Source organism: Variovorax sp. Soil_C_12 (genome assembly GCF_057657375.1).
The window spans coordinates 502463-722862 of record NZ_JBDGIO010000002.1; the positions used below are offsets into that span (position 1 = coordinate 502463).

Annotated in this window: 209 protein-coding genes and 6 pseudogenes (1 of these 215 cut by a window edge); 118 read left to right on the plus strand and 97 right to left on the minus strand. The window is 67.0% G+C overall.

Annotation, left to right across the window (positions count from 1 at the left end; all coding sequences use genetic code 11):
- A protein-coding gene (locus AC3A6X_RS07360) for an ATP-binding protein (protein WP_487841558.1) crosses the window boundary here: on the plus strand, window positions 1-342 show its 3' portion. Its footprint begins 1044 nt before the window's first position; only the last 342 of its 1386 coding nucleotides appear in the window; the start codon falls outside the window, past its left edge; its stop codon occupies window positions 340-342.
- Between the two features lie 4 nt (window positions 343-346).
- Here AC3A6X_RS07360 and AC3A6X_RS07365 read toward each other — a convergent pair whose 3' ends face one another.
- From AC3A6X_RS07365 to AC3A6X_RS07410, 10 genes are all read right to left on the minus strand, one after another.
- Entirely contained in the window at window positions 347-1036 is a 690-nt protein-coding gene (locus tag AC3A6X_RS07365; RefSeq protein ID WP_487841559.1) for a hypothetical protein, read from the minus strand.
- Between the two features lie 10 nt (window positions 1037-1046).
- A complete protein-coding gene (locus AC3A6X_RS07370; RefSeq protein WP_487841560.1) occupies window positions 1047-1907 on the minus strand; it encodes an SDR family oxidoreductase in 861 nt (286 codons plus the stop codon).
- The gene (locus AC3A6X_RS07375) at window positions 1904-2602 is read right to left on the minus strand and encodes an iron-containing redox enzyme family protein (protein ID WP_487841561.1); all 699 of its coding nucleotides are present in this window, start codon (window positions 2600-2602) and stop codon (window positions 1904-1906) included. Before AC3A6X_RS07375 ends, AC3A6X_RS07370 begins: the two co-directional genes overlap by 4 nt.
- A gap of 21 nt (window positions 2603-2623) precedes the next feature.
- Entirely contained in the window at window positions 2624-4045 is a 1422-nt protein-coding gene (locus AC3A6X_RS07380; protein ID WP_487841562.1) for an AMP-binding protein, read from the minus strand.
- Window positions 4042-4677: a thermostable hemolysin gene (locus tag AC3A6X_RS07385; protein WP_487841563.1), complete on the minus strand. Its 636-nt coding sequence runs from the start codon at window positions 4675-4677 to the stop codon at window positions 4042-4044. Before AC3A6X_RS07385 ends, AC3A6X_RS07380 begins: the two co-directional genes overlap by 4 nt.
- A 107-nt stretch (window positions 4678-4784) precedes the next feature.
- A complete protein-coding gene (locus AC3A6X_RS07390) occupies window positions 4785-5147 on the minus strand; it encodes a hypothetical protein (protein ID WP_487841564.1) in 363 nt (120 codons plus the stop codon).
- Between the two features lie 107 nt (window positions 5148-5254).
- Entirely contained in the window at window positions 5255-5974 is a 720-nt protein-coding gene (locus AC3A6X_RS07395) for an ABC transporter ATP-binding protein (protein WP_487841565.1), read from the minus strand.
- A complete protein-coding gene (locus AC3A6X_RS07400) occupies window positions 5971-7215 on the minus strand; it encodes an ABC transporter permease (RefSeq protein WP_487841566.1) in 1245 nt (414 codons plus the stop codon). Before AC3A6X_RS07400 ends, AC3A6X_RS07395 begins: the two co-directional genes overlap by 4 nt.
- Before the next feature lie 4 nt (window positions 7216-7219).
- Complete coding sequence (locus AC3A6X_RS07405; RefSeq protein ID WP_487841567.1) at window positions 7220-8263, minus strand: efflux RND transporter periplasmic adaptor subunit; 1044 nt, start codon at window positions 8261-8263, stop codon at window positions 7220-7222.
- 114 nt (window positions 8264-8377) lie between these two features.
- Entirely contained in the window at window positions 8378-11113 is a 2736-nt protein-coding gene (locus AC3A6X_RS07410) for a bifunctional acetate--CoA ligase family protein/GNAT family N-acetyltransferase (protein ID WP_487841568.1), read from the minus strand.
- A gap of 303 nt (window positions 11114-11416) precedes the next feature.
- On the opposite strand from AC3A6X_RS07410, the gene AC3A6X_RS07415 reads away from it, so the two are divergent.
- Window positions 11417-11869 (plus strand): pyridoxamine 5'-phosphate oxidase family protein, encoded by a 453-nt coding sequence (locus AC3A6X_RS07415; RefSeq protein ID WP_487841569.1) that lies wholly within the window; start codon window positions 11417-11419, stop codon window positions 11867-11869.
- Window positions 11870-11888: 19 nt separating this feature from the next.
- Here AC3A6X_RS07415 and AC3A6X_RS07420 read toward each other — a convergent pair.
- The 5 genes and pseudogenes from AC3A6X_RS07420 to AC3A6X_RS07440 all read right to left on the minus strand — a co-directional run bounded on the left by AC3A6X_RS07420 (window position 11889) and on the right by AC3A6X_RS07440 (window position 16534).
- Window positions 11889-13983: pseudogene (locus AC3A6X_RS07420) on the minus strand (copper-transporting P-type ATPase).
- Between the two features lie 475 nt (window positions 13984-14458).
- Window positions 14459-15124 (minus strand): methyltransferase family protein, encoded by a 666-nt coding sequence (locus AC3A6X_RS07425; RefSeq protein ID WP_487841570.1) that lies wholly within the window; start codon window positions 15122-15124, stop codon window positions 14459-14461.
- Window positions 15105-15347 (minus strand): DUF2933 domain-containing protein, encoded by a 243-nt coding sequence (locus tag AC3A6X_RS07430; RefSeq protein WP_487841571.1) that lies wholly within the window; start codon window positions 15345-15347, stop codon window positions 15105-15107. Before AC3A6X_RS07430 ends, AC3A6X_RS07425 begins: the two co-directional genes overlap by 20 nt.
- Before the next feature lie 16 nt (window positions 15348-15363).
- Window positions 15364-15612: a hypothetical protein gene (locus AC3A6X_RS07435; protein ID WP_487841572.1), complete on the minus strand. Its 249-nt coding sequence runs from the start codon at window positions 15610-15612 to the stop codon at window positions 15364-15366.
- Between the two features lie 142 nt (window positions 15613-15754).
- Window positions 15755-16534 carry a Rossmann-fold NAD(P)-binding domain-containing protein gene (locus tag AC3A6X_RS07440; protein ID WP_487841573.1) on the minus strand — a complete coding sequence of 260 codons (780 nt, stop codon included), beginning with the start codon at window positions 16532-16534 and terminating at the stop codon, window positions 15755-15757.
- 182 nt (window positions 16535-16716) lie between these two features.
- Here AC3A6X_RS07440 and AC3A6X_RS07445 point away from each other — a divergent pair, with 182 nt between their 5' ends.
- On the plus strand, window positions 16717-17448 hold the full coding sequence (locus tag AC3A6X_RS07445; protein ID WP_487841574.1) for a Crp/Fnr family transcriptional regulator: 732 nt from the start codon (window positions 16717-16719) through the stop codon (window positions 17446-17448).
- Here AC3A6X_RS07445 and AC3A6X_RS07450 read toward each other — a convergent pair.
- The gene (locus tag AC3A6X_RS07450; RefSeq protein ID WP_487841575.1) at window positions 17442-19487 is read right to left on the minus strand and encodes a PAS domain S-box protein; all 2046 of its coding nucleotides are present in this window, start codon (window positions 19485-19487) and stop codon (window positions 17442-17444) included. The genes AC3A6X_RS07445 and AC3A6X_RS07450 overlap by 7 nt on opposite strands.
- A gap of 3 nt (window positions 19488-19490) precedes the next feature.
- Window positions 19491-20225, minus strand: coding sequence for a winged helix-turn-helix domain-containing protein (locus AC3A6X_RS07455; RefSeq protein ID WP_487841576.1), 735 nt, complete (start codon window positions 20223-20225; stop codon window positions 19491-19493).
- A gap of 34 nt (window positions 20226-20259) precedes the next feature.
- On the opposite strand from AC3A6X_RS07455, the gene AC3A6X_RS07460 reads away from it, so the two are divergent.
- Together AC3A6X_RS07460 and AC3A6X_RS07465 are read left to right on the plus strand one after the other, a co-directional pair.
- On the plus strand, window positions 20260-20520 hold the full coding sequence (locus tag AC3A6X_RS07460) for a hypothetical protein (protein ID WP_487841577.1): 261 nt from the start codon (window positions 20260-20262) through the stop codon (window positions 20518-20520).
- A gap of 25 nt (window positions 20521-20545) precedes the next feature.
- The gene (locus AC3A6X_RS07465; protein WP_487841578.1) at window positions 20546-20761 is read left to right on the plus strand and encodes a hypothetical protein; all 216 of its coding nucleotides are present in this window, start codon (window positions 20546-20548) and stop codon (window positions 20759-20761) included.
- Between the two features lie 9 nt (window positions 20762-20770).
- On the opposite strand, the gene AC3A6X_RS07470 is transcribed toward AC3A6X_RS07465, so the two are convergent.
- The 4 genes from AC3A6X_RS07470 to AC3A6X_RS07485 all read right to left on the minus strand — a co-directional run bounded on the left by AC3A6X_RS07470 (window position 20771) and on the right by AC3A6X_RS07485 (window position 24445).
- On the minus strand, window positions 20771-21145 hold the full coding sequence (locus AC3A6X_RS07470; protein ID WP_487841579.1) for a TraR/DksA family transcriptional regulator: 375 nt from the start codon (window positions 21143-21145) through the stop codon (window positions 20771-20773).
- Between the two features lie 125 nt (window positions 21146-21270).
- Complete coding sequence (gene phbB, locus AC3A6X_RS07475) at window positions 21271-21990, minus strand: acetoacetyl-CoA reductase (protein ID WP_487841580.1); 720 nt, start codon at window positions 21988-21990, stop codon at window positions 21271-21273.
- Between the two features lie 155 nt (window positions 21991-22145).
- Window positions 22146-23870: a PHA/PHB synthase family protein gene (locus AC3A6X_RS07480; RefSeq protein WP_487841581.1), complete on the minus strand. Its 1725-nt coding sequence runs from the start codon at window positions 23868-23870 to the stop codon at window positions 22146-22148.
- A 35-nt stretch (window positions 23871-23905) separates the two neighbouring features.
- Window positions 23906-24445 (minus strand): flavodoxin family protein, encoded by a 540-nt coding sequence (locus AC3A6X_RS07485; protein WP_487841582.1) that lies wholly within the window; start codon window positions 24443-24445, stop codon window positions 23906-23908.
- Between the two features lie 235 nt (window positions 24446-24680).
- On the opposite strand from AC3A6X_RS07485, the gene AC3A6X_RS07490 reads away from it, so the two are divergent.
- From AC3A6X_RS07490 to AC3A6X_RS07500, 3 genes are read left to right on the plus strand one after another with little or no spacing between them, the layout of a single operon-like run.
- Complete coding sequence (locus AC3A6X_RS07490; RefSeq protein WP_487841583.1) at window positions 24681-25184, plus strand: universal stress protein; 504 nt, start codon at window positions 24681-24683, stop codon at window positions 25182-25184.
- The gene (locus tag AC3A6X_RS07495; RefSeq protein WP_487841584.1) at window positions 25181-27868 is read left to right on the plus strand and encodes a cation-translocating P-type ATPase; all 2688 of its coding nucleotides are present in this window, start codon (window positions 25181-25183) and stop codon (window positions 27866-27868) included. The genes AC3A6X_RS07490 and AC3A6X_RS07495 overlap by 4 nt, the downstream gene beginning before the upstream one ends.
- A gap of 29 nt (window positions 27869-27897) precedes the next feature.
- Window positions 27898-29457: a bifunctional aminoglycoside phosphotransferase/ATP-binding protein gene (locus tag AC3A6X_RS07500; protein ID WP_487841585.1), complete on the plus strand. Its 1560-nt coding sequence runs from the start codon at window positions 27898-27900 to the stop codon at window positions 29455-29457.
- 28 nt (window positions 29458-29485) lie between these two features.
- Here AC3A6X_RS07500 and AC3A6X_RS07505 read toward each other — a convergent pair whose 3' ends face one another.
- Window positions 29486-30007, minus strand: a complete 522-nt coding sequence (locus AC3A6X_RS07505) for a universal stress protein (protein WP_487841586.1) — start codon at window positions 30005-30007, stop codon at window positions 29486-29488.
- Window positions 30008-30147: 140 nt separating this feature from the next.
- On the opposite strand from AC3A6X_RS07505, the gene AC3A6X_RS07510 reads away from it, so the two are divergent.
- The 6 genes from AC3A6X_RS07510 (at window position 30148) to AC3A6X_RS07535 (ending at window position 34467) form a co-directional block, all read left to right on the plus strand.
- On the plus strand, window positions 30148-30570 hold the full coding sequence (locus AC3A6X_RS07510) for a universal stress protein (RefSeq protein ID WP_487841587.1): 423 nt from the start codon (window positions 30148-30150) through the stop codon (window positions 30568-30570).
- Between the two features lie 171 nt (window positions 30571-30741).
- Window positions 30742-31974, plus strand: coding sequence for a trypsin-like peptidase domain-containing protein (locus AC3A6X_RS07515; protein WP_487841588.1), 1233 nt, complete (start codon window positions 30742-30744; stop codon window positions 31972-31974).
- Between the two features lie 61 nt (window positions 31975-32035).
- Window positions 32036-32620 carry a hemerythrin domain-containing protein gene (locus AC3A6X_RS07520; RefSeq protein ID WP_487841589.1) on the plus strand — a complete coding sequence of 195 codons (585 nt, stop codon included), beginning with the start codon at window positions 32036-32038 and terminating at the stop codon, window positions 32618-32620.
- 74 nt (window positions 32621-32694) lie between these two features.
- Window positions 32695-33240, plus strand: a complete 546-nt coding sequence (gene ppa, locus AC3A6X_RS07525) for an inorganic diphosphatase (RefSeq protein WP_487841590.1) — start codon at window positions 32695-32697, stop codon at window positions 33238-33240.
- A 214-nt stretch (window positions 33241-33454) separates the two neighbouring features.
- Entirely contained in the window at window positions 33455-33802 is a 348-nt protein-coding gene (locus AC3A6X_RS07530; protein ID WP_487841591.1) for a type II toxin-antitoxin system prevent-host-death family antitoxin, read from the plus strand.
- Complete coding sequence (locus AC3A6X_RS07535; RefSeq protein WP_487841592.1) at window positions 33802-34467, plus strand: ATPase; 666 nt, start codon at window positions 33802-33804, stop codon at window positions 34465-34467. The genes AC3A6X_RS07530 and AC3A6X_RS07535 overlap by 1 nt, the downstream gene beginning before the upstream one ends.
- Window positions 34468-34813: 346 nt before the next feature.
- Here AC3A6X_RS07535 and AC3A6X_RS07540 read toward each other — a convergent pair whose 3' ends face one another.
- Window positions 34814-36034, minus strand: a complete 1221-nt coding sequence (locus AC3A6X_RS07540; RefSeq protein WP_487841593.1) for an MFS transporter — start codon at window positions 36032-36034, stop codon at window positions 34814-34816.
- A gap of 98 nt (window positions 36035-36132) precedes the next feature.
- Here AC3A6X_RS07540 and AC3A6X_RS07545 point away from each other — a divergent pair, with 98 nt between their 5' ends.
- Entirely contained in the window at window positions 36133-36741 is a 609-nt protein-coding gene (locus tag AC3A6X_RS07545; protein ID WP_487841594.1) for a TetR/AcrR family transcriptional regulator, read from the plus strand.
- An 18-nt stretch (window positions 36742-36759) separates the two neighbouring features.
- On the opposite strand, the gene AC3A6X_RS07550 is transcribed toward AC3A6X_RS07545, so the two are convergent.
- Complete coding sequence (locus AC3A6X_RS07550) at window positions 36760-37683, minus strand: helix-turn-helix domain-containing protein (RefSeq protein ID WP_487841595.1); 924 nt, start codon at window positions 37681-37683, stop codon at window positions 36760-36762.
- A gap of 39 nt (window positions 37684-37722) precedes the next feature.
- Between AC3A6X_RS07550 and AC3A6X_RS07555 the strand changes: the two genes are divergently transcribed.
- The 6 genes from AC3A6X_RS07555 to AC3A6X_RS07580 are packed head-to-tail and all read left to right on the plus strand — an operon-like array spanning window position 37723 to window position 45424.
- Window positions 37723-38709: a Bug family tripartite tricarboxylate transporter substrate binding protein gene (locus tag AC3A6X_RS07555; RefSeq protein ID WP_487841596.1), complete on the plus strand. Its 987-nt coding sequence runs from the start codon at window positions 37723-37725 to the stop codon at window positions 38707-38709.
- Between the two features lie 10 nt (window positions 38710-38719).
- Window positions 38720-41011, plus strand: coding sequence for a xanthine dehydrogenase family protein molybdopterin-binding subunit (locus AC3A6X_RS07560; protein WP_487841597.1), 2292 nt, complete (start codon window positions 38720-38722; stop codon window positions 41009-41011).
- The gene (locus tag AC3A6X_RS07565) at window positions 41004-41876 is read left to right on the plus strand and encodes an FAD binding domain-containing protein (RefSeq protein ID WP_487841598.1); all 873 of its coding nucleotides are present in this window, start codon (window positions 41004-41006) and stop codon (window positions 41874-41876) included. Before AC3A6X_RS07560 ends, AC3A6X_RS07565 begins: the two co-directional genes overlap by 8 nt.
- A complete protein-coding gene (locus tag AC3A6X_RS07570) occupies window positions 41873-42349 on the plus strand; it encodes a (2Fe-2S)-binding protein (RefSeq protein WP_487841599.1) in 477 nt (158 codons plus the stop codon). The genes AC3A6X_RS07565 and AC3A6X_RS07570 overlap by 4 nt, the downstream gene beginning before the upstream one ends.
- Window positions 42339-43100 carry an SRPBCC family protein gene (locus tag AC3A6X_RS07575; protein ID WP_487841600.1) on the plus strand — a complete coding sequence of 254 codons (762 nt, stop codon included), beginning with the start codon at window positions 42339-42341 and terminating at the stop codon, window positions 43098-43100. Before AC3A6X_RS07570 ends, AC3A6X_RS07575 begins: the two co-directional genes overlap by 11 nt.
- A gap of 2 nt (window positions 43101-43102) precedes the next feature.
- Window positions 43103-45424, plus strand: coding sequence for a molybdopterin-dependent oxidoreductase (locus AC3A6X_RS07580; protein ID WP_487841601.1), 2322 nt, complete (start codon window positions 43103-43105; stop codon window positions 45422-45424).
- A 32-nt stretch (window positions 45425-45456) separates the two neighbouring features.
- Here AC3A6X_RS07580 and AC3A6X_RS07585 read toward each other — a convergent pair whose 3' ends face one another.
- Entirely contained in the window at window positions 45457-47031 is a 1575-nt protein-coding gene (locus tag AC3A6X_RS07585) for a serine hydrolase (RefSeq protein WP_487841602.1), read from the minus strand.
- Window positions 47032-47185: 154 nt separating this feature from the next.
- The gene (locus tag AC3A6X_RS07590; RefSeq protein WP_487841603.1) at window positions 47186-48154 is read right to left on the minus strand and encodes a LysR family transcriptional regulator; all 969 of its coding nucleotides are present in this window, start codon (window positions 48152-48154) and stop codon (window positions 47186-47188) included.
- Between the two features lie 82 nt (window positions 48155-48236).
- On the opposite strand from AC3A6X_RS07590, the gene AC3A6X_RS07595 reads away from it, so the two are divergent.
- The 10 genes from AC3A6X_RS07595 to AC3A6X_RS07640 all read left to right on the plus strand — a co-directional run bounded on the left by AC3A6X_RS07595 (window position 48237) and on the right by AC3A6X_RS07640 (window position 57301).
- Window positions 48237-49106: a VOC family protein gene (locus AC3A6X_RS07595; RefSeq protein ID WP_487841604.1), complete on the plus strand. Its 870-nt coding sequence runs from the start codon at window positions 48237-48239 to the stop codon at window positions 49104-49106.
- A gap of 11 nt (window positions 49107-49117) precedes the next feature.
- Window positions 49118-49816 carry a class II aldolase/adducin family protein gene (locus AC3A6X_RS07600; protein ID WP_487841605.1) on the plus strand — a complete coding sequence of 233 codons (699 nt, stop codon included), beginning with the start codon at window positions 49118-49120 and terminating at the stop codon, window positions 49814-49816.
- On the plus strand, window positions 49813-51282 hold the full coding sequence (locus tag AC3A6X_RS07605) for a 2-hydroxymuconic semialdehyde dehydrogenase (protein ID WP_487841606.1): 1470 nt from the start codon (window positions 49813-49815) through the stop codon (window positions 51280-51282). The genes AC3A6X_RS07600 and AC3A6X_RS07605 overlap by 4 nt, the downstream gene beginning before the upstream one ends.
- On the plus strand, window positions 51279-52073 hold the full coding sequence (mhpD, locus tag AC3A6X_RS07610; RefSeq protein WP_487841607.1) for a 2-keto-4-pentenoate hydratase: 795 nt from the start codon (window positions 51279-51281) through the stop codon (window positions 52071-52073). Before AC3A6X_RS07605 ends, mhpD begins: the two co-directional genes overlap by 4 nt.
- A complete protein-coding gene (locus AC3A6X_RS07615; RefSeq protein ID WP_487841608.1) occupies window positions 52070-52864 on the plus strand; it encodes a 2-keto-4-pentenoate hydratase in 795 nt (264 codons plus the stop codon). Before mhpD ends, AC3A6X_RS07615 begins: the two co-directional genes overlap by 4 nt.
- Window positions 52851-53810, plus strand: coding sequence for an acetaldehyde dehydrogenase (acetylating) (locus AC3A6X_RS07620; protein WP_487841609.1), 960 nt, complete (start codon window positions 52851-52853; stop codon window positions 53808-53810). The genes AC3A6X_RS07615 and AC3A6X_RS07620 overlap by 14 nt, the downstream gene beginning before the upstream one ends.
- Window positions 53811-53821: 11 nt before the next feature.
- Window positions 53822-54889, plus strand: coding sequence for a 4-hydroxy-2-oxovalerate aldolase (dmpG, locus tag AC3A6X_RS07625; RefSeq protein WP_487841610.1), 1068 nt, complete (start codon window positions 53822-53824; stop codon window positions 54887-54889).
- A 74-nt stretch (window positions 54890-54963) separates the two neighbouring features.
- Complete coding sequence (locus tag AC3A6X_RS07630) at window positions 54964-55944, plus strand: Bug family tripartite tricarboxylate transporter substrate binding protein (protein ID WP_487841611.1); 981 nt, start codon at window positions 54964-54966, stop codon at window positions 55942-55944.
- Window positions 55945-56063: 119 nt separating this feature from the next.
- On the plus strand, window positions 56064-56753 hold the full coding sequence (locus tag AC3A6X_RS07635) for a helix-turn-helix transcriptional regulator (RefSeq protein WP_487841612.1): 690 nt from the start codon (window positions 56064-56066) through the stop codon (window positions 56751-56753).
- Window positions 56750-57301, plus strand: coding sequence for a DUF6036 family nucleotidyltransferase (locus AC3A6X_RS07640; protein WP_487841613.1), 552 nt, complete (start codon window positions 56750-56752; stop codon window positions 57299-57301). The genes AC3A6X_RS07635 and AC3A6X_RS07640 overlap by 4 nt, the downstream gene beginning before the upstream one ends.
- Window positions 57302-57499: 198 nt before the next feature.
- Here AC3A6X_RS07640 and AC3A6X_RS07645 read toward each other — a convergent pair whose 3' ends face one another.
- Genes AC3A6X_RS07645 through AC3A6X_RS07655 form a run of 3 tightly spaced genes read right to left on the minus strand, consistent with a single transcriptional unit; the run spans window position 57500 to window position 58163 of the window.
- Window positions 57500-57787: a tripartite tricarboxylate transporter substrate-binding protein gene (locus AC3A6X_RS07645; protein WP_487841614.1), complete on the minus strand. Its 288-nt coding sequence runs from the start codon at window positions 57785-57787 to the stop codon at window positions 57500-57502.
- On the minus strand, window positions 57784-57996 hold the full coding sequence (locus AC3A6X_RS07650) for a tripartite tricarboxylate transporter substrate-binding protein (RefSeq protein WP_487841615.1): 213 nt from the start codon (window positions 57994-57996) through the stop codon (window positions 57784-57786). Before AC3A6X_RS07650 ends, AC3A6X_RS07645 begins: the two co-directional genes overlap by 4 nt.
- Complete coding sequence (locus AC3A6X_RS07655) at window positions 57984-58163, minus strand: hypothetical protein (RefSeq protein WP_487841616.1); 180 nt, start codon at window positions 58161-58163, stop codon at window positions 57984-57986. The genes AC3A6X_RS07650 and AC3A6X_RS07655 overlap by 13 nt, the downstream gene beginning before the upstream one ends.
- 125 nt (window positions 58164-58288) lie before the next feature.
- Between AC3A6X_RS07655 and AC3A6X_RS07660 the strand changes: the two genes are divergently transcribed.
- Window positions 58289-59185 carry a helix-turn-helix domain-containing protein gene (locus AC3A6X_RS07660; RefSeq protein ID WP_487841617.1) on the plus strand — a complete coding sequence of 299 codons (897 nt, stop codon included), beginning with the start codon at window positions 58289-58291 and terminating at the stop codon, window positions 59183-59185.
- 27 nt (window positions 59186-59212) lie between these two features.
- On the opposite strand, the gene AC3A6X_RS07665 is transcribed toward AC3A6X_RS07660, so the two are convergent.
- Window positions 59213-59716 carry an Lrp/AsnC ligand binding domain-containing protein gene (locus tag AC3A6X_RS07665; RefSeq protein WP_309962634.1) on the minus strand — a complete coding sequence of 168 codons (504 nt, stop codon included), beginning with the start codon at window positions 59714-59716 and terminating at the stop codon, window positions 59213-59215.
- Window positions 59717-59795: 79 nt separating this feature from the next.
- Between AC3A6X_RS07665 and putA the strand changes: the two genes are divergently transcribed.
- The gene (gene putA, locus AC3A6X_RS07670; protein ID WP_487841618.1) at window positions 59796-63566 is read left to right on the plus strand and encodes a trifunctional transcriptional regulator/proline dehydrogenase/L-glutamate gamma-semialdehyde dehydrogenase; all 3771 of its coding nucleotides are present in this window, start codon (window positions 59796-59798) and stop codon (window positions 63564-63566) included.
- 37 nt (window positions 63567-63603) lie between these two features.
- On the plus strand, window positions 63604-64437 hold the full coding sequence (proC, locus tag AC3A6X_RS07675) for a pyrroline-5-carboxylate reductase (RefSeq protein ID WP_487841619.1): 834 nt from the start codon (window positions 63604-63606) through the stop codon (window positions 64435-64437).
- Window positions 64438-64444: 7 nt separating this feature from the next.
- On the opposite strand, the gene AC3A6X_RS07680 is transcribed toward proC, so the two are convergent.
- From AC3A6X_RS07680 to AC3A6X_RS07690, 3 genes and pseudogenes are all read right to left on the minus strand, one after another.
- Window positions 64445-65539, minus strand: coding sequence for an enolase C-terminal domain-like protein (locus tag AC3A6X_RS07680; protein ID WP_487841804.1), 1095 nt, complete (start codon window positions 65537-65539; stop codon window positions 64445-64447).
- Window positions 65540-65593: 54 nt separating this feature from the next.
- Window positions 65594-65689 (minus strand): annotated as a pseudogene (locus AC3A6X_RS07685) (hypothetical protein); the annotation flags it as partial.
- Between the two features lie 136 nt (window positions 65690-65825).
- Complete coding sequence (locus AC3A6X_RS07690; RefSeq protein WP_487841620.1) at window positions 65826-66761, minus strand: LysR family transcriptional regulator; 936 nt, start codon at window positions 66759-66761, stop codon at window positions 65826-65828.
- 146 nt (window positions 66762-66907) lie between these two features.
- Between AC3A6X_RS07690 and AC3A6X_RS07695 the strand changes: the two genes are divergently transcribed.
- Complete coding sequence (locus AC3A6X_RS07695) at window positions 66908-67312, plus strand: RidA family protein (RefSeq protein WP_487841621.1); 405 nt, start codon at window positions 66908-66910, stop codon at window positions 67310-67312.
- A 33-nt stretch (window positions 67313-67345) separates the two neighbouring features.
- Here AC3A6X_RS07695 and AC3A6X_RS07700 read toward each other — a convergent pair whose 3' ends face one another.
- The 5 genes from AC3A6X_RS07700 to AC3A6X_RS07720 form a co-directional block, all read right to left on the minus strand.
- Entirely contained in the window at window positions 67346-68563 is a 1218-nt protein-coding gene (locus AC3A6X_RS07700; protein WP_487841622.1) for an NAD(P)/FAD-dependent oxidoreductase, read from the minus strand.
- Complete coding sequence (locus AC3A6X_RS07705; RefSeq protein ID WP_487841623.1) at window positions 68560-69918, minus strand: MFS transporter; 1359 nt, start codon at window positions 69916-69918, stop codon at window positions 68560-68562. The genes AC3A6X_RS07700 and AC3A6X_RS07705 overlap by 4 nt, the downstream gene beginning before the upstream one ends.
- A gap of 81 nt (window positions 69919-69999) precedes the next feature.
- Complete coding sequence (locus AC3A6X_RS07710) at window positions 70000-70317, minus strand: non-heme iron oxygenase ferredoxin subunit (protein ID WP_487841624.1); 318 nt, start codon at window positions 70315-70317, stop codon at window positions 70000-70002.
- A gap of 8 nt (window positions 70318-70325) precedes the next feature.
- The gene (locus AC3A6X_RS07715) at window positions 70326-70796 is read right to left on the minus strand and encodes an aromatic-ring-hydroxylating dioxygenase subunit beta (RefSeq protein ID WP_487841625.1); all 471 of its coding nucleotides are present in this window, start codon (window positions 70794-70796) and stop codon (window positions 70326-70328) included.
- Window positions 70797-70799: 3 nt separating this feature from the next.
- Window positions 70800-72065 (minus strand): aromatic ring-hydroxylating dioxygenase subunit alpha, encoded by a 1266-nt coding sequence (locus AC3A6X_RS07720; protein ID WP_487841626.1) that lies wholly within the window; start codon window positions 72063-72065, stop codon window positions 70800-70802.
- A gap of 120 nt (window positions 72066-72185) precedes the next feature.
- On the opposite strand from AC3A6X_RS07720, the gene AC3A6X_RS07725 reads away from it, so the two are divergent.
- Entirely contained in the window at window positions 72186-73100 is a 915-nt protein-coding gene (locus AC3A6X_RS07725; RefSeq protein WP_487841627.1) for a LysR family transcriptional regulator, read from the plus strand.
- Between the two features lie 28 nt (window positions 73101-73128).
- On the opposite strand, the gene AC3A6X_RS07730 is transcribed toward AC3A6X_RS07725, so the two are convergent.
- From AC3A6X_RS07730 to AC3A6X_RS07760, 7 genes are all read right to left on the minus strand, one after another.
- Window positions 73129-73560: a universal stress protein gene (locus AC3A6X_RS07730; RefSeq protein ID WP_309962607.1), complete on the minus strand. Its 432-nt coding sequence runs from the start codon at window positions 73558-73560 to the stop codon at window positions 73129-73131.
- Between the two features lie 10 nt (window positions 73561-73570).
- Entirely contained in the window at window positions 73571-74287 is a 717-nt protein-coding gene (locus AC3A6X_RS07735) for a TerC family protein (protein ID WP_487841628.1), read from the minus strand.
- 143 nt (window positions 74288-74430) lie between these two features.
- On the minus strand, window positions 74431-75822 hold the full coding sequence (locus AC3A6X_RS07740) for a sensor histidine kinase (protein ID WP_487841629.1): 1392 nt from the start codon (window positions 75820-75822) through the stop codon (window positions 74431-74433).
- Entirely contained in the window at window positions 75809-76483 is a 675-nt protein-coding gene (locus AC3A6X_RS07745) for a response regulator transcription factor (protein ID WP_106556288.1), read from the minus strand. The genes AC3A6X_RS07740 and AC3A6X_RS07745 overlap by 14 nt, the downstream gene beginning before the upstream one ends.
- 63 nt (window positions 76484-76546) lie before the next feature.
- Window positions 76547-77791, minus strand: a complete 1245-nt coding sequence (locus AC3A6X_RS07750) for a CaiB/BaiF CoA transferase family protein (protein ID WP_487841630.1) — start codon at window positions 77789-77791, stop codon at window positions 76547-76549.
- Window positions 77792-77866: 75 nt separating this feature from the next.
- Complete coding sequence (locus AC3A6X_RS07755) at window positions 77867-78646, minus strand: IclR family transcriptional regulator (protein WP_487841631.1); 780 nt, start codon at window positions 78644-78646, stop codon at window positions 77867-77869.
- A gap of 82 nt (window positions 78647-78728) precedes the next feature.
- Window positions 78729-79511, minus strand: coding sequence for an IclR family transcriptional regulator (locus tag AC3A6X_RS07760; RefSeq protein WP_487841632.1), 783 nt, complete (start codon window positions 79509-79511; stop codon window positions 78729-78731).
- A 163-nt stretch (window positions 79512-79674) separates the two neighbouring features.
- Between AC3A6X_RS07760 and AC3A6X_RS07765 the strand changes: the two genes are divergently transcribed.
- Genes AC3A6X_RS07765 through AC3A6X_RS07775 form a run of 3 tightly spaced genes read left to right on the plus strand, consistent with a single transcriptional unit; the run spans window position 79675 to window position 82991 of the window.
- Window positions 79675-80643 (plus strand): Bug family tripartite tricarboxylate transporter substrate binding protein, encoded by a 969-nt coding sequence (locus AC3A6X_RS07765; RefSeq protein ID WP_487841633.1) that lies wholly within the window; start codon window positions 79675-79677, stop codon window positions 80641-80643.
- Between the two features lie 14 nt (window positions 80644-80657).
- A complete protein-coding gene (locus tag AC3A6X_RS07770) occupies window positions 80658-81818 on the plus strand; it encodes an acyl-CoA dehydrogenase family protein (RefSeq protein WP_487841634.1) in 1161 nt (386 codons plus the stop codon).
- A 9-nt stretch (window positions 81819-81827) separates the two neighbouring features.
- Window positions 81828-82991: an acyl-CoA dehydrogenase family protein gene (locus AC3A6X_RS07775; RefSeq protein WP_487841635.1), complete on the plus strand. Its 1164-nt coding sequence runs from the start codon at window positions 81828-81830 to the stop codon at window positions 82989-82991.
- A gap of 165 nt (window positions 82992-83156) precedes the next feature.
- Here the strand turns inward: AC3A6X_RS07775 and AC3A6X_RS07780 are convergent.
- From AC3A6X_RS07780 to AC3A6X_RS07800, 5 genes and pseudogenes are all read right to left on the minus strand, one after another.
- Window positions 83157-83420 (minus strand): annotated as a pseudogene (locus AC3A6X_RS07780) (aldolase/citrate lyase family protein); the annotation flags it as partial.
- Between the two features lie 39 nt (window positions 83421-83459).
- Window positions 83460-83648 (minus strand): annotated as a pseudogene (locus AC3A6X_RS07785) (hypothetical protein); the annotation flags it as partial.
- The gene (locus AC3A6X_RS07790; protein ID WP_487841636.1) at window positions 83645-84121 is read right to left on the minus strand and encodes an ASCH domain-containing protein; all 477 of its coding nucleotides are present in this window, start codon (window positions 84119-84121) and stop codon (window positions 83645-83647) included. The gene AC3A6X_RS07790 and the pseudogene AC3A6X_RS07785, both read right to left, overlap by 4 nt.
- Entirely contained in the window at window positions 84118-84240 is a 123-nt protein-coding gene (locus tag AC3A6X_RS07795) for a DUF1272 domain-containing protein (RefSeq protein ID WP_487841637.1), read from the minus strand. The genes AC3A6X_RS07790 and AC3A6X_RS07795 overlap by 4 nt, the downstream gene beginning before the upstream one ends.
- Before the next feature lie 352 nt (window positions 84241-84592).
- The gene (locus AC3A6X_RS07800; RefSeq protein WP_487841638.1) at window positions 84593-85039 is read right to left on the minus strand and encodes an NUDIX hydrolase; all 447 of its coding nucleotides are present in this window, start codon (window positions 85037-85039) and stop codon (window positions 84593-84595) included.
- Between the two features lie 358 nt (window positions 85040-85397).
- On the opposite strand from AC3A6X_RS07800, the gene AC3A6X_RS07805 reads away from it, so the two are divergent.
- On the plus strand, window positions 85398-85970 hold the full coding sequence (locus AC3A6X_RS07805; RefSeq protein ID WP_487841639.1) for a carboxymuconolactone decarboxylase family protein: 573 nt from the start codon (window positions 85398-85400) through the stop codon (window positions 85968-85970).
- Complete coding sequence (locus tag AC3A6X_RS07810) at window positions 85967-86788, plus strand: amidohydrolase family protein (protein ID WP_487841640.1); 822 nt, start codon at window positions 85967-85969, stop codon at window positions 86786-86788. Before AC3A6X_RS07805 ends, AC3A6X_RS07810 begins: the two co-directional genes overlap by 4 nt.
- Window positions 86789-86793: 5 nt before the next feature.
- On the opposite strand, the gene AC3A6X_RS07815 is transcribed toward AC3A6X_RS07810, so the two are convergent.
- The 7 genes from AC3A6X_RS07815 to AC3A6X_RS07845 form a co-directional block, all read right to left on the minus strand.
- A complete protein-coding gene (locus AC3A6X_RS07815) occupies window positions 86794-87408 on the minus strand; it encodes a glutathione S-transferase family protein (RefSeq protein ID WP_487841641.1) in 615 nt (204 codons plus the stop codon).
- Window positions 87408-88637, minus strand: coding sequence for a CaiB/BaiF CoA transferase family protein (locus AC3A6X_RS07820; protein WP_309962547.1), 1230 nt, complete (start codon window positions 88635-88637; stop codon window positions 87408-87410). The genes AC3A6X_RS07815 and AC3A6X_RS07820 overlap by 1 nt, the downstream gene beginning before the upstream one ends.
- A gap of 109 nt (window positions 88638-88746) precedes the next feature.
- Complete coding sequence (locus tag AC3A6X_RS07825) at window positions 88747-89964, minus strand: acyl-CoA dehydrogenase family protein (protein ID WP_487841642.1); 1218 nt, start codon at window positions 89962-89964, stop codon at window positions 88747-88749.
- A gap of 72 nt (window positions 89965-90036) precedes the next feature.
- Entirely contained in the window at window positions 90037-90813 is a 777-nt protein-coding gene (locus AC3A6X_RS07830) for an enoyl-CoA hydratase/isomerase family protein (protein ID WP_487841643.1), read from the minus strand.
- A 25-nt stretch (window positions 90814-90838) separates the two neighbouring features.
- Complete coding sequence (locus tag AC3A6X_RS07835; RefSeq protein ID WP_487841644.1) at window positions 90839-91804, minus strand: Bug family tripartite tricarboxylate transporter substrate binding protein; 966 nt, start codon at window positions 91802-91804, stop codon at window positions 90839-90841.
- 7 nt (window positions 91805-91811) lie between these two features.
- Window positions 91812-92879 carry a mandelate racemase/muconate lactonizing enzyme family protein gene (locus AC3A6X_RS07840; RefSeq protein ID WP_487841645.1) on the minus strand — a complete coding sequence of 356 codons (1068 nt, stop codon included), beginning with the start codon at window positions 92877-92879 and terminating at the stop codon, window positions 91812-91814.
- A 25-nt stretch (window positions 92880-92904) separates the two neighbouring features.
- Window positions 92905-93888 carry a Bug family tripartite tricarboxylate transporter substrate binding protein gene (locus AC3A6X_RS07845; RefSeq protein WP_487841646.1) on the minus strand — a complete coding sequence of 328 codons (984 nt, stop codon included), beginning with the start codon at window positions 93886-93888 and terminating at the stop codon, window positions 92905-92907.
- Window positions 93889-94102: 214 nt separating this feature from the next.
- On the opposite strand from AC3A6X_RS07845, the gene AC3A6X_RS07850 reads away from it, so the two are divergent.
- From AC3A6X_RS07850 to AC3A6X_RS07860, 3 genes are read left to right on the plus strand one after another with little or no spacing between them, the layout of a single operon-like run.
- Entirely contained in the window at window positions 94103-95074 is a 972-nt protein-coding gene (locus AC3A6X_RS07850; protein WP_487841647.1) for a Bug family tripartite tricarboxylate transporter substrate binding protein, read from the plus strand.
- Complete coding sequence (locus AC3A6X_RS07855) at window positions 95071-95856, plus strand: alpha/beta fold hydrolase (RefSeq protein WP_487841648.1); 786 nt, start codon at window positions 95071-95073, stop codon at window positions 95854-95856. Before AC3A6X_RS07850 ends, AC3A6X_RS07855 begins: the two co-directional genes overlap by 4 nt.
- Complete coding sequence (locus AC3A6X_RS07860; protein ID WP_487841649.1) at window positions 95856-96812, plus strand: LysR family transcriptional regulator; 957 nt, start codon at window positions 95856-95858, stop codon at window positions 96810-96812. Before AC3A6X_RS07855 ends, AC3A6X_RS07860 begins: the two co-directional genes overlap by 1 nt.
- A gap of 15 nt (window positions 96813-96827) precedes the next feature.
- Here the strand turns inward: AC3A6X_RS07860 and AC3A6X_RS07865 are convergent, their stop codons facing one another.
- The 3 genes and pseudogenes from AC3A6X_RS07865 to AC3A6X_RS07875 form a co-directional block, all read right to left on the minus strand.
- Window positions 96828-97334, minus strand: coding sequence for an SDR family NAD(P)-dependent oxidoreductase (locus AC3A6X_RS07865; protein WP_487841650.1), 507 nt, complete (start codon window positions 97332-97334; stop codon window positions 96828-96830).
- A 28-nt stretch (window positions 97335-97362) separates the two neighbouring features.
- Window positions 97363-97659 (minus strand): annotated as a pseudogene (locus AC3A6X_RS07870) (ABC transporter substrate binding protein); the annotation flags it as partial.
- A gap of 100 nt (window positions 97660-97759) precedes the next feature.
- Window positions 97760-97996, minus strand: coding sequence for a phage integrase N-terminal SAM-like domain-containing protein (locus tag AC3A6X_RS07875; RefSeq protein WP_487841651.1), 237 nt, complete (start codon window positions 97994-97996; stop codon window positions 97760-97762).
- A gap of 772 nt (window positions 97997-98768) precedes the next feature.
- On the opposite strand from AC3A6X_RS07875, the gene ltrA reads away from it, so the two are divergent.
- Complete coding sequence (gene ltrA, locus AC3A6X_RS07880) at window positions 98769-99899, plus strand: group II intron reverse transcriptase/maturase (RefSeq protein WP_487841652.1); 1131 nt, start codon at window positions 98769-98771, stop codon at window positions 99897-99899.
- A gap of 143 nt (window positions 99900-100042) precedes the next feature.
- Here the strand turns inward: ltrA and AC3A6X_RS07885 are convergent, their stop codons facing one another.
- The 4 genes from AC3A6X_RS07885 to AC3A6X_RS07900 all read right to left on the minus strand — a co-directional run bounded on the left by AC3A6X_RS07885 (window position 100043) and on the right by AC3A6X_RS07900 (window position 104553).
- On the minus strand, window positions 100043-101050 hold the full coding sequence (locus AC3A6X_RS07885) for a 2-dehydropantoate 2-reductase (RefSeq protein ID WP_487841653.1): 1008 nt from the start codon (window positions 101048-101050) through the stop codon (window positions 100043-100045).
- Between the two features lie 38 nt (window positions 101051-101088).
- Window positions 101089-102510 carry an MmgE/PrpD family protein gene (locus AC3A6X_RS07890; protein WP_487841654.1) on the minus strand — a complete coding sequence of 474 codons (1422 nt, stop codon included), beginning with the start codon at window positions 102508-102510 and terminating at the stop codon, window positions 101089-101091.
- Between the two features lie 48 nt (window positions 102511-102558).
- Window positions 102559-103563 (minus strand): Bug family tripartite tricarboxylate transporter substrate binding protein, encoded by a 1005-nt coding sequence (locus AC3A6X_RS07895; protein ID WP_487841655.1) that lies wholly within the window; start codon window positions 103561-103563, stop codon window positions 102559-102561.
- Between the two features lie 264 nt (window positions 103564-103827).
- Window positions 103828-104553, minus strand: a complete 726-nt coding sequence (locus AC3A6X_RS07900; protein ID WP_487841656.1) for an IclR family transcriptional regulator — start codon at window positions 104551-104553, stop codon at window positions 103828-103830.
- A 157-nt stretch (window positions 104554-104710) separates the two neighbouring features.
- On the opposite strand from AC3A6X_RS07900, the gene AC3A6X_RS07905 reads away from it, so the two are divergent.
- Genes AC3A6X_RS07905 through AC3A6X_RS07925 form a run of 5 tightly spaced genes read left to right on the plus strand, consistent with a single transcriptional unit; the run spans window position 104711 to window position 109156 of the window.
- Complete coding sequence (locus AC3A6X_RS07905; protein WP_487841657.1) at window positions 104711-105742, plus strand: Bug family tripartite tricarboxylate transporter substrate binding protein; 1032 nt, start codon at window positions 104711-104713, stop codon at window positions 105740-105742.
- Window positions 105743-105758: 16 nt separating this feature from the next.
- Window positions 105759-106127: a VOC family protein gene (locus tag AC3A6X_RS07910; protein ID WP_487841658.1), complete on the plus strand. Its 369-nt coding sequence runs from the start codon at window positions 105759-105761 to the stop codon at window positions 106125-106127.
- Window positions 106124-107152, plus strand: coding sequence for an LLM class flavin-dependent oxidoreductase (locus AC3A6X_RS07915; RefSeq protein ID WP_487841659.1), 1029 nt, complete (start codon window positions 106124-106126; stop codon window positions 107150-107152). The genes AC3A6X_RS07910 and AC3A6X_RS07915 overlap by 4 nt, the downstream gene beginning before the upstream one ends.
- 10 nt (window positions 107153-107162) lie before the next feature.
- Window positions 107163-108278: a flavin reductase gene (locus AC3A6X_RS07920; protein WP_487841660.1), complete on the plus strand. Its 1116-nt coding sequence runs from the start codon at window positions 107163-107165 to the stop codon at window positions 108276-108278.
- Window positions 108279-108286: 8 nt separating this feature from the next.
- Window positions 108287-109156, plus strand: a complete 870-nt coding sequence (locus tag AC3A6X_RS07925) for an alpha/beta fold hydrolase (protein ID WP_487841661.1) — start codon at window positions 108287-108289, stop codon at window positions 109154-109156.
- A 469-nt stretch (window positions 109157-109625) separates the two neighbouring features.
- On the opposite strand, the gene AC3A6X_RS07930 is transcribed toward AC3A6X_RS07925, so the two are convergent.
- Both AC3A6X_RS07930 and AC3A6X_RS07935 read right to left on the minus strand, forming a co-directional pair.
- The gene (locus tag AC3A6X_RS07930) at window positions 109626-111092 is read right to left on the minus strand and encodes an amidase family protein (RefSeq protein WP_487841662.1); all 1467 of its coding nucleotides are present in this window, start codon (window positions 111090-111092) and stop codon (window positions 109626-109628) included.
- A 28-nt stretch (window positions 111093-111120) separates the two neighbouring features.
- Window positions 111121-112689 (minus strand): amidase family protein, encoded by a 1569-nt coding sequence (locus tag AC3A6X_RS07935; protein ID WP_487841663.1) that lies wholly within the window; start codon window positions 112687-112689, stop codon window positions 111121-111123.
- 248 nt (window positions 112690-112937) lie between these two features.
- On the opposite strand from AC3A6X_RS07935, the gene AC3A6X_RS07940 reads away from it, so the two are divergent.
- Entirely contained in the window at window positions 112938-113894 is a 957-nt protein-coding gene (locus AC3A6X_RS07940) for a helix-turn-helix domain-containing protein (protein WP_487841664.1), read from the plus strand.
- Between the two features lie 13 nt (window positions 113895-113907).
- Here the strand turns inward: AC3A6X_RS07940 and AC3A6X_RS07945 are convergent, their stop codons facing one another.
- Complete coding sequence (locus AC3A6X_RS07945; protein ID WP_487841665.1) at window positions 113908-114621, minus strand: TetR/AcrR family transcriptional regulator; 714 nt, start codon at window positions 114619-114621, stop codon at window positions 113908-113910.
- Between the two features lie 166 nt (window positions 114622-114787).
- Here AC3A6X_RS07945 and AC3A6X_RS07950 point away from each other — a divergent pair, with 166 nt between their 5' ends.
- The 9 genes from AC3A6X_RS07950 to AC3A6X_RS07990 all read left to right on the plus strand — a co-directional run bounded on the left by AC3A6X_RS07950 (window position 114788) and on the right by AC3A6X_RS07990 (window position 122276).
- A complete protein-coding gene (locus AC3A6X_RS07950; RefSeq protein WP_487841666.1) occupies window positions 114788-115546 on the plus strand; it encodes an enoyl-CoA hydratase/isomerase family protein in 759 nt (252 codons plus the stop codon).
- A gap of 1 nt (window position 115547) precedes the next feature.
- Window positions 115548-116777: a CaiB/BaiF CoA transferase family protein gene (locus tag AC3A6X_RS07955; RefSeq protein ID WP_487841667.1), complete on the plus strand. Its 1230-nt coding sequence runs from the start codon at window positions 115548-115550 to the stop codon at window positions 116775-116777.
- Between the two features lie 19 nt (window positions 116778-116796).
- A complete protein-coding gene (fahA, locus tag AC3A6X_RS07960; protein WP_487841668.1) occupies window positions 116797-118140 on the plus strand; it encodes a fumarylacetoacetase in 1344 nt (447 codons plus the stop codon).
- 63 nt (window positions 118141-118203) lie between these two features.
- Complete coding sequence (locus tag AC3A6X_RS07965) at window positions 118204-119202, plus strand: tripartite tricarboxylate transporter substrate binding protein (protein ID WP_487841669.1); 999 nt, start codon at window positions 118204-118206, stop codon at window positions 119200-119202.
- An 11-nt stretch (window positions 119203-119213) separates the two neighbouring features.
- Window positions 119214-119735, plus strand: a complete 522-nt coding sequence (locus tag AC3A6X_RS07970; RefSeq protein ID WP_487841670.1) for a DUF302 domain-containing protein — start codon at window positions 119214-119216, stop codon at window positions 119733-119735.
- Window positions 119732-120715, plus strand: coding sequence for a tripartite tricarboxylate transporter substrate binding protein (locus tag AC3A6X_RS07975; RefSeq protein ID WP_487841671.1), 984 nt, complete (start codon window positions 119732-119734; stop codon window positions 120713-120715). Before AC3A6X_RS07970 ends, AC3A6X_RS07975 begins: the two co-directional genes overlap by 4 nt.
- Window positions 120716-120726: 11 nt before the next feature.
- The gene (locus tag AC3A6X_RS07980; RefSeq protein ID WP_487841672.1) at window positions 120727-120900 is read left to right on the plus strand and encodes a hypothetical protein; all 174 of its coding nucleotides are present in this window, start codon (window positions 120727-120729) and stop codon (window positions 120898-120900) included.
- Between the two features lie 20 nt (window positions 120901-120920).
- Entirely contained in the window at window positions 120921-121316 is a 396-nt protein-coding gene (locus AC3A6X_RS07985; protein WP_487841673.1) for a tautomerase, read from the plus strand.
- 45 nt (window positions 121317-121361) lie between these two features.
- Window positions 121362-122276: a 2-dehydropantoate 2-reductase gene (locus tag AC3A6X_RS07990; protein ID WP_487841674.1), complete on the plus strand. Its 915-nt coding sequence runs from the start codon at window positions 121362-121364 to the stop codon at window positions 122274-122276.
- Window positions 122277-122345: 69 nt separating this feature from the next.
- Here the strand turns inward: AC3A6X_RS07990 and AC3A6X_RS07995 are convergent, their stop codons facing one another.
- From AC3A6X_RS07995 to AC3A6X_RS08010, 4 genes are read right to left on the minus strand one after another with little or no spacing between them, the layout of a single operon-like run.
- Window positions 122346-123767: an MmgE/PrpD family protein gene (locus tag AC3A6X_RS07995; RefSeq protein WP_487841675.1), complete on the minus strand. Its 1422-nt coding sequence runs from the start codon at window positions 123765-123767 to the stop codon at window positions 122346-122348.
- A gap of 30 nt (window positions 123768-123797) precedes the next feature.
- On the minus strand, window positions 123798-124559 hold the full coding sequence (locus AC3A6X_RS08000) for a Bug family tripartite tricarboxylate transporter substrate binding protein (protein WP_487841676.1): 762 nt from the start codon (window positions 124557-124559) through the stop codon (window positions 123798-123800).
- Between the two features lie 54 nt (window positions 124560-124613).
- Window positions 124614-126101, minus strand: a complete 1488-nt coding sequence (locus AC3A6X_RS08005; protein WP_487841677.1) for a M81 family metallopeptidase — start codon at window positions 126099-126101, stop codon at window positions 124614-124616.
- Window positions 126102-126132: 31 nt separating this feature from the next.
- Window positions 126133-127149: a tripartite tricarboxylate transporter substrate binding protein gene (locus AC3A6X_RS08010; protein WP_487841678.1), complete on the minus strand. Its 1017-nt coding sequence runs from the start codon at window positions 127147-127149 to the stop codon at window positions 126133-126135.
- Window positions 127150-127292: 143 nt separating this feature from the next.
- Here AC3A6X_RS08010 and AC3A6X_RS08015 point away from each other — a divergent pair, with 143 nt between their 5' ends.
- The 3 genes from AC3A6X_RS08015 to AC3A6X_RS08025 all read left to right on the plus strand — a co-directional run bounded on the left by AC3A6X_RS08015 (window position 127293) and on the right by AC3A6X_RS08025 (window position 130062).
- On the plus strand, window positions 127293-128210 hold the full coding sequence (locus AC3A6X_RS08015; protein ID WP_487841679.1) for a LysR substrate-binding domain-containing protein: 918 nt from the start codon (window positions 127293-127295) through the stop codon (window positions 128208-128210).
- A 160-nt stretch (window positions 128211-128370) separates the two neighbouring features.
- The gene (locus AC3A6X_RS08020; protein WP_487841680.1) at window positions 128371-129507 is read left to right on the plus strand and encodes a saccharopine dehydrogenase family protein; all 1137 of its coding nucleotides are present in this window, start codon (window positions 128371-128373) and stop codon (window positions 129505-129507) included.
- Between the two features lie 93 nt (window positions 129508-129600).
- The gene (locus AC3A6X_RS08025; protein ID WP_487841681.1) at window positions 129601-130062 is read left to right on the plus strand and encodes an Lrp/AsnC family transcriptional regulator; all 462 of its coding nucleotides are present in this window, start codon (window positions 129601-129603) and stop codon (window positions 130060-130062) included.
- A gap of 27 nt (window positions 130063-130089) precedes the next feature.
- Here the strand turns inward: AC3A6X_RS08025 and AC3A6X_RS08030 are convergent, their stop codons facing one another.
- Together AC3A6X_RS08030 and AC3A6X_RS08035 are read right to left on the minus strand one after the other, a co-directional pair.
- Entirely contained in the window at window positions 130090-131067 is a 978-nt protein-coding gene (locus tag AC3A6X_RS08030) for a Bug family tripartite tricarboxylate transporter substrate binding protein (protein WP_487841682.1), read from the minus strand.
- Window positions 131068-131188: 121 nt separating this feature from the next.
- Window positions 131189-132277 carry a tartrate dehydrogenase gene (locus AC3A6X_RS08035; protein ID WP_487841683.1) on the minus strand — a complete coding sequence of 363 codons (1089 nt, stop codon included), beginning with the start codon at window positions 132275-132277 and terminating at the stop codon, window positions 131189-131191.
- A gap of 117 nt (window positions 132278-132394) precedes the next feature.
- Here AC3A6X_RS08035 and AC3A6X_RS08040 point away from each other — a divergent pair, with 117 nt between their 5' ends.
- Entirely contained in the window at window positions 132395-133324 is a 930-nt protein-coding gene (locus AC3A6X_RS08040; protein ID WP_487841684.1) for a LysR family transcriptional regulator, read from the plus strand.
- A 69-nt stretch (window positions 133325-133393) separates the two neighbouring features.
- Here the strand turns inward: AC3A6X_RS08040 and AC3A6X_RS08045 are convergent, their stop codons facing one another.
- The 10 genes from AC3A6X_RS08045 to AC3A6X_RS08090 all read right to left on the minus strand — a co-directional run bounded on the left by AC3A6X_RS08045 (window position 133394) and on the right by AC3A6X_RS08090 (window position 141169).
- Complete coding sequence (locus tag AC3A6X_RS08045; RefSeq protein ID WP_487841685.1) at window positions 133394-134590, minus strand: porin; 1197 nt, start codon at window positions 134588-134590, stop codon at window positions 133394-133396.
- Window positions 134591-134748: 158 nt separating this feature from the next.
- A complete protein-coding gene (locus AC3A6X_RS08050; protein WP_487841686.1) occupies window positions 134749-134874 on the minus strand; it encodes a hypothetical protein in 126 nt (41 codons plus the stop codon).
- A gap of 10 nt (window positions 134875-134884) precedes the next feature.
- Window positions 134885-135265, minus strand: a complete 381-nt coding sequence (locus AC3A6X_RS08055) for a YciI family protein (RefSeq protein WP_487841687.1) — start codon at window positions 135263-135265, stop codon at window positions 134885-134887.
- Window positions 135265-136188: a VOC family protein gene (locus AC3A6X_RS08060; RefSeq protein WP_487841688.1), complete on the minus strand. Its 924-nt coding sequence runs from the start codon at window positions 136186-136188 to the stop codon at window positions 135265-135267. Before AC3A6X_RS08060 ends, AC3A6X_RS08055 begins: the two co-directional genes overlap by 1 nt.
- Before the next feature lie 9 nt (window positions 136189-136197).
- Window positions 136198-136512 carry an NIPSNAP family protein gene (locus AC3A6X_RS08065; RefSeq protein ID WP_487841689.1) on the minus strand — a complete coding sequence of 105 codons (315 nt, stop codon included), beginning with the start codon at window positions 136510-136512 and terminating at the stop codon, window positions 136198-136200.
- Window positions 136513-136569: 57 nt separating this feature from the next.
- A complete protein-coding gene (locus AC3A6X_RS08070; protein WP_487841805.1) occupies window positions 136570-137280 on the minus strand; it encodes an ABC transporter ATP-binding protein in 711 nt (236 codons plus the stop codon).
- Window positions 137281-137288: 8 nt separating this feature from the next.
- The gene (locus tag AC3A6X_RS08075) at window positions 137289-138035 is read right to left on the minus strand and encodes an ABC transporter ATP-binding protein (protein WP_487841690.1); all 747 of its coding nucleotides are present in this window, start codon (window positions 138033-138035) and stop codon (window positions 137289-137291) included.
- Complete coding sequence (locus AC3A6X_RS08080; protein ID WP_487841806.1) at window positions 138032-139051, minus strand: branched-chain amino acid ABC transporter permease; 1020 nt, start codon at window positions 139049-139051, stop codon at window positions 138032-138034. The genes AC3A6X_RS08075 and AC3A6X_RS08080 overlap by 4 nt, the downstream gene beginning before the upstream one ends.
- The gene (locus tag AC3A6X_RS08085) at window positions 139051-139974 is read right to left on the minus strand and encodes a branched-chain amino acid ABC transporter permease (protein WP_487841807.1); all 924 of its coding nucleotides are present in this window, start codon (window positions 139972-139974) and stop codon (window positions 139051-139053) included. Before AC3A6X_RS08085 ends, AC3A6X_RS08080 begins: the two co-directional genes overlap by 1 nt.
- 301 nt (window positions 139975-140275) lie before the next feature.
- A complete protein-coding gene (locus AC3A6X_RS08090; RefSeq protein WP_487841691.1) occupies window positions 140276-141169 on the minus strand; it encodes a LysR family transcriptional regulator in 894 nt (297 codons plus the stop codon).
- 100 nt (window positions 141170-141269) lie between these two features.
- Here AC3A6X_RS08090 and AC3A6X_RS08095 point away from each other — a divergent pair, with 100 nt between their 5' ends.
- From AC3A6X_RS08095 to AC3A6X_RS08115, 5 genes are all read left to right on the plus strand, one after another.
- Entirely contained in the window at window positions 141270-142199 is a 930-nt protein-coding gene (locus AC3A6X_RS08095; protein WP_487841692.1) for an NAD(P)-dependent oxidoreductase, read from the plus strand.
- Window positions 142200-142203: 4 nt separating this feature from the next.
- Window positions 142204-143163 carry a fumarylacetoacetate hydrolase family protein gene (locus AC3A6X_RS08100; protein ID WP_487841693.1) on the plus strand — a complete coding sequence of 320 codons (960 nt, stop codon included), beginning with the start codon at window positions 142204-142206 and terminating at the stop codon, window positions 143161-143163.
- A gap of 33 nt (window positions 143164-143196) precedes the next feature.
- On the plus strand, window positions 143197-144363 hold the full coding sequence (locus AC3A6X_RS08105) for an ABC transporter substrate-binding protein (RefSeq protein WP_487841694.1): 1167 nt from the start codon (window positions 143197-143199) through the stop codon (window positions 144361-144363).
- Window positions 144364-144470: 107 nt separating this feature from the next.
- Window positions 144471-145484: an ABC transporter substrate-binding protein gene (locus AC3A6X_RS08110; RefSeq protein ID WP_487841695.1), complete on the plus strand. Its 1014-nt coding sequence runs from the start codon at window positions 144471-144473 to the stop codon at window positions 145482-145484.
- 61 nt (window positions 145485-145545) lie between these two features.
- Entirely contained in the window at window positions 145546-147417 is a 1872-nt protein-coding gene (locus AC3A6X_RS08115) for an amidohydrolase (RefSeq protein WP_487841808.1), read from the plus strand.
- 45 nt (window positions 147418-147462) lie between these two features.
- Here AC3A6X_RS08115 and AC3A6X_RS08120 read toward each other — a convergent pair whose 3' ends face one another.
- Entirely contained in the window at window positions 147463-149175 is a 1713-nt protein-coding gene (locus tag AC3A6X_RS08120) for an FAD-dependent oxidoreductase (RefSeq protein ID WP_487841696.1), read from the minus strand.
- A 101-nt stretch (window positions 149176-149276) separates the two neighbouring features.
- Here AC3A6X_RS08120 and AC3A6X_RS08125 point away from each other — a divergent pair, with 101 nt between their 5' ends.
- Window positions 149277-149753 carry a MarR family winged helix-turn-helix transcriptional regulator gene (locus tag AC3A6X_RS08125; RefSeq protein WP_487841697.1) on the plus strand — a complete coding sequence of 159 codons (477 nt, stop codon included), beginning with the start codon at window positions 149277-149279 and terminating at the stop codon, window positions 149751-149753.
- Between the two features lie 77 nt (window positions 149754-149830).
- Here AC3A6X_RS08125 and AC3A6X_RS08130 read toward each other — a convergent pair whose 3' ends face one another.
- Window positions 149831-151354 carry a tannase/feruloyl esterase family alpha/beta hydrolase gene (locus tag AC3A6X_RS08130; protein WP_487841698.1) on the minus strand — a complete coding sequence of 508 codons (1524 nt, stop codon included), beginning with the start codon at window positions 151352-151354 and terminating at the stop codon, window positions 149831-149833.
- Between the two features lie 454 nt (window positions 151355-151808).
- Between AC3A6X_RS08130 and AC3A6X_RS08135 the strand changes: the two genes are divergently transcribed.
- A complete protein-coding gene (locus AC3A6X_RS08135) occupies window positions 151809-152705 on the plus strand; it encodes an amino acid ABC transporter substrate-binding protein (RefSeq protein WP_487841809.1) in 897 nt (298 codons plus the stop codon).
- 32 nt (window positions 152706-152737) lie between these two features.
- Here the strand turns inward: AC3A6X_RS08135 and AC3A6X_RS08140 are convergent, their stop codons facing one another.
- A complete protein-coding gene (locus tag AC3A6X_RS08140) occupies window positions 152738-153670 on the minus strand; it encodes a LysR family transcriptional regulator (protein ID WP_487841699.1) in 933 nt (310 codons plus the stop codon).
- A gap of 106 nt (window positions 153671-153776) precedes the next feature.
- Between AC3A6X_RS08140 and AC3A6X_RS08145 the strand changes: the two genes are divergently transcribed.
- From AC3A6X_RS08145 to AC3A6X_RS08165, 5 genes are read left to right on the plus strand one after another with little or no spacing between them, the layout of a single operon-like run.
- Window positions 153777-154313: a phosphonopyruvate decarboxylase gene (locus AC3A6X_RS08145; protein WP_487841700.1), complete on the plus strand. Its 537-nt coding sequence runs from the start codon at window positions 153777-153779 to the stop codon at window positions 154311-154313.
- Window positions 154313-154909: a thiamine pyrophosphate-dependent enzyme gene (locus tag AC3A6X_RS08150; protein ID WP_487841701.1), complete on the plus strand. Its 597-nt coding sequence runs from the start codon at window positions 154313-154315 to the stop codon at window positions 154907-154909. The genes AC3A6X_RS08145 and AC3A6X_RS08150 overlap by 1 nt, the downstream gene beginning before the upstream one ends.
- A gap of 34 nt (window positions 154910-154943) precedes the next feature.
- Window positions 154944-156422, plus strand: a complete 1479-nt coding sequence (locus tag AC3A6X_RS08155) for an aldehyde dehydrogenase (protein ID WP_487841702.1) — start codon at window positions 154944-154946, stop codon at window positions 156420-156422.
- A gap of 31 nt (window positions 156423-156453) precedes the next feature.
- The gene (locus AC3A6X_RS08160; protein ID WP_487841703.1) at window positions 156454-157452 is read left to right on the plus strand and encodes a Bug family tripartite tricarboxylate transporter substrate binding protein; all 999 of its coding nucleotides are present in this window, start codon (window positions 156454-156456) and stop codon (window positions 157450-157452) included.
- A gap of 29 nt (window positions 157453-157481) precedes the next feature.
- Window positions 157482-158927 (plus strand): FAD-binding oxidoreductase, encoded by a 1446-nt coding sequence (locus tag AC3A6X_RS08165; RefSeq protein ID WP_487841704.1) that lies wholly within the window; start codon window positions 157482-157484, stop codon window positions 158925-158927.
- On the opposite strand, the gene AC3A6X_RS08170 is transcribed toward AC3A6X_RS08165, so the two are convergent.
- Window positions 158901-159857: a LysR substrate-binding domain-containing protein gene (locus AC3A6X_RS08170; protein WP_487841705.1), complete on the minus strand. Its 957-nt coding sequence runs from the start codon at window positions 159855-159857 to the stop codon at window positions 158901-158903. The two genes, AC3A6X_RS08165 and AC3A6X_RS08170, sit on opposite strands and share 27 nt — an antisense overlap.
- Window positions 159858-159994: 137 nt before the next feature.
- On the opposite strand from AC3A6X_RS08170, the gene AC3A6X_RS08175 reads away from it, so the two are divergent.
- The 10 genes from AC3A6X_RS08175 to AC3A6X_RS08220 all read left to right on the plus strand — a co-directional run bounded on the left by AC3A6X_RS08175 (window position 159995) and on the right by AC3A6X_RS08220 (window position 168585).
- Window positions 159995-160846, plus strand: a complete 852-nt coding sequence (locus tag AC3A6X_RS08175; RefSeq protein WP_487841706.1) for an HTD2 family dehydratase — start codon at window positions 159995-159997, stop codon at window positions 160844-160846.
- Between the two features lie 28 nt (window positions 160847-160874).
- Complete coding sequence (locus AC3A6X_RS08180; protein ID WP_309962481.1) at window positions 160875-162035, plus strand: acyl-CoA dehydrogenase family protein; 1161 nt, start codon at window positions 160875-160877, stop codon at window positions 162033-162035.
- Window positions 162036-162053: 18 nt separating this feature from the next.
- A complete protein-coding gene (locus tag AC3A6X_RS08185; protein ID WP_487841707.1) occupies window positions 162054-163235 on the plus strand; it encodes a CaiB/BaiF CoA transferase family protein in 1182 nt (393 codons plus the stop codon).
- A gap of 28 nt (window positions 163236-163263) precedes the next feature.
- Complete coding sequence (locus AC3A6X_RS08190) at window positions 163264-164253, plus strand: tripartite tricarboxylate transporter substrate-binding protein (protein WP_487841708.1); 990 nt, start codon at window positions 163264-163266, stop codon at window positions 164251-164253.
- Between the two features lie 42 nt (window positions 164254-164295).
- On the plus strand, window positions 164296-165045 hold the full coding sequence (locus AC3A6X_RS08195) for an electron transfer flavoprotein subunit beta/FixA family protein (RefSeq protein ID WP_487841294.1): 750 nt from the start codon (window positions 164296-164298) through the stop codon (window positions 165043-165045).
- Window positions 165046-165047: 2 nt separating this feature from the next.
- Window positions 165048-165998 (plus strand): electron transfer flavoprotein subunit alpha/FixB family protein, encoded by a 951-nt coding sequence (locus AC3A6X_RS08200; RefSeq protein WP_309962472.1) that lies wholly within the window; start codon window positions 165048-165050, stop codon window positions 165996-165998.
- A gap of 91 nt (window positions 165999-166089) precedes the next feature.
- Window positions 166090-166941: an HpcH/HpaI aldolase/citrate lyase family protein gene (locus tag AC3A6X_RS08205; RefSeq protein ID WP_487841709.1), complete on the plus strand. Its 852-nt coding sequence runs from the start codon at window positions 166090-166092 to the stop codon at window positions 166939-166941.
- Between the two features lie 406 nt (window positions 166942-167347).
- Complete coding sequence (locus AC3A6X_RS08210; protein ID WP_487841710.1) at window positions 167348-167746, plus strand: hypothetical protein; 399 nt, start codon at window positions 167348-167350, stop codon at window positions 167744-167746.
- 210 nt (window positions 167747-167956) lie between these two features.
- Entirely contained in the window at window positions 167957-168202 is a 246-nt protein-coding gene (locus AC3A6X_RS08215; protein ID WP_487841711.1) for a type II toxin-antitoxin system Phd/YefM family antitoxin, read from the plus strand.
- Window positions 168199-168585 (plus strand): type II toxin-antitoxin system VapC family toxin, encoded by a 387-nt coding sequence (locus AC3A6X_RS08220; RefSeq protein WP_487841712.1) that lies wholly within the window; start codon window positions 168199-168201, stop codon window positions 168583-168585. The genes AC3A6X_RS08215 and AC3A6X_RS08220 overlap by 4 nt, the downstream gene beginning before the upstream one ends.
- Before the next feature lie 20 nt (window positions 168586-168605).
- Here AC3A6X_RS08220 and AC3A6X_RS08225 read toward each other — a convergent pair whose 3' ends face one another.
- Entirely contained in the window at window positions 168606-169187 is a 582-nt protein-coding gene (locus AC3A6X_RS08225; protein WP_487841713.1) for an NADPH-dependent FMN reductase, read from the minus strand.
- A 90-nt stretch (window positions 169188-169277) separates the two neighbouring features.
- Here AC3A6X_RS08225 and AC3A6X_RS08230 point away from each other — a divergent pair, with 90 nt between their 5' ends.
- The 6 genes from AC3A6X_RS08230 (at window position 169278) to AC3A6X_RS08255 (ending at window position 174143) form a co-directional block, all read left to right on the plus strand.
- Window positions 169278-169841, plus strand: a complete 564-nt coding sequence (locus AC3A6X_RS08230; RefSeq protein WP_487841714.1) for a VOC family protein — start codon at window positions 169278-169280, stop codon at window positions 169839-169841.
- A gap of 46 nt (window positions 169842-169887) precedes the next feature.
- The gene (locus tag AC3A6X_RS08235) at window positions 169888-170751 is read left to right on the plus strand and encodes a fumarylacetoacetate hydrolase family protein (protein ID WP_487841715.1); all 864 of its coding nucleotides are present in this window, start codon (window positions 169888-169890) and stop codon (window positions 170749-170751) included.
- Window positions 170752-170817: 66 nt separating this feature from the next.
- Window positions 170818-171786: a Bug family tripartite tricarboxylate transporter substrate binding protein gene (locus AC3A6X_RS08240; RefSeq protein ID WP_487841716.1), complete on the plus strand. Its 969-nt coding sequence runs from the start codon at window positions 170818-170820 to the stop codon at window positions 171784-171786.
- Window positions 171787-171793: 7 nt separating this feature from the next.
- Entirely contained in the window at window positions 171794-172372 is a 579-nt protein-coding gene (locus tag AC3A6X_RS08245; RefSeq protein WP_487841717.1) for an amino acid synthesis family protein, read from the plus strand.
- Window positions 172373-172391: 19 nt separating this feature from the next.
- Complete coding sequence (locus AC3A6X_RS08250; RefSeq protein WP_487841718.1) at window positions 172392-173381, plus strand: zinc-dependent alcohol dehydrogenase family protein; 990 nt, start codon at window positions 172392-172394, stop codon at window positions 173379-173381.
- A 45-nt stretch (window positions 173382-173426) separates the two neighbouring features.
- Window positions 173427-174143: an FCD domain-containing protein gene (locus tag AC3A6X_RS08255; RefSeq protein ID WP_487841719.1), complete on the plus strand. Its 717-nt coding sequence runs from the start codon at window positions 173427-173429 to the stop codon at window positions 174141-174143.
- 327 nt (window positions 174144-174470) lie between these two features.
- Here AC3A6X_RS08255 and AC3A6X_RS08260 read toward each other — a convergent pair whose 3' ends face one another.
- A complete protein-coding gene (locus AC3A6X_RS08260) occupies window positions 174471-175652 on the minus strand; it encodes a hypothetical protein (protein ID WP_487841720.1) in 1182 nt (393 codons plus the stop codon).
- Between the two features lie 183 nt (window positions 175653-175835).
- Here AC3A6X_RS08260 and AC3A6X_RS08265 point away from each other — a divergent pair, with 183 nt between their 5' ends.
- Window positions 175836-176873 (plus strand): VWA domain-containing protein, encoded by a 1038-nt coding sequence (locus tag AC3A6X_RS08265; RefSeq protein ID WP_487841721.1) that lies wholly within the window; start codon window positions 175836-175838, stop codon window positions 176871-176873.
- Between the two features lie 297 nt (window positions 176874-177170).
- On the opposite strand, the gene AC3A6X_RS08270 is transcribed toward AC3A6X_RS08265, so the two are convergent.
- A complete protein-coding gene (locus AC3A6X_RS08270; protein ID WP_487841722.1) occupies window positions 177171-177995 on the minus strand; it encodes an arylamine N-acetyltransferase family protein in 825 nt (274 codons plus the stop codon).
- Entirely contained in the window at window positions 177992-178270 is a 279-nt protein-coding gene (locus AC3A6X_RS08275) for a hypothetical protein (RefSeq protein ID WP_487841723.1), read from the minus strand. The genes AC3A6X_RS08270 and AC3A6X_RS08275 overlap by 4 nt, the downstream gene beginning before the upstream one ends.
- 297 nt (window positions 178271-178567) lie before the next feature.
- On the opposite strand from AC3A6X_RS08275, the gene aceE reads away from it, so the two are divergent.
- The 16 genes from aceE (at window position 178568) to AC3A6X_RS08355 (ending at window position 200576) form a co-directional block, all read left to right on the plus strand.
- Window positions 178568-181240, plus strand: a complete 2673-nt coding sequence (gene aceE / locus AC3A6X_RS08280) for a pyruvate dehydrogenase (acetyl-transferring), homodimeric type (RefSeq protein ID WP_487841724.1) — start codon at window positions 178568-178570, stop codon at window positions 181238-181240.
- A gap of 13 nt (window positions 181241-181253) precedes the next feature.
- Window positions 181254-182855 carry a dihydrolipoyllysine-residue acetyltransferase gene (aceF, locus tag AC3A6X_RS08285; protein ID WP_487841725.1) on the plus strand — a complete coding sequence of 534 codons (1602 nt, stop codon included), beginning with the start codon at window positions 181254-181256 and terminating at the stop codon, window positions 182853-182855.
- 13 nt (window positions 182856-182868) lie between these two features.
- Window positions 182869-184650 carry a dihydrolipoyl dehydrogenase gene (lpdA, locus tag AC3A6X_RS08290; protein WP_487841726.1) on the plus strand — a complete coding sequence of 594 codons (1782 nt, stop codon included), beginning with the start codon at window positions 182869-182871 and terminating at the stop codon, window positions 184648-184650.
- Window positions 184651-184660: 10 nt separating this feature from the next.
- On the plus strand, window positions 184661-185455 hold the full coding sequence (locus AC3A6X_RS08295) for an alpha/beta fold hydrolase (protein ID WP_487841727.1): 795 nt from the start codon (window positions 184661-184663) through the stop codon (window positions 185453-185455).
- Between the two features lie 38 nt (window positions 185456-185493).
- Window positions 185494-187776 carry an NADP-dependent malic enzyme gene (locus AC3A6X_RS08300; protein WP_487841728.1) on the plus strand — a complete coding sequence of 761 codons (2283 nt, stop codon included), beginning with the start codon at window positions 185494-185496 and terminating at the stop codon, window positions 187774-187776.
- A 4-nt stretch (window positions 187777-187780) separates the two neighbouring features.
- Window positions 187781-188731, plus strand: a complete 951-nt coding sequence (gene lipA, locus AC3A6X_RS08305; RefSeq protein WP_487841810.1) for a lipoyl synthase — start codon at window positions 187781-187783, stop codon at window positions 188729-188731.
- Window positions 188732-188750: 19 nt separating this feature from the next.
- Window positions 188751-190094 (plus strand): dicarboxylate/amino acid:cation symporter, encoded by a 1344-nt coding sequence (locus AC3A6X_RS08310; RefSeq protein ID WP_487841729.1) that lies wholly within the window; start codon window positions 188751-188753, stop codon window positions 190092-190094.
- A gap of 32 nt (window positions 190095-190126) precedes the next feature.
- Complete coding sequence (locus AC3A6X_RS08315; RefSeq protein WP_487841730.1) at window positions 190127-191461, plus strand: NAD(P)/FAD-dependent oxidoreductase; 1335 nt, start codon at window positions 190127-190129, stop codon at window positions 191459-191461.
- Window positions 191462-191569: 108 nt separating this feature from the next.
- Window positions 191570-191998, plus strand: coding sequence for a hypothetical protein (locus tag AC3A6X_RS08320; protein ID WP_487841811.1), 429 nt, complete (start codon window positions 191570-191572; stop codon window positions 191996-191998).
- Window positions 191999-192046: 48 nt separating this feature from the next.
- Complete coding sequence (locus AC3A6X_RS08325) at window positions 192047-193231, plus strand: acetyl-CoA C-acetyltransferase (RefSeq protein ID WP_487841731.1); 1185 nt, start codon at window positions 192047-192049, stop codon at window positions 193229-193231.
- A 168-nt stretch (window positions 193232-193399) separates the two neighbouring features.
- Entirely contained in the window at window positions 193400-194152 is a 753-nt protein-coding gene (phbB, locus tag AC3A6X_RS08330; RefSeq protein ID WP_487841732.1) for an acetoacetyl-CoA reductase, read from the plus strand.
- A gap of 10 nt (window positions 194153-194162) precedes the next feature.
- Window positions 194163-194816 (plus strand): DUF6781 family protein, encoded by a 654-nt coding sequence (locus AC3A6X_RS08335; protein WP_487841733.1) that lies wholly within the window; start codon window positions 194163-194165, stop codon window positions 194814-194816.
- A 46-nt stretch (window positions 194817-194862) separates the two neighbouring features.
- The gene (locus tag AC3A6X_RS08340; RefSeq protein WP_487841734.1) at window positions 194863-196287 is read left to right on the plus strand and encodes a cytochrome ubiquinol oxidase subunit I; all 1425 of its coding nucleotides are present in this window, start codon (window positions 194863-194865) and stop codon (window positions 196285-196287) included.
- A gap of 5 nt (window positions 196288-196292) precedes the next feature.
- Window positions 196293-197288, plus strand: coding sequence for a cytochrome d ubiquinol oxidase subunit II (locus tag AC3A6X_RS08345; RefSeq protein ID WP_487841812.1), 996 nt, complete (start codon window positions 196293-196295; stop codon window positions 197286-197288).
- An 88-nt stretch (window positions 197289-197376) separates the two neighbouring features.
- Window positions 197377-199212 (plus strand): sensor histidine kinase, encoded by a 1836-nt coding sequence (locus AC3A6X_RS08350; protein ID WP_487841813.1) that lies wholly within the window; start codon window positions 197377-197379, stop codon window positions 199210-199212.
- A complete protein-coding gene (locus AC3A6X_RS08355; RefSeq protein ID WP_487841735.1) occupies window positions 199209-200576 on the plus strand; it encodes a sigma-54-dependent transcriptional regulator in 1368 nt (455 codons plus the stop codon). Before AC3A6X_RS08350 ends, AC3A6X_RS08355 begins: the two co-directional genes overlap by 4 nt.
- A 143-nt stretch (window positions 200577-200719) precedes the next feature.
- On the opposite strand, the gene AC3A6X_RS08360 is transcribed toward AC3A6X_RS08355, so the two are convergent.
- Window positions 200720-201877: a citrate synthase gene (locus AC3A6X_RS08360; RefSeq protein ID WP_487841736.1), complete on the minus strand. Its 1158-nt coding sequence runs from the start codon at window positions 201875-201877 to the stop codon at window positions 200720-200722.
- Window positions 201878-201988: 111 nt separating this feature from the next.
- Between AC3A6X_RS08360 and AC3A6X_RS08365 the strand changes: the two genes are divergently transcribed.
- The 3 genes from AC3A6X_RS08365 to AC3A6X_RS08375 all read left to right on the plus strand — a co-directional run bounded on the left by AC3A6X_RS08365 (window position 201989) and on the right by AC3A6X_RS08375 (window position 205173).
- The gene (locus AC3A6X_RS08365; protein ID WP_487841737.1) at window positions 201989-202942 is read left to right on the plus strand and encodes a 2-hydroxyacid dehydrogenase; all 954 of its coding nucleotides are present in this window, start codon (window positions 201989-201991) and stop codon (window positions 202940-202942) included.
- A gap of 54 nt (window positions 202943-202996) precedes the next feature.
- Window positions 202997-203968, plus strand: coding sequence for a Bug family tripartite tricarboxylate transporter substrate binding protein (locus AC3A6X_RS08370; protein WP_487841738.1), 972 nt, complete (start codon window positions 202997-202999; stop codon window positions 203966-203968).
- 227 nt (window positions 203969-204195) lie between these two features.
- Window positions 204196-205173, plus strand: a complete 978-nt coding sequence (locus AC3A6X_RS08375; protein WP_487841814.1) for a Bug family tripartite tricarboxylate transporter substrate binding protein — start codon at window positions 204196-204198, stop codon at window positions 205171-205173.
- 172 nt (window positions 205174-205345) lie between these two features.
- On the opposite strand, the pseudogene AC3A6X_RS08380 reads toward AC3A6X_RS08375, so the two are convergent.
- A pseudogene (locus tag AC3A6X_RS08380) lies at window positions 205346-205489 on the minus strand (STAS domain-containing protein); the annotation flags it as partial.
- Between the two features lie 189 nt (window positions 205490-205678).
- Here AC3A6X_RS08380 and AC3A6X_RS08385 point away from each other — a divergent pair.
- From AC3A6X_RS08385 to AC3A6X_RS08400, 4 genes are all read left to right on the plus strand, one after another.
- Window positions 205679-205936, plus strand: a complete 258-nt coding sequence (locus tag AC3A6X_RS08385) for a helix-turn-helix domain-containing protein (RefSeq protein ID WP_487841739.1) — start codon at window positions 205679-205681, stop codon at window positions 205934-205936.
- A gap of 3 nt (window positions 205937-205939) precedes the next feature.
- Window positions 205940-207265, plus strand: coding sequence for a M16 family metallopeptidase (locus AC3A6X_RS08390; protein WP_487841740.1), 1326 nt, complete (start codon window positions 205940-205942; stop codon window positions 207263-207265).
- 326 nt (window positions 207266-207591) lie between these two features.
- On the plus strand, window positions 207592-207993 hold the full coding sequence (locus AC3A6X_RS08395) for a VOC family protein (protein ID WP_487841741.1): 402 nt from the start codon (window positions 207592-207594) through the stop codon (window positions 207991-207993).
- A 334-nt stretch (window positions 207994-208327) separates the two neighbouring features.
- Window positions 208328-208537, plus strand: coding sequence for a hypothetical protein (locus AC3A6X_RS08400; protein ID WP_487841742.1), 210 nt, complete (start codon window positions 208328-208330; stop codon window positions 208535-208537).
- 203 nt (window positions 208538-208740) lie between these two features.
- On the opposite strand, the gene AC3A6X_RS08405 is transcribed toward AC3A6X_RS08400, so the two are convergent.
- Entirely contained in the window at window positions 208741-209064 is a 324-nt protein-coding gene (locus AC3A6X_RS08405) for a hypothetical protein (RefSeq protein WP_487841743.1), read from the minus strand.
- 211 nt (window positions 209065-209275) lie between these two features.
- Here AC3A6X_RS08405 and AC3A6X_RS08410 point away from each other — a divergent pair, with 211 nt between their 5' ends.
- On the plus strand, window positions 209276-211387 hold the full coding sequence (locus AC3A6X_RS08410) for a thioredoxin domain-containing protein (RefSeq protein WP_487841744.1): 2112 nt from the start codon (window positions 209276-209278) through the stop codon (window positions 211385-211387).
- Window positions 211388-212167: 780 nt separating this feature from the next.
- Here the strand turns inward: AC3A6X_RS08410 and AC3A6X_RS08415 are convergent.
- From AC3A6X_RS08415 to AC3A6X_RS08425, 3 genes are all read right to left on the minus strand, one after another.
- Window positions 212168-216511: an autotransporter outer membrane beta-barrel domain-containing protein gene (locus AC3A6X_RS08415; protein ID WP_487841745.1), complete on the minus strand. Its 4344-nt coding sequence runs from the start codon at window positions 216509-216511 to the stop codon at window positions 212168-212170.
- 600 nt (window positions 216512-217111) lie between these two features.
- The gene (locus AC3A6X_RS08420; RefSeq protein ID WP_487841746.1) at window positions 217112-218089 is read right to left on the minus strand and encodes a tripartite tricarboxylate transporter substrate-binding protein; all 978 of its coding nucleotides are present in this window, start codon (window positions 218087-218089) and stop codon (window positions 217112-217114) included.
- 28 nt (window positions 218090-218117) lie between these two features.
- The gene (locus tag AC3A6X_RS08425; protein WP_487841747.1) at window positions 218118-219284 is read right to left on the minus strand and encodes a mandelate racemase/muconate lactonizing enzyme family protein; all 1167 of its coding nucleotides are present in this window, start codon (window positions 219282-219284) and stop codon (window positions 218118-218120) included.
- Between the two features lie 104 nt (window positions 219285-219388).
- Here AC3A6X_RS08425 and AC3A6X_RS08430 point away from each other — a divergent pair, with 104 nt between their 5' ends.
- Window positions 219389-220285 (plus strand): LysR family transcriptional regulator, encoded by an 897-nt coding sequence (locus AC3A6X_RS08430; protein WP_487841748.1) that lies wholly within the window; start codon window positions 219389-219391, stop codon window positions 220283-220285.
- Window positions 220286-220400: the final 115 nt, after the last annotated feature.

A 220400-nucleotide genomic window follows, 5' to 3' on the forward strand; every position in this document is an offset into this window, starting at 1 on the left:
CCGATGCCCCTGCTGGGCGATGAGCACCTGCTTGGCGTCCTGCTGCGCAATCTGCTCGACAACGCCGTGCGCTACGCCCCGACGGGAAGCACGGTGACGCTGCGCATCGGCGAGGAGCAACTCGAGGTGGAGAACGAAGGTCCGCCCCTGAGCGCCGACCAGCTGGCACGCCTGGGGGAGCGCTACTTCCGTCCAGCCGGTCAGTCCGAGAGCGGCAGTGGCCTGGGCATTTCGATTGCCCGGCGCGTCGCCGAGCTGCACGGGCTGGAGCTGGCCTTCGAAACATGTGCGGCGGGGCAGGGCGTGCGCGTGGCGGTGCGCTTTGCTGCCGAGAGGCGCTGACGGCCTACCGGGCTTTCGCCTTGTCGAGCAGCCCCCGTGCCTCTTCTCGGCGCCCGGCGTCGGCCACCTGGCGTCCCGGCCGCGGCGGTGCCTGGATCGCGCGCTCCAGATAGACCACGGCCTGCTCGGGCTGCTTGTTCTCGAACAGGTACTCGCCCATGAAGAAGTTGGGGTCGATACCCTTGGGATTGAGCGAGAGCGCCTTTTGCAAGAGTTCTCGGGCCTTCGCCTTGTCGCCGAACCCGACCGGCCAGCCCGGCACCTTGTAGTAGAGAACGCCGAGGCTGTTGTAGGCCGAGCCATCGAGCACGTCGCCGTTGATGCGGATGGCGTCCTCGTACAGCGCCTTGGCCTGCTTGACCAGGCCCAGCGCGCCCAGCCCGCCTTTCTCGCCCGCCCACGAGCTGACGATGATGCCTTCCCATACCAGTGGTTCGCTGCGGTCCGGATACGCTTCGCTGACCTTGTGCGCCCTGGTGGCCAGTGCCTCGAAGCGCTTCTCGCGCTCGGCGGGCGGGGTCTGGTAGCGGATGACTTCCCAGTCTCGCTGCAGTTCGGTGACAGACTCTTCCACGCCAGCGGCGCTGGCGAGGTTCGGCAGCAGGCCGGCGAGTGCCGCGGCGGCGAGCAGGGTGCCCGCCCAGCGTCGACCGGGCAGTACAGGGGACGATGGGTGTTCGGATCGGGTCGTCATGGCGGAAACCTCAGTGAATCGTGGTGAAGGAACTGGCGCGGGCTGCGGAGTCTCCGGTCCGCTCGGCAGGCTCCTGCGGCAATGCGGGCAGGCTGCGGCGATGCCTGGCGAAGGCGCCATCCAGCAGCGCCGGAGCGATGCCATTGATGCGCACCGCAAGTTTCTCGGGGTAGCCGAGGAAGCGCTCCAGCGTCTCTGCTTCGAGCATCTTCAGCATCGCGCGCGCCACCTGAGCCGGATCGTCCATCGCACTGCCCGTGGCGCGGTTGTAGGCCTCCACCTCCTGGCTGTTGAAGGCGGTTCGCGTGCCGCGCGGGCCGATGTACTGCACCTGCACCGTGCTGTCCGCGAGCTCGCGGCGCAGTGCTTGCGCGAAGCCGCGCAGGCCGAACTTGCTCGCGCTGTAGATGCTGTAGCCGGGCAGCCCGATACCGCCCAGTGCGGAGCCGACGCAGATCACCTGGGCGCGAGGCAGGCTGCGCAGATGGGGCAGCAGCGCCCGCGTCAGCAGCATCGGCGCCAGCAGGTTGGTCTGCAGCACACGCCCCATGCCTTCCGGGGTCGCGGACTCGAGATGGCCGAAGCTGGCAACGCCGGCCCCGTGGACGATCACGTTGCATCCCCACGTACGCGCGGCCTCGCTCAGGCTGGCCAGGTCCACGGCGCTGGTGAGGTCTGCGGACCGCCACTCGATGCGCGGCGGATGGTCGCTCGTACCCTGCATCAGCGTCCGCGCCTGGGCGGCCAGCTTGGCCGGCGAGCGTCCCGACAGCATCAGTGCGGCACCGGCCCGCATGAAGGCCGCGGCGGCTGCTTCGCCGATGCCGCCATAGGCGCCTGTCAGCAGAATGCGTGCTTCGGCGGCCTTCACGAAGCGGCTCCCGTGCTTGCCTGGTCCGCCACGTCGCCGCTCGCCAGCGGCAAGGGCAGGTCGCGGAACACGTCGCCGTAGAGCCTGAAGAAGGCGCGGGCAGCATGGACGATGTCCGCCTGGTCTTCAGGGTCTTCGATCAGGTCCATGAGCATCGCGAAATGAGCCGTGTGCGCCTGATCGAGGGTGCCGTGCGAGCGCAGGTAGCTGAAGGCACTGTCGGGAAGGTCCAGGGACTGCTGGATCTGGTCGGCGGCCAGCAGTGCCAGCGAGACGCTGGTCCCTTCGAGCACGTGCACCATGCCGAAGAAACCAAGCGGATTGCGCCGCGCGATCGTGTCGTACGCGTAGGCCACCATGACTTCGGCGGCATGGCCCGGCAGCCCTTCGCGAACGGCCTCGGCGTCGCCGCCGCAGGCCCGGATGTCGTCGAGGATCCAGCCGTCGTGGCCTTGCTCTTCCTCGACGTACTCGTCGAGCGGCGCGTGCAGCCAGGCATGGCGTTCGGGCAGCGCCGCCTTGCAGGCCTTCAGCAGAGGTACCGTGTGGCGCACGTGATGGTAAGCCTCGCGCAGAAAGGCAACATAGCTGGAGAGCGAGACCTCGCCCCGCAGGCAGCCCTGGATGATGGGGGCGGACAGCAGGCCCATCCGGGCGTCGGCGGTTTGCTTGAGCAGGCTTTCGTAAAAACTCATGGGAACTCCGGGCGGAAAGATTCAAGTGGTGGGAATGCCCAATGCGTCGGCATGCGCTGCGAGGATGGCTGCGCGTTGTGGGCGGCCGTTGGGCGTGGCCATGCCGGATGCGGCATCGAAGGGGGCACGCCCGCGCGTCCAGCAATGCACGCGCGCATAGTCGGGAAGGCGCGCATTCGCGGCGTCGATGGCGGCCTGCAGATCGGCATCTCTGGCCTCTGCCTGCAGCGGCCAGAGCACGGCACTGAGCGTGGCTTGCCCGTCGCCGAAGACCACGGCCTGCCCGATGGCGGACTCGTCACGCAGCAGGCCCTCGATCCACTCCGGCGACACATTGCGTCCGAAGGAGGTGATGAGCACCAGCTTCTTGCGCCCTCGCACGTACACGAATCCATCCTCGTCGATGCTGCCGAGGTCGCCGGTAGGCCACCACGCCGGCGGCGGTGCCGGGTCGCCGAGGTAGCCCGAGAACAGGCTGCCGGCCACCTCGATCTCCCCGTCCGCCGCAATGCGCAACCGGGCGTGCGGCAGGGCGCGCCCGGCGCTTCCGTCGCGCTCGGCGCCCGGGAGGTTGAGCGTTTGCACCGACGCGCCTTCGGACAATCCGTAGCCTTCGCAGGCAGGCAGCCCGACCGAGCGCGCGGCCGCCAGCAGCCGCACGCCGACGGCGGCGCCGCCGACGGCCACCATCCGGAGTGACGACGGGGCGCGCGCGCCAGCCCCGAGCAGATGATGGACCCAGGCCCGCAGCATCTGCGGCAAGAGGATGACGCTGTGGGGCTGGTGCCGCTCCACCACCGCATGGAAACGCGCCGCGTCGAAGCTGGACGAGCCCTCGAGGCCGAGTTCCTTCAGCGGCAGGACGATGCAGGTCGCACCGCGCGCGAGCGGTGCCATCAGCCCGGCGATGTTCTCGAGCAGCACCGCTAGCGGCAGTGCGCAGAGATGGCGCCGGATATCGAGAGGCTTCATCGCCTGCACCAGGCCGCTCGCGACGCGCTCCATGCTGTCTGCCCCGAGGCAGACCCCCTTCGGGGCCCCCGTGGTGCCGGAGGTGAAGGTGATCTTGGTGGTGCCGGGCGGCATCGGCGCCGCCTGGAAAGGTAGCCGTACCATCGCGAGCGGCTCGTCCGCGATCTCGCAGGCGATCGCAGGGGCGTCGGGCCAGCGACCCGCCAACGCGCCCGGCGTCAGCAGCGTGTCGACGCCCGCAGCACCCAGCACGTGGGACAGCTGTCCGGCGCTGAAGAAAAGTGGCAGCGGCACGTGCACCACCTGCGCCTGCCTGCAAGCAAGGTCGGCCACCGCCCAAGCGGGGGTGTTGTCCATCAAGGTGGCCAGCACCCGTGTGCGCTGCGCCGCAAGTCGGTCTGCCAGCGAGCGCGTCGCCGCTTCGAGCTCGGCAGCACTCCAGCTGCGCCGGCCGTTGTCCAGCGCCGTCATGCGGTGCGCCTGCCCAGGCGGCGCACCGCGTCCGGAAGATGCCCTGCCAGCACCAGCGGCCCGTGTTCGTAGTAGCTGCCCCAATGCACAGCCTCCGGCCCGAGTGCGGCCGAGTCCGCTTGCCCGAGCTCCAGCGGCGTCACGCCGATCCGCACGAACAGTTGCCGCAGTTCCCGCGTCAGGGTTCCAACCACCCATTGGAAGCCTTGGGCGGCCAGGTGCGGCCCCAGCAGGTAGATCAGGCGGCGCCCTTCGCCGGCACGCCCCGCGGCCAGGTGGCCGACTTCGACAATGTCCGCGCGCCGGGGCTGATAGCCGGCATGTCGCGCGAGTAGGCGTTCCACGGGCGCATCGAGATAGCGTTCGAGGAACAGGGGACCCTGTGCCCCATGACGGTAGCCGGCCGCCGCGACGAGCGCGCCGGCACGGTCGCGCTGGCTCACCAGCACGGGTGCGAAGTGCGTGATCCGCGCGCCGAACCGTCTCGCGTAGACCTGTCGGATGAAATTCTCGACCTCCGTTCGTCGAGGGTCGCTGTCGGGGTGTATCCCGAACGATGATTTCGCGGGCGCAGGGTCGGTGTACGCCGACGACGCGCCATCTTCCTTGCGGAAGGACGAGGCCATGAACATGCTTGCTCCAGATCCGGGCCCCCGGAAGTGGGCCCTGGGGAGCAATGTTCGAGGGCTTCGATGAACGCCTCCTTAAGCGCGCCTTCCCGCCGCAAGCCGAATTGCCGCTAGCGTGCAGGCGCCTGCTGCGCCTCGCGATCCAGCATCATCTTCATGGTCATGTCCCTCATGTCCATGCAGCGCTTGGTCATGTCGGCCATCCCGCTCCCTTGCGTGCCCGTGCCGGTGGTACTCGTTTCGCACATCATCGACATGCCGCCCCGCATGGCCTGCATATGCTCCGCCATCAACGCCTGCCGTTCCTCCAGCGTCTTTGCGGCCGCCATCTTCTGGTGCATGTCGCTCATCGTCTTCATCTGCCGGTGGTAGCGAGTCGACGGATCGTGTGGGCCGCCCTGGTGATGCGTGGCCGACGGCGATGCGCAGCCGCCAAGCGCAATCGCTGCAGCGGCGATGAGGAAGATCTTCATCTTTCAAGCTCCTTTGTTTCAGTATGAGTTGCTTGAAGGATCCGACATTGACGCAGATCAATCATTGGATCGACCGGGGCGCAGTTGTTCTGGGCGCTCGCGAAGGGTCACGCGTCCGGATCGGGCCGCCATGCCATGTCGACGCGGCCGTCGACGATGCCGATGCGCCGGTCCGCGGCCGAGGCGAAGTCTGCATCGTGCGTGACGGCCACCACGCTCTTGTTCAGATCGCGGGTCAGATTTCGAAGGATGTCGCGCACGTTGGTGCTGGCAACCGAGTCGAGATTGCCGGTCGGCTCGTCGGCGAGGATCACGAGCGGGTCGTTCGCCAGCGCGCGGGCGATGGCGACGCGCTGGCGCTGCCCGCCGGACAGCTGGCTGGGCTTCTTGCGGTGATGACCCTCCAGCCCGAACTGATCCAGCAGTTCGGCAGCCCGAGCCTCGGCCGCCTGATCCGAGAGGCGGCCGAGCTTGCGGATCGGGAGGCACACGTTGTCGAGTGCACTGAATTCCGGCAGCAGGAAATGGAACTGGAACACGTAGCCCAGCCGGGCCAGTCGAAAGTCCGCGAGCCGGTCCTCGTCGAAACCGCTGGTTTCCTGCCCGTCGATCCAGATGCGCCCCTGCGTGGGCACGTCGAGCAGGCCCAGCAGGTAGAGCAGCGAAGACTTGCCGGAGCCCGACGGGCCCATCACGCAGACGAACTCGCCGCGCTCGATCCGGAGGCTCACGTCCTTCACCAGCGTGACCGGCACCTCGCCTTCGAGCGTCCGCGTCACGTGTTCGATGCGGATCACCGGGCCCGAAGCGGAATCGGCGCCATTCATGCAGCACCTCGCAGGATGTCGACCGGACGCACGCGACCGGCGCGCCGCGCAGGGAGATAGGACGCTGCCAGGCAGGAGAGCATCGCGAACCCTGCCGCCAGCGCGTGCTGCCCGGCGCCCCACGACATCGGCAGCCGGACCAGCTCCGTGACACCGGGCGGGCGGATCTCGACCTGCCCGAGCAGCTGCATCAGCGCCAGGCCGAGCAGCTCGCCCAGGGCACTGCCGATCAGCCCGACGATCAGGCCTTCGAGCAGAAAGATGCGCCGCAGGTCGCGCGGGTGAAAACCCATCGACTTCATGATCGCGATGTCGCGCGTCTTCTCCATCACGATGGTCGAGATCGTGTTGTAGATGCCGAATGCGGCGACCACCAGGATGGCCGCCACCACGCTGTACATGATGATGTTGCGCACGAGCAGCAGGCTCAGCAGGTCCTCGGAGGCTTCGATCCACGAGACGGCCTTGTAGCCGGTGGCTGCCTCGATGTCCTGCGCCGTGCGCTGCGCCGCGTACGGATCGGCAAGCTGGATGATCACGCGATTGACGCGGTTCTCCCGGCCCAGCAGCGACTGCGCGCGCTTGAGCAGCACGAAGGCCTGGGCTTCGTCGTAGGTGGCGTTCCCGGTCCGGAAGATGCCGACCACGCGCAGCGGCCGGCTGGTGCCGTCGGCTGCCAGCACGCTCAGCGTGCTTCCCAGGCGCAGGCTGAACTTGTCGGCGAGTCCGCGGCCGATCAGGATGCCGTTGGGGTCGGACGCGAGCGCGTCGAGCGAGCCCGCCTGCAACTTCTCTTCGATGGTCGTCACATGCTTCATCTTCTCGGGCACCACGCCGGACAGGGTGACCCCCTGCTGCCGCCCGGCGAAGGTCAGCACGGCTGCGTCGGCGAGCACCGGCGCGGCACGCACGCCCGGCAGCCCCTCGATGAAGGCCAGCCGTTGCCGCCAGCCGCGAATGCCTCGCGTCTCGCGCAGCGGGCGCACGTTGCGCAGATGGACCGCAGCCTCGGGCCAGTACAGCGCGGCAGGTTGCGCGCGGCCCTGGCGAACGTCGTCGTAGACGGTGATGTGAGGGCTGCTGTCGACCAGCCGCTTGAGGAAATCGTCTTCCGATCCGCGCATCAGGCCCGAAACGGCCAGGAAGAAGGCGACGCCGAGCACCACTCCCGTGAGCGACACCAGCGTCTGCCGCTTGCGGCTCGTCAGGTGCGCCAGCGCGATGTCGAGGGTGATCGCCACAGTGTCACCGACTGGCCAGCGCAGCCGCGGCAGGCGCGTCCGCTGGGGAGGGAATGCCGCGTGCGCGCTGCCCGTCGCGCAGCGCGTCGGAGGGGAACAGGACCACCGTCTCGCCGTCAGTGATCCCCGACACGATCTCGGTGCGATCGGCGCCGACGGCCCCCCTGACCACGGAACGCCGCTTCAGCCGGCCTTGCGTCAGCAGCCACACGCGATCGCCCTGGAGTGCGCGGTTGGGCAGCAGCAGTGCGCCTTCCCGGCGCGAGATGATCAGGTTGGCGTCCATGGTCATGCCGCTTCGCATCGGCCCGGCCTCGATGGCCGGGGGGTCGATCAGGCGCACGCGTACGCGGTAGCTGCGCGATACCGGGTCGCCCTTGGGCGTGATCTCTGCCACCCGCCCTTCGTAGAGGCGATGGGGCAGGGCGTCGCTGCGCATCATGACGGTCTGGCCGATCACGACGCGGGCGATATCCTCTTCGTCGACCTCGGCGGTGACCCGCAGCGGGGCGCAGCAGGCCAGCGCGAACACCGCCTGGCCGGCAGGCACGAACTGGCCGGCCTCGCCGTCGCGGCGCAGGACGATGCCGTCCGCAGGCGCCGCGAGCTGGTTGTAGTCACGCTGGACCTGGGCCCGCCGGGCCGCGGCCTGGGCCGCCAGCCACTCCGTGCGTGTGCGATCGAGTTCGGCGGGCGCGACGAAGCGTTGCTCCACGAGGGAACGGGCGCGCTCGAACTGAGCCCGCGCCAGCTGTTCGCGCGCGCGCATCTCCTGGATGGTCTGGTCGAGGTCGCTCGATTCGATGCGCGCGAGCACCTGGCCGCGTTTGACCTGCTGGCCCTCTTCCGCATCGATCGCCACCAGCCGGCCGCCGACGCGCGGAGCCACGGGAACCATCACGGTCGGTTCCACAGTGCCGGTGGCGTACACCGCCTCGATCGCCGGGCCTCGCGTGGGCAGCGCGGTCTGCACGCGCACCGGCCATTGCCACCAGACGATGACGATGGCCGGCACCGCCAGCAGGCCGAGACCGACGAGGATGACCATCCTTGGCTTCAAGCGCATTCTTTCCATAGGAGTGCCGCCTTTGTCTGCGAGGCTCGGGCGCCACCGCCAGGGCAGTGATCAAGTGGGTGGGGCGTGGCATTGACGGTCATCGCTCTATCGGCGCCCGGCGCGGTCCTGGTTCGGATCCAGCGCAAAGTCTTGCTCTGCGGTCTCTCGATCGCGAGCGGCGCTGTCCAGCGACATGATGACGCGGCGTACTTCCGACCCCATCGGTTCCGCCAGGTCGGTCTTGAAGCCCAACGCGCGGGCGAGCTTCAGCATCCGAGTGTTCTCGCGCAGCACGATGCCCACGAGGCGGCCGATGCCGCGGCTGCGGGCGTGCTCGATCAGCCGCTCGAGCAGCAGCGTGCCAAGTCCGCCGCCCTTGAGGTCCGAGCGCACGATGATGGCGAACTCGGCCTCGACGTGGTCCGGGTCGCTCACGGTGCGTGCGACGCCCAGTGTCTCCGGCACGCCCTGTGCGTCCACGGCTTCCGCGATGAGCGCCATCTCGCGGTCGTAGTCGATCTGGGTGAGCCGGGCGAGCTCGCTGTGGGGCAGCTCGCGCCGCGTCTGGAAGATGCGCATGCGGACGTCCTCCGGGTCGAGCTTCTCGATGAACTGCCGGTGCTGCGCTTCGTCTTCGGGACGGATGGGGCGCACCGTGATCTCGCGGCCGTTCCAGGCCTGGGTTCGCACCCATTGCGAAGGGTACGGAAGGATCGCGAAGCGCTCGGCCCCGGCGACCGGTCGGCTGGAGACCCTGATGCGTGCATCGAGCGCGATGGCACCGGCTTCGTCGACGTACAGCGGGTTGATGTCGAGCTCGGCCAGCTGCGGCAAGTCGGCCAGCATCTGCGAAACGGCGATCAGCACGTCGTAGAGGGCGTCGACCTTGGCAGGCGGGTGGTCGCGATAGCCGGCCAGCAGGCGCGAGACGCGGGTGCGCGAGACCAGTTCACGCGCCAGGCTGCGGTTGAGAGGAGGCAGGGCGACCGCGCTGTCGGCGGTGATCTCCACCGCGGTGCCGCCCTGGCCGCACAGGATCACCGGCCCGAACACGCTGTCGATGCTGGCGCCGACGATGACTTCCTGGGCATGGGGCCGGCGCACCATCGATTGCACGGTGAATCCGTCGATGCGCGCGTCGGGCTTGGCGGCTCTCACGGCGCGCAGCATCTCGCTCACTGCCATGTCCAGCGATGCCTGGTCGCGCAGATCCAGCCTGACGCCGCCGACGTCGGACTTGTGCGTGATGTCGGGCGACACGATCTTCAGCGCGACCGGATAGCCCACCTCGCGCGCGGCCGCGAATATCGCTTCGGCCGATGCGCGGACCGCGCGCGTGGGGACCACGGGTACGCCATAGGCCTGGAGGACGGCCTTCGCCTCGTGCTCGCCGAGCCACTCGCGCCCTTCGGCGAGCACCGCGTCCAGTCGGCGGCGTGCCGAGGCGACATCGGGCACCGGGTTCTCGCTGGCGCTGGGGGCCTCGATCAGGATCTCCTGATTCCGCCGATAGGTCTGGAGCATCGCGAAGGCTCGGACGGCTTCCTCCGGCGTGGGGTAGTCGGGCACGCCGGCCTGCTCGAACAACTGACGCGCCTGGGAGACGGCGCCATCGCCGAGCCAGGCGCTCATGACGCGTGGCCCGCTTGCGCGAATCAGCGGCAGGCAAGCGCGGGCGATGTCGTCGCTGCGCACGATCGCCGTCGGTGCATGGATGAACAGCACCGCGCCCGCGTCCGGATCGGCGAGCAGGGCCGAGAGCGTTGCGGTGTAGCGCTCGACCGGTGCGTCCCCGATGATGTCGACCGGGTTGGCATGAGACCAGTTGGCGGGCAGCGCTGCGTCGAGGCGCTCCAGCAGGGCCCCGCTCGGCTCGGCCAGCGTGACGCCGGCCCGCGCGGCCGCGTCGGCGGCCATCACGCCGGCACCGCCGCCATTGGTCATGATGGTCAGGCTCTCGCTGCGGTTGCCTCGGAAGCGCGCCAGGGTCTCGGCCGCGATGAACAGCTCCTGCAGCGTGTCGACGCGCAGCATGCCGGCGCGCCGGATGGCCGCGTCATAGACGACGTCCGAGCCGGCCAGTGCCCCGGTGTGCGAGGCGGCGGCGCGCACGCCGTTGCCGAAGCGGCCGGCTTTCACCACGATCACCGGCTTGTTGCGCGCGGCCGCCCGCGCAGCCGACATGAACTTGCGCGGCGATTCCACCGATTCGACGTACAGCAGGATGGAGCGTGTGCGCGCATCGCTGGCCAGGTGGTCGAGCAGGTCGCCGAAGTCGACATCGCAATGATCGCCGAGCGACACCAGGTGCGACAGGCCGATGCCGCGGCTTCGGGTCCAGTCGAGCACGGCGGTGACCAGCGCGCCCGACTGCGACACGAAGGCCAACTCCCCGGGCAGGGCGTCGGTGTGGGCGAAGCTGGCATTCAGCCCGATGTGCGGGCTCAGCAAGCCGATGCAGTTGGGGCCCAGGAGGCGCATCAGGTGGGGCTTGGCCGCGTCGAGCGCAGCCTGCTTCTGCGCCGGGGTCAGCCCTGCCGTCACGATGACGACGGCGCGCGTGCCGAGCGCGCCGAGCTCGGCGACCAGCGGCGCCACCGTGTGCGCCGGCGTGCACAGGAGGGCAAGGTCCGGCGCAGCCGGCAGCTGGCCGGCCGTGGCGTACACCGGAACGCCATCCAGGGTGCTGTGCTTGGGATTGACGGCGTAAACGGGGCCGGCGAAATGGCCGGCGCGCAGGTTGCGCCAGACGGTGGCGCCCACGCTGCCGCTGCGGTTTGAGGCGCCGAAAACGGCGACCGAGGCCGGCGTGAGCAGGCGGTCGAGGTGGCGGATGGTCACGATGCAATGACTCCCGAGCGCGACGGCTCAGCCGAGAAGATGCGGCTCGCGGCGAGTGACTCGCGCGTGGACGCGCGCGCAGAGAGGGTGGAGAGGCGGATCTTCATGTCCATCAAGATAGGACCTGCCGCGAGCCGGGCCTTGACCCTTATCAACAATTCGCCATGTCGCCGGCCGCCGGCGCGGATACCTGGCAAGTTCAACGGTGTCCGTGCACAGGCCCTTGATCCCGGTCAAGGCTGCGCAGCCATACAAGCCCAAAATGTCGTGGAACTCTCCCCTTGACGATTGGGCAGGCGACTCATGGACGACGAAATCAGACGGAAGATCCTGGCGCTGTTGGACCAGCATCGCATCATGACAGTTGCGACGCTGCGTCCTGATGGATGGCCGCAGGCAACGACGGTCGGTTATGTGAACGAAGGTCTGACCCTGTACTTTCTCTGCGGGCTGGACAGTCAGAAGTCAAGGAACCTGACGCGAGATGATCGACTCTCGCTGACCATCGATCACGACACGGCGGATCTGATGGCGATCACCGGTCTGTCGATGGCAGCTCGTGCGCATGCGGTGAATGATCGGGCCGAAGCGGAGAAAGTCTTGAGCATGCTGCCGCTGAAATACCCCGAGGCAGGGCCTCTGCCGATGAAGATGCCGAGCCCGGACGAGGTCCGTGTGTTCCGCGTAACGCCCTCGGTGATCTCCGTCCTTGACTACTCCAAGGGCTTCGGCCATACGGATCTCATCGTTTGCTGATGCGCAATCGGCTTCTTCCTCAGTCCAACTTCAGCGTGCGCAGCCGCAAGGCGTTCGTGATGACGCTCACCGATGAGAGCGCCATGGCAGCGGCGGCTACCACCGGCGAAAGCAGCAGCTCCGAAGAACGGGTACAGAACCCCGGCGGCAAGGGGGATGCCTGCGACGTTGTAAGCAAAGCTCAGGAACAGGTTCTGCCGAATGTTCCGCATCGTTGCACGGGACAGCGTCCTCGCGCGAACGATGCCCATCAGGTCTCCCTTGAGCAGCGTGATGCCCGCGCTCTCCATCGCGACGTCGGTGCCGGTCCCCATGGCTACGCCCACGTCTGCCGCCGAGAGACCGGGTGCATCGTTGACCCCATCCCCTCCCATGGCGACGACGCGCCCCTCGTCGCGCAGTCGCTTGACCACCGCTGCCTTGTCCTCGGGAAACACTTCGGCGATCACCTCGTCGATGTGGAGCTGACGCCCCACGGCTTCGGCCGTGGTCCTGCCATCGCCCGTGAGCATGACGATGCGGATGCCAGCCGCCCTCAACGCCTCGATGGCCTGAGCCGATGTTTCCTTGATGGGGTCGGCGATCGCAACGAATCCGGCCAGCTTGCCGCCCACGGCCACGAAGATGACCGTGGCTGCCTTCTGCCGTTGGGCCTCCGCCGACGCAGCCAGGTTCGTCGCGTCGATGGCGTGCTCGGCCAGGAACTTGGCGCTGCCGGAGATGATGAGCTGCCCGTCCACGGTGCCGACCACGCCCTTGCCGACGGGCGAATCGAAATCCGTGACCGGCGACAGCGGGAGCTTCCGCGCCTGGGCGTCCATGACGATGGCCATGGCCAGCGGATGCTCGCTGGCACGCTCGACGCTGGCGAGCTTCTGCAGCACCGCCTCGCCCTTGAAGCCATTCGCCGGTTCGATGTGGACGACCTTCGGCCGCCCCTCGGTCAGCGTGCCGGTCTTGTCCAGCACCAGCGTGTCGATCTTCTCCATCCGCTCGAGCGCCTCTGCATCGCGAATGAGCACGCCGTGCTGTGCGCCCTTGCCGACGCCCACCATGATGGACATCGGCGTCGCCAGGCCCAGTGCACAAGGGCAGGCAATGATGAGCACGGCCACTGCGGTGATGAGTGCGTAGCTGAATGCCGGGGCCGGCCCCCAAGCCAGCCAGATCACGAACGTCAACGCTGCAACCAGCATGACAACCGGCACGAACCAGCCCGCGACTCGGTCGGCCATCCGCTGGATCGGCGCACGACTGCGCTGAGCTGCGGCCACCATGTGGACAATCTGGGAGAGCAGCGTGTCGGCACCGACCTTCTCGGCACGCATCACGAAGCCGCCGGTCTGGTTCATGGTCCCCGCCGTCAGCTTCGAGCCCGCCGTCTTGGCGACCGGAATGGGTTCGCCCGTCACCATGGACTCGTCGACGTTGCCCCTGCCTTCTGTGAGTACCCCATCGACCGGAACCTTTTCACCGGGACGAACGCGCAGCAGGTCTGCGACCTGGATGGTGTCGACCTGAACGGTTTCGTCGGCGCCATCCGGCTTGACCTTGACCGCAGTCTTCGGTGCGAGTCCAAGAAGCGCTTTGATGGCGCCAGACGTCTTCTCACGCGCTCGGAGCTCGAGGACCTGGCCGAGCAGGACGAGCACCGTGATGACCGCGGCGGCCTCGAAGTAGACGGCAACCGAGCGATCCTCGCTGCGCAGCGCATCCGGAAAGAGCCCCGGAGCTAGCGTCGCAACCAGGCTGTAGAGCCAGGCAGCACCGGTGCCAAGGGCAATCAGCGTGAACATGTTCAGGCTGCGGTTCTTCACGGAGGCAACGGCCCGGGTGAAGAACGGCCAACCGGCCCAGAGCACGACGGGCGTGCCAAGGATCAGTTGAATCCAGTTCGAGGTCTGCTGGGCGACAAGGTGGTGGATGTCGACGATGTGGCCGCCCATCTCCAGCGCGAAAACCGGGGCGGTCAACGCCGTCCCGATCCAGAAGCGGCGCGTCATGTTGCGCAGTTCGGAGCTCTCGCCGGTGTCCTCGGTCGCCAGCACCGACTCCAGCGCCATGCCGCAGATGGGGCAACTACCCGGGCCCATCTGGCGGATTTGCGGGTGCATCGGGCAGGTGTACTCGACCTGCCTGCCCGGCGGAGCCGCCGCGGTTGGCTTCGTCGCAGCCGGCCGATGCCCCGCGCCGCCCCCGCCCGACGCCGGGCCGGAAAGATCGTGGCGTTCGGTGCTGGAAGATGGCATGGCGCTCTCCTGTTCTTGCTCGAAGTTTCAACCCTGCCCGACGTAGGAAATTTAGGTGGTGCTTGAGCACCCTTACTGCGGAATAGACCGCGCAGCCCCTGCGATCCAGATGCCGAGGCCCGCCAAGCACGCCCAGCAAAGCCAGAACAGCGCACGTTCCCACCAAAGCGGAGGGCCGTCGCGGGCCTCGAGGCGGTACCTCAGTGTCATGCCGAGGCCATGAACGACAACGCCGCCGACCAGCAGCGGCATTGCGTAGGACCGAAGCCACTCGGGCAGGACCAGCGCCAGGCCGGCGCCCAGGACGATGGCCCCAAGACCCGAGGCGAGTTCTGCCCCTTCAGTGGCTGCGCGCGGCACGTGCACCGTCGCCTCGTGAGCAATGGGGGATGAAACGCGGCGTCGCAGCGGCATATTCTCGCCACGCGTCCCCGAAAATCTTCTCCGAGTCCCGTTCCTCGGAAATGGCCAGGCGCACGTACATAGTGACCAGCACCGGGAACATCGCCAGCGTCATCAGCGTCGGCCACTGCAGCAGGAAGCCGAACATGATGGCGACGAAGCCGATGTACTGCGGATGACGCACCATTCGGTAAGGCCCCGTCTTGGCCAGTTGGTGGCCCCGCTGCGCATGGTAGAGCACGTGCCACGATTTCGACAGCAGCGCGAAACCGGCAACGATGAACACAAAGCTCAGGATGTGCAGCACGCCGAGGTGCGGGTTCCCGTGCTGCCCGGCCAGGAGCCACCAGAGATGGCCCGCATCGTGGCCAAACAAGTTCATGCCCGGGAACTTCGGGCCGAGCCAGCCCGAGAGCAGGTAGATGGTCAGGGGGAAACCGTACATCTCTGCAAACAGCGCGACGATGAAGGCGCTGTAAGCGCCGAAGCTACGCCAGTCTCGCAGGTTCACCGGCTTGAAGAAGCTATAGGCGAAGCCGATAAAGATGGCGGCGTTGAGCAGGACCAGACCCCAGAGTCCGTAATCACTGTTGGCGTCGTTCATGGTCGCTGCTCCTGGATTGACCGTGCTCGTGGCCGCCATGGTGGTGCCCGCGGTGCATGAACATGTGCATCAGCGGGCATGCCAGGACGAACAGGTACGGCAGCAGGCCCAGGACGTGCGCGGTGTGTTCAGTCAGGAGGTAGAAGCCACCGACCGCGATCGCGACCACCAAAGCCAGACCAGCTGGCGAGCCCCAGAACGGCGGCGGCCGATCGTGGTCCATCCTTCGCTCCTTCGAATCATTTGACAGGCGTGCGGGCCGCTTCGCGGTCCATCATCATCTGCATCATGGTTTCCATCATGTCCATGCGCTGACCCATCATCTGGGAATCCATGGGCATGCCGCTCTTGCCGTGGCCCCCCTTCATTTGGCCCATCATCGACATGCCGTCCCTCATGACCTTCATGTGCTCGGCCATCAGGGCCTGGCGCGCCTCGGGCGTCTTGGCGGCCGTCATCTTCTGGTGCATGTCACGCATCTTGTTCATCTGCTGCTCGTGCGCTGAGGTCGAAGACGCAGCGCGATGCCCGGTGTGATCATGGCTCACCGGGGCAGATTGCGACGCGCATCCACCGAGGGCGATGGCCGCTACGAGAAGAATGGCTAGCTTCATTTCCCGGACTCCTTTCTCACATACCAGTATGAGAACTCTGAAAGGGAGGCGTTTGACGCACATCAACAAATGGAGAAGCCTTGACGATCGTGTCCAGCAGCACGGCCTGCATCACGCACCGATGGTTCTCCGCACGCCGGGCCTCGTCGAGCGGCAGGGCGGATGCGAGCAGTGACCAGTGCGCCGAGTGCCTGGCGTCGACCAGGAAGGTCGCGTCGTTCGATGCGGGCTGCCCGGTGCCGCCGGCCAGCACGTCGAAGCCGGCCGCGCGGGCGGCCGAGACGAACTGGCTGCCGCGTGCCGCCTTCGGATCGCCGAGAAACAGGATCGACGCGCCGGGCGGCGACCGATGCTCGCGCAGTGTCATGAGATCCGCCAGGAGGCGGGCCGGATGGTCGTCCAGGCACAGGTCGTGGTAGACCGGCACGCCGGCGTCCTGCTCGATCCGGCGCGCGGTGGCCGGTGCCAGCGCCTCGCAATCGACGGCGTCGTACATGCGACCCAGCATCTGCGCCAGGACGAGAACATTGTCCCGTCCCGGTGCCGGCCTTGTCGGCTCGGTGAACCTGACCTCGGCCACGCGTGCCCCCAGGTCCTGCGCGGCGCGGCGCAGCGTCGAGATGTCACCAGCGGGCGAAGGGCCAAGCAGCAGCGCCAGGTTCTTGCCGCGCAAGGGCTGGCCGGCGGTGCCGGCGCGTGCCTGTGCCCGCAGGCGCTCGGCCGCGGCCAGGGTCGCCAGGATGCACTTGGCGGCCAGCGGATCGCGGTGAGGGAAAGTGGAAATGCGGGACGTCACAACGCAAAGATAGGACCTGCCGCGATCCGAGACTTGACCGGCATCAACAATTCGTCATGTCGCCGGCGCCGATACCGTCCTGACACGGACCGTTCACCCAGTGTTACCGAAGCCCCCATCGCATTGGCGCTCCCGTTGCACTGGCCTTCTAAGCTCCTCACATCGATCCATGAGGGGCAAAAATGACTGAAACGATCCGCCTTCCCAAGTCCGCCCCGTCGGGCGTCCAGCGCATCGCGGACATGCTGCGGCTGCTGGAGGGCACCCTGCCGATCCAGCGACGGGTCGTGCGCACGGGCGACTCGGTCTACCAGGCAGGGCAGGCATTCGGCTGCCTCTACGTCGTCAATTCGGGTTTCTTCAAGATGGTCAACCTGTCCGACGAGGGGCGGGAGCAGGTGGTCGGCCTCCATTTCAAGGGCGATTGGCTGGGTCTGGACGGCATTGCGGCGGGACACTACGGCTGTGATGCCGTCGCGATGGACACTGGCGAAGTCTGGGTCATCCGCTACGACGCCTTGCTCAAGGCCGCCCTCGGGGCCCCTGCGCTGCTGACTGCACTGCACGAGGCCATGAGCCGCGAGCTGGTGCGCGACCACGATTCCCTGCTCTCGCTGTGCACCTTGCCCGCCGACGCCCGCGTGGCCGGCTTCCTGCGCTACTGGGCCGATGCCCTCGCGCAGCGCGGGCTGCGCAACGACCAGATCACCCTCCACATGACGCGCGCCGAGATCGGCAACTACCTCGGCATGACGCTGGAGTCCGTGAGCCGCGCGCTGTCCAGGCTGGCCCGTTGCGACGTGATCCACTTCATCGAGAAGGGGCGGCGTGACATCCGCATTCCCAAGGTGGAGGCGCTGACGAGCTTCATCCAGCACCTGATGGCGCCCACGGAGGCCGCCGCCCTTCACTGAGCCGCGTTCAGGACCTTCGCCATGGCACGCTCGAGTTCGGCGCGCGTGTAGGGCTTGCGCAGCAGCTCCCAGGCCTGGGGCTCGGCGAGCAATCCGCTCGAATAGCCCGACATCAGCAACACGGGCAGGCCGGGCAGGTGCGTGTTCACCTGTGCTGCCAGCTCGGTGCCGCGCATGCCGGTGCCCAGCAGGATGTCGGTGAGCAGAAGCCCGATGCCCGCATCGGATGCGAGCACGTCCAACGCTTCCTCGGCGTGGGCGCAGGCGATGACTTCACAGGCCATCGAGGCGAGGAACTTCTGCACCACGCTTCGGACCTCGGCATCGTCCTCGACCAGCAGCACGCGCAGCCCGGGCGGCACCCCATGCTGCACGGCGGCGTCGGATTCGTCGTCGGCGGCGGCGTCCGCGTCGATGAGCGGCAGGTACAGCGTCACCGTGGTGCCCGCACCAGGCGCGCTCTGGAGACCGACGGCGCCGCGCGACTGCCTGGCAAACCCATAGACCGTCGACAGGCCCAGGCCGGTGCCACGGCCGCTTTCCTTGGTGGTGAAGAAGGGCTCGAAGGCACGCTCCTTCACGGCCTCGGACATGCCCGCCCCTGTGTCGGCGATCGAGATCGCCACATAGCCCTCCACCTCGGCCAGGCTGGGCTCTGAGTCGAGCTGCACCGGCAGCCGCGGCACCGCGCGGCAGGTGAAGCCGAGCGTGCCGCCCTGGGGCATGGCATCGCGGGCATTGATCGCCACGTTCAGCAGTGCGGATTCCAGTTGTACCGGGTCCGCGATGCAGAGCGCCTCCTCGGCGTCGAGCGTGATGACGATGCGCTGGTCGAGCGTGCGCCGCAGCATGTCGGTCAGCGAATGCAGCAGCGCGGCGGTGTCGACAACGGTGGGCTGCAGCACCTGGCGTCGCGAGAACGCGAGCAGCTTGCCCGTCAGTTCCGTTCCGCGCCGGGTGGCGCGCGCGGCGGCGCCGACCAGCTGCTGGACGAAGGGGTCGCCGGTGTAGGCGGGCGTGTCCTCGAGCACCTGCAGATTGCCCGAGATGACCGTGAGCAGGTTGTTGAAGTCGTGCGCGACGCCGCCGGTCAGCTGGCCGACGCTCTCGAGCCGCTGCGCATGGTTGAGCGCTTCCTCGCTGCTCGTGCGCTGCAGGACGGTGGCCAGCATGCTGGACAGCGAGTCCAGGAAGCGGATCTCGTCGTCACCGAAGCGCCCGGCCGTTCGCGAGCGCACGACCAACGTTCCGATGATGCGGCCGCGGTCCGCCAGGGGAACGGAGAGTTCGCACACCAGCCCGGCCCGGGCATAGAGCGGCGGGATGTTGAAACGCCGATCCTGCGCATCGCCGTTCACCAGCACCGGCTTGCCTTCTGCCACGACGGTGCCGGAGGGCGAGTCGGGGTCATTGGGCACCCGATGGCCGATCGGCTGCTCGGGCAGGAGGCCCACGCCGGCCGCGACGCGGAATTCGAGGCCGCTCGGCTCCAGCAGCAGGATCGTCGCCATCTCGACCTGCAGGGCCTGCGCGGCGATGGTCGGGACCAGTTCGAGCAGTTTCTGCGACTCGCGCGCGTCCACGGCAAGGCGCCCGAACTGCGCCAGGCATTCGGCATAGCGCGCCCGCTCCAGGGCCTGCTTCACGCGCGGGTAGGCGCCGACGCCGCGGATCGCCGCGACCACGTAGGGCAGGCTGTGGTCCTGCAAGGGGCTCAGGGCGATCTCGACCCTGACTTCGCTGCCGTCGCGCCGCTTGGCCACCAGGTCCATCTGCATGCCCATCGGCCGTGCGCGCGGCTGGTCGGAGTAGGCCTTGCGATAGGCCGCGTGGCGCGGGCGGATGGCGTCGGGCACCAGCGCGTCGACCGTGAGGCCGACCAGTTCGTCGGCCGAATAGCCGAACAGTTCGAGCGCGGCTGGGTTCGCCAGGCTGATCACGCCCTGGAGATCGACGAGCAGCAGTGCGTCCGGATAAGCGGCGAAGAGGGAACGGAACACCGCGCCATCGTCGACACCGGGAACGCTGGGGCCGGCCATGTTTCAGCCCCTCCCCGCTTCGACCTTGGGAACCAGGATGTAGCCTGCGCCACGGACCGACTTGATGATCTGGGGATTGTTGGGGTCGTCTTCCAGTTTGCGGCGCAGGCGCCCGATCTGGACATCGATGGTGCGGTCGAAGGGGCCGCCGTCGCGGCCCCGGGTGGATTCGAGAAGGAAGTCGCGCGACAGCACGCGGCCCGGGTGGGTGGCCAGGGTGCTCAGGAGGTCGAACTCGCCCGTGGTCAGCGCCACCTCTTTGCGGCCCGGGTCCAGGAGACGGCGCGCGGCGGTGTCCAGCTCCCACTGGGCGAAGCGAAGCAGGGTCACCTCTTCGGCGCCCGGCCTGGACTCCGGGGGGTCCGCGGGAACCAGGCGGCGCAGCACGGCCTTGATGCGCGCCACCAGTTCACGCAGGTCAAAGGGTTTTGTTACATAGTCGTCGGCCCCGATCTCCAGGCCGACCACCTTGTCGACCGCATCCCCACGGCCGGTGACGATCACCAGCCCGCAGCGCCAGTGTTCGCGCAACTGGCGCGCGATGGCAAAGCCATCCTCGCCGGGCAGGCCCAGGTCCAGCAGGACCAGCGCCGGAGGGTCGCTGGCCATGAGTTCGAGGAGCGCCGGCCCGGCGTGCAGCTGGCTCACCCGGAATCCGTGCCCCTGCAGATAGCCCGCGAGCAAGGTGGTGATCTCGACTTCATCGTCGAGGACGGCGAGGTGGGTGGGGGTCGTCACCCGGGAATGTTAGCCCCTTGGAGACAAACGGAGAATGTCCAGTACCGAACCGCTTCAAGAGAACGCGGACATCGTGGTCCTGGTCGACGAGGTGGAGTGGCGTATGCGTCAGTTCGATCGCGAGCAGCGCCTGAGGGCCAGCCTGTTGCCGCCACCGGACAGCGCCATCGTCGAGGAATTCCTCGACCGCCTGAGGGCTCCCCTGAGATCGGTGACCCGAACCGTGATCGGCCAAGCCAGCAAGCCTCGCCTTGAGCCATGTCAAGAAGTCCGGAATGCCGCCGTGCGAAGCTGAGGGCTGACTTTTCCGGAGCACCGTCATGACCCCTGAAACCTCCCTTGCCCCGTCGCTTCGCGACGGACATCTTCGCTTGGTCCTCGAATGGCAGGCAGCGGCCGTCGGGACGCTGCTGCAGGCGCAGCAGCGCCAGGCTCAAATACTTCTGGCGTGGCAGAAGTCGATGGCCGAGATCGGCCAAGATCTGTGGGATCGCTGGGCCTGCCGTTTCGGCGGCGGCGTGCCGCTCGACGGCTGAGCGCCGGCCTCAGCGGCGATGCCCGGCCTCGAGCGCGGCCTGGCATGCCGCGCAGCGGACGGCGATGGGTTGCGCCACCAGGCGCTCGCGCGGAATGTCCTTGCCGCAATCGGCGCAGATGCCGTAGCGGCCTTCGGCCATGCGCTGTTGCGCCTCTTCGACGTCCTTGAGCCTGGCGCGGTCGATCTCGATCTCGGCGCTGTGCAGGCCGGCGAGCCGGAACGCCTCGGCCTCATCGGCGTGGCTGCGAACCTCGTGATCCTGAGGGTCTCGTGAGGTCTCGTCGACGGCAGCGGTCCGGCGAAGTTCTTCCAGGACGCTGCGCTTGATGACCTGGAGCCGAGCGGCCAGTGCCTCGCGATCGGCGGTGGTGAGATGTTTCATGTGAAGTCCGTCGTTGTGGTTATGGAGGGCAGGGCGGGCTTGACCGGCCAGTCGCCGTCGGCGGCGTGCAGGTCGGTATGGCAGACGCCGGAGGCCGCGATCCTGGTCGGCTGCACCGCTCAGCCTCAGGCCATGTACTTGCCGCCGTTGATTGGCAGCGTGATACCGGTGATGAAGGCGGCTTCGTCCGCGACGAGAAAGACGACCCCGCGGGCGATCTCGTCCGGTGTCGCCAGCCGGCCCGCGGGGACGGCCTTGAGGATCTGTGCCAGCGCCTCGGGCGGCACCGCACCGACCATGGCCGTCTCGGTGTAGCCGGGTGCGACCACGTTGGCCGTGATGTTGCGCGAGGCACCCTCGAGCGCGAGCGACTTCGTGAAACCGATGAGGCCGGCCTTGGTTGCCGCATAGTTGCATTGCCCCGCCTGGCCCGAGAGCCCGTTGACGGAGCCCATGTTGACGATTCGTCCGAAGCGCCGCTCGCGCATGCCCTCGATCACGGCGCGGCACATGTTGAAGCATCCGCCCAGGTTGACCTCGAGCACTTCGCGCCATTGCTCGAAGCTCATCTTGTGCAGCATCGCATCGCGCGTGATCCCGGCGTTGTTGACGAGCACCTCGACCGGCCCGAGCTCGGCTTGCACGCGGGCCGCGCCTTCGCGGCATGCAACCGGGTCGGCCACGTTCCAGGCGAAGGCGGGAATGCCCGTGCGGGCGGAAAAGGCCTGCGCGACCGCCTCGTTGGTGCCGTAGTTGACGGCGACCCGATAGCCTGCGGCCTGCAGGGCTTCGGCGGTGGCTGCTCCGATGCCGGCGGTTCCGCCGGTGACCAGTGCGACGCGCATTGCTCAGGCCTCCAAGCGCAGCTTCTTGACGTCGGTTGTCGGTTTGGTATCGGATTTCATGAGAGTCCTTTCGCGTGTCGGGTGGCTGTGACGGCACTGTAGGTAGCGCACCGGCTCAAGGCATTGCGCTGGATCAAGGGACCGGCATGGCGCGCTCATCGCGCCAGGACGTAGGTGCCCGGCGCGTCGCAGATCGGCAGGTAGCCCCGCTGCGCATGGCCTATGCGGGGTGGCTTGCGACGAGGCCCGGAACGATCCGCCAGCCAGCGCTGCAATGCGGGCCACCACGAGCCTTCGATCCGCTCGGCACGTGCCACATAGGCGTCGGGCGGCACATAGGCCGCATCCCCGGCGCGCTGCAGGACCCGGTAGTGGCGATGCGCATGTCCGGGCTCGCTGAGGATGCCGCCGTTGTGGCCGCCGTCCGTCAGGACGAAGCAGATCTCCGCGTCGCAAAGCAGGTTCAGCTTGTACACCGAGCGCCAGGGGGCGACATTGTCTGTCCAGGTTCCCACGGCGAAGATCGGCACGTCGATGTCGCGCAGGGAGACCGGCTGTCCGTTCACGCAATAGACCCCGCGCGCGAGTTCGTTGTCGTGGAACAGGCTGCGCAGATAGTCCGCATGCATGCGGTAGGGCATGCGCGTGCCATCGGCGTTCCACGCCATCAGGTCGGTGAACGGCGCTCGCTCGCCGAGCAGGTAGTTCTGCACCATGGGCGACCAGATGCGGTCGACGGCACGCAGGATGTTGAAAGCGCCGGCCATCTGTTCCGCCTTCAGGAAGCCTTGGCGGGCCATCATGTCTTCGATGAAACAGAGCTGGCTCTCGTCCATGAAGAGGCCGAGCTCGCCCGGCTCGGTGAAGTCGGTCTGCGCAGCCAGCAAGGTGACCGTGGCCAGGCGATCGTCATGGTCGCGCGCCATGGCCGCCGCCCCGATGGCGAGCAGCGTCCCGCCGAGGCAATAGCCCAGTGCATGCACGCGCTGCCCGCCCGCGATGGCCGAAACGGCATCGAGGCTGGCCATCAGCCCCTGCGCCAGGTAGTCGTTCATTCCGTGGTCCCGGTCTTCCGCATCCGGGTTCTTCCACGAGATGGCGAAGACCGTGTGGCCCTGGTCGACCAGGTAGCGGATCAGCGAATTGCGCGGCGACAGGTCGAGGATGTAGTACTTCATGATCCAGGCGCTCACCATGAGCACCGGTTCGGGATGGACCGTGGCCGTCGTGGGCGAGTACTGGATCAGCTCCATCAGGCGATTGCGCAGGACGACCTTGCCGGGCGTGAGCGCCACGTCGCGTCCGGGCACGAAGGCCTCGGCGTCTTTGGGCGGCAGGTGGTCACGGCTGCGCTGAACGTCCTCCATCCAGTTGCACGCGCCTTGCAACAGGTTCATTCCGCCGGAGACGAGCGTTCGCTGCAGCACCAGCGGATGCGTGACGGGCGAGTTCGCCGGCGAGCACATCGCGTGCAGCTGCCGCGCGGAGAACGACACGACCTGCTCGTGATGGCGCTCGACGCCGGGCACGCCTTCGGTCAGTTCCCGCAGCCACTGCCCGCCGGCACGGAACGCCTGCCTGTAGACGCTGAACGGCCATGCGTCCCAAAGCGGATCGGCGAGGCGGGGGTCGTCTTCGTGCGGATCAGGCGTCTGGGGGCCATGGGACGGCACGGGCTGAAGCGCCTGGAGCGCGGCTTCCGTCGCTCGCATCAGCGGGCGGACGATCAGCAGCTGCGCACTGAGGGCGGGCTGCGCCGCCAAGTGGATGGCCCAGTCCGACCAGGCCTGCATCAGCGCTGCGGGAGAAATGCCTTTCGTCAGTTCGGCCAGCTGGGCGTGCAGCGTGCGGTCCAGGGCACCGTCTGCGTCGTTGTCCATCTGTCCCGGGTTCAGGCCGGATCCGATGGCGCACATCAGACGGTTTGAGGCGACAGAACAGCTGGGCGCACGACCGCTTGCGATTGCCTCGAGCTGCCCAGGGCCGTGCCCAAGGCCGTGCCCAGGGCCTGCAGGCGCACGGCGAAGCCGAGGTCGTCGACCTCGCGCGTCGTGAACGCGGTGCTCAGGAAAGGCGCACGACCGATGATGCGGCCGATCTCGGCCACAGCCTTGGGCGCGCCGCGATCGCCCATGACCGACACCACGGCCACATCGGGCAGGTGATCGCGCCGCCGGGCCACGAAACTGCGCATCGGGCCGGCGAGCCGCTGCGCCCAGATGGGCGACACCAGCACCACCGCGTCGAACTGCCTGGGCAACGGCCCGTCGTAGCGGATCTCCGGACACCGTCGCAACAGGGAGTCGAGCAGGCAGCGCAGCGCGCCCAGGACGCCGCTGCGCGGCCGGACTTCCGTGATCTCGCCCAACTGCCAGCCTTGCTGCTGGCTCAGCAGCCGCGCCACCCGGCGGGAAGTGCTCGTATAGGAATAGACGACCACCAGGACCTTGCTCATTGCGCTCTCCGCTGTGTTGATGCGCCGATGCTCCGCCATGGCAGGGCATGGGCCATTGCGCTGGATCAATGAACGCAACGGTTCATTCAGCTCGGCCTGTGCCGAGATTGCGGCCCAAGGCAATGCAAATACCAACGGCGGGCGACAGGCGGCGATGCATTGATACGGATCAAGCCCCGCGCACTTCGAAGCGCCGAAACTGGCAGCGAATTCTTCTTGCCTTGAGGAGCCAGCCATGTATCAACGCATTCTTGTCCCCGTCGACGGAAGCGCCACCTCGCTGCGAGGCCTGGACGAGGCGATTCGCCTTGCCAAGCTCACCGGCGCAAAGCTCCGGCTCATCCACGTGGTGGACGAGTTGAAGTACGTGACCGGCTTCGAGACCTTCGCCACCTACAGCGGTGATTTGGTGCCACTGATGGCGCAAGCAGGCAGGCAGATCCTCGAACAGGGCAGGGAGCGCGCGCTGCGTGCCGGCATCAAGGCGGAAAGCGTGCTCTTCACCTCGCTCGCCGGCCGCGTCTCGGAGCTCGTCGTCGAGCAGGCAAGGGCCTGGAAGGCCGACCTCATCGTGATCGGGACGCACGGTCGCCATGGTGTCGCGCGAGCGTTGTTGGGCAGCGATGCCGAGCAGGTGCTGCGCATGGCGCCGGTCCCCGTGCTGCTCGTGAATGCCCACGCGTGCGTTGGGGAAGCCAGCGGTACGGCGGCGTCGCCAGTCGTCGCCGCCGAAGCGTGAGACAGGGTCAGCCTGCGGACCTCATCGGGCCTGATGGGGCCCTGCTGGCCGGCGAAGCGCATCTGCACCCCGCGGAGGCGCTTGCAGCCCGGCTGGAGGTCGACCCGCAGCGCGGCCTGACTTCCGAGCAGGCGAAACATCGGCAGGGCCTCTACGGCGAAAACCGGCTGCCCGAGGCGGTCCCGCGCAGCCTGACCCGGCGGGTGTGTGACCAGCTGAGCGACTTCATGGTGCTCGTGCTGATCGCGGCTGCGCTGCTGTCCGGTTTCATCGGAGATGTCGCGGACACCGTGGCCATCGCGGTCATCGTGCTGCTCAACGCGGCGATCGGCCTCACGCAGGAGTGGCGCGCGGAACGGGCGCTCGTCGCACTGAAGCGGCTGGCCGGCGCCCATGCGACCGTGCGGCGCGATGGTTGCGCGCTGGCCGTCGATACGGCCCACCTGGTGCCGGGTGACGTGGTGCTGCTGGAGGCAGGCAATCTCGTGCCCGCCGACCTGCGGCTGCACCAGGCGGCGCAATTGCGCGTGGACGAGTCCATGCTGACCGGGGAATCCGTCACGGTGGAGAAGCACATCGCCCACCTTCCGGCGGGCGACCATCCGATCGGCGACCGGCTCAACATGGCCTTCAAGGGAACGCTGGTCCGCCACGGCCGTGCGGAAGGCCTGGTGGTCGCCACGGGCTCGAGGACCGAACTGGGGCGCATCGCCGGCTTGTTGCGGGACACCGGCGCGCGAAGCACCCCCCTGCAACTGCGCCTGGCTGATTTCGGCAGACGCCTGTCGCTCGTGGTCCTGTGCATCTGCGGGCTGCTTTTCGGCATCGGCGTGCTGCGTGGCGAGCCGGTGCTGCTGATGGCGCTCACGGCCATCAGCCTGGCGGTGGCGGCGATTCCGGAGGCGCTGCCCGCGGTCGTGACCGTCCTGCTGGCCCTGGGCGCTCGCCGCATGGTGAAGGTGAACGCGCTGGTACGGCGTCTGTCCTCGGTGGAGACGCTGGGATCGGTCAGCGTGATCTGCTCCGACAAGACCGGTACGTTGACGCAGAACCGCATGCGGGTCCAGGTCGTCGAGTATCCAGGCGGCGGGACGCCGCAGGCACTGTGGACCGCGGCTGTGCTGTGCAACGACGCCGGTGCGGACGCCAGCGGCGCGTGGGTGGGCGACCCGACCGAGACGGCGCTGGTCGAAGCGGCCCAGGCCAGCGGCGCGGACCCCCATGCAATGCGCTCTGCGCAGCCTCGTCTGCACGAATGGCCATTCGACGCCGCGCGCAAGCGGATGAGCACCTTGCACCGGGAGGGCCAGGGCTGGGTTGTTGTCGTCAAGGGGGCGCCCGAGACCTTGCTGCCGCGCTGCACACGCGTTGCGGCGGGGCAGCGGGAAACCCCGCTCGACGTGGCTCAGGCGCTGGGCGTGGCAGCGGCGATGGCCGAGCAGGGCCTGCGCGTCCTCGCACTGGCCCGGCGTTCGTGTGCGCAGGACCCAGGCGGCCAGCCTTTCGAGGCGGTCGAAGCCGACTTGGTCTTGCTCGGGCTCGTGGGGCTGGCGGACCCGCCGCGGCCCGAGGCGAAGGCCGCCGTCGCGGACTGCCAGGGCGCGGGCATCACGCCCGTGATGATCACTGGCGACCACCCGGCGACCGCGCTGGCGATCGCGCGCGAACTCGGTATCGCCGAGGCCGGCTCGACAGTCCTGACGGGCCCGCAACTCGTTGCGCTGGACGACATTGCGCTGCAACGGCTGGCTGGCGATGTGCGCGTGTACGCGCGGGTCGACCCGGCCCAGAAAATTCGCATCGTGCGTGCGCTGCAGTCCCAGGGCCGGTTCGTCGCGATGACGGGGGACGGCGTCAACGACGCGCCGGCGCTCAAGCAGGCCGACATCGGAGTGGCCATGGGCCGCGGCGGGACCGATGTCGCGCGCGAAGCGGCGAGCCTGGTGCTGCTCGACGACAACTTCGCCAGCATCGTGGCTGCGGTGCGGGAAGGCCGGCGCATCTTCGACAACATCCGCAAGTTCGTCCGCTACGCCATCACCGGCAATTCGGCGGAGACCTGGACCCTGGTGCTCGCGCCACTCATGGGCATGCCGATTCCGCTGCTGCCCCTGCATATCCTGTGGGTGAACCTGGTCACCGACGGCCTGCCGGGCCTGGCACTCGCCGCAGAACCGGCCGAACGGGGCGTGATGCAGCGGCCGCCGCGCCCGCCCGGCGAAAGCCTGTTCGCCGGTGGCCTCTGGCAGCACGTGCTGTGGGTCGGTCTCCTCATCGCGGCGCTGTGCCTGGGCATTCAGGCCTGGGCCCTGACGACGGGGATGCATTGGCAAACCATGGTGTTCACGGTTCTGACGCTCTCGCAGATGGCCTATGTGCTGGCCATCCGTTCGGAGCACGAATCGCTCTTCACGCAAGGGCTGGGCAGCAACTGGCACTTGGCCGGTGCCGTGCTATCGACCTTCGTGCTTCAGCTGGCGGTGATCTATGTTCCGCCGCTGCAGAAAGTGTTTCGCACCGAGGCCCTGGCGCCCGGCGAGCTGGCGCTGTGCCTGGCATGCGCGGCCGTGGTCTTCGCGACGGTCGAGGCGGAGAAGTGGCTGCGCCGATCGGCACGCAGGTCCGCCGAAGCGGCGAAGCCGCGCCAGGAGATGGTCGCCGGGCACTCGACGCGAGTCCCTTGATGCCGGTCGCGATCACGCACACTGTCCAAATGAAGCTGCACATATCGGCCGCCGTTGCCCCGGATCGCACGCTGGTGACGGCGTTGCGCGAACGCCTTCAGTCGGACACCGGTCAGCCCGTCTCGCTGATGGAGACCCACATCTCCTGGGTGCTGCTGACGTCGAAGCTGGCTTACAAGTTGAAAAAGCCCGTCGCCCTGGGTTTCGTCGACTTCCGGTCGCTGGCGGCGCGCAAGCATTTCTGCGAGGAGGAGGTGCGCCTCAATCGGCGGCTCGCGCCGTCGCTCTATGTCGGCGTCGTTCCCATTTGCGGCACGACGCAGGCGCCGCACCTCGGCGACGGCGAGCCCATGGACTTCGCCGTCTGCATGCGCCGGTTTCCCGAGGACGCCCTGCTGTGCAGCCTGTTGCCGGCAGGACGCTTGCAGGAGGGGCAGCTCGAGCAGTTCGCGCAGCGTCTGGCGGTGTTTCATGAGGAAGCACAGATGGCCGCGCCGGACTCCACATTCGGCGCCCCGGCCCAGGTCGGCCGCCCGGTCGTCGATGCGTTGGCCCGTCTGCGCGCCGGTGGTGGCGCGCGGTGTCCGGGTGATCTTCAGGCCTGGGTGTTCGAGCAGAAGAGGGCGTTGCGCACGGCATGGCTGGAACGGCAGCGGCACGGAGCGGTGCGCGAATGCCATGGCGATCTTCACCTGGCCAATGTGGTGCTGCTCGATGGCCGCCTGACGGCCTTCGACTGCATCGAATTCGATCCATCGTTGCGCTGGATCGACGTCATGAGCGACGTCGCCTTTCTCACGATGGACCTGAAGGCGCATGGCCGAGCCGATCTCGCGTTTCGTTTTCTGGACGCGTATCTGCAGCACAGCGGCGACTACGCCGGCGTGCCGGTTCTGCGCTTCTACGAGGTGTACAGGGCGATGGTGCGGGCACTGGTCTGCCGCCTGCGCGCGCGAACCGGCGCGGACGCCTGCCTGCCCAGCGAGCCGGACTACCTCGCCTGCGCAGCCGAGCTTGCGCGCAGCGCGCACGGCACGCCACGTCTGATGATCACGCACGGATTGTCCGGCTCGGGGAAGTCGACCATGGCCGCCGCGCTTCTGGCCCCCGCGGGTGCGATCCGAATCCGCTCGGATGTCGAGCGCAAGCGTCTTTTCGGGCTGGGGGCGCAGCAACGTTCAGCCGATCGCCACGCCGAGATCTACAGCCAGGAAGCGACCCGACGCACTTTCGCGCGGCTGGCCGAGTGCGCGCGCACGGCCCTGCAAGCCGGATACCCCGTGATCGTCGATGCCGCCTTTTTGCGCCGGGACGAACGGCTGGCGTTCCGGGCCCTGGCGGCCGAGCTGCGCGTGCCGTTCTCGATTCTCCATTGCCGCGCTGCCGAGGCCCAGCTGCGCCGCCGAGTGGCGGCACGCGATGCCGAGGGCCGCGATGCGTCCGAGGCGACCCTGGCCGTGCTCGAGCGGCAGCTCGCCACCCACGAGCCGCTCGGCCAGGACGAGTGCGCCTTCGCGCTGGAAGTCGCTACGGATGATCCTGTGGATGTGGCTTCACTCGGCGCCCGGTGGCTCGCGCGCTCCCACTGAAGCGAGCCGCGCGCCGGGCCGGGGTGCGCTACTCGAAGGCCAGGGCACCCGTAGGCAGGCTGACACGCGTCGACGTCGCCGCCGCTTCGGCCTTGGTCTCGGCTTCCGGCGCCCGCACCAGAAGGACCGGCACCGAGGCATATCGCAGGACATGTTCCGCGCTGCTGCCCATGACGACGCGGCCGACCCCGCGGCGTCCGTGCGTGCCGAGAACGATCAGGTCCGCGGGCCACTTGGCTGCTTCGGCGTTCACCATTTGATGGACCGACCCCGAAAAGCTGTCGCAGAGCTGGGCCTCGGCTTCGACGCCGGCGGCCTGGGCGGTGGCCCTGGCTTCATCGAGGATGCGCTTGCCGTTTTCGCGGAGCACCTTGAGCCAGTCGCCGGTATAGCCCGCATAGGCATCCATCGCGAGGGCGAACGAGAGTTCGTCGATCACATGAAAGACCCGCAGCTGTCCCTGCGTCAGCTTGGCAAGTCGAATGGCCTCCTCGAGACCACGTTTCGAGGTCTCGCTGCCGTCGATGGGAACGAGGATTCGCTGATACATGGCCTGCTCCTGCCTGTGAGTTGAGATACGGCCAGTATCGGCACGCCGACTGCTCGCGACTTGATCTGGCGCAAGAGAGACCGATGAGCCGGCGACGAACATCGGGCAATCCGGAACCTCATCGAAACGAAAGACTGATCATGAAGACTCTTCTCGCGGTCGATGGCAGCGACTACACGAAGCGCATGCTGTCCTACCTGACGACGCACAAGGACTGCCTCGGCACGGCTCAGGCCTATACGGTCCTCTACGTGGTTCTGCCGGTGCCGCACCGCGCGGCTGCGTTCGCGGGGCCCGAGATGGTGCACGGCTACTACGAAGACGATGCCCGCGTCGTGCTGGAGCCGATCCAGGCTTTTATGCGCGAACAGGGCATCGACGCGACCTTCGTCCACAAGGTGGGCCATCCCGCCGATGAAATCGCCTCCTATGCGCAAGCCGGCAATTTTGATCTGCTGGTCATGGGATCGCACGGGGTCGGCGCGCTGAAGAATCTGGTGCTCGGCTCTGTCGCTACGAAGGTGCTGGCACGGTGCACCGTCCCGGTTCTACTGGTGCGTTGAATGCTCGGGAACCGGCTCGCGCGGACTCTCGCAGCGGCGCTGCTCGGCGCCCTTGCGTTCGCGGGCACCACATCTTCGTGGTCGCGCGACCGGCCCTGCGCGGACCCGGCGGGCGCTCCGGGGCAGGGCGTTGACTTTGTGACAGCCGTTGCACGCCAGGCGCCGGCGGTCGTGAGCGTCCTGGCGGTCGGACAGGATACCGACGGGGGTGACAACGACGAACTGGAGATCGCTCCCCGCCCAAGGCTGGGATCGCAGCGCACATCCGCGTCGGGCTTCATCGTCAGCGCCGACGGCTACATCCTGACCAGCGCTCACGCGGTGTTCGGCGCCCAGGAGCTATCGGTCCTGCTCGGCGGGCAGCGCCGCCTGGCGGCCGAAGTCGTCGGACTCGATCGGCGCACCGATGTGGCGGTGCTGAAGATCACAGCAACGAACCTGCCGGTCGCAGCCATCGGCAGCAGCGCACGCCTTTGCGCCGGCGAGTGGGTGGCGGCGCTGGGGTCGCCGCTCGGGTTCGAGCAGAGCGTGACCGCCGGCATGGTCAGCGCCAACCCACGCTTCCTGCCCGGTGGCAGCGGCGTACCACTGATACAGACCGACGTCGCGCTCAATCCCGGCAACTCGGGCGGGCCTCTTTTCAACGAGCGCGGCGAAGTCGTCGGGGTGAACTCGATGGGCTATTCCACGAGCGGCGGGTACATGGGGGTGTCATTCAGCCTGCCGATCGATACCGCCATGCGCATCGCCGCGCAGCTCCGGTCCACCGGGCGCGTGACGCGCGGGCAAATCGGCGCACGCACGCAGGCGCTGACCCCGGACCTGGCACCCGCGTTTGGGCTGGACGCGGCCTTGGGTGCCCTGATCGTGCGCGTCGACGCCGGCGGGCCGGCCGCGACTGCCGGGCTGCGCAGCGGCGACGTGGTACTGGGAGTCGATGGCGTCGCGGCGATGGCCTATTCGGAGATCCAGGAGCGTGTGGCGGCTTCACGTCCCGGCAGCGTGCTGACGCTGGGCGTCTGGCGTCGCAAGGCACTGCTGGCGGTGAAGCTCATCGTCGCGGAAAGCATGTCCGATCCTCCTCAGCGCGCGGCCGCGCCCACTGCGCGCGAGGCGCGACTGGGTCTCGACCTGGTCGAGCGTACGGCCAAGGCAACGAGCGGTCAGCCCGAGTCCGGGCTCTACGTGAGATCGGCATCCGGATCCGCCCAGCGCGCGGGTCTGCGCTTCGGCGACGTGGTCCTGGCGGTCAACGACGTGGGTGTGGCCGCGCTGGCCGATCTGGACAGGGCGCTCGAACCGATCGGGCGGAGCGAGACCGTGGCCCTGCTGGTCAGGCGCGGCTCGATCACCTCCTTTGTGCCGGTGACGCCGCCTGCCGGCGCCGGCCAAGCATTGCCTTGATCTGCGACAAGGTCGCCGCAGGTCCGCTGTGAGAGCCTAGATCCTTCCAAAGGGGACCTGCATGACGCATTCCACCATCAGAATCATCCGCGACGAGCACTCGGCCCTCTCGGCCATGCTGCGCTCCATCGTCCTGCTGCTGGCACAGCATCGTCGCCAGGGCACGCTGCCCGACTTCGGAGCGCTGCGGGCGATGCTGTTCTACGTCGACGAGTTTCCAGAAAAGCGGCACCATCGAAAGGAAACTGAACTGCTCTTTCCGAAGCTGCGCGCACGAACCCCGCTGTCACGCGAGCTGCTCGATCGACTGGATGACGATCATGCGCGGGGGGAGCGCCGGATCCGGAACGTGGAGCATGCACTGCTTGCCTTCGAGATGATGGGCGAGTCGCGGCGCAAGGCCTTCGAGCAGGCCGTCGAGCACTACGTCGACTTCTATCTCGCTCACATGGCCATGGAGGAGCGAGAGATCCTGCCCTTGGCCGAGCGGGTGCTGACAGAAGAGGACTGGGCTGAGCTCGACCAGGCTTTCGGCGCGAATCGGGACCCGCTGACCGGGTGCGAGCCGGATGCGGAATACAGGGAGCTTTTCACGCGCATCGTCAACGCAGTGCCTGCGCCGATTGGCTTGGGCGCCGGGGGCTGATGCAGTGAAAGGCACCCGAGTCCTGTTCCCGCCGTTTCCGCGCAGCGCGCGCCTGTTCCATTGATCGAACTCCCATGGCCTTCGACAAAATCTCCCCGGGCAAGGACGCCCCCGAAGCCTTCAACGTCGTCATCGAGATCCCGATGAATGCCGACCCGATCAAGTACGAGGTCGACAAGGAGTCCGGCGCGATCTTCGTCGACCGCTTCATGACGACAGCGATGCACTACCCGACCAACTACGGCTATGTGCCGCAGACGCTCTCGGGCGACGGCGATCCGGTCGACGTGCTGGTCATCACCCCCTGGGCGCTGGTGCCCGGCGTGGTCGTGCCCTGCCGGCCGATCGGCATCCTGATGATGGAAGACGAGGCCGGCGTCGACGGCAAGGTGCTGGCCGTGCCCACCGACAAGGTGCTGCCCATCTACAGCCACTGGAAGAAGGTCGAGGACGTGAACCCGATGCGCCTGAAAGCCATCACGCACTTCTTCGAGCACTACAAGGACCTGGAAGCCGGCAAGTGGGTCAAGGTGCTGGGCTGGGAAGGCATCGATGCCGCCAAGAAGGAAATTCTGGATGGCATTTCCCGACACGTCCAACGCAGGCCGGAGACGCCATGAGACTGATTTTGTTGGGCGCCCCCGGGGCGGGCAAGGGCACGCAGGCTGCCCTCCCAGCACGTGCGATCGAGCCTGCAGCTTGACCTGGGCGGCTTCGCAAACGCGACGCCAATGCCACCGCTCGGAACCAGGGCTAAATTGGCCTCATCAGTTTTAAATATCGGCTTCTAGCCATTTTTGCCATAATGGCTGCCTGACCTCAGGAGCCGCCGCCATGATCCCCGAACTGCTCAGCCTGGATGACCTGCCTCGACAGAACGCGTCGCAAGTCAAGAACAAGTGGGGCGAGGTTGTCCGCCAGGTGCGACAGACGGGCAGCGTCGCGATCACCAACCATTCGGCGGTAGAAATGGTGCTGCTCGACGCCGCCACGTACCAGCAATTGACCTTCGACCTGGAGGCCATCAAGGCACGTGAGCAATCGATCCTGGACGACCTGGCAAGCCGCTTCGACGCCCGCCTGGCGGTGTTGCAAGAGCCTGGCGCCCGGCAGCGGGTGACGGCGCTGTTCGAATCCCGAGGCAAGCTTGCTCGGCCACCCAAGGCGGGTGCTTCGTTCTGATGCCTGCGGCCGCCGTTGCCCGGCCCTTCATCTTTGTCCTGGCCGGCGTCAATGGTGCCGGCAAGAGCTCGGTGGGCGGCGCCATGCTGGCCGAGCACGGGCTGGCGTGGTTCAACCCTGACAGCTTTGCACGCGAACTGGTGGCGCAGCTGGGCCTGGCCGTCGAAGAGGCCAATGCCCGGGCCTGGACGCACGGGCGCTCACAGCTCGAAGCAGCGATCGCCAACGGCACGAACTACGCCTTCGAGACCACGCTGGGTGCCAGGACCATTCCGGCCTTGCTTGCCGAGGCCGCGGCGACGCACGACGTCGTGATGCTGTTCTGCGGGCTGCGATCCCCGGAAATGCACATCCAGCGCGTCCGCTCGCGCGTTGCCAGCGGCGGCCACGACATCCCGGAGCACAAGATCCGCGAGCGCTGGGTTGCCTCCCGCATCAACCTGATTCGGCTGATGCCGCAGCTGGCCCGACTCCAGGTCTTCGACAACAGCACGGAGGCCGGCCCCGGGCAGGACATCCCGGAGCCGGTGCTCGTCCTCGAAATGGTCGAGGGACGAGTGACCTACCCGGTGCCGGACGACACGGAGGTCCTGGAGTCCATCCCCGAATGGGCGAGGCCGATCGTTCAAGCTGCGATAGAGCGGCAGGTCGGCTCCGCCGCATGATCTCGAGGGGTGCCGCGACGCTGGTACAAAATCGCTGGGAAACGACACACCGGGTAGAGGAAGGAGCATGCTGAAAATCCTGATCGCTTTTGTCTTCGCGGCAAGTTTTCTGCTTGGCCTGGAAAGCTACCGCAGCGCGCAACTGCAGGCTCGACGCACGGCTGAACAGACGGAACTGCTTCAAGGCCTGAGCTCGCTGAATGATCCCGTGGTCTTGCAGCTGGTGGCCGATTGGCGACTGGCCTATCCCGAACCCGACGAAGACCGCCTTCAAGAACTCCGCGACCTCGCCCAACAGCTGCGTATCAACCCGAACGCACTGCGCCCGGGCTGCGAGGGGCCCTCGCTATTCGGCAGCTGTGACTCGCCGGCCCATCATCAGCAAGGCCGCCGAGGCCATGAGCGTCAAGACGGCGCCCAGGCCCAGCGCCGTGGCAGGCAGGCCGAAGAGCCCCGTGCTCAGCCCCGCCGCGATCGCCGGCACGCTGAAGGCCAGGTAACTCAGCACATAGAAGCCGGCCATCAGCGAGGCCCGCTCCTGCGGTTCGGCCAGCGACACCAGGCTGCGCAACGATCCGCTGAAGGCTGAGCCGAAGCCCAGGCCCGCGATCGCGGCGCCGATGAAGAACGCAGCGGTCGAGTGCAGCAGGATCCCGACAAGGCTGACGGCCAGGCCCAGCGCCAGCGCGGCAGCACCGATGGCGAGCGCCCTGCGCGGTGGCCACTGCCGCACGGCCAGAAGCGCGACGGCACTGCTGAGCACCATGGCCGTGATCAGCACGCCGCCCACCATCGGCGCATCGTTGCCGGTGACGATCTTCGCCAAGGTCGGCCCGAGGGAGAGATAGAAGCCGCCGAGCGCCCATTGCGCCGTGTTGACCGGCAGCACCTGCCACAGCATCGCGCGAGCCCGCTGCGGAATGGCGATACGGGGCCTGAGCGAGCGCCATGCGCCGGGCCGGCGCTCCACCGTTTCCGGCAAGTACAGCACGGCGAGCATCTGCAGTGCAAAGACGAGCATCAGCAGGTCGAACACGAGGCGTGTGGGCGCGGGGGCGAACTGCACCAGCACGCTGGTGCCGAAGGCGCCTGCCGCCATGCCGACCATCGGCGCCACCCCGTTGACGAGCGGTCCGCGCTCGCGGTGCAGGTCCAGCAGGCCCGCGCTGAGCGCGCCGGTTGCGATGCCGGTGGCAATGCCCTGCAGGACGCGCGCCGACAACAGCCACGCCACCGAGTCCGCGCGCCAGAACAGCAGCGTCGCGGCGAACTCCAGGACCAGCGCTGCAAGGATGACCTCGCGCCGGCCGCGGTGGTCGGACAGGCTGCCAAACACCAGCAGTGCCGTGAGCAGGGCGAACGCATAGCTCGAGAAGACCACCGTCAGCGTCAGCGCTGAGAAGCCCCACGCTTCACGGTAGAGCGCATACAGCGGCGAAGGGGCGGTCGAGGCCGCCAGGAAGCTCACCAGCAGCGACGCCTTGAGCCACAGCGCATGGCCGTGACTCAGGCGCGTTTGAGGCCAGCCTGCGGCAAGGGCTGGGTGAGCGGTCGTGACTGGCTGCATGGAGGATTCCTTCAACTGCATAAACGCAAAAAAATTGCGTTTACGGATTGTGGGGCCTTTTGATGCTTAACGCAAATCCTTTGCTTTAAAATGGTTTCATGAGCTCACCCCCCATTCCCCGCCCCGGCGGTCGCAGTGCACGTGTCCAGGGCGCCGTCCACAAGGCGACGCGTCAGCTGCTGGACGAGCAGGGTCGCGCCGCCCTCACCGTGCCCCTGATCGCGGCGCGTGCAGGCGTCACGCCTTCGACGATCTACAGGCGCTGGGGCGACCTGGCGGACTTGCTCGCCGACGTCGCCGTCGAGCGCCTGAGACCCGACAGCGATCCGCTCGACACCGGCACTGTGGAGGGCGACCTGCTGGCCTGGGCCGAACAGTTCCGCGACGAGACCTCGTCCGAGCTCGGGCGCGCGATGGTGCGCGACGTCGTCTCCGCAAGGGGCGCGGACGCCATGGGCGATCTCTGTCCCTGCGCGCAGTTCGCGATGAGCCAGCTCGGCGCGGTGGTCGAGCGCGGCCAGGCGCGCGGTGAGCCGGTCCCCGACGTCGAGACCCTCATGGACCGCGTCGTCGCGCCCATCGTCTATCGGATGATGTTCGGCCTTCCGCTCGCCTCGCAGGCGAACATTCGCGCCTGGGTCAAGGCGTGCCTGAAAGACGCCGCGGGGCAGGGAAGCCCCGCAGCGCAAAGGGGAACGCGCCACTAGCGATTCGCCGGCAGTCGCTCAGCGCGGCGGCACGGGCGGAAACTTCGCGGCCACCAGCCGGTTGCGGATCGCCTGCGCGGCAGCCTTCAGATCGTCGAGATGGCGCGTCACGACGTCCTGCTCGGTGGCGACGGCCGGCAGCCAGGCGCAGCTGATGCAGCCCACCACCGTGTCATCGACCTGGATGGGCACCGAGATCGCGCCGAATCGCTCCGGCGAATCCAGGCTCGTGGGGCTGGGGTCGCGCGAGGCATAGCCCTGGGCGCGGTAGCGCGCGGCCCAGTCGCGGGCCCCGTGGGACTTCAACGCGGCGCGGTCGACTTCGTACGGTGAACGTGCAAGCGCCTCCAGCAGGCGGCGGCGCTCCGCATCGGGGCAGAAGGCGAGATAGCAGCGCCCCAGCGACGACAGCAGCAGCCGCGGACGAAAACCGAGAACCCGGTAGTTCACCGCGAGGCCGTTCATCGGCCGGTGGGTGTCGAGGATGAGCATCGCCAGTCCGTCGAGTACGGCGAGATCGATCGGCCAGGGCACGCGCCGTTGCAACTGCTCCCGCGGCTGCGTCGCGAGCGCAGACAGGCGCGCGCGCCATTCCACGGCAAGCCCGGATTCCCCGGCGCTGGCCGCCGGCACATAGCGGTTCTCGATTTCGTTGCGCTCGATCCATCCGGCCTCCTGCAGGGTTCTCAGGATCCGCAGCAGCGTGGCCTTCGAGAGTGAGGTCTGGCGGTGCAGGTCCGCCAAGGTGACGGCAGACGACTGCTGGATGGACCACAACACATCGAGTCCGCGGCGTAGCGCGGTGATCGACTTCACGCCGGGTGCAGGCCCTGCACTGCGGAAGGAATCGCGGCTTGATTGGTTCACTGAGTGAAATTCTATCTGGCCGTCGCGAGAGGCGAATCGCAGAATTTCCCTCGCGCTCTCTTTCCATTCATTCATTCATTCATTCCCTGAGGGCTCGTGCCCAGGAGACAAAACATGCATCCCCATCGACGACAGCTGGCGCTTGGCGCCCTCGCGCTCGCCTGCGGCCTCGCCTTCGCACCGGCGCACGCCCAGCCGGCCTACCCGGCCAAGCCCATCTCCATCGTCGTGTCCTACCCGCCCGGCAGCGACACCGATTCGATCGCACGCATGCTGGCCGAGCGGCTGTCGCAGCGCCTGAACCAGGCGGTGATCGTGGACAACAAGCCCGGGGCGGGCGGCACGCTCGGCAACTCCTTCGTCGGCCGGGCCGCGCCCGATGGCTACACGCTGCTGTTCACGCCCAACCCGTTCACGACCGCGCCGATGGTCCTGCGGCTGTCGCCCTCGTCGAGCTACGACGTGCTCCACGGCTTCGAACCGGTCATCCAGATCGCCACCCAGCCGCTGGTGCTGGTGGCGCATCCGGGTGTGGGCGCGAAGTCGGTCCCCGCCTTGGTCGGGCTCGCCCGCTCCGGAAAATCGCTCACCTATGCCACCCCCGGCGCCGGCTCGCCGATGCACATCGTCGGCGAATGGCTCAACCGCGCGGCCGGCGTGAAGTTCACGCACGTGCCCTACCGCGGCGTCGCGCCCTCGGTCAACGACGTGGTGGCCGGCCACGTCGACACGGCCTGGGTGACGCTCGGGGTCGTGAGCCAGTACACCCAGCAGAAGCGGCTGCTCCCGCTCGCCATCGGCGACGCCGCGCGCTCGCCGCTCGCACCCGAGGTGCCCACGCTCACCGAACTGGGCTTCAAGGACGTCGTGGTCGGCGCCTGGAACGGCTTCTTCGCGCCCAAGGGCACGCCGCCGGATGTCGTGCGGCTGCTCAACGGCCACCTGAACGAGATCATCAAGTCGCCCGAGGTGGTGAGCAAGCTCGCGACCTTCGGCGCCCTGCCGGTGGGCGGCGCGCCCGACGTGCTGGCGAAGACCAACGCCACCGAATACCAAGTGATGGGAAAGCTGATCAAGGAGCTGGCCATCACGGCCGACTGAGACGGCTGCCATGAATGCATCCACGCTGGGCACGTCGGTGCCCCAGGTCAATGCCCGCTCCAAGGTGCTGGGGCGAGCGCAGTATGCAGGCGACATCAAGCTCGCCGGCATGCTGCACGGGAAGGTGCTGCGCAGCCCCCACCCGCATGCCCGCATCGTGCGCATCGACGCCACGCAGGCGCTTGCCCTGCCCGGCGTGAAGGCGGTGGTGACGGGTGCCGACGGGCCGCAGGTGCCTTGGGGCGTGCATCACAAGGAGCGGCTCACCCTGGCTCTTGACGTGGTGCGATTCGCCGGCGAGGAAGTCGCGGCCGTCGCGGCGACCAGCGAAGAGATCGCGCGCGACGCGCTCGACCTGATCGACGTCGAGTACGAGGAACTGCCCGCGATCCTCACGCCCGAGCAGGCGCTGGAGCCGCAAGCCTTGCGGATTCATCCCGGCCGCGACGACAACATCGCGCACCAGATCCGCTTCGAGCGCGGCGATGTCGATGCGGCCTTTGCGCACGCCCACCTGGTCCACGAGGCCACCTACACCACGCATTCGCAGTATCCCGGCTACATGGAGCCGATGGCCTCCGTGGCGGCGATCGACGCCGACGGCCGGCTGCAGGTGTGGACCTCGACGCAGTCCGCCTTCCTGGTCCGCGCCCGCCTGGCCGCCGTGCTCGAACTGCCGGTCTCCCGGGTGCGCGTCCTCCAGGCGACCACCGGCGGCGGCTTCGGCGGCAAGATCATCGAGGACGCCAACAGCCTGATCGCCGGCCTGCTGGCGCTGCGCACCGGCAAGCCGGTGCGGCTGGTCAACAACCGCCTGGAGGATTTCCTCGCCTGCGCCACCAGCGTGCCCGAGCGCATCACGCTCAAGCTCGGCATGGACCGGGAAGGGCGCATCGTCGCCAAGGACGTGCGCATCGTGGCCGACTGCGGCGCCTACAGCGGCCTCTCGGCGGAGGTCATGCATGTCAGCGCGATGCGCAGCGACAACATGCACCGCAACGGCAATGTGCGCTCGCACGCCACGCTGGTCTACACGCACACGCCGCCGCACGGCGCCTTCCGCGGCTTCGGCGGCACGCAGATGCTGTTTGCGCTCAACAGCCACATCGACGCCATGGCCCACCAGCTGGACCTCGATCCGCTGCACGTCCACCGCCGCAACGCGATCGAGCGCGGGGCGACCTCGGTGCACGGCTGGAAGATCGGCAGCACCGGCCTGGTCGAGTGCCTCGCGCAGTGTGCCGACGCGATCGGCTGGAGCGCCAGGCGCAGCCGCAGTGCGGGCCATGGCGCGAAGCGGCGCGGCCTGGGCCTGGCCGCGGCCATGCACGTGAGCGGCAACCGCACCATCGGCGACTGGGACGGCTCCACCGTCATGCTGAAGATCAACGAGGACGGCCGCGTCGTCCTGCACAGCAGCGAGGCGGACATGGGCCAGGGGGCCATGACCATGTTGTCGCAGGTCGTGGCGCACGAGCTCGACATCCCGCTCGAACACGTCCACGTCGTCGCACCCGACACCGACAGCTCGCCCTGGTGCATCGGCTCGCTCGCCTCGCGCGTCACCATGGCGGCCGGCAACGCGGCCATCGTCGCGGCCCGCGCCGCGCGCGGCAAGCTGCTCGACCAGGCCGCGCCGATGCTGCAGCTGCCCGTCGAGGCACTGAAATGCGCCGGTGGCGCCGTGTGCGTGGCCGACGCGCCCCAGCGCAGCCTGAGCCTGGCCGAGCTGGCGCGTGCGCACCTCTGGCGCCACGGCGGCGAAGGCATCCAGGTCAGCGGAAGCTGGGATGCCAGGACCGACATGTTCGACAAGACCACCCTCATGGGCAACATCGCGCCGGCCTATTCCTTCGCCGCGCAGGCCGTCGAGGTCGAGGTCGACACCGAGACCGGCCAGGTCACGCTCGTCGACAGCTTCGTGTCCGACGACTGCGGCAAGGCCCTCAACCCCCAGGCGGTGCACGGCCAGAGCAACGGCGCGGCCGCCCAGGCCGTGGGCTGGACGCTGTACGAGCAGTTGCAGCTGGACGCGGGCCGCATCGTCAACGGCAACTTCGCGGACTACACCATGCCCTCGCCCGACGCGCTGCCCATGCTGCGCAGCGGCATCGTGGAGTCGAACGACCCCAACGGCCCCTACGGTGCCAAGGGCGCCAGCGAAACGGCGATCCTTCCGGGTCCGGCCGCCATCGCCAACGCCGTGTTCGACGCGGTCGGCGTTCGCATCCGGGATTTGCCGATCACGCCCGAGAAGGTGCTCGCGGCCTTGCGGCGGCGCGAGGAGTCCCGCCATGCGTGAGTTCGAGTTCCTGCAGCCGCGCTCCTTGTCCGAGGCGAGCCGCATGCTGGCCGACCTGGGCGACGAGTGCCGCGTGATGGCCGGCGGCACGGCCTTGCTGCTGGCGATGCGCCAGCGCATGGCGGCGCCGACCCATGTGATCTCTGCCCTGCAGATCGAAGGGCTGCGCGGCATCGCTTTCGATCCGCGCGAGGGCCTGCGCATCGGCGCCCTGGTGAAGCATGCCGAGCTGGCGCGCTCCGAGCTCGTCCAGCGGCACTACCCGGTGCTCGCGACCATGGCGGCGCAGGTCGCCAATCCCCAGGTGCGCAACCAGGGCACGCTGGGCGGCAACCTTTGCTACGCGGACCCTGCCACCGACCCGCCGGGCTGCCTGATGGCGCACGGCGCGCAACTGGTGCTGGCCAGCGCGCGCGGCCAGCGGGTGCTCTCCGTCGAGGAGTTTCTGGTGGACTACTACGTGACCGCGCTGGAGCCGGACGAGCTGCTGGCGGAGATCCGTGTTCCGGCGCCGCAGGCCGACGCCGGCGGCGGGTACACGCGCTTCCTGCGCACGGCGGCGGAGCATCGGCCGCTCGCCAGCGTGTCGCTGATGACGCGCCGCGAGGGCGCGCTGTGCCGCGAGGCGCGTCTGGTCGTGGGCGCTTCCGTGGCCATCCCGGGCCGCGTCACGCGCGCCGAGGAATTCCTGCGAGGCAGCATCGTCACGGACAGGGTGGCTGCAGAGGCCGCCGACATCGTCGCGGCCGACATCGCGCCGATCTCGGACACGCGCGGGTCCGCCGAATTCCGCCGCAAGATGGTCCGGGTGGCCTGCCGCCGGACGATCGCCGAGCTCTTCGGCCTGTCGGGAGAGACAACATGAGCAAACACACCATCAACTTGACCGTCAACGGAGAAGAGCACGAGGCGGAAGTCCCCGCGCGCCGGCTGCTGAGCGACTTCCTGCGCGATGACCTGCACCTGACCGGCACCAAGCGCGGCTGCGAGACCGGTGTCTGCGGCGCCTGCTCGGTGCTGGTCGATGGCGAGGTGGTCAAGTCCTGCCTGTCGCTGGCCGTGCAGGCGCACGGCTGCGCGATCACCACCGTGGAAGGCCTGGCGCAAGGCGAGCGCCTGCATCCCTTGCAGGATGCCTTCATGCGTTGCGGGGGGCTGCAGTGCGGCTACTGCACGCCGGGCTTCCTGATGGCCTCGTGCGCGCTGCTGGCGAAGAACCCGCAACCGACGGCGCACGAGGTGCGCCAGGGCCTCAACGGCAACCTCTGCCGCTGCACCGGCTACACCCAGATTGTGGAGTCCGTCCTGGACGCCGCGGAGAAACTACATGGACATTGAAAAAATCCTGACCATCGCCGCGCCGCCCGCGCGGGTGTGGGAACTGCTGCTGGACCCCGAAGTGATGGGGGCCTGCATTCCCGGCATGCAATCGATCGAGGTGCTGAGCCCCACCGAGTACAAGGCCCTGATCGCGGTGAAGATCGCCTTCGTGAGCGCGAAGTTCAGGCTCAAGACCACCATCCTGGAGCAGCGCGCGCCGCTCTACCTGCGCTGCGAGGGCACCGGCGAGGACGCCTCGGTGGCCAGTTCGCTGCGGCAGCGCAGCGAGATGTTCCTGGCCGAGCAGGCCGATGGCGGCACCGAGCTGCGCGTGAAGGTGAAGGTGGATGTGCTGGGGCGGCTGGGCAGCTTCGGCCTGAGCGTGATGAAGACCAAGGCCGATCGCATGTGGGACGAGTTCGGCCAGAACCTGTCGAAGCGGATCGCGCCGCCTGCAGAGCTGCCGCCGCAATCCATCGCGCCCGAGCCGGTGCCTGGTCCGGCTGCCGGCGGCGTGCCGCAAGCGGCACCGGGCCCGTCGCACAGCGCCAAGGTGATCGAGGCCATTCAGCGGCCGCCCGCGCCCAAGGGCTGGTGGCCGCGCCTGCTTGCCTCGCTCTCCAGGCGCAGCGACCCGGCCTGCGCGCGCCACATCCGCATCGACTTGATGCGCGAGGGCGCGACGATCACGGTCCATTGGCCGTTGGACGCAGCCGGCGAATGCGCAGCGCTCCTGCGCGACTGCCTGCTGCTGCCGGCGAAGGAATGAAGATGGACGCGCCTCGCACGAATCGCACGGTCCAGACGGCTTCCCACTGGGGCGTCTACAACGTCGAGGTCGATGCGCGCGGCCAGGTGGTGCGGACCACGCCCTTCAAGTCCGACCCGCACCCGCCGAGCTACCTGGCGAGCCTGCCCGAGACCGTGCGCAGCCCGCTGCGGATCGCGCAGCCCTGCGTCCGCGCCGGCTACCTGCAGCGCGAGCGGACGCGAAATCGGGGCGGGGAACCCTTCGTCCCCGTCGGCTGGGACGAGGCCCTGGACCTCATCGCGCACGAACTGCAGCGCGTCAAGGACGTGTACGGCAACGAGGCGATCTATGGCGGGTCCTATGGCTGGGCGAGCGCCGGGCGGCTCCATCATTCGCCCAGCGTCCTCAAGCGCTTCCTGGGCCTGCATGGCGGCTACGTCGACAAGCGCGGCAACCACAGCTTCGGGGCCGCCCTGCAGATTGCGCCCTACATCCTCGGCCGCTCGGACATCACGGAGATGGTGGTCCCCTGGGCCGACGTGGTGGCGTCCGCCGAGCTGGTGGTCATGTTCGGGGGGGCTTCGCTCAAGAACACCCAGATCGATGCCGGCGGGGCCGTCGCGCACGAAAGTCCGGACTGGTTCCGCCGCGCGGCCGCCGCAGGCATTCGCTTCGTCAACATCAGCCCGTCGCGGCAGGATCTTTCCGCGGATGTGAAGGCCGACTGGATCGCGCTGCGGCCGAACACCGATGTCGCCCTGATGCTGGGCATCGCGCACACGCTGGAGAAGGAAGGGCTGTGCGACCGCGAATTTCTCGCGCGCTATTGCGAAGGCTACGTGCGCTTCGAGGCCTACCTCAGCGGCCGCTCGGACGGCCAGCCCAAGGATGCGCGCTGGGCCAGCCGCATCACCGAGGTGCCGGTGGACGTGATCGAAAGCCTGGCACGCACGATGGCGAGGTCGCGCACCCTCGTCACCACCAGCTGGTCGATCCAGCGCGCAGACCACGGCGAGCAACCGGTGTGGATGACCATCACGCTCGCGGCCATGCTCGGACAGATCGGACTGCCCGGCCGGGGCTTCAGCCTGGGCTTCGGCGCGGTCAACGGCACCACGAAGCCGCACCACGACGGCCTTCCAAGGCCGACCTTGCCGCTCGGCCCCAATCCCGTGAAGACCTACGTGCCGGTCGGTCGGGTGGGCGACATGCTGCTGCGCCCGGGCGCGACGATCGAGTACGACGGCAAGACCATCACGTACCCGGAGACCCGGCTGCTGTATTCGATCGGTGGCAATCCCTTTCACCACAACGGCAACCTCAACCGCTTCCTCGAGGGCTGGCAGCGGCTGGACACGGTGATCGTCCACGAGCCGTGGTGGAACCCGGCCGCCAGGCATGCGGACATCGTGCTGCCGGCCACCACCACGATGGAACGCAACGACATCCTCGCGCAGGAGTACACGCCCTTCTGGATCGCGATGAAGCAGGTGATCGAGCCCGTGGGGCAGGCACGCAACGACTTCGACATCATGGCCAGCCTGGCGAGCCGCCTGGGCTTCGGTCACGCCTACACCCAGGGGCGGGACGAGATGGGCTGGCTCGCGCACATGTACGAGCAGGCCCGTACGCAGGCCCAGGCCCTCGGCTTCGAACCGCCGCACTTCCAGGCGTTCTGGGAAGAGGGCGCCTACGAGTTTCCGCCGCCGTCCCATTCCAAGGTCCTGCTCGGGGACTTCCGGCGCGATCCCGGTGCGCACCGGCTCGCCACCCCTTCGGGCAGGATAGAGATCTACTCGAGCACGATCGCCGGCTACCACTACGCGGACTGCCCCGCGCATCCCGCATGGCTGGAGCCCGCCGAGTGGCTCGGCTCGCAGGCGGCATCCCGGTTTCCCCTGCATCTGCTGTCGAATCAGCCGACGCCGCGGCTTCACAGCCAGCACGACCACGCGCCTGCCAGCCGCCGAACCAAGGTGTCCGGGCGGGAGGCCTTGACGCTCCATCCCGACGACGCGCGTTCGCGCGGGCTCGTCCCAGGAGACGTCGTGCGCGTCTTCAACGAGCGGGGAGCCTTCCTCGCCGGCCTGGTCGTCGCGGACCATCTTCGCCCCGGCGTTGCACAGATCTCGACCGGTGCCTGGTTCGATCCCGCCGAAGGTGGCCGGCCCGGCAGCCTGGAGAAGCATGGCAATCCGAATGTCGTCACGTTGGATCGCGGCACCTCGCAGCTGGCGCAGTCCACCGTCGTCCAGACGGTGCTGGTGCAAGTCGAGAAATGCGAATCGCCGCCGCCGGTCACCGCGTTCGATTCCCCGCAGCTTGCCGCCCGCTCATCCTGAAGATGATCGCCAATCGCTCGCGTCATCGGCGCTCATGCCCCGGCGCGCACGAAGGTCCCGAGCTGCTCGCGGTCGTAGTACTCGAGTGTCACGCGGTTGCCCGTGAAGCTGGCCTTCGAGAGGGTGCCCGGTGCGGCGTTCTCGTTGAAGAGCGTGAAGGTGAAGACGTCACCATCCCAGTGCGCGAGCGGCAGCCGCAGGGGCGCGGGCCCCAGCACCAGCGCCAGTCCGTCTGATTGCAGGACCACCTGCAGCGGGCCGTGGTATGCGTTGTCGTAGCGCCCCGCATACGCCGACAGGTTCTGCGGCGGCCTGGGGGGCTTGGGCTGCGCCGCGCCGATCAGCGAGCCTTCGGGGGCGGACATCGCCTCGAAGGCCGGCATGATGATCTGCGCCCAGGGCCGCTGGATCGCGCCGAACTGCAGCAGGTCGAAGAACTGTTGCCCCAGGATTTCCGGGACACCGATCGGCGACGCGTTGGTCAGCGCCACCATGCCGACCCCCGTCGCGGGCACCACCATGAAGGCCGTCCCCGTCCCCAGCAGGAAGCCGCCCGAGTGGCCGAACGAGGGCAGGCCCGCCGCCGTGGTGCCGACGTTGAAGCCGTAGCCGTAGTAGCCCGCCGGCCGCTCCCCGCTGGCGGGCGAGCTCAGGGCCTGCGGCGACACCGCGGGCTGCAGCGCGGCGGCGTCGACGATGCGCGTGCCCTGGAAGACGCCCCGGCCCAGTATCATCGACAGCCATCGCGCCACGTCGTTGACCGACGCGCTGATGCTCGCGGCGGGCGCTTGCGCGTCCGGCATGCGCACCGGTCCCGGCACCCAGGCGCCGTCGATCTTGATGTGCCCGACCACGCGGTTGCTCCGCGTCTGGAAATCGGCGAAGCGCGAACTCGTCCGGCGCATGCCGAGCGGCCCGTAGAGGGTTTGCTCCGACAGCGTCGCCCAGTCGGTGCCGGAGGCAGCGGCGACCGCAGCGGCGGCGCCGGTGAGCCCGAAGTTGGTGTAGTGGTAGGACTTGCGGAAGGTGTCGAGCGGCAGATGGCGCAGGCGCTGCAGCACCTGCTGCTGGTCGTAGCCCATGTCCTCGAGCCGGTCGCCGGCATGGTCCGGCAAGCCGGAGCGATGCGCGTAGAGGTCGCCGATCGTGAGCTGTTCGCTCACGACGCGGTCGGAGAGCTCGAACCACGGCAGGTGCCGGCGCACCGGGGTGTCCCACGCGACCGCCCCCAGCCCGACCTGGTGCGCCACCACCGTGGCTCCCAGCGACTTGGACATCGAGGCCAGCTGGAACACCGTGTCGGCATCGACCGGCGCATTCGTCCCGACGACCCGCGTGCCGAAGCCTTTCGCGTAGACCGTCTGATCGCCATGCACCACCGCGACGGCCAGGCCGGGCACGCCGGTCTCCTTCATCATCGCGGTGGCCAGCCCGTCGAGCTGGTCGAGGGCAGCCCGGAGCTTCGCCTCCTGCGCCGCAAGCGCGAGATCGGCCGCCAGGCCCGCGTTGCTTCCGCCGCCGCCGCATCCGCCGAGCCCAAGCAGCCCGCATGCCGCGAGACCGCCGCCGAGAACGATGCGCCGCCGTTGCTGCACTGCCGAGTTCATGTCGAGCCTCCGCGGCGCGTGCGGCCGGCGGGTCGCCGGCCTCACGGGTCGTGGGGGAGCTTGTACTCGACAGGCATCGCGTGCGCAACTGCGAAGTTCGGGGAGGCGGGTGCAGAGCCATCGTCTCGCAAGAAAACCACAGGGCCGCCGTCGCCTACGCCTCGATCTCGAAGGGCAGCTTCAGGGCGTCGAACAGCGTGACGAACACGCTGCGCAGCCACTCGCTGCCGGGGTCGCGATGGAATCGTTGATGCCACGTCATCGAGACGTCGAAGGCCGGGAACTGCACCGGCGGCTCCACCAGCTGCAGCTGCAGATGAGGTGCGACCACGGCCCCCAGGTTGCTGGGCACAGCGCCGATCAGGTTGGTGCTCGCGACGATCGGTCCGACGCACAGGAAACTGTGAACTCTCAGCGCCACCTTGGCCTTGACGCGGGCCCCTGACAGCACCTTCTCCACGGCGGCGGCATGCTGCATGCCCACCGGGCCCGCCACCACATGCGCCAGCTCCCGCAGCTGCTCGCGGCGCAGCTTGCCCTTGACACCGGGGTGATCCTTGCGGGCGACGTACAGGAACCGTTCGCGGAACAGGCGGCGCTGGTGCATCTGCTTGCCCAGGTCGCTGAGGTAGCCCGCTGCGAGATCGATCTGGCCCGAGGTCAATCCGTCGAGCAACTCGCCCCGGCTCGGCGAGACGACCTCGACGACGACCTGCGGGGCCACCTCGGCCAGATGCCGCATCAGGCGTGGAAGAAACAGCCGCTCGCCGACGTCGCTCATCGCGACCCTGAAGGTGCGTGCCTCCTGGCCCTCGCTGAAGGTTGGCCGGTTGATGGTGGAACGGAGGATCTCGAGCGCCGAGCTCACCGGAGACACCAGCGAGTCGGCAAAGGGCGTCGGCACGACGCCGCGCTGCTGCCGCACGAACAACGCATCCCCATACATCTCCCGCAGCCGCCCCAGGCCGCGGCTGACCGCCGGCTGGGTCAGGCCCAGCTGCGATCCGGCCGCGGTCAGGTTGCGCGTGCGATAGACCGTCTCGAAGAGCTCGAGCAGGTTGAGGTCGACTTGCCGCGACAGGGGGCGCGAGCGGTGGATCTGCTTGATATGTGTCGTTGGCATATCACGAATTCTATTTTTTCATTTCCGGAATGTCATCGATCTTTCTACAGTGCCTGCAGCCCCAGCAAAAAGGAGACATGCCGTGATCAACCTGCTCGACATCCGCTACGTGCGCCTCGGAACCCGGCAGCGCGACCAGGCGGACCTCTTCGCGCGCGAGATGCTCGGCCTGGAGCGCGCACGCCAGGAGGCGGGCGCCTCCTACTTCCGCAGCGACAGCCGCGACCACACGCTGGTGTACTTCGACGGCGACCCGGCAGACCACACGGTGGGCTTCGAGCTGCGCAGCGCCGACGAGCTGGAGGCGGCCGCCGCGGAACTCGGCAACGCCGGTGTCGAGGTGCGCCTGGGCACCGCGAACGAATGCGAACAGCGCCACGTGCGCAGCTTCATTCACTTCAAGGATCCCACCGGCAACAAGATCGAGCTCGTGCTCGGTCCTCACCACAGCGGGCGCCGCTACTTTCCGTCGCGGGATGCCGGCATCACGGGCTTCAGCCATGTGGGGCTGTGTACCACCGACGCCCAGCGCGACGAGCGCTTCTGGACCCACGTGCTCGGGGCGCGCGTGAGCGACCGCATCGGCGATGCGCCGCTGCTGCGGATCGACGAGGTGCATCACAAGGTGGCGATGTTCCCGACGACGCGCTCGGGCGTGCAGCACATCAACCACCAGGTCGAGAGCGTGGACGACATCATGCGGGCCTGGTACATGCTCCAGATGAAAGGCATCAAGATCGCCTTCGGTCCGGGCCGCCACCCGACCTCCGGCGCGCGCTTCCTCTACTTCTACGGTCCGGACGGAATGATCTTCGAGTACTCCACCGGCGTGCGCCTGATCACCGCGGAAGAGGAGTTGAGCTACCAGCCGCGGCAGTTCCCGCGCGGAAACGAATCGTTCTGCATGTGGGGGGCCGTGCCCGACATCGCCGAGTTTCGCGACCCCGCATGAGGAGCAGCGCCTTGATCGCCACTCCCGCCCTTCAGCGCGAACTGCGCATGGCCGCCCGCGCCCTGGCGCGCCATGGCCTGGCACACGCCTACGGCCACTGCAGCGTCCGCCTCGACGAAGGCAACTTTCTGGTTTGTGCCTCGCGGCCGATGGGCCTGATCGCCCCGGGCGAGCCGGGCACCGTCGTGCCGGTGACCGGGAAGCTTCCGGCGGGCGTGCTGGGCGAGGTTCGATTGCACCAGCAGATCTACGGACGCCGCGCCGACGTGCGCGCCGTGACCCGCACGATGCCGCCCTCGCTCATGGCGCTGGGCACCGCGCGGCGCACGCCCCGCACCCGCCATGGCATGGGCGCCTACTTCGGTGCCGGTGCGGCCCTGTGGGACGACCCGCAGCTCGTGCGCGACGACGAACGGGCCTCCGCGGTGATCGACGCGATGGGGAGCGCCAACGCGATCGTGATGCGCGGCAATGGCGTGCTGGTCGCGAGCGACTCGCTGGCCAAGGCGGTGGTGCTGACCTGGTACCTCGAGGACGCGGCGCGGATCGAGTTGGCCGTGCTGGCGGCCGGCCTGCAGGACGAATCGGTCGTGCTCGATGCAGCCGAGCGCGAACGGCGGGCCACCGATGCCGGCGGCATCTTCGAGCGCATGTGGGAGTACCTCGGCGCAGGGGACCCAGAGATCAACTTCCAGGAGACACGAGCGTGATTCTCAACTTCATCGATGGCCAATACCGCGAGGGACGCGGCGGCCGAAGCTTCGACGACATCAATCCCGTCGACGGCTCGCTCATCGACAAGGTCAGCGAGGCCGGGCGCGAGGACGTGGATGACGCGGTGCGCGCCGCGCGCCAGGCGCTCCAGGGCCCGTGGGGCTCCCTCAAGCTCGCGCAACGCTGCGACCTGCTGTATGCGCTGGCCGCGGAGATCGATCGGCGCGCGGAGGACTTCATTGCCGCCGAAGTGGCAGACACCGGCAAGCCGCGCGCGCTGGCGTCGCATCTCGACATCCCACGCGGTGCGGCGAACTTCCGCGTGTTCGCGGATGTGGTGCGCAATGTGCCGACCGAAAGCTTTGCCAGCCATGCGCCGGACGGCAAGCCCGCGTTGAACTATGCATCGAGGCGGCCGAAGGGCGTCGTGGCCGTGGTGTGCCCGTGGAACCTGCCGCTGCTGCTGATGACGTGGAAGGTCGGGCCGGCGCTGGCATGCGGCAACACCGTCGTCGTCAAGCCCTCGGAAGAGACGCCGGCCACGGCGGCGCTCCTGGGTGAAGTCATGAACGCCGTGGGCATCCCAAAGGGCGTCTACAACGTGGTACACGGCTTCGGCCCGGACTCTGCCGGCGAATATCTCACCACGCACCCGGACATCGATGCGGTCACGTTCACGGGAGAGACGCCCACGGGCGCCGCGATCATGCGGGCGGCGGCGGAAGGCATCAAGCCGGTCTCGATGGAGCTCGGCGGCAAGAACGCCGCGGTGGTGTTCGAGGATGCGGACCTGGACGTGACCATCGCCGGGCTGACCCGCTCGGTCTTCGAGAACTCGGGCCAGGTCTGCCTCGGCACGGAGCGGGTGTACGTGCAGCGCCCGGTCTTCGATGCCGTTGTGCAGCGGCTGGCCGCCGCGGCGGTGAGGCTGAAGCCGGGCCGTCCCGACGATCCCGATGCCAATTTCGGGCCCCTGGTCTCCACCGAGCACCAGGCCAAGGTCCTGGGCTACTACGCCTTGGCGCGGGATGAGGGCGCTTCGGTCGCGCATGGGGGCGGCGTGCCGAAGGTAGCGCCTGCGCTCGTGGGCGGCGCCTGGATCGAGCCGACGGTGTGGACGGGCCTGCCGCACGGCTCGCGCGTGGCCAGCGAAGAGATCTTCGGGCCCTGCTGCTGCGTCATCCCCTTCGATCGCGAGTCCGAGGCGCTCCGGATGGCGAACGACACGCGCTACGGCCTGGCCGCTTCGGTCTACACACAGGACATCGACCGGGCCCATCGCTTTGCCAATGCCCTGAAGGTGGGCGTCGTATGGGTCAACACCTGGTTCTTGCGCGACCTGCGCACGGCCTTCGGCGGTTCCGGCGCCTCCGGCATCGGCCGCGAGGGAGGCGTTCACTCGCTCGAGTTCTACACCGAGCTTTCCAACGTTTGCATCAAGTTCAACGGAGCGGCGCAATGACAACGCGCGACATCGAAGCGGCAGCGGATTCGCTGTGGAGCGCCGCCACCGGCGGCAAGGCGATCGCGCCCTTGCGGGAGACCTTCCCCGGCTTCGGCCCGCAAGAGGCCTACGCCGTGCAGGAAATCAACACCCAGCGCAAGCTGCAAGCCGGTGGACGCCTTGTCGGCCGGAAGATCGGGCTCACCGCGAAGGCGGTGCAGAAGCAGCTCGGCGTGGACCAGCCCGACTACGGCATGCTCTTCGCCGACATGGCGATCGCGGATGGCGAGCCGGTGCGCTGGTCCCGCCTGATGCAGCCCAAGGTCGAGGCGGAGGTGGCGCTGGTCATGGCGCACGACCTGCCCGAGCCCGGCATCACGATGGCGCAGATGCTGCGTGGCGTCGCCTTCGCGCTGCCCGCGATCGAGATCGTGGGCAGCCGCATCGCCGAGTGGAACATCCGCTTCGTCGACACGGTGGCGGACAACGCCTCCAGCGGCCTCTTCGTGCTCGGCAACACCCCGGTGCCCCTGCCCGGACTGGACCTGCGCCTGGCGGGCATGGTCATGGAGCGCAAGGGCGAGCAGGTCAGCCTGGGCGCGGGCGCCGCGTGCCTGGGGCACCCGCTCAATGCGGCCCTGTGGCTGGCCAACAAGATGGCCGAGCTGGGCCGCGGACTGAAGGCCGGCGACGTGGTGCTCACCGGCGCACTGGGGCCGATGGTCCCCGTCAATCCCGGGGATGTCTTCGAGGCCCGCATCCAGGGCCTCGGGTCGGTGCGCGCCGTTTTCGAGGAGCAACAGCCATGAGCCGGCAACGAATCGCACGCCTGGCGCAGCGGGTCGACGATGCCGCACGCCATGCAAAGCCCGTCTCGCAGTTCGGGCACGAGGAAGAACTGAGCGTCGAGGACGCCTACGAAGTCCAGCGGGCTTCGATTGCACATCGGCTCGCACGCGGCGAGCGGCGCACCGGCATGAAGATGGGCTTCACCAGCCGCGTCAAGATGGTCCAGATGGGCGTACACGACATGATCTGGGGGCGCCTGACCGATGCGATGGCCGAAGAAGATGGCGGACAGGTGTCGCTCGGCCGGTTCGTGCATCCGCGCGTGGAGCCCGAGCTGGCCTTCCTGCTCGGCAAGCCGCTGCCTGCAGGCGCCAGCCTCGCCCAGGCGCTCGATGCGGTGGTGGCGATTGCACCGGCGCTCGAGATCATCGATTCCCGCTTCGAGAACTTCCGCTTTTCGCTGGAGGACGTCATTGCCGACAACGCGTCGTCGTCGGGCTACGTGATCGGTCCCTGGTGCGACCCGCGGCAGGATTCCAGCAACCTCGGCCTCATCCTGGCGATCGACGGTGTGCCGCGCCAGGTCGGGAGCACCGCGGGGATTCTCGGGAATCCACTGCGCTCCCTCGTTGCCGCCGCGCGCCTGAGCGCAGGCGCGGACGAACCGCTGCAGGCCGGGTGGCTGGTGATGGCCGGCGGCGCCACCGCGGCCGAAGCCCTCCAGCCCGGGCAGCACGTTGCGCTCGAGATGCAAGGCCTGGGCCGTGTCGAATTCAACACCACCGAACGGGGCGAACATGAGCGTGGCTGATCGCAAGCTGAAGGCCGCCATCATCGGCAGCGGCAACATCGGCACGGACCTGATGATCAAAATCATGCGCCGCGGCCGTCATATCGAGATGGGCGCGATGGTCGGCATCGACGCCGCCTCCGACGGCTTGGCGCGCGCCGCGCGCATGGGCGTGGCCACCACCCACGAGGGCGTGGAAGGCCTCTCGCGCCTGCCGGTGTTCGCGGACATCGACATCGTCTTCGACGCGACCTCGGCCGGTGCGCACGTCAAGAACGATGCGTTCCTGCGCGGGCTGAAGCCGGAGGTCCGCCTGGTCGACCTCACGCCCGCGGCCATCGGCCCGTACTGCATTCCCGTGGTCAACGGCCTGGCGCATCTGGACGCGCCCAACGTCAACATGGTCACCTGCGGCGGCCAGGCCACCATCCCGATGGTGGCGGCGGTTTCGCGCGTGGCCAAGGTCCACTACGGCGAGATCGTTGCCAGCATCTCCAGCAAGAGCGCCGGCCCGGGTACACGGGCCAACATCGACGAGTTCACGGAGACCACGTCGAAGGCCATCGAGGTGGTGGGTGGCGCGGCCAAGGGCAAGGCCATCATCGTGCTGAATCCGGCCGAGCCGCCGCTGATCATGCGGGACACGGTCTACACCCTCAGCGAATTCGCCGATGAGGACGAGATCGCCGCCTCGGTCGAGCGCATGGCCGCCGACGTCCAGGCCTACGTGCCGGGCTACCGCCTCAAGCAGCGGGTGCAGTTCGACCGGATCGAAGCCGGCCGCCCCATCCGCATCCCAGGCGTGGGCGCGGGCATGCAGGGCCTGAAGACCTCCATCTTCCTGGAGGTGGAAGGCGCCGCGCACTACCTGCCGGCCTACGCGGGCAACCTGGACATCATGACCAGCGCAGCGCTGCGCACCGCCGAATCGATGGCCGAGCGCATGCTCGCGGCCGTGGCTGCCTGAAGGAAACCGAGATGAGCCACGACCTCAGCAAGAAAATCTACATCTCCGACGTGACGCTGCGCGACGGCAGCCACGCCATTCGCCACCAGTACAGCGTGGAGCAGGCCAGGCAGATCGCCAGGGCGCTCGACGAGGCCAGGGTCGACTCCATCGAGGTTGCGCACGGCGACGGCCTGCAGGGCGGCAGTTTCAACTACGGCTTCGGCGCCCACGCCGACGTCGAGTGGATCGAAGCGGTGGCCAGCGTGGTAAAGCACGCGAAGATCGCGACGCTGCTGCTGCCGGGCATCGGCACTGTGCACGATCTCAAGGCCGCCTGCGAGGCGGGTGCGCGCATCGTTCGCGTGGCCACGCACTGCACCGAGGCCGACATCTCGAGGCAGCACATCGAGTACGCGCGCCACCTCGGCATGGAGGCCGTGGGCTTCCTGATGATGAGCCACATGACGACGCCGGATGCGCTGGCGCAGCAGGCCAGGCTCATGGAAAGCTACGGCGCGACCTGCTGCTACGTGGTGGACTCGGGCGGCGCGCTGAGCATGAACGATGTGCGCGACCGGTTCCGCGCGTTCAAGGACGTATTGCAACCCGAGACGCAGACGGGCATGCACGCGCACCACAACCTGAGCCTGGGCGTGGCCAACAGCATCGTCGCGGTGGAAGAGGGCTGCGACCGCGTGGACGCCAGCCTGGCGGGCATGGGGGCAGGGGCGGGCAATGCGCCGCTGGAAGTCTTCATCGCCGCGGCCGCGCGCCTGGGCTGGAACCACGGAACGGATCTGTACAGGCTGATGGATGCCGCCGACGACATCGTGCGCCCCCTGCAGGACCGGCCGGTGCGCGTGGACCGCGAGACCCTGGCGCTGGGCTATGCCGGCGTGTATTCGAGCTTCCTGCGGCATTCGGAAGTGGCCGCGAGGAAGTACGGCCTGAAGACCGTCGACATCCTGGTCGAACTGGGACGGCGCCGCATGGTGGGCGGCCAGGAAGACATGATCGTCGACGTGGCGCTCGATCTGCTGAAGGGTGTGGCGCACGAGCGCATCCCACCGCAATCCAGCATGAGCGAGGTTGCTTGAGCCTCGACCGTTCGCGCATGCCCGGCACTGCCGGCAGTTTTTCAAACAATGACAAGGAGACCTCCATGGATCGAATGAACCTTCGCCGATCGCTTCTCGCACTCGCCGTGTCGATGGTCGCGGTGATGCCCCAGGCCCGGGCGCAGTCCGCTGCCTCGAAGTGGCCGAGCCAGCCCGTGCGCTTCGTGGTCCCGTTCCCGGCCGGCTCCGCGCCCGATGTGCTGATCCGCTTCGTCGGCGTCAAGCTCAGCCAGAAGTGGGGCCAGGCCGTGGTGGTCGACAACAAGCCGGGCGGCAGCGGCGTGATCGGCATGAACACCCTTCTGACCGGGCCGACCGATGGGACCACCTTCGGCTTCGTCCAGGGCTCGGCCATCTCCGTCGCGCCCAGCACCATCAAGGGCGTGAGCTATGACTTCAACCGTGACTTCGTGCCCGTCACCCTGGCGGCCGTGGCGCCCTTCGTGCTCGCCGTTGCGGGCGACTCGCCCTACAAGACGCTTGGCGAATTCATTGCCGCCGCCAAGGCCAGGCCAAAGGGCATCGAGGTGGCCGACAACGGCCGCGGCACCGCGCCGCACCTCGCCTCGGCGCTGCTGGGCCTGAACTCGGGCGCGCAGTTCCTCGAAGTGCACTACCCGGGCGGCGCCCAGGCCATGCAGGCCACGCTCGGCGGCCAGACCCAGATGATGGTCGAGACCTACAACGTGGTCGCCGGCAACGTCCAGGCCGGCAAGATGCGGATCCTGGCATCGATGAGCGACCGCGTCGAACCCGGCCTCGACCAGCTGCCGCTGGCGAGCTCGACCGTGCCGGGCGCGGTGGCCTTCGGCTGGTTCGCGGTGATCGCGAAGAAGGGCGTGGACCCCGCCATCCTCGCCAGGCTCAACAAGGACATGAGCGAAGCGCTGCTGCTGCCCGATGTGGTCGCCAAGTCGCGCGAGCTGGGCACCTATCCGCGGCCCGGCACGCCCGAGCAGCTTGCCAAGTACATCGAAGACGATCGCAGGACCTGGCAAGGCGTGCTGGACAAGCTCAACATCAAGCCGGAATAGCGAACTCACCCCAGATCGGCAGACTTGCCTGTGAGGCTGTAGATCCCCCAGCGAAGAGATCGATCAATTGACCAGAAAACTGGCCAAAATGCCAAGGAAATGAATAAAATTCTGGACAAATGACAGCCCGAACGGATTCGACCTCGGTCTTGGATCGCCAGTTGCTCCTGCAACTGGGCGAGAGGCTCAAACGCGTTCGCCGCCAAGAGGGCTTCTCGAGCACAGCCTTGGCTGAGCTTGTTGGCATCTCGCGCACCACACTTGCAGCCATCGAGTCTGGGGACCCGTCACCGTCCATGGGCAACTACGTGCGTGTGATGTCAGCACTGGGGGTCTCGGCAGACCTGGCCTTGTTGGCAAGCGATGCCCTGCAAATCACCCCCGGTGTCGAGGACAGGCCGCGCAAACGGCCGGCGCCTGCCGTTTCCGTATGGGTCAAGGCTGACGGCAGTCATGATGCACAAGATCTTCAAAGCCTGATGTTGCACAAGGAGGCGATCAAGCTGATGCTCAGCGATCCGAAATTGATCGACCAGGCTCTCGCAACTTTGGAGGAATGGCGCAGTTCGGGCAGCAGTCATTCGCGATTCCTGTGGGACGAATGGTCAGTCATCCTGCACCGGCGCGATTGGCGTCGCGCCCTGAGCACGTCGCGCCGCGGGAGGGAACTGCGGCAGGCGTCGCCCCTGCCAACCATCTTGCCGGCGCCCCTCCGTGCGGCCGTTCTTGAACAAGTAAGTGCCCTAAAAAAGGGAGTTCTGCTCGGGTCGAAGCCGCGCGCGCCCGCTGCCCGAGGAGGGCCGAATTGAACCGCGAGGACCTCGAGCACATCATCCGAGCCGCTGGCGACGTAACCGACGAATACGAGTTCATCATCGTTGGCAGCCAGTCCATTCTTGGGCCGATCCCGTACCCTCCGGACGTTTTCAAGCTGTCGGCCGAAGCCGACATCTATCCTCGGGCTGCCGAGGGGAAATCAGAACTGATCGAGGGAGCCTTGGGCGAGGGCTCCCAGTTCCACACGACCTATGGATACTACGCACAGGGCGTCGATTCGACGACCGCCAAACTGCCGCTGGGTTGGGAGGGGCGCCTGCATCGCGTTCAGAGCGAGAAGGGAACCAACGGCCGGCTCGGTCTTTGCCTGGATGTCATCGACTTGTTCATGTCCAAGGCCGCGGCCAATCGAGAAAAGGACCGTGAGTTCAACCTGGCCTTGTTGCAGCACGGCTTTGTGAAAAGCGGCCGATGCCATCAAGATGGTCGGCCAAATGCATCTTCTTGGCGATGCGGACAAGCGGAGTATGCGGGCGCGCATTCGACGCTGGGTGAAGCTCCTGGACAAGCGTGGCTATGACATTCCGTCAGGTGATTGATCAGGGTCAAAGACATCGAAGACGATCGCAGAACCTGGCAAGGCGTGCTCGACAAGCTCAACATCAAGCCGGAATAGCGAACCCATCCAGGATCGGCAGCGCGGAGTTCCGCCCCGAGAGCCGAGCATCCGACTGACCCTCGCCGCCTGGCGAAACCTTCGCGCTGTCGTCCCCAGCCCTCATTCGGGCACGATGCCCAGGTCCCTGCTGAGCTTCGCCCAGCGCTGATGCGAGGGCACGTCGCTCACGATCACCTCGATCTCGCCGCCGACCGTGTCGGTGACGCCGGCGCTGACCGAAGCGCAGGGGACCGAATTCACCTTGATGCCCAGCTGGGAACTCAGCAGACCCGTCAGCATTCCGCCAAAAGTCTTCGGCCCTTCGTTCGCCACGTCCAGCTTGCCGGGGTTGGCCTTCGCATAGGCGACGAGTTTCTGGAGGGACTTGAACGGGGAGCCTGGATTCACCGAGCCTTCTTCGGGTCGTAGGGCAGGCTCTTGAACAGATAGGAGTTCATGACCAGCGCAGCGGCGGTCGCGAAATAGAAGGTGTAGCCGTCCGGCGCCGACCTGGCTGCCGCCTGCGCGCCGATCGCGTTCTGGCCACCCGGGCGGTTCTCCACCACGATGGGTTGATTGAGCCTGCGAGAGAGCTGATCGCCGATCAGGCGCGCCATCGCATCCGGGCCGGACCCGGGCCAGGGCCGGCGGTGAGCACGAAGGCGTAGTGGACGGTGCTGGTCACGGGCAGGAAATCGGCCAGCGCCAGCGCGCGGCCGGCCAGCCCCAGCGCGGCGAGGGCCGCGCCCCTTGAAGGAGGTGGAGGAAGTGTCTGCTGGTCCATGGCTTGTCTCGTCTTTCCGTGTTCTTGCGTCTGGAGCTTGCATCGTCGGGTCATTGCGCGCCGATGCGAATGGACAAATCGTGGTGAGGGGGGTACTTTTCCGAGGTCGATTCGCACCTGCTGCCATGAAGCCCGCCGCCACGCCGCTGCTGCTCGTTCCTTTCAGGGAAGTCCGCCATGAGCAGCCGGACGATTGCCTGCACTACGAACCCGTGGCCGTGCGCGGCCAGCAGATAGATTGGACGATTCCGGCGCACCGCCATGACGGCCTGCATCAGATCCAGTTCCTGGAAGCAGGGCACATCGAGGGCACTGTCGATGGCCAGCCGGTGCAGGCCGACGCGCCCGCGATCTTGCTGATCGCGCCGGGTTCGGTGCATGGGTTCCGCCACACGCACGACACGGCGGGGCATCAGCTCACCATTCCCACCGCCACATTGCAGCGCTTGCTGGGAGGCGACCACCTGGCCGATACCGGCCTGGGAAATTCCTTCGTCCTGGCCACACTGGAGCCGGAAGCGCGCGCCGAATGTGCCGCCTTGTTCGCCATGGTCGCGCGCGAGTTCCAGGGCCATGGGGCGGGCCGGGTGCCCGCGCTGCTGGCTTCGGCCACGCTGCTGGCCGTGCTGCTCATGCGCTTGCGCGGCGAACGGATCGGGAAGGCGCAGGCACCCGGCGCGCGCGATGCCCTGGTGCAGCGCTACCTGGCATTGACCGAACAGCACTTCCGCGAGCACCGCCCGCTGTCCTTCTATGCCGACGCCCTGGGCGTGACGCCGGACCACCTGAGCCGCACCTGCCGCAACGTGACGCGCGAGTCTGCATTGCAGCTGCTGCACGAGCGGCTGATGCTGGAGGCGCGCCGCCTGCTGGCCTACACCCCCATGTCGGTGGCCGAGGTGGCGGCCGCCATCGGCTATCAGGACCCGGCCTACTTCAGCAAGTTCTTCACTCGTGCGGTGGGTCACTCGCCGTCCGGATACCGCGCGCTGGCCGCGCGGGGAGTGAAGGCTCCGGGTTAGGTGATGGCTCGTGAGGCGAGCCGGTGGTCACACGCCGGGCAATGCCAGCCGAGCGGAGTTCTTGACCTCCTCCATGACGGCATAGGTGCGCGTCTCGCGCACGCCCGGCAATTGCCACAGCACGGTGCCCGCGAAGTTCCGGTAGTCGTTCATGTCCGCGCTGCGGGTCTTGAGCAGATAGTCGAAGCCGCCCGCCACCATGTGGCACTCCATGATCTCCGGCCGCACCTGCACCGCGGCCTTGAACGCGTCGAAGACATTGGGCGTCGTCCTGTCGAGCAGGACCTCCACGAACACCAGCATGCCCGCGCCGAGCTTCAGGGGATTCAAACGCGCTTCGTAGCCCAGGATGTACCCGTCGCGCGTGAGGCGCTGCACCCGCGCCAGGACGGCCGTGGGCGACAGGCCGATGGCTTCGGCCAGCTTCAGGTTGGTGATGCGTCCGTCCGCCTGCAGCGCCGACAGGATGCGCAGGTCCAGCCTGTCCAGGCCAAGCAGCTCGGCTGCATCGTCTAGTGATTTATCCTGCATTCAGGTTAAATTTCGAACAAAAATTCGCATGTAAGGCGAGCATTATGCGCAATATCACCAGTCAAGGCAGCCAGCTCTCATGACCACGCGCACACAGATCGATCCCGCCACGCTCTTCAGCGGCTTTGCCGGAGGTCCCCCAGAATCCTCCGAACTGCGCCGGCGCATCACCCACGCCTACCGCTTGCCCGAGCCCGAGGCCGTCTCGGGGCTGCTGGCGCAGGCCCGAATGGACGCCGGCACCGGCAGCCGCGCCAACGCCCTCGCGCTGCAGATCGCACAGCGCCTGCGCGACCGCAAGAACTCCGCCGGGCGTGCGGGCCTGGTGCAAGGCCTTCTTCAGGAATACGCGCTGTCCTCGCAAGAGGGCGTGGCCTTGATGTGCCTGGCCGAAGCCCTGCTGCGCATTCCCGACTCCGCCACCCGCGATGCGCTCATCCGCGACAAGATCGCGCGCGGGCACTGGCAGGAACATGCGGGTCGCAGTCCTTCGCTTTTCGTCAACGCTGCGACCTGGGGGCTGCTGCTGACCGGCAAGCTCGTGTCGACCCACAGCGAATCGTCGTTGTCGGCGCTGCTCACCCGCCTGATCGCCAAGGGCGGCGAGCCGATGATCCGCAAGGGCGTGGACATGGCCATGCGGATGATGGGCGAGCAGTTCGTCACCGGCGAGACCATCCAGGCCGCACTGGAGCACGCCCGTCACCTCGAGGCCCAGGGCTTCCGGTACTCCTACGACATGCTGGGCGAGGCGGCCATGACGGCCGAGGACGCAGAGCGCTACCGCCAGTCCTACGAGCAGGCGATCCACGCCATCGGAAAGGCCTCCAGCGGGCGCGGCGTGTACGAGGGCCCCGGCATCTCCATCAAGCTGTCCGCGCTGCACCCGCGCTACAGCCGCGCGCAGTACGGCCGGGTCATGGACGAGCTCTATCCGGTGGTGCGCGGCCTGGCGCTGCTGGCCCGGCGCTACGACATCGGATTGAACATCGACGCCGAGGAGGCGGACCGGCTCGAGCTCTCGCTGGACCTGCTGGAAAAGCTGTGCTTCGAGCCCGCGCTGGCCGGCTGGGCCGGCATCGGCTTCGTGGTCCAGGCATACCAGAAGCGCTGCCCCCATGTGATCGACTACCTGATCGACCTGGCCCGGCGCAGCCGCCATCGCCTGATGGTCCGGCTGGTCAAGGGCGCCTATTGGGACAGCGAGATCAAGCGCGCCCAGGTCGACGGGCAGGACGGCTTCCCCGTCTACACGCGCAAGGTCTACACCGATGTCTCGTACCTGGCCTGCGCCCGCCGACTGCTGGCGGCGCCGGCGGAGGTCTATCCGCAGTTCGCCACCCACAACGCCCACACCATGGCGGCGATCTACACCCTCGCCGAGCCCGCCGCCTACCGGCCCGGGCAGTACGAGTTCCAGTGCCTGCATGGCATGGGCGAGCCGTTGTACGAGCAGGTGGTCGGCCGCACCGAGGACGGCAAGCTCGGGCGCCCCTGCCGCATCTACGCGCCCGTGGGCACGCACGAGACGCTGCTGGCCTACCTGGTGCGCCGCCTGCTCGAGAACGGCGCCAACACCTCCTTCGTCAATCGCATCGCCGATCCCACGATCTCCATCGCATCGCTGGTGGAGGACCCCGTGGCCGCGGTCGAACGCATGGCGAAAGAGGAGGGCGAGCTGGGCCGGTCGCATCCGGCCATCGCACACTCCGCAGCGCTCTATGGCCAGGCCCGGCGCAATTCGCAGGGCATGGACCTGTCGAACGAGCAGACGCTGCGCGATCTGGAATCCGTCCTGGTTCAGGGTGCGGACGTCTCATGGACGGCCGAGCCCTTGCTGGCGCAGTCGCCGGCATCGCAGGGGACGGCCTGGAAGCAGGTGCTCAACCCGGCCGATCATCGTGACGTGGTGGGCCGGGTTCGTGCGGCAGACGAGAAAGAGATCGAGGCCGCCTTGCACGCGGCGACGGAATTCGCCCCAGTCTGGGCCGGCACTCCGGCGGCACAGCGGGCGAGCGCGCTGGAGCGCGCGGCGGACCTGCTGCAGGCGCGCTTGCCGCAACTGCTCGGCCTGCTGGCCCGCGAGGCCGGCAAGACCTACGCCAATGGCGTGGCCGAGGTGCGCGAGGCGATCGACTTCCTGCGCTTCTACGCAGCCCACGCCCGCGCCGATTTCGACAGCAGCACCCATCGGGCGCTGGGCCCGGTGGTCTGCATTAGCCCGTGGAACTTCCCGCTGGCCATCTTCGTCGGCCAGGTCTCCGCCGCCCTCGCGGCCGGCAACCCGGTGCTTGCCAAGCCTGCAGAACAGACCTCGCTGATTGCCGCGGAGGCGGTCCGTCTTCTGCACGAAGGCGGCGTGCCCGCGGCCGCCGTGCAGCTGGTTCCGGGGCGGGGCTCCACCGTCGGCGCGCGCCTGGTCGCCGATGCGCGCGTCCAGGCCGTCATGTTCACCGGCTCGACGGAGGTCGCGCGGCTGCTGCAGCGCACGCTGGCCGCGCGGCTCGGCCCGACCGGCGCGCCGGTGCCCCTGATTGCCGAGACGGGCGGACAGAACGCGATGATCGTCGACTCGTCGGCGCTGCTCGAACAGGTCGTCGCCGACGTGGTCGGCTCCGCTTTCGACAGCGCGGGGCAGCGCTGCTCGGCGCTGCGGGTCCTGTGCGTCCAGGACGATGTGGCGGACCGCCTGCTGCACATGCTGCGCGGCGCGATGGCCGAGGCCACCGTGGGCAATCCGGCTTCGCTGCGCGTGGATGTGGGCCCGGTGATCGACGCGGGCGCACGCGACACCATCGAGGCGCACGTCGAAGCGATGCAGGGGCGCGGCCGGCGTGTCCATCGCCTGGGCCGTTGCGCGCATGACGTCATCGAAGAAGGCACCTATGTCGTGCCCACGCTGATCGAACTGGAGCGCATCTCGGAGCTGGAGCGCGAGGTCTTCGGGCCCGTGCTGCACGTGGTGCGCTACGAGCGCCGCGAGCTCGAGGCGCTGATGGCGCAGATCAATGCCACCGGCTACGGCCTGACCCTGGGCCTGCACACCCGCATCGACGAGACCATCGACAAGGTGCTGTCCCACGCCCGCGTCGGCAATGTCTACGTCAACCGCAACATGGTCGGCGCCGTCGTCGGCGTGCAGCCTTTCGGCGGCGAGGGCCTGTCCGGCACGGGTCCGAAGGCAGGCGGTCCCTTGTACATGTACCGGCTGCTTGCGGCGCGCCCGCAGGATGTGCTTGTGCGTGCGGTCGAGCTCGGCCTGCCGGGGTCGTCGGCCGAGGGCGCCGCTGCGCCCCCTCCGCCCGCATTCGACTCGCTCGTGTCGTGGATGGCCCGGCACCGCAATGGTCGTGCCGCCGCGCAGTGCCAGCGGCTGGCCCAGATGATCGGCCCTCGCAGCGCCCGGCTGCTGGCGGGGCCGACCGGTGAACGCAATGTCTACTCGCTGTATCCGCGCGAGGCGGCCTTGTGCCTGGCAGAGTCCGACGATTCGCTGCTCCTGCAATTGGCCGGCGCGCTGGCCGTGGGCTGCCGCGCGATCTGGCCAACGCGGCCTGAGACACGGGCCCTGCACGCGAGCTTGCCGCTGGACGTGCAGGAGGCGATTGCGCTGGCCAGCGACTGGGCGGCGCCCGGCGTGGAGTTCGACGTCGCCCTGCACCAGGGCAGCCCAGACGACCTGCTGGCCGTGTCGGCGCGCCTGGCCGAACGCGACGGTCCCATCGTGAGCCTTCGGCGCTTCGCCGCCGACAGCGGGGACGTGCCGCTGGAGGCGTTGGTGATCGAGCGCGCCGTCAGCACGAACAGCGCGGCGGCAGGGGGCAACGCCAGTCTGATGACGATCGCTTGATCGTCCACCCATCGATCCAAGTCAAGAAAGTGAAGCCATGAGCTCCCCATCATCAACGCAGTCCCGGCCAACGCTGGCATTCATCGGCGGCGGGCAGATGGCATCGGCCATGATCGCGGGGTTGCTGAGGGCAGGGCAGCACGGTTCCTCGATCCTGGTCATCGAGCCGACGCCGGATCGAAGAGATCACCTCGAGCAGACCTTCGCGGTCCGGACCGCGGCGCGCGCCGATGCGCAGCTGGCCGCCGCCGAACTGGTGGTCTGGGCCGTCAAGCCGCAGGTGCTTCGCCAGGCGATCCAGGAGGCGCGCATGCACCTCGGGACCGCGCTGCATGTCAGCATCGCGGCGGGGCTGCCCTTGAAGACGCTGAGCCAATGGCTGCAGAGCCAACGTGTCGTCCGTGCCATGCCGAACACGGCTGCGCTCGTGGGCGCGGGCGTCACCGGCATGGTCGCCGCCGAGGGCGTTTCCGAGGCAGACCGGCAGCTGGCCGCCGCCGTGCTCGCGGCCACGGGCCATTGCTTCTGGGTCGAGAGCGATGAGCGCCTGGACGCCGTCACGGCCGTGAGCGGCAGCGGGCCTGCCTACGTGTTCCACTTCCTGGAAGCGTTCCAGGCAGCCGCCGAGGCGATCGGCTTCGACCCGGCGACCGCACGGGATCTGGTGCTCAGGACGGCGGCAGGGGCCGTCGAGCAGGCCGGGCTCGGTGAGCCCTTCGGTGACTTGCGATCCCGCGTGACATCGAGGCGTGGCACGACGGAAGCTGCTCTGGCCGTGCTGGATGCCAGGGAGACGCCGCGGGCGATCTTCGATGCAGTGCGCGCGGCGTACGCGCGGGGCGGGGAGTTGTCGAGGGCGCTTTCAGAATAGCGACGCCTCAAGCGGCGAAGCGCGCGACCGCCTCCTCGTTCCAGGCGATGCCCGTGCCGGGCTCCTCGCCCGGCCGCGCACAGCCGTCGGCGAAGGCCAGCGGACGCGCGAGCACCGGGCTGGCCAGGTCCATGCGCTCCAGCCAGTGCGCGGTCGGTGTCACCGCGAGCAGATGCACGCTGATCTCCTGGAAGATGTGGCTCGACATCGGCACGCCCCGTTGTTGCGCCAGTGCCGCGGCGCGCAGCCAGCCGGTCACGCCGCCGATCTTCATCACGTCGGGCATCGCGAGGTCGCAGGCACGCGCGTCGAGCGCCCTCGCCATCTCGTCGGGGCTGCACCAGTTCTCGCCCATCTGGATCGGCAGGCGCGACTTCTCGCGGATGCGTGCATGGCCGGCGTAGTCTTCCTGCAGCGTCGGCTCCTCGACCCAGGCGATGCCTTCGTCCTCCAGGGCCTGGATGCGGCGCATCGCCTCCGGCACCGAGAGGCCCTGGTTGCAGTCCACCATCAGCGCCATATCCGGACCGATCGCCTGGCGCAGCGCACGCACGATGCGCAGGTCCTCCGCCAGCGTGGGGTAGCCGATCTTGGTCTTGATGGCCGCGAAGCCCTGGTCGCGCGCAAGGGCGGCGCGCTGCGCACCCAACGCCTCGCCGTCCATGCCGTGACTGTCGTAAGCCGGGACTGCGCGGCGCGTGCCGCCCAGCAGCTCGACCAGCGGCAGTCCGCGCGCGACGGCAAGCGCATCCCAGGCGGCCATGTCCAGCCCGGCGCAGGCCATCTGCGCCAGGCCGGTGCGGCCGAGCAGCCGCAGCCTTTGCGCCAGCAACTGATCGAAGTCGAAGGGCGCGAGCGGCCTGCCTTTCAACACCCCGGCGAAGGCCAGGACCAGTTGGCGCATCGCCTCGAGTGCCAGCGGCGTGTAGGTGAAGAGGTAGGCTCGTCCGGTCACGCCGCCGTCGGTCTGCAGGTCGATCAGCACCAATGGCGACGTCGCGATGACGCCCACGCTCGTGCGCACCGGGTATTCCAGCGGCACGTTGACGGCACGGGCTTCGACACCGGTGACGACGAGAGACGATGTAGAAGAAGAAGTCATGGGGTTCTCCGGGTCGGGCAGCCGCATTCTTGCGCTCCTCCCCGCCAAAGAGAAGATCATCTGATCGGTTCGCGCATGCTGCACTTGCTGGCCATTCACGCGCGTGCTCAATTCGAGGGTGTGGTCTGCGGGGAGCTCGTCGAGGGTCACCAGGAACGGCCGAATCCGCCGGTCTCCGGAAACTGGTTCTGAGAACCTGAGCCGCAAAAGGCAGAGGGCTAGGCTTTCTCGCGCGTGGCGACCGCCGTTCAAGGTTTGCTGTATTGGATGCCAGCGGTGTGAGGCGTCACGCCTTGCTTCGAACCATGACAGGCGCGTGTCGTGCCATCAGGTCGGCGACCCAATCGATGAACGCCCGCAGCTTGGCGCTGACATGCCGGTTGGGCGGAAACGCCACGTACAGCGGCATCGGATCGAGGCGCCAGCCCTCGAACAGGGGCACCAGCTCGCCACATGCCAGGTGCGGCTTGGCCATGTAGTCCGGCAGCCAGAGGATTCCCAGGCCGGCCAGGCCGGCCAGGCCGGCCGCGAGGTAGGCATTGCCGTCGTCGACCGCGAATGCGTAGCGGCCTTGCCCTTCGATGCGCTCGCCGTCGCGTTGCATGACGTACGGAAAGATCTTGCCGGTGCTCGACCCCAGGAAGCCCACGATGCGGTGATGCGTGTCTTCCAGCTCCCATGGGTGCGAGGGAGTGCCGGCGTGCTCCAGGTAGCTCGGCGACGCGTAAACCCCGAGCTGCAGGTCGCCCACGCGGCGCGCCATCAACGAGGGGTCGGTGAGCTCGCCGCCGCGCACGACGCAGTCCACGTTCTCGCCGATCAGGTCCACCATGCGATCGCTCACGCCCATGTGGAGCTGGATGTCGGGGTAGTGCGCGTGAAATGCGGGCAATGCCGGCACCAGGATCATGCGAGCCAGCGGGCTGGGCACATCCACCCGCAGCCGGCCCCTGGGCGACGCCGAGGCGCTCGAGAGGCTGGTCTCGGCATCGTCCATGTCGGCCAGCAGGCGCACCACGCGCTCGTAGTAGGCCGCGCCGTCGGCGGTGACGTTGACCTTGCGCGTGGTCCGGTTGAGCAGCTTGACGCGCAGCCGCGCTTCCAGCTGCTGCACCAGTTGCGTCACGCTGGTCTTGCTCATGTGAAGGGTCTCCGCCGCCTTGGTGAAGCTGCGTGCTTCCACCACGCGGGCGAATGCCTGCATCGCATCGAAACGGTCCATCTCTGCTCCAGAGGCCTCGAGGATTGTTTGGGTTCTGCAAATTGTGATTGTTGGCCTTGCTCGTTGATCCGGAAGCCAAGCGTTCCTAAAGTCCCTTCATCGTCATCACCGGGTCGATTCGACCCCTACAGGAAAGAAGGAAATCCATGGCCAAGCGTGACGTCGTTTTTCCGGCCGGCCGCCAGGCGCTCTACGAGAAGAATCGCTATTCGCCGGCGATCCGGTCCAACGGCTTCCTGTTCGTTTCGGGGCAGGTCGGCAGCCGCCCGGACGGCTCGCCCGAGCCCGAACTGGAGGCGCAGGTCCGGCTCGCATTCGACAATCTCAACGCGATCCTGGCGGCTGCAGGCTGCACGTTCGACGATGTGGTCGACGTGACCGTCTTTATCGTCGATCCCGAATCGACCTTCGAAACGATCTGGAAGGTGGTGCCGGAGTATTGGGGCAACGCGCCGCACCCGACGCTGACGGGCATCGGCGTGACGTGGCTCTATGGCTTCCAGTTCGAGATCAAGGTGATTGCGAAGCTTCCAGAGACCGTCGATGGCTGATGTGGGTTGCCGACAGCTTCGTATGAACCGGCGTCAAAGTTTGGCGAGCGGCACCTGCAAGTCCGCGAGCCGCTCCGGGTCGACGCTGGTGCGGCGCTCGATGAGCCGCCGGGCGAAGCGCAGGTCCTTGGCGGAATTGGGCCCCAGTGCCGCGACGACCTTGTCCTCGTCGAGGAAGAAGGCGACGAAGCTGTGGGTGTCCGGGTCACCCCGCACGACGACCCGATGCGACGGCGCAGGCATGCCGAAGATCTGCAGGTTGATGTCGTACTGGTCCGACCAGAACCACGGCAGCGGCTGGTGGTGTACCTCGATGCCGAGCGCGGCGCGCGCAGCGGCGATTCCCTGCTCCTGGGCGTTTTGCCAGGACTCGAGCCGCATGCGCCGGCCCGCCCATTCGCAATGCCAGGCCGCGACGTCGCCGGCGGCCAGGATCTCGGCGTCCGACGAGCGGCACTGCCCATCGACCAGCACGCCCCCTTCGCATGCCAGGCCGGCTTCGCGCGCGAGCTCGTCGTTGGCCACCAGGCCGATGCCGACGAGCACCGCATCGCAGGCGATCTCGCGTCCGTCGCCGAGCGTGGCGCACAGGCTGCCTGCGGGCGTGCGTGCGAACTGCTGGACGCCCGTGCCGAGCACGACCTCGACGCCGTGCGAGCGGTGCAGCCGCAGCAGGTAGTCGGAGATCAGCGCCGGAACGGTGCGCTCGCACAGCCGGGGCAGTGCCTCGACCACGGTCACCTGCATGCCCTTCTTCCGCGCGGTCGCGGCCACTTCGAGCCCGATCCACCCGCCGCCCACGATGAGCAGGTGCTTGCCGGCCGACAGGGCCGCGCCCAGCGCCGCCGCATCCTCGATGCTGCGCAGCATGTGGACGCCTGGCAGGTCCGCGCCCGGAACATCCAGCCGGCGCGCCCGACCGCCGTTGCACAGGATCAGCTTGTCGTAGTGCACCGGCTCGCCCTGGGCCAGGTGAAGCAGCCTGGCCGGCCTGTCGATGCGGGTTGCAGTGACCTTCGGCCGCCAGTCGATGTCGAGCAGGTCGAAGGCTTCCGGCTTGACCAGGCTGGTGCTGTCCGAGTGCGCCTCGCCCGCAAGCACCGCCTTGGACAAGGGCGGGCGTTCGTAGGGGCGATGCGGCTCGTCGCCGATCAGGACGATCCTGCCCTTGAAACCTTCGTTGCGCAGCGTCTGTGCAGCCCAGCCGCCGGCCTGGCCGGCACCCACGATGACGATGGTTTCTGTGTTCATTTGGCGGGCACCGCGTCGGCGATCGTCGCGTCGACATCCTCACGGTGCGACGATGCCGAGCGGCGGTGGTTGATGAAAAAGGTGGCCACCGCGGCGATCACGGCCGGGATGGCAATCGCGACGAAGTTCTGTTGCAGAGGAAGCGCCATGCCCACCAGCGTACCGATCACGATCGGTGCGAGCAATGCGCCGATGCGTCCCACGCCCAAGGCCCAGCCGATGCCCGTGCTGCGCACCGCCATCGGATAGAACTGGCCGACGTAGGCCAGGTTCACGATCTGCGTGCCGATGGTCGTGGCGCCGGCGAGACCGACCATCGCGAACAGCACCGGCGTGGGCAGCGGCTGGCCCAGCAGCGTGATGGAGATCGCAGCCAGCACATACATCCCGATCAGCACGTGCTTGATGGGGAAGCGATCGGACAGCCACCCGCCGCCGATCGCGCCGATCATGGCGCCGAAGTTCAGCACCAGCACGAAGGTCAGGGCCGACCCCAGGCTGAAGCCTGCGCTCGCCATCAGCTTGGTGAGCCACGAACTGAGCGCGTACACCATGAAGAGGCACATCAGGAACGAGAGCCAGAACATGAAAGTGCTGAAGCCGCGGCCTTCATGGAAGAGGTGCCGGATCGGCGCGTTGTCCGCCCTGTCTTCCTGGGGCAGGGCGAATCGGTCGCTCGCTTCGGGCTTGTAGCCAGGCTCCAGGCGCGAGGCGATGTCCCGCAGCTCTTCGAAGCGCCTCTTCCTGATGAGGAAGGGCATGGACTCGGGAAAGGAGCGGAAGATGAAAGGGATGAGCAGGACCGGCAGGCCGGCCACGAGGAAGACGGACGGCCAGCCAAAGCGCTCGATCATTCCCTTGCCCACCAGCGCTGCCAGCATGCCGCCGACGGAGTAGCCGCTGAACATCAGCGTGACCATCATGCTGCGGATGCGCAGCGGCGAGTACTCGGTCATCTGGGCCACGACGTTGGGCATCACGCCGCCGATGCCGATGCCTGCGATGAAGCGCAAGATGCTGAACACCACCGGATCGTTGGTCATGCCCGCGGCAGCCGTGAAGACGCTGAACAGCGCGACACAGATGACGACGGCCCAGCGCCTTCCGATCCTGTCGGCGATCGTCCCGAGGATGATGTTGCCGAACATCATGCCGAACAGCGCCGAGCTCACCATCAGGCCCGCGTTCGTGGGGGCGACGTTCATGCTCTGCATGATCGCGGGCAGCGCGATGCCGACGACCGCGAGGTCATAGCCGTCGAAGATGATGATGAGGGCGCTCCAGAACAGCACCAGGCCGTGGAAGCGGTTGAAGCGCGCCTTGTCTGCAAGCGCGTGCACGTCTATCTGGCGCATCGATGTCTCCTGAATTTCTGATGGGCATGCGGCGGCCGCACCGCGGCGCATCCGCGGAGCACTGCCAAGGGAAAGCGGGGATCAGTCCAGCGCGAGGAACACGCGGCCGGCTTCGATCCTGACCGGATACGACTTGATCGCCTCGGTCACCGGCGCGCAGCTCGGCTGCCCATTGCGGACATCGAACTTGCCCTGGTGCAGAGGGCACTCGATCTCGTGACCTTCCAGGAAGCCCTCGCACAGGCGCGCATGCCCGTGCGTGCAGATGTTGTCGGTCGCGAAGATCTGGCCGTCGACGCTGTACAGCGCCACGTCATGGCCGTCCACGAGGATGCCGATCACGTCGTCCGCCGGAACATCGTCGACCGGCGCGGCATCGGTCCATTGCAAATCACTCATGGCGGTCCTCAGATCGGATAGATGACGGAGTTGGGGATCATCTCGCTGTCGTAGATGACGAGGCGAGAGGCGAACTTCAGTCCCTGCTCGGTACGCACGACGACGTCGATGTACCGCCCGACGTTGAAGACCGAGGACAGCTCGGAGAGCTTGGTGCGAAACACCGCGTAGTTGGCCTCGCATTCGCAGCGCCCAGCTTCGGCCTTGCGAATCACCGGCGCGCCGGTGACGTTGCGCTGGTAGTACGGGTCGTGGAACAGCGTCTCCCGGATGCCGTATACCCGATCCTTCAGCATGCCCTTGCTTTCGAAGGACAGCGTGGCCAGCGGAAAGCCCCGCTCGTAGTTCTCGCGCGGCTGCAGCCGGTAGGTGCAGTCCTCGGTGAAGAACTCCGGCCAGAGCTCCCACTCGCCGGAGCTCACGGCGCTGGCGTAGTTGGCGTAGAGCTGGTTCAGCTCGAAGTAATCCTGGAAGTCCATCGCTCAAGCCTCCATGACCTTGCGCCAGTACTCGTACATGCCGCGGATGAGCGTTTCGGTGACCATGTGGTCGGTGTCGCCGACCTCGCGCCCACCCAGCTCGGCCAGCGTGCGATGGAACGGCTTCTGCTCGAAGCCCTTCTGCGACAGCTCGATCACCTCGCCGTCGTCCGCCGACACGAAGCCCGCCGGTCCGAAGAGGTTGGCCTGGCGCAGGCGCCGCTGCGTCATGGCCTCGTCGTCGTCCTCGAAGCCGAAGTGCGTCCAGACGAAGTCGAAGTTGCCCGGGCCGCTCGGCTGGATGTGCCGGGTCGAGACACTGTTGACCTGCTGCTGGAAGATCACGCTCGGGAACAGCGTCATCATCACCGCGGTGGGGCCCCCCCACCAGGGCTCGGGCACGATGTCCAGGAAGCGGTCGTCGTTGAGCTGCATGCTCTCCTTGAAGCTGGAGACCTGCGTGACCTGGTCGGCCTTGCCGCTCGTGCCGCGGGTCGAGATCATGGCGGCGTGCCGGTGGTGCCGGTCCATCTTGAGCTCCGACTTGTTATCCGCGCGCCAGAGCCCGAAGGTCACGAACCAGGTGTGCAGCAGGCCCGGGTGGTAGGGGTCCTTGATGTTCTCCTGCATCAGCTTCCAGTTGCCGGGGATGCGCTGGCGGTTGTAGCCCAGGATCTTCAGCTTGCGGCCGTTGAACAGGCGATCGAAGTAGCCGAGGATCGCCGGGCCCATGAAGTCCTCGAGCGACTCGACCTCCGGGTCGAAGGACGCGAAGACCACCCCACCGCGCGTCGCCACCTTCAGCTTGTTGAGGCCGTGCTCGGCCGTCTTGAAGTCGGCCGGCATCCCGCCGTTGACCTTGCCGTCCTGCTTGACGCCGCGGCGGAAGGGCACGCCCTGCAGGTCGCCCTTGAGGGTGTAGTTCCACTGGTGGTAGGGGCAGGTAAAGCCGCCGTCCTTGCGGTTGCCGTGCCGCTCGCGGCAGAACTGCATGCCGCGATGGGCGCACACGTTCTCGACGACGTTGATGCTGCCCTCGGCATCGCGCACCATGATCACCGAGCGCTCGCCGATCACCGTGCGCTTGAAATCGCCGGCGTTCGGGATCTCGGCCTCCAGGCCGACGTAGCACCAATGGCCGCGGTAGAAGAGGCGCTCGAGCTCCCGGCGATGCTGGTCGGCCTCGGTGTAGGCCATGAACGGTATGCGGCTGGTGCCCTGGCTTTCCCAATGGATCTGCTTGGGAAAGACGGCCGTTGCGTCATCCATGTCTTGTCTCCTGTGTGCTGTCGCCACGTCGTGGGGTACTCGAATCATCGCGATTCCCCTGTCATCGATCAATAGAATGTGGGCAATAGTGCAGATTGATTTCGCGAATGTGGAGCGGGCATGGAGCTCAAGGACATCGACCTCAACCTGCTGGTTGTCTTCAACCAGCTGCTCATCGACCGCCGGGTCTCGAAGGTGGCCGAGAACCTCGGGCTGTCGCAGCCTGGCGTCAGCAATGCCCTGGCGCGTCTGCGCAGGCTCACCGACGACCCCTTGTTCCTGCGAACGCCCAAGGGCATGGAGCCGACGCCGTTCGCCGAGCAGCTGGCCGAACCGACCGCGCGTGCGCTGCAGGTCATCCATGCCGCGATCAATCAGCAGGCGTCCTTCGACCCGGCGACCTCGACACGTGCCTTCACCGTCGGCATGACGGACATCGGGGAGATCTACTTCCTGCCCAAGCTCATGAAGGAGCTGGCGCGCATTGCGCCCCGTGTTTCGCTCAGCACGGTTCGCAATGCGGCAGTCAACCTTCGCGACGAGATGGAAGCGGGCCACGTGAGCCTGGCCATCGGCCTGTTGCCGCAGCTGAAGGTCGGCTACTTCGAGCGCCGGCTCTTCAAGCAGCACTACGTCTGCATGTTCCGGCGCGGCCATGCGCTCGACAAGCGGGAAATATCGCTGCGCGAATTCTCGGCAGCCGAGCATGTCATCGTGGTCTCGGAGGGCACCGGCCACGGCAGGGCGGACGAGCTTCTACGGCGCAGGAGCATTGCCCGCAAGATCGTCCTGACCGTGCCGCACTACGTCGCGGTGGGGCATATCCTGCATGACTCCGACCTGGTGGCCACCGTTCCAGAGCGGCTCGCCCAGGCCTTGGCGGAGCCCTTCGGGTTGTCCTACGTCCGCCATCCGGCCAAGCTGCCCGAGATCGCGATCAACCTCTTCTGGCATGGCCGCTACAACAAGGATCCTGCGAACGCATGGCTGCGCTCGCTGATCATCCGGCTTCACGGGGAAGGCGAGCCGGGTTGAGCGTCGCGGCCCAACCGGCACTTCTCGTTCAGGAGCCGATGACCTGGGGGTCTCCGTTCGCACCCAGGTGCTGGCGCACTTGCTGCGCCAGCGAGCCGAAGATCGTTCCCGCCAGGCCGGGCTCGTCGCGGCCGAAGACGATGCGGTTGCAGCCGTAGTCGCGAGCGGCCACGGCAATCGTCTCGGCCGTGCGCCCTACCAGCACGGTGCTGGTGTAGGGCACGCCGGCCAGGTCGAGCAGTTTCTGCGCGTACTGCAGATCCTCGGCGCCTGCGTCCAGCTGCAAGTCGAGCAGCTCACGCGGGTCGAAGAGCATCGCGACATGACCCGAGACCTTGGGCTGTACCCGCAGCAGGCGAATGCTCACCTGCTCGCTACGGCGCATGCGCAGTACCTGTTCGATGGCCGAGCGCGTTCGAGCGGGCTGATCCGGGTCGATGGGAACCAGGATTCGCGTCATGCGGGCACCCTCAGACGGCGGGTTGCTTCTTGGCCGCTGCCTGCAGTTGTTCGCGGCGCTGTGCGCTGCGGGTGCCCAGCCACTTGCCGATCGCCACCACCGACATGGCACCGAGCGCAGGGACCACCGTGTGCAGCGTGTGACGTTCGGCGGCCCAGCCGGCGATGGCCGGATCCGTGATCGCCATCTCGCCGGCCACCCAGCCGAGCAGGGCGGCACCGAGCACGATGATGACCGGGAATCGATCCATCAGTTTCAGGATCAGGGTGCTGCCGAAGATGATCAGGGGAATGCTGATCACCAGACCGAAGACGAGCAGCGGAACATTGCCCTTCGCTGCAGCAGCGACGCCGACGACGTTGTCCAGGCTCATGACCAGGTCGGCCAGCACGATGGTCTTGATGGCCGCCGCCAGGCCGGCGTGGCCTTCGATGCCTTCCTCGTCGTCCTCGCCCTGGAGCAGGCCCACGCCGATCCAGAGCAGTAGCGCTGCGCCCACGAGTTTGAGGTAGGGCAGGGTCAGCAGATAGACGGCGAAGAAGGTGAGGATCACGCGCAGCACGATGGCGCCGACGCTACCGAAGATGATCGCCTTCTTCTGCTGGGCGGGTGGCAGCGAGCGCGAGGCCATCGCGATCACGACGGCGTTGTCGCCGCTCAGGACGATGTTGATCAGGATGATCTGCGACAGGGCGATCCAGAATTCGGGACTCGACAAAAACGACACGGTGTCTCCTTGGTTGGGGGGTTCGAAACCACTTCGGTTTCGCCACCCGCGAGCGTAGAGACCTGTGCTGTCACCTTTCTGCCGGCCGGCTGACAGCCGGATGTCCGCAAGCTGTCAGCAAGCTGACAGAGCGCCTGCGCCGATCAGGCGGCGCGCAAGGGGAAGAAGACGCTGAAGGTGTTGCCCACGCCGTCGGCGTCTTCCTCTAGCGTGATGCGCGCGCCGTGCAGGGTGGCGATTTCGCTGACGATGGCGAGCCCGAGGCCGCTGCCATCCTCCTGCGTCCCGAGCAGGCGGTGAAAGCGCTCGAAGATGCGGGCGCGCTCCTCCACCGGGATACGGGGGCCGTCGTCGCTGATGGCCAGGCGGCACTGGTCGCTTCCGATCTGGCCGGCCTGCACGGTCACCCGGCCGCCCGGCTGGCTGTAGCGGATCGCGTTGTCGATCAGGTTGTTGACCAGCTCGCGCAGGCGGTCCCGGTCGGCGTCGATCATCAGCGGATGATCGGCACCTTCGAAGCCCAGGTCGATGTTGCGCTTGATCGCCTGCGGCGCCCACTCCATGCTCACCTCCAGGGCGTGGGCATTCAGGTCCAGCGGCTGCAGCTGCATGGAGTCGAGCGCGCCGGGCTCGTTGCGGGCCAGCGAAAGCAGCTGGCGCACCAGCCTCGACAGCCGGTCGGCGCTGACATAGAGCTGCGCGAGCGAATGGCGCACCCGCTGCGGATCGCTCTCCCGCAGCGCCAGCTCGATCTGGACCTTCAGGCCGCTGACCGGCGTCTTCAGCTGGTGCGCGGCATCGGCCACGAAGCGGTTCTGGAAATCGAAGGTGCGCCCCAGGCGTGCCATCAGCTCGTTGACCTCGTCCACCAGCGGCCGCACCTCGCCTGGAACGTCGTGGGTGTCGATCGGGCTCAGGTCCAGGTGCGAGCGGTCCGACACGGCACGCCGCAGGCGCTGCAGCGGCTCGAGCCCGCGCGAAACGCCGAACCAGACCACGGCCGTCGCCATGACGATCAGGAGCAGCTGCGGCAGCACCACGTTGGCCACCATTTCCCAGGCCAGGCGCTCCCGCTTGTTGAGCGTCTCGGCCACCTGCACCAGGACCAGCGGCGGCCCGGCGTCCGGGCCGATGGGCATCGAGGCCACCATCATCCGCACGGGCTCGCCGCGCACCGTGTCGCCGTAGAAGTCCGGCTTGGCGGGCTTGCGCGTGCGCGGCGCAGGCAGCTGCGGATCGCCGCCCAGATCGGCGCCATCGTCGCCGAGAACGCGAAAGAAGAGCTGGTCTTCCTGATCCACGACCAGGATGTTGGCCGCGGCCTCCGAGAGTTCGAGCCGGGGCCGCGTTCCGTCGAGCTTCACATGCAGCGCGATCTCGCGTCCGATCTCGTGCAGCGCGCGGTCGTAGGCGAGGTTGGAGAAGCGCCACGAGCTCCAGTAGGCGGCGGCGGTATCGAGCACCAGCAGCACGGCCAGCGGCCCGAGCAGCCACGCCAGCAGCTTGCGCTGCAGCCGCGGCTCAGACCTCCGCATCGCTGCTGTCGATCAGGTAGCCCATGCCGCGCACGGTGCGGATCTCGCAGCCGAGCGGCTCCAGCTTCTTGCGCAGCCTGTAGACATTGACTTCGATCGCGTTGTCGCCGACCTCGTCGCCCCAGCCATAGAGGTGATTGACCATCTGCTCCTTGCTCACGACACGCCCCGCGCGCATCAGCAGCAGTTCGAGCAGCGCGAGCTCGCGCGGCGACAGTTCCAGCGGCCGCTTGTCGTGGAACACGCGGCGGCCCACGGTGTCGAAGCGCAGCCGGCCATGCTCGAGGTGGGGCGTGGACTGGGTACTGCGGCGCAGCAGCGCCCGCACGCGCGCCTCGAGTTCCGGCAGGTCGAAGGGCTTGGCGAGGTAGTCGTCGGCGCCCAGGTCGAGCCCGCGGACGCGGTCGGCGAGGGTGTCGAAGGCAGTGAGCATCAGCACGGGCATGGTGGACTTGCGCGCCCGCAGGCGCTTCAGCACATCCAGTCCGCTCAGCCCGGGCAAGCCGATGTCCAGGATGGCGAGGTCGTAGCTGCCGGCGGCGAGTGCGTGGTCGGCCTCCTCGCCGGTGGAGACGACGTCGACGGCATGGGCGGACTGCACCAACGCCCGCGACAGCGCGTCGGCCAGCACCCGGTCATCCTCGACGAGCAATATCCGCATTGGTTTCCTGACTGCGTGTCTCCTTGCCGATGCTAACCCCAAGTCTCCGGCGCCATCGGGCTTTCAAATCACCCCGTCGCGCCGGAGCCTGTCCAGTTCATCGCCGGGAAGGCCCAGTGCGCCGTAGATCTCCGCGTTGTGTTCGCCCGCGGCCGGCCCGGTGCGCGGCGCAGCGGGTTTGAAGCCCGAGAAGCGCGGCACGATCATGGGCGCCGGCAGAGAACCCAGGTCCGGATCGGGCAGGCGGATGACGGCTTCGCGGGCAATGAAGTGCGGATCGGCGATCACGTCATCGACCGCATAGACCTTGCTGTAGGGCACGCCCCCGCGCGTCAGGGCCTCGGACAGTTCGGCCAGCGTCCGGGACGCGCACCACGCGGCGACGATCGCGTCGATCTCGTCGATGTTGCGAACGCGGTCCGGCGTGGTGGCGAAGCGCGGATCGTTTGCCAGCGCGGGCTGCTCCATGGCCTGGCAGATGCGCTTGAAGATGGGCTCGGAGGAGCCCACCAGCGTCACCCATTGATCGTCCGCGGTGCGGTACATGTTGGAGGGTGCGGTGTAGGTGGCCCGGCTGCCGGAACGGCTGCGCGCCTGCCCCAGCAACTCGTGCTCGACCGGCAGCGCCTCCAGCAGCCGGAACATGGCCTCGGTCGCCGCGAGGTCGATCTCGCGGCCCGGCGCGTCGGGGTGGCGGTGCCGTTCCGCAATCGCGGTGGCGATGGAGAAGGCACCGAACAAGCCCGCGATCACATCCCCGAGCGGGTAGTTCATGTGCTGCGGACTGCGGCCGCTCTCGCCGGTCAGGTGGGCGAAGCCGCTCATCGCCTCGAAGATGCGGGCGAAGCCCGGGCGTTGCGCATAAGGTCCGGTCTGGCCGAAGCCGGTGACGCGCAGGATGATCAGCTTCGGGTTGACCGACCACAGCGTCGCCGCATCCAGCCCCCACTTGTCGAGCGTGCCGGTGCGAAAGTTCTCGACCAGCACGTCGAAGGACTCGATCAGCCGGAGGAACAGCGCGCGGCCTTCGGGCTTGCGCACGTCGAGCGACACGCCCTTCTTGCCGCGGTTCGAGACCTTCCAGAACAGCGCGTGCTCCGGCGTGGTCGGCGACAGGGAGCGCAAGGGGTCGTTGCCCTCCGGCAGCTCCAGCTTGACGACCTCGGCCCCCAGGTCGGCGCACAGGGAGGCCGAGAACGGCGCCGCGATCACGGTGGCCATGTCCAGGATGCGGATGCCGGCCAGCGGCCCCTGGGCGGCAGGCGGCGGCGTTTGCGCGATGGCGGTGGGGTGTTCGACGGATTGCATGGTTCGAAGTCTCGTTGCAGCGGTCCATTTGCCGCAACTCGTGTTTCGATATCCTGAACGCCGCAGCGATCGTGGCTATCGCAGGCCGAGCGCGAACTCGACGCTGTGCGCCAGCGTGACGAGCCGCGGCCCGATCTCCCGGCGCATCTGCGCAAACCCGCCGCGCTTCGACGCCACCGCGCAGTTCAGCACGAACTGCGTGCCATCCACCCATCCCTGCAGCGGTACGGCAAAGCCATGGCGGTTGGGCTGCCAGTCGGCCCGTGCGCTGCAGAAGCCGTCGCTCGCCAGTTCTTCCCGGGCCAGGGTCACTGCCGCGGCGTAGCGCTCGAACTCGGCTGGCGCGGCGACCCGTATCTGGTTCAGCAGCGAACGGCGGTCTTCAGCCGTGGCGCGGGCCAGCCAGGCACGCCCCATCGCGGTGGCCAGCATCGGGATCGGCGCGCCGATGTCGGGCGTCACCACGAAATCCTCGCTGTCGCGCGCGGTCTCGACGTAGACCATGTGGATGCGGTGCCGCAGGCCCAGTGAGACGGCGCCCTCGATCTCGCGCGCCAGGGTTTCCATCATCGGCCGCGCAACCGGGCGGATGCGCATGCTGGCCAGCAGGGGGTGGCTCAGGCCCAGCACCGCAGCACCGAGCCGGTATCGGGCCGTGGCCGGGTCCCGCCGCAGGTAGCCCAGCAGCGTCAGCGTGTGCGTCAGGCGGGCCACGGTGGGCCTGGAGAGCCCCGTGCGTTCCGCAAAGTCCTTGTTGGCCAGGCTCGGCTCGCCGGCGTGAAAGCACAGCAGCAGGTCGATGCCGTTGGCGAGGGTGGTGGCGAACTGGCGGTCCTTGTTGTCGGTCTTTTTCATCGCCGGGCCGCCCCAAGATGAAAAACGCCCCCTCGGGGGGCAGCGACCACACGAAGTGAGGGAGCGTGGGGGCGGCATTTTTTCATGGCGTAGTGCCGAGGTCGGCCTCCACGCTGCGTGCCAGCTCGACGAGGCGGGGCCCGATGCGCTGCTCGAGCTGACGCGGTGCAAGCCGCGCGGTGAGCACGCCGCAGTTGAGAACCAGCGTTTCGCCGTCCTGGGGGATCAGGATCGGCACGCCGACCGCCTGCACGTCGCTGCGCCACGCGCCGCGGGAGATGCAGAAGCCCTTTCGCTTCAGATCGGCCTGCGCCTGGATGAGATCGCCTTCGTACCGCTGCACCTGGCCGGGTTCCGACGCCTCGATCTGCGCCAGGACTTCTTCGCGCAGCCCCTGCGGCGCCTGCGCGAGCCAGCTGCGGCCCATCGCCGTGGGCAGCATCGGGATGGCCGCTCCGATGTCGGGCCGCCATGCGCTGAGGTCGTGCCCGCGACTGGTCTCGACGTAGACCATGCGCGTGCGGTCCCGCATGCCCAGCGACACCGAGCCGCCCACTTCGTCGGCCAGCTGCTTCATGCGCGAGCGCGCGACTTGCCGGATGCGCAGGCTGGCCATCAGCGGATAGCCGATCGTGAGCGCCGTGGAGCCCAGGCGATAGCGCCGCAGGTGCGCATCGAAGACCACGAGGCCGCGCGCGGCCAGGGTGTAGGTCAGTCTCGAGATGGTCGCCTTCGACAGGCCCGTGCGCTCCGCGAGCTCCTTGTTGCCGAGCGCGGGTTCGCCGACGGTGAAGCAGTGCAGGACCTGCAGGCCGTGCTGCAGCGTGGTCGCGAAGTCGGGGTCGGGGTGGCGGGCGGCGGGCATGTGAGGACAGGAGTTGCGCACCGGATGCTACGTCGGGCTGCGTGCGCCGGCGAGGGCTGGCGTTCAAGATAGAGAAACATGGTTTTCCATATGTCATGCCCGTCGGTAGTCTTCAGAGCTCGCAACGCCCACCGATTCCACACGAAATTTCCTGGAGACCTCCATGCGCAAGATGTTCCTGATGGCCGCCGCCAGCCTGCTGGCATTGGCTTCCGCCGTGCACGCCGAGCCGGGCTATCCGACCAAGCCGATCCGCCTCATCGTGCCCTTCGCGCCCGGTGGCTCCACCGACGTGCTCGCCCGGCTGCTCGCCGAGGCCTTGCGTCCCGAGCTGGGGCAGCCGGTCATCGTCGAGAACAAGGCCGGGGCCGGTGGCAACATCGGTGGTGACTTCGTCGCCAAGGCGCCGCCCGACGGCTACACGCTGCTGATCGCCGCTGCGGGCCCGACCGTCATCAACCCCAGCCTCTACGCCAGGATGCCCTACGACCCGGTCAAGGACCTGCGGCCGGTGACCCTGCTGATCCAGGAACCGAACCTGATGGCGATCAACCCGAAGATCCCGGCGAAGACGGTGCCCGAGTTCATCGCCTACGCCAAGTCCAGGCCGACCGAGGTCAGCTTCGGCTCGCCGGGCAACGGCAGCCCGGCGCACCTGGCGGGCGAATGGTTCAATCAGCTCACCGGCACCACCATGGTCCACGTGCCGTACAAGGGCACGGGCCCGGCGCTGAACGACCTGCTCGCCGGACAGATCGCGATGATGATCGACAACATGCCGGCCCTGTGGCCCCATGTGCAGTCGGGCAAGCTCAGGGCGCTGGCCGTGTCCACCGACAAGCGCGCCACAGCCGCACCCGACATCCCGACCGTCGCCGAGTCCGGCGTCAAGGGCTTCTCCTTCGGCGCATGGAAGGGCCTGATGGCGCCCGCCGCCACGCCGCCGGAGATCGTCGAGCGCCTGCACGCCGCCGCGACCAAGGCCTTGGCCAAGCCGGACTTCCGCAAGCGCCTGATCGACCTGGGCGCCGAGCCGGTCGGCAACACGCCGGCGCAGTTCGCCGCGGTGATCAAGACCGAAACGGCCTCTTGGGCAGCGCTGGTCAAGTCCACCGGCACGAAGCTGGACTGATCGAGGAGCGAGACATGCAGCGTGATCCCCAAGCCTTCGAGCAATTCCTCGGCAGCCTTCGCAGCTACGTGCGCGAGCGGCTGGTCCCGAACGAGGCGCGCGTGGCCGAGGCCGACGAGGTGCCCGCCGACCTGGTGGCCGACATGGCATCACAAGGTCTGTTCGGCTGGTCGATCCCCGAAGCCTATGGCGGCGCGGGCATGACGACCGAAGAGCTGGTGCTGGCCGCCCTGGAGCTGTCGCAGTGTTCGGTGGCATTCCGGGCCCGTGTCGGCACCAACACCGGCATCGGTTCCGAGGCCCTGGTGGCCGATGGCACCGAGGCGCAGAAAAGACGCTACCTTCCCCGGCTCGCCAGCGGCGAGCTCACCGGGGCCTTCGCGCTGACGGAGCCGGAAGCCGGTTCGGATGCCGTCTCGCTGCGCAGTTCGGCGCGGCGCGAAGGCGAGCACTTCGTGCTGAACGGCACCAAGTGCTTCATCACCAACGCGCCGATCGCAGGCCTCTTCACGGTGATGGCGCGCACCGACCCCGCAGACCAGTCGGCGCGCGGCGTCACGGCCTTCCTGGTCGAGCGCGGCATGCCCGGGCTCAGCACCGGCCCGGCCTACAAGAAGATGGGCCAGGCCGGCTCGCCGGTGTCCGAGGTGCACATGGACAACTGCATCGTGCCGGCGGAGAACGTCATCGGCGGCCGCGAAGGCCAAGGCTTCAAGACCGCAATGAAGGTGCTCAACAAGCAGCGCATCCACCTGGCCGCCCTGTGCATCGGCCCGGCGATCCGCATGCTGGAGGATGCGGTGAGCTTCGTGGCCACGCGCAAGCAGTTCGGCCAGGCGCTCGCCAGCTTCCAGCTGGTCCAGGCCCTGATCGCCGACAGCCAGACCGAGATCCATGCCGCCCGGGCGCTGGTACTGGACACCGCGCGCAAGCGCGACGAGGGCATCGACGTGACGATGGAGGCGTCGATCTGCAAGTACTTCGCCTCCGAGATGTGCGGCCGCGTGGCCGACCGCTGCGTGCAGATGCTGGGCGGCTACGGCTACATCGCGGATCACGGCATGGAGCGGTTCTACCGCGACGTGCGGCTGTTCCGGCTCTACGAAGGCACGAGCCAGATCCACCAGCTCAACATCGCCAAACGTACCCTGGCGCAAGCCGGGTATGGTGGCTGAGGCGCCGGCATGTTCGGCTACAGCGATCGGCTTCCCGCCCTGCGCGAGGCGGTGCGCCGCTTCGTCGATGATGAGGCCATCCCGCGCGAGAGCCCGGCGCTCGCGCACGACCTGAACGCCCTCGAAGAGACGGCCCATCTGTTGCGCGGCAAGGCCAGGGAGGCGGGCCTCTACGGGCCGCAGCTCCCGGCGGCCTGGGGCGGCCTGGGCCTGTCCTGGCGCGATCGTTCGGTGATCCTCGAAGAGGCGGGCCGCAGCTTTCTCGCGCCGCTGGCCATGAACTGTGCGCCGCCGGATCAGCCGAACATGATCAACCTGCTGACCGACGGCTCACCCGCGCAGCAGCAGCGCTACCTCGCGCCCCTGGCACGCGGCGAGACGAGGTCCTGCTTTGCGATGACCGAACCCGAGCCCGGCGCGGGTTCCGATCCGTCGATGCTGCAGACCGTGGCCGAGCGCCGCCCCGGCGGATGGTCGATCTCCGGCCGCAAGTGGTTCATCAGCGGCGCGGTGGGTGCCTCGTTCGCGCTGGTGCTCGCCAGGACCGGCGAGGGCGCGACGATCTTCATCGTCGATGCCGACAACCCCGGCTACCGCGTGGTGCGCAACATCGCCAGCATCGACGGCTTCCAGATCGGCGGCCACGGCGAGATCGAGCTCCAGGACTGCTTCGTCGGCGACGATGCGGTGCTGGGCGAGGTGGGCCGGGGCTTCGCCTCCGCGCAGATCCGGCTCGAACCGGCGCGCCTGTCGCACTGCATGCGATTCATCGGGCGCGCCTCGCGTGCGATGTCGCTGGCGCAGGACTATGCGAAGCGCAGAAGCTCCTTCGGGCAGCCCCTGGCGCAGCTGCAGCAGGTGCAGGCGATGGTGGCGGATTCCCACATCGACCTCCATGCCGCACGCCTGATGACCTGGCACGCCGCTGCGAAGCTCGACGCCAACGAAAGCATCAAGCACGAATCGGCCATGGTGAAGGTGTTCGTGTCGGAAGCGGTGGGACGGGTGGCGGATCGCGCCGCGCAGATCATGGGAGCGCTCGGCATGTCCGAAGACGCGCCGGTCTCGATGATCCTGCGCGAGATGCGCCCTTTCCGCATCTACGACGGCGCCTCGGAGCTGCACCGTTCCACGCTGGCGCGCCGCGTCTTCAAGGAGTCGCGAGCCCCCTGATGCGCACCGCGGGCGGCAATGCTCAGTAAGCGGATGCCCCGGCGGCGCTCATCGCGCTCTCGGTGCCGAGGCCGAATTCGCCGGCCAGGCGGCGTGCAGCCTGCGCGAGCAGCGTGACGTCGATGCCGACTGCCACGAAGGTGGCGCCGAGCTCGAGGTACCTGCGTGCCAGCGCGAGGCCCGTGCCACGGCAGCGCCGACGCCGCGCACGCCCTCCGGCGGATAGCGCGTGGCCGCGACCAGCGCGCGCGCCTGTGCAGCGGTGTCGACCATGGGGACCAGCAGGTTCTGCGCACCGATATCGAGCAGCTGCTTGATCAGCGCGGTGTCGCCGCTCGCGGCACGCACGACCGGCTGGCCGGGATAGGCCGCGACCGCCTGCAGCTGCGCCAGCGTGCTGCGCACATCGTTGGGGGCATGCTCGCCGTCGTGCTGGAAGCGCTCTACAGCGAACTGCGTCAGTTCGGTCGATGGCCAGAGCTTGTCGTCGATGCCGGTGATCCTGAGCACAGGCCCGTTGATCTTCTCTACCCGGATGGACGCCTCGCTCGCGTACGCGGCATCCTTCAATGCAATGAAATACCAGTCGAAGCTGTCTTCTCGTGCGCTCCCGGCGGCCAGTGCGAGACAGGTTTGGGGCAATGTGTCGAACTTCATCGGCCGTTGCCTCGGTAGATGACACTGAACCGCTCGCACGCCACAGGCATGGTCAGACTCGGTTCCCGACCCAGGCGCGCGCACTCGCGGCCAAAGTAGGCCCAGTGCACGCGGCGCCAGTACGCCAACGACCCATCGCCTTCGCCTTCGATGGCTGCGAATTCGGCGGTGACTTGGTCGAATGGCAACACCTCGACCTGCAGAGTTTCGATGACACAGGCAGGCCTTCCGTCCCAGTAGGTGACGACGCTGAGGGCACCGGGCTCGGGTGGTGAACCGCCTGCGTTCTCGAATGACCAGACCAGACCAGCAGTGGCCCGCTTGACGCCGGCAAGCACAAGGTCGGCAAGCTCGTTGGCGGTGGCCTCGTTGTCATCGAAGTGGAACGCCTCGAAGAACCGGTCGGAGCAATCCTCTCCAACCTCGGCGCAGAAAGCGCCCCAGAGCATCGCGATGCTTGAAGGAATGCTCATGCTCGTCTTGGGCAGCCATGACGGTTGATTGGAGGGTCTGTGCCGATGATCCGTGCGGCAGTCGGTTCTGGCGGCAAGTCTCGGTCACAACACTCGCATCCGGGACGCATCGGGAGCATGGCGAAGACCTCTGGTAGTCTGGTCAAGGAAGCTTAAGCGAAGCCGCACCGGACAAGGAACCTCCTCTCTCATCTTTCCAAGGAGTTCATGGTGAAACCCTCCATGCGCCGCTGGCGGCTGCTTCTGTTACTGCTGTCATTCGGCCTGTTCCTGCCGCTGAGCGCGCAGACCGCGGCTCAGGTGGTGGACATCCCGACTCGACCCGGCGTGACGCAGCGTTTCATCTACCTCGCTCCCGACAACCCGCGCGCCGCAGCCATCCCATCCGAGATCACATACCAGGGCGCCTTGTCTTGCAGAAGTGACGCACTGTGTTGTGGGTCGGGGCGAACTTGCTTGTGGCCCGGATTCCTAAGCTTCGACCGGCGGCATCCCCTCGAAGCCCGGTAGCCTCCGAAGCAGCGCCGTCATCGACTTCGCGGCAAGCGCCGGGACATCGGCGATGTCCACCCACCTGAACTGGTCCACTTCAGGGGTCATCACGCCCGACGCGTGGTGAGGGAAGAAGCTCGTGCACTTGCATGCCGCGATATCGCAGTCGCGCGTGTGCAGGACGACACGGAACAGGTGCAGTTCCTTTCGGGGGAGATAGGCCATGCGCCCGAGCTCCTCCATCGAATCCGCAGTCAGTTCGATGCCTGTCTCTTCCCGGACTTCGCGGATGGCCGCCTCGCGCGCGGACTCGCCTTCTTCCGCGCCACCCTTCGGGATGTCCCAGTGCTTCTGCCCGGTGGCGTGCGCCAGCAGGAGCTGACCTTGCTCGTTGAGGATGAGCACCCCATAGGAAGTGGCTTTCATGGCCTGCGGATTGTCGTCGGAAGAGCCCTGTACCGAAGCGGTGGCCAGAGCTCGCTGATGTCATCGATCGCGAACCTGGCGCAGGAGGTCTGCGAGTTCTCGAAGCTGTTCCAGACCAGCGCGTTCGACGCGAAGGATCCGACGGACCTCGGGGTCGCGCTCTTTGGGGGCGTCGGGGCTGCGAAGTCGCGGGGGCGAACCAGGGCTCGATGAAGCGAGATGGCACCCATCGGTCGACTGCTTCGCCTTGCGAGTTTCCGCATAGCAGCGTTGCCGTGAACCTGGAGGCCGGCGCGCTGTCGTTGCCTATGATGGACCACATCGGTCGACCTTCCGGTCGCGTCCTCTGGAACATGCCATGCCACGGATCTCACTGCCTTCCCCAGACATCATGGACGCTGCCCAGCGGGCGGTGTACGACAAGATCATTTCCGGTCCGCGCGGAAAGATCCAGGGACCGTTGCGCGCGGTCCTGCACAACGCAGAACTTGCAGACCGATGGCAGGCGTTCGGCGCGCTGTTGCGCTATGGCACCTCGCTGCCTGCGCGGCTGTCGGAGATCGCCATCCTGGTGACGGGGCGCGCCTGCCGCTCACCCTTCGAGTGGTACGCGCATCGCATCGAGGGCGAGAAGGCCGGCATCGAGCCGCCCATCATCGATGCCTTGCTGGCGCAGACCGAGCCTCCGGGGATGTCGCAAGACGATGCGCTCGTGTGGCGCTATGCGGTGGAGCTGAACCGCGACAAATCGGTTTCGGACGCGACCTATGCCGCGGTGCTGGAGCGCTTCGGCGAGCGCACCGTGGTCGAGCTCACGGCGCTGATCGGCTACTACACCATGGTCGCCATGACGCTCAACTGCCACGAGATCCCGCTGCCCGAAGGTGTGCAGCCTGCCTTCCCGCTGCCGCAGCACGAAGCGCTGCGATGAACAACGTCGACGCGCCGGGCAGCTGGGACTGCCACGCCCACCTCTTCGGCCCCTACGAACGCTTCCCCCTGGCGGCGGAGCGCAGCTACACGCCGCCGGAGGCCATCGAGCCGCAGTACACCGCGCTGTTGCGACGCCTCGGCCTCAGCAACGGCGTGCTGGTCCATCCCAGCGCCTATGGCGACGACCATTCGCTGCTGCTGCATGCGCTGGCGGTTCAGCCCGCGCTGCGCGGCGTGGTCGTGGTGCGGCCCGGCAGTCCCCTGGGCCTGGCGGACCTGCGGGCGCAGGGCGTACGTGGCGCCCGCTTCAGTCACCGCAGCGGCGCCGGGGCCAACTTCGCGGGCAGCGCGTCGCTGGCCGACCTGCAGGCGCTCGCGCCCCAACTCGCCGATGCCGGGCTGCACGCGGAGCTCTGGACCGACTGCCGCGCACTCGGCGAGATCGCAGCGCAGCTGCGGGCGCTGCCGGTCCCCGTCGTCATCGACCACATGGGCGGCTTCGACCCGAAGGCGGGCGTCGAGGACCCCGGCTTCCGGACTTTGCTCGGCCTCCTGGAGACAGGAAAAGTGTGGGTGAAGCTGTGCGCCTACCGCAACCTGTTGAACGACAGCGACTGGGAGGTCGGGCGCGAGTTCCAGCAGAAGATGGTCGCCGCCAATCCCGAGCGGCTGGTGTGGGGCAGCGACTGGCCCCACCTGCGCGTGACGCCGGCGCCGGATCCGGTCCAACTGCTGGACATGTTCATGGAATGGGCGGGCAGCGATGCCGTGGTGCGTCAGGTTCTGAGCACCAACGCGGAACACCTGTACCGCTGATCCCCTCAGCCATCGACCGGGCGGGTCGCCTGGAAGGAGGGCCGCCTGCACAGCGCGTCGAACCAGTCCGCCAGGCGCGGTGCCTGCGCCCGCCAGCCGAGGGCGTCGAAGCGGTAGTCGAGGTAGCCGAGCGCACAGCCCACCGTGACCTGGCCGATCGAGAAGGGCTCCGTCGCGAGCGCCCCCGCTTCCGCATCCAGCATGCGCAGCGAGGCATGCGTCTTCAGTTCGAAGGCCTCCAGCAGCGGCTGCAGCGGCACCTGGCGCTCGCGCTCGTTGCGCCAGAGGATCAGGGCATCGAGCAGACCATCGCCGAAGGCATGCCAGCGCAGCGCCTGCCAGCGCGGCTCGCCTTCGGGGAACAGCATTCCGCCGGCCCGTGCGTTGAGGTACTCGCAGATCACCACCGAATCGAAGAGCACGGAGCCGTCCTCGCGGACCAGCGTCGGGATCTTGGACAGCGGATTGACCGCCATGATCTCCGGGTTCGGCCGGAGCATGGCGGCCACCGAGCGCACCAGCTTCAGCTGCGGCGCGAGGCCCAGTTCATGCGCGCACACCATCACCTTGCGCACGTAGGGTGACTTGGGCGACCAGTGCAGGGTCAGGGCGGCAGCCATCAGATCACCTCCGCCTTTCGCAATGCTTCGATGTCGGCGCCGGCGTAGCCCAGTTCGGAAAGGATCGCCTCGCTGTGCTGGCCGAGCACGGGCGGCGCGCTGCCGGCCGGCAGGGCCTCCCCGCCGAAGCGCATCGGGCTGGCGACTTGCGGTGCGTCCACGCCGCTCGGGTGCGGCGCATGGCGCAGCAGGCCGCGCGCCTTGACCTGCGGATCCTTGAAGACGTCGGCGACGGTGTTGATGGGCCCGCAAGGCACGCCGACGCCGTCGAGCGCGGCGATCAGCTTCTCGCGCTCCCATTCGGCGAACTGGTCGCACAGCAGCGCCGACAGCTCGCCGATGTTGCGCACCCGCTGGGCGTTGGTCGCGAAGCGCGGGTCGCTCGCCCACTCGGGCTGGCCGAACACCTGGCACAGCTTGGCGAACTGGCCGTCGTTGCCCACCACCAGGATCACGTCGCCATCGGCGCAGGCGTACACGTCCTGCGGCTGGATGTTGGGGTGGGCATTGCCGTTGCGGCGCGGCACCTTGCCCGAGACCAGGTAGTTCATGGCCTGGTTGGCGAGCGTCGCGACCTGCACGTCGAGCATGGCGATGTCGATGGTGTCGCCGACGCCGGTCCGGTCGCGCCGCGCCAGCGCCGCCAGCACGGACACGGCGGCGTACATGCCGGTCATGATGTCGACGATGGGCACGCCCACCTTCTGCGGTCCGCCGCCGGGCCTGCCGTCCTTCTCGCCCGTCACGCTCATCAGCCCGCCCATGGCCTGGATCAGGAAGTCGTAGGCCGGCTGGTCGCGGCGCGGGCCGGTCTGGCCGAAGCCGGTGACCGAGCAGTAGATCAGTCGCGGATTGATCTCGCGCAGCGAGGCCTCGTCGAGGCCGTAGCGCGCCAGCGTGCCGGCCTTGTAGTTCTCCAGCACGATGTCGGCGCGGGCCGCCAGCTCCTTCACGATCTTCTGGCCTTCCGGTTTCTCCAGGCTGACCGTGATGGAGCGCTTGCCGCGGTTGACCGCGAGGTAGTAGCCGGCTTCCCGGGTGTCGTGGCCCTCGGCGTCTTTCAGGAAGGGCGGTCCCCAGCTGCGGGTGTCGTCCCCGGCGCCCGGCCGCTCGACCTTGATGACTTCGGCGCCCAGGTCGGCCAGGATCTGGCCTGCCCATGGGGCGGCGAGGATGCGGCTGAGGTCGAGGACCTTGACGTGGGACAGGGGGCCGGTGGCAGTGCTCATGTGGCGAATCTCCTTGATGCCTTGCATTCTCGAAGTCGCCGTGCCGCCCGACTAGCGCCCGGGCGTCAACACTGTGATGCGCCGGCGCGCAACTCGTCCTTGACGCCTTTCAGCGGTGCTTCGCGAGTTCCAGCTTGGCGATGGCGTTGCGATGCACTTCGTCCGGTCCATCGACCAGCCGCACGGTGCGCTGGTGCGCGTAGGCCTCGGCCAGCCAGAAGTCCTGGCTGACGCCGCCACCGCCATGGGCCTGGATGGCCCAGTCCACCACCTTGCACGACATGTTGGGCGCGACCACCTTGATCATCGCGATCTCGGCGCGCGCCACCTTGTTGCCCACGGTGTCCATCTTCCACGCCGCGTTGAGCGTCAGCAGGCGGGCCTGGTCGATCATGCAGCGCGACTCGGCGATGCGTTCGTGCCAGACCGACTGCTCGGCCAGCGGCTTGCCGAAGGCGATGCGCTTCTGCAGGCGGTCGCACATCAGTTCCAGCGCGCGCTCGGCGGCGCCGATGGAGCGCATGCAGTGGTGGATGCGGCCCGGCCCCAGGCGGCCCTGCGCGATCTCGAAGCCGCGGCCCTCGCCCAGCAGGATGTTGTCCACGGGCACGCGCACGTTCTCCAGCACGACTTCCATGTGGCCGTGCGGCGCGTCGTCGTAGCCGAACACCGACAGGTGCCGCGCCACTGTGACGCCGGGGGTGTCGCGCGGCACCAGCACCATGGACTGCTGCGCATGCCGCGGCGCGTCCGCGTCGGTCTTGCCCATGACGATGAAGATCTTGCAACGCGGGCTGCCGGCGCCGGAAGAGAACCACTTGCGGCCGTTGATCACGTAGTGGTCGCCGTCGCGCCGGATCGAGCACTGGATGTTGGTGGCGTCCGACGAGGCCACGGCGGGCTCCGTCATCAGGAAGGCGGAGCGGATCTCGCCGGCCAGCAGGGGCTTTAGCCACTGCTGCTTCTGCGGGTCGGTGGCGTAGCGCTCCAGCGTCTCCATGTTGCCGGTGTCGGGGGCGGAGCAGTTGAACACCTCCCCGGACCACGACACGCGCCCCATCACCTCGCACAGCGGTGCGTAGTCGAGATTGGAGATGCCGCCGTGGCCCTCGTAGGGGTGCGGCAGGAACATGTTCCACAGGCCGGCCGCGCGCGCCTTCGGCTTCAGCTCCTCGATCAGCGGCACCACCTGCCAGGGGCTGCCCTGGCGGCGGAACGCATCCATCTCGCGGTGGTAGCGCTCCTCGTTGGGGTAGATGTGCTGGTCGAAGAATGCGCGCAGGCGCTGCAGCAACTCGGCGGATTTCGGGGACGGTTCGGCAAACATGGGCGCTCCTTGGGACGAAGCCATCATTGGACCCGGAGCGACCGGCCCTGTCGATCACCCGAGCGACAGCGCTCAGCGGCCGGTGAAGACCGGCGCCCGCTTCTCGGCAAAGGCGCGCTGCGCTTCCTTGGCATCGTCGGTCTTGCCGATCTGCGCGGTCATGTCCTGCTCGTAGCGGTAGCCGTCGCGCAGGCTCATGTCCTCGATCACGTTCAGGGTGTGTTTACCCATCCGGGTCGACACCGGGCTCTTCGAGGCGATGGTGCGCGCGATCTCCAGCGCCCTGGGCATCAGCTCCTCGGGCGGCACGCAAGCCTCCACCACGCCCAGCCGGTACAGCTCGGCGCCGTCCACGCGCAGGCCGGTGAGCGCCATGCGGCGCAGGCGCGAGTGGCTGAACAGGCGCATGGCATGGCGACAGCCGCCCAGCAGGCCGACGTCCACTTCGGGCAGGCCCAGCGACGCTTTCTCGGAGGCGATCAGCACGTCGCTCGAAGCCACCATGGCCAGCCCGGAACCGAGCGCGGCGCCGTTGATGGCGACCACCACCGGCTTCGCGCATTCGCGGATCGCGTGGAAGCACTCGCGGGTGCGGCGCGAATGGGCCGGCAGGTCGCCCGGCCCTTTGATCACCGAGGCCCGGCCCTTGAGGTCGGCGCCTGCGCAGAACACCTTGCCGGCACCGGTCAGCACCACGGCGCGCACCTCGTCCATTTCGGAGATGCGATCGAGCGCGAGCGTGAGTTCGTCGTTGAGCGTGCGGGTCAGTGCGTTCACCGGCGGCGCGTTCATGGTGAGGGTGGCGACGAAGTCGTCGAGGCGCACTTCGAGTTGTGTCAGGTCGTTCATGGAGGGTTCCTTTCCTTGTTCGGATTCAATCGAGCTTGGCGCCGGAGACTTCGATCACCTTCTTCCACTTGGCCGCCTCGCTGCGGATCAGCGCGGCCATCTCCGCCGGCGTGCTGCCCTGGGGAACGACACCGCTGGCGGCGAGTTGCTCCTTGAGTTCCGGCGACTCCAGCACCGCGTTGATGTCCCGGTTCAGGCGCTCGATGACCGCCTGCGGCGTCTTCGCCGGCACCGAGATGTAGTTGATCGGCGCCGCATCGAAGCCCTTCAGCTCGTCGGCGATGGGCGGTACGTCGGGAAGCAGTGGCGAGCGCCTGGCAGTGGCCACACCGAGCGCGCGCAAGGCGCCGCTGTCGATGTGCGGCTTGTAGACCGCGATGCTGTCGATCGCCATCTGCACCTGACCCGACAGCAGGTCGCTCAGTGCCGGACCGGTGCCGCGGTAGGGGATGTGGACGATGGACACGCCAGCGGACTGCTTGAACGACTCGCCGGCCAGGTGGCTGCTGGCGCCCTGGCCGGCGCTGGCGAAATTGACCTTGCCGGGGTTGGCCTTGGCATAGGCGATGAACTCCTTGAGCGTGCGCACGGGCAGATTCTTGTTCACCACCAGCACATTGGGAACGATGGCCACTTCCGATACCGGCACCAGGTCACGCACTGCGTCGTAGGGCAGCTTCGCCATCAGGTAGGGGTTGGCCATCTGCGGGCCTGGCGTGGTGTACAGCAGCGTGTAGCCGTCGGCTTGCGCCTTGGCGACCAGGTCGGCGGCCAGCGTGCCGCCGCCGCCCGGTTTGTTGTCGACCACCACCGGCTGCCCGAGCCGCCTGGCGAGCGGGGCCGCCACGGCACGGGCCACGATGTCGGCGCCGCCGCCCGGCGCGAAGGGCACCACCAGGCGCAACGGCCGGCTCGGATAGTCCTGCGCCGCGGCGCCGACGGCCAATGCGGCCAGGAGGAGGCCTGCGCCCCGGCGAATTCTCGTCTTCATGTCGTCCTCAGTTCTTGTAGCGCACGCCGCAGCCGGGACCTTCCGGCAGCCGCAGTTGTCCGTCGTGCACCGGCAACGGCGTAAAGGGATCGTCCTGCAGGTGCAAGTGCTCCGACAGCTCGCAGGCATGGGGCAAGCGCCGGATCACGCTGGCGGCCTGCAGGCTCATGGCCTGCAGCAGCGCGGGCCCGAAGGCCGCGCCCATGCGGCAGCCGACTTCGCCGGCCTCGCAGATGCGCACGGCTTGCAGGAAGCGGCGGATGCCGCCGAGGTTGGTGAGCTTCAGGTTGATCACGTCCACGGCACGCTCCGAAACCAGACGGAACACGTCGCGCACGCTCTGGGCACTTTCGTCGGCCTCGATCGCCACCGGCAAGGTGCGCGTCAGCAAGGCCAGGCCCGCGACATCGGCGGCCGGCACCGGCTGCTCGATCAGCGCGATGCCGTAGCGCTCCATGCGGCCGAAGGCGGCGATCATCTGCTTGGCGTTGTACGACTGGTTGGGGTCCAGCGTGAGTGCCACTCCCTCGCCGACGGCGGCGCGCACCGCTGCGATGCGCTGCACGTCGAGGTCGGTGTCGCCGGAGAGCTTCAGCTTCAGTTGCCTGTAGCCCTCATCGGCCAGCCGGCCGGCCATGGCGGCCATCTCGTCCGGCGTCTTGATCGGCAGGATGCGCGACAGGGCCACTGCGTCGCGCAGCTTGCCGCCCAGGAGCACATGCACCGGCACGCCCAGGCGACGCGCCAGCAGATCGTGCAGCGCCATGTCGATCGCGGCCTTCACGGTGGGCTGGTAGGCCAGCGTGGTGTCGATCTCTTCCATCGTGCCGGCGAGGTCTTCCACCGGCCGGCCGACCAGGCTCTGCGCCAGGAAGGCGAGGCCCGCTTCGGCGCCGGCGCCGTGGGTGGAGATGGCGGGAATGGCGTGGCAATACCCCAGGCCCTCATGCCCATCCTGATCGGCCAGGCGCAGCACCCAGCCCTCCAGCCGCGGCACCTGGGCGCGCGCGAACTTCCATTGCGGGTCGGCCAGCGCCTGCGTGCAGGGCTGCAACGTGGCTGTGGTGATCTTCATGGCAAGGCGTCCAGCGGGAAGCGCATCACTCCAGCGTGATCCTGGCCTTGCCGATGATGTCCTTCCACTTGGCGGATTCGGCCTGTATCAGCTGCTGGTACTCGGCGCTGGTGGCGGTGACCGGCAATGCGCCCTGCTGCAGGAGCTGCTGCTTCATCTCGGGCGCGTTGACGGCGGAGACGAACGCCTCGCGCACCCGCGTCGCGATGGCGGCCGGCACGCCCTTGGGCGCGACGATGCCGTAGGTGGTTTCCATCGTGACCTTGGGCAAGCCCTTCTCTGCCGTGGTCGGCACGTTGGGCAACTGCGGCGCGCGGCTGGCGGCAGCCACCGCCAGGGCCTTCAGGGAGCCGTTGTTGATGTGCGCCATCACCGGCAGCAGGTCCACCATGGCGACCTGCACCTCGCCACCCAGCAGGCCGGTGATGGCCGGTGCGGCGCCCTTGTACGGGACGTGCAGGATGTTGATCTTGGCCTGGTCCTTGAAGATCTCCATGCCGATGTGCGGGGTGGTGCCGGGGCCGGCCGAGCTGTAGCTCAGCTTGTCGGGCTCGGCCTTCGCCTTCTTCACCAGCGTCTCGAGCGAATCGATGCCCGACTTGCTGTTGACCACCAGCACGCTGGGGATCTTCGCCACCAGCGTCAGGTACTGGAGGTCGTCGAGCGCGTAGGGCGCCTTCATCAGGTTGGGCATGCCGGCCAGCGGGCCGGGCGCCACCAGTGCGAAGGTGTAGCCGTCGGCGCTCGCCTTGACGGTCGCATCGACGCCGATGGTGCCGCCCGCGCCGGCGCGGTTGTCGACCACCACCGGCTTGCCCAAAGTGGCGCCCACCTTCGTCGCCAGCAGGCGCGCGATGGCATCGGTCGGACCGCCCGCCGCGTAGGGCACGATGAGCTTGATGGGCTTGGCCGGCCAGTCCTCGGCCTGCGCGGCAGTGCCGGTGATGAAAAGGCCGCCCACGAGCGTCAGGGCGATGGTGGCGAAAAACGGGCGGCGGGTCGGTGTCATGGTGTTGTCTCCTAGGGTGCGGTGGGTCCGGCGATCGGGCCGGATGCGGCGATGGCGCAGTCTAGGAGCGACAGCCCATGCCAGCCATGCACCATTCGCGCAAGGCTGCTATGCAGGCCGTCCTGACCCGTCCTGCATAGCAGCCTTGCGCGTGCCTGCATGGGCGCACGCCGAACCGAGGGCTAGAGTCGCCGTGAACACAGGAGCCAAGACCATGCACAGCCCGACTCGCCGCCGCATCCTGCTGGCCGCCGCCCTTGCGGCTGCGCCGCTGGCCGCATGGGCCGCCTTCCCCGAACGCCCGTTGCGGCTGGTCGTGCCGTTCCCGGCCGGCGGCGCCGCGGACTTGATGGCGCGCGGCCTGGCGCAGCACCTGGGCGAGCAACTCGGGCAGCAGGTGGTGATCGACAACCGCGGCGGCGCCGGCGGCACGGTGGCCTGCGAGATCGTGGCGCGCGCCCCGGCGGATGGCTACACGCTGCTGTTCGGCACCATGGGCACGCAGGCCATCAACCCGGCCCTGTATTCGAAGCTGCGCTACGACCCGCTGAAGGACTTCGCGCCGATCGCGCTGACGCACATCACGCCGCGCGTGCTGGTCGTGGGCCCGTCGGTGAAGGCGCGCAACGTCGACGAACTGATCGCGCTGGCGCGGGCCAAGGCCGGCCAACTCACTTACGGCTCGGCCGGCAACGGCAGCTCCAGCCACCTTTCGGGCGCGCTCTTCGAAAGCCTCGCCGGCGTCGACCTGGTACACGTGCCGTACAAGGGCAGCGCGCCCTTGCTCACCGACCTGCTGGCGGGTCGCGTCGATGCGACCTTCGACTCGTTCACGGTCTACGAAGAGCACATCAAGTCGGGCCGGGTGCGCGCGCTGGCCGTGACTTCGCGCATGCGGATGGCCGCGCTGCCGCAGGTGCCGACGCTGGCGGAAGCGGGCTTGCCCGGCTACGAAGTGTCCAACTGGCTGGGCGTGCTCGCACCGGCCGGCACGTCGAAGGAGGTCGTGACCGCCTTGCATGCGGCCGTGATCCGCGCCATGGCGGACGCCGGCATGAAGCGGCAGCTCACCGCCCTCGGCATCGAGCCCGCGGCGTCGACCCCGGACGAGTTCTCCGCCCTGATCCGCAGCGAGATTCCCAAGTGGGCCCGGCTCGTCAAGGCATCCGGCGCGATGGTGGAATGAGCCGCCGGCGCGAACTGCTGCAGCTCGGGCCGGCGCGCATCGAGGTGATCGTCGAGGGCACGGGCCCGGCCATCGTGCTGCTGCCGTCCTCGTTGAGGGATTCGGAGGACTTCGACCTGCTCGCCGACCTGCTGGCGTCCGAAGGCTTCCGCGTGCTGCGGCCGCAGCCGCGCGGCATGGGGCGCAGCAGTGCGCCACCCGCGGGCATGACGCTCGAGACGCTGGCAGCCGACGTCGCCGGCGCGATCGCGCAGCTGGCCGCCACCCCGGCGGTCGTGGTGGGCCATGCCTACGGCCACTGGGTGGCGCGGGTCACCGACCTGCGCCATCCCGCGTGCGTGCGCGGCGTGGTGGTGCTGGGGGCCGCCCCGCGCGAGTTCCCTGCCGGCATGGCGCAGGCGCTGGCCATCGCGTCCGATCCTGCGCGCGAGGAGCAGGAGCGGCTCGACGCCCTGCGGCTTTGCATGTTCGCGCCGGGCAACGACCCGCGGCCCTGGCTGCAGGGCTGGTATCCGCAATGGCGGGCAGCCTACCGCGAGGCCGGCCAGCATCCACCGAAGGACGAATGGTTCGGCCGCAGCCATGCGCCGGTGCTGGACCTGCAGGGCGCACAGGATGCCTGGCGCCCGCCGGCCACGCGTGCCGAGCTGGCGGACGCACTGGGCGCCAAGGTCACGGTGCAGGTGATCGCCGGCGCCGGCCATGCGCTGGTGCCGGAGCAGCCGCAGGCGATCGCGGCCGCCATCGCAGAATGGGTGCGGCGGCTCGATAATCCGGCCTGATGCACAAGCCCAAGGCCACCGACTTCGCACTGGACATCGCGGCCGACCTCCAGAAGTGGCGTTCGTTCGTCGCCATCGGAGAGCTTGGGAGCCTCACGCGCGCCGCGCTGTTCCTCGACAGCAACCAGTCTTTCCTGAGCCGCCAGGTCAACGCGCTGGAGCGCGAATGCGGATCGCGGCTGTTCAACCGCACCGGCCGCGGCGTGGAGTTGTCGGAGACCGGGCAGCGCCTGTTCCCGCAGGTGAAGGAGCTGCTGGAGCGCGCGCAGGCGCTGGAGCACGGCATCCGCGCCGACCTGCGGGAGCCGGTGGGCACCGTGACCCTGGGCAGCCTGCCCTCCATCGGCACCATCCTGATCGGCCGGCTCTTCGCCGAGGTGCGCGACCGCCACGCCGGCGTCAGCCTCAAGGTGCTGGAAGGCTCCAGCGGCCAGGTCGAGGAATGGCTGACCGATGCCCGCGTCGACATCGCCATCCTCTACCGCTACGGCCCCACCCTGCCGGAGCAGGAACAGGCGCTGGCCACGGTCGACAGCTATCTCATCGGCCCGCCCGGCGACCGCCTGACCGCCGCCGGCTCGGTGCCCTTCGCCAGCCTGAACGGACTGCCCTTCATCCTGCCGGGCGCGCCCAACGGGCTGCGCACCGCGCTCGACGCGGGCGCGCGGCTGGCGCGCATCGCGCTGGCGCCGGTGATCGAGGCCGATTCGCTGCCGCTGCAGAAGCAGCTGACCGCGCAGGAGCGGCTGTACACGGTGCTCCCGCTGCATGCCGTCTGGCAGGAAGTGCAGGAGGGCAAGCTGCAGGCGGCGCGCATCGTGGAGCCGCCGTTCCAGCGCACCGTGGCGATGGCCTTCGCCAAGGCCAAGGGGCCATCGCGCGCCGTCACCGCCGTGGCGGGCCACCTGGTGCGCATCGTCGGCGAGATGGCGCAGCAGGGCATGTGGCGTTCGTGACGCCCCGAACGATGTTCAGGCGCGCTCAGCAGCAGGAGGCTGCACCGGCGGCGTGCCGGTGGTGTGGCCCCCGTCGACAGGCAGCACCACGCCTGTGATGAAGCTCGCATCCTCCGACAGCAGGAAGGCAATGGCCGCGGCCACTTCTTCCGGCGCGCCTTCGCGCCCGAGCGGGTGGGCGGCGCGAATCATCTTCTGGCTGTCTGCACTTTCGAACATGACCTCGGTCATGGCCGTGCGGATCATGCCCGGCGCCACGGCATTGACGCGGATGCCGAGCGATGCCAGTTCGAGCGCCATCGCGCGCGTGATGCCGGACACGCCGAACTTCGACGCGACGTAGCCGAAGCGGTTCGGGACGCCCATGATCCCCGCCGCCGACGTGATGTTCACGATCGCGCCAGGCTTGCCGCTGTCGCGCACCGCGCGAGAGAAGAACTGGCATGCGTTGAACGTCCCATCGAGATTGACGGACAGAACGCGCCGCCAGGCTTCGGGCTCGAAATCGAGCAGGGTGCCCACCCCTCGAATGCGTCGCGAATGCGGCGTCGATATCGTCGGGCGAACGCAGCTCGATCGGTCGCAGCGTGACGCCGACACTGCGCGCCGTCGGCTCGACTTCGGCAGCGATTGCCGCATGGAACGAGAGCGCTGGATTGAACAGGTTCGCGATGGGCGACGCTTTCGGGACTACTTCCCTGAGCAGCTCCAGTTGCTTCGCGTGCCCCCCGGGGCCCAGTCCGCCCCGGCCAGTGACGTTGCCGCCGGGCCGGGCCAAGCTCGCGACGAACCCCGACCCGACCGGGCGTGCCGGCCCACGGACCGCTGCTGAGCCAGCCGATGCGATAGACCTTGCCGGGCGTCTGGGCGCGGCCGGCGCGCCCTGCGGCGAGCAGCGCGCCTGCGATGGCGCAGATCAGCGTTCGGCGTGTGCTCATTCGATCACCTCATCGGCGCGCGGCAGCAGCGATTACGGAATCGTGATGCAGAGAGCCCTGGGGGCAATGAAGGGAACGCCGGAGGTCCCCCACGGTGGCGGTGTCCGGGGAACGCTGGAGGAAGGCGGCGAGGTATCGCACGGCACGGATGTGGCCGGTCTGGGTCCTGGGTCGAAGCTTGCGCATGCGCATGTCGTCGAGCATGCGCTGGCGCAAAGGTGAGATGGCTTGGGTGGATGCGATCATGGTCGTGCTCCTGTCGAAGGACGAGGCCGATTGCCTCGCACCCAACATAGACAGGGACGCGATGACTGAAGACTCCGTGGTCTTGGCGGCGGGCTACCGCGGCAGCGGTTTAGTGTGCGCCCGTGAAGGCGTGCCACTTGCAGGGTGAAAGTCCCTGTCGGAGTTGGCCGCAGCTCCGTAGCTGAAGGTAACTGCGTCGTCGCGAGGCGAGGTGGGGAGCAACTGGAAGCGAAATGTCGGTCCGTAGGATGACGAACCTGTTTCGGCGGGGTATGGCGGCGAGCCTGCACTAAAGTGGCGAAGCCTGGAAGCAATGCATCACGCTGGCGTGGCGATTAAAGCGGTGATGTGGCGTACCACGTGGTTGAGGACGGAACGACAGGAAGATGGCACGAGATAAGCGGGGAGACCTGCCGGTGCGGTGAACGCTGGCAGGAGTCAGAGTCCCAATAGTACCGATCACGGGGAAATTAAATTGAACCGTGGAGAAATGTGTCAGAGCAAAAGGCGCATTAGGGAAGTGGGGCAGGAAGGTTGATAGCTGAAGACCGGAAAGGAGCAGAGATATGACAATTGAAGCATCGACAGTGTCGGCAACGACTAAACAAGATGCAGGCGTGCTGGGAAGCTGCGTGCAGCGGAAATTCGTGCCAGCTCCAATCTGGACAGAAGCTATGTTGGCTGCTCTACAAAGAGGAGTTCAAGGAGGTAAATGGTACAGTTTGATCGATAAGTCTATCGCCTTGAAACGCTGGAGCTTGGATGGATCCAGGTGGCGAAGAACGCTGGGGCGGCTGGGGTGGACCGAATGAGCGTGGAGCGATTCGCGCAAGGACGGCATCACTATCTGGCTGAATTGGCGCAAGCGCTGCGGGACGGGAGTTATTGCCCGTTGCCGGTACGGCGTGTTTACATACCCAAGGGCAAGAAGCAGCGCCCGCTCGGCATACCTGCTGTAAAAGACCGCGTGGTTCAGGCGGCGCTGAAGCTGGTCATCGAGCCCATCTTTGAGCACGAATTCGAGCCCAGAAGCTATGGCTTCCGGCAAGGTTTGGGCTGTAAGGATGCGCTGCGCGAAGTGGACCGGCATTTGAAAGCGGGCTACTTCTGGGTGGTGGATGCGGACCTGCAAAGCTACTTCGACACGATTCCACATGACCCCCTTCTCACGAAAGTGGGAGAGCGTATCGGGGACGGTCACGTGCTGGAACTCATCCAGGGCTTTCTCAAGCAAGACATCATGGAAGACTTGAAGCGGTGGACGCCGATCTCCGGTAGTCCTCAAGGGGCAGTAATCAGCCCCTTGCTCGCGAACGCTTACCTTCACGAGCTGGACGTAGAAATGCGCGAAGCCGGGTTGGTAATGGTGCGATACGCAGACGACGCCGTGGTGTTGTGTCGCAGTCGAGAGGAAGCGCAAGCCGCGCTCGCTCGTTTGCGTGCTTGGGTGAGTGCGAACGGCCTGAGGCTACATCCCGACAAGACCCACATTGGGGATTGCCGGGAGGCAGGGCAAGGGTTCGAGTTTCTGGGGTACCGGTTTGAAGCCGGGCGGCGGTTGGTGCGCGCGAAAAGCTTGATGGCGTTACGGGCCAAAGTTCGTGCCCGGACGCCCCGCAATCACGGCGGGTCCATCGAGAGTGTGATCGCGTCGCTCAACCCGACCCTGAAGGGTTGGTACGCCTACTTCAAACAGGCCCACCGGTACACATTCTCGTCAATCGACGGCTTTGTTCGGCGTCGACTGCGGGCGATGTTGCGAAAACAGAAACACCGACCGGGTCAGGGACGATGTCTTAACGATCACAAACGATGGCCAAATTCCTTCTTCGCTAATCTTGGGCTGTTCACGCTATCCGCAGCCCATCAATTGGCGCGCCAATCCCGGTGCGGAAACAACTGACTGGAGAGCCCGTCGCGGGAGAACTGCACAGCGGGTTCGGAGGGAGGGGACGGCGAGAGCCGTTTCCTACCCCTATCCTTGGGCCCGAAGCGGCTGTAGCCTTCGCTCTGAAGCGGTCGTACATCGGATCGAGCGAATCCTTTTCATCCGCGGCCGCGCGGATCTGGCGGATGACCTTGTGAATGATCGCCAGCGCGCAGGCTCAGCAGCGCGTAGATCTCGTCGATGGTGGGAGTGCTCAATCCCGCGATTTCGCGCATCGCCACGAGCGACTCGACGATCGGCTGATACTCCAGCGGGCGGCCACGCTCCAGATCCTGCAGCATGGACATCTTGTGCTGCGGCGCCGAAAGCGGAGCTGCCATGCGCTCGTCGATCGAGATCGGCGGCTGGCCTCCCAGCGCGGTGGCGACGGCATCGGCCTCCTGCATCATGCGAAGCGCGAGCGCGCGGACCCGCGGCTGGCCGGCCAGCTTGCCCCACGTCGCCTGCGTGAGAACGGCAAGCGGATTCCAGCAGAGGCTGCTGATCATCTTGTGCCACAGCCAGCCGCGGATGTCGGGGACCACCGGCGACTCGAAACCCGCCTCGGTCATGACGGTCGACAGCCGCGCTGCGCGCGGCGACCGCGTGCCGTCCGGCTCGCCGATCGGCAGCCGCGCGTAGCTTCCGTTCTGCCGGATGAGGCCCGGCTCCACGCTTTCCGCGGCAACGCGGAACACGCACCCCAGTACGCGCGCGGGGTCGATGCAATCCCACTGCCTCTGTCCGGGGTCGATGGCTTCGATGTGGCGCCCTTCGTGGGCGCCCGGCAGGCCATGGAAATACCAATAGGGAATGGTGGTCGTCGGTGGCACCACCACGGTGTCGGACCCGAGCAGCGCGGCGATTCCGTCGAGCGCCGTTGTGAACTGCTGCGCCTTCAACGCGACGAAGACATAGTCCTGCGCGCCCAGCGTGCGAGGATCGTCCGTAGCATGCACGGCCACGACGCGCTGCGATGCACCTTCGAGAAGCCGCAAGCCGCTCTTGCGAACGGCATCGAGCTGTGCGCCACGGGCCACCAGGCTCACATCGACGCCAGGCACCTGCGCCAGCCGGGCCGCGATGAGGCCGCCGATGGCGCCTGCGCCGTAGACACATATCTTCATCGTGCGACAACCTGAATGAGCCGCGGGTCGGGCGTCCGCTACGCGGGAACGAGGTGCCGCATCAGCTCGCCGATGCGGTCCAGCCGTTCCAGCCCCAGCGCGGCGTTGGCGGCCTGGTTCAGCTGCGCCGGCGTCAGCAGCCGTGATCCGTTGTGCACGAACTTGCCGCGCAACTCGTCGTCCGTGAGTTCGAAGCCGGGCCGGGGCGTGCCCCGCGCGAAGGAAGCCTCCGCGACATGCGTGTGCGCGCCGGCGGTGACCTCTATGCGTCCGAGGATCATCAGCTTGTCGGCCAATGGATTGCGTGTGTATTCGGGGTGCACTTCGCAGCTCACGCGCTGCATGAAGGCATGCACCTGCGGCGAGTGGATGACATCGTCCTGCTGCCATTCCACGCCGATCGGTACGCCGTGCGCCGCCATCGCGATGCTGTAGGCCGCGCTGAACTGCGCATCGATCGCGTTGCGCACGTTCCTGTTCTGCAGGTGCGGCTTCTCGCCGTAGGCGGAGGTGAAGATCCGGATCTTCCCGATATCCCGCGGTAGCCAGCGGTGCTGCGCCAGCAGCGCGTAGAACAGGTCGAGGCAGGTGTGCACCACTCGGCAACTGGGATAGGGCTTGTACTGCTGCTCGAGCAATGCCCATTCCTCGCGCAGTCCCGGCAAGACTTTCTCCGGCATCCAGACTTCGGAACCCGTGAAGCGCCAGAACCCGCTCGGCCCTTCGAACAGCGTGGTGTCGCCTTCATAGCCCGCCTCCGCCAGAAAGGCCGAGACGATGGCGCCGGTCGACTGCCATCCCGCCGTGCCGTACTTGGACATCGGCGCGGGAAGGGTATAGGAGAGCTTGGAATGGGTCGGCACCTGCGTGTGGTGGCCGGACAGGCCGAGCGCGTGGGTCATCCTGCCCGCATCCAGGCCGAGCAGCCTGCCAACGCCGGCCGCCGCACCGAGGTTGTAGCGCGAGCCACCGTACGGGTCCGTCCAGCGGTAGGTCTGGCGGCCTTCGTCGTCGCGGATGGTCTGGACCATCGGCGACATGCCGCGCGTCACGCGCATGGCGATCTCCGTGCCCACGGCGAGCGCGAGGATCAGGTCCTTGCCCGAGGCGTCCTGCGCCTCGGCCATCGCGAGGATGGCTGGCACCACGTAGGGCGCAACATGGCCGCCGGGGATGAACAACGCGTCGTAGTCGAGCGCATTAATGAGTTCGCCGTTGGCCAGCGCGGCATTGCTGCTCGACACCTTGCCGCGCGCGCCCAGGATGGTCGCCTCGGCGCCGCCGCCGAGGCGCTGCGAGACCTGCGTACACATGCGCCCCTTGTCGATGGATTGCGCGGCGAGTGCGACACCGATGCTGTCGAGCAGCATTCGCTTCGTTTCGTGCACCACGTTCGACGGCAGGTCATCGTAGCGGATGCCGCTCGCGAAGCTTGCCAGGTCAGCCAGGACTTCTTGCACTGTCGTCTCCGATGTTCGTTGCCCGCGCCGGTCTGGCGCGATGCGCGCTCATTCCAGCGTGATGTTCGCGCTCTTGATGATCTTCGACCACTTGGCCGTGTCCTGCTGGATCAGCTCGGCCAGGGCCTTGGGCGTGCTGGACGCGGCGTCGAGATAGGTCAGCGCGAGCCGTGCCTGTATGTCGGGTTTCGCCATCATCGCGACCAGTTCGCCGTTGAGTTGCTGCACGATGGCTTCCGGCGTGCGGGCCGGGGCCAGGACGGCGAACCAGCCACTGGCGTCATAGCCGGGCAGTCCCGATTCGCTCAGCGTCCTGATGTCGGGCGTGACGCTCGAGCGTGTCTTTCCGAGCGAGCCGATGGCCTTGATTTTCCCGGTCTTGATCTGCGGGATGGCCGTGCCGGTGTCCATGAAGGCGAGCGGTATCTCGCCGCCCATGAGGGCGACCAGTGCGGGGCTGCTGCCCCGGTAGGGCACGTGCACGATGTCCGTGCCCGACATCGACTTGAAGAGTTCTCCCGCCAGGTGCAAGGCCGTGCCCTGCCCGCCGGAGCCGTAGCTCAGCTTGCCGGGCTCCTTGCGGGCTAGAGCGATGAGCTCGGTGACGTTGCTGGCCGCAAGCTGCGCGTTGGCCACGAGAAGCAACGGCGTGTTGCCCACCAGGCTGACGGGTGCGAAGTCCGTCGTCGGGTGGTAGGGCAGGTTCTTGTAGAGCGACGGATGCGCGGTAAGCCCGCCCGACGAGGCGAGAACGAGGTTGTAGCCATCTGGCGCGGACTTGGCGACTGCGTCGATCGCGATGCCGCCGCCCATGCCCGTCTTGTTCTCGACGACCACGGGCTGACCCAGTTTCTCCGCCAGGGCGGGCGCAATGATGCGCGCCACCATGTCGGTGCTGCCGCCCGGCGGAAAGCCCACGAGCATGCGCACCGGCTTCGTGGGATAGCTGCGGCCGGGCTGGGCCAGCGCCGTGCCATGCACGGTACCGAGCAGGGGCGCGAAGGCGGCGAGCAGCAATGAGCGCCGGCTCGCGAGGAAGGTTTCAGATTTCACGGCGGCTCCTTGGGATTCCATGCTTCGCGGCGCTCGGGCTCGCCCATGGATTTGTCTCGTTGATGATCTACTATCAACATAGTTGAATGTGTAGTTATTGGTTGAATGTTATCCGCGTGCCACAGCAGATGTCAAGTTCGACGTGCCCCGTCCGCCACGTCGAAGACGTGCCAACTTGGCGTCTTCGGATCGGCGCGCTGGCGCGGCAGCGGCTTGGTGGTGCGTCCAGTCTCGGACGCGTGGGAGGTGCGCGGAGGCCGCGCCTCAGGCGCGTGCGGCGCCGCCCAGGGCCGTGGTGGCCCGGGCGCAACTTTCCAGCAGCGCTTTCACATGCGCGCCGCCCGGCCGCAAGTCCAGCGTGCTGCGCGAGCCGACAAGGCTGAGTGCGAAGCGCACTTCACCTGTCCAGTCGCGCACCGGTGCGGCAAGCGATGCATACCCAGTACCGTCGGCGCGTTCCATGCTCACATAGCCTGTGCGCGCGAGTTCGTGTTCAGCGTCCGCGCGGAAGGTCTGCGCATCGATGCCGGCGGCGCGGGCTTCCTGCTGCAAGTGGCGGCGAGTGTCCGCGGCGGGCAGGCTGGCAACGAAGATCTTGCCCGCGGCGGTGGCCAGGATGCCGATCAGCCCGGTGCGCATCTCGAACGCGCTGCGGATCTCGCCATCCTGCTTGAATAGGCTCACCGGGCCATCGGCGGTCCACACCGACATGGCGGCGTTGTGCTTCGTGGCATCCCGCAGCGCCACCACCTCCAGGCGCATCAGGTCGAAGCCGTCGAGTTGGCCCACCGCCGCCATGCCGAGGCGCAAGGACGCGGGGCCGAGCTTGTAGTGGCCCGGCTTCTCGTCGGCTGCCGCCAGTCCGGTACGCACCAGGCTCACCAGGTAGTTGTTGGCGGCGCTTCCCGTCATCTCTGCGCGCGCAGCGATTTCCTTGAGAGGCAACGCCTGCCGGCTGGATTGCAATGCAAGCAGGACCTTGAAGGCCACTTCCACAGACTGGATGCCGCGTCGCTCGTTTTTCTCTTCCATGTTCTCGCCGTCGCTCGGGTGATCGAGTTTACGACGCCTGATTGACAGGCCTCGATGTCGGCGCCCATAATACAACAATACACCATGGGTTCAACGATGATGAATGGAGACATGAATGAAGAACTGGTTCATCGAGAAGGCCCCCGCGCACGAACGGCCTGATCCTGGCAGGCGTGCGGTCATCGCAGGTGCGGCGCTGGGCTTGTTGCCAGGCATTGGCCTTGCGCAGGACGACACCGCAGAAGCGCAGTTTCCGAGGAAGCCCCTCACCTTCGTGATGCCCGGCCCCGCCGGCGGCGGCACAGACATCGTGGCGCGCAAGTTCGGGGAAGTGCTCTCCAGCCGATGGGGGCAACCCGTGATCGTCGACAACAAGCCGGGCGCCACGGGCGTGATCGGTGCTGAGTCGGTGGCGCGCGGCGAGTCTTCCGGCCACCGGCTGCTGTTCGCCTTCACGGCGCTGGTGCAGGCACCCGCGGTGTTCGCGAAGGTGCCCTACGAGCTGGAGCGCGACTTCGCGCCGGTCATGCAGGTCGCCAACGCACCGGTGTTCCTCGCGGTGCGCGCCGACTCGCCGATCCGCACGCTGGCCGACTTCGAGGCCGCCGCGAAGGACTCCGCCAAGCCCCTGTCCTATGGCTCCTTCGGCACCGGGTCCAGCTATCACATCTACGGCGAGGCGCTGAAGCGTTCGCAAAAACTGCAACTGCTGCACGTGCCCTACAAGGGCGAAGCGCTTGCGTTGCAGGACCTGCTCGGCGGCGCCATCGACGCAAGCTTCGTGTCCGTTGGCACGGGCGGGCCCCACGTTCGCGCGGGAAAGATCAGGCCGCTCGCCGTCGTCGCGCCCGTCCGCAGTACCGTCATGCCCGATGTGCCGACCTTCCGCGAGACGGGCGTTCCGGGTCTCGATGCGGTTGGCTGGTTCGGCGTGCTGGCGCCCGCGGGCACGCCACCGGCCGTCGTGCAGAAGATCGCCCGCGATCTGCGCGCCGCGGTGGTGGACCCGTCCACATCCTCGCGCCTGCGCGAGCTCGGATTCGAACCCGTCTCCGACAGCGACCCCGCCCGTTTCAAGGCCTTCGTCCGAGCCGAGGCTGCGCGCTGGAAGAAGCTCATCGCCGATGCCGGCGTGAAGCCCGAATAGACGCGAGGCATCGCGAATGACCATCTACAAGATCCAGAGCGTCTACACCGTCGTGCGCGACCTGGACGCCTTGCAAGCCTTTTATGGCCACGTGCTCAACATGCAGCCGAAGTTCAGAGACGCCGATCGCTGGACGCAGTTCAGCGTCGGCCACACCAACTTCGCACTGAGCAGCGCCGCCGAGGCCGCGCCCGGCGCCGCGGGAAGCGTCGTCGTCTTCGAGGCGGACACCCTCGACGGCGTGGGTGCATCCGTCGCCGCCGCCGGCGGCCGCCTTGTCGCGCAGCGCGACATGGGCGCGCACGGCGCCGTCCTCAGCTTCACCGACCCGGAAGGCCATCCCTTCCAGGTCTTCTCCAAGACCCCACTGAAAGGCCAGCCATGAAATTCGGCATCTTCGACCAGAACGACCGCAGCGGCCGGCCGCTCGCGCAACAGTACGAGGAGCGCATGCAGCTCGCAGAGCTCTACGACAAGCTTGGCTTCCATTGCTATCACATGAGCGAACACCATGCGACCCCGCTCAGCACCACGCCGTCGCAGAGCGTTCTGTCGGCGGCGCTCATTCAGCGCACCCGCCAGTTGCGAATCTGCCCGCTGGTGTACCTGCTGCCGGTGCACCACCCCATGCGGCTCGCGGAAGAGATCTGCATGCTCGACCACATGAGCGACGGCCGCTTCGAGTTCGGCATCGGCAAGGGTGCTTCGCCGCATGAGCTGGCGGCGCTCGGGGTGGACGCGGCGGATGCGCAGGCGCGCTACGCCGAATCCTTCGAGATCATCAAGCGCTTCTTCGCAACCGATGTGCTCGACTTCGACGGCAAGTACTGGAAGTTCGACGACGTGCCGGTCGAGATGAAGCCGCTGCAGCGCCCCCACCCCGCGGTGTGGTACGCCCTCTCGTCGCCCGAATCGACGGTGTGGCCGGCGCAGCAGGGCATGAACATCGTCTGCGGCGGCCCCGTGGCCCGCATCCGCGCCATCACCGACCGCTTCCGCGCGGAATGGAGCCGGGCCCACGGCGACAGCGCCGGGGAGCCGCTGATGGGCGTCAACCGCTACATCGTCGTGGGCGAATCGGACGAGGCCGCGCTCGCGCTCGGCCGCCAGGCCTGGCCCATCTTCTACGAGAACTTCATCAAGCTCTGGCGCAAGCACGGCACCGAGCCGACCAACGCCAAGTTGCCGCCGAGATTCGACGATCTCCTCGCGACGGGCCACGCCGTCGCCGGCTCGGCCGACACGGTGCGCACGCAGCTCGCCCACCAGCTGGAAGAAGGCAACCTGAACTACCTCATCGGCAGCTTCGTGTTCGGCAGCATGCCCCACGCGGACGCCGTCGCGTCCATCCACCGGTTCGCCGCCGAGGTCATGCCGGCCCTGTGCGAGATCGAGTCGGCCACGGCCTGAGGTGCGCGCCATGTCCACCGAACCGCGCTTCGACGGAAAGGAACTGCGCCGGGTGCTAGGCGCCTTCGTCACCGGTGTCACCGTCGTCACGACCATCGATGCCGAAGGCCGCCAGTGGGGCCTGACCGCGAACTCCTTCAGCTCCGTCTCGCTGGACCCGCCGCTCGTGCTGTGGAGCCAGTCGGCCCGCGCACCCAGCCACCCCGCATTCGCGGTCGCCGGCCGCTTCGCGATCAACATCCTCGCGGAAGACCAAGTCGAGCTGTCGAACCGTTTCGCCACCTCGGGTATCGACAAGTTCAGCGGCGTGGAGATCGACGCCGGCGAAGGCGGCGTGCCGCTGCTGCGCGGCTGCAGCGCGTGGCTGGAATGCACGGTCGAGTCGAAGATTCCGGGCGGGGACCATGTGATCTTCGTTGGCGAAGTCCGCGGCTTCCGCCGCAACGCACGCCGGCCGCTGGTGTTCGGCGGCGGCCAGTACCTGGTTGCCGATGCACACGACCTCGGCAAGGCGCCGCCCGGTCTGGGCGGCACCGTGCAGTCCCAATTGCACGCGGCCCGCATCGGCGCACGCGCGATGACGCGCCTCTCGGAGGAGTTCAACGAAACCATGGCCCTCGCCGTGTGGGGCAACCATGGGCCAACCGTGACGGCATGGCAGCCATCGCGCACACCGGTCAGCGACAGCCTCCCCATGGGTCTCGCGCTGCGCGTCACCTCGACCGCGACCGGCCTCGCGATGGCGGCCTACTTGCCGCCGGAGGCGACCCGCTGGCTGGTCGACGCGGAGCTCGACTACAACGCGGCCGAACAGAATGGCGGCCCCGTGGACGACGTGGAAATGCAACGGCTGCTCGACGAGGTTCGCACGCAGGGCCTCGCGATCCGCGCGCCCGGCGCCTTCTACGGAAGCACTCGACTGGTCGATGCCATCAGCGTCCCGGTGCTGGATTCGAGCGGCCATGCCGTCATTGCGTTGACCGCCATCGGTGGTGCCGAACGCTTTCCGGGCGCCGGCAGCTCGCTCGCGCTGGCCTTGAAGCGCACGGCGCGGGACCTGTCCGAACGGCTGGGGTACCAGGACGATGCCAGCACTGCGGCGGCCGGCATGGTGGCAGCGCGATAGGTGGCCCCATGTTCAGTTTCGAAGACGAAAAGCTTCTCGCGCAACCCTTGCCCGAACCTCGCGCCGTTCGGGTGCGATCGCCCGTCTTCGCGGACGGAAGCGGCGTCATCGAGTATCGCGAAGCGGGAGCACCGGAGCGGCCTGCCGTGCTTCTCATGCATGGCATCGGGTCGAGTTCCGCCGGCTACCGCGCGCAACTCGCGGGGCTGCAGTCGCGCTGGCGCGTGATCGCCTGGAACGCGCCGGGCTTTGGCGGCAGCACGCCCCTGGCCGACCCTCAGCCAGAGTGTTCGCGCTACGTCGATGCGGCAGTGGCCATGCTGGAGGTCCTTGGTATCAGGCAACTGGCAGGCCTCGTCGGCAGTTCATGGGGCAGCGTCGTCGCCGCGGCCTTTGCGCACTCTGCCGGCATCCCGCTGAAGGCGTTGGTGCTGTCCGCGCCCAACACCGCCCGAGGTTACGACCGGCCGGTCGAAGAACGCGAAGCCGCGCGGCAGGAGGCGTTGCGCGTGGGACTTGCCAGCTTCACCCAGGATCGCGAACGCATTGCCGACAAGCTTCTGTCGCCAGATGTGGCCGCCTCGGCGCGCGCGCACACCCTGCGGCTGCGCGACGCGGTCACGCCGGCGGGATGGCAGCAGGCGATGAACATGTTATTCACCGTCCACACGCCCAAGCTCCTGCCGGGGATCGCCGCTGAGCTCACCGTGATCGTCGGGCGCGACGACACGCTTGCGCCGGAGGAATCGCACGCGGCTGTGCTGCGGGCGGCGCGTTCTGACATGACCTACCACCGGCTCGAAGGCGTCGGCCATATGCCCAAGCTGGAGGCGCCTGTCGCCTTCAATGACCTGGTGCGCCGTAGCATCATCGCTTGAAAGAAGATGGCGCGAGCATCGTTTCGGGCCGGCGGTGGTGCCGCGCTTCAAAGATAGCTGCCGGGAGGTTGGCAATGGCTTGGTCGAGAGGACCTCGATGCAATGAGCGAGCTGCCCAGGCAAAGTGAAGACGAGCTCGAACTCACCGGCATCGACGCGGAGTGCCGGGAAGCCCTTATGTGGAATGGCACGTGCCGGGGGGACCCAAGCTTCCGAAGCAACCGTGTCGGGAACGTGGACACAGAACGCCATGGGCGCCGAGCGCCAGTCGCTTTCGAAGGCGAAGCGGAACGCAGGTGTCGACACGATGACTAAATTGGGAGGCGTGGAGGAAGGTCCGGTCCTGGGCCGATGGCAGCCAGCTGGTGCGGAGCCTGTGGTAACGGCTTAGGCAGCCTTGGGCCTGGGCCGAGTCTCAGACCTTTGGACTCGCTCAGTTCAAGCGAGTCGTGCTATCTGCATCAATAATTCAGATCGTTCTCGGCGCCGGGAGTTGACCGATGATTGCCGAGACCCGTGCGGCGATATCCAAGATGGTTTGGTCGCTATCCCATGGGCCGTCAATCTCCATTCCGATGGGAAGACCAGAGGAAGACAGCCCGACGGGGAGACTGATCCCAGGTAGCCCGGCGCAGCTGGAAGGGAAGACGTTCTTGGCCAGAAGCAAGCGGTCCACAATCTGCCCAGCAATGGCGAAGGGCACTTGCTCATCGATCAGGGGAGCAACCGTGGGCGTTGTGGGAAAGAGCAATGCAGCTATCTGATTGGAGCGATAGGCATCGGCGTACCTCCGCTGCAGTGTCGCGCGCTGGATATTCAGGGACGTGTGGTACGTCTCCTTTGAAATCGCATTCGGACTGTCTGCGACAACCCTATCGCCCCAGAATGCCTTTACATTCTGGCCAAGTCCATCATAGATTTCTTCAAACGACACTGGGACCCTCTGTTCCTTCAGAAATTCGGAGACGTGAGGCATCGTTTCGGCAAAAAATATCGGCCAGTTCGCCTGGTACGCCAGGATCGCGAAGTCTTCGCCAAGATCGATCTCGACAATCTCAGCGCCAGCGTCGCGGAGCCTGTTCAGAGTGCCATGAAAGCACGCTTCAACTTCGGGATCGATCAAGTCCAGGTGCTGCTTGGGAGCGAAGCCAAAGCGAAGGCCTTTGAGGTTTCGAACCAAAGGCTTGTACGTCAGTGTTCGCCCGGTAGCGACTGCATCCAGCAAAGCGCAATCCTCTACTGTCCGAGTCATGGGCCCAGGGGTATCGAGCGTATGCGAGATGGGGGCAATGCCGCGGCCTGGCCACCGACCGGTGGTGGGGCGAAATCCTACGACGCCGCAAAGAGAGGATGGAACGCGGATCGATCCGACGGTGTCGCCACCCAGCGCGGCTGGGACGATTCTGGCCGCGACGGAGGCTCCAGCACCGCTTGAGGAGCCACCGGTGACGCGGGTGAGGTCGTATGGATTTTTTACCTGGCCGTAGTGGGCGTTCAGGCCGGTAAGTCCATACGACATCTCGACGAGATTGTTCTTTCCAAAGAGGATTGCGCCAGCTTCGCGCATCAACCCGACTACGGCGGCGTCCTCGGAGGGCTGATGAGTGGCCAGCACCTTGGTTCCGAAAGATGTCGGCATGTCGCGGGTGTTGAAGCTGTCTTTGATCGCGACCGGGACGCCGTGAAGCGGCCCAAGCTCCTTTCCCGCTTGCCGTTCGAGGTCAGCCTGCCTCGCGGCTTCAAAAATGGTGTCCTCATCGAGCGTGACAAAGGCGCGTAGATCTGAGAGGGCGTACGCTCGCTTCAAGAGCGCTTCTGCGTAGTCCGATGCAGTGACAGATCCTGTGCGGATCGCAGCCGCTGCGTCGGTGATTGACAGCTCATGCAATGAAGAATTCAGAGAGTCGGTAGTTGTTTGCATTTCGAGAAATTCCAAGTTGGTGAACTTCGAGGTTGATCTGGTTTCAGTTGCGGCGGGGCAACATCGATTCAGCAAGAATCTGCTCGATCCGATGCGCCAGGACAAGCAGCTTCTTGTCGCCGCCCATCGGCCCGTCCATTTCGAGCCCGACAGGCAGTAGGTCCTGCGACAACCCCATGGGAATGCTGATGCCCGGCAACCCGGCGCCGCTGCCCGGATAGGTGTTTCGGGACAAGAATCGGTGGGTCACCTCCTTACCCGCCACGGGGAACTTCCATTGGCTGTCGATCCTTGGCGCAGCGCATGGTGTCGTCGGAAAAAGAAGTGCATCCGCATGGGCGAAGGCCTTGGCGCTGTAGCGGCGCTGCAGCGCGGGTCGATACCTGTCCATCACCGTCCTGTAGGCTTCCTCCGAAACGAAGCCGGGTGCGCCCGGCACGACGAACTGAGTCCAGACTTCCTTGAAGTTCTTACCCAATCCTTCGTAGATCTGTTCGAACGATGCGGGAATGCCGTTAGCCGCGACGAACTCGCGAACCGCAGGCATCGTCTCGTGGAAGAAGATTGGCCAGGTGACCTGTTCAGCGAGTGCATTGAAGTCCGATCCAAGTTCGATCTCGACAACAACCGCACCGGCGTTCGTCAGCTTGCGCAGGCTTTCCCGGAATATCGCCTCCACGACAGGATCGACGCCCGCCAGGTGCTGCCGGGGTGCATAGGCAAGCCGTACGCCCTTCAGCCCGACGGATGTCTTCAGACTCGGTGACGCGCTGCGTGTGACGGTCGTGTCGAGCAGCATGCAGTCTGCGACGCTGCGAGCCAGCACGCCCGTGGTGTCGAGAGTGCCGGAGATCGGGGCTACGCCTTTCGAGGGCCAACGGCCCGGCGTGGGCTTGAATCCGACGACGCCACACAGTGAAGCAGGCACCCGGATGGAGCCGACCGTGTCACCCCCCAGCGCTGCCGGCACGATGCGCGCGGCAACAGAGGCCCCCGCACCACTCGATGATCCGCCGGTGATGTGGTCGCGGTTGTGCGGATTCCTGGCTTGCCCATAGTGATCGTTGATGCCGGTCAATCCGTAGGACATCTCGGCAAGATTGTTCTTGCCGAACACGATGCCGCCAGCATCCTTGACGGCAGCGACCACGGCGGCGTCGCGATTCGGCGTGAAGTTCTTCAAGACAGCGGTGCCGACAGTGGAAGCCAGGCCCTTGGTCAGGTAGCTGTCCTTCACACCGATCGGCAAACCCAAAAGCGGCGCCGAGCGGCCCGCCGCGCGGGCCTTGTCCGCCGTCCTGGCCGCCTCAAGAGTGCCATCACGGTCTATCGCAATGAAGGCCTTCAGATCGGCGAGGTTCGAGGCTCGATCGAGCAACTGCGTTACATAGCTCTCCGACGTCATCGCGCCCGTTCGAATCGCCGTCGCTGCCGACGACAGATCGAGGTCGTGCACGCCCCTTTCGGAAGCGGCTGCGGATTGCGCATGGCCCAGCCCGGAACCGGTCAGCGCTCCTGCGGTGGCGACGCCCAGCAGTTGGCGTCGATTGATCGACCCACGGGCGCTTGCTGCATCGGACAAGGGTTCATTCGACAGGTGATCTGTGGACATAGGGATATCTTTCTTTCAGTGAGGTTGGCGCATTCATTACGTTATGCGGCAGAGCTTCCACTCGCTCGATTCAGACTGCCATCCAACCGACTGTGACGGTCACGTTGCGCGCGTGAAGCGAGAGCTTCATGTGCGGCCGCAATGCCTTCCGCGGCCTTTTGCGATCCCCTTGGTGCTTCCGGATCTTGCGCACCGGCCCGCAGCTTGCTTGCTTACAATCGATCAGGAACGACTCGAAGGAGGTCTGAATGCTGTCGATGGACAACACATCCGGTGTCAATGCCGAGGATGGATTCGACCTCTGGCATCTCGTGACGTGCCGGAACTTCTCGCTCTCCGAATGCCAGACGGAGTCGACGCAAGGCTTCCGCGCCCAGATCTCGAGCCGCGTTTTCGGCTCGCTCGGGCTCAGTGCCGCCTCATCCGGTGGCATCAGTTCGATCCGCATGACACGCGGCCGCGCGCAGATCCGCAAGGACCCGCGAGACCACTTCATGCTCTATCTGGTTCTGAGCGGCCGTGTCGACGTCGAGCAAAACGATCGAGAGGCGAGCGCCTTGACGGGTGACATGTTTCTATACGACCAGACGATGCCGTTCAGCATGAACTTCTATAACAACAATCGCTCGATCCTGGTGAACATTCCTCGTCCATTGTTGGAATCCAGACTGCAAGGTGCCAGCCGCTTCACCGCTCGACGCATTGCGGGTGATTCGGAACTCGGTGCCCTTTCCAGATCGGTCATCCGCCAGATCGTCGATTTCGGGGTTTCATCGCGCGCTGATACCGAGGAACGGCTGGTGCACGCGACGATGGACATCATCTCCACGACGCTCGATGGCGAGCTGGGCGCCGAAGCCCGAGCGAATCTGGAGCTACATCGTCTTCTGCCGCAGGTGCAAAGGTACATGTTGGTGCACCTTCATGAACCGGGACTCGACATCGAGGCGATCGCCCGGGCGCAGAACGTTTCGCCAAGAACGCTGAGCCGCATTTTTGCCACTGAAGGCACCACTCCGATGCGATGGCTTTGGCGTCAACGGCTGGCCGCAAGCCACAGGCTCCTCTTGGACGGCAGCGTGAACAACGTGACCGAGGCAGCCTTCAGCGTGGGGTTCAGCGACGTGTCGCATTTTGGCCGGGCATTCAAGCGCGAGTTCGGCCGCTTGCCGCAAACGCTTCGCCGCGCCAGGATTCAAGCTTGATGCGGAAACGCGGCTACATCTGGCTCCGCTTGAAGTTTTCAGGACCGGCGATGACAGCAGCCAGAAACAGATCGATCGAGAATTCGATCATGCGCTGTGTGTCGAGATTGCTGTCTGTGCGCGGAATGCGCCCACCCAGGATGAGCGCCGCGACGCCGTGCTCCATCGACCAGGCCGCATGCGAAAGGTAGTGGAGCTGCTTCCTGTCCCAGCCGCTCTCGAGCGCGAGCTCGAACACCGAGTCCGAGAAGTACGCGTACGAGATGTTGCTCGTCGCTTCGACATCGCCGCGCACGAATTCCTGCAGCAGCCGAGGGCCGGTCATCAGGTCGAACAGCCCGGCGTGCATCTGGGCATAGCGCACGTAGCTCAGCATCATCTCGCGAGCCTTCGGCAGGGCGGGCAGGTGCCGCGCGGAGATCTCCTTGCGCTGCTCAGCCAGCTGCTTGAATCCGCTGATGGCGATGGCCGCCAGCAACTCCTCCTTACCCTTGAAGTGGCGCGACGGGGCCGCTTCGGAAACGCCGAGCCTGCGCGCCAAGGCGCGCAAGCTCAACTCGCTCGCCCCGTTTTCTTCGAACATCCTGCGCCCTTCCTCCACTAGGGCATTGCGCAATCCGCCACGCTCGTAGGTCGGCTCGCGCAGCTGCGGTGGCAGTGCTCGCGGCCTCTTGGCAGCGGTTCGCGAAGCGCTGGGGGTTCGTGTCTGTGACGCCTTGCTGGTCATCGCTGAAGGGCTCCTTGCAACTCGACCGATCTTACAAGCGCTGGTCGCGGGAATCCGATCCGTCATCATCGGGTTAACACTGATAACGTCGCCTGTTAACACCGTTATCATCGGCCGCAATGGTGCAATGGCCATCCCGGCGATGTCACCTCGAAGGAGTAGATCGATGAGCTCGATTTCGTACGAAAAGGACGGTGCCGTTGGCATCGTCAGCATGGCCAAGCCCCCCCACAACCTGATCGACAACGCGATGCTCCAGGAGCTTGCGTCAACCTACGCGAGGGCGGTCGAGGAGGGATGCCGCTCGATCCTGCTGCGAAGCTCGATGCGTCACTTCTGCGCCGGCGCCGACCTCGACGTCCTCGCGTCGGAGCGTTGGGATCAGAAGGCGCTTGCGAGACTCTGGGCATCGCTGGAAGACGTGCCGATCCCGACGGTCGCGGCCGTTCACGGTGCGGCACTGGGCGGCGGCTTTGAGCTGGCGTTGATGTGCGACATGATCATCGCCGCCGACACGGCTTCGTTCGGCATGGCAGAGGCCTCGCTCGGGCTGCTGCCGCTCCTCGGAGGCGTCCAGCGCGTCGTGCAGCGCGCAGGCCTGGCGCGTGGAAAGGAAATGGCTATGTTCGGCCGCCGTCATGATCCTCGGGCGCTCGAGCGCTGGGGCGTGGTCAACCTGGTCGCGGCGGAAGCCGAACTTCCCAGCGTCGCGGTCTCGTGGGCCCGACAACTCGCGGCCGGAGCGACTGTGGCGCTGCGCGGCATCAAGACCGTGGCGAACCTGTCCGCCCGCAGCGGCATCTCGGCTGCCGACGCGCGACAGGAAGAGGTCAACACGTCGATGTGGAATAGCGCCGACCAGGCACGCGGCCTCGCAGCCTTCGCGGCTACCGGCCCGGGCTCCGCTGTCTTCCAAGGAGATTGACATGAGCGCGCCACTGGAAGGTCTGAGGGTCGTCGATTTCACCCGCGTGCTGTCCGGTCCGGGCTGCACCAAAGCGCTGCGTGACCTGGGTGCCGATGTCACCAAGATCGAGCCGCCTGCAGGCGACGTGGGCCGGGCGGGCGTACCGCATATCGGCTCCATGTCGACTTACTACGCGCAGCAGAATGCCGGCAAGCGGAACATCAGCCTCGACCTGAACTGGCCCGAGGCGCGCGAAATCGTTGCGAAGCTCTGCGCAGATGCCGACGTGATCGTCGAGAACTTTCGTCCTGGAACGCTCGCGCGCTTCGGCTTCGGATACGACGACGTTGCGAAGTTCAATCCGAAGATCGTCTACGTTTCGATCAGCGGCTACGGTCAAACCGGTCCGTGGCGCAATCGCCCGGCATTTGCGCCGACGGTCCATGCCGAGACGGGCCTGACGGACATCCTTCAGAAGCACTACGAGGGCGCGATGGTCGAGATGCGCAACGACGCATGCAGCCATGCCGATGTCTACACGGGGCTCCACGGGGTCATCGCGGTGCTGGCTGCATTGCAGCATCGGTCACGCACGGGAGAGGGTCAGTACGTCGACGTCTCGATGGCAGCGACGATGCTGTCCGCCAACGAACGGGCCGGCGCGCAGTTGTCAGGGCTGGATGTGAACGATGAACCGTACGCCCTGAGCGCCAACGAGTCGCCGATCTTCGAACTGCCGGACGGCCGGCGCCTGACGATCGCGACAAGCCCGGTGTTCTCGCCGATGTTCATTCGGTACTGCTCGATGATGCGCCGCACCGATCTCCTCAAGGATCCGCGCTTTGCCACGGCGACTCTTCGAAAGCTCAACCTTTCGAGCTTGATGGCCGAGGTCAAGGCCTGGATCCTGACCTTCACCGATCTGGACCAGCTCCAGGCGCAAGTCAGCGAGGCGGGCCTGGCCATCGGCGTGGTGCGCAGCACGCAGGATCTCGCGGATTCCGAGTGGGCGAAAGATTGGGGCGCGGTCGTCGAAGTCGAAGACCGTGAAGGCGGCACAGTCCGCATGCCTGGACCTCCATGGCGCTTCGGCCGCTCCCAGCTGCCGCCACCGGGCTTGCCCTACTTCCAGGGAGAGAGCAACGAGCAAGTGCTCTGCGAGCTGGGGATTCCCGCCGAGCAGATCGAGACATTGCGCAAGCAAGGCGTTCTGCGAAGCCGTCGCAGCCCGGCTGGTGCGTTCGACTGAAAGAGTCCGAGGCGAACCCATGCGCACGATCGATCGAACCCACGATGCCGCGGCGACAAGTTGGCTGGGGAGCGCGAACGCGCCAGGCACCGACTTTCCGATCCAGAATTTGCCGTTCGCCGTGTTCCGAAGGGCAGCGAGCCGCGAAACGCCACGCGGCGGCGTTGCCATCGGCAACGAGGTCTTGGACCTGGCCGCCTTGAGCGGAACCCAGTGCCTTGACGGCTTGGCGCTGCAAGCCGCGCAGTCCTGTGCCGCACCGGTGCTCAACGACTTCTTCGCCCTGGGGCCCGTGGCTTGGCGCACATTGCGGGGCGCACTCTTCGACCTTCTGCACAAGGGCATGGCCGACACCACACCGTCGCACGTCCAGGCGGTCCGAGGCTGCCTGGTTCCGCAATCCGACGTCGAGCACGTGCTTCCCGTTCGGATCGGCGACTACACGGACTTCTACACATCGATCCATCACGCACGAACGATCAGCCGCCTGTTGGACCCGAAGGGCGAGGTACCTCGGAACTTCCAATGGGTGCCCACTGCGTACCACGGACGGGTGTCTTCCATCGGGGTCGCCGGGCAGCAGTTCCGGCGCCCGCATGGCCAAGCGCTGCGCGACGGAAGCAGCACGCCCGAATACGGACCTTCCAGGCGGCTCGACTACGAACTCGAGCTCGGCATCTACGTCGGCGCAGGCAATGCGCTCGGCGAGCGCATAGCGCTCTCGCGCGCCGAGGACCACGTCTTCGGCATCTCGTTGCTCAACGATTGGTCAGCGCGCGATATCCAGGCCTGGGAGATGGCGCCGCTCGGCCCCTTCCATGCAAAGAACTTCGCGACCACCGTTTCGCCCTGGATCGTTACCATGGACGCACTGGCCCCCTACAGGAAGCCATGGACCCGCCCCGCGGCCGAGCCACAGCCATTGCCATATCTGGAGAACGAGTCTCATCGCGCAGGGGGAGCCATCGATATCCGTCTCGAGGTGTCGATCGAGACCCATCGCATGCGCGAGGCCAGGCTTGCGCCCGAGCCGATGTCACGCACCAGCTTCTGTCATCACTACTGGTCCATCGCGCAGATGGTCACGCACCACGCTGCAGGCGGCTGCAATCTGCAGGCCGGCGATCTGCTGGGCAGCGGCACGATCTCGGGGCCAGAGCCTGCCGAAGCGGGCGCGCTGATGGAGCTTGCGCTTGCCGGCAAAAAGCCGGTGCAACTCAGCAACGGCGAGCGTCGAAGCTTCCTGGAGGATGGGGACGCGATCATCTTCCAGGGGTGGTGCGAGCGCGAGGGATTCAATCGCATCGGCTTTGGCTTCAACCATGGGCTGGTCCTCCCGGCGTTGTCGCGATCCGAGGAATAGTTTCGTGCCCGCCCAGTCCGCTTTCCGGTCTTTCGTCGACTGACAACCACATCGGAGTTCATCATGAAGACTAGCAATCAAGCTGCCGGCCGCCTCGTCGGCTGGATCATCGCGATCGTGGCCCTGCAGCCCTTCGGCGCCGTTCAGGCGCAGGCGCCTTCCACCAAGCCGGTGGTGCTGCGCGTCGCCTATCCCGCGGGTGGCCCTGCAGACGTCGCGGCGCGCAAGATCCAGGTGCCGCTGCAGTCGGCACTCGGGCAGACGGTCATCGTCGAAAACCTGCCCGGCGCGGGCGGATCGATCGCCGCGGCCAACGTGCTGAACGCGTCGCCCGACGGCCAGACGCTGCTGGTGACGACGGGCAACGACATGATCCTGTCGCCACTCGCGATATCGCAGGTGAAGTACAAGCCCGAGAACTACCGGCTGCTGGCGACCATCCTGCCGACCGATTTCACGCTGGTGACGAGTGCCGAGCACGCCTTCGCCAATGTCGACGAGCTCATCGAGCATTCGAGGAAGGCAGGCAGCAAGGAAATGACGGTCGGCAGTTGGGGCTACGGCTCGGCGCCCTACCTGGTGGCGGCGGACTTCGGCGCCGCCACGGGCGCGCGGCTGATGGATGTGCCCTACAAGGGGGCCGCGCCTGTCATCCAGGCACTGCTCAGCCGCGAGATCGACATGGCCTTCGTGCCGCTCGCGCCCAACGTGCTGGAGCTGGTGCGCACGGGCAAGATCAAGGCGATCGGCGTTGCGAACACGAAGCGCAACCCCTTCCTGGCCCAGGTACCGACGCTGAGCGAAGGCAAGTACCTCAAGAACTTCGTCTACAGCGCATGGGCGGCTGTCTTCATCCCCGCGGCGGCGCCTCCGTCGGCAGCAGCCAGGCTCAGCAAGGACTTAGCAGAGATCGTGAAGGGCGACGAGTTCCAGCGCTTTCTTCGCGACTCGGCCGCGCTGCCTGTCGAACCCCTGACGATCGCACAAGCCGAGGCCTTCTATAGGCAGGAGATCGAGAAGTTCCGCCGCATCGCCAAGCTCGTCAAGCTCGAACCACAGTAGCAGGAGTTCCCATGACCAACGCCCCCCAAGTACAGGACATCTCGGTGACGACCTCCGTCCTTCCCGTGGACCATGTGAAGATCACCACGCCGAAGCCCTATGCCGATGTCAAGGCGGCGCTCGAATCCAGGCTGGGCCGGCTCGACGACGCGATTCGGGATCTGTTGAAGAAGAACGAGATCGAAGCGGTCCGCGCCGCCTTGCAAAAGGCCGCTGGCGAGGATGGCCTTGCCATCCACTACGTCGGCCCGCATGGGGACTGGCTGGCGCTGAAGGGCGAACGCAGGAAAGCAACCGCGTACCTGATCGGCAACGTGCTGTACGCCGTGCAGATGACGAGCATCGATCTTGCGGCTGGTCTCTATGCGCCGCTGCGGGTCGTGCTCTATGAAAACCCGAATGGCGGCTCGACCTTCGAGTACGACAAGCCGTCGACGCAGTTCAGCCAGTTCGGGCAACCGGAGATCGACCACGTCGCGGCAATACTCGACGAGCGGCTCCAATCGGTGCTGGTCAAGGTCGGTACGCCATGACAAGCGCTTGCCTCAGGAACCTCGCCTGGATCGCTGCAGCGAGCGTTCTTGCGCTCGCCTCGTCGCTCTCGTGCGCAGACAGTTATCCCTCGCGGCCCGTCAAGATCGTCGTGCCGTACACCGCTGGCGGCCCCGTGGATCAGCTGGCGCGCGGACTCGCGGAGCGGCTCGGCAAATCGTCGGGGCAGCCGTTCATTGTCGAGAACAAGCCGGGCGGCAACACCATCGTGGCCGCTTCGATGGTCGCCAAGGCGCCGGCAGACGGCTACACGCTATTCATGGCCTCGTCCGCCAGCCTGGCCGTGAATCCGCTGGTCTATCGGAAACTCGCCTACGACCCCGATCGCGACTTCGCAGCCGTTTCCTTGGTCGCCTCGGCACCGCTGGTGATGGTGGTCGGAAACTCCACGCCGGCCACCCGCCTGAAGGACTTGATCCCCTACATCCGCAGCCGCGAAGGCAGCTTTGCCTATGCGTCGAACGGCAATGGCAACCCGCTGCACCTGGCCTGTGCGCTCTTCGGATCGATGGCCAACGTGGACATGCTCCACGTGCCGTACAACGGCACCGCGCCAGCCCTTGCGAGCGTGCTTGCAGGCGACACGCAGATGACCTGCGACATCGTGCTGAGCTCGATGCCGCAGATCAAGGCGGGGAAGCTCCGAGCGATCGGCATCGTGGGGCCTCAGCGCGTCGCAGCGCTTCCCGATGTACCGACGCTGGCGGAAGAAGGGCTGCTCGGTGTCGACGCTGCCGTCTGGTTCGCGCTGGTCGCGCCGGCGGCCACGCCCCCCGAGGTCGTGACCAAACTGAACAAGGAAGTGGTCAAGGCCATCGACGATCCGGCCATGAAGGCGCGCTTCAACGCCATGGCGATGGAGCTCGGCAGCAGCTCGCCGCAGGGCGTCGTCGACCTGACGAACCGTGAACGCAGCAAGTGGGCGGCTGTCGTCCGCAAGTACGACATCAAGGTCGAATGAGGCTCGGGACAATGACCGCGAGTGCGTTCAAGATGCAAGCGCCGGAGGAGTGCGTGATCGTCGGCGGATGCAACGGCCTGCACTGCATTCCGGCGACGCAACGAGCCGACTACTATCGGGCGCAGAAGCTCATGGCGATGCTCGGCCTTGTCTGCCTGCCAGTGCTTCTTTTTCTTCTGTACTGACAAGGACCTGAGAATCGAAGATGCCGTATCTGCAACTGGACGTGAACGAGAGCTACCCGATTGAATCGAAGAAGGAGCTGGCCCTGCGGATGAGCAGGACCTATGCATCGATGATGAGCGTGGATATCCGTCGCATCACCGTGGCGGTCCGGGAACTTGGCCCCGGAACTGTCTGGCGCATTCCGGAGGCCGATGCAGAGCCCGTTCCAGTGGCACTGCTGATGCTCGACATCCGGCGAGGACGATCCGCCGAGCTTCGGATGGAGGTTGCTAAGGCCCTTTGCGCACATTGCATCGAGATGCTGGGCCTGCGCGAGGACCGGCTGAATGTCGAATTCACTCAGCACGATGGCGATGAGATGTACCACCCGGCCCTTGGTGGATACAGCCCGGACTGGAAGCTCGGCGAGGGGTGAAGTCTCGTTCTGCTTCTCCCCGATTTTTTTGCTCGATAGGACATCATGAAAATTCTCTTGCTCGGCGCTGGCGCAATGGGCGGCTACTACGGCGCCAGGCTGCTCCAGGCAGGCGCAGACGTGACCTTCCTCGTTCGGCCATCGCGCAAGGTGCAGCTCCAACGGGATGGGCTCACCGTGCGGGGCGAACTTGGCGACTTTGCCGGGCCTGTGCATACGATCACCAGGGACGAGCTGAAGTCGCCGTTCGATCTCGTCGTGGTCAGCTGCAAGGGCTACGACCTGGAAAGCGCCATCAACGACATCGAGCCGGCAGTGGGGCCTCGCACGGGTGTACTTCCCTGGCTGAACGGAGTGGCGCCCTACGATCGACTGGACGGCGCCTACGGCCGCGACCGAGTCCTTGGCGGCGTTGCCTATGTGGCGACCGCGCTTCAACCCGATGGTGTGATCTCGCAGCAGGGGCGCCAGGACAAGGTGATTATTGGCGCTCGCACAAAGCTGCTGCAGCCTCTGGCAAGCCGCTTTCACCAACTACTATCCAGAACGCCGGGTGAGCGGTTGCTGAGCACCGACATCGAACAGGCGCTTTGGGACAAATGGGTCATGCTCTGCGCGGGCGCAGCGATGAACTGCCTCATGCGGGGCAGCGTCGCTGACATCCTCGGCACCGATGGCGGTCATGGACTGATGGAAGGGATGATTGCCGAATGCCTGGAAGTAGCGTCGCGTGAAGGGCATGCGCTGAGCGACTCAGCTGCATCGCTGATCTATGCACGGCTCTTGGACATCAAGTCGTTATGGGCCGCCTCGATGATGCGCGACATTGCTGCGGGTGCCCCGCGGCTCGAAACACAGACGATCGTAGGCGACATGGTGCGACGGGCGTCCGCACATCGACTGACCACGCCCTTGCTCCGTGCGGCTCACTGCCATCTGCAAGTGTACGAATCGAGGTAGCCAGCACAAGGGAGGACGCGAGGTCCGGCACCAGGCCGATGTTGACGGCGGACTGGCCCTCCCTGGCCTTCACCGGGTCAGCAGGCGCATGAGGCTCGCGAAGTCCTGGACCTTGTCCAGGTTCAGCAACTGGGTCACCACCTGGTCGACGTTGCGCGGGGCGATTACACCTTCGGCGTTGCGGACGAACTTGGCCACCAGTTCCTCGGTGGTCATGGTGCTCTTGGGGTCCGGCGAGGGGCTGCCCTTGGGGTAGCGCGCCTCTTCCACGAAGGACTTGCCGCGCGCACGCACCTCGATGCGCGCCGGCCGGCTGGCGGCGTTGCCCGTCACGAGTTTCTCGTAGTCCGGATGCACCTCGAAGCTGACCTTGTTCATCAGCGCGAGCACCGAGGGATCGAACACCACCTCCGGGGACTGCCACTTCTTGCCCGGCGGAATGCGGTGCGCACCGACCGACAGGCCGTGGGCCACGCTGAACTGCGCGTCGGTGACGTGCTCGATCTTGCGCGACAGCCAGATGGGTTGCATCACGAAGGCTTCCACGCAGGCGTTGATGCCCTCGATCTCGTTCGGCCGGATGTCGTTCGTCTCGACGATCCCGATCAGGCAATCCAGCAGTGCGTGCAGGATGCGGCAGTGCGGGTACGGCTTGTATGACTGCTCCAGCGGAAAGTACCACTCCGATCCCAGTCCGGGAAGGATGCGCTCCGGTGCCCAGCGCGAGCTGCCGATAAAGCGGCGGTAGCCGAACTCGCCGTCGTCCAGGATCTGCAGGTCGCCGCGGTGCCCGAGCTCGGCCATGTGGGCCGCGGTCATCGCAGCCTGCGCCAGCGGCCCGGCGGCCGTGTACTTGACGGTCGTGGCGGGCGCATGCTGGGACCAGCACCAGTGGGAGTTGACGGGCGAGATGCTGCCGGCGATGCCGAGGCCGTGGGCCAGCGTTTCCTGCGAGTGCCGCTTGAGGCGCCCGATGGCCGCAGCGGCACCGAACACGGTGCTGGCATAGCCGAAGACCGGCGGGGGCGACACCTTGCCGTCCTTGATGTCGCGCAGGTAGTCCATGGACTTGCCGATGCGGTTGGACATCTCGTGCGACAGGGCGACCGCGCACAGCATTTCCTTGCCCGACACATGGCCCGCTTCGCCGACGGCCAGCGCGCCCGGGATGACGTAGGGGCTGACGTGGCCGGGCGGCAGGATGGCGTCGAAGTCGAGCGCGTTGATCAGCTCGCCGTTGGCGAAGGCCGCCGCCACCGTCGACACGCGCTCCGCGGTGCCGAGGATGCTCGCCTGGTTGCCGGGCGTGCCCGCGCCCATCAGGCGCGCGTATTCGACACCGATGGTGCCCTTTGAATGGCTGAGGCCTCCGAGCCCGCAGCCGATGGCGTCGATCAGCAGGCGCTTGCTTTCCTCCACGACGTGCGCAGGCAGTTGCTCGAAGCGTAACTGGGAAGTGAATTCGGCGAGGGTTTCAACAATGGTTGTCATGCAAGTACACCTTTCTGAATCAACATTCGCCTATTGCGGCTCTATGCCCGCCTTCTTGACCACGTCCCGCCAAAGCTCGATCTCCTGCAACTGGAACTTGGTCATGGCATCGCCACAGATGGACAAGGGAGACAGGCCGCGCTTTTCAAGGTTCGATGCGGCAACGGGGCTCTTCATGGCCTGGGTCATGATTTCGCGCAGTTGGGCGACGACAGCTGGAGGCGTCTTGGCAGAAACGTAGACCCCAAACCAGGGTCGAATCTTGTAGCCTGGCACGCCGATCTCGGTCCCGGTGGGGGTGTCGGGCAGTGCGCGGATCCGGCTGGCGCCCGCAACCGCAAGGGGGCGGAGCCTGTCGCTTTGATAGAACGGGGCGGCCGACACGTCGTCGATGAAGATCAAGTCGACCTGGCCGCCCGCCACGTCGGACAGGCCGTTGGCCGAGGCCTTGTACGGCACGCCCGTGAACTTCAGACCTGCCGCCTGCTGGAACAGCTCGCCTGCCAGCCGCGTGGAGGCGGTGGAGTAGGCGAATGTCAGCGCGCCCGGCCGAGCCTTCGCTGCGGCGATGAGCTCGGCCGCGCTCTTGATCGAATGGGAGCCCGTGATGTTCATCACATTGCTTGTGCTGCCCACCGTGCAGATCGGCGTGAAGTCCTTGATCGGATCGAACTGCATGGTCTTCTTCCTCACCGGATCGAGCACCGGGATGGAACTGCTCGTGAACATGACGGTGTGACCATCGGGCTTCGCGTTGAGAACTGCCATGGCTCCGATGGCGATCCGTTGCAAGTTTCTCCACGGGTTTCCGGCCGGGCGCATCGCGTCCGGCTTTTTTTAACCGGATCAGGAGGAAAACGCAGGGCCGTTCGGCTTCATCCGCATGCCCGCCCGGAGATGCTTCCACGGCAGCTCCGCCGGATCGGCGATGAACGGTCCCGGCGCGCGCACCACGAGAATCTCTTCGGCGATGGCGGCGAAATCGGCCCGGAAGTGGACCGAGCTCTTGTTCACGAGGATCTTCATCCGCTCCGGATCGATGCCGACCGTGCGATACATGTTCCTGTCGAGGAGCTGCGCCTTGGCTGAACTCACCGCAATGCGCACGCCGTCGATCCGCAGGCGTGCCATCGGCCCCAGGTCGGCCTGCTTGCCATTCATCATCGGCCCGCCGTAGACAAACCTGCCATCGGAAAGCGCTTCGACTTCATAGCTCGCGCGCAGCGGCTCGTCGCCCTCGACCTGGGGGCATCCGCCGAGCGCGATGTCGATACGGCGGCCCACACCCGCTTCGTGTGCTGCCGCCGCGGCGGCGGGGTCGCAGATCAGGCCGATGGCCGCGTCCCTCGCGCCATGCTTCAGCAGCGCCCGCAGCATGCCCATGGAGTTGGAGTCGCCGCCGACGCCGGGGTTGTCCTGGGTGTCCGCGATGATCACCGGGCGGCCCGCCGCCGCCGACACGCGCATGGCCCGTTGCACCGCTGCATCGGGCTCGTCGAACTGCACCGCCCATTGGTCTTCGGGGTGGCATACGCGCGCGAACAGCGTGTCGACGGCCCGTTCGACCTCGGCCTTGTCGAAGCCATAGCCCCAGACGACAGGTCCGCATTCGGCGAAGTCGGCTGCCGGGAAGCCGGGGGCAAAGGAGAGCGAGAGCACGTGCGGCTCCAGTCCCTCCAGCAGGTCGTACACGCCGCGCGCGGGCTGCATCATGGTGGACATGCTGTTCACCGGAATGAGAAAGGGCACGCGCCGCACCACCAGCTGCGCCGGCTGGTCCGTGCGCGTCAGCGCCATCAGGAGCTCGCCGGCCCTGCGGCCCGTATCGGCCATGTCGACGTGCGGATAGGTGCGATAGGCGACCACGCCATTTGCCAGGGACAGGATCTGCTCGGTGACGTTCGCATGGGAATCGAGCGAGACCACGATCTTCATCGCCGGCCCCACGACCGCACGGATGCGCGCCAGCAGTTCGCCTTCGCCATCGTCGAGATGCTGCGCGACCATGGCGCCGTGCAGATCCAGGTAGATGGCATCGAAGGACGCCGTTCTCGCGGCCTGGACGATCTCGCCGGCGATGCGTTCGTAGGCGTCGGTCGTGACGTGGGCGGATGCGCCTGCGCCAGCCCAGATGACGGGCGTGACGCTGTGACCTTGCGCGCGCACGAAGTTGATGAAGCCACTGATGGGCAAGTTGACGTTCAGCAAGCCCAGGATGTCTTCGCCGCGCGCGAGCCCGGGGAAGTCTTCGCCGCGAACGAAGCTTTCATACGTGGCCAGGGTCGGAGCGAAGGTGTTGGTCTCATGCTGGAAACCGGCGACGAGGATGTTCACGGGAGGCTTTCTTCGAATGGGTGGGGGCGCGTCACTGGGCTGTCAACTGGATGGAGCGCGCCATCTTCTTGAACTTCTCCGTCTCGTCAGCGTAGAACTTCGCGGAGGTCGCCAGGGACTGCGGCTTCATCGGCTGGACGCCGGATTGTGCGAGCGCCTTCGCCATCTCGGTGGAGTGGATGGCCTGCTGCGAGGCCTCCAGCAGCACACGCAGGCGATCGTCCGGAATGCCGCTCTTGGCCATGACGGCCAGCCAGATCGAATACACGAACTCGCTCTTCTGCGCGATGCCGCTTTCGGAGACGGCCGGCACATCCGGCAGCGTCGGCATGCGCCGGGTGTCGAGCACGTTGAGCGCCTTGATCTTGCGGCTCTCGAGCATCTGGATCGAGGCGCCGAGATTCGGCAGGATGGTCATGTCGACCTGCTGGCCGACGAGGTCCTGCATCATCGGCGTGGCGCCCTTGTAGGGCACGTGAAGCAGCTTGGCGCCGGTGGCCTGCGCCAGGTATTCGGAAACGATGTGGTACATCGACCCGTGGCCAGGGCTGCCGAAGGTCAAGCTCTGGCTGCCGGGCTTCCTGCCCGCCGCAATGATTTCCTCGAGGGAGCTGAAGGGCAGGTCGTTGCGGGCCATCACCACCAGCGGATGGTTGGAGATCGGCGCCAGCAGCGCGAGCTCTTCCGGCTTGTACTTGGCCGAGGCGTTGGACAGCGGCGCGAGGATCGCCTCGTTGGGCGAACCCATGATCAGGGTGTAGCCGTCGGCCGGCCGGCTCAGGAGCCGCTGCACCGCGACCGCGCCGCCGGCGCCGGGCAGGTTCTCGATGATGAAGGGCTGGCCCAGCAGCTTCGTCATCGACGGCTGCATGGCGCGCGCCAGCACGTCGGCAGGACCGCCCGGCGGAAAGGCGACCAGCATCGTGACCGGCTTGGATGGGAATGTCTCTGCTGCGAGGGCCGGTGCGGCGGTCATCACGCCGCCGAGCAAGGCAGCGGTCAGCGCCATCACGCGGGCGATGGGGTTCCTGGGGGTGTGTCTCGGCATGTCGTCCTCTTTCCTTTGAACAGCGTCTGTGGCGGGTGCGGCGTAGGGGTGAGGCGAATTGTTTGATGTAGCATGAGTTCGAGCAACAGCAATTTTTTGCGAACGTCGTTGCTCGATGGGCAACACTTTGCCGGCCCGGAAACATGCGTGAAATCAACCAGAAGCGGCTGAAATACTTCCATGAGGTGTTCGTCCACGGCTCCATCCGCGGCGCTGCGGATGCGCTCAACACGGCGCCTTCGGTCATCACGCGGCAGGTCGCATTGCTCGAGGAAGAGCTGGGGCTGACGCTGTTCGAAAGGCAGGCGCGCGGTGTCGCGCCCACCGATGCGGCGCTCCACCTGCTCGACTACTGGAGGGGCTGCCAGGCGCATCGGGAACAACTGGCCGAGCGGCTGAGCGCCGTCGAGTCGATGGATGCGGGAACCGTGCGCATCGTCGTGAGCGAGGGCTTCATCGACGGCCTGCTGGAGGAGATCGTCGCGCCGTTCTGCAATGCACATCCGAAGCTCTCGGTGGTGCTCGACGCGCTGCCCGTGAGCGAGTTGTTCGCCGCAATTGCGGACGACTCGGCGGCCATCGGCCTCGCGTACAACCCGCAGTCCGATCCGCAGCTGCATGTCGTCGCCAGTGCCGCGGCACCGGCGAAGCTCCTGGTTCGGGCGGGGCATCCGCTGACCAAGATCGCCGGGCCCCTTCAAGTTCGGCAGATCCTGGCCTTTCCCCTGGGCCTCATGCCGCCGGGCTACGGCGTCGGAAGGCTGGTGGAACTGCTCGAGTATGCGGAGCATGTGAAGCTGCACCCCACGTTCCGCAGCAATTCGGTGGTGGGCCTCAAGCGCTTCGTGCGGTCTACGGACGGTGTGACCTTCATTGGTGCCGGCCTGGCCGCGGCCCCGGAGATCGAGGCCGGCCATCTCGTGGCCTTGGACTTGGCCCACCCGCTTTGCAGGAAGGCGAAAGTGAGGCTGGTCGTGCGCCAGGGGCGGCCGCTGTCCGTGGCCGCCGGCCGGCTCGTGGAGGAGATCCGGCAGAACTTCTCGGTGTTCAAGCGCCGATGAGCGCCGACCGCGGTTTCGCGGCTCATCCAACAGGCCGACGAACCGGGCCGTCATTTCGTCGAAGGCCTTCGCTCTTTCGACGATCTGCTCTCTACCATCCGTCGCGCCTCACGCCTACATTTCTTTCAAGGGGCACGCCCTGCCCGACTGGAGAAAGAAAATGTCCAAGCTTCAATTCAAGAACGTCCTGGTCCTGGGCGGCGGCAAGGTCGGCAGCACGGTGGCGGACATGATCGCGGAGTACCACCGCATCCCCGTCACCCTGGCGGACCTGAAGGCGGGTCGCAGCGTCGAGAGCGATCGCCTGGTGCGCCGGATCGAACTGAACGTCGAGTGCGATGCGGAGTTGGGCGCCGCGCTCTCGGCGCATGCGGTGGTGATCAACGCGCTGCCGTTCTACCTGGCACGCCGCGTGGCCACCGAGGCCGCCAGGCGAGGGGTGCATTACTTCGACCTGACCGAGGACGTGGCGGCCACGCGTGCGATCCGGGAGCTCTCCGGCAGCGCGACCTCGGTCCTGATGCCGCAAAGCGGCCTGGCCCCGGGCGTGATCGGCATGCTCGGCGGCCACCTCGCAGGGCGCTTCGACGAGCTCTACGACCTGCGCCTGCGCGTCGGCGCCTTGACCCGCAACGCGACCAACAGCCTGCGCTACAACTTCACCTGGAGCATCGACGGCGTCATCAACGAGTACTGCAACGCGTGCGACGCGATCGTCAACGGGCAGCTGGTGTCCGTCCAGCCGCTCGAAGGGCACGAGACCTTCACGCTGGATGCCGAGGCCTTCGAGGCCTTCAACACCTCCGGTGGACTGGGAACGCTCTGCGAGACGCTGAAGGGCAAGGTCCGCAACCTCGACTACAAGACGATCCGCTATCCGGGGCACCGCGATGCCATGGACTTCCTGCTGCATGACCTGCGGCTGATCGAGCGCCGCGATCTTCTCCGCCAGGTGCTGGAGCATGCGGTGCCGCACAGCCGCGAGGACGTGGTGATCCTGTTCGCCGCCGCCTCGGGCCTGCGCGAGGGCCGCTTCGAGCAGGAGACCCGCGTGGGCCGCGTCTTCGGTGCTCCGCTGCGCGGCCAGCAGCGCACCGCGATCGAGCTGACCACCGCGGCCGGGGTGGTGGGCGTGTTCGAGCTGCTGCAGGAAGGCAAGCTGCCGCAAGCCGGCTTCGTCGGGCAGGAGCAGGTGCCGCTCGAGCAGTTCCTGGCCACCAAGGTCGGCCACTACTACAGAAGCCTCGGCATCGCACCCGCGGCGCACGAGCGAGCGGGGGAGCCGGCGCCCGTCTGATCGATCCTCCGGGGTCGGCATGGCCGGGCTTTCACTTGGTGGCGCAGGCGCGCGGCACGCCACAATGCCCTATTTGTTGTGCCGCCAGCGCCCATGGACATCCGACTCGACGACCTCGACCGCCACTTGCTCAACCTCCTGCAAGCCAACGCACGCGAGCCCGTGGCCCACCTTGCGCGCAGGCTCAAGATCGCCAGGACCACCGTGGTGGCGCGCATCGCGCGCCTCGAGCGGGAGGGCATCGTGTCCGGCTACGGCGTGCGCTTCGGGACCCGGGTGGAGCAGGCGGCGGTGCGTGCCTTCTGCGGCCTCAGCGTCAATGCCAAGAGCGGGGCGGCGGTGATCAAGGCGCTCGACGGGCTCCCCGAGGTCGAGGAGGTCTGGGCCGTGAGCGGCCAATTCGACTACATGGCGCTGCTGCGCTGCGACACGCCCGAGCAGCTGGATGTGCTGCTGGACCGGCTCGGCCAGATCGACGGCATCAATCAGACGCATACGTCCATTGTGCTGAGCCGCAAGATCGATCGCCGCAGCACGGTGGCGCCGGTCCGTTGACGGCGCAGGCGGCCCCGGCCCGGCCGCTTAATCGATGGCGACCTTGGCGTCCTTGACGAGCCTCGCGTACTTGACCGTGTCGTCCTTGATCTGCGCCGCCATCTGCGCGGGCGAGTCGCCCACCGGCTCGGCGCCGATCTCTTCCATGCGCTTCTTGAACTCGGGCGACTGGATGATCTTCACCATCTCCGCATTGAGCTTGGCAACCACTTCCTTGGGTGTCCCCGCTGGCGCCAGGATGCCGAACCACGTGCCCTGGTTGAAGTCCTTCATGCCGGCCTCGGCCAGCGTCGGCACGTCGGGGAGGGTGCTCGAGCGCTTCGCCGTGGTCACGGCCAGCGCGCGAAGCTTGCCCGCCTTGATGTGCTGGACCAGCGGCGTCAAGGTGTCGAAGGACATGTCCACCTGGCCGCCGAGCAGGTCGGTGGTCAGCGGCGCGCTGCCCTTGTAGGGCACGTGCAGGAGTTCCACGCCGGCGGCGCTGGAGAACTGCGTGCCGATCAGGTGCTGCACCGTGCCGTTGCCGTTCGAGCCGTATGACAGCTTGCCGGGTGCAGCCTTGGCCAGCGCAATGAGGCTCTTGACGTCGGTCGCCGACGAGTTGGCGTTGACCACCAGCACGTTGGGCACCAGGGCCACGGTCGTGATTGGCGTGAAGCTCTTTTCGAAGTCGTAGGGCAGCTTTTTGTAGACACTGGTGGCGATGGTGTGGTGGACCGCGCCCATGAGCAGTGTGTAGCCGTCCGGTTTCGCCTTCGCCACGTAGTCGGCGCCGACCGTCGCGCCTGCGCCCGGTTTGCTCTCGACGACCACCGGCTGGCCGAGGGTCTGCGACAGCGGCGTGGTGATGGAACGGGCCAGCGCGTCCGAGCTTCCGCCGGGCGGGAAGGGAACGATCAGCGTGATCGGTTTCGCGGGCCACGACTGCGCGGCCGCGAGCGACGCGGCGAAGCCGAAGGCCATGGCCGTCAAGGTGGTGCGAGTACGGAAATTCGATGTCTTCATGGTCGTCTCCTGATGGTGCAAAGGGTTCCGGCAGCGCTTGGCGGCTGCTTCGAGATGGGGCGGCGCGCTGCGCGGCCCCGAGGAATCGGATGAGACCCCGGATGGCCCGGGATCGGTCGCGTCAGGCAGCCTTGCGCTGCGAGCTGCCGGCCACCAGGCTGCACATGGCCCGGGTGACTTCCGCCGTGGTGGCTTTCCCGCCCAGGTCGCGGGTGTGCAGCGACTTGTCGGCGGTGACCTTCTCGATGGCCTGCATCACGCGCCGGGCGGCATCGGTTTCGCCGAGGTGCTCGAGCAGCATCACGACCGACCAGAAGGTGCCCACGGGATTCGCCAGGCCCTTGCCCATGATGTCGAAGGCCGAGCCGTGGATGGGCTCGAACATCGACGGATAGCGGTGCTCCGGATCGATGTTGCCGGTGGGCGCGATCCCCAGGCTGCCGGCCAGCGCGGCGGCAAGGTCGCTCAGGATGTCGGCGTGCAAGTTGGTCGCGACGATGGTGTCGAGCGATGCCGGGTTGTTGATCATCCGGGCCGTCGAGGCATCGACGAGCTCCTTGTCCCACTTGACGTCCGGGAACTCCTTGGAGATCTGCAGCGCGATCTCGTCCCACATGACCATCGCGTGGCGCTGGGCGTTGCTCTTGGTGATGACGGTGAGCTGCTTGCGGGGACGCGACTGGGCCAGCTTGAAGGCGAAGCGCATGATGCGCTCCACGCCGGCGCGGGTCATCATCGACACGTCGGTCGCGGCCTCGATCGGGTGGCCCTGATGCACGCGGCCGCCGACGCCTGAGTACTCGCCTTCGGAGTTCTCGCGAACGATGACCCAGTTCAGATCGTCCGGGCCGCAGCGCTTGAGCGGGCCGTCGATGCCGGGCAGGATGCGCGTCGGGCGCACGTTGGCGTACTGGTCGAAGCCCTGGCAGATCTTCAGGCGCAGGCCCCAGAGCGTGATGTGGTCAGGGATGTGCGGGTCGCCGGCGGAGCCGAACAGGATCGCGTCCTTGTCGCGGATGGCGTCCAGGCCGTCCTCCGGCATCATCACGCCGTGCTCGCGGAAGTAGTCGCCGCCCCAGTCGAAGTTCTCGAACTCGAACTTGAAATTGCTCCCGGCCGAGGCCAGCGCTTCCAGGACTTCCTGGCCGGCCGGCACGACTTCCTTGCCGATGCCGTCTCCGGGGATGGTGGCGATCTTGTACGTCTTCACGAGTCTGTCTCCGTTGGGTGGTGGGTAGAAGGTGCCGCTACTGTAGGGACTCGACGGCCCACCGGCTCGGCGCTAGAGTGAATCCATTGTTAACCTGGATTCAACACTGGAGCCGCCATGACTTCTGCCATCGTGCCTGCGGACCTTGGCTTCTTTTCCACGCTGGCGAGCGCCGGAAACCTGAGCGCGGCGGCGCGTGAGCTCGGCGTCACCACGCCGGCGGTAAGCAAGCACCTGGCGCTGATGGAATCGCGCATCGGGGTGTTGCTGGTCAACCGGTCGACACGGCGCATGAGCCTGACGCCCGAGGGCGAGCTCTACCTGGAGCACGCGCGCCGGATCCTCGGCGAGATCGACGGCATGGAAGAGCTTCTCGGCGTTTCCAAGGCGATTCCCAAAGGCCTCCTGCGGGTCAACGCCACGCTGGGCTTCGGGCGCAGCCACGTGGCGCCGCTGATCTCGAAGTTCGTCCGCAAGTACCGGGAAGTGGAGGTCCAACTGCAGCTGTCGGTCAACCCGCCGCCGCCGACCGAGGACCTCTTCGATGTCTGCGTGCGCTTCGGCGCTCCGCCGGATAGCCGGGTGATCGCCAGGCGCGTCGCGCCCAATCGGCGCCTGTTGTGCGCGGCGCCGGCCTATCTCGCGAAGCACGGTATCCCGAAGGTGCCGAACGACCTGACGAAGCACAACTGCATCGGCATCCGCCAAGGCGAGGAAGCCTACGGCGTATGGCGCCTGGCGAGCGGCAGGGGCCGCAACGTCAGCACCGAAACCGTCAAGACGCGCGGAAACCTCACCACCAACGACGGCGAGATCGCGGTCAACTGGGCGCTAGAAGGGCACGGCATCCTGATGCGGGCCGAATGGGATATCCAGCGCTACCTCGGCAACGGCCGGCTGGTGCAGGTCTTGCCGCAGTACTACACGCCGGATGCCGATATCTACGCGGTGTATCCGCAGCGTCACCAGCTGGCGGCGCGGGTGCGGGCCTTTGTCGATTTCCTGACGCTTTCCTTCACGCAGCAGGCGGCGGTTGCAAAGGCGTGAGCCTGCACTCGCCCGCATACGATAGTCCGGTCTGGTGGTCCACGAACGATCGCAGTCAGGCCGACTCTTCTAGAACGAATGCCGCATCCCCAGCATGACCCCCGTCTGAGACCCGCCCGCGATGGGACTGATACCAACCGCGCCGGAGCTCACGGACAGGGCAAGACTGCCGTCGTTGGCGATATGGCCGACTGTCGCGTACAGCGCGGTGCGCTTGGACAGGTGATAGGTGCCGCGTATGGCGGCCAGGGTTGCGCTGTTTCTGCTGTTCTTGTAGTCGAGTCGAAAGATCTGTGCATCAAGGGTCACGACCGAAAACACCGGGTAACTCCCGCCCACATACCAGAGATCGCTGCGTGGCGTCGCGATGCTTGCGTCGTTATTGCGGCGGATCAGCCCGGCCGAGAGCTGGCCCTCGCCCAGTTTGACGTAGCCGTTGGCCGAGATGCGCCTGTCCTTCATGGCGCTGCTTGTCAGGCCGGCGAAGGCGCCCGGGCCGCCGCGGATCTCGTCGACCGCGACGGCGGCCCCCCAGCGAGGGGTGTCGTACTTCGCCATGGCGGACCACTCGCGGCAGGCCCTGCTGTCGGTGGCGCTCTCGCCAGCACAGTTGGTACCGGCGGGGCTCGGGCCTGCATTCACAACGTCACGCCCGAGGCTGTAGGAGGCGCCGAGCGTCAGGCTGCCGAAGGTGCCGCGGTACACGATGGCATTGTCCGCGCGCGCATTCGGGATATAGCTGTCGAGCGATCCGCTGCTGTAGACGTTCGGCCCCAGAACGTCGGCATCCAGGAGCGACCAGAACAGCATGGTGTACTGCCTGCCCAGCGTAAGGGTGCCCCATCCTCCGGAAAGGCCGACAAAGGCTTGCCGCCCGAAGCTTCTCCCACCTTGATTCAAGTTTCCCGTATCGGAACCGAAACCGGACTCGAGCACGAAGACGCCGCGCAAGCCACCTCCGAGGTCTTCGACGCCGCGGACGCCCCACCGTGACGGCAGGCTGCCGGTGAGCGAAGGCATGCGCGTCACATGGCCGCTGGAACCCTTCACGTATTCCACGCCCGAATCGACCAGGCCGTACAGGGTGACTGTCGACGCCGTCGCTGCCCGCGCACGCGATTGCGCCTCCGACTCCGCCCGGCGCGCGTCCTGGTCCGGCGCGGTGGCAGGGCCGCTGACGCTGGGCGATTGCGCCCAGGCGCCGGCCGCAAGGGCCCACGCCAGCGCGGTCGCAGTCGATTTCCTTCTCATGATTTGTCTCCTCATGGTTCATCTCCTCGTGTTGTGGACAAAAAAGGGCGAGCGACTCCCGCACCGATGCCTCGCACCGATGCAGGTGTTTGAAAAGCGAAAGGAGGTTCTGCCGGCGCCGTGTGGCCGGGGGAGGTCAGCGGGTCATTCGGCTGCGGAGGCTCGAGCTGCGCTCACTCCTCGAGGGTGAAACCCGAAGCCTTGACCACAGTGGACCAGCGCTGGGTGTCTATGCGCCCAAGTGTGATGCCGGCCGCAAGGCCGAGCAGCGCGCGACGGTGTAGAGAAGCGATGTTCATGGTTCATTGCTCACAAGAGACGCGCGCTTTGGTCTGACAGCCGCACGGTGACGCAGAAGCCTCCCTCCATCAGCAGCCATTTCCTGATCCGGACTTGTACGACCCCTTCCTTCACGAACGGGTCGCCCACCAGGATCTCGTTGGCCTCCTCGGCCGAGGATGCGCGTACGATGGTCATGCCACCCAGTGCCCCGGGTGGATCGATGTCGCTGACAAAGGGGCCCGAAGCGAAAACCTCGCCGCGACGCTCCGCGGCGACCATCCAGCGCAGGTGCGCCTCGAGCAGCGCCGGCATGCGCGCCAGGTCCGCCGGCTCCCGCAACGCGACATAGAGCGGCTTGTTGAGCATGGCCCGCATCAACTCTTGTGCACTCGCGTCCTGCGCGCCCATCAATCGCGCTCCTCGAAATTCAGAGGAAACTCCGGTGGCGGAGGCGTCGCAGCCCAGACTGCTGTCAGATCTTGCGGCGTGACATTCATGGCTTCCCATCCGCTGTCGTCCTCGGGAATGACATCGATGTCCCAGAAATACTCGGCCAGGCTGTTCCACGGATCGCGGATGTAGTGGAAGTAGTTCGAGCCGCCCACGTGCCGGCCCAAGCCGAAGCCATCCTTGTAGCCTGCGCGCAGCAGCGTCTGTGCTCCGATCTCGATCTCGTCGATATCGCCGACCTCGAAGCTGAGATGGTGCAGTCCGGTATGGGTGCTCTTGGCAAAGGCCACGATGTGGTGATCGCCTCCCGCGTTGCCCCGCAGGAAAGCCAGAACGTCACCTGCGCGGTCCGACACCTTCATGCCAAGGGTCTCGGTATAGAACGCGACCGAACGGTCCACATCGGGCGAGAACTTGATGAGGTGGCCCATGCGCCGCGGCCGCGCCCTTTTCAGTTGCGAGGCCGGATCGCATGCGCGGGTGCCGATGCGGCGATAGCGCCCCGGGGCGTTGATCTCTGCGGGCGGCGCAGCCGTCAAAGGCTTCGGCTCGGCCACCTGAACGTTGAGCCAGTCGCCGTGCGGGTCGCGAAACCAGATGCCGTCCATCGGGCCGAAGGGGCTCTCGACGACGGCTACGCCGCTGCGATCCAGGTTGGAGAGCAGCGACTGCATGCCCGCCTCGTTGGTGCCGAGCGAGACATAACTGAGCTTCTTACGTGCGCCAGGCATCAGGCGCAGTACCTCTTGAGCGCTGCCCTCACAGCGGAAGACCAGGTCGTTGCCTGAGGCTCGAGCCTCGAGGCCGAAGAGTTCGTAGAAAGCACGACCGATTTCCAGATCCGGAACAGTCATGCCAACGTGAAGCAGGGAGCGGATCATCGTGATCTCCTATCGGATCGGTGAGAAGCTGGCGGGCGTGAGCAACTCGTTGCGCTGGCGCACGACCATCGATGCCGTTCTTCCGAGAAAGCTGCGCCATTGCGGATTGGCGGAGAGTGCGGCACGGCGCGAGAGCCGGTCTTCGTAGGAGTCGAATCCCCACAGTTGCACGATGCGATTGAGCTCGCCAACCTCGGCGATGAAGTAGCCGATCAGGCGTCCAAGCGCTTCCTTCTGCAAGGGGAGCCCTTCGGCTTCATAGCCTGCAAGGAATTCAGGCAGGGAGCCGGGTTTCAGTTCATAGGTACGCTGTTCAATGATCATGGCTGGTCTGAAGAGTGGAAGAGGAGCTGTTGGCGGCGACTGCTTGTTCGGTCCATGTCAGACGCCGAGGTATTGATGAACGATGTCCGGTTGAGACTGCAACGCGGCGGAATCGCCGTGCCACACCACATGGCCTTTCTCAATCACGTAGTGCCGATCGGCCAGGCCAAGCAGGTTGCGCACGTTCTTGTCAATGACGATCTGGGAGAGGCCTTCGGCCTTCAGCCTCGCGAGCGTGCGCCAGATCTCCTCCCGGATGACCGGTGCCAGCCCCTCGGTTGCCTCGTCCAGTACCAGCAGCCGTGGGTTGGTCATCAGCGCACGGCCGATCGCCAGCATCTGCTGCTCGCCGCCGGAAAGTTGCCATCCCAGATTGCCGCGCCGCTCCTTCAGCCGAGGAAAGAACCCATAGACGCGTTCCAGCGTCCATGCCGGCCTCGCGCCGGATGGCGCGCGCGCGGTGGCGACCAGGTTCTCCTCGACCGTCAGTTGCGTGAAGATCTGACGCCCCTCCGGCACGAGCGCCAGACCTTGCCGTGCGATGCGATGCGAAGGTTCACCGCACACTTGGCGCCCACCGATCCAGATCTCGCCCGCGGTCGCCGTCAGCAGACCGAACAGGCACTTGATGGTGGTGGAGCGTCCCATGCCGTTGCGCCCGAGAAGTGTGATCACTTCTGCGTCACGGACGCTGAAGGACATGTCGAAGAGCACTTGCGCGCGGCCATAGCCGGCTTGCAGCTTGCGCACGGATAGGAAATCGTCCATCGCCATTCTCAAGCTCCTTCCTCGCCCAGGTACACCGCTCGCACTTCAGGATGCTCGCGAACTTCATCAGGCGTACCGGTGAACATGACGCGTCCGTACACCAGCACGCTGATGCGATCCGCCAACGCAAACACGGCATCCATGTCGTGCTCCACCAGGAGGATGGTGTACTGGCCCTTCAGCCGCTTCAGCAGTTGCGTGACGGCCGCCGATTCCTGTGCGCTCATGCCCGCCATCGGCTCGTCCAGCAGCAGGAACTGCGGCTGCGCAGCCAGCGCCATCGCCAACTCGAGCTGCCTGCGTTCGCCGTAGGCCAGCTCGGCTGCGGCGGCGTCGGCGCGATGCATCAGTCCTGCGGCGACGAGCGCGTCTTGCGCGGCGCGCCGCGCACGTGCATTGCCGAGCAGAGGCTGCCAGAAGCGCCACGCATGATCCCGCGCGCCAAGTGCCGACAAGGTGGCGTTCTCGAGTGCGGTGAAGTCTTCGAAGATCGACGTGATCTGATAGGAGCGCAGGAGCCCGCGGCGGGCGCGTTCATGCACCGGCAGTGCAGTGACGTCCGTGCCCGCGAACACGACGCGGCCTTCGCCGGGGGCCAGCTCGCCACTGAGCTGATTGATAAGGGTGGTCTTTCCGGCTCCATTGGGCCCGATCAGCGCGTGCAGCTCGCCTTGTCCGATCTGCAGCGAGATGCGGTCGGTGACCAGGAGCCCACCGTAACGCTTCACCAGACCATGCGTCTCCAGGGCACTCATCGGTGTGCTCCTTCAAGGGGTGCCGCCGGCAACTTTTCCGGCATGCCAGGGGAGGAAGCCGGCGCAGGCGGGCGATCCAGTCGCTGGAGGAGACCGACGATGCCTCGCTTGCCGAGCAGCGCCATCACGACGATGAGCGGACCGAAGATCGCCATCCAGTGCTCGGTGACTCCCTTGAGCCCCTCCTCCAGCACAAGGTAGGCGATGGCGCCGATCAGCGGGCCGAAGACACTGCCCATGCCGCCGAGAACGACCATCACGATCAGCTCGCCGGACACAGTCCAGGCCATGGTACTGGGGGAGGCGAAGGCGTTGAGGTTGGCGAGCAACAGGCCTGCGACGGCGCAGATCATCCCGGAGATGACATAAGCCGCAAGCTGCAGGCGTTGGGCTTGCAATCCCATCGCGTTGACGCGCCTGGCGTTCTGTTGGGCCGCCCGGAGCGTCATGCCGAACGGTGCCACGCGAAGCCGTGCGATCCACCACGTCACCAGCGCCAGCACCGCGAATGCAACGCCGTATACCATCAGCGGCGAGCCCAGGTTCAGCGGGCCGAATCGACTCGGCTGCCCGATCGGAAGTCCGTCATCGCCACCGTACTGCTTGAGGCTCACGAAGAGGAAGTAGCCCATCTGGGCGAACGCCAGTGTGATCATGATGAAGGCGATGCCGGACGTGCGCAGGCTGATCGCCCCGGTCACCAGCGCCGCGATGCCGGAAAAGCTCAGACACAGGAAGAGATGAAGCCAGCCGTTGCCGCTTTCGTGGAATGAGGGCAGTGCCACCGCATAGGCGCCGATGCCGAGGAACAAGGCATGACCGAAGCTGACCAAGCCGCCCATACCCAGCGCCAAGTTCAATGCGCTCGCGGCGATCGCGTAGATCATGACCCGTGCGAAGAACTCGATCCAGAACGGCTGGGCGGATGCCGTCGCGATGATCGGTGCGGAGGCAAGCAACGCAAACAAGGCAAGGGGAATCAGACTGCTCGGACGCGTCGGAAGGTTGGCCATCATCATGCGCCTCGCTTTGCAGGGAAGAGGCCCTGGGGCCGCACTGCCAGCACCACTGCCATCAGCAGGTACACACTCATCGAAGCGAGCGCCGGACCGGCTGCGTCGGCAACCGTGCGCTCTGCGACCTGCCCCAGCAGCACGGGCAGGTACGCTCGACCGAGGGTGTCGACGAGGCCGACGATGAGCGAGGCGTACAGAGCGCCGCTCACTGAACCGATGCCGCCGATCACGATGACGACAAGCGTGGTGATGAGCACGCCGTCACCCATGCCGGATTGCACTGACAGGATCGGGCCTGCCATGGCGCCGGCCAATCCGGCCAGCATGGCGCCGACGGCGAACAGCATTGCATTGAGCAGCCGGATATTGACACCCAGCGCGCCGACCATCTGCGGGTTCTGGGCGCCGGCCCGGATCAGCATGCCGATGCGTGTCTTCTGGATCAGTGCCCAGCACAGGACGGCAACCGCGAGGCCGGCTGCGATGATCGCGAAACGATAGGAGGGATAGTTGAACCCGAGCAGGCTCACTGTCCCGGAGAGCAACTCTGGCACCTGCACGAAGTACGGCTGAGGCCCCCAGACGATGCGAACGAGCTCGTTGAAGAACATCACGAGGCCGAAGGTCGCGAGCACATGGTCCAGGTGGTCGCGACGATAGAGCCGCGATACAGCCGCCCATTCGAGCGCCAGGCCAAGAAGGAGCGCCACAGTCGCCGCTGCGAACAGCGCCAGCGCAAAGGAGCCGGTAAGGTTGGAGGCCACCGCTCCCGCGTAGGCGCCCATCATGTACAGCGATCCATGCGCCAGGTTGACGAAGCTCATGATGCCGAAAACCAGGGTGAGCCCGGCCGCCATGAGGAACAGCAGGAATCCGTACTGCAATCCATTGAGCAGTTGCGCGAGCAGCAGTGTCGTGTTCATCACGGCCTCGCTTCGGCGCGCGTGGCTGGCAATGCGCATGGAGCTGCTCCTGCGCGGCGGCCGCAGCGCAGAGCAGGGCGCCGATGGCGAGGCTTGAAAGCGGATTGCGTCATGTCGTCTCCAAGGGGCAACCGATCTGAATGAACACTCGGTTGCTTCTGTCTTCACGGGGGAGCTGGGCAGCGGCTCAGCACCGTGTGGGGACGCATCATCGCGGACTGGCATGAATTCACCAATAGAACGCCATGAATAGGTCGTATAGGTCTGGTGAATGCCACGAGGGGACGTTGCCCCTTCGTTGTCAGCCGGAAGCGAACTGCTGCGCGACGAACTCGCGCAGCCACTTGTTCGCAGGATCCTGGTGGTAGCGATCGTGCCAGTACAGATACACCTCGAAGCCCGGCAGAGCCAGGGGGAGTGGCTTGATGACCAGCGGGTAGTGCTTGGCCAGCGTTTCGGCGAGGACCGCCGGCACCGACCATAGGAGGTCGGAACTCACGACGAAGTGAGGCGCCCCAAGATACTGGGGCAGTCGCACCTTGATGCGGTTTCGCGCGCCGGCTTCGATCAGCGCCTTTTCCAATTGGAGGTGGCCGCTGCCCGAGTACTCCACCAACAGGTGTTCGCTGCCACTGAAGCGCTCCGCAGTCAGCTTTTTGTCCGCCAGTGGATGCCCGGCACGCATGACGCACACGTAATACTGGGTTTGAAGCAAACGCCGATGGATCCCCGTTTCCAGCGACGGCAGGAATCCCAGTGCGAAATCGATCTGTCCGTCGGCCATGCCGCTGACGGTTTCCGGAATCGACCGAAAAACCGTGCGAAGCCGGATCCCGGGCGCCGACTGCGCGAGAGCAGCCATGATGCGGGGGAAGACCACCGCTTCGCCGATGTCGCGCGTACGCACAGTGAACATCCGCTTGGCCGTGCCCGGGTCGAACCGCCGCCGCTCCGCTTGCGTCTTGCGAACCATTGACAGCGCATCCAGCAGCAGCGGTGCCAGGTCCACGGCCAGGGGTGTCGGCTCCATCTTGCGACCGACGGGCGTGAATAGCTTGTCTGCGTACTCCTCGCGCAGCCGCTTCAGCGACGCACTCACCGCAGCCTGCGTGAGGCCGAGGCTTTCAGCTGCGCCGGTGACGGAGCGCTCGCGCCAGATGGCCTCGAAGGCGTAGAGCAGATTCAGGTCTTTCACTCGCCAAGTATAGAAGTTGTTTATACGAGGAATCATCGAATCGGTCTGGATCGATGCTCATCCGGATCGCAGAATCCGCTGACATTACTAGGAGACAAACGTGGGACAACCTCCTCGCGTCATCGGCATGATCGGCATTGGCCAGCTCGGTCTTCCCATTGCCGTCAACCTCTTGAGAGCCGGCTTCAAGGTGGTCGGATTCCGCCGCACGGATCGCGAGGCTTTCTTGCGCGCCGGTGGCGAGGCGCTTGAATCCCCTGCTGAAGTGACCCGGCAGGCCGATGTCCTGCTGCTGTGCCTGCCCGGCGAAGAGGCGCAGGATGCCGTGCTTGGCGGCGCGGAGGGTGTACTTGAATCACTCGATCCCAGCAAGATCGTCATCGAGATGGGCACCTACACGCGAGAGTACAAGGTGCGGCAGGCGCTGCGTGTGCAACAAGCCGGCGCCCGCATGCTCGAAGCCGAAGTGAGCGGCTCGCCCCCGATGGTGGCTGAACGCCGCGCCGCTCTCTACGTGGGTGGCGACGAGGCGCTGTTTCGGGAGTGCCAACCGGTACTGGATGCCATCACGGAGCATCATTTCCACCTGGGCGACGTGGGCTCAGCGGTGGCGATGAAGCTGATCGCCAATACCCTCGTCACGGTCCATACGCTCGCGGCAGCGGAAGCGATGAACATGGGTGTCCGCGCGGGCTTCGATCCCCAACGTGTGGCCGAAGTCATTCGTCAAGGGGCGGGGAACTCCACCATGTTCACCATCCGCGCACCGCTGATGGCGGCGCGGGCCTTCACGCCCGCTCCCGGCTCCTTCAATACCTTGCACAAATACCTGCGGCTCGGGGCGCAGATGGCCAGGGAGCTGGATTGCGCCACGCCGCTGTTTTCTGCCGCCGCTCCTTACTTTCTGCGTGCACTGGAGGGCGGCATGGGCGAGGAGGACATTTCTGCCGTGATCAAGCTGCTCGAAGCCGAGTCCGCGCCGCGGCCGTCGCGCTTGTCGATCCAGACAGCTGGGTCATCTGATGAATAAACCCATGAAATATCAACTGTTCACTTACGAAGCGGAGCGCGGTCCGCGGTCCGGCCTCACGGTCGGCGAGGACTGGTTCGATCTTTGCGATGTTGCGAATGCGATCGCGATCGATCGCACACACTTGGAAGCAGCCGACCTCGACGAAATCATCGCCCGCTGGGATCTGGCCGCTCCCGAACTCGGCAAGTTGGCCGCCGAGCTGGCCACCGATCCCGGCCGGTTCGCGGCCAACGCACTCGATGCTGCCAGCCTCACTCTGCGTTCTCCCTTCACTCGGCCCGGAGCCATCTATGCGGCGGGCGCCAACTACCGCGATCACGTGGAAGCGATGGGCCGCGCATTCAAGCAGAAGCTGGTGCTCGACCCGAAGAAAGAAGGTGTGCCGCCCTGGCACTTCCTGAAGTCGGGTGCCGCCACCCTGTCCGGCCACCGCGGCGCCGTACCGTATCCGGCTCGCACCCAGCGTCTCGATTGGGAGGCGGAACTCGCTGTCGTGGTCGGCAGGCGTGCCGCGCAGGTCAGCGTGGACAGAGCACTCGAGTACGTGGCGGGCTATATGTGTGCGAACGACCTGTCGGCGCGCGACCACCTGGTGAGGGACGGCGTGGATCCTTCGTCTCCCTTTCGCTTCGATTGGATCGGGCACAAGTGCTTCAACGGTTCGTGCCCCCTGGGGCCGGTCTTCACGCCGGCACAGTTCGTCCGCTCTCCAGAGAACCTGGCAATCAAGCTCTGGGTCAACGGGGAGCTTCGGCAGGACTCGAACACCAGCAACCATCTCTATGGCGTCGCCGAACAGATCGCCTACCTGAGCGAGCGTGTGGATCTCCTTCCGGGCGACGTGATCCTGACCGGTACGCCGGCGGGCGTCGGCATGGAGACAGGCACCTTTCTCAAGCGCGGCGACGTGACAAAGGTATGGATCGAGGCGCTCGGCGAGCTCGAAACCCGCATCGTGTAGTTGTGGCTTCAACGGACAACCAGACTGGAGGAGATGACAGTGAAGCAGATCTTGAAACGGGTGATCCTGGCAGCGGCGATCGGTGCGGCGGCGCCTTCGGTGCTTGCCGATGTGAAGGTGGGTTTTCTCGCGACCTTGAGCGGCCCGTCTGCGGACGTGGGCCGGGACCAGCTGGATGGCTTCAGCCTTGCGCTCGAACAGTTGGGCGGAAGACTCGGGGGCGTTCCGGCTTCCATCATCAAGGAGGACGATCAGCAGAAGCCGGAAGCCGCCATTGGTGCGCTGGGCAAGCTGCTGGAGCGGGAGAAGGTGGATGTGGTGACCGGGCTCACCTTTGCGAATGTGCTGATGGCGCTTCAGGGCCGCATCGCTGCCACCGACGTGCCCTTCGTGGGATCGGTTGCGGGCCCTTCCGTCGCGGCGGGCGTGCAGTGCAAGCCCAACCTGTTCGTGACCTCATGGCAGAGCGACGTGCCCGCAGAAGCCGTGGGCAAGTACCTGAGCGACAAGGGCGTCAAGCGGATCAGCACCCTGACGCCGAACTTCGTCGGCGGCAAGGACAAGATCTCCGGCCTCAAACGCTTCTACAAGGGCGAGATCGTCGATGAGATCTATTCGCCGCTGAACCAGCTGGATTTCTCCGCCGAGCTCACCAAGGTCGCCGCTGCAAAGCCCGATGCCGTGTTTGCGTTCTACCCAGGTGGCCTCGGGGTCACGTTCGTGCGCCAGTACCAGCAGTCCGGTCTGAAGATCCCCCTCTACACGACCAATACGATCGAAGGGACCGGCCTGGATGCCATGGGCACGGCCGCTGTCGGCGCGATCGTCGCGGACACCTGGACGCCGGGCCACCCGGGCGAGGAGTCGCGCCGGTTCGTGGAGGCATTCCGCAAGAAGTACAACCGCTTGCCTTCGGCCTACGCCGCGTTCAGCTACGACGCGGCGATGCTGCTGGATGCGGCAGTGCGCTCCCTCAACGGAAATACCAGCGACCGCAAGGCATTCTCGAAGGCCATCGCCACCGCGCAGTTCAAGTCCGTGCGCGGTGCGTTCCGGTTCGGGCCGAACAACTTCCCGGTGCAGAACTATCACGTGTACCAGGTCGCCAGCGCCGGTGGCAAGCCGGAGTTCAAACTGCACGAAGCAGACGTGCTGAAGTCGCACGCCGACGCCTACGTCTCGCAGTGCACTAGCCGCTGAGCCCCCGGAAGCAGCGCGACGACTCCTTTGCCAGACTGCGTTGGAGAGGGTGCCGAGCGTCGGCACCAGGGCAGCGCTCGTCATCCTCGATTCCCGGAGACAAGTCCATGTCGATCAGGCTTTTTCTTGTTTCATTGCTGGCCATGCTTGTCGCGGGATGCGCTGGTGGCACTGCGCATGTGCCGAGCCCCCCGGCGCCGCTGAGAGTCATCGTGTTTCCCGGTGGCTTCAACTGGCCGTTGTGGGTGGCCCAGGACAAGGGATTTTTCGAGCAGGAACGGTTGGCCGTCGCGATCACGCCCACGCCGAACTCCACCTTCCAGATGAAGGGCCTGATCCAGGGCGAGTTCGACATCGCCATGACCGCCATGGACAACGTCATTGCATACCGCGAAGGGCAGGGCGAGGCGGGCGTGGATGGGCCGGACCTGGTGGCCGTCATGGGTTCGGACGCGGGCTTCCTGCGGCTGGTCGCCGCGCCGGGGACCGGAGGCTATGCCGACCTGCGGGGCAAGACGCTCTCGGTAGACGCACTGACCACCGGCTACGCCTTCGTGCTGCTCGAATTGCTGGAGCGCCATGGGCTGGTGCTGGATCGCGACTACAAGACCGAGCGGGCGGGCGGCGTGCTGCAGCGCTACCAGGCACTGCTGGAGCGCAAGCACGCGGCGACCATCCTGGTGGCGCCATTCGATGTAACGGCCGAGGCGCAGGGCTTCCAGCGCCTGGCCAATGCAACGGACGAGCTCGGCCACTACCAGGGCGTCGTGGCCGCCGCGCGGCAGGGCTGGGCGCGCGCCCATGAGGACCGCGTGCGGGGCTACATACGGGCCCACGCCCGGGCCGTCGACTGGCTGCGCGAGCCCTGCAACAGGGACGATGCACTGAGGATCTTCCTGGCGCACATGCCGCCGAACACACCGCCCCAGGCGGCAGAAACTGCATATCGTGCGCTGGTATCCGGCCCCGAAAGTTTCCAGCGCCAGGCGCAGATCGACCTCGCGGGCGTCGAGACGGTCGTGAAGTTGCGCACAAAGTTCGGGCGGGCCGGCGCGAAGCTGCATGGCGCAGCGCACTACTACGACCCGAGTTTCCACCAAGCCGCCTTCCACAACCCATGAACGGAGCGCCAATATGGACCGCCGAGCACTTTTCCAGGGAGCCGCTGGTGCGGTCGCAGCCATGTGGCTGCCTGGCTGCGTCACCGCGGCCGGCCAGGCCCAGGCCGACCTGATTCTTCGGGCCGGAAAAATCCACACGCTCGACGGCCGCAACCGTGTCGTGTCGTCCATTGCCGTGCGCGATGGCAAGGTCCTGGCCGTCGGCTCCGACGCAGAGACCGCCGCGTTCCAGGGGCCGCGCACGAAGCTGGTGGAGTTGGCCGGCCGCGTGGTGATCCCGGGCCTCAACGACTCGCACATCCACCTGATCAACGGGGGACTGCAGTACAACCTGGAGGTGCGTTGGGACGAGGTCGAGTCGTTGGCCGATGCACTGCGACTCTTGCGCGACCAAGTGCAGCGCACGCCTCCTGGCCAATGGGTGCGCGTGCTCGGCGGCTGGTCGGAGTTCCAGTTGGCCGAGAAGCGCATGCCCACCATCGAGGAGATCAACGCTGTCTCGGTCGACGTGCCGGTCATGGTGCTGCACTTCTACGACACTGCACTACTGAACAAGGCGGCGCTGAGGGCGCTGGGCTACACGAAGGACACCCCGCAGCCCGCCGGCGGCGAGATCGTGCGCGATTCGCTCGGCCAACCCACGGGCGTGATCCTGGCCAAGCCGAGCATGTTCTCGGTGTACTCGGCGATGCGCCGCGCGCCACAGCTGGACCACGCGGCGCGCCTGAACTCCATGCGTCAGTTCATGCGCGAACTCAATCGCGTGGGCATCACGAGCGTGAGCGACGGCGGCGCCGACAACAATCTTTCCGACTACGCGCTGATGACCGAGTTGGCCCACGGCAGGCACCTCACCGTGCGCGTGGCCTGCAGCATGTTCAGCTTCTCGCCGGGCAAGGAGTACGAGGACTTCGCATCCTGGATCCCTCAGGTGAAGCTGACCGATGACCCGATCTACAAGATCCGCGGCGCCGGTGAGATCCTCACCTTCTCGGCCTTCGATTCGGCCAACTTCCTGCTGCCGCGGCCCAACCTGCAGCCAACGGCGGAGACCGACTTCGAGAAGGTCATCCGCCTGTTCGTCGAGCACGGCTGGCCTTTCCAGTTCCATGCCTCCTACGACGAGTCCATCACGCCGCTGCTGGGCGTGCTGGAGCGAGTGCAGCGCGACGCTCCGCTCGGCCGCGTGCGCTGGTTCGTCGATCATGCCGAAACGATCTCGCCGCGCAACATCGACCGCGTGAAGGCGCTGGGCGGCGGCATCGCCGTGCAGAACCGCATGACGTTCCAGGGCGAGAGCTTCCTGCGCCGCTACGGCGCTGGTGTGGCCGACCGCGCGCCGCCGGTAGGCGAGATGCTGCGTGCCGGAGTACCCGTCGGGCTGGGCACCGATGCCACGCGCATCGCGAGCTACAACCCGTGGATTTCGCTCCAGTGGTTTGTGACCGGGCGCACCGCCGGTGGCCTGCAGATGGTGGGCGCCGCGAATCGGCTCGACCGCCAGCAGGCGCTGCGGCTGTACACCCAGGGCAGCGCCTGGTTCTCCGGCGATGAGGCGGTCAAGGGCTCGCTCGAGCCGGGGAAGTTTGCCGACCTGGCCGTGCTGTCTGCCGACTACTTCGCCGTGCCCGAAGACCAGATCCGCAAGATCGAGTCCGTGTTGACGGTGATGGATGGGCAGATCGTGCACGCCAAGGGGCCTTACCGGTCCATCGCGCCGGCACCGCTGCCGGTGAATCCGGATTGGTCGCCGGTCGCCGCGGCGCGCGCGGCCGAAGAAGAGGGCCGCTACCTCGCCAAGGCCATGCGCGGGCACGCCTGCGGCCACGCGCACGTCAATGGCGACAGCTGCGCTGGCCACACCCATGCCCACAACTGGATCCAGGGCGACGCAGGGATGTGGTCGCTCAGCTGCAGCTGCATGGTGACGTGAGGCGCGCCCGGCCGATCGGGCTGCCATCGACCCCGTCGAGCGGTTTCATCGGCGATCCTCCGGAACGAAGGTATGGCCCAGGGCCTGGTCGAGCACGGCCTGCGCCCCTTCGGCGGAGCTACCTCGCCAAGCCACGATCTGGTCGGGGCGGATCAGGACGAGAGGCGACTCGTACAGGTCGCGCAGCGAGGGCTGCGGCAGCCGCACGACGCGCAGGCCCAGGCCGCGTACGCGCGCGAGCGCCTCGAACGGGGCCGTATCCGGTGGCTCGCTGCCAAGTGCGAGTACCGTCCAGTCGCGGCCGAACAGGTCGAACAGCGAACGGCCGTCCTCCAGCCAGGCGTGCGGCGGCCGCCCGCCGGGGCAGGCCGTGGGGACGTAGCGATTGGGCTCGTCGGGTGGGGCCGCGGTGCCATCGGCCACGATGACCGGCGATCTGTCGTAGCGCCCGCCGAAGGTGACGCCCGGAATGTTGAACTCCAGGCGGGCGTGCGCGTCCAGGTGCTCTGCCGCGGCACGGCGCTCGGCGTCGCCGCGCGGCGAGTCCTCCTCCAGCTCGGGCCTGGCAGTGAACAGGCCCACTGAATCGGCGAAGGATCTCGCATAGCCGGTGTTTCGCTCGGCCAGCGGACGTCGCTCCGCCTCGTAGCTCTCCAGAAGCGTCTCGGGCGCCTGTCCGCGCAATACGGCCGCCAGCTTCCAGCCCAGGTTCACCGCGTCCTCGACCGCTGTGTTGTAGCCCAGGCCGCCGGTGGGTGTGAACAAGTGGGCCGCGTCTCCCGCAATGAACACGCGGCCGCGTTGGAACTGCCTGGCAACGAGCGCGTGGCCGGCCTGCCAGATGCCCATCGACAGCACGTCGATCGGCACCTCGACCCCGACGGTCTGCGCAAAAATCCGGCGTGCATCGGCTTCGGTCCAGTCCTCCGGATTCTCGTGGGGATGCACGGCGGCGTGAAAAGCGTACTCGCAGACGCCGTCCACCGATGCCATGAAGGCACGTCGCTCATGATTGACCGCGACATACATCCAGGCCTTGGAGTGTTTCAGGGCCGAGACGAACTGCGGCGAGCGTAGATAGAGCGCGAACATCCTCCCGCCCATGAACTCGCGCTGGATGCCGGTGACCCCGCCCCATTCGATGCCGAGTTCGCTCCTCACGACGCTGCGCGGCCCGTCGGCACCGACCAGGAACCTCGCCTTCACCGTCACGGGATCGCCGCCGTCGGTACGCCGGACGCAGGCCTCGATGCCGTCGTCCGTGTCCGCGAATCGTTCCAGGCGCCAGCCGTAGCGCAGGTCGATGGTGGGCCACGCCTCGGCATGGCGGCGCAGGGCCGCCTCCACGAATTTCTGCGAGACGCGGTGCGGCAACTCGGCCGCGCTCCACGAGCCGGTCATCGTCTTGATCTTCTCGATGGCTTCCTTTGCTGTCGGCAGGTGGATGCGCGCCAACTCGTGGCCCGAGTAGCGCGTGAAGTAGGCGATGTCGGTCGGATGATCCTCCGGCAGGCCCAGGGCCCGGATCTCATGCGCGAAGCCCAGGCGGCGAAAGTGCTCCATGGTGCGCGCCTGGGTGGCGTTGGCCTGCGGGTTGAAAGCGGTTCCGGGCTTCGCATCGACGACCAGGCAGCGAAGGCCTCGGCGGCCGAGCTCGTTGGCGAGCATCAGGCCGCACGGGCCGCCTCCAGCGATAAGGATTTCGGTGTCCACCGCGCGTTGCAGCGCGGCAGACGTAGTATGGGTGGCATGGGTCATGGATAGAGATGTAGTCGTTTGACGGCTTGGCATTGCGACGGCGCATGGACTCGTTCCGTGCATATGCTTAGGTTACCTAAATACAAGAGGATTGCAAGACCTTGAAGAATTCCCCGACGCCCGGCAAGGGTGCGCGCCTGGACGAGCGCTGGCGCACCGACAACATCGGCCGCCTGCTCAGCAACGCCCTGCGTCGCTTCGAGGAGCGGGTCATGTCGCTGATGGCCGAGCAGGGCCATGCGCAGACGCGCCGCTCGCATGTCAATCTCACGCGACACCTCGATATCGACGGTACGCGCATCACGGAACTCGCCCGGCGCGCCGCGATGACGAACGCGGCGATGACGGAGCTGATCGACCAATGCGAATCGATCGGCCTCGTCGAGCGGCTGGCTGATCCCGCGGACAAGCGCGTGCGCATCGTCCGGTTCACGTCCGGTGGCGAAAAATGGCTGAAGGACTTCGGTCGCGCCGTGGTGACGGCCCAGCGGGAGATGTCGAATGAGGTGGGGGAGCGCGACTTGTCCGTCGTGCTGGCCGCGCTGGCGCGCTACGCGGGTACGGACCAGGGGTCTTGACTTGTCACGCCGCGGGCGAGGACCCCTGGCTTGTTGGACTCATCGACCCGAATTCAGCGCGCAGGGCGCTCTCGCGTCTAGGGCTGCGAGGCGCGGCATGCATAGCTCGCTGCCAGCGACTTGTCACCACCCATGTAGTGCGGATAGCCCGGGTAGCGGCACATGGGCCGGGAGCCCTGGACGGCAAATGGCGGAAGGCCGGCCTTGCTCGTCTGCACGATCGCGTCGGCCGGCGGCGTTTGCGTGGTGACCCAGCGATCCAGCGGGTCGAGCAGGTCCACCATCGTCGGCACCGCCGCCTTGTCCGTCACTGAGCGTGCATTGCCTGAGTGCGTGGAAGACGGCGATACGTACAGACGAGTCGACCGGTCCACAGCCGCCTGGCCCAACCGGGCCACCATCGCCTTGTGGTACTCGATGCCCATCAACGGGCTCTGGGCCCGGTCGGCGGCATTCTCTCGAATGATCAGCTTGCCGCCGCGGGCGAAGAAGGCCGACAGATCCGGATTGGTGGAGTCGATCAGCGCGGAGGTCTGCTGCACCCGCCCGGCGAAGGACTCCGGGCGATAGCTGCGCACGTCGAAGTTCGCGTCACGCGCGATCGCGTAGCGGACCCAGTTGCTGCCGTAAAGCCATTGCGTGGCCGCGGTCGAGGCGTTCGGCGGCGCGGTCGGCGCGGCGCTGCCGCTCACCCATCGAACCAGGTTCATTGCCGCAGCGCCGTCCAGGCTGTCCTCGTGGCCGTAGAGCCACTGCGGATAGGTGGTGATGCCGTTGGCCAGCGGGAAGGAGAAGGTGTAAGGCGAATGAATGCCGCCCATCAGCGAGAGCTCGGCATCCGACAGGCAATGCGCTCCCGCATCGGTGCCGCCGGGGCAGCGCAGCGGCTGCAGGTTCACCCGCCCCTGGCACGCCAGGTAGTTGTTGACGACGCCATCGGCGAGCCCGTCGAGGGCATCGCAGGCATCGGACGTGGCCTTCGCGATCAGCGGCGTTTTCGCGGCGTCCAGCCAATCGCCGAACTGCGGCACCTCGTTGCGCACAAAGGCGTGGAACAGGCCGGTCCAGTTGATCACCGGCACCACGCTGACGATGCCGTCGTAGTCGGCCGGGAAGCGCTGGGCCATGGTGAGGCCTTCGCGGCCGCCTTCGGAGCCGCCGAAGTAGTAGAGCTGGCGAGGCGCCTGGCCGTAGACGGACTGCATGAGATCCACCGCCACGTCCCTGACCTTCTTGTACGAGGCGTAGGCGAAGTTCTCCAGCATCTCGTCGTTGAGCGCGAATGCGCCGGGCTCGCTCGCCGGGGACGTGGACGCCTGGTGGCCCGAGTCGGTGCCGAAAGTGGCATAGCCGCGCGTGATGGGCAGCGGGTCGCCGGGCGCCGCATCCCGCAAGGGCGCGAGCCCGCTGACCAGCACGCCGTTGAACCCGCCGCCGCCGTACTGCAGCGCCTTGCCGTTCCATCGGGTCGGCAGGTTGAGCTGGAAATTGATCGGCTGCGCCCTCGGATCGCGCGGGGCCACGCTGCCCAGCACCTTGCAGTATTCCGGGGTCGCCGGCGTGAGCGTGTTGCCGCTGACGGACTCCGGCGCTGCTGTCACGAGCACTGCCGAAAGCACGGTGGCAGGGCCGCTGGGCAGGCCGATGGAGGAGGTGGAGATCGACTTACCGGCAAGCGCCGAGCATCTGCCCCCAGAAAGCTCGACGGACCGTGTGTGGCTGCACCCTGCGAGAGCCAGGCTGATGGCGACCGCAGGGAAGAGGCTCAAGATCTTCATGTGCATTGAAGAAGCTCCGATTTCGGCAGAGAAGGGGCGTCGAACTGATCAGGGCTCGGAATGAATCCTTGCCGCTGGACAATTGGGAAGGATACGCGGGCCGGGCCTTCACAGGAGCTACGACAACGACTGATCGCCGTGCCCCAGGACGGCATGGCGATGCCAATCTTTGATGGCGCCATCAGTAATGACTATTTCATGGCTTCCTCAATCACATCTCAGAATGTCGGCCGCAGGGCATGGGCCCACCGCAGGTCAACCACTTCTGAAAGCTGTCATGAAACTTCTCGAGACCATCACCGTCGCTGCCATCGTGGGACTGCAGGCATTGGGCGCGGCGCACGCGCAGCCCAAGGACACCTTGCAGAAGATCAAGGAGGCAGGCGTCATCAGTCTCGGCGGACGAGACGCATCGTTTCCGTTCTCGTACAAGCTGAGTGCGGACGACAACCCGATTGGCTTCTCTGCCGACCTCTGCATGAAGGTGGTCGACGCGGTGAAGGCCAAGCTGGGCATGCCGAACCTGAAGGTGAACTACACCATCGTCACGCCGGCCAACCGCATCTCGCTGGTGCAGAACGGCACCGTGGACCTCGAGTGCAGCACGACGACCAACACCGTCGCCCGGGCGCAGCAGGTGGAGTTCGCGCCAACGCACTTCGTGGCCAGCGTGGCTGCCGCGGTCAAGAAGAGCTCCGGCATCAGCAGCATGGCCCAGCTCGAAGGCAAGACGGTGGCCACCGTCACGGGGAGCACCTCGATCCAGCTGCTTCGTGCGTTCCGCAAGAACGAGAAGCTGGAGATCAACGAAGTCTCGGGGAAGGACACGGCGGATGCGTTCCTGCTTCTTTCCTCCGACCGCGCAGCGGCCATGATCGTGGAAGACGTGCAGCTCGCGGGCCTGATCGCTCGAACGAACAATCGGGATGAGTACAAGATCCTTGAAGAGCGTCTGCGAGAAGAGCCTTATGGGTTCATGTATCGCAAGGATGATCCGCAGTTCAAGGCGCTGGTCGATGGCACGCTCACGTCGCTCATGAAGAACGGAGAGATCAATGAGCTGTATGCGAAGTGGTTTACCCGCCCCGTGCCACCGACCGGAGCGAACATCAACCTTCCGATGCCGAGTGCCATCAAGGAAGCCTACAGAAATCCGAACAACCGAGGCGTTTGAGAAGGCACTGAGCGACTCTGCGCGCCTGACCCTCAAGCCCCCAGCCAACGCCCCTCCGGCCAGGCGCCGGATTCGACGGCCCGACGCGCCTCCTTGACCAGCAGTTCGACTGCGCAGCGGACATGGCGGCCCGAAGGGCGATTGGCAGGCATGGCCAGCACGATGGTGCGTGCCACCGGCGGATCGGCCAAGGGCGCTCCCGACAGCTTGCGGGCCTGCAGGTCTTCTGCAACGGCGATGGGCGGCAGGATGGTGAGGCCGTGCCCGGCGAGCACCAGGCGGCGCTGCACGCTGAGTGCGTTGGTCTCCGCGGAGATGTCCAGCGTCACGTTGCTGACGGCACACGCATGCTCCACGAGCGTGCGGATGCCGTGAGGCGCGCTCGGCAACACCAGCTTGTGCCCGGCCAGATCGGCCAGCGGCACGGGCTTGTCACCGCGCAGCCCCGCCTGCTTCGGGCCGATCACCCAGAGCGGCTCCTCGATCAACGGGGTGGTCTGCACTTCGGCGGAACGCTCGGCGCCGTAGATCAGTGCGGCATCCACTTCTCCCGACACGAGCCAACGCATCAGCGTGCCCGCGTAGCCCATGGCGATGCGGATGCGGATGCCCGGGTACTCGCGCGCCAGTGAGGCCACCAAGGGGCCTGACAGGGTGTCGATGGTGCTGGGGAGCAGCCCAAGTGTGACCAGCCCCGCCACGCCGGTGCCTGTGCCGGCGATTTCCACGCGCGCCCGATCCAGTTCCAGCATGGCGCGGCGCGCATAGCCCAGGAGCGCATGCCCGGCGTCGGTGAGCGCCATGCCGTGTCGCTCACGATCGAACAGCGCCGCGCCGACGTCTTCTTCCAGCAGGCGCAACTGGCGCGACACGGCCGGCTGCACCAGGTGCAACACCTCGGAAGCGCGCGTCACGCTCCCGGTTTCTGCGACGGTCAGGAAGGCGCGAAGGTGCTTGAGGTCCATGGGAGGAATCACAGATGTTGATGGATGAATGCCAAATAACGATTTCACAACCGATGACATCAAATTCTATGATGCCTGACCGATCCACTTCAGGTCTTCATCCAGCATGAATCACACACCCGCACCGGCGCCTGCATGGCAGCAGGCCGTCTTCAAGGTCCTCAAGGAGGGCGGCGTCGATCAGATCGCCTATGTGCCAGACGCCGGCCATTCGCACGTCATTCGCAGTGCCATCGCCGATCCTGATATCCAGGATGTCGTCCTGACGACGGAGGAAGAAGGCGTGGCCGTTTGCAGCGGCGCATGGCTTGGCGGCCATCGCGCCGTGCTGCTGATGCAAAGCAGCGGCGTGGGCAATTGCGTGAACATGTTCTCGCTGCTGCAAGCCGCCGATTTCCCCTTCTTCACGCTGGTGACCATGCGCGGCGAGTACGCCGAGTTCAATCCGTGGCAGGGGCCGATGGGCAAGGCGACACAGGCGGCGCTGGAGCTGATGGGCATCCACGTGCTCCGTGCTTCGAAGCCCGAGGAAGTGGAGGAAATCGTCAGTGCCGGCTTCGATGCCGCATTCGAGGCCGGCGAAAAGGTCGCCGTGCTGTTGGGACAAGAACTGATCGGCCGCAAGAAGTGGGAGCGCAAGTGATGAGCCAGGACGCATTGAACAAGCGCGCGGATCGCCGCGAATTCGTCGCCAAGCTTCTGGCGGCAACGCCCGACGCCCTGGTGGTCACGGGCCTGGGCTCGCCTTCGTACGACGTGTTTGCCGCCGGCGATCGGGACAAGAACTACTACCTGTGGGGCGCCATGGGGGGTGCCACATCGCTGGGGCTGGGCTTGGCCTTGGCGCAGCCCGACAAGTCGGTGGTGGTTGTCACGGGTGACGGGGAGCAGCTCATGGGCATCGGGAGCCTGGGATCGATCGCGGTGAAGCAACCCAAGAACCTCACGATCGTTGTGCTGGACAACGGGCATTTCGGCGAGACGGGCATGCAGCGCAGTCACTCCAGTCTCGGAGCGGACCTGGTCGGCATCGCCAAGGGTTTCGGCATCTCCGACGCCTTCTCGACCAACAGCGTCGACCTCGTCGGCGAGATTGCGCAGGGCATCAACGCTCGCCGCGGATTGGCCTTCGTGCAGGTGTTCATCGAAGCCGATGAACCGCCGCGCGCGCTGCCGCCGCGCGATGGCCCCTTCATCAAGAACCGGTTCCGCGCCGCGCTCGGCCTCAAGCCGTTCTGACACCCGCCACCGCGCCTCCAACGAAAGAGATGGCATGAAACGCTACCAACTGCGCATCGGCGGCCAAGCCTGCGAGCCCCGTGGGGGCCAGTGGTTCGACACCCAGAACCCTTACACCGGCGAAAGCTGGGCACAAATTCCGCGCGGCGATGCGAGCGACGTGGATGCCGCCGTGCAGGCCGCCCACCAGGCGCTGACGCGGGGCCCCTGGGCCGAACTGACGGCAACCCAGCGTGGCGCCCTGATGCGCAAGCTCGCCGACCTGATCGCTCGCGATGCCGTCAAGCTCGCGACGACCGAGGTTCGCGACAACGGCAAGCTGCTGGCCGAGATGCAGGGGCAGCTCAACTACATCCCGCAGTGGTTCCACTACTACGGCGGCCTGGCAGACAAGATGCAGGGCAGCACGCTGCCGCTCGACAAGAAGGGGTACTTCGCGTTCACCCGCCATGAGCCGGTCGGTGTGGTGGCCGCCATCACGCCCTGGAATTCGCCGCTGATGCTGCTGAGCTGGAAGATCGCGCCAGCCCTGGCGGCGGGCTGTACCGTGGTGGTGAAGCCCTCGGAGTTCACTTCGGCCTCCACGCTGGAGCTGGCGGAGCTGTTCGACGAAGCAGGTTTCCCGCCGGGCGTGTTCAACGTGGTCACGGGCTTCGGTGCCGAGGTGGGCACGCCGCTGGTCGAGCACCCGCTGGTGAGCAAGATCAGCTTCACCGGCTCGGACAGCACGGGTCGCCTGATCAACGAGAAGGCGGGGCGCCACCTCAAGCATGCGGCCATGGAACTGGGCGGCAAGTCGCCCAACGTGGTGTTCGAGGATGCGGACCTGGAGCAGGCGGCCTTTGGTGCCATCTCGGGCATCTTTGCCGCGACGGGCCAGACCTGCATTGCGGGGTCCCGGCTGCTGGTGCAGGACAGCATCCACGACGCCTTCGTCGAACGCCTGCTCGCGGTGGCTCGCACGGCCCGCATGGGCGATCCGATGAGCCCGGACACCCAGGTGGGACCGGTGACGACGCCGCCGCAGTACCAGAAGGTGCTGGAGTACATCGACATCGCCCGCAGCGAAGGCGCGACAGTCGTGCTGGGGGGAGAGAAGGGGACTGCGCCGGAGTGCGGCAAGGGCTGGTTCGTGCAGCCCACGATCTTCACCGGCGTGCACAACGACATGCGCATCGCCCAGGAAGAGGTGTTCGGCCCGGTGCTGTCGATCATCCGCTTCAAGGACGAAGCCGACGCGCTGCGCATCGCCAACGACGTGCGCTTCGGCCTGGCGGCAGCCGTCTGGACGAAGGACATCGGCCGTGCCATCCGCATGTCCGAGAAGCTGCAGGCCGGCACCGTGTGGGTCAACACCTACCGCGCCGTGAGCTTCATGGCGCCGTTCGGCGGCTACAAGGATTCCGGGCTGGGCCGCGAGAACGGCATCGATGCGATCCGCGAGTACCTGCAGACCAAGTGCGTCTGGATCAACAGCGGCGCGGTCACGGGCAACCCGTTCGTGATGCGCTGACGCATTCGAATCAATAAACGGAGACAAGAGCATGAGTCCATCGACACTGTCCCGGCGCGACCTGATGAAGTGGGGTGCTGTTGCCGCCACGCTGGGCACGCCCCTTCCCTATGCCTTCGCGCAGTCGGTCTTGCCGAAGGGACCGATCACGCTGGTGGTTCCCTTCTCGGCCGGAGGTGCTACGGATGTTGTTTCCCGCCTGGTCGCGCAGAAGCTGTCGGAGCGCATCGCGCACAGCGTGGTGGTGGAGAACGTGGCTGGCGGCGGGGGCGCCATCGGCGCCGCCAAGGTGGCGAAGGCTGCCGCCGATGGCAGCATGCTGCTGATGGGCACGGTCGCGACGCACGCGATCAATCCGTTGTCGACGCCGCCGTCTCCCTACGATGCCCAGCGCGACTTCACGCCCATTTCGCTCGTGGCGACCGTGCCCAACGTGCTGCTCGTCAGCTCGTCCGTGAAGGCACAGAACGTGCGGGAGCTCATTGCCCTGATCAAGGCACAGCCGGGCAAGTTCAACTACGGCTCGTCCGGCGTGGGCACACCGCCGCACCTGTCGGGGGAGTTGTTCAAGTCCATGGCCGGTCTGGACATCGGCCACGTTCCCTACAAGGGTGGCGGCCCGGCCATGACCGACCTGGTCGGTGGCCACATTCCGATCCTGTTCGACGTGCTCACCGGCGCGGCATCGCACATCCGGGCCGGCTCGGTGCGTGCGCTGGCGGTGACGACCAGCAAGCGCTCGCCGTCGTTCCCTGACATCCCGACCCTCGCCGAAGCGGGCCTGCCCGGCTATGAAACCTATACCTGGAACGCCGTCTTTGGGCCCGCGAAGCTGCCGCGCCCGCTGGTCGACCTGTTGAGCCGTGAGCTGCAGGCGGTGGTGGCGCAACCGGAAGTGCAGGCGAAGCTGAAGGACCTCAGTGCAACGCCGGTGGGATCGACGCCCGAAGTGCTGGACGCGCTGGTCAAGTCCGAGCTCGACAAGTGGGGCGCGGTCATCAAGTCCATCGGCGGTCTCAAGAGGGAATAAGCCGTGTTTGCCGCCACGCAGGAGAAAGCATGATGCTCAAGACCGCCGCTTTGCTTGAGCAGCTCGCCAAGGTCGTCGGCCCCGCGCGCGTGCTGGCCGATCCAGGCGACACGCAACCGTATCAGCAGGACTGGCGCGGCCGCTACCAGGGCGCGGCGCTCGCGGTCCTGATGCCCGGCAGCACGAGCGAGGTGGCCGAACTCGTGAAGGCCTGCGCCAGCCTGGGCGTGGCGATCGTCCCGCAAGGCGGCAACACCGGCCTCACGGGCGGCGCGGTCGCGGGAGCCGAGCGGCCGGCCGTGATCCTCAACCTGTCGCGGCTGAATCGGATCCGGGAGATCGATGCCGGCAACAACTCGATGACGGCCGAGGCCGGCTGCATCCTGGCCCATGTGCGCGAAGCCGCCGAGGAGCGCCAACGCCAGTTCCCGCTGCTGCTGGGCAGCGTCGGCAGCTGCGAGATCGGCGGCCTGGTGTCGACCAATGCCGGCGGCACCGGCGTTTTGCGCTACGGCAGCATGCGCGAGCTGGTGCTGGGTCTCGAGGTGGTCCTGCCCGATGGCCGCGTGTGGGACGGCCTGCGGGCGCTGCGCAAGGACAACTCCGGCTACGACCTGAAGCAGCTGTTCATCGGTGCAGAGGGCACGCTGGGCGTGGTGACGGCCGCGGTGCTGACGCTCTTTCCCCGGCTCAACGTTTCCGCCACGGCCATGGTGGCGCTGACTGGCGTCCAGCAGGCGGTCGATCTCCTGCGCTTCATGCAGGAACAGGTGGGCAACCGGATCGAGACCTTCGAGATCATGTCGCGCCGGCAGATCGAGTGGGTCTTGCAGCATGGCCACGGCCTTCAGTCGCCGATGGAACTGGACAGCCCGTGGTTCGTGCTGATGGAGATCGCGGACAGCTCGCCGCAGTGGGATGCCGTTGCCGAGCTCGAGAAGACGCTCGAGGCGGCCTTCGAACGCGAGCTGGTGGCCAACGCGGTGGTCGCCACCGACGTGGCCAAGGCGAACCGCATCTGGGAGCTGCGGCACACCATTTCGGAAGCCAACAAGCGCGCAGGGTTCACCGTCTCGAACGACACATCGGTGCCGGTCTCGAAGCTCCCGCGCTTCATCGATCTCGTGACCGAGCGCATCGAGCAGCAGGTGGCAGGGGCTGCGGTGTGCCACGCCGGGCACATCGGCGACGGCAACATCCACGTCATCGCGGTGCTGTCACGCTCGATCTACGGCACGCCGGAGCAATGCGAGGCGGCGGCAACGAAAGTCAACCTGATCGTGCACGAGGCGAGCGTGGAACTGGGCGGCAGCATCAGCGCCGAACATGGCATCGGCAGGATGCACGTCGAGCGCCTGGAGCGATTCAAGCCGGCGATCGACCTGCAGATGATGCGGATGATCAAGTCGACCTTCGACCCATCGAACCTGATGAACCCGGGAAAAATCCTAAGGGACACCGCGTTCGGGGCGTGAACCTGCATCGCCGATCCATCGAGCGGGCCAGGCGCCTGAAAGAACCATCTGTCGGAGAACATCATGCACGAGCGCGCCGACTGCGGATTTCGCCAAGGTGCCCGGCCTCGTCACGTTGGTTGCGCAGACAACCCGCCTGGACATTGCGGGACTGTCGATCATGGCGGTCCGCAGCCGTCCTGCGGCGACTTCTTCGGCGACGGATCCAAGGGGCAGGATCGTCTCGCCGATCCCCGCTTCCGCGGCACGCTTGACGCTGCCGAGCGATTCGATCTCCGCCACGACGTTCAATTGGAGGTTCAGAGGGGCGCATGCGTCATCGATGATGCGCCGCAAGCCATGATCTCTCCCGGGAAGCACCAGGGGCCGATTTGCCAGGGCAGACAGCAAGATCTTTCGTGGCATTCGTCCCGTGGACGCGCCCGAGACCAGCACGAGCCTGTCGTCGAGCAAGGGGCGCTTGGAGAGCCCGGCTTCGGGCTCATCGCCGTACATCAAGGCGAGGTCGAGCCTGCCCGACTGAAGCCATTCGCGAAGGAAGCCGCTGTAGGCTTCAATGATCTTCAAGCGAATTTCGGGCAGCTGTGTCCGACATGCACTGAGGATGGGCATGGTTGCCGTCAGGACCACGGTCGTGGGGAATCCGATCGCGACATCTCCCCGGGGCACTGTGTCGCATTCCCTTACCGCCGAGCGGGCGCGGTCGAGGTCGGCCAGCACGACCTTCGCATGCTCGAGGAAGACCTTTCCGGCTTCGGTCAACGTGATGCCGCGGCTCGACCGATCGAACAGTTGCGCACCGATTTCGTTCTCCAGCGAGGCGATTTGATGGCTGAGGGCCGGCTGGGCCACATGCAGCCTGCCTGAAGCCTTGAGCAGGCTCCCGGCCTCGCTTGCGCCAATGAAGTACCGAAGTTGTCGCAGTTCCATCGTTATCGGCTTTCGGTCTGGCTGATGGGCCGATTATGCGCCGATGGCTATCCGTGATCGCGATAGCCGGTAGCCCAAATCGGTATTTCCAATATATCGATCCGCGACCCAGAATCGAGCAACCAGGAGACAAGAGCATGACCATTGACATCGAGCATCTGCGCACATGGATCGACCAGACAACCGTCATCGAAGATGTCGTGACCCCCGCGCCGCTTCGCGCCCTGACCGCAACACTTGATCGAGACGATCCGCCGACCGCGCCGGCCGACGCGTTGCCACCTTGCTGGCATTGGCTTTACTTCCTGCCGATCCATCGGCAATCCGAGATCGGTCCCGACGGCCATCCGAAGCGCGGCGGCTTCCTGCCCCCGGTGCCGCTGCCGCGCAGGATGTGGGCTGGAAGTCAACTGCAGTTCCTGGCTCCGCTGCGTGTCGGCCAGGCGATCTCGCGCACCTCCCGCATCGCTGACGTGCGAATGAAGGAGGGGCGCACCGGGCCGCTGGTCTTCGTGAACGTGGACCACGAGATCCGGGCGGACGGCGAACTGGCCATCGTGGAGCGGCACGACATCGTGTACCGCGACAACCCGAAGCCGGGCGACCCCGTGCCGGCCCCGCAGCCCGCCCCGAACGACGCCGCGTGGACGCGCGACATCGTTCCGGACGACGTCCTGTTGTTCCGCTACTCGGCGCTGACGTTCAACGGGCACCGCATTCACTACGACCGCAAGTACGTGACCGAGGTGGAAGGCTACCCCGGCCTGATCGTGCACGGGCCCCTGATCGCCACCTTGCTGCTGGACCTGTTGCGGCGCAACCTGCCCGACGCGGCGGTCAAGGCCTTTTCGTTCCGGGCCGTCAAGCCGCTGTTCGACATTGCGCCTTTCACCGTTTGCGGCCGTCAGGAGGATGCCGAGACGGTGAAGCTCTGGGCCCGCACGCCGGACGGCCATCTGGCCATGGACGCCACGGCGAAGCTCTACTGAACCCATTCATACACACAAGGAGACACACATGTTCAACGAGACCGACGACTACCAGGAGATCCGCGACGCCGTGCGCGCACTGTGCCGGCAGTTCCCCGACGAATACTTCCGCAAGGTCGACGAGCAGAAGGCCTATCCCGAGAAGTTCGTCGACGCCCTGATGGAGGCCGGCTGGCTGGCCGCGATGATCCCCGAGGAATATGGCGGCACCGGCCTCGGGCTGACTGCTGCCACCGTGATCATGGAGGAGATCAATCGCTCGGGCGGCAACGCCGGCGCGGTGCACGGCCAGATGTACAACATGGGCACGCTGCTGCGCAACGGCAGCAAGGCGCAGAAGGACAAGTACCTGCCGGGCATCGCAGCCGGCAAGCTGCGCATCCAGTCGATGGCGGTGACCGAACCGACGACGGGCACCGACACGACCAAGATCAAGACCACCGCAGTCAAGAAGGACGGCCGCTACGTCGTCAACGGGCAGAAGGTGTGGATCTCGCGCGTGCAGCACTCCGACCTGATGATCCTGCTGGCACGCACCACGCCGCTGGCGGAGGTGAAGAAGAAGTCCGAGGGCATGTCGATCTTCATCGTCGACCTGAAGCAGGCCATCGGCAACGGCCTGACGGTGCGGCCCATTCCCAACCTGGTCAACCACGAGACCAACGAGCTGTTCTTCGAGAACCTGGAGATCCCGGAAGAGAACCTCATCGGCGAGGAGGGCAGGGGCTTCAAGTACATCCTGGACGGCCTGAACGCCGAGCGCACGTTGATCGCTGCCGAATGCATCGGCGACGGCTACTGGTTCATCGAGCGCGCTCGCAAGTACGCCAGCGAGCGCATCGTGTTCGACCGTCCGATCGGCAAGAACCAGGGCGTGCAATTCCCGATCGCCGACGCCTTCATCGAGGTGGAGGCGGCCAACCTGATGCGCTTCGAGGCGGCGCGGCGCTTCGATGCACGCCAGGACTGCGGCGCGCAGGCCAACATGGCCAAGTACCTGGCGGCCAAGGCGAGCTGGGAGGCGGCCAACGTCTGCATGCAGACGCACGGCGGCTTCGGCTTTGCCAACGAATACGACATCGAGCGCAAGTTCCGCGAGACGCGGCTCTACCAGGTGGCGCCGATCTCCACCAACCTCATCTATGCCTACGTGGCCGAGCACATCCTCGGCCTGCCGCGGTCGTTCTGATCGAAGGAGATTCTTGTCATGAAACGACCCTTGGATGGCGTGACGGTCGTCACGCTGGAGCACGCGATCGCGGCTCCCTTCTGCACCCGCCAACTGGCGGATCTCGGTGCCCGCGTGATCAAGGTGGAACGGCCTGGCGTGGGTGACTTTGCGCGCGCCTACGATGAGCGCGTGCAGGGCATGGCATCGCACTTCGTCTGGACGAACCGATCGAAGGAGAGCTTGACGCTGGACGTGAAGCATCCCGCGGCGCAGTCCGTGCTCGCCCGGCTGCTGGAGGATGCCGACGTGCTGGTGCAGAACCTGGCGCCCGGTGCGGCTGCAAGACTGGGGCTGTCATTCGAAGCACTGCACGAGAAGCATCCCAAGCTCATCGTGTGCGACATCTCGGGCTACGGTGACGACGGTCCGTACCGCGACAAGAAGGCCTACGACCTGCTGATCCAGAGCGAGTCGGGCTTCTTGTCCGTCACCGGATCGGATGCGGAGCCTGCGAAGGCGGGGTGCTCCATCGCGGACATTGCCGCGGGCATGTACGCCTACACGGGCATCCTTGCTGCGCTGATTCAACGCGACAAGACCGGCAAGGGCAGTCGAATCGATGTGTCGATGCTGGAGAGCATGGTGGAGTGGATGGGCTATCCGCTTTACTACGCATTCGAGGGTGCGGCGCCGCCTCCGCGGGCGGGTGCCGCTCACGCCACGATCTACCCCTACGGTCCCTTCCCGGCAGGCGACGGCCGCACCGTCATGCTCGGCCTGCAGAACGAACGGGAGTGGGGCGCCTTCTGCAAGACGGTGCTGCAGCGCCCTGAACTGGCGACCGACGAGCGCTTTGCGTCCAACTCCAAGCGCGTGGCGAACAGGGACGCGGTGCGAGCGCTCATCGTGGAGGGGTTCTCATCGCTGACGGTGGAGCAGGTTGTTGAACGGCTGGAGGCTGCCCAGATTGCCAATGCCAGCGTCAACGACATGCACGACGTCTGGAATCACCCCCAACTGAAGGCGCGTGGGCGCTGGACCGAGGTCCCGTCGCCCAGCGGGCTCATCCCGGCGCTGTTGCCCCCGGGCAAGACGGACGCCTACGCACCGCGGATGGACGCTGTGCCGGGGCTCGGCGAGAACACCGACGCCATCCTGCAGGGACTCGGGTGGTCGAGCGAGGACATCGCGTCCATGCGCAGTACAGGCGCCATCTGAAATTGAAGCAAAACTGGAGACAAATGACATGAAGCTGATTCAAATGCCGGTCTGGAAAATGACCGTCTCGACGATGGCCGGGTTGGCCCTGTCCTGTGCCGCGTGGGCGCAGGGCTACCCGACCAAGGCGATCACTCTGGTGGTTCCTTTTGCTGCCGGCGGTCCGACGGACGTCGTGGCCCGGACTCTGGGTGCGGCCATGACCAAGACGCTTGGCCAATCGGTGATCGTGGAGAACAAGACAGGCGCGGGCGGCACCATTGCCGCCGCCTACACCGCGCGGGCGAACCCCGATGGCTACACCTTCCTGATCCATCACAACGGCATGGCGACGGCACCGGTTCTTTATCGAAAGCTGAACTACAAGCCGCTCTCAGATTTCGAGTACGTCAGCCAGGTGATCGATGTGCCGATGACCTTGGTCGGGCGCAAGGACCTGCCGGCCAAGGACTTCAAGGAGTTGATGGCATATGCGAAGGCGAACGGCGACAAGATCAATCTCGCCCATGCGGGGCTGGGGGCGGTCTCCCATCTGTGCGGCGTCTTGCTGCGCCAGGCGATGGGTGTGTCGATGACCACCGTGCCTTATCAGGGCACCGGCCCTGCGATGAACGCGCTGCTGGCCGGGCAGGTCGACCTGCTGTGCGATCAGACCACTTCGACCACGCCGTACATCAAGGCGGGCTCCATCAAGCTCTATGGCGTGACCACGGCTTCCCGCCTCAAGACGCTTCCCGACACGCCCACGCTTGCTGAGCAGGGCCTGAAGGACTTCCAGGTCGTCGTCTGGCACGGCATCTATGCGCCGAAGGGAACGCCCAAGGAAGCCGTGGACAAGTTCGGTGCCGCACTGAAAACGGCGCTGAAAGACCCGACGGTTGCCCAACGCCTGGCGGAACTCGGGGCGATCGTTCCCAGCGATGCCAAATTGACGCCTGCAGGCCTCCAGACATGGCTCCAGCAGGAAACGACGCGATACGAACCCGTCATCAAGGCGGCAGGACAGTTCGCCGACTGATGCGCAATAGCGCGTGACATGCAGCTGTAAAGGAGCGTGCCCATGAAGATCCTGGTCCCCGTCAAGCGGGTCGTCGACTACAACGTGAAGGTGCGCGTCAAGTCCGACGGCACCGGTGTCGATATCGCCAACGTCAAGATGAGCATGAACCCCTTCGACGAGATCGCCGTCGAAGAAGCGGTGAGGCTCAAGGAGAAGGGCGTCGTCACCGAGATCATCGCCGTGTCCTGCGGCGATGCGAAGTGCCAGGAGACCCTGCGCACTGCCATGGCCATCGGCGCCGACCGCGGCATCCTGGTGGAGACCACCGAAGAGCTGCAGCCGCTCGCCGTCGCCAAGCTGCTCAAGGCGCTGGTGGACAAGGAACAGCCCGGCCTGGTGATCCTGGGCAAGCAGGCCATCGACGACGACGCCAACCAGACCGGCCAGATGCTCGCGGCGCTGGCTGATCTGCCGCAAGCCACCTTCGCCAGCAAGGTCGAAGTGTCGGGCGACAAGGTCAACGTCACCCGCGAAGTCGACGGCGGCCTGGAGACCATCTCTTTGAGCCTGCCGGCGGTCATCACCACCGATCTGCGCCTGAACGAGCCGCGCTACGTCACGCTGCCCAACATCATGAAGGCCAAGAAGAAGCAGCTCGACACCGTCAAGCCCGAGGACCTGGGCGTGGACGTCAAGCCGCGCCTGAAGACCCTCAAGGTCAGCGAGCCCCCGAAGCGCGGTGCCGGCATCAAGGTGCCCGATGTCGCCACGCTGGTGGACAAGCTGAAGAACGAAGCGAAGGTGATCTGACCATGACCGTCCTTGTTATTGCCGAACACGACCACGCCACCGTCAAGCCGGCGACCCTCAACACCGTGACCGCGGCCATCGCCTGCCAGAGCGGCGATGTGCATGTGCTGGTGGCCGGTGCCAATGCGGCGGAAGCTGCGGCCGCCGCCGCCAAGATTGCCGGCGTGGCCAAGGTGATCGCCGCCGACAGCCCGAGCCTCGCCGAGAACCTGGCCGAGAACGTTGCTGCTCAAGTCCTGGCCTTATGTGGAGGTGAGGCCAAGAACTACAGCCACATCCTGTTCCCGGCGACCGCCAACGGCAAGAACGTCGCCCCTCGCGTGGCCGCCAAGCTCGATGTGGCCCAGATCAGCGACATCACCAAGGTCGACAGCCCCGACACCTTCGAGCGCCCGATCTACGCCGGCAATGCCATCGCCATCGTGCAGAGCAGCGACGCGATCAAGGTGGTCACCGTGCGCACCACCGGCTTCGACGCGGCCGCTGCCACCGGCGGCAGCGCCACGGTGGAGAACGCCGAAGGCGTGGCCGACAGCGGCAAGTCGAGCTTCGTCGGTCGCGAAGTCACCAAGAGCGAGCGCCCCGAGCTCACGGCGGCCAAGATCATCGTCTCCGGCGGCCGCGCTCTCGGCAGTGCGGAGAAGTTCCAGGAGGTGATGGCACCGCTGGCCGACAAGCTCAACGCCGGCCTGGGTGCCAGCCGCGCCGCGGTCGATGCGGGCTACGCCCCCAACGACTGGCAGGTGGGCCAGACCGGGAAGATCGTCGCGCCGCAGCTGTACATCGCCTGCGGCATCTCGGGCGCGATCCAGCACCTGGCCGGCATGAAGGATTCGAAGGTGATCGTGGCGATCAACAAGGACCCGGAAGCGCCGATCTTCTCGGTGGCCGACTACGGCCTGGAAGCCGATCTGTTCACGGCCGTGCCGGAACTGGTTGCAGCGCTGGGCTAGGACGATGGACACCGCGGCGCACAGCCATGAGTTTCTCCAGAGCGGCCCTCGGCTGCCCCATTTCGCAGGCTGAGCCGCCTTGACAAGACCCATGACACCGAAAAACGCACTTGCCACGGCAAGAACCTTCCTGTTCGTTCCAGGCAACCGCCCCGAGCGCTTCGAGAAGGCATTCCAAAGCGGCGCAGACGCCGTTGTGATCGACCTCGAGGACAGTGTGCCGCCGGCGGCCAAGGCCAGCGCACGCGAGGCCATTGCACAAGCCCGGCAGGGTCTGAGGAAGTACCCGACTCCGTTCGTGCTGCGCATCAATTCGGCCGACCAGATGGCGGGACGTGAAGACCTCGGGTGGCTGGCGCAACTGGAGGCGCCCGATGCGGTCATGGTGCCGAAGGCGGAGTCCGTGGGAACCCTGTCTCTGGTGGCTGCGAGCGCGCCTGCGGCGGCCATCCTTCCGCTCATTGAAAGCGCCGTGGGATACGCTGCACTTGATTCGCTTGCAGGCGCGGCGAACGTGCTTCGCCTGGTGGTGGGTCACATCGATTTCATGGCCGACACCGGCTTGCAGTGCTCCGAGGGGGAGCCCGAGCTGATGCCCTTGCGCTTCGCCGTCGCCATGGCAACGCGTGTCCACAAGCTGGCACTTGCCGTGGATGGCGTCACCGTCGACATCGCGAACGAGGACGTGCTGCGCAGCGATACGCGGCGCGCGCTTCGGCTGGGCTTCGGCGGCAAGCTTTGCATCCACCCGAACCAGATTGCCGTGGTTCACGAGGCCATGTCGCCCAGTGCCGCGGAGGTGGAGTGGGCCGAACGCGTGCTGGCCGCAGATGCCGCCTCGGGCGGCGCGGCCGTGCAGCTCGACGGGCGCATGGTGGATCTCCCTGTCGTGCTCCAGGCCCGCCGCACGCTCGCGCGAGCCGGCGGCCGGCCGGCGGGGTAAGTTGCCATGGGCTGAAGGATCTCAGGACTGCGGCAAGCTCGCTGTTCCCGGTGCATGCGCCGCTTGTCGAGCAAATGCGCAGCGGCGCGCGGAGCTGCAGCTGCCGCTGGCGCAAGGGCGTCGCGCGGCACCGCCCCCGTGACCTTCATCCAGCTGAAGGCGGAAGGGTGCAGCTCGAAGGAGCGCCTGCCGCGCTCAAGCTCTGGCGCTGAACGGGCCCCGGGCCGTACATCCGCATCGCAGTGTCGCGCGCGAGGAGAAGGAAACCCAGCAGCGAAAGGCGATCGAGCAAGGCGCCTTCACGGCCGACCTGCTGGGCCTCACGGAGACGCTGCGCCGCCCGGGCTTCAGCTGATAGCCCCCACTCGCTGCCCTGCGGTCGGATCAAAGGTGGCAAGATAGCCGCATGCCTGCGCCACCGGACGATCTCGTGCTCGACACCGAAGCCCTGCTTCGGCTGGCCGGTGAGCACATGGCCAACACAGGTTGTGTGCGCTGTGCTGCACTCCGCTGCCCGGGGTGGGAGGCCTTTCCGGCGTTCGCCGACGAAACCAGCCTTCGCCGCATCGGTACTCTCCGGTCGCCTGGCGACCAGGACCTCGCGCTGGACGAGTATCACCCGCAAGGCACCGACTACTGGTCGGCGCAGGCGCCGATCGCCCCGGCTTTTCATCCCTACAACCGCTGCGAGCTGTGGGCTTGCAGGGGATGCGGCAGACCCTTCCTGCGCTACACCGAGTATGGCGGCTACTACGAGGAAAAGCGGATCCGCGAACTGCGGATGGAGCTCATTGCGCCTGCCTGAGCACCGGCTTCCGCCCTCTAACTGAGGAGATCAGCGGCCCTCGGGCCGGTTCAAGGAGGCGATCGCTTGCCGCGCCTCCTTGACGAGCAGCGCGCGTGCCGCCCCGTGGGGCGATCGGGGGGGGGGGTGTGCCAGCGGTCGTCGTAGCGCTTTCCGGAGGTCGACAAACTAACAAGACTTAGTCCGACCCCTCACGCAGGCCCCTCCATCATGCAGACATTCAACATCCATGAAGCCAAGACGCACCTGTCGCGCATCGTCGAGCGCGTGGCGCGCGGAGAGTCTTTCGTGATCGCCAAGGCGGGGAAACCGATGGTCAAGGTGGTACCGCTCGATGCGACGGAACCTTCGCCGCCCAAGCGCCTTGGATTTCTTGCCGGTCAGGTGCAAGTGCCGGACGACTTCGACACGATGGGTTCGGCCGAGATCGAACGCCTGTTCGGCATCATCCCATGAGACTGCTTCTGGATACGCGCCTGCTGCTGTGGGCAGCGGGGGCATCGAAGCGGCTTTCCGCTTTGACACGCAAGGCGATCGAGTCGCCTGACAACAGTCTCTTCTTCAGTGTCGCGAGCATTTGGGAGATCGTCATCAAGCGCAGGTTGGATCGGCCGGACTTCCAGGTTGATGCGCATCTGCTGCGGCGCGGGCTGCTGGACAACGGCTACGCCGAACTGGCGATCACAGGGGAACATGCGCTGGCCGTGGAAGGCTTGCCACCCATCCACAACGACCCGTTCGACCGGCTGTTGGTCGCCCAAGCCACCGCTGAAGGCATGACGCTCCTGACTGCCGATGCGAACGTGGCACTCTATCCGGGACCCATCCGCAAGGCATGAGACCGGAATAGCTTTACGGATCAGCGCCCGGCACCGTCGAGCAGCGCGATCTCGGCCAGAAGATCGTCGAGCGCGCCCTTCACGAAGTCCAACGTGGGCTGATGGACGAGCCGGCCATCGCTGATCTGTGCAGCGACATTCGCGATCGCGACATGCTGCCGGACCACCGGCCGGGCCAAGGTGGCCGCCAGGGCGTCGCGGATCTGTGCCTGCGCGCGCACGCCGCCGGCGGTTCCGGGCGAGGCGGTCATGACGAGCGCCGGCTTGCCCTTCAGCGGCGAGGCGAATCCGGGGCGTGACGCCCAGTCGATCGCGTTCTTCAGCACACCCGGCATGCCGTAGTTGTATTCGGGCGAACACAGGACGATCCCGTCGGCCTGCGAGATGGCCTGCTTGAGCCCGGCGACCGCCGGGGGCGGCGCGGCCCCGTCCAGGTCGGCGTTGTAGAGCGGGATCTCATCCAGCGGGAAGAGCTCGATGGATGCCGAATCCGGCAGCAAGGCCTGAAGGCTGCGAAGCACCGCGGTGCAGTTCGATTGGCTTCGGATGCTGCCGGAGATGCCGAGCAGACGGGTGCGGGTGGTTGAAGTTCGTTGGTGCATGGTCATTAGTGTTTTACAGATACCGAAGTTTATGCATAAAATGCGGTAAATGCACAGATAAGAGCAACAGCGCAACCCGCAGGAGACATCATGCTCAAGGTCAACCGGCCCACGCCTTCGCACTTCGGAATCTTCGTCACCGACCTGGAACGGATGGTGGCCTTCTACACCGAGACCTTCGACCTCACGGTCACCGACCGGGGCGAGGGACGGACTTTCAGGAACAAGCTGGTCTTCATGAGCGCCAGCGCGGACCAGCACCATCAACTGGTGTTGGCCTCGGGCCGGCCGGCGGATGCGAAGTTCAGTACCGTGATGCAGATCTCCTTCGTGGTGCCGGGCATCGAGCACCTGCGCGATATCTCGGCCCGCGCGGCCGAACGAGGCGCCACCGAGATTCGCGGCCTCAACCACGGCAATGCGCTGTCCGTCTACATGCTCGACCCCGAAGGCAACACGGTGGAGATCTATGTCGACACGCCCTTCTACGTCGCGCAGCCCCATGGCGATCCGCTGGATCTCTCCAAGGATGACGAGACGCTGATGCGCGAGACCGAGGAGGCCTGCCGCCGAGACCCCACCTTCATGCCGCTCGCGCAGTGGCAGGCGCAGTTCGAGGCCAAGTCGCCTGCGCCCACCCCATCCGCTGCCTGACGTTCGCGGCAGGCCCATTTCCCCCCGCATCTCAACTGGAGTTCCCATGAAGCTTTTGTCATTCGTTCATCAAGGCCGCGAAACCTGGGGCGCCGTCGTCGGTGACGGCGTCGTCGACCTCGGCGCCGCGCTCCCCCAGCACGCGAGCCTGGCCGACTACATCGCCTCGGGCGAGTACACGCAGGCGGCCCAGCACGTCGAAGGCCTGCCCGTCGCCGCCAAGCTGGCCGACATCCGCTTCCTGCCCGTGATTCCGCGTTCCGAGAAGATCATCTGCGCTGTGCGCAACTACATGGACCATCACCAGGAAGTGCTGGCCGCGGGCATGCAGCGCGAGCTGTCGGAGCAGCCGCCCATCTTCCTGCGCGTCTGGCGCTCGCAGTGCGCGCACAACGAGCCGATCGTGCGCCCGCACGTGTCGGAATCGCTGGACTGGGAAGGCGAGCTTGCCGTGATCATCGGCAAGGGCGGGCGCAACATCGCCGAGGCGGATGCCTTCGACCATGTGGCGGGCTACGCCTGCTACAACGACGGCAGCGTGCGCGAGTGGCAGTTCCACGCCAAGCAGATCGCCTCGGGCAAGAACTTCGAATCGACCGGCGGCTTCGGCCCGTGGATGGTGACTGCGGACGAGATCGAGCCCGGGCGCCAGCTCAAGCTGGAGACGCGGCTCAACGGCGAGGTCGTGCAATCGAGCCACACGGGGCACATGATCTTCAGCATTCCGAAGCTCATCAACTACGCCTCGACGATCTTCACGCTGACGCCCGGCGACGTGATCGCCACCGGCACGCCGGCCGGTGTCGGCTGGAGCAAGAAGCCGCCGCGCTTCATGAAGCCCGGTGACGTGTGCGAGGTCGAGATCGAGGGCATCGGCGTGTTGCGCAACCCCATCGTCCAGCAGGACTGAGGCTTTCCGCAGGTGGCCGCTGACGGACGCGGCCTTCATCCCAAAAAAACATCGGAGACAAGCACCATGCGCCGCAGACGATTCGTCGCCGCAGGCCTCACCTTGGCCTGCGCGGCACCCATCATGGCTTCGGCCCAGGACTTCCCGGACAAGCCGATCAAGATCTACCAAGGCTTCGCCGCCGGCGGCAATGCCGACACGATCGCTCGCGTGGTCAGCGCGGAGATGAGCAAGGGCCTGGGCCAGCCCTTCGTGGTCGAGGCCCAGACCGGCGCCGGCGGAACCATCGCGGCGACGACCGTGGCGCGCGCCCGGCCCGACGGGTACACGCTGCTGCTGGCCACCGGCGGGCATGCAGTGGCGGGGGCGCTCTACAACAAGCTCAACTACCAAACCGTGTCGGACTTCCAGATGATCTCCACGGTCACCTTCTTTCCCTTCCTGCTGGTGGTGCGTGCCGATTCGCCCTATCGCAGCCTCGCGGAGCTGCTCTCTGCCGCCCGTGCCGATGGGCGCAGCGTGTCTTACGGCTCGGCCGGCATCGGCTCCACGCATCACCTGGCGGGGGAGCTCCTGGTCAAGAGCGCAAAGGCCGAGCTGCTGCACGTTCCCTATCGCGGCGATGCCGCCTCGGTCACCGCGCTGCTCGGCGGCGAGGTGCCCCTGATCGTCGCGCCGCCGACGGCCGTGATGGCCAACATCAAGGCGGGCAAGCTCCGAGCGCTGGCCACCACCGGCGCGCAGCGCTGGAGCGCGATGCCCGAGGTGCCGACGGTGGTGGAGCAGGGCGTACCGGGCTACGATGTGCGCTCCTGGGCCGGCTTCATGGCGCCGGCCGGCACACCTCGCCCGATCGTCGAGCGCCTGCGGGCTGAGACACTCAAGGCCCTGCAGGTGGCCGCCGTCCGCGCGCGCCTGGAGGACATGGGCGGCGAAGCGCGCGGCAGCACGCCGGAAGAAATGACCACGATGGTGAGCGCCGAGCTCAAGCGCTGGACGGCCGTCGTGAACGAAGCACACATTCCAAGGCAATGAGGTTCTTATGTCCCTGATCGAAATCCGCAAACGCAGTCTCGCCATCGAGACCATCTACCACGAGGGCGGGCCGCCGGTGGAGACGCCCCTGAAACTGGCCGCGGCCTGCGCAGTGATCCGCAACCCCTATGCCGGGCGCTACGAGCCCGACCTGATGCCCTTCATGGCCGAGCTGCGCTCCCTGGGGACCCTGCTGGCCACCGAGCTGATCGAGACCCTCGGGCGCGACAAGGTCGAGGTCTACAGCAAGGCCGCGATCGTCGGCGTGAACGGGGAGCTGGAGCACGGTGCCGTCTGGCACGAGGCCGGGGGCTGGGCCATGCGCGAGGTGCTGGGCGAGCCGAAGGCGATCGTTCCGTCGTCCAAAGCGGTCGCGGCGACCGGCTACCGGATCATGGTGCCGCTGCACTACATCCACGCGGCCTACGTACGCAGCCACTACAACTCGATGGAGATCGGCATCCAGGACGCGCCGCGGCCCAACGAGATCCTCTTCGCGCTGGTGATGGGCACCGGCGGCCGCGTGCATGCGCGCCTCGGCGGGCTGACGAAGGACAAGGTGTCCGTCCACGACGGGCAGCGCTGAGCCGGGCCGTTTAAACACCATGAAGGCCATTCAACTCCAGGCGCCCGGCGGGCCCGAAGTCCTGCAGCTCGTGGAGCTGCCGCTGCCGCAGCCCCGGGCCGGCGAAGTGCGGGTCAAGGCCATGGCGATCGGCGCCGGCGGGCCCGACGTCCTGATCCGCAACGGCACCTACAAATGGATGCCCCCGATGCCGGCGATTCCCGGCAACGAGATGGCCGGCGTCGTCGATGCGATCGGCCCCGGCGTGAGCGCGCTCCAGGTCGGGCAGCGCGTGCTCGTCAGCGCGCGTGAACTGGCGCAGCGCGGCGGCTGCTACGCCGAGGCCATCTGCGTGCCCCAGGCCGCGCCCTTCGTGCTTCCGGATGCGATCCGCTTCGAGGACGCCGTGAGCCTCGGCAATTTCCAGCTCGCGCTGGCGATGCTGTCGAGCAACGGCAATTTGCCTGCGACCTCCATCCTGGTGCCCGGCGCGTCCGGTGGCGTGGCCACCGCGCTGGTGCAGGTCGCCCGCGATCGCGGGCTGCGCGTGATCGGAACTGCCTCGACGGCGGAGAAGAGAAGCTTCGCGCTGGCCAACGGCGCGCACGAAGTCATCGAGAGCGACCCGCAGGGCCTGACCGAGAAAGTCATGCAGCTGACGGACGGCCGCGGCGTCGACCTGGCCTTCGACCACCTGGGCGGCGAGCTCTTCATCGCCTGCCTGCGTGCCCTGGCGCCCTGCGGCATGGTGGTCTCCTACAACATCGTCAATGGTCCGCCGGCTGGCGACGTGTTCGAGGAGCTTCGCAAGCTGCTGGGCAGGAGCCTCGCCGTGCGCACTTTCTCCATCCACGCCATCGATGCGGATGCGAGGCAGCGGCGGGGCCTGATGGAGTCCGCCATCGCTCTGATGGCGGAAGGCCGCGTTCGCGCGCCGAAAGTCACGTCCTTCCCGCTGTCGCAGGCGCGCCGTGTGCACGAGTTGCTCGACCGCGGAGGGATGCCGGGAAAGATCGTGCTGCTGCCCTGACCCCTCTGCGAGGCGTCTTCGCCTCTTTGCAAGCTCCGTGCGATCATGCATAAAATCGATCGTATGAACTCACTCATCGCAGCCGCCTCCGAGCCATCGACCCCTCTCGCGGAGCAGGCCTTCAGAAGCCTGCGCCGCGACGTGCTGACCGGCTTGTTCGAGGCGGGCAGCAAGCTGAAGCTGGACGACCTGCAGGGACACTACGGCTTCTCCAGCAGCCCGCTGCGCGAAGCGCTGAGCCGTCTCGCACAGGAAGGTCTGGTCAAGGCCGATGAACGCAGGGGCTTTCGCGTTGCACCGATCTCCGCCGACGACCTCGCCGACATCACGCACATGCGGCTGATGCTCGATGTGGAGGCGCTGCGCAGTGCCATCGAACGGGGCGACGACAGCTGGGAGGGCGCGATCGTCGCCGCCTTCCACAGGCTGGAGAAGGTCGAGTCTCGCCTGAGCGATGGCCCCGTCATCCTGGACGAGGAGTGGAGCGAGCTGCATCGGAATTTCCATGCGGCACTGATTGCCGCCTGCGCTTCCGAGCGCCAGCGCCTGTGGAGCGCGAGCCTGTTCGACCAGGCCGAGCGCTACCGGCGATTCTCGGCGCGCCACCGGCAGGTCGGCCGGCGCAAGTCCAACGAGCACCGCAAGATCATGGAGGCCACGCTGCGCCGCGACGCCGACACCGCCTGCGCACTGCTCGGCGAGCACATCCTCGGCACGCAGCGCAACGTCGAAGCCGCCATGCGCCGCGCAGTCGCCGCGTGACGATTCCGCATCGACCCCAGCGCAGAAAGCCCGGCAGCGGCCAGTCCATTTGGACTGGCGCCCTCGTTACCGGCCGATTTCGTCGGTTTGGTCACACCGGGATTGGCGAGCTCGGGGCAAACTTGCCTGCATGCGCAAGGCATTCCTACTTCTGATCTGTGCCCCGGTGGCAGCTTGGCTCGTCTTTACCTTCGGCTTCGGCATGCTGGTCTCGGTCAGCGCAGCCGCCGTGGCTGCCTTCCTGTTCTCCAGCAGGCCCGTGCGTGAGTCCGATGCCGCCGCGTGCGGTCAAGCGACCCCCCATCACACGACCCGGTTGATGAGTCTCTAGGCCCGTCGACCTTCCGGCGGGACAGGGTCGCCGGCCTGGCGCCGCTCGAGACGCGGCCCCACGACCTTGACGTTCTGAAGTTCGAGGACGAAACGCATGGGCGGACCTCCGGCGACAAGCTGGAGCTTGAGCCGCGCCGCGATCCTGTCGCAGCGCAGATGAACCCCGGCCCACCTCGCCGCCGCATCGCGGACGGACAGGGATGCCATCTCGAAGCTCAGGCCGCTGCCGACGGCTTCCGAGTGCAGCCGGACCGCATTGCGGCCGTCGCCGCGCCCCTCGGTGTGGGCTTGCACGCCGGGCATGGCAAAAAGTCCGTCGCTGAGCTGCACCTCACCCGAGAGCGCGGTGCGTTCCAGCAACAGGCGCGCCTGTTGCGTGAGGCCCTGGCTCTGGCCACCACCGGCCTGGCGCAGCAGCGCCTCGGCAAATGCCTGCAGCTGCAGCTTGCCGCGCTCGGACACCCACGGGCTCAGCAAGGCGCCGCGCCGCTCGAATTCCACGCCCATGAGCGGCGCCGACGCGAACTGATAGAGGTAGCTGCGCCCGTTCGGGGCGTCCACATAAAGCCCGAGCCGGCTCACGCCCATGCGTGAATCCGGTCCCACGTGCTCGACGGTGGCGTCGTTGAAGTCGATCCGGCCGTGCCGTATCGGCACCGTCACCTCGGCGTCGAACAGCAGGTGCGCGTCGGTGATCTCCCCGCGAATCGTGCCGTCGGCGCTTGCGAGCGGACCGAGGCACCAGGTGCCGGCCCCTGCCGCGCTCGCCTCGCCTGCTGCGATGCCGGCAGCCGGCGCTGCGCCGCTGCGCCCCTGAAAGACGTCCAGCACCGCCTTGAGCTGCGGCGGCAGGATCAAGGGGCCGTGCAGCTTCACGCCCGAGAGCTCGGCTTCGGCCGCCAGGGCGGCGGCCAGATGCGGACTGCCGGCCTCCATCCGCACCTGCCCCGCCAGCTTGTGCACGACGACGTGGCCGATCTCCAGCACGAGCGGTCCCGACGCAAGCCGGAGCGCCTTCGCCTCGAGTTTCCGGATGCCGAGCTCGATCGCGCCCTCCTGCCCGGGCCCCCAACTGACGCTTTCGAGCGAGCAGCGATTGCCCGCGACCTCGTCGGTAGGACCGAGCGCCAATCCGAGCACGAGATCGACGAGGGAAGCCGCGGGCGGGACGGTCATGGGCAAGCGTTGTACCAGACATCGGGCCGGGCCACGGCCTCGCTCCTGTAGCGTCCTGCAGCACTTGGCGGTTGCGCAACGAACCCGTCGCAGGCACGATGTTGCTGCGCTGCGGAGAACTCCCGAGCCCGCCTGCCGGCGCCGGGGTTCCGGCTGCCGAGTCCCACGGGAATTTCACGACCCATGTTCTTCCTCTGGCCCGAGTACCTCTGGTTGCTGCTGGCGCTCGCGCTGCTGCCGGCGGCGTACCTCTGGCTCCTGAACCGTCCGGGCAAGGCGGCCTTGCGCTACAGCAGCGTGGGCATCGTGCGCGCGGCGGCCGCCGGACGCCAATGGCGGCGGCACCTGCCCCCCGCGCTGTTCCTGCTGGCCTGCTCCGGCTTGCTGATCGCCGCGGCGCGGCCCGTGGCGCGGGTGCCCCTGCCGTGGGCGCGCTCATCGATCATCCTGGCCATGGACGTGTCGCTCAGCATGCGGGTCAGCGACGTCAAGCCGACCCGGCTGGAGGCCGCGCAGGAAGCGGCCAAGCTCTTCCTGCGGGACCTGCCCAAGGAGATCGAGGTCGGGCTCGTCACCTTCGCCGGGAGCAGCCAGGTCACCCAGCGCACGACGCTGGACCGCGCGTCCGTGATCGCGGCCATCGACGGCTTCCAGATGCAGATGGGGACGGCGGTGGGCAACGCGATCGTGCTGTGCCTGGCGGAGCTCTTTCCGGATCACGGCATCGATCTGGGCGACATGAGCTTCGGCAGCAAGCCGCAGGGCCGCAGCCTGGACGACAAGGCGAAGCCGCCGCCCAAGCCCTTCACGCCGGTGGCGCCGGGCTCGTACGATTCCGCCGCGATCATCCTGCTGAGCGATGGCCGCCGGACCACCGGCGTCGATACGCTGGCCGCGGCGCAGATGGCCGCGGATCGCGGTGTTCGCATCTACGTGGTGGGGCTGGGCACGGTGGACGGCGACGCTTCGACGCCGGACGGCATGGCCATCTACATGAAGCTGGACGAGCCGACCCTGCGCGAAGTCGCGCGCATGACCGGCGGCGAGTACCACCATGCCGGCACGGCCGAGACGCTGCGCAGCGTCTACGAAAAGCTCGGCTCTCGCGTGCAGGTGCTGACCCGTGAAACCGAGCTCGCCGGTGTGCTGGCGCTGGTCTCTGCCGTGGTTGCGTTGACGGCCGCAACGCTGTCGCTGCTCTGGTTCGGGCGAATCGGCTGAGCGGGGCCCGGCCGCAGGCACCGTCAGGACGCTCGCTGTTCAAGCAAACGCTTCAACGTTGCCAGGTCCTGGCGTACATGCGCTACGTCGGCGTCGTAGCTCTCCTGGCCGGCGCCATCGCCACCTTGACCTGACCCATCGGCGAGTCGGCGACCCATTCTCCGCCCCATTGCTCGATACCCTTGGCCAGGCCGGACGCCCAGAGGGGCAGAATCTCCGTCGAAGTGCCCGAGCGAGGGATTGACCGGTGATGAGCCTGCCGATCACCGGCACCACGATTGACGCACGCGGGCCTCCTCAGCCGATCAGCCGCGCGAGGGTGCTTCGCAGCTCGGGATGCCGTGGAACCCGGACGCCGAACTCCGTCTGCAGCAGCCCGATCATTTCCTCGATATCGCCGACCTGCCGTCGTTCGCTCGCGCCGCCCGTCCGGTGAACGGCGTAGCTGCCGTTGTGAAGGGTGCGGCGCAGTCCCGGCTCGGCGCGTGCCGCCACCAACTGGCCGAGGAAGGAGGAGGCAGGGTGCGTCGACACATACCAGTTGCCCATTTCGAAGTCGATGTCCTCCTGGGCCTGCAGATCGAAGGCATACAACGCACGCCACTCGCCGGCGACCTGGGCGCGGAGCATGTAGCGCTCCTGCTGACGGGTCACCCGGTAGGCGCCGTGCGGCGTCGGCTGCTCTTCCTCGGTACCGAGGGCGAGCGGCGCGGTCGGCACCAGGCCGCCGAAGCCCACATCGCCGATGTAGTGGCCGGCGCCCAGCGATACAAGGACCAGCATGTGCGTTCGAGCGGTCCACGCATCCTCGGGCCCGCCCATGACGACTCGCCCGGTGATGCCGCGCGCCTGGAACTTCAATCCTTGAAGCAATGCGAGGAACAGCCGGTTGAGCTCGTAGCAATAGCCGCCGCGCCCTTCGTGCAGGATCTTTCGTTCCAGCGAGGGAAGGTCCACCGGCACCGGCGCGCGCAGCATCGTCGACAGCGTCTCGAAGGCGAAGGTGGCGATGTGCCGGGCCTGCAGTTCGCGCAGGGTCTCCAGCGTGGGCGGCGGCACATCGGCGAAGCCGAGGCGTTGCAGGTAGCCGGACATGTCGGCGAGCTGGGATTCGCCGGTCATGGCGTCGGCCCCTGCGTGGCCGAGCAAGGAGGAAAAGCCGTGTGCCCCCGCGAGGACGCCATCTGCCGCAGGCCCTCCTTCAGCCGCTTCATTTCCTCGGGACCGAGCCGAAGCCTCAGTCTTTCGAGCTCGGCGAGGTAGCAGGGCAACATCAACGCCGCAGTCAGGGCGTGGATGTCTCCGGCGCGCATGAGATAGCGCTTGCAGGCGGCGATGTCACGGCAGAGATCGAGCGCCCGCTGTGCTCGATCGAGGGTGAGGTTGTCAGGATGCATGCGCCGAAGATAAAACCTCAAGTCAAGTTGAGGTCAAGGGCCTGAGCCGAGAAATTTGTCACGCCCAGTGGCCTCAGGGTTTTCCCCGAATCACCGGTCCGGCAATTCGGACGGGCGCCTTGCTCCGCATCCGGATCATCGGCAGGGCACTTGCCTCCCTCTCCTTTCATCCCTCATGAAATCAACGACTTAGCGCGCCTCGGGCGGCGTGCGCCGCGTGGCACATCGATTGCTCAGTACGCAGGCCCGACCGCGTCGCCCGATGCGGATCACGGCCATGACACAGGAGACAAACCGATGAGCACCCTGGGTGACCTTGACCCCACGGAAACTGGCGAGTGGATCGACGCGCTCGGCGCGGTTCAACAGCACCGCGGCAGCGAGCGCGCGAATTTCCTCTTGAATCGCCTCGTCGACGAGGGCCGCCGCGACGGCGTGTACGTGCCCCGTTCGCTGAACACGGCCTACAAGAACACGATCCCGCCCGAGAAGGAAGAGAAGTCCCCCGGCAACCGCGAGATCGAGCACCGCCTGCGTTCCATCATCCGCTGGAACGCGATGGCGATCATCCTGCGCGCCAACAAGGACTCGTCCGAACTCGGCGGCCATATCGCGAGCTTCCAGTCCGCAGCCACGCTCTACGACATCGGCTTCGGCCATTTCTGGCATGCGGCCACCGACACGCACGGCGGCGACCTGCTCTTCATCCAGGGCCACAGCTCGCCCGGCATCTATGCGCGCGCTTTCCTCGAAGGGCGCCTGAGCGAGCAGCAGCTGCTCAACTACCGCCAGGAGGCCGAGGGCAACGGCATCCCGTCGTACCCGCACCCCTGGCTCATGCCCGACTTCTGGCAGTTCCCCACCGTCTCGATGGGCCTGGGCCCGCTGATGGCGATCTACCAGGCGCGCTTCCTCAAGTACCTGCAGGGCCGCGGCCTCGCCGACACGGCGCCGCGCAAGGTCTGGGCCTTCATGGGCGACGGCGAGATGGACGAGCCCGAATCGCTCGGCGCCATCTCGCTGGCGGGCCGCGAGAGCCTGGACAACCTCGTGTTCGTCATCAACTGCAACCTGCAGCGCCTCGACGGCCCGGTGCGCGGCAACGGCAAGATCGTGCAGGAGCTCGAGAGCGTGTTCCGCGGCGCCGGCTGGAACGTCATCAAGGTGCTCTGGGGCAGCGGCTGGGACGCGCTGCTCGCCAAGGACAAGAGCGGCAAGCTGCTGCAGCGCATGGAAGAGTGCGTCGACGGCGAGTACCAGGACTTCAAGAGCAAGAGTGGCGCCTACGTGCGGGAGCACTTCTTCGGCAAGTACGACGAGACCAAGGCCCTGGTCGCCGACATGAGCGACGAGCAGATCTGGGCCCTGACCCGCGGCGGCCACGACCCCGAGAAAGTGTTTGCCGCCTACGCTGCCGCCGTCAAGCACAAGGGCCAGCCCACGCTGATCCTGCCCAAGACGGTCAAGGGCTACGGCATGGGCGAATCGGGCGAAGGCCAGATGATCGCCCACCAGGCCAAGAAGATGACGCAGGACGCGCTGCGCGGCTTCCGCGACCGCTTCCAGATCCCCGTGTCCGACGAGGAGCTGCCCAACGTGCCCTTCATCCGGCTCGCGGAGGACAGCCCCGAGATGCAGTACCTGCGCGAGCGCCGCGCCGCGCTCGGCGGCTACCTGCCGCAGCGGCGCCGCAAGTCGGTCGCGCTCGAGATCCCGCCGCTGGCCACCTTCGAGCGGCTGCTCAAGGACACCGGCGAGCGCGAGATCTCCACCACCATGGCCTTTGTGCAGATGCTCGGCACGCTGGTGCGCGACAAGGCCATCGGCAAGCACGTGGTGCCCATCGTGCCCGACGAGTCGCGCACCTTCGGCATGGAAGGCATGTTCCGCCAGCTCGGCATCTGGTCTTCGCTCGGCCAGCTCTACAAGCCGCAGGACGCCGACCAGCTCATGTACTACCGCGAGTCGAAGGACGGCCAGGTGCTGCAGGAAGGCATCAACGAAGGCGGCGCGATGTCCAGCTGGATCGTCGCGGCCACCTCGTACAGCACGAACAACGTGCCGATGATCCCGTTCTACATCTACTACTCGATGTTCGGCCTGCAGCGCGTGGGCGACCTCGCCTGGCTGGCCGGCGACATGCGCGCGCGCGGCTTCCTGCTCGGCGGCACCGCGGGGCGCACCACGCTCAACGGCGAGGGCCTGCAGCACGAGGACGGCCACAGCCACATCCTGGCCGGCACCATCCCCAACTGCGTCTCGTACGACCCGACCTTCGCCTACGAGGTGGTCGCCATCGTGCGCGACGGCATGCGCCGCATGTACGCCGAGCAGGAGGACGTCTACTACTACATCACCCTGATGAACGAGAACTACCCGCACCCCGGCATGCCCGAGGGCAGCGAGGCGGGCATTCTCAAGGGCCTCTACCAGCTCCGCGACGGCGGCAAGACGCCGAAGAAGGGCCAGCGCGTGCAGCTCATGGGCAGCGGCACCATCCTGCGCGAGGTGATGTTCGCGGCCGAGCTGCTCCAGAGCGACTTCGGCATCGCCGCCGACGTGTGGAGCGCCACCAGCTACAACGAGCTGCGCCGCGACGGCATGGCCGCCGAGCGCTGGAGCCGCCTGCACCCCACCGAGCCCGCGCGCAAGAGCCATGTCGAGCAGTGCCTCGAAGGGCACGACGGCCCCGTCATCGCCGCCACCGACTACATGCGCAACTACGCCGACCAGGTGCGCGAGTACGTGCAGGCCGCGGGCCGGCGCTACACGGTGCTGGGCACCGACGGCTTCGGCCGCAGCGACTACCGCCGCAAGCTGCGCCGCTTCTTCGAGGTCGACCGCTGGCACGTCGTCGTGGCCGCGCTCAAGGCGCTGGCCGACGACGGCGTGATCAAGCCCGCCGTCGTTGCCGACGCGATCAAGAAGTACGGGCTCGATGCCGAGTGCGCCGCCCCCTGGACCCTCTGAGGCACGACAGAACATGAGCAACGCAATCGACATCAAGGTTCCTGATATCGGCGACTTCAGCGATGTGCCCGTCATCGAGATCTTCGTGAAGCCGGGCGACACGGTGAAGGCCGAGGACCCGCTGGTCTCGCTCGAATCCGACAAGGCGACGATGGACGTGCCTGCGCCGCGCGGCGGCGTGGTCGAGTCCATCGCCGTGAAGCTGGGCGACAAGGTCAGCGAAGGCAGCGTCATCATGACCTTCAAGGCCGAGGGCGGCGCTGCCGCGGCAGCCGCGCCCGCCGAGGCCGCGAAACCGAGCGTGAGCGCCGCGCCTTCCGCCACCAGCGCACCGGCGGGCGTGGCCGAGGTGCGCGTGCCCGACATCGGGGACTTCAAGGACGTGCCCGTCATCGAGATCTTCGTGAAGGTCGGCGACACGGTGAAGGCCGAGGACCCGATCGTCTCGCTCGAATCCGACAAGGCCACGATGGACGTGCCCGCGCCGCTCTCGGGCGTGGTGACGGCAATTGGCATCAAGATCGGCGACAAGGTCAGCGAAGGCTCGGTGATCCTGTCGCTGGCGACCAGCGATGCCACGGCCGCGACGCCGGCCGCTGCGCCGGCCGCGCCTGCCGCAGCCGCGCCCGCACCGGCGCAGGCCGCCGCAGCCGCCGGTGGCGCCATCGACGAAGCCGCCTTCGCACTCGCCTACGCCGGTCCCGCCGTGCGCAAGCTCGCACGCGAGCTCGGTGTCGATCTCGGGAAGCTCAAGGGCACCGGCGACCACGGCCGCATCGTGCGCGCCGACGTCGAGGCCTTCGCGAAGAGCGGCGGCGCAGCCGCTGCACCGGCTGCCGGCAAGGCGGCCGCGGCGCCTGCAGGCGGTGGTGTCGGCGGCATCGACCTCTTGCCCTGGCCCAAGGTCGACTTCGCCAAGTTCGGCCCGACCGAGCGCCGGGAGCTGCCCCGCATCAAGAAGATCAGCGCCGCCAACCTGCACCGCAACTGGGTCGTCATTCCGCACGTGACGACGCACGACGAGGCCGACATCACCGAGCTCGAGCCCTTCCGCGTGCAGATGAACAAGGAGCTGGAGAAGTCGGGCGTGAAGATCAGCATGCTGCCCTTCATGATGAAGGCGGCCGTCGCCACGCTGAAGAAGTTCCCCGAGTTCAACGCCAGCCTCGACGGCGATGCGCTGGTGCTCAAGAACTACTGGCACATCGGCTTCGCGGCCGACACGCCCAACGGCCTCATGGTGCCGGTGATCCGCGATGTCGACAAGAAGACCGTGCCCGAGATCGCCAAGGAGATGGGCGAGCTCGCCAAGCTCGCGCGCGACGGCAAGCTCAAGCCGGACCAGATGTCGGGCGGCACCTTCACCATCAGCTCGCTCGGCGGCATCGGCGGCATCTACTTCACGCCGATCATCAACGCGCCCGAGGTCGCCATCATGGGCGTGTGCAAGAGCTACTGGAAGCAGCATTCCAGCGACGGCAAGACCTACGCCTCGCGCCTCACGCTGCCGCTGTCCCTGTCGTGGGACCACCGCGTGATCGACGGCGCCGCCGCCGCGCGCTTCAACGTCTATTTCGCCAACGTGCTCGCCGACCTGCGGCGCGTGCTGTTCTGAAGGAAGCTCCCCAATGGCAAACATGGTGGAAGTCAAGGTCCCCGACATCGGCGACTTCAGGGATGTCGCGATCATCGAGCTGCTGGTCAAGCCCGGCGAGGTCATCGCGGTCGATACCGGCCTGATCATGGTGGAGTCCGACAAGGCCTCGATGGAGATTCCGTCGAGCCATGCGGGCACCGTGAAGGAGCTGAAGGTCGCGCTGGGGGACAAGGTGAGCGAAGGGTCGGTGATCCTGGTGGTCGAGGCGGCTGCGGGCTCACCCTCACCCCAACCCTCTCCCGCAAGCGGGAGAGGGAGCGAAACCGCCGCACCGGCAGCCGCTGCGGCACCGGTTGCCGCCGCACCCGCACCCACGGCCGGCAGCTACGCCGGCAAGGCCGACCTCGAGTGCGAGGTGCTGGTGCTCGGCGCCGGCCCCGGCGGCTATTCGGCCGCCTTCCGCAGCGCCGACCTCGGCATGAAGACCGTGCTGGTGGAGCGCTACGCCTCGCTCGGCGGCGTGTGCCTCAACGTCGGCTGCATCCCCTCGAAGGCGCTGCTGCACACGGCCGGCGTGATGGACGAGGTGAAGCTGCTCGGAAAGCACGGCATCAAGTACGCCGCGCCCGAGGTCGACATCGACGCGCTGCGCGGCTTCAAGGAGGGCGTCGTCAAGAAGCTCACCGGCGGTCTGGCCGGCATGGCGAAGGTGCGCAAGGTCGAGGTCGTCACCGGCGTCGGCGGCTTCCTCGATCCGCACCATCTCGAGGTGGTGGGCGCCGGCGGCGCGAAGAAGGTGGTGAAGTTCGCCAAGGCCATCATCGCCGCAGGCTCGCAGTCCGTGAAGCTGCCCTTCATGCCCGAGGACGAGCGCGTGGTCGACTCCACCGGCGCGCTGCTGCTCAAGGGCATTCCGAAGCGCATGCTGGTGATCGGCGGCGGCATCATCGGGTTGGAGATGGCGACCGTCTACTCGACGCTGGGCACGCGCATCGACGTGGTCGAGATGCTCGACGGCCTGATGCAGGGCGCCGACCGCGACCTCGTCAAGGTGTGGGAGAAGTTCAACGCGCCGCGCTTCGACAACGTGATGCTCAAGACCAAGACCGTCGGCGGCAAGGCGACCAAGGCCGGCATCGAGGTCAGCTTCGAGGGCGAGAAGGCGCCGAAGGAGCCGCAGGTCTACGACCTGGTGCTCGTGGCCGTGGGCCGCAGCCCCAACGGCAGGAAGATCGGCGCCGACAAGGCCGGCGTGGCCGTCACCGAGCGCGGCTTCATCGATGTCGACAAGCAGATGCGCACCAACGTGCCGCACATCTACGCCATCGGCGACATCGTCGGCCAGCCCATGCTCGCGCACAAGGCGGTGCACGAGGCGCATGTGGCGGCCGAGGCGGCGCACGGCGAGCCGGCGTTCTTCGATGCGCGGCAGATTCCCTCGGTGGCCTACACCGACCCCGAGGTCGCCTGGGCCGGCAAGACCGAGGAGCAGTGCAAGGCCGAGGGCCTGAAGGTCGGCAAGGCAGTGTTCCCCTGGGCGGCGTCGGGCCGCGCCATCGCCAACGGGCGCGACGAAGGCTTCACCAAGCTGCTGTTCGACGAGGCCACGCATCGCATCGTCGGCGGCGGCATCGTCGGCACGCATGCGGGCGACCTGATCAGCGAGCTGTGCCTGGCGATCGAGATGGGCTGCGAGCCCGGCGACATCGGCAAGACCATCCACCCGCATCCGACCCTCGGTGAATCCATCGGCATGGCGGCCGAGCTCTTCGAGGGCGTCTGCACCGACCTGCCCCCGGTGAAGAAGAAGTAGGGCCGACCGCATGCCGCTAGAACTCGCTTTCGAGGCCCTGGGATCCGGGCCTCCGGTGGTGATCCTGCATGGGCTGTTCGGCGCCGGACGCAACTGGACCCATGTCGCACAGTCGCTGGCCGCGGACTACCGGGTCTACCTGCCCGACGCGCGCAACCACGGCGCCTCGCCGTGGGCCGAGTCCATGTCGTACGCCGAAATGGCGCACGACGTGCTCGCGCTCATCGAGCGCGAGCAACTGCAGCGGCCCTTCGTCGTCGGCCACAGCATGGGCGGCAAGACGGCGATGACGCTGGCGCTCTCGCACCCACAAGCCCTCGGCGGCGTCGCCGTGATCGACATCGCCCCCGAAAGCTACACGGGGCAGTTCTCCTCCTACGTGTCGGCCATGCGCAACCTCGACGTGGCCGGCGCCGCCAGCCGCCGCGAGATCCGCCGGGCGCTGGCCGAAAGCCTGAGCGCCGACGCGCCGGTGGATTTCCTGATGCAGAACCTGCGCCGGGAGCGCGACCGCTTCGACTGGCGGCTCAATCTGCTGGCGACGGGCTTGTGCATGCGCGACCTCTGCGACTTTCCTGCGTCGCTGCGCAATGCCCGCTACGAAGGGCCTGCACTCTTCATCGCCGGCGCGGAGTCCGACTACCTGCAGCCCGCCTCCCTGCCGGGGATCCGGGCGCTGTTTCCAGGCGCCGAGCTCGCGCGCATTGCCGATGCCGGCCACTGGGTGCACGCGGACCAGCCGGACGCCCTGCTGTGCGGCTTGAACGACTGGCTGCGCGAGGCCTGCGCGCTGGCCCAGAACTGATCCTAGCCATGCCTCTACAGACCAACGGAGACCGCCTCATGTCCGACAACCTGCGCGAAGCCGCCCTCGACTACCACCGCTATCCCACGCCCGGCAAGATCTCGGTGAACCCGACCAAGCCGATGGCCACGCAGCGCGATCTGGCGCTCGCCTATTCGCCCGGCGTGGCCGACGCCTGCATGGAGATCGCGCGCGACCCGGCCGAGGCCATGAACCTCACCTCGCGCGCCAACCTGGTGGCGGTCATCACCAACGGCACGGCGGTGCTGGGCCTGGGCAACATCGGCGCGCTGGCCGGCAAGCCGGTGATGGAAGGCAAGGGCTGCCTCTTCAAGAAGTTCGCCGGCATCGACGTGTTCGACATCGAGCTCGACGAGACCGACCCCGACGCGCTGATCGACACCATCGCGCGCATGGAGCCTACCTTCGGCGGCATCAACCTCGAGGACATCAAGGCGCCCGAGTGCTTCTACATCGAGAAGAAGCTGCGCGAGCGCATGAAGATCCCGGTCTTCCACGACGACCAGCATGGCACCGCCATCGTCGCGGCGGCCGCCATCCTCAACGCGCTGCGGCACGTGAAGAAGGACATCCGCGAGGTGAAGCTGGTCGCCTCGGGCGCCGGCGCGGCGGCGCTGGCCTGCCTCGACCTGATCGTGAACCTCGGCCTGCCGATGCACAACATCTACGTGTCGGACAGCGCGGGCGTGGTCTACACCGGCCGCAAGGAGCAGATGGACCCGAACAAGGCCCGCTATGCGCAGGACACCCCGGCGCGCAAGCTGGCCGACGTGATCGGCGGTGCCGACATCTTCCTCGGCCTGTCGGCCGGCGGGGTGCTCAAGCCCGAGATGGTCAAGGAGATGGCGCGCGACCCGATCATCCTCGCGATGGCCAACCCGACGCCGGAGATCCTGCCGGAGGATGCACTGGCCGTGCGCCCCGACGCCATCCTCGGCACCGGGCGCTCGGACTATCCGAACCAGGTCAACAACGTCCTGTGTTTCCCGTTCATCTTCCGCGGCGCGCTCGACGTGGGCGCCACCACCATCAACGAGGAGATGAAGCTGGCCGCCGTGCGCGCCATCGCGGAGCTCGCGCACGCGGAGATTCCCGAAGTGGTGGCGCAGGCCTACGGCGCGCAAGGCCTGCGCTTCGGCCGCGACTACCTGATCCCCAAGCCCTTCGATCCGCGGCTGATCGAGGCCGTCGCGCCCGCGGTGGCGCAGGCCGCGGTCGACAGCGGCGTGGCGACGCGGCCCATCGCCGACATGAAGGCCTACCGCCAGCGCCTGTCGCAGTTCGTCTACCAGTCGGGCAGCAGCATGCAGCCGCTGTTCGCGGCCGCCAAGCAGGCGCCCAAGCGCGTGGTCTACGCCGAGGGCGAGGACGAGCGCGTGCTGCGCGCCGCGCAGGTGGTGGTGGACGAAGGCCTGGCGCGGCCGCTGCTGCTGGGCCGTCCCGAGGTGATCGCCGAGCGCATCGCGCAGTATGGCCTGCGCCTGGCGCTGGGCAGCGACTGCGAGGCCGTCGACCTGCTCGACCCCGCCGTACACGATGACGCCGCCGAGGCCTACTACCAGCTCAAGCGCCGCGAGGGCGTCTCGCGCCTGGTGGCGCAGACCGAGATGCGCAGCCGCGGCACGCTGCTCGCGGCGATGCTGGTGCGCCAGGGCCGTGCCGACGCCATGCTGTGCGGCACGCTCGGCGGCTACGGCGACCACCTGCGCCATGTGCGCGGCGTGATCGGCCTGCGCCCCGGCACCCAGACCCTGGCCGCCATGCAGATGCTGATGCTGCCGGGCCGCCAGCTCTTCATCTGCGACACGCACGTCAACCGCGACCCCGATGCGGCACAGGTCGCCGAGATCGCGCTGCTCGCCGCCGAAGAGGTGCGCCGCTTCGGCGTGACGCCCAGCGTGGCGCTGCTGTCGCACTCGAACTTCGGTGGCTCGAGCGCGGCCTCGGCCGTGAAGATGCGCGAGGCGCTCGCGCTCATCAAGGCGAGCGATCCGCAGCTCGCGGTGGAAGGGGAGATGCGCGGCGATGCGGCGCTGTCCAAGTCGATCCTCGACCACGAGTTCCCGGACTCGGCGCTGGAGACCGAGGCCAACGTGCTCATCATGCCCAACGTCGACGCGGCCAACATCTCCTACAACCTGCTGCGCATCGCGGCCGGCAGCGGCATCACGGTGGGCGGCATCCTGTTGGGCGCGGCGCGCTCGGTACACATCCTCACGCCGTCGTCCACCGTGCGCCGCATCGTCAACATGACGGCGCTGGCGGTGGTCGATGCCAACTCGCAACGCGGCGCGGCCTGACGGCATGGCCATGAGCGATACCGTGCTCCACGGCCCGCAGCGCGGGGCCGCCAAGACCCGCCGGATACCGATCCGCGTGGCCGAGGCGGGCCCGGCCCTGCGCAAGCCCGACTGGATCCGCGTGCGCGTCTCGCAAAGCGAGAGCTTCCGCGAGGTGAAGCGCACGCTGCGCGAGGCCAGCCTGCACACCGTGTGCGAAGAGGCGTCGTGCCCGAACATCGGCGAGTGCTTCGGCAAGGGCACGGCCACCTTCATGGTGCTGGGCGACCTCTGCACGCGCCGCTGCCCGTTCTGCGACGTGGCCCACGGCCGCCCGCAGCCGCCCGATCCGCAGGAGGCGCAGCACCTGGCCGACACGGTTGCGCGGCTGCGTCTGAAGTACGTGGTGATCACCAGCGTCGACCGCGACGACCTGCGCGACGGCGGCGCGGCGCACTTCGCGGCCTGCATCCGCGCGGTGCGCGCGCAGTCGCCGGGCACGCAGATCGAGGTGCTCACGCCCGACTTCCGCGGCCGCGCCGAGGTCGCGCTCGACATCCTCGCCGCCGATCCGCCGGACGTGATGAACCACAACCTCGAGACCGTGCCGCGCCTGTACCGCCAGGCGCGCCCCGGCGCCGACTACCTGCACTCGCTGCAGCTGCTGCAGTCGTTCCGCGCGCGCTGCCCCGATATACCCACCAAGTCCGGCCTGATGCTGGGCCTGGGCGAGACCGACGACGAAGTGCTCGACGTGATGCGCGACCTGCGCCACCATGGCGTGGACATGCTCACCGTCGGCCAGTACCTGCAGCCGCGCCCCGGCAACCTGCCGGTGGAGCGCTACGTCGCCCCCGCGCAGTTCGACATCCTTGCGCAGCAGGCGCGCGCGATGGGCTTCGCCCATGCCGCCTGCGGACCGCTCGTGCGGTCGAGCTACCACGCCGACCGACAGGCGCATGCCGCCGGCGTCTGAAATTTTCTAGGAGACCTTCGTGGACCACCAACCCGTATCCAAGCCCTTCTACAAGTCCCTGTACTTCCAGGTCATCACAGCGATCGTCATCGGCGTTCTGCTGGGTCATTTCTACCCGCAGACCGGTGCGGCCATGAAGCCGCTGGGCGACGGCTTCATCAAGCTGATCAAGATGATCATCGCGCCGATCATCTTCTGCACGGTGGTGGTCGGCATCGCCGGCATGGAAGACATGAAGAAGGTCGGCAAGACCGGCGGCCTGGCGCTCCTGTACTTCGAGATCGTCAGCACCATCGCGCTGATCGTGGGGCTGGTCATCATCAACATCGTGCGGCCGGGCGCCGGCATGAACGTCGACGTGAGCCAGCTCGACGCCAAGTCGATCGCCGCCTATACGGCGCCGGGGCAGATGCAGGGCACGGTCGACTTCCTGCTGCATGTGATCCCGAGCACGGTGGTCGATGCCTTCGCCAAGGGCGAGATCCTGCAGGTGCTGCTGTTCGCCGTGATGTTCGGCTTCGCGCTGCACAAGTTCGGCGGCCGCGGCACGCTGGTGTTCGACTTCATCGAGAAGTTCTCCCACGTCCTGTTCGTCATCGTCGGCTACATCATGAAGGTGGCGCCGATCGGCGCTTTCGGCGCGATGGCCTTCACGATCGGCAAGTACGGCGTCGGCTCGCTGCTGCAGCTCGGCCAGCTGATGGCGACCTTCTACGCCACCTGCCTGCTCTTCATCTTCGTCATTCTCGGCGGCATCGCGCGGGCGCATGGCTTCAGCATCTGGAAGTTCATCAAGTACATCAAGGAAGAGCTGCTGATCGTGCTGGGCACTTCCTCGAGCGAATCCGTGCTGCCGCGCATGATGGCCAAGCTCGAGAATCTGGGCGCCAAGAAGTCGGTGGTCGGCCTGGTCATCCCGACCGGCTACTCGTTCAACCTCGACGGCACCTCGATCTACCTGACGATGGCGGCCGTGTTCATCGCGCAGGCCACCAACACCGACATGACCGTGACGCAGCAGATCACCCTGCTGCTGGTGCTGCTGCTGACCTCCAAGGGCGCGGCCGGCGTGACCGGCAGCGGCTTCATCGTGCTGGCAGCCACCCTGTCGGCCGTGGGGCACGTCCCGGTGGCGGGCCTGGCGCTGATCCTGGGCATCGACCGCTTCATGTCGGAGGCGCGCGCGCTGACCAACCTGATCGGCAACGGCGTCGCCACGGTCGTGGTTGCCAAGTGGACCAAGGACCTGGACACCGAGCGCATGAAGCGCATCCTGGACAACGAGACGGCGGCCGAGGCCGACGCGCCCGAGGCGGTGCTCGACCAGGTCGAGACCCACATGCCCGTGGCCCAGGCGCGCTGAAGCGATCACATGCCTGTGCGGAGCAGCCGACCATGAACCACCCCGTACAGAGGCACCGCGTCGTCATCGTCGGTGGCGGCGCCGGCGGGCTGGAGCTGGCCACGCGCCTCGGCGATACGCTGGGCAAGCGCGGCATGGCGGACATCACGCTGATCGACAAGCACCGCACCCACGTGTGGAAGCCCAAGCTGCACGAGATCGCCGCGGGCAGCATGGACATGAGCGCGCACGAGGTCGACTACCTCGCGCAGGCGCACTGGCATCGCTTTCGCTTCCGCCTCGGCGAGCTCACGGGCATCGACCGCGAGCGGCGCGAGGTGCAGGTGGCGCCCTACCTGGACGACGAAGGCCGGCTGGTCACGCCGGCACGCGCCTTCGGCTACGACACACTGGTGGTCGCCATCGGCAGCCTCAGCAACGACTTCGGCACGCCCGGCGTGCGCGAGCATGCGCTGCGGCTCGAGTCGAAGGCGGATGCGCAGCGCTTCCACCTGCGCATGGTCAACGCCTGCATCCGCGCGCATGCCCAGACCACGCCGCTGCGGCCCGAGCAGCTGCACGTGGCGATCATCGGCGCAGGGGCGACCGGCGTGGAGCTGGCGGCCGAGCTGCATCGCACCACGCGCGAGGTCATCGCCTACGGGCTGGACCGGGTGGACGCCGAGAAGGACATCCAGGTCAGCGTGATCGAGGCCGCCGACCGCGTGCTGCCCGCGCTGCCGCCGCGCATGTCGGCCGCCACCGAGGCGCTGCTGCGCGAGCTGGGCGTGGACGTGCACACCAGCGCCAAGGTGGCCGAGGTGCTGCCCGAGGGCGTGCGCCTGGCCGATGGCCGCACGCTGCCGGCCGAGCTGGTGGTGTGGGCCGCGGGCGTGAAGGCGGCCGACTTGATGAAGGACATCGCGGGGCTGGAGACCAACCGCAGCAACCAGCTCGCGGTGCTGCCGACCCTGCAGACCACGCGCGATGCCGACATCTTCGCCATCGGCGACTGCGCGGCCTGCGAGTGGCCCGAGGCCAACGGCGGCAAGGGCGGCCTGGTGCCGCCGCGCGCGCAGGCGGCGCACCAGCAGGCCTCGCACGTCGCCGCGCAGATCCGCCGGCGCCTGGCCGGCAAGCCGCTGAAGGACTACCGCTACCGCGACTTCGGCTCGCTCGTGTCGCTCGGCGAGTTCAGCACCGTGGGCAACATGATGGGCGGCCTGATCGGCGGCAGCCTGATGATCGAGGGGCTGTTCGCCCGGCTCATGTACATGTCGCTCTACAAGATGCACGAGCTGGCGCTGCACGGCGTCGTCAAGGTCTCGCTCGACACGCTCGCCCGCCTGATCACGCGGCGCACCGAACCCCACGTCAAGCTGCATTGACCAGCCAAGCCCATGACCCCAGCTTCTCCTCCCGATTTCGCCCCGAGCTCGTGGCTGCAGGCCTGGCAGCAGGGCCTGTCGCAAGGCCATCTGCAGTTCGGCGCATGGATGCGCAGCGCGCTGGAGACGCAGATGGACTTCGCGCTGCGGCAGGTGATCGATGCGACGAACCCGGCCAACTGCCTCGCGACCAACCCCGAGGCGATGCAGGCCGCGCTCGACAGCAACGGCGCGAGCCTGGTCGAAGGCGCGTGCGGAGAGACCCGCTTCGTGCTCGGCGCGAGCGGCCACATCGCGGGCGTGATCAATCCGCCCGCAAAGAACAAGCGCAACCACTGGGTCGGCGATCTCGCCGCCGATGCCGGCGCCTGGCTCGACGGCGCGCAAAGCGTCGACGGCAGCTGGTGGCCTGGATGGAGCGACTGGCTCGCCGAGCATGCCGGCGCGAAGGTCGCCGCACGCAGCGCATTGGGCAGCGCGGAGTTTCCCGTCATCGAGCCAGCGCCCGGGCGCCATGTCAAAGCCAAGGCGCCCTGACCCCTGGCCGGGCTATTCCCTTCACATCAACCCCCAAGGAGAACTCTCATGTCAGACGATATCGTGATCGTGGCCGCGCAACGCACGGCGGTCGGCAAGTTCGGCGGCTCGCTCGCCGGCACGGCGGCCCCCGAGCTGGGCGCGCACGTGGTGAAGGGCCTGCTCGCCAAGGCCGGCGTGCCGGGCGATGCGGTGTCCGAGGTGATCATGGGCCAGGTGCTCGCCGCCGGCTCGGGCCAGAATCCGGCGCGGCAGACGGTCATCAAGGCGGGGCTGCCGATCGGCGTGCCCGGCCTCACCATCAACAAGGTCTGCGGTTCGGGCCTGAAGGCCGTGATGCTGGCGGCGCAGGCCGTGAAGTGCGGCGACGCCGAAATCGTGGTGGCCGGCGGCCAGGAGAACATGAGCGCCGCGCCGCACGTGCTGCCCAACTCGCGCAACGGCCAGCGCATGGGCGACTGGAAGCTGGTCGACACCATGATCGTCGACGGCCTGTGGGACGTCTACAACCAGTACCACATGGGCACCACCGCCGAGAACGTGGCGAAGAAGTACGGCATCACCCGCGAGATGCAGGACGCGCTGGCGCTCGCCTCGCAGCAGAAGGCGGCGGCCGCGCAGGACGCGGGGCGCTTCGACGACGAGATCCTGCCCTTCAGCATTGCGCAGAAGAAGGGCGACCCCATCGTCTTTGCCGCCGACGAGTTCGTGAACCGCAAGACCAACGCCGATGCGCTTGCCGGTCTGCGCCCCGCCTTCGACAAGACCGGCTCGGTCACGGCCGGCAATGCCTCGGGCCTGAACGACGGCGCAGCCGCGGTGCTGGTGATGTCGGCCTCGCGTGCCGCCGCGCTCGGCCTGCAGCCGCTGGCCGTCATCCGCGCCTATGCGAGTGCGGGGCTGGACCCGTCGCTCATGGGCATGGGCCCGGTGCCCGCCTCTCAGCTGGCGCTGAAGAAGGCCGGCTGGAAAGCGCAGGACCTCGACCTCATGGAGATCAACGAGGCTTTCGCGGCACAGGCCTGCGCCGTCAACCGCGAGATGGAATGGGACACCAGCCGCATCAACGTCAACGGCGGCGCCATCGCCATCGGCCACCCGATCGGCGCCTCGGGCTGCCGCGTCCTGGTGACGCTGCTGCACGAGATGCGCCGCCGCGGCGCCAACAAGGGCCTGGCCTCGCTGTGCATCGGCGGCGGCATGGGCGTGGCGCTGGCTGTCGAGAGGGCTTGACGCCCACCCCCGAAGCGCCTTCGGTGCCACCCCCTCGAGGGGGCGACACCAGCGGCCCGGCGAAGCCGGTTCCGCGGTGTCTCCCGACCTGATCGCGACAGTTTCGGAGAGCGCGCACAGCGCAGTGGTTCAACGGGATCTTTCTATTTCACTACAAGGAGAAATCAGATGAGCGAGAAGCAGCAAAAAGTGGTCCTGGTCACCGGCGGCATGGGCGGCCTGGGCGAGACGATCTCCATCAAGATGGTCGATGCGGGCTACAAGCTCGCGGTGACCTATTCGCCGGGCAACAAGTCGCATGCCGAGTGGGTGGCGCAGATGGCGCAGCGCGGCTACGAGATTCTGGCGGTGCCCTGCGACGTGGCGGACTTCGATTCGTGCGTGCGCGCGGTGTCGCAGGTCGAGGAGAAGCTGGGCCCGGTCGACGTGCTGGTCAACAACGCCGGCATCACGCGCGACATGACCTTCAAGAAGATGGACCGCGTCAACTGGGACGCGGTGCTGCGCACCAACCTCGACAGCCTGTTCAACATGAGCAAGCAGGTGGCCGACGGCATGGTGGACCGCGGCTGGGGCCGCATCATCAACGTGTCGTCGGTGAACGGTTCGAAGGGCGCCTTCGGCCAGACCAACTACTCGGCGGCCAAGGCCGGCGTGCATGGCTTCACCAAGGCGCTGGCGCTGGAGGTGGCCAAGAAGGGCGTCACCGTGAACACCATCTCGCCGGGCTACATCGGCACGAAGATGGTCACGGCCATTCCGAAGGAGGTGCTCGACAGCAAGATCCTGCCGCACATCCCCGTGGGCCGCCTCGGAAAGCCCGAGGAAGTCGCGGGCCTGATCATCTACCTCGCCTCGGAAGAGGCGGCGTTCGTGACCGGTGCCAACATCGCCATCAATGGCGGCCAGCACATGCAATGAGCCGGCGACCATGATCCTCAAGAATGGCATCGATCAGGCTGCCCTGATCAACAAGTTCGCGGAAGCCTCCGCCAAGCAGGGCGAGACCGTGCGCAAGGCGGTGCACGAGGCCACGCTCAAGGCGCTGCAGGGCCGCGAGCTCACGCTGGCGAACATCCGGCAGGTGCTGGGCACGGTCACCAAGGCGGCCTCGGCCGGCGCGGCCGGCAGCAAGCTGCCCGCGCCCGATGTGGAGGCGCTGCTGACGAAGGCCTTTGCCGGCATGGACGGGGCGATGGAACAGGCGGTGCTGGCCAACCAGCGTGCGCTGCAGCAGCTGGTCGACCAGGGCGTGAGCCTGCGCGAGACGCAGCTCAAGAAGGCGCTCGCCGACATCGAGAAGATGGAGGAGACGCTGTTCGCCAGTGTGCGCAAGGCGGCGCCGGCCGACGGTCCGTGGAGCGGCGTCTTCCAGGCGATGCAGGGCAAGGGTACCGGCACCGGTGCGCGGGCCAACGCGGCGCTCGAGCAGCTCGTGGAAGACACGCAGCAGAGTCTGCGCGACGGCCGCGCGATGGGCCTGCGTGCCTCGCAGGCGCTGATCGACAGCTACTCGACGCTGGTGAGCGGCGTGCTCATCGGAATGTCGGACGCCTTGAAGCAGGGCGGCGCGGCGAAGCGATGACCCACGCCTGCGGCGGCCGCGCCGCCGCAGGCACCAAAGGAACCTGATGGACGCCCTGATCCTCGCCCGCATGCAGTTCGCGGCCAACATCACCTTCCACATCCTGTTTCCCACGATCAGCATTGCCTTGGGCTGGCTGCTGCTGTTCCTGCGCTGGCGCTGGCTGCGCACGCGCGGCGGCGACCCCGTGCTGGCGCAGGGCTGGCTCGACGCCTACCGCTTCTGGACCAAGGTGTTCGCGCTGACCTTCGCGCTCGGGGTGGTCAGCGGCATCACCATGAGCTTCCAGTTCGGCACCAATTGGCCCGGTTTCATGGAGCGCGTGGGCAACGTGGCGGGGCCGCTGCTGGGCTACGAGGTGCTCACCGCCTTCTTCCTGGAGGCGGGCTTCCTCGGCGTGATGCTGTTCGGGCACGGCAAGGTGAGCGAGCGCGTTCACCTGATGTCGACCTTCATGGTGGCCTTCGGCACCACCCTCTCGGCATTCTGGATCCTGGCGCTCAACTCGTGGATGCAGACGCCTGCGGGCCACGAGATCGTGAACGGCGAGTTCCATGTCGCGAGCTGGGCGGCGGTGGTGTTCAACCCCTCGTTCCCGTACCGCTTCGCGCACATGCTGCTGGCCTCGGCGCTGACCTGCGCGTTCCTGCTGATCGGGCTGTCGGCCTGGCAGGTGCTGCGCGGCGTGGGGCAGCGCAGCGCGGCGCGCGTGATGCGCGTGGGGCTCACCCTGGCGGCGGTGCTGGTGCCGGTGCAGATCGTGGTGGGCGACATGCACGGCCTCAACACGCTGAAGCACCAGCCCGCCAAGATCGCCGCGATGGAAGGCGTGTGGGAGACCGCGCGCGGCGTGCCGCTGCTGCTGTTCGCGATTCCCGATGCCGAGTCGCGCAGCAACCGCTTCGAGATCGCGGTGCCGAAGGGCGCGAGCCTGATCCTCACGCACGAGGCCGATGGCGAGATCCGCGGGCTGAACGACTTCGCGGGCGCGCATCCGCCGCCGCTGCCGATGTTCTTCGCCTTCCGCATCATGGTCGGCATGGGCATGCTGATGCTGGCCACGAGCTGGCTCGGCTGGTGGTTGTATCGCCGCGCGCGATGGCAGCCGGCGCGGCTGCCGCGCGCGCTGCTGTGGCTGTTCGCGGCCATGACCTTCTCGGGCTGGGTGGCCACGGTGGCGGGCTGGTACGTCACCGAGATCGGGCGGCAGCCCTACATCGTCTACGGCCTGGTGCGCACGGCCGACGTGGTGTCGAAGGTGCCGTCCGCGATGATCGGACTCACGCTGGCGCTCTACATCACGCTCTATCTGGCGCTCATCGTGGCCTATGTCGCGGTGCTCAAGTACATGGCGGAGAAGCCCGAGGAGGTGCTGGCGGGCGAGGCCGCCGAGCGGGCCGCGACGCCGCCGGGCGCGATCACCGCGGTCACCCCCATCGCTTCACCTGTGACCGAAGGAGGCCGCGCATGACCGCCATGAGCTTCGACGCCGCACTGCCGGTGATCTTCATGGTGCTGATGGGCGTGTCGATGCTGGTCTACGTGGTCAGCGACGGCTACGACCTCGGCGTGGGCATGCTCATGCACCGCGCCACCGACGCCGAGAAGGACGTGATGGTCGCCTCCATCGGCCCGTTCTGGGACGCCAACGAGACCTGGCTGGTGCTGGGCGTGGGCATCCTGCTGATCGCCTTCCCGAAGGCGCACGGCCTCGTGCTCGGCGAGCTCTACCTGCCGGTGGCGCTGATGCTCATCGGCCTGACGCTGCGCGGCGTGGCCTTCGACTTCCGCGTGAAGGCGCGCGACAGCCACAAGCGCACCTGGGACCGCCTCTTCTTCGCCGGCTCCACGCTGGCCTCGGTGGCCCAGGGCTGGATGCTCGGGCGCTACGTCAGCGGCTTCGGCACCGGCTGGAACTACCCGGTGTTCGCCGCGGCCATCGCGGTGGCGCTGCCCCTGGCCTACGTGCTGATGGGCGCGACCTGGCTCGTCATGAAGACCGAGGGCGCGCTGCAGGAACGCGCCGTGCAATGGGCGCGCACCGCCTGGGCGCCGATGGTCGGCGGCATGCTGCTGATCTCGATGGCCACGCCCTGGGTCAGCCCCGAGGTGCGCGAGCGCTGGTTCGCGCTGCCCGAGATCCTGGCGCTGGCCGCCATTCCGCTCATGACCGGCGCGGCGCTGCTCGCCGTGCGCGGCGTGCTGGACACGCGCATCGTGCGAGGGCCGGTGTGCTGGCTGCCCTTCGTGCTGCTCATCATGGTGTTCGTGCTCGGCTTCCTGGGGCTGGCCTACAGCATCTTTCCCTATGTGGTGATCGGCCAGCTCACGATCTGGCAGGCCGCGAGCAGTGCAGCGGCGCTCAAGGTGATCCTGGTGGGCGCCTGCATCTCGGTGCCGGCCATCGTGGGCTACACCGTGTTCTCCTACCGGGTCTTCCGCGGCAAGACCGGCGAACTGCGCTATGCCTGAGCAGGCACTGGGCCTGGCTGATCTGCGTGACACGCGCCACCGGGCAGCCACCGATGCGGCCCACGCGGCCTTGTGCAATAACCGGCCCATGATTTCATGGGAGCCGGCCCGGCGCTTCGATTTGCCTTCTGAGACCCCAAGACGCTGGCGCGGCCTGCCGCGCTGGTGCGGCGCGCTGGCACTGGTGGCCCTGGCCGCCGTCGCCGGCCATCAGCTCGCCATGCAGAACGGCCTGGCGCGGCTGCGCGAGGCGGCCGAGCACCGGCTCGACATGCTCGCGACCGGGCTCGATGCCGACCTGGCCCGCTTCGAGTACCTGCCCGCGCTGCTGGAGATGACGCCCATCGTCCCGGCGCTGCTCGGCGCCCCGTCGGATGCGGGCCTGCGCGACGCGGTCAACCGCTACCTCGACGGCGTCAATGCCACCGCGGGCGCCGAGATGCTCTATGTGCTCGACGCCGCCGGCACCTCGCTGGCCGCCTCGGACTGGAACCGGCCGGGCACCACCGTCGGGCAGGACCTGTCGTTCCGGCCCTACGTGATCGATGCACTGCGGCAGGGGAGGGGCCGCTTCTACGGCGTCGGCATCACCAGCCGCAAGCCCGGCTACTACCTTTCGTATGCCCTGCGCCGCGACCAGCCGGCGCGCGGCGTGGTGGCGGTCAAGGTCAATCTCGAGGAGTCCGAGCGCGCCTGGCGCCTGCTGCCCGGCCACGTGATGTTGATCGATCAGCGCGGCGTGGTGATCCTCGCCACCCGCGACGATCTGAAGTTCCGGCCGCTGCGGCCGCTGGAGTCATTGCAGCGCGCCGAGGTGCAGCGCTCGCGCCCCTACGGCGAGGCCGGCCTGGAGCCGCTGCGGTGGACGCAGAAGGAGGCGCTGGCGCGTAACGTGCAGGTCGTCGCGCTCGACGGCGTGGACCAGCTCGCCTCGACGCGCGCGCTGCGCGGGGCGCCCTGGCAGCTGCTGGTGCTCGACGACCTGGCGCCGGTGCGCGTGGCTGCGCGTTATGCGGCCGTCACGGCGAGCCTGGCCATGGCGGTGCTGCTGCTGATCGCCGTCACGCTGTGGCAGCGCCGCCGCGCCGTGCGCCAGAAGCTCGCCAACCAGGCCGCGCTGCAGGCGGCGCACGACAGCCTCGAATCGACCGTGGTCGCACGCACCGCGCAATTGCGCGCGGCCCAGGGCGAGCTGGTGCATGCCGGCAAGATGGCCGCGCTGGGCCAGATGTCGGCCGGCGTGGTGCACGAGCTGAACCAGCCGCTCACGGCCATGCGCACGCTCTCGGAGAGCGCCGCCATCCTGCTCGACAAGAGCCGCTTCGACGACGTGCGCGGCAACCTGCAGCGCATCCGCGGCATGGTCGACCGCCTGGCGCGCCTGACCTCGCAGCTCAAGACCTTCGCGCACAAGAGCGAGCTGCAGCTCGCGCCGGTGGCGCTGGCACAGGCCGTGGCCGATGCGCAGCTCATCGTCGCCGAGGCCTCGAAGAAGAACGGCGTCGCCATCGAGGTCGACGTGCAGCCCGCCACCCTGGCCGTCATGGCCGAGGAAGCCGCGCTGGGCAGCGTGCTCGTCAACCTGATGCGCAACGCCATCGACGCGATGCAGGCTTCGCCCCGGCGCACGCTGCGGCTGGAGGCAAGGCCGCAGGAGGGCCACGTGCTGCTGCGCGTGAGCGATACCGGGCCGGGCATTGCGCCGGACATCCTGGCGCGCCTGTTCGAGCCCTTCGTCACCAGCAAGCCGGCGGGCACCGGGCTGGGCCTGGGCCTCGTGATCTCGGCACAATTGGTGCGGGCCATGGACGGCACGCTGCGTGCGGCCAACCTGCCGGAGGGCGGCGCCTGCTTCGTCGTCGAGCTGCCGGTCGCCATCCACAACGTTCCCAGCCCCCAGCTGGAAGGAGTGATCAACAAGTGAGCGAAGCCCCTGCCATCCGTGTGCTGCTGGTCGAGGACGACGAGGACGTCCGGCTCAGCACGACCCAGATGCTGACCCTGGCCGGCTTCGAGGTCGAAGCCTTCGCGAGCGCGGAGCGCGCGCGTGCGCAGATCAGCTTCGACGTGCCGGCCATCGTGGTCAGCGACGTTCGCCTGCCGGGCCTGAGCGGCACCGAATGGCTGCTCGAGCTGCGCAGCGCCGATCCCGAGCTGCCCGTCATCCTGGTCACCGGCCACGGTCACATCGCCATGGCGGTGCAGGCGATGCGCGAGGGCGCCTACGACTTCATCGAGAAGCCTTTCAGCTCCGAGCGGCTGGTGGCGATCGTGCGCCACGCCGTCGAGCGGCGGCAGCTCACGCTGCAGGTGCGCGCGCTGCGCGACGCGCTGGAGAACTGGCACGGCATCCAGGCGGTGCTGATCGGCCGCTCGGCGCAGATGCAGCAGGTGCGCCGCACCGTGATGACGCTGGCCGAGACCTCGGCCGATGTGCTGATCTACGGCGAGACCGGGACCGGCAAGGAGCTCGTCGCCCGCTGCCTGCACGAGCACAGCGAACGCCGCCGCCAGCATTTCGTGCCGCTCAACTGCGGCGGCCTGCCCGAGGCGCTGGCCGAGAGCGAGTTGTTCGGCCACGAGGCCGGCGCATTCACCAGCGCCAACCGCGTGCGCGTGGGCAAGTTCGAATACGCCCATGGCGGCACGCTCTTTCTCGACGAGATCGAGAGCATGCCGCTGGCGGTGCAGATCAAGCTGTTGCGTGCCTTGCAGGAGCGCTCGATCGAGCGCATCGGCTCCAACCGGGCCATCCCCTTCGACTGCCGCGTGGTGGCCGCGAGCAAGGAAGACCTCAAGGACATGAGCGACCGGCAGAAGTTCAGGGCCGACCTGTACTACCGCCTCGGCGTCGCCTTCATCGAGCTGCCGCCGCTGCGCGAGCGGCGCGAGGACATCCCGCTGCTGTTCGAGCATTTCTCGCTGCTGGCGGCTGCACGCTATGGGCGCGTCGCGCCGATCCTGAGCGGCGCGCAGGTCGCCGACCTGATGGCCTACGCCTGGCCCGGCAACGTGCGCGAGCTGCGCAACGTGGCCGACCGCTTCGTGCTGGGCCTGCTGGGCGAGCGGCTGACGCTGGCGCGCGGCAGCGCCGAAGGCGAGCCCGCGTTGCCGCGCGGGCTGCCGCAGCAGGTCGAGTCCTTCGAGCGGGCGGTGATCGTCGAGGCCCTGCGCAAGCACCAGGGGGACCAGCCGGCCACCGCCAGCGCGCTGGCGATCGCGCGGCAGACGCTGCACGACAAGCTGCGCAAGCTGGGCATCACGGCGGACGAATTCAAGTCCCCCTGAGAGGCGCGGGCCCGGTCATGCCGGCACGATGCGCATCGGCAGCTTGTCGAGCGTGCGCATCTGGTTGATCGGGCGGTAGTGGCGGGCGCGCTGAGCTCCATGCGGGCCACCCGGCGCGCATGCCGCGGCTCCCGCTGACGCTGTTAAGAACAGTCACCAGATTCGGGCATGGGACCCACATATCGCCCGCGTGGGCGGATGACCTGCGCCACGCCCAGCTGCTCCAGGCTGTGCGCCAAGAGGCCGACGCTACGCGCCGTTGCGAACAGGCCAAAGGCCGCATCGGATGGAAGTCGATGGTGAGCGACCAGGGCAGCCAGAGCAACGTCGATGTTGGGCTGCAACCCTGTCAGCTTCGGCACCTTTTCGATAAAGCGCGCGATCACCTTGGGTGGGTCGAACAAGGCCAACAATGCGGCTGCACGCGGGTCACCGTCGGGATAGAGGTGATGGCCAAACCCGGCGAGCGACAAGCCGTTCGACAGGTAGTGGGCCAGCACCTGGTCTTCACCCAGTCGCTCCACGTCGCTGAACAGCGCCCGGACGCGGCCCGAGGCATCGCCATGCAAGGGGCCGGAGAGAGTGGTCAATCCGGCCAGGAGGCATGCAGGCAACGAGGCGCCTGTCGAAGCGGCAATGCGCGCGACAAAGGCTGAACTGGTCAGCTCGTGATCGGCCAGCAACACCATGGCCGTTCGCAGCAAATCAGCCACCTTGGAAGATTGCTTCCACCCTTTCGCAAAGCGCAGATGCAGGGGTTCGCGTCCTGGCAAGGCGCCGAACGCATTGGCCACCTGACCCACCAGACTCTGGCCCTCGGCGTGCAGCACACGGGTCAGACGTCCGCCAGTGGAATGCCCCGCGGCCGCCAGGCTGGCCATGGCCGCGAAGGCCGCGTCTCGCCCAGGGTTGCCTGAGCGCAGTGGCGTCGAGGAAGAAAAATCGACGGCGCGCTCGGCGCCCCACAACAGTTGAGCCACATCTTCCAGTGTGGCCGTCCGGGCCAGGCTCACGGCATCCCGCCCCCGGTAGTACGGGCGCCCGCGCGAAAACGCACAAAGGGCCGTCGGAATGCTGGGCTCCGAACCGAACAAGGTATTGGCAGCCAGCGTCTCGTGCTTGCGGCCGGCCTGCTTGCGCTTGGCCAGGCCGGCAACGTCCTCGGCGCGGTAGAGGCTGCGCCGCGTATCGGCCGGGTCGGGCATGACCTCCAGCTTGCCGCGGCTCACGTACGCGTAGACCGTCTGAGGCTGCACACCCAGAAGGTCGCATGCCTCGTTCATCGAAATCCAGGAAGCCATGGCTTTGCGAACAGAGTCAATTTATATTGATTATATAGATCAATATTGACCAATTCGTCAATCTATCACTAGTATGCGCCCGAGTCCCGGCCACCCTGAGCGAACAGCGATATGAAACCCCAAGTCCTTCAACTCAATCCGATCCTGATCCCGGCGATCAACGACAAGCTCGCGTCGCTCTACGTCGTCCACAAGCACTTCGAGGCAACCGATCCGGATGCCTGGCTGCGCGAACACGGCGCGTCGATCGACGCCGTGATCACCGGCGGGCACACCGGCATTTCGCGAGCGATGCTGGATCAGCTGCCTGGGCTGAAGGTAGTGGCCGTCAATGGCGTCGGCACCGACGCCGTGGATCTGGCTTACTGCCGGGATCGTGGCCTGCCCGTCACCGCAACACTGGGCGCGCTGACGGAAGACGTGGCCGATCTGGCCATCGGCTTGCTGATCGCGGCTTGCCGAAACTTGTGCGCCGGCGACCGTTTCGTGCGAGACGGCCAGTGGGAGCTTCGTCCCCAGCCCGGCGCCATTCCACTCGCCCGCCGTTTCAGCGGCATGCGCGTCGGCATCGTCGGAATGGGCCGGGTGGGCCGCGCCGTCGCAGTGCGGGCGGCCGCCTTCGGTTGCCTGATCCGCTACACCGACCTGCGCGCCATGGACGACGTCGAGCATCGCTTCATGCCCAGCCTGGTGGATCTGGCGCGCGAGTCGGACGCGCTCGTGCTGTGCGCAGCCGCGGACCAAGCCGAAGGAATAGTCAACGCGGCCGTGCTCGACGCGCTGGGACCGCGCGGCTTCCTGGTCAACGTCGCCCGCGGCCGACTCGTCAATGAAGCCGACCTGACGCAAGCGCTGGCTGCCGGCCGCATTGCAGGTGCGGGCCTGGACGTGTTCGTCGACGAACCGCGCGTGCCGCCAGCGCTGCGGCAGTCCGACCGCGTGACCCTGCAGGCCCACCGCGCCAGCGCCACCTGGGAGACGCGTACCGCCATGGCCGAGATGGTGCTCACCAGCATTGCCCAGGCCCTGGCAGGCGAGCGCCCGTCAACGAGCCTGACCACCTGAATCCCTGCGTTCGACGCAGCGACCGGACCCGACCCAAAAAGAGGAGACCCGCCCATGTTCACCCGACGCCTTGCGATCCCCCTGGCCCTTGCCCTCTGCGCCATCCACGCGCCCGGCTTCGCGCAGACCTTCCCTGCCCGCCCCGTGACGCTGGTGGTTCCGTTCCCGCCGGGTGGCGGGACCGACACCGGCGGCCGCGTCATCGCCGAGCAGCTGAGCCGGCGCTGGGGCCAGCCTGTCGTCGTGGAGAACAAGGGCGGTGCCGCCGGACAGATCGGTGCCGACTTCGTCGCCAAGTCCAGGCCGGACGGCTACACGCTGCTGCTGGGGAATATCGGTACGCAGGCGATCAATCCCTTGCTGTACCCGAAGCTGCCCTACGACGCAGACAAGGCCTTTGCCCCGGTCTCCCTGGTGGCCGAGCTGCCGTTGGCCATGATGGTCAATCCGTCGATCCAGGCCAAGACGGCGGCTGACTTCGTAGCGCTGGCCAAGTCCAGACCGGGCCAGTTGAGCTACAGCAGCTCGGGCGCCGGCGGCGCCCCGCACCTGGCGGCCGAGATGTTCAAGGACCAGACCGGCGCCTTCATCCTGCATGTGCCCTACCGCGGCGGCGGTCCGGCCATCGCCGATCTGCTCGCGGGCCATGTGCAGCTGTCGTTCATGACAGTGCTGGAGGCCTCCGGCCACATCAAGGCGGGCAAGCTGCGCGCGCTGGCCGTGACCGGCGACAAGCGCGTGCCGGCGTTTCCCGAAGTCCCCACGCTTGCGGAGGGCGTGCTCCCCGGCTTCAACGCGATTTCCTGGATCGGCCTGCTGGCGCCGGCGGGCACGCCGCAGGAGGTCGTGGACAAGATCGCCGCCGACCTGCGCGCGGTGCTGGCCGACGAAGCGGTCAAGGCACGTTTCGTCGGCCTGGGCGGCGTGCCGCGCGCCACCTCGCCGCAAGAGTTCTCCAAGCTGATCGCCGACGACAAGGGCCGCTACGCCCAGATCATCCGCAGCCGCAAGATCACGGTGGAGTGAGCGCAGTCATGACGGCCTTCGTGGCCAGCCGCGACGGGGGCCATCTGGCTGACCGTCAACGGCATCGATCGGCAGCGCGCCGACTTGGCCGACCAGCTGTGGCCGGTGGCCGAGGACCGCGCACCAGTTCGTGCCGCCCCTGCCCTTCCAGCACACATGACAGGACCAGGGGCCTTGAAGCTCACCACCTCCCGAAAGCCTATATCCACCCTGAAGAGGAGACTTCCATGCAGCTCACATCCCTGATCAAGATCCTTGCGGTCTCGGCGTCCCTGGCCGCGGTACCGAGCGTGTCATCGGCGGACGCGGCCTACCCAACCCGCGCCATCAAGATCATCGTGCCCGCGCCGCCGGGCGGCGCGATCGACATGATTGCCCGCGTCGTCGGAGACAAGCTTGCGGCGTCGATGGGTCAACCCGTGATCGTCGACAACAGACCCGGCGCGTCCAACAACCTCGGCACGGACGTCCTCGCCAAGTCGCTGCCTGATGGCTACACGATCGGCATCGTGGGCGGCAGCCACAACACCAACAAGTTCCTGTTCAAGAACCTCGGCTGGGATCCGGAGAAAAGCTTCGAGCCCATCGTCTATACCCACGAGGTTCCGCTGGTGTTCGCCATCTACCCGCAGCTTCCCGCCAAGACGCTGCCCGAGTTCGTGGCATGGATGAAGGCCCACCCGGACGAGGCCAAGGTCGCCACCTCCGGCCGCGGCAGTGCGCAGGAAATGGCGGCCGAGATGTTCCGAATGGCGAGCGGCGCGCAGATCCTGCTGGTCCCCTACAAGGGCTCATCCGCCGCGCACCCGGATCTGCTGGCCGGACGCACCGCGCTCTACATCGACACCATCAGCGCCATCCTGCCGCAGGTGAAGGCCGGCAACGCGCGGGCGGTTGCAGTGTCGACGCGCAAGCGGACGAGATCCCTTCCGGACGTGCCGACCGCGGAGGAACAGGGTCTTAAGGGCTACGATGCCAATACGAATGGTGGTTTCCTGGCGCCGGCCGGTACGCCCAAGGCGATCATCGCCAAGCTGAATGCCGAGATCAACGCGGCGCTGAAGCTGCCCGACGTGCGGACCAAGCTTGAAGCTGCCGGGATAGAGATACAGGGCGGAACGCCGCAGGAATACGCCGCCCTGATCAAGTCCGACCTCGTCAAGTGGGGCAAGGTCGTCAAGGAAGCGGGGATCCTGCCGGAGTGAGTCCGCAAGCGGGCGGCTCAGGAGTCAGTCCGTCTGCTTGAAGCGCTCGGGCAATTTACCGCGACGCATCAAGCCGATAAGCGTCCCGCACAGAGGGCTTGACGGGCGGCTTGAGCTGCCTGTCGCGTCATTCATCGCCACCGAGTTCGCGTAACCGGAGCTGTCCCATGAGCTACTCGATGCCGAGATCCAGCTTGGACACCAACGCGCGGCCGTGTTCATTCAAGCCAACAACCTCAACATGGCTGCCGTGCTTGCGGAGCCTTTGACAAACCTTGTCCAAGGCGTTCACGGCAGTCATGTCCCAGAAGTGAGCCGGCAATCCCGCCAAACAGGCTCGCCGCGAGGTTGGCGACGCCGAGGCCGCTGGACTCGCGGTACGTCGAGCTCGAAGCGTCCGTGTCTGCATTGAACCCGCTAAAGCCGGCGCGCCTCCGAATGCGGCCATCAGCCGCCGCCGGATGGCAGTACCGAGCAGGCCGCGGGGCGCAGCGACAATGCACCCATGACCCAAGGCAAGCGCATCTCGGCAGACATCGGCGGCGACGCCTTGCATTCAATACGGGAATTGGGGGCAGCGGCAAGGCTGGCCCGAACGGCGGCCGGGGAGGGCCAGACCGCCGCGGCCGCGCGCCTGGGCGTGCATGTCCAAACCATCGGCCGCATTGAAGCGGGTGAGCCCGGCGTGGCCATCGGGCACGTGCTGGGCTTGCTCGCGCTCTACGGCATCGGCGTCAGGCTGCAGCAGCCCGAAGGCCGCTGAGCCATGGTCCGGCTGCCGGCGAAGCGCGCCACCATCGCCCTTCACACGCTTGCGAACGGGGTGAGGCTGCTCGCCATTCCCATGCCCCACGTGCAGAGCGCCAGTGTGGGCGTGTTCCTGCGCGTCGGCTCCCGCGACGAGACGCCGGTCACCAACGGCATCGGCCATGTCCTGGAGCACATGGCGTTCAAGGGGACGACCACCCGCTCCGTGCAGGCCATCAACCTGGATGCGGAGCGGCTAGGTGCGGATGTCAACGCGTTCACCGGCAAGGACACCACCGGCTACTTCATGACCGGCCTGGGCCGGCACGCGGAGCATCTGCTGCGCATGACGGCCGACATCGTCTTGAACAGCACATTTCCCGACAATGAATTGCAGCGCGAGTTGGAAGTGATTCGCCAGGAGGCCATCGAGTACGAGGAGGATCCGCAGGATAGCTCCAGCGAATTGCTCGACCGCGCTATCTGGGGCGACGACCCGATGGGCATGCCTGTGATCGGCACCGTCGGGAACATTGAAGGCTTTACCCGGCACGACCTGGTCCGGCACGTGCAGTCCCACTACGTCGCGGAAAAGACCGTCGTCGCTGCGGCCGGGAACTTCGACGTCGAAGCCTGGGTAGCGCTCGCCCGGGAACTCTTTGCAGCGATGCCCCCGTCGGCCGACCAACCCGTGTCGCTACCGGCGGTGCCCGCGAAGTACGTCGGTCATGCCATGGCCCGGCGCTTCACGCAGGTGTCGCAGGTGTTCCTGAACATCGCCTACCCGCTGGCGCCCGCGCGGCAGGATGAGACGTCGCAGCAGCGCTGGCGCCTTGCGGCCTCGCTGGCGGCCAACCTGTTTGGAGGCGGGATGTCGGCGCCCCTGGTCGACAAAGTCCGAGAGCAGCTCGGCCTGGCCTACACGGCCCATTCCACGATGGACAGCGGGGACGTCTGGGCCAACTTCGTGGTGCATTCGGTCACTACCCCGGACAAGCTCGACGCGCTGGTGACGACGACGGGCGGCCTGCTGCGCGCACAGGCCACGACCATCGATCCGGTGCACTTGGAGCGGGCCAAGAACCAGCTGACCGTGTCCCGTGTGCGCGCCGGAGAGCGGACCTACGCAACGATGGAGCAGGCCGTCGAAGAGCTCTTCGCCAGCGGAACCGTGACGCCGATGGCCGAAGCGATTGCCATGATCGACGACATCCGCGCGGAAGAAGTGCGGGCGGTCTTCGAGCGGATGCTGGCCAACCCCCCGGCGCTGGCGATTACCGGCAAGGGCGCCAGCGCGCGAACCGCGCGGCAGTTGGCAGCGGGCCTGGTCGTCGGCGTCCGTTAGCGGATCGGACGTGCAGTCGCTCGCGCTAGCCGAATCGTTTCAATCCAAAGCGATGCTGAAGGTTGGAGCGGCCGAGCCCGTCCTCGCGTACCTTCGGCAATGCCACGACTTCTGGCGGATGGGCGAGGATTGGCTCAATGTGTGGGAGCGGAAGGTCCGGCGAGGTGTTGTGCCCAACTTTTTCATGCACGGCGATCGATGACACGAAACCCGTGCAACGAGCGGGCGTATTCGAGCAGGCGTCACCATCTCGAAGGCGCGCCCGCTCAAACGTTACAGTCGGCCAGAACCGGACCTTCCGAATTGCGCCAGAAAGAGATGCGTAGATGCCCCAGTCAATAGGTCAGGTCGCGGTTGTAGTGCGCGACTACGACGAAGCGCTCAGCTTCTACATTGGAACCCTTGGGTTTTCTCTTGTAGAGGACACGTATGTGCCCGAGCAAGACAAGAGGTGGGTCGTCGTTTCCCCGCCTGGTGCCACGGAATCACGCTTGTTGCTTGCACGAGCCGCAAGCGGCGAGCAGGCGACACGAATCGGCAATCAGACCGGCGGGCGGGTTTTCCTATTTCTCTTCACTGACGATTTTTGGCGGGACTATCGTTCGTACAAGGCCAAGGGCGTCACGTTCATTCGTGAGCCAAGGGAAGAGCCGTATGGAACCGTTGCCGTGTTCCAGGACCTTTACGGTAACCTGTGGGACCTCCTGCAGCCGCGAAACCCCGTCTGAACGGTCAGAGTTCGGCTGCGGACCTGTGCCGAGCGGTCTCGGCAAAGGCAGCCTGAAGGCAGAATGCGGCCCAGGACCAGTCATTTGAGTGCGCTGCGGAAATCGCCTCAGAGCGGACGCTCGCCCGTTCAACCCGCGCGGTTGAACAGCGGGGGGCACACGTTGCATCAGAACCGTAGCGGTGGCCATTGCCGGCGTCCTTGCTGAGCTGGGCCGCCTTCTGGAGGTACGCGCGCTTGATACCTCCTGGAGGAATTCGGCGCACGGACGAAGACAAGACGGGCGCCTGCAGCGCATACTGAAAGACTGCTCCCGGCACGAAAGGAGTTCTGTCGTGTTCACAACTGAAATTCGTTTGCCCGAGCTCGCCTTGTTGGCCGGGACCCGCGGCGCCTTGGGGGCAGGCGTGGGCCTGCTGCTTTCCGACAGGCTCAGCGCAGAGCAACGCAAGAATATCGGGTGGACGCTGGTGGCCGTTGGCGTGCTGACCACCATCCCGCTCGCGGCCATGCTGTTCGGTCGTCGCCGAAGGAGCGACGCCTGACTTGGAGAGCCTTCTTCTGCCCGGGCCACGATATCGGAGAACATCGTGCCAGAGGAAGGTGGAAGGAGAGCAAGGGTCGAAAACAATCGCGTGCTCGCATCGCCCAGGCGGCGGGCGAAAAACGGCCGAAGCGCCAAAGCGGCCAGGTCAGGATCACGGCGAGAAAGTCCACAACCTCTGCCTCTTCGATCGGGCCCGCGATCTCAGAGAGGTTTGTACAAGGTCTTGAGCCCCAGCCAAGCCGTCGCGATCACCGCATTCACCGACACGCTCAAGGCACTCGGCACATAGAACAGCGCCGATACTGCCGGCGCGCCAATCAGGATTTCGACAATTCCTCCCAACCCGTACAACAGCACGGCGCACCACAGCCAGCGTCGCATGTAAGTGGGAAGCCAGTGAGCTTGGGATTGGTTGTGCCGCCAGGCCGCTGAGCGCTCGATGAGGCTGCCTTGTGTGACGTCCAGGAAGAGCCACTCGAAAAAGAAGTAGCGGTACAGGAGAGTGCGGAAGGTCAGCTCATGCACGATCCATTTCCTTCTGATGGCGGTGGTTCGTGAGTCGATTCTGACAGCGTATCGCGAAGACTGATACCTCTTGCGGGCCGGCGACTTTGCCAAAGATGGACATCATCGACTGCGGCGCTGACGCTTAGACAATCTATGCAATGCCGGGTTCCATGACAACGCCTTCGCACAGGACCATGACCGCGCCTTCGAAAAGGGATAGGCTAGAACAATGGCGAACGTTCCCAGACAAACTCCGAGGCCGGGGCCGCCGTCCATTCACAGTTCGCAACCCGCGGACCGCCCCACCAACCGCCTTGCTCGCGAGACGAGCCCCTACCTGCTGCAGCACGCGCACAACCCGGTGGACTGGTTTCCATGGGGCGAGGAGGCGTTCGCCAAGGCGCGCGCGGAGGACAAGCCCGTCTTGCTGTCAGTGGGCTACGCCACTTGCCACTGGTGCCATGTGATGGAGCGCGAGAGCTTCGAGGACGTGGGGCTGGCGCGCCAGTTGGCCGATGGCTTCGTCGCCATCAAGGTCGACCGCGAGGAACTGCCTGACGTCGACCACGTCTACATGAGCGCGCTGCAGGCGCTCACCGGCCGCGGCGGCTGGCCGATGAACATGTTCCTCACGCCGCAACTTCGCGCCTTCTTCGGCGGCACGTACTTCCCGCCGCGATCGCGCCAAGGAATTCCCAGCTTTTCCGAGGTGCTCGCCGCCGTGCGCGAGGCGTGGGTCCACCGGCGGGGTGACATCGAGCGGGAGGCCAAAACGCTGCTCGATCTCGTGCACCGCGGCGCGACCCTCTCGGCCCGTGCATTGGCCGATGACATGCACCGGCGAGCCGTGGCCCAGATCGCCCTGCGCTTCGACGAAAGGCGCGGGGGCTTCGGCAGCGCGCCCAAGTTTCCGCAGACTCCGCTGCTGCAATATCTGCTGGCGCTGGCGGCCAGCGGCGACGGGAGCGCGCGCACGATGCTCGTTGCGACGCTGCACCACATGGCCGCCGGCGGCATGTATGACCACGTCGGTGGTGGCTTCGCTCGCTACTCCACCGACGAGGGCTGGCATGTGCCGCACTTCGAAAAGATGCTGTACGACAACGCCCAGCTCGCGCGCGTGTACGCCGGCGCCTTCAGGCTGACCGGTGAAGAGAGGCTGCGCCATGTCGCCGAGGGCACATTGACGTACCTGCTGCGCGAGATGCACCCAGCGGCTGCGCCGGCAGCCTACGCTTGCGCGCAGGACGCCGACGCCGAGGGCGTCGAGGGCAAATTCCACGTCTGGACGCTGGCCGAGTTCCTCGCCGTGCTCGGCGCCGATGCACAGGCCGCGGCGCGTCTGCATGGCGTGACGGAGCAAGGCAACTGGGAGCACGGCACGAACGTGCTCGAGCGCCGCGATCCGGAAGCCGTACGCGCCGAACTCGACCTGGAACCCGAGGCCTTCGCGTCCTGGGAGCGCTCGGTGCGCGAGCGCCTCTACGCAGCGCGTGCCCAGCGCGCCTGGCCGATTACCGACGACAAGGTGCTGGCCGACTGGAATGGCATGGCGCTGCGCGCATTCGCTGAAGGAGGGCGGCTGCTCGGGCGAGACGACTTCGTGCAGGCTGCGCGAGAGCTCGCGCGCTTCCTGCTGGCCGTCATGGTCCGGGATGGGCGGGTCCACCACGCCTGGCGCGACGGCACGCTGCGAGACGAGGGGTACCTGGCCGACCACGCGCAGCTCGGGCTCGGCCTCGTGGAACTGCATGCAGCCACCGGCGAGCCGGAGTGGCTGAACGCCGCGCTCGACCTGTGCGGCGGCATGGTCGAGCGCTTCCATGACGCGGTCGAAGGCTTCTTCGACAGCGCGTCAATCCAGCTGCCGGTACGGGCGCGGAACCTCTTCGACGGCGCAGTGCCCTCGGGCACTGCGGCGGCGTGCGAGCTGTTGCTGCGACTGGCAGGCCCCTTTGAACGCAGCGACTGGGCCGACATCGCCCGCGCGGCGCTCGAGGGCCACGGCGCATTGATGGAGGAAGCGCCGATGGCCGCATCGGCGTTGCTGCATGCACAGCTGCTGGCGGAGCAGGGGGCTGATCTTGCGATCCCGGCGGGACGAGGCAGCGAACGCCTGTGGGCGGCGGCGCAGTCGGCGTTCGCGCCACTCGTCACACTCTTCCGTGGCTTTCCAGGATCGATGCCGCCGCTCGAAGGACGGATCGTGGGCGAGGCCTACCTGTGTCGGAATGGAAGCTGTGAGCTGCCGGCGCGATCGGTCGAAGCGCTGCGAGAGCAACTGGCAACGGGGTTCTCTGGCCCGCCCGGCAAGTTCGCAGCATCGGACGGCACTGCTTGAGGGGTTGCGGCCGAGCCATCGGCTCAAGAGAAGGCCCGGCGATCGTCGAGCGTTCAATGATGAATATGCAGGTCATCGCGACGGCGCAGTGATGTTCCAGCTCTCTCAAGCGCCCTTCATGCACAGCCTGAGCTAGCCCCAACCATGCCACATCGTCGCTAGACTTGGGAATGTTCAGAGCTCTGCTCGCCCTCATCCTTTTGCCACTCGCCTGCAGTGCGCAAGCACAGCGCCAGACCCCTTCCAGCATCGAAATTCAATCGGCGTACTGCATCAGCGTGCTGAATGGCCGAGCCAGGGATGCTCAAGCGCTCGCCTCTCTGCCGGCGCCCGGGTCGCAACAGGAGGGCTTCCGGGAAGCGCAGGCAGGGTACGAGCAAGACGTGCGCCGACTCCGGAGTTACCTCGTGCCCCGGATGAAGTACCTGGACGGAGAAGCGCTGCTTGCGGCTGCCGATCGAGGGCAGTCCGACGTGAGCTCATTCCTGCGGACACAGCGTGCTTGCAAGGCCCGCTGCGACACGAAGCCAGCGTCCGGGGCAGGCGCCACCGCAGAAAATACTGCGTGCCTCAGCGCTTGCTCAGCGGAGAACCTTGCGGCCGACCGAGTCAAGGCGTGCAGCCCGGTGAACTGGTTGTGATTCTGAACCGGCATGAGCGCATGTAACTCGGCGGCTATGGAGCCGCGCGCGACCCAGGCGGGCTGCGCTTGGCATGGGCTTGACCACATCAGTGAGCCGAGAACGCGAATGAGCGTGCCGCACTCGCCTTGTAGCATCCCTACCAGCGCACCTTGATGCCGAGGGAGGCCTGCACGGAGGACTTGATGGCAGCCTCGCCGCCGACATGCCACAGATGGCCGATCTCGCCGTAGAGGCTGGTGGCCGGCGTCAGCGCCAGCGTTGCCCCGGCGGCCGCCTCGGCCGCGCTGTAGCCGCCCCCGCTCGCAATCGCGGTTGCTCCCGCCGGGCCGATGAAGTTGGCCGCGTCATCGCCGAGGCTCGCGTGGTACAGGTTCAGGCGGGCATAGGGCTGCAGTTTTCCGGCGCCGGTAGCGATGTCGCCCTTGACGCGCAGGCCCAGGCGGGCGATCCAGCCGCTGGCGGCGTCCTGGCTCACCCGCGCGCCACCGAGCACAAGATCGTCAAAACTGCTGCGTTGATAGGCAATCTGCGCTTGCGGCTCGATGCTCCAGCTCTCGTTGAGTGGGAAGGGCTGGCCGATCTCGATCGAGGCCGTGAAGCTGCTGACCTTGCCCGAAACGCTCGGGTTGATGTCCGGGCGCGCGGTGTAGCGCTGGCTGCCGCTCTGAAGCACGCTGTCCACGTACAGGCCGCTCGCATCCATCCAGGTCGCATAGGCGCCCAGGAAGCGAGACTGCAGACCGTTGCTGCCCACCCGCGCCGTCAGACCGCGCGCATTGCCGATGACGCCGGCGCTGCCATCGAGGTAGCCCACGTAGACGCCCGCGCGCCAGTCGTCGCTCGCCAGCAGGTCGGTGCCGGCCTGCAGGCCGCTCGCACGGCCATCGGTATGGATCTGGGCGACTCCCGGTTGCTGGATGCCCAGGTCGGCGTACACCGCGCGCGCCCAGGCGCGCCGTGTGGAAGCGTCGGCTTCGTCGCCGATGCGCCGATGCAGGTTCCCCAGCATCGCCAGATCGGCCTGCCGGACTTGAGCCGGTAGGGCCGCAAGCAGGGGAACCTCGACCCGGTAGGTCGGCACCAGCACTACGGCCGATGCGGGCGGCACGGATGGCGGCACGGCACCCAACGGCGGCACCATCGGTGCAGTCGAGCGCAGATACCAGTTCTCGCCCGCGCCCTGCGCATCCGCGGCATACAGCCGGTACTCGTAGGCGCCGGCGTCCACGTGGCCGTTGGCCAGGCTGAAAGCGCTCTTGTTCGTCTGCGCAGTGGTGGTCGCACCGTTGCGCCCGCTCACCACCTCGATGCCGTCGCCCGTTGTGAGCATTCCCAGCCCTGCCGGGTTCGCGATCTGGATTGTGGTGCTGCCGTTGGCGCTGGCCCGGGGGCCGTCGAGCACCAGCCTGTCGCTCACACTCGTGCCGCCGGCCAGGCCCGTGCCCAGTCTCAGGAGGCTATGTGCGGCATAGGCCCCGTTGACCGTGAGCGTGCTGCCTGCAACAGCGCCGACGAGGCTCACGGTGCCGCCGTTGTCCAGGGCAGCCACGCGCTGTTTGAAGCCGGCGGTATCGAGCGTGGCGCCAGCCGCCACGATGTGCGCGGAGCCGGCGCTGAAGGCATCGGCCGCGCCCGCCCGCAGGATGCCCGCCGCCACCGTGGTGGGGCCCGCGTAAGTGTTCGCGCCCAACAGCACGGTGGTGCCGGCGCCGATCTGGGAGACGGAGCCAGTGCCCGAGATCACGCCGGGGAAGCTGAGGACATCCGAACGGTTGAAGATCAGTGCGCCGTTGTTAGCCACGGCGCCCTCGATGCTGCCGGTGGTGCCGCCGCCGCCGAGTTGCAGCGTGCCGGCCGTGATGGTGGTGCCGCCCGCATAGATGTTGTTGCCGGTCAGGATGAGAGTGCCAGGGCCTGTCTTGGTGAAGGCACCGGCGCCTCCGATGAGGCCTGTGTGCGTCAAGGTGCCCGCCTGGGTCTCGATGGTCCCGCCCGGGTTATTGAGCGCGGTCGCGCGTGCCGTGGAGAAGCCAGCCGTGGCTCTGAGCGTGCCGCCGCTGAAGTCGAGCACCCCGGCCGCCGCACCGAGATTGGCGTCGCTCGAGATCTGCAGCACGCCGCTTGCGATCGTGGTGCCGCCGCTGTAGGTGTTGGTGGCGCTCAGCACGGTCGTGCCGGCGCCGATCTGCCGCACTGTGCCGGTGCCCGAGATCAGGCCGGCGAAGGTTGAGGTGTCCGAACGGTTGAAGGCGAGGTTCGCATTGTTCGTCACGTTGCCCACGATGCTGCCGGTGGCGCCGCCGTTGCCCAGTTGCAGCGTACCGGACGTGATTGTCGTGCCGCCCGTGAAAGTGTTGGCGCCGGTGAGAGTCAGAGTTCCGGCACCTGTCTTGGCGAAGGCGCCGACGCCTCCGATGACGCCCGTATGCGTCAAGGTGCCGATCTGAGTCTCGATGGTTCCGCCCATGGCGTTGAGCGTGGTCGAGCGCGCCGTGGAGAAATCGGCCGTGCTTCTGAGCGTGCCGCCGTTGAACCTGAGCACTCCGGCCGTCGCGCCCATATTGCCGTCTTTCGCCACCGAGAGCGTGCCGCCGTTCAGGGACGTGCCTCCGGAGTAGCTGCTGATGCCGGTCAGGATCTGGGTCCCCGCGCCGGTCTTTGTAAGCGCGACGATTGGACTGCCCGTCGTCACGAATCCCGTCGGTGCTGTCTGACGGATGGTGCCATCGAAGGTGCCTGAGCCGCCATTGATGCCGACCACCAGTGTCTCGACGCCGCTGACGAAACTATTGGCGACCGTGCCGCCCCCGGTCAACGCGTCGACCGTGATGCCCTCGCCACGCAGGTCGAACGAGGCGCCGACGCCCACATCCAGGCTCGCGAGGTTGGCGCTCCAGTTCGAGGTCAGCGCGTCGTTGCCGATATAGCCGCTGCCGGACACCTTGATCTGCGTTCCTGCGGCGCCGGTCACCACGCCCCCGAAACGGGTGATGGCGCCCGGATTGGCCTGGTTGAATTCCAGGACCCCGCCACTGACGATCAGCGGGCTGTTCTTGAATTCATTGATCGCGGTGGTTTTCCTCAAGATGAGTTGACCGGCGCCTGCCTTGGTGAATGACTGATTGCGCACGCCGCCGTTGATGTCGAGAGTCAGGGCCCCGGTGGCGGCGGTGACTTCGATGGTGGCAGGCCCGGAGTTCCAGTAGAGGTCGCGCCGCGTCGAGGTCTCGCTGCCGGTACCGGTGTAGCGCAGGGTGGCGCCGTTCTGGATCGCCAGGTAGTTGGCGCCGGTGCCCGTGCCCAGCTGATTGACGGCAGACACCGACAGCGTGCCCCCGCCGATGAGCAGTTGCCCCGAGAAGGTATTGGCCCGGGTGAAGGTCTGGGTGCCGGTGCCGGCCTTGTGATAGTTGCCGCGGAAACCGGCGTTGTCGGAAAGCACCCCGTCGAAGGTGCCGCTGCCGTTGCCCACGCCGAAGGTGAATTGGCTGTAGCCAGCACCGTTCAGGCCGGACATGATTGTGCCGGCGCCCGACAGGACGTTAACGCGCACATTGGCTTCGACGCCATTGAAAACCGCCCCCGACGCGACACGCAGGTCCGAGCGATTGTTGATCCAGTTCTCGTTTGCGTTGCTGCCGCCAGTCAAGCGCCCTTGCTGGACATCGATCAGCGCGCCCGAGCTCAGCGCAAAGGTGGCCGGCAGCACTCCCCAACTGATCGTTCCCCCGCCGGTCTTGCGCAAGGTTCCCGCGCCACTGAAGGAGGTCGCCACCGATGTGTCGCTGGTCGTTGCGACATTGAATTCCAGCACGGCGCCGGAAGCGATGGCGTAGGAGGTCGTGGCGTTGGTGCCGCTTTGGACCACCAGCGTGCCGGCCGCCGCCGAAATCGCGCCGCTCACCGCGCCGGAGAGCGTCAGGGATCCCGTGCCGTTCTTGGTCAGCGTACCGCCGCCCGCGCTAAGCGCCGAAGCGATCGTCGCGTTGGCGTTGGTGGTGATGGTCCGGGCGCCCGACAGGGTGAGGGTGCTGCCGCTGAGGGTGTAGCTGCCGCTTGCCGGTGCGTTGAAGATCAGGCCTGCGGCAGTGATCGGTGTGGCCAGGTTCAGGACGCCCCCGGTGCCATTGTTGTTGCCGATGATGGCAACGTCGCCCGCCGCGTTGCTCCACACCAGGTCGGTGGCGTTGTTGTTCCAGCGGGGCGTGGTGGTGCTCCAGGTCCCGCCACCATCCGTCGCCGTTGAAGTGCTGGTCGCGAGGCCGCCGGCGTCCCAGGTCAAGGAGGCCGCGCGCGCGAAAGTCGTGGACAACGCGGCGACGAGCAAGGCAGCGTCGAAGAGCGCTGCGCGCGAAGCACGTCGCGGAGCGCGAAAAGCCGAGAAGGACTCGATCACGGCGATTGCTCCTCCGTTGTTTTTGCTTGTTCGGCGGCCATTGTGGCGGCACTGCCTTCGTTTAGCCAGCGAGGAATCGAACATCCTCTAGGTGCGCTTCATACCGTGGGCGCATCGATGCGTCGACTTGCTGAAGGGGGCGCGGTGTTTGTCATCCGCCTTCCGTGAGACGCCCACCGAGAGCATCCTCGGGGCTCGCTACAGTTGGTGGTCGCAAGCGGGTGCGTCGGAGCTTCAAATACCTTGGAGCAGCGACCGATGTGCGCCCGGCCGGCCTCCCCCAGAAGTGGGTTGCGTCCGTCTTTCGTTGCGTCGATGCTCACCGGCTGGCGAGCCACCGGGATCGCCACCATAGCGCCGGCAAGCTCGCGAATCGCCATCGAGGTGCGGCCCGCTCGAAGGAGACCCTGAATGAGAACTCGCCATTCACCGCTCGTCTTGTTCGCCGGTGGAGTCTCTCGCGGCAGCGATCGATGTATGCGAGGAGCGCAGGCGTGTCGAGCGCCGCCGGGTCAACCGCGAGCAGCGCGAGGTGAGCTCGAATCGCCGCGGGCTTCACCTCTCGGCAGCGCGCCCCATGGATGCTGACGACCAGGCCGTCAGGGCTGGCAGGCCCGTCCCGTTTACCGTGCCGTCAAAACGAAAGACGCGGGCTCTATTGGCCCGCTGCCTTTTTTGCTGACCTCAGTCGGCGTACTCGCCTGCGTCCTTGATCACCTTCGCCCACCGTGTCTTTTCGGCTTCGAGGTATTTCTTGTGGCCGGCAGGGTCGAGGCGCTCGTCAGTCACCACGGTGAGGCCGAGCGCCTCTTCCCGCTTGATCAAGTCTGGGTCTTTCAATGCGATGCGCAGCGCGGCATTGAGCTTAGTCAGCACCGCGGGTGGCGTGCCGCGCGGCGCGTACAAGCCATGCCAGACCTGGACGTTGAAGTCCTTCAACCCGACTTCCGACAAGGTCGGAACATCCTTCAGCGCCGGGAGCGCCAGGCGCTGCAAGCTGGTGACGCCGTAGACCTTCACCTTCTTGCCCTCGATCTGCGGCACCGCGTTGGTCGCCTGTTCGCACATCAAGTCGACCTGACCGCCGATCAGGTCGGTCATCGCCGGGGCGGTGCCCTTGTACGGTACCGGCGTCATGTTGGTCTTCAGCGCGCTCTGGAACATCAGCCCGCACAGGTGCGACGCAGAACCGAGCCCCGCGTTGGCGAGGTTCACCTTGCCGCCAGTCGCCGCGATCCATTGCCGCAGTTCCGCGAAGTTGCTGGCCGCCAAGCCGGGCTTGCCGATCAGCACCGAGGGCGCTTCGTTGATCAGGCCCAGGGTCTCGAAGTCGTCCGGCACCTTGTAGCTGAGCTTGCGGTACAGCGCCGGCGCAGTGGCCATGCCGATGTGATGCACCAGCAGCGTGTAGCCGTCGGGCGTGGCCCGTGCCACCTTTGCGGATCCGATGGTGCCACCCGCGCCGCCGGCATTGTCAACGATCACCGTCTGGCCGAGTGGCTTGCGAAGCGCCTCGGCCAGGTCCCGGGCGATCTTGTCGCTGGGGCCGCCGGCTGCGAACGGCACGACCAGCGTGACCGGCTTGTCGGGGAAGTCCGCACAGGCCAGCGTGGCCGACGCGAGCAGGGCGATACCAGCGCCGCAGCGCCACAGATTGATCATGGTCTCATCTCCTTGGGGTTGCTGGGCGTTAGGCCGAAAGCGCCTGCATCTCGCGATACAGATCCGCCTTGCCTTCGAAGCCGATCCCGGGCAGATCCGGCAGCGTCACGTAGCTGTTCTCGACCTTCACGCCATCGGGGAAACCGCCGAAGGGCTGGAACAGGTCGGGATACGACTCGTTGCCGCCAAGGCCCAGGCCCGCTGCAATGTTCAACGACATCTGGTGCCCGCCGTGGGGGATGCAGCGGCTGGCCGACCAACCATGCTCCTTGAGCATGTCTAGCGTCTTCAGGTACTCCACCAGGCCGTAGCTCAGCGCGCAGTCGAACTGCAGCCAGTCGCGGTCGGGGCGCATGCCGCCATAGCGGATCAGGTTGCGCGCGTCCTGCATCGAGAACAGATCTTCGCCCGTGGCCATCGGGTTCTTGTAGAAGTTGCGCAGCGCGGCCTGCAGTTCGTAGTCGAGCGGGTCGCCTGGCTCCTCGTACCAGAACAGGTCGTATTGCGACAGCGCCTTGGCGTAGGCAATCGCGGTCTCGAGGTCGAAGCGGCCGTTGGCATCGACGCACAGCTTCTGGCCGTCCTGCAGCACTTCCATGATGGAGTCGATGCGGCGCAGATCTTCGTCGAGCGAAGCGCCGCCGATCTTCTTCTTGACGACCGTGTAGCCGCGGTCGATGTAGCTGCGCATCTCGTCCTGCAGCTTCTTGTGGTCCTGGCCGGGGTAGTAGTAGCCGCCGGCCGCGTAGACGAAGATCTTGCGGTTGGGCTTGCCGTCGCCATAGCGGTCGGCCAGCAACTGGAAGAGCGGCTTGCCTTCGATCTTGGCCACCGCGTCCCATACCGCCATGTCGATGGTGCCGATGGCCACGGAGCGCTCACCGTGGCCACCCGGCTTCTCGTTGGTGAACATCGTGTTCCAGATCTTGTGCGGGTCGAGGTTGTTGCCGCTGTCATCGACGAGCGAGGCCGGGTTGGCTTCCAGGATGCGTGGGATGAAGCGCTCACGCATCAGCTTGCCCTGGCCATAGCGGCCGTTGGAATTGAAGCCATAGCCGACGACCGGCTTGCCGTCACGGATCACGTCGGTGACCACGGCCACCAGGCTCAGGGTCATTTTGCTAAAGTCGATGTAGGCGTTGCGGATGGGCGAGCTGATGGGGATGGTTTTTTCGCGGATTTCGACGATCTTCATGGCTGTCTCCAGGTGGGTTTGAATGGGAGACTGAATGGTCGGCGTTGCCGGCTTTTTCGGCCAATGCTCAATTTCTCAACTTCCATGCGCTGGACGAACCGCACATGAATCTGATCTGGCTGCATGACTTCCTGGCGCTGGCGGCCACGGGCAACTTTTCGCGTGCGGCAGAGGATCGCCACAGTTCCCAACCGGCGTTCAGCCGGCGCATTCGTGCACTGGAAGAGTGGATGGGCGCCGACTTGTTCGACCGCAGCTCGCAGCCCGCCACGCTTACTGAAGTCGGGGAGTGGTTCGCCGGCGTGGCGCAGGAACTGATCGCCAGGGTGGCGCGGGTGCCCGGAGACGCCCAGAAGATCGCGGAGGCCAGTTCGGTCACCTTGCGCATCGCGTCAACCCACGCTCTCTCCTTCACTTTCCTGCCGCGGTGGTTGCGCAGCCTCGAATCCCACACGACGCTGGGTCCGGTGCAACTGATGTCCGATGTGCTCCAGCGTTGCGAAGCACTGATGCTGCAGGGCAAGGTCCAGTTCGTGTTGAGCCACGCGCACAGCAAGGCACGGGGTGCGCTGGATGCGGAGCCGTACAGCTCGGCCCGGATCGGCGAGGATGTGCTGATCGCGGTGTCGGCGCCAAAAGAAGGAGGCGGCGCGCGTCACGAACTGCGGGTCGGCCGCGGCACGGTGCCCGTGCTCCAGTACACCGAAGAATCGGGACTGGGACGCATCGTGCGCGCTGTGCTCGGGCGCAGGCTGGAGTCACTGCCGGTTCAGGTCGTCTTCACCGCGCACCTCGCCTCGGTCCTGAGGACGATGGCGCTGGACGGCAGGGGCATTGCATGGCTGCCGCAGACGCTGGTAGAGGACGACATCGGCCAGGGGCGCCTGGTCGCCGCGGCGAGCAACGACTGGGCCGTCCAGCTAGAAATCAGGCTCTATCGCGACAGCGAGCTTTTAGGAAAGGCCGCCAACGCATTCTGGAATACCGCCATCGAGGAGTGATTGCCTCTCATCGTCGCTAGCCCTTGTTCGATGGCGTCGGACGGGTCGAGTCGTCGACGGCGGCCGCTCTGCCACGCATTGCGGTCACTCGACCTTCCAACGCGGAAGACAGCAA

What these genes read in the sequence shown, in the direction of transcription:
- AC3A6X_RS07365 (WP_487841559.1), bottom strand. Translation starts at nt 1,036, where the DNA reads ATGACGACCCGATCCGAACACCCATCGTCCCCTGTACTGCCCGGTCGA.
- AC3A6X_RS07375 (WP_487841561.1), bottom strand. Translation starts at nt 2,602, where the DNA reads ATGAGTTTTTACGAAAGCCTGCTCAAGCAAACCGCCGACGCCCGGATG.
- AC3A6X_RS07380 (WP_487841562.1), bottom strand. Translation starts at nt 4,045, where the DNA reads ATGACGGCGCTGGACAACGGCCGGCGCAGCTGGAGTGCTGCCGAGCTC.
- AC3A6X_RS07385 (WP_487841563.1), bottom strand. Translation starts at nt 4,677, where the DNA reads ATGTTCATGGCCTCGTCCTTCCGCAAGGAAGATGGCGCGTCGTCGGCG.
- AC3A6X_RS07390 (WP_487841564.1), bottom strand. Translation starts at nt 5,147, where the DNA reads ATGAAGATCTTCCTCATCGCCGCTGCAGCGATTGCGCTTGGCGGCTGC.
- AC3A6X_RS07395 (WP_487841565.1), bottom strand. Translation starts at nt 5,974, where the DNA reads ATGAATGGCGCCGATTCCGCTTCGGGCCCGGTGATCCGCATCGAACAC.
- AC3A6X_RS07405 (WP_487841567.1), bottom strand. Translation starts at nt 8,263, where the DNA reads ATGGTCATCCTCGTCGGTCTCGGCCTGCTGGCGGTGCCGGCCATCGTC.
- AC3A6X_RS07415 (WP_487841569.1), top strand. Translation starts at nt 11,417, where the DNA reads ATGGACGACGAAATCAGACGGAAGATCCTGGCGCTGTTGGACCAGCAT.
- AC3A6X_RS07425 (WP_487841570.1), bottom strand. Translation starts at nt 15,124, where the DNA reads ATGAACGACGCCAACAGTGATTACGGACTCTGGGGTCTGGTCCTGCTC.
- AC3A6X_RS07430 (WP_487841571.1), bottom strand. Translation starts at nt 15,347, where the DNA reads ATGGACCACGATCGGCCGCCGCCGTTCTGGGGCTCGCCAGCTGGTCTG.
- AC3A6X_RS07435 (WP_487841572.1), bottom strand. Translation starts at nt 15,612, where the DNA reads ATGAACAAGATGCGTGACATGCACCAGAAGATGACGGCCGCCAAGACG.
- AC3A6X_RS07445 (WP_487841574.1), top strand. Translation starts at nt 16,717, where the DNA reads ATGACTGAAACGATCCGCCTTCCCAAGTCCGCCCCGTCGGGCGTCCAG.
- AC3A6X_RS07450 (WP_487841575.1), bottom strand. Translation starts at nt 19,487, where the DNA reads ATGGCCGGCCCCAGCGTTCCCGGTGTCGACGATGGCGCGGTGTTCCGT.
- AC3A6X_RS07460 (WP_487841577.1), top strand. Translation starts at nt 20,260, where the DNA reads ATGTCCAGTACCGAACCGCTTCAAGAGAACGCGGACATCGTGGTCCTG.
- AC3A6X_RS07465 (WP_487841578.1), top strand. Translation starts at nt 20,546, where the DNA reads ATGACCCCTGAAACCTCCCTTGCCCCGTCGCTTCGCGACGGACATCTT.
- AC3A6X_RS07470 (WP_487841579.1), bottom strand. Translation starts at nt 21,145, where the DNA reads ATGAAACATCTCACCACCGCCGATCGCGAGGCACTGGCCGCTCGGCTC.
- phbB (WP_487841580.1), bottom strand. Translation starts at nt 21,990, where the DNA reads ATGCGCGTCGCACTGGTCACCGGCGGAACCGCCGGCATCGGAGCAGCC.
- AC3A6X_RS07480 (WP_487841581.1), bottom strand. Translation starts at nt 23,870, where the DNA reads ATGGACAACGACGCAGACGGTGCCCTGGACCGCACGCTGCACGCCCAG.
- AC3A6X_RS07485 (WP_487841582.1), bottom strand. Translation starts at nt 24,445, where the DNA reads ATGAGCAAGGTCCTGGTGGTCGTCTATTCCTATACGAGCACTTCCCGC.
- AC3A6X_RS07490 (WP_487841583.1), top strand. Translation starts at nt 24,681, where the DNA reads ATGTATCAACGCATTCTTGTCCCCGTCGACGGAAGCGCCACCTCGCTG.
- AC3A6X_RS07500 (WP_487841585.1), top strand. Translation starts at nt 27,898, where the DNA reads ATGAAGCTGCACATATCGGCCGCCGTTGCCCCGGATCGCACGCTGGTG.
- AC3A6X_RS07505 (WP_487841586.1), bottom strand. Translation starts at nt 30,007, where the DNA reads ATGTATCAGCGAATCCTCGTTCCCATCGACGGCAGCGAGACCTCGAAA.
- AC3A6X_RS07510 (WP_487841587.1), top strand. Translation starts at nt 30,148, where the DNA reads ATGAAGACTCTTCTCGCGGTCGATGGCAGCGACTACACGAAGCGCATG.
- AC3A6X_RS07520 (WP_487841589.1), top strand. Translation starts at nt 32,036, where the DNA reads ATGACGCATTCCACCATCAGAATCATCCGCGACGAGCACTCGGCCCTC.
- ppa (WP_487841590.1), top strand. Translation starts at nt 32,695, where the DNA reads ATGGCCTTCGACAAAATCTCCCCGGGCAAGGACGCCCCCGAAGCCTTC.
- AC3A6X_RS07530 (WP_487841591.1), top strand. Translation starts at nt 33,455, where the DNA reads ATGATCCCCGAACTGCTCAGCCTGGATGACCTGCCTCGACAGAACGCG.
- AC3A6X_RS07535 (WP_487841592.1), top strand. Translation starts at nt 33,802, where the DNA reads ATGCCTGCGGCCGCCGTTGCCCGGCCCTTCATCTTTGTCCTGGCCGGC.
- AC3A6X_RS07540 (WP_487841593.1), bottom strand. Translation starts at nt 36,034, where the DNA reads ATGCAGCCAGTCACGACCGCTCACCCAGCCCTTGCCGCAGGCTGGCCT.
- AC3A6X_RS07545 (WP_487841594.1), top strand. Translation starts at nt 36,133, where the DNA reads ATGAGCTCACCCCCCATTCCCCGCCCCGGCGGTCGCAGTGCACGTGTC.
- AC3A6X_RS07550 (WP_487841595.1), bottom strand. Translation starts at nt 37,683, where the DNA reads ATGAATGAATGGAAAGAGAGCGCGAGGGAAATTCTGCGATTCGCCTCT.
- AC3A6X_RS07555 (WP_487841596.1), top strand. Translation starts at nt 37,723, where the DNA reads ATGCATCCCCATCGACGACAGCTGGCGCTTGGCGCCCTCGCGCTCGCC.
- AC3A6X_RS07560 (WP_487841597.1), top strand. Translation starts at nt 38,720, where the DNA reads ATGAATGCATCCACGCTGGGCACGTCGGTGCCCCAGGTCAATGCCCGC.
- AC3A6X_RS07565 (WP_487841598.1), top strand. Translation starts at nt 41,004, where the DNA reads ATGCGTGAGTTCGAGTTCCTGCAGCCGCGCTCCTTGTCCGAGGCGAGC.
- AC3A6X_RS07570 (WP_487841599.1), top strand. Translation starts at nt 41,873, where the DNA reads ATGAGCAAACACACCATCAACTTGACCGTCAACGGAGAAGAGCACGAG.
- AC3A6X_RS07575 (WP_487841600.1), top strand. Translation starts at nt 42,339, where the DNA reads ATGGACATTGAAAAAATCCTGACCATCGCCGCGCCGCCCGCGCGGGTG.
- AC3A6X_RS07580 (WP_487841601.1), top strand. Translation starts at nt 43,103, where the DNA reads ATGGACGCGCCTCGCACGAATCGCACGGTCCAGACGGCTTCCCACTGG.
- AC3A6X_RS07585 (WP_487841602.1), bottom strand. Translation starts at nt 47,031, where the DNA reads ATGAACTCGGCAGTGCAGCAACGGCGGCGCATCGTTCTCGGCGGCGGT.
- AC3A6X_RS07590 (WP_487841603.1), bottom strand. Translation starts at nt 48,154, where the DNA reads ATGCCAACGACACATATCAAGCAGATCCACCGCTCGCGCCCCCTGTCG.
- mhpD (WP_487841607.1), top strand. Translation starts at nt 51,279, where the DNA reads ATGACAACGCGCGACATCGAAGCGGCAGCGGATTCGCTGTGGAGCGCC.
- AC3A6X_RS07615 (WP_487841608.1), top strand. Translation starts at nt 52,070, where the DNA reads ATGAGCCGGCAACGAATCGCACGCCTGGCGCAGCGGGTCGACGATGCC.
- AC3A6X_RS07620 (WP_487841609.1), top strand. Translation starts at nt 52,851, where the DNA reads ATGAGCGTGGCTGATCGCAAGCTGAAGGCCGCCATCATCGGCAGCGGC.
- dmpG (WP_487841610.1), top strand. Translation starts at nt 53,822, where the DNA reads ATGAGCCACGACCTCAGCAAGAAAATCTACATCTCCGACGTGACGCTG.
- AC3A6X_RS07630 (WP_487841611.1), top strand. Translation starts at nt 54,964, where the DNA reads ATGAACCTTCGCCGATCGCTTCTCGCACTCGCCGTGTCGATGGTCGCG.
- AC3A6X_RS07635 (WP_487841612.1), top strand. Translation starts at nt 56,064, where the DNA reads ATGACAGCCCGAACGGATTCGACCTCGGTCTTGGATCGCCAGTTGCTC.
- AC3A6X_RS07650 (WP_487841615.1), bottom strand. Translation starts at nt 57,996, where the DNA reads ATGGCGCGCCTGATCGGCGATCAGCTCTCTCGCAGGCTCAATCAACCC.
- AC3A6X_RS07655 (WP_487841616.1), bottom strand. Translation starts at nt 58,163, where the DNA reads ATGGACCAGCAGACACTTCCTCCACCTCCTTCAAGGGGCGCGGCCCTC.
- AC3A6X_RS07660 (WP_487841617.1), top strand. Translation starts at nt 58,289, where the DNA reads ATGAAGCCCGCCGCCACGCCGCTGCTGCTCGTTCCTTTCAGGGAAGTC.
- AC3A6X_RS07665 (WP_309962634.1), bottom strand. Translation starts at nt 59,716, where the DNA reads ATGCAGGATAAATCACTAGACGATGCAGCCGAGCTGCTTGGCCTGGAC.
- putA (WP_487841618.1), top strand. Translation starts at nt 59,796, where the DNA reads ATGACCACGCGCACACAGATCGATCCCGCCACGCTCTTCAGCGGCTTT.
- proC (WP_487841619.1), top strand. Translation starts at nt 63,604, where the DNA reads ATGAGCTCCCCATCATCAACGCAGTCCCGGCCAACGCTGGCATTCATC.
- AC3A6X_RS07680 (WP_487841804.1), bottom strand. Translation starts at nt 65,539, where the DNA reads ATGACTTCTTCTTCTACATCGTCTCTCGTCGTCACCGGTGTCGAAGCC.
- AC3A6X_RS07690 (WP_487841620.1), bottom strand. Translation starts at nt 66,761, where the DNA reads ATGGACCGTTTCGATGCGATGCAGGCATTCGCCCGCGTGGTGGAAGCA.
- AC3A6X_RS07695 (WP_487841621.1), top strand. Translation starts at nt 66,908, where the DNA reads ATGGCCAAGCGTGACGTCGTTTTTCCGGCCGGCCGCCAGGCGCTCTAC.
- AC3A6X_RS07700 (WP_487841622.1), bottom strand. Translation starts at nt 68,563, where the DNA reads ATGAACACAGAAACCATCGTCATCGTGGGTGCCGGCCAGGCCGGCGGC.
- AC3A6X_RS07705 (WP_487841623.1), bottom strand. Translation starts at nt 69,918, where the DNA reads ATGCGCCAGATAGACGTGCACGCGCTTGCAGACAAGGCGCGCTTCAAC.
- AC3A6X_RS07710 (WP_487841624.1), bottom strand. Translation starts at nt 70,317, where the DNA reads ATGAGTGATTTGCAATGGACCGATGCCGCGCCGGTCGACGATGTTCCG.
- AC3A6X_RS07715 (WP_487841625.1), bottom strand. Translation starts at nt 70,796, where the DNA reads ATGGACTTCCAGGATTACTTCGAGCTGAACCAGCTCTACGCCAACTAC.
- AC3A6X_RS07720 (WP_487841626.1), bottom strand. Translation starts at nt 72,065, where the DNA reads ATGGATGACGCAACGGCCGTCTTTCCCAAGCAGATCCATTGGGAAAGC.
- AC3A6X_RS07725 (WP_487841627.1), top strand. Translation starts at nt 72,186, where the DNA reads ATGGAGCTCAAGGACATCGACCTCAACCTGCTGGTTGTCTTCAACCAG.
- AC3A6X_RS07730 (WP_309962607.1), bottom strand. Translation starts at nt 73,560, where the DNA reads ATGACGCGAATCCTGGTTCCCATCGACCCGGATCAGCCCGCTCGAACG.
- AC3A6X_RS07740 (WP_487841629.1), bottom strand. Translation starts at nt 75,822, where the DNA reads ATGCGGAGGTCTGAGCCGCGGCTGCAGCGCAAGCTGCTGGCGTGGCTG.
- AC3A6X_RS07745 (WP_106556288.1), bottom strand. Translation starts at nt 76,483, where the DNA reads ATGCGGATATTGCTCGTCGAGGATGACCGGGTGCTGGCCGACGCGCTG.
- AC3A6X_RS07750 (WP_487841630.1), bottom strand. Translation starts at nt 77,791, where the DNA reads ATGCAATCCGTCGAACACCCCACCGCCATCGCGCAAACGCCGCCGCCT.
- AC3A6X_RS07755 (WP_487841631.1), bottom strand. Translation starts at nt 78,646, where the DNA reads ATGAAAAAGACCGACAACAAGGACCGCCAGTTCGCCACCACCCTCGCC.
- AC3A6X_RS07760 (WP_487841632.1), bottom strand. Translation starts at nt 79,511, where the DNA reads ATGCCCGCCGCCCGCCACCCCGACCCCGACTTCGCGACCACGCTGCAG.
- AC3A6X_RS07765 (WP_487841633.1), top strand. Translation starts at nt 79,675, where the DNA reads ATGCGCAAGATGTTCCTGATGGCCGCCGCCAGCCTGCTGGCATTGGCT.
- AC3A6X_RS07770 (WP_487841634.1), top strand. Translation starts at nt 80,658, where the DNA reads ATGCAGCGTGATCCCCAAGCCTTCGAGCAATTCCTCGGCAGCCTTCGC.
- AC3A6X_RS07775 (WP_487841635.1), top strand. Translation starts at nt 81,828, where the DNA reads ATGTTCGGCTACAGCGATCGGCTTCCCGCCCTGCGCGAGGCGGTGCGC.
- AC3A6X_RS07790 (WP_487841636.1), bottom strand. Translation starts at nt 84,121, where the DNA reads ATGAGCATTCCTTCAAGCATCGCGATGCTCTGGGGCGCTTTCTGCGCC.
- AC3A6X_RS07795 (WP_487841637.1), bottom strand. Translation starts at nt 84,240, where the DNA reads ATGCTCCCGATGCGTCCCGGATGCGAGTGTTGTGACCGAGACTTGCCG.
- AC3A6X_RS07800 (WP_487841638.1), bottom strand. Translation starts at nt 85,039, where the DNA reads ATGAAAGCCACTTCCTATGGGGTGCTCATCCTCAACGAGCAAGGTCAG.
- AC3A6X_RS07805 (WP_487841639.1), top strand. Translation starts at nt 85,398, where the DNA reads ATGCCACGGATCTCACTGCCTTCCCCAGACATCATGGACGCTGCCCAG.
- AC3A6X_RS07810 (WP_487841640.1), top strand. Translation starts at nt 85,967, where the DNA reads ATGAACAACGTCGACGCGCCGGGCAGCTGGGACTGCCACGCCCACCTC.
- AC3A6X_RS07815 (WP_487841641.1), bottom strand. Translation starts at nt 87,408, where the DNA reads ATGGCTGCCGCCCTGACCCTGCACTGGTCGCCCAAGTCACCCTACGTG.
- AC3A6X_RS07820 (WP_309962547.1), bottom strand. Translation starts at nt 88,637, where the DNA reads ATGAGCACTGCCACCGGCCCCCTGTCCCACGTCAAGGTCCTCGACCTC.
- AC3A6X_RS07825 (WP_487841642.1), bottom strand. Translation starts at nt 89,964, where the DNA reads ATGTTTGCCGAACCGTCCCCGAAATCCGCCGAGTTGCTGCAGCGCCTG.
- AC3A6X_RS07830 (WP_487841643.1), bottom strand. Translation starts at nt 90,813, where the DNA reads ATGAACGACCTGACACAACTCGAAGTGCGCCTCGACGACTTCGTCGCC.
- AC3A6X_RS07835 (WP_487841644.1), bottom strand. Translation starts at nt 91,804, where the DNA reads ATGAAGACGAGAATTCGCCGGGGCGCAGGCCTCCTCCTGGCCGCATTG.
- AC3A6X_RS07840 (WP_487841645.1), bottom strand. Translation starts at nt 92,879, where the DNA reads ATGAAGATCACCACAGCCACGTTGCAGCCCTGCACGCAGGCGCTGGCC.
- AC3A6X_RS07845 (WP_487841646.1), bottom strand. Translation starts at nt 93,888, where the DNA reads ATGACACCGACCCGCCGCCCGTTTTTCGCCACCATCGCCCTGACGCTC.
- AC3A6X_RS07850 (WP_487841647.1), top strand. Translation starts at nt 94,103, where the DNA reads ATGCACAGCCCGACTCGCCGCCGCATCCTGCTGGCCGCCGCCCTTGCG.
- AC3A6X_RS07855 (WP_487841648.1), top strand. Translation starts at nt 95,071, where the DNA reads ATGAGCCGCCGGCGCGAACTGCTGCAGCTCGGGCCGGCGCGCATCGAG.
- AC3A6X_RS07860 (WP_487841649.1), top strand. Translation starts at nt 95,856, where the DNA reads ATGCACAAGCCCAAGGCCACCGACTTCGCACTGGACATCGCGGCCGAC.
- AC3A6X_RS07875 (WP_487841651.1), bottom strand. Translation starts at nt 97,996, where the DNA reads ATGATCGCATCCACCCAAGCCATCTCACCTTTGCGCCAGCGCATGCTC.
- AC3A6X_RS07885 (WP_487841653.1), bottom strand. Translation starts at nt 101,050, where the DNA reads ATGAAGATATGTGTCTACGGCGCAGGCGCCATCGGCGGCCTCATCGCG.
- AC3A6X_RS07905 (WP_487841657.1), top strand. Translation starts at nt 104,711, where the DNA reads ATGAAGAACTGGTTCATCGAGAAGGCCCCCGCGCACGAACGGCCTGAT.
- AC3A6X_RS07910 (WP_487841658.1), top strand. Translation starts at nt 105,759, where the DNA reads ATGACCATCTACAAGATCCAGAGCGTCTACACCGTCGTGCGCGACCTG.
- AC3A6X_RS07915 (WP_487841659.1), top strand. Translation starts at nt 106,124, where the DNA reads ATGAAATTCGGCATCTTCGACCAGAACGACCGCAGCGGCCGGCCGCTC.
- AC3A6X_RS07920 (WP_487841660.1), top strand. Translation starts at nt 107,163, where the DNA reads ATGTCCACCGAACCGCGCTTCGACGGAAAGGAACTGCGCCGGGTGCTA.
- AC3A6X_RS07925 (WP_487841661.1), top strand. Translation starts at nt 108,287, where the DNA reads ATGTTCAGTTTCGAAGACGAAAAGCTTCTCGCGCAACCCTTGCCCGAA.
- AC3A6X_RS07935 (WP_487841663.1), bottom strand. Translation starts at nt 112,689, where the DNA reads ATGTCCACAGATCACCTGTCGAATGAACCCTTGTCCGATGCAGCAAGC.
- AC3A6X_RS07940 (WP_487841664.1), top strand. Translation starts at nt 112,938, where the DNA reads ATGCTGTCGATGGACAACACATCCGGTGTCAATGCCGAGGATGGATTC.
- AC3A6X_RS07945 (WP_487841665.1), bottom strand. Translation starts at nt 114,621, where the DNA reads ATGACCAGCAAGGCGTCACAGACACGAACCCCCAGCGCTTCGCGAACC.
- AC3A6X_RS07950 (WP_487841666.1), top strand. Translation starts at nt 114,788, where the DNA reads ATGAGCTCGATTTCGTACGAAAAGGACGGTGCCGTTGGCATCGTCAGC.
- AC3A6X_RS07955 (WP_487841667.1), top strand. Translation starts at nt 115,548, where the DNA reads ATGAGCGCGCCACTGGAAGGTCTGAGGGTCGTCGATTTCACCCGCGTG.
- fahA (WP_487841668.1), top strand. Translation starts at nt 116,797, where the DNA reads ATGCGCACGATCGATCGAACCCACGATGCCGCGGCGACAAGTTGGCTG.
- AC3A6X_RS07965 (WP_487841669.1), top strand. Translation starts at nt 118,204, where the DNA reads ATGAAGACTAGCAATCAAGCTGCCGGCCGCCTCGTCGGCTGGATCATC.
- AC3A6X_RS07970 (WP_487841670.1), top strand. Translation starts at nt 119,214, where the DNA reads ATGACCAACGCCCCCCAAGTACAGGACATCTCGGTGACGACCTCCGTC.
- AC3A6X_RS07975 (WP_487841671.1), top strand. Translation starts at nt 119,732, where the DNA reads ATGACAAGCGCTTGCCTCAGGAACCTCGCCTGGATCGCTGCAGCGAGC.
- AC3A6X_RS07980 (WP_487841672.1), top strand. Translation starts at nt 120,727, where the DNA reads ATGACCGCGAGTGCGTTCAAGATGCAAGCGCCGGAGGAGTGCGTGATC.
- AC3A6X_RS07985 (WP_487841673.1), top strand. Translation starts at nt 120,921, where the DNA reads ATGCCGTATCTGCAACTGGACGTGAACGAGAGCTACCCGATTGAATCG.
- AC3A6X_RS07990 (WP_487841674.1), top strand. Translation starts at nt 121,362, where the DNA reads ATGAAAATTCTCTTGCTCGGCGCTGGCGCAATGGGCGGCTACTACGGC.
- AC3A6X_RS07995 (WP_487841675.1), bottom strand. Translation starts at nt 123,767, where the DNA reads ATGACAACCATTGTTGAAACCCTCGCCGAATTCACTTCCCAGTTACGC.
- AC3A6X_RS08010 (WP_487841678.1), bottom strand. Translation starts at nt 127,149, where the DNA reads ATGCCGAGACACACCCCCAGGAACCCCATCGCCCGCGTGATGGCGCTG.
- AC3A6X_RS08015 (WP_487841679.1), top strand. Translation starts at nt 127,293, where the DNA reads ATGCGTGAAATCAACCAGAAGCGGCTGAAATACTTCCATGAGGTGTTC.
- AC3A6X_RS08020 (WP_487841680.1), top strand. Translation starts at nt 128,371, where the DNA reads ATGTCCAAGCTTCAATTCAAGAACGTCCTGGTCCTGGGCGGCGGCAAG.
- AC3A6X_RS08025 (WP_487841681.1), top strand. Translation starts at nt 129,601, where the DNA reads ATGGACATCCGACTCGACGACCTCGACCGCCACTTGCTCAACCTCCTG.
- AC3A6X_RS08030 (WP_487841682.1), bottom strand. Translation starts at nt 131,067, where the DNA reads ATGAAGACATCGAATTTCCGTACTCGCACCACCTTGACGGCCATGGCC.
- AC3A6X_RS08040 (WP_487841684.1), top strand. Translation starts at nt 132,395, where the DNA reads ATGACTTCTGCCATCGTGCCTGCGGACCTTGGCTTCTTTTCCACGCTG.
- AC3A6X_RS08045 (WP_487841685.1), bottom strand. Translation starts at nt 134,590, where the DNA reads ATGAGGAGACAAATCATGAGAAGGAAATCGACTGCGACCGCGCTGGCG.
- AC3A6X_RS08050 (WP_487841686.1), bottom strand. Translation starts at nt 134,874, where the DNA reads ATGAACATCGCTTCTCTACACCGTCGCGCGCTGCTCGGCCTTGCGGCC.
- AC3A6X_RS08055 (WP_487841687.1), bottom strand. Translation starts at nt 135,265, where the DNA reads ATGGGCGCGCAGGACGCGAGTGCACAAGAGTTGATGCGGGCCATGCTC.
- AC3A6X_RS08060 (WP_487841688.1), bottom strand. Translation starts at nt 136,188, where the DNA reads ATGATCCGCTCCCTGCTTCACGTTGGCATGACTGTTCCGGATCTGGAA.
- AC3A6X_RS08065 (WP_487841689.1), bottom strand. Translation starts at nt 136,512, where the DNA reads ATGATCATTGAACAGCGTACCTATGAACTGAAACCCGGCTCCCTGCCT.
- AC3A6X_RS08070 (WP_487841805.1), bottom strand. Translation starts at nt 137,280, where the DNA reads ATGGACGATTTCCTATCCGTGCGCAAGCTGCAAGCCGGCTATGGCCGC.
- AC3A6X_RS08075 (WP_487841690.1), bottom strand. Translation starts at nt 138,035, where the DNA reads ATGAGTGCCCTGGAGACGCATGGTCTGGTGAAGCGTTACGGTGGGCTC.
- AC3A6X_RS08080 (WP_487841806.1), bottom strand. Translation starts at nt 139,051, where the DNA reads ATGATGGCCAACCTTCCGACGCGTCCGAGCAGTCTGATTCCCCTTGCC.
- AC3A6X_RS08085 (WP_487841807.1), bottom strand. Translation starts at nt 139,974, where the DNA reads ATGAACACGACACTGCTGCTCGCGCAACTGCTCAATGGATTGCAGTAC.
- AC3A6X_RS08100 (WP_487841693.1), top strand. Translation starts at nt 142,204, where the DNA reads ATGAAATATCAACTGTTCACTTACGAAGCGGAGCGCGGTCCGCGGTCC.
- AC3A6X_RS08105 (WP_487841694.1), top strand. Translation starts at nt 143,197, where the DNA reads ATGACAGTGAAGCAGATCTTGAAACGGGTGATCCTGGCAGCGGCGATC.
- AC3A6X_RS08110 (WP_487841695.1), top strand. Translation starts at nt 144,471, where the DNA reads ATGTCGATCAGGCTTTTTCTTGTTTCATTGCTGGCCATGCTTGTCGCG.
- AC3A6X_RS08115 (WP_487841808.1), top strand. Translation starts at nt 145,546, where the DNA reads ATGTGGCTGCCTGGCTGCGTCACCGCGGCCGGCCAGGCCCAGGCCGAC.
- AC3A6X_RS08120 (WP_487841696.1), bottom strand. Translation starts at nt 149,175, where the DNA reads ATGACCCATGCCACCCATACTACGTCTGCCGCGCTGCAACGCGCGGTG.
- AC3A6X_RS08135 (WP_487841809.1), top strand. Translation starts at nt 151,809, where the DNA reads ATGAAACTTCTCGAGACCATCACCGTCGCTGCCATCGTGGGACTGCAG.
- AC3A6X_RS08140 (WP_487841699.1), bottom strand. Translation starts at nt 153,670, where the DNA reads ATGGACCTCAAGCACCTTCGCGCCTTCCTGACCGTCGCAGAAACCGGG.
- AC3A6X_RS08145 (WP_487841700.1), top strand. Translation starts at nt 153,777, where the DNA reads ATGAATCACACACCCGCACCGGCGCCTGCATGGCAGCAGGCCGTCTTC.
- AC3A6X_RS08150 (WP_487841701.1), top strand. Translation starts at nt 154,313, where the DNA reads ATGAGCCAGGACGCATTGAACAAGCGCGCGGATCGCCGCGAATTCGTC.
- AC3A6X_RS08155 (WP_487841702.1), top strand. Translation starts at nt 154,944, where the DNA reads ATGAAACGCTACCAACTGCGCATCGGCGGCCAAGCCTGCGAGCCCCGT.
- AC3A6X_RS08160 (WP_487841703.1), top strand. Translation starts at nt 156,454, where the DNA reads ATGAGTCCATCGACACTGTCCCGGCGCGACCTGATGAAGTGGGGTGCT.
- AC3A6X_RS08165 (WP_487841704.1), top strand. Translation starts at nt 157,482, where the DNA reads ATGATGCTCAAGACCGCCGCTTTGCTTGAGCAGCTCGCCAAGGTCGTC.
- AC3A6X_RS08170 (WP_487841705.1), bottom strand. Translation starts at nt 159,857, where the DNA reads ATGGAACTGCGACAACTTCGGTACTTCATTGGCGCAAGCGAGGCCGGG.
- AC3A6X_RS08175 (WP_487841706.1), top strand. Translation starts at nt 159,995, where the DNA reads ATGACCATTGACATCGAGCATCTGCGCACATGGATCGACCAGACAACC.
- AC3A6X_RS08180 (WP_309962481.1), top strand. Translation starts at nt 160,875, where the DNA reads ATGTTCAACGAGACCGACGACTACCAGGAGATCCGCGACGCCGTGCGC.
- AC3A6X_RS08185 (WP_487841707.1), top strand. Translation starts at nt 162,054, where the DNA reads ATGAAACGACCCTTGGATGGCGTGACGGTCGTCACGCTGGAGCACGCG.
- AC3A6X_RS08190 (WP_487841708.1), top strand. Translation starts at nt 163,264, where the DNA reads ATGAAGCTGATTCAAATGCCGGTCTGGAAAATGACCGTCTCGACGATG.
- AC3A6X_RS08195 (WP_487841294.1), top strand. Translation starts at nt 164,296, where the DNA reads ATGAAGATCCTGGTCCCCGTCAAGCGGGTCGTCGACTACAACGTGAAG.
- AC3A6X_RS08200 (WP_309962472.1), top strand. Translation starts at nt 165,048, where the DNA reads ATGACCGTCCTTGTTATTGCCGAACACGACCACGCCACCGTCAAGCCG.
- AC3A6X_RS08205 (WP_487841709.1), top strand. Translation starts at nt 166,090, where the DNA reads ATGACACCGAAAAACGCACTTGCCACGGCAAGAACCTTCCTGTTCGTT.
- AC3A6X_RS08210 (WP_487841710.1), top strand. Translation starts at nt 167,348, where the DNA reads ATGCCTGCGCCACCGGACGATCTCGTGCTCGACACCGAAGCCCTGCTT.
- AC3A6X_RS08215 (WP_487841711.1), top strand. Translation starts at nt 167,957, where the DNA reads ATGCAGACATTCAACATCCATGAAGCCAAGACGCACCTGTCGCGCATC.
- AC3A6X_RS08220 (WP_487841712.1), top strand. Translation starts at nt 168,199, where the DNA reads ATGAGACTGCTTCTGGATACGCGCCTGCTGCTGTGGGCAGCGGGGGCA.
- AC3A6X_RS08225 (WP_487841713.1), bottom strand. Translation starts at nt 169,187, where the DNA reads ATGCACCAACGAACTTCAACCACCCGCACCCGTCTGCTCGGCATCTCC.
- AC3A6X_RS08230 (WP_487841714.1), top strand. Translation starts at nt 169,278, where the DNA reads ATGCTCAAGGTCAACCGGCCCACGCCTTCGCACTTCGGAATCTTCGTC.
- AC3A6X_RS08235 (WP_487841715.1), top strand. Translation starts at nt 169,888, where the DNA reads ATGAAGCTTTTGTCATTCGTTCATCAAGGCCGCGAAACCTGGGGCGCC.
- AC3A6X_RS08240 (WP_487841716.1), top strand. Translation starts at nt 170,818, where the DNA reads ATGCGCCGCAGACGATTCGTCGCCGCAGGCCTCACCTTGGCCTGCGCG.
- AC3A6X_RS08245 (WP_487841717.1), top strand. Translation starts at nt 171,794, where the DNA reads ATGTCCCTGATCGAAATCCGCAAACGCAGTCTCGCCATCGAGACCATC.
- AC3A6X_RS08250 (WP_487841718.1), top strand. Translation starts at nt 172,392, where the DNA reads ATGAAGGCCATTCAACTCCAGGCGCCCGGCGGGCCCGAAGTCCTGCAG.
- AC3A6X_RS08255 (WP_487841719.1), top strand. Translation starts at nt 173,427, where the DNA reads ATGCATAAAATCGATCGTATGAACTCACTCATCGCAGCCGCCTCCGAG.
- AC3A6X_RS08260 (WP_487841720.1), bottom strand. Translation starts at nt 175,652, where the DNA reads ATGACCGTCCCGCCCGCGGCTTCCCTCGTCGATCTCGTGCTCGGATTG.
- AC3A6X_RS08265 (WP_487841721.1), top strand. Translation starts at nt 175,836, where the DNA reads ATGTTCTTCCTCTGGCCCGAGTACCTCTGGTTGCTGCTGGCGCTCGCG.
- AC3A6X_RS08270 (WP_487841722.1), bottom strand. Translation starts at nt 177,995, where the DNA reads ATGACCGGCGAATCCCAGCTCGCCGACATGTCCGGCTACCTGCAACGC.
- AC3A6X_RS08275 (WP_487841723.1), bottom strand. Translation starts at nt 178,270, where the DNA reads ATGCATCCTGACAACCTCACCCTCGATCGAGCACAGCGGGCGCTCGAT.
- aceE (WP_487841724.1), top strand. Translation starts at nt 178,568, where the DNA reads ATGAGCACCCTGGGTGACCTTGACCCCACGGAAACTGGCGAGTGGATC.
- aceF (WP_487841725.1), top strand. Translation starts at nt 181,254, where the DNA reads ATGAGCAACGCAATCGACATCAAGGTTCCTGATATCGGCGACTTCAGC.
- lpdA (WP_487841726.1), top strand. Translation starts at nt 182,869, where the DNA reads ATGGCAAACATGGTGGAAGTCAAGGTCCCCGACATCGGCGACTTCAGG.
- AC3A6X_RS08295 (WP_487841727.1), top strand. Translation starts at nt 184,661, where the DNA reads ATGCCGCTAGAACTCGCTTTCGAGGCCCTGGGATCCGGGCCTCCGGTG.
- AC3A6X_RS08300 (WP_487841728.1), top strand. Translation starts at nt 185,494, where the DNA reads ATGTCCGACAACCTGCGCGAAGCCGCCCTCGACTACCACCGCTATCCC.
- lipA (WP_487841810.1), top strand. Translation starts at nt 187,781, where the DNA reads ATGGCCATGAGCGATACCGTGCTCCACGGCCCGCAGCGCGGGGCCGCC.
- AC3A6X_RS08315 (WP_487841730.1), top strand. Translation starts at nt 190,127, where the DNA reads ATGAACCACCCCGTACAGAGGCACCGCGTCGTCATCGTCGGTGGCGGC.
- AC3A6X_RS08320 (WP_487841811.1), top strand. Translation starts at nt 191,570, where the DNA reads ATGCGCAGCGCGCTGGAGACGCAGATGGACTTCGCGCTGCGGCAGGTG.
- AC3A6X_RS08325 (WP_487841731.1), top strand. Translation starts at nt 192,047, where the DNA reads ATGTCAGACGATATCGTGATCGTGGCCGCGCAACGCACGGCGGTCGGC.
- phbB (WP_487841732.1), top strand. Translation starts at nt 193,400, where the DNA reads ATGAGCGAGAAGCAGCAAAAAGTGGTCCTGGTCACCGGCGGCATGGGC.
- AC3A6X_RS08335 (WP_487841733.1), top strand. Translation starts at nt 194,163, where the DNA reads ATGATCCTCAAGAATGGCATCGATCAGGCTGCCCTGATCAACAAGTTC.
- AC3A6X_RS08340 (WP_487841734.1), top strand. Translation starts at nt 194,863, where the DNA reads ATGGACGCCCTGATCCTCGCCCGCATGCAGTTCGCGGCCAACATCACC.
- AC3A6X_RS08345 (WP_487841812.1), top strand. Translation starts at nt 196,293, where the DNA reads ATGAGCTTCGACGCCGCACTGCCGGTGATCTTCATGGTGCTGATGGGC.
- AC3A6X_RS08350 (WP_487841813.1), top strand. Translation starts at nt 197,377, where the DNA reads ATGATTTCATGGGAGCCGGCCCGGCGCTTCGATTTGCCTTCTGAGACC.
- AC3A6X_RS08360 (WP_487841736.1), bottom strand. Translation starts at nt 201,877, where the DNA reads ATGGCTTCCTGGATTTCGATGAACGAGGCATGCGACCTTCTGGGTGTG.
- AC3A6X_RS08365 (WP_487841737.1), top strand. Translation starts at nt 201,989, where the DNA reads ATGAAACCCCAAGTCCTTCAACTCAATCCGATCCTGATCCCGGCGATC.
- AC3A6X_RS08370 (WP_487841738.1), top strand. Translation starts at nt 202,997, where the DNA reads ATGTTCACCCGACGCCTTGCGATCCCCCTGGCCCTTGCCCTCTGCGCC.
- AC3A6X_RS08375 (WP_487841814.1), top strand. Translation starts at nt 204,196, where the DNA reads ATGCAGCTCACATCCCTGATCAAGATCCTTGCGGTCTCGGCGTCCCTG.
- AC3A6X_RS08385 (WP_487841739.1), top strand. Translation starts at nt 205,679, where the DNA reads ATGACCCAAGGCAAGCGCATCTCGGCAGACATCGGCGGCGACGCCTTG.
- AC3A6X_RS08390 (WP_487841740.1), top strand. Translation starts at nt 205,940, where the DNA reads ATGGTCCGGCTGCCGGCGAAGCGCGCCACCATCGCCCTTCACACGCTT.
- AC3A6X_RS08395 (WP_487841741.1), top strand. Translation starts at nt 207,592, where the DNA reads ATGCCCCAGTCAATAGGTCAGGTCGCGGTTGTAGTGCGCGACTACGAC.
- AC3A6X_RS08410 (WP_487841744.1), top strand. Translation starts at nt 209,276, where the DNA reads ATGGCGAACGTTCCCAGACAAACTCCGAGGCCGGGGCCGCCGTCCATT.
- AC3A6X_RS08415 (WP_487841745.1), bottom strand. Translation starts at nt 216,511, where the DNA reads ATGTTCGATTCCTCGCTGGCTAAACGAAGGCAGTGCCGCCACAATGGC.
- AC3A6X_RS08420 (WP_487841746.1), bottom strand. Translation starts at nt 218,089, where the DNA reads ATGATCAATCTGTGGCGCTGCGGCGCTGGTATCGCCCTGCTCGCGTCG.
- AC3A6X_RS08425 (WP_487841747.1), bottom strand. Translation starts at nt 219,284, where the DNA reads ATGAAGATCGTCGAAATCCGCGAAAAAACCATCCCCATCAGCTCGCCC.
- AC3A6X_RS08430 (WP_487841748.1), top strand. Translation starts at nt 219,389, where the DNA reads ATGAATCTGATCTGGCTGCATGACTTCCTGGCGCTGGCGGCCACGGGC.